Here is a 230686-nt window from a genome sequence, read left to right on the forward strand (position 1 = left end):
GTCCAGGAGCCCGGTCTGGCGGGCCAGGGCCTCACCGTCGCGCACCACGCGGACCACGTAGCGGCTGCCGCGGCGCAGCCCACCGCCGGAGACGACGATGATCTCACTCTGGTGGCCGTAGACCTCGGCGATTGCGGCGCGCAGGCGACGTGCGGTTGAGGCGAGGTCGAGTTCGGCCTCGATCACGATCCGGCCGGAGATGATGTGCAGCCCGCCGGCGAAGCGCAGCATGGCCGATACCTCGGCCTTGCGGACTGATGACTTCTTGATATCCAGACGGGAAAGTTCTTCCTTGACTGATGCTGTCAGTGCCATGGCACCTTTCCTAACTGTTCCCGAAAATATCGTGGTACGCCGTCGCCAGCCGCAACGGATCATGGACCGGACGGCGACCAGACGCCCCCACTTTACCCAAGACCACCTCGGCTCCGAGCATTCCGGCCGCCCGTTCGAAATCGGGCAGGTCCTGGACCGACGCCGGATCGGCCAGGATGACGTCGATCGTGAAGTCGGGAGCGTATTCGCGCAGGACCCGAAGGTGGTCGGCGGCGCTCATGCCGGCGGTCTCCTTGGTGTCCGTGGCGAGGTTCATCGTCAGGCAGCGGCGGGCGGCGGTGTTGCAGAGTGCCTCGCGCATTTCCGGCAGCAGCAGGTGCGGCAGCACGGACGTGTACCAGGAGCCCGGCCCCAGGATCACCCAGTCGGCCAGTTCGATCGCCGTCAGTGCCTCCATGCACGCGGGGGCGTTTTCAGGCAGGAGCCGGACGTGTTCCAGGGACCCCGCCACCGCGCACTTGGCCTGTCCGGAAAGCGTCTGCAGCGCCGTGGTGCCGTCGGGGGCAGTGACCCGGACCTGTCCTTCGATCGTCAAGGGGATGCTGGACATCGGCAGGACCTCGCCGCGCGCGCCGAGCAGGGCGCCGGCCCACTTCAGGCCTGCAACGGTGTCGCCCAGGAGTTCCCAGAGGGTGACAATCAGGAGGTTGCCCATGGCGTGCTCATCGAGGGACCCGCCGCGGCCCTTGCCGGGGGCGAAACGGTGCTGCATGACATCGCGCCAGGTGCGTCCCCAGTCGGTGTCGTCGCACAGCGCGGACAGCGCCATGCGGAGGTCCCCGGGCGGCAGGACGCCGTACTCCTCACGGAGCCGGCCGGAGGATCCGCCGTCGTCCGCGACCGTGACGATCGCGGTGAGTTCGGAGGTCAGCAGGCGCAGGGCCGACAGCGAGGCCGACAGGCCGTGGCCGCCGCCAAGCGCGACGACGGAAGGTCCCTTGTCCTGCTGGCTCGCGAAAGCCGCGCTGGCAGGGGGGACGAGGGGCAGCGGGCCGGTCAGCAGCGCCATTACTCGCGGCCCAGGTCCCGGTGCGTCGTCGTCACGGTGACGCGCGGGTATTGCGCCAACCTCCGTGAGAGCTCGACGGCGACGGCCACGGAACGGTGCTTGCCGCCGGTGCAGCCCACGGCAATCGTGGCGTAGTGCTTGTTCTCGCGCCGGTACCCGTCCAGGACAGGTTCGAGGGCCAGGACGTAGCGTTCCACGAAGTCGCTGACGCCCTGGGCCTCCAGCACGTAGTCGCTGACGTCCTTGTCCAGCCCGGTGTGCGGGCGCAGCGCCGGGACCCAGTGCGGGTTGGGGATGAAGCGGGCGTCGGCGACGAAGTTCGCGTCCACCGGCAGCCCGTACTTGAAGCCGAAGCTCATGACGTTCAGCCGCAGCGCGACCGGCCCGGTTTCGCTGAACAGCTCGGTGATGGCCGTGGCCAGACCGTGGACGTTCAGCGAGGACGTGTCCAGGACGATGTCGGCGGTGTCCTTCAGCTCACGGACAAGTTCGCGTTCGGCGGCGATCCCGTCGAGGATCCGGCCGCCGCCCTGGAGCGGGTGGGGCCGGCGGCCCTGCTCGAAGCGGCGTACCAGGACGTCGTCGTTGGCGTCCAGGAACAGCACGCGGAAGGTCACGCCGGTGGCTTCCAGGGCCCGGAGGGCCGCGCGCATGTCGGCAAACAGTTCATTGCTCCGGACGTCCATCACGACGGCGAGCTTGGACAGTGAGTGCGGGGTCCGCGAGACCAGTTCGGCGAGTGTGCCGAGCATCTGCGGCGGGAGGTTTTCCACGACGTACCAGCCGTGGTCCTCCAGGGCGTCCGAGGCGGTGCTGCGGCCGGCTCCGGACATTCCGGTCACTACGAGCAGTTCCGCCTCCACGGGTTTGACCGGTGTCATGCCGTCCGCATCCGTGCCGGATCCTGCCGTCGACTCTGCCATCAGTGAAGCCCCATCTCTGCCTGTGCGTTCTGCTCTTGCGGTCGGGATTGGGCGCGGGCCGCGGTGATGCCGCGGCCGTGCCGTTTCCCAAGTCCTTACCCTAGCTAAGTTTGGCGGCGCTAGCTAAGTCTGGCGGCACCGGCTAGGCGTCGAGGATTTCACCGGTGGTCATATTGATCGCCGGGACCGTGACGGCGTCGTCGCCGCCGTCGTCGGTGAAGTGCCGGACGATTGCGGCGGCCAGGGAGGGACCGATCCCCTTGGCGCCGGTGAGCTGCTCCTGCGTCGCGGCCTTGATGCCCTTGACGGACCCGAACTCGGCCAGGAGTGCCTTGCGTTTTGACTCCCCCAGCCCGGGCACGCCGTCCAGAGCGGAGACCGTCATGGCCTTCCCCCGCTTTTGCCGGTGGAAGGTGATGGCGAAGCGGTGGGCCTCGTCGCGGATCCGTTGCAGCAGGTACAGGCCGGCCGAGGCGCGGGGCAGGATCACCGGGAAATCGCTGTCCGGCAGCCAGACTTCCTCGAGCCGTTTGGCGAGGCCGACCACGTACACGTCCTCGATGCCGAGTTCTGCCAGTGCCCGGGCGGCGGCGTTGACCTGCGGCTTGCCGCCGTCGACGACGACGAGGTTGGGCGGGTAGGCGAACTTGCTCCGCGGAGCCGGCGTCGTGGAGTCAGCGACAGCCGCGGCAGTTGCCGCTTCCAGCGCGGCCTGGTGTGCAGGTTTGGCCGCGGCTGCCGCCAGCTCGGCCTGTTCCTGAAGGTAGTGCCGGAAACGGCGGGTCAGGACGTCGTGCATGGCCGCGGTGTCGTCGTTCGCTGCAGCGCCGGTCACGGCGAACTTCCGGTAGTCGGACTTTTTCGGCAGCCCGTCCTCGACCACCACCATGGAGCCGACCACGTTGGTGCCCTGGACGTGCGAGATGTCGAAGCACTCGATCCGGAGCAGGGCTACCGGCAGTTCGAGGGCCTCCTGGAGTTCCTGGAGGGCCTGGGAGCGCATGGTGAGGTCGCCGGCGCGCCGGGACTTGTGGAGCTTGAGGGCGTGCTCGGCGTTTTCCCGCACCGTGGACATCAGCGCGGCCTTGTCTCCGCGCTGGGGCACCCGGACGTCCACCCGGGCCCCGCGCAGCCCGCTGAGCCACTGCGCGAGCTCCGTGGCGTTGGACGGTTCGGCGGGGACCAGGACTTCCCGGGGCAGCCTGCCCTGGAGCCCGGCTTCCTCGCCGTAGACCTGCTGGAGCAGGTGTTCGACCAGCTCCGGGGTGGTGGAGTCCTCGACTTTTTCGACCACCCAGCCGCGCTGGCCGCGGATCCGGCCGCCGCGGACGTGGAATACCTGGACGGCCGCCTCAAGCTCGTCTTCATGGAGAGCGAAGACGTCGGCGTCCGTGCCCTCGGCGAGGACCACGGCGTTGCGTTCGAAGACCTTCTTCAGCGCCACGATGTCGTCCCGGAGGCGGGCCGCGCGTTCGTAGTCGAGCTCGGCGACGGCCGCGGCCATCTCCCGTTCCAGCCGGTTGACGAACGGTTTGGCTTCGCCGCCCATGAAAGTGCAGAAGTCCTCGGCGAGGGCGCGGTGGTCCTCGGCGGAGATCCGCCCGACGCAGGGCGCGGCACATTTGTCGATGTAGCCGAGGAGGCAGGGCCGGCCGCTGGCCTCGGCACGCTTGAGCACCCCGGCGCTGCAGCTCCGCACCGGGAACACGCGCAGCAGGGTGTCCATGGTGTCCCGGATCGCGCCGGCGGTGTACGGGCCGAAGTACCGGGTTCCCTTGCGCCGGTCGCCGCGCATCACCTGGACGCGCGGGTACTTCTCCCCCATCGTGACGGCCAGGTAGGGGTAGGTCTTGTCATCCCGGAACATCACGTTGAAGCGCGGCGTGAATTCCTTGATCCAGGTGTATTCGAGCTGCAGTGACTCGAGCTCGCTGCCCACCACAGTCCACTCGACGCTGCTGGCCGTGTGCACCATCGCGTAGGTTTTGGGCAGGAGCCCGGCAGGGTTGGCGAAGTAGGAATTCAGCCGGGACCGGAGGTTCTTGGCCTTGCCGACGTAGATGACCCGGCCGTGCGGATCGCGGAAGCGGTATACGCCCGGATTGGTCGGAATTTCACCCGTCTGGGGTCGGTAACTCGCTGGATCTGCCACACATCAAGTCTACTGAGCCGGCGGAGGTGCCGTGGCACCGGCCGGCGCTACTCGACCGTCTTGCTCTGGTTGTAGCTCGTGGAGCGTTCCTGGCCGCTCAGTTCCGCGATGGCGTCCATGATGCGGTCCGTGACCTGGCGGCGCGCCGGCAGGGAGTGGTCCGGGCCGGTCTTCTCGAAGTACAGCGGCTCGCCCACTTTCATGGTGAAGTGCTGCGGCTTGACGGACTTGCTGTCGGCGGGCTGCAGGTGCTCCGTACCGATCAGGCCCACCGGGATCACGGGTGCCCCGGTGGTGAGGGCCAGCCAGCCGACTCCGGTGCGGCCGCGGTAGAGGATGCCGTCCCGGGAGCGCGTGCCTTCGGGGTAGATGCCCACGCCTTTGCCGGAGTCGAGGATGTCCAGGAGGGTCTTGAGTGCCTGGACGCTCGCGGCCTGCTCGCCGCGCTCTACGGGGATGGAGCCCACGGCTTCGAAGAAGGACTTCATGGCTTTGCCCTTGAAGCCGCCGGTGGTGAAGTACTCGGCCTTCGCGAAGAACGCGACGGGCCGCGGCATGAGGGCCTGGACGATCACACTGTCCAGGAAGGAGAGGTGATTCGGCGCCACGATGAACGGCCCGTCCGTGGGCACGTTTTCCAGGCCAATGACCGTGGGACGGCACGTGGTGGATATCAGCCCGCGCGTGGTCCAGCGGATTGCGTCAAACATTGCCATCGGTGTGCACCTCGTTCAGGGCTGTGGTCCCCGGGCGTTCGGAGAGTCTGGTGATCGTCGCGTGTAGCGCCGTGGTGTTGTGGACGATCTCGACGGCTCCGGCTTCGTGCAGTTCGCCGTCGGGCGCAAAACCCCAGCCTACGCCGATGCAGTCCAGTCCGTTCGCGGCCGCCCCGGCCACATCCTGTGCCCGGTCCCCCACCATCACGGCCCGGCGGGCCGCAGCGGGGTCCGCCGCGGCCAGGTCCGAGAGGGCGGCCGCGACGATTTCGGCCTTCCCTTCAGGAATTGAGCCTTCACCTGCGGAGGCCGCTCCGGCACCCGTTGCGGCCTCGTCGGCCGCGGAGCCGCGGATGCTGTGGAAGAGTCCGGCGATGCCGTGGTGGGCCAGGACGGTGCGGGCAAGCCCTTCCGGCTTCTGGGTGGCGACGGCGATGGGGCGGCCGGCGGCCACGAAGTCCTCGAGGAGGGTGCGGATGCCGGGATAAAGCCGGCTTTGTGCGATGCCGGTGGACTTGTAGTGCGCGCGGTAGATGCGGATGGCGTCTTCCAGCTGGTCGGCCGGGACCCCGGCGACTTCCGTGAGGGAGTGGCTCAGCTTGGGGCCGATCATGGCATCCAGTAGGGGTTTCGCCGGAACGGGAAGGCCGAGCTCCGTGAGGGCGGCGGCGATTCCGTCGGTAATCCCGCCGGCGGGATCGACAAGAGTGCCGTCAAGGTCGAAGATTACGGGCACTGTTGTATGCGTCACCGGCTTAGTTTCTCACGAGTGTGCGGCAGCCAGAAATTCACATGCTCCTTCAGGAATACGTCCGCCGAATACATCAGCCGCATACACCAGCCGGATACATCAGCCGCATACTTCCGACGACTGCTGATGGGAACCGGCGCCGCACGGCATGTCCTCCCCGCCCAGTCCCGGGGCGGCCGGGAGTCAGGCGGGGAGGCTAATCGCAGTATTCAGGCGCAGTGTTCAGGCGCAGGGGTCAGGCGAGGAGCTCGGCGAGGAACGCGGCGGTGTGGCTCTCGCTGGACTTGGCCACCTGTTCCGGCGTACCGGAGGCGATCACCCGGCCGCCGCCCGAACCGCCGTCGGGTCCCAGGTCCACGATCCAGTCCGCGCTCTTGATGACGTCGAGGTTGTGCTCGATCGTGATCACCGTGTTGCCCTTCTCCACGAGGCCCTGCAGCACCATGAGGAGCTTACGGATGTCCTCGAAGTGCAGGCCGGTGGTGGGCTCGTCCAGGACGTACACGCTGCGGCCGTTGGAGCGCTTCTGGAGCTCGGCCGCGAGCTTGACGCGCTGGGCCTCGCCGCCGGAGAGCGTCGTGGCGGGCTGGCCGAGGCGGACGTAGCCCAGACCGACGTCGACGAGCGTGTTGAGGTGCCGGGCGATCGGGGAGAACGCCGCGAAGAACTCCGCGCCTTCCTCGATGGGCATGTTCAGCACGTCGGCGATGGTCTTGCCCTTGTAGTGGACTTCCAGGGTCTCGCGGTTGTACCGGGCACCGTGGCAGACCTCGCAGGGGACGTAGACGTCCGGCAGGAAGTTCATCTCGATCTTCAGGGTGCCGTCGCCGGAGCAGGCCTCGCAGCGGCCGCCCTTGACGTTGAAGGAGAACCGGCCCGGCAGGTAGCCGCGGACCTTGGCCTCGGTGGTCTCGGCAAAGAGTTTCCGGATGTGGTCGAACACGCCGGTGTAGGTGGCCGGGTTGGAGCGCGGGGTGCGGCCGATGGGGCTCTGGTCGACGTGGACCACCTTGTCCAGGTGCTCGAGGCCCTGGACAGACTTGTGCCGGCCGGCCACCTGCTTGGCGCCGTTGAGCTTGTTGGCGAGGACCTTGTAGAGGATCTCGTTGACCAGGGTGGACTTGCCGGAGCCGCTGACGCCGGTGACGGCGGTGAAGAGGCCCAGCGGGAAGCTGGCGTCGATGTTGAGGAGGTTGTTCTCCTTGGCGCCGATCACCTTGAGCTCGCGCTTCTTGTCGTACTTGCGCCGCTTCTTGGGGATCTCGATTTTCTTCCGGCCCGCGAGGTAGTCGCCGGTGAGCGAATCGGTGTTTTCCAGCAGCGCCTGGTACGAGCCGGAGTGGACCACCATGCCGCCGTGCTCGCCGGCGCCCGGTCCGATGTCCACCACCCAGTCGGCCTCGTGGATGGTGTCCTCGTCATGTTCCACCACGATCAGGGTGTTGCCGAGGTCCCGGAGCCGGGTGAGCGTTTCGATCAGTCGGCGGTTGTCCCGCTGGTGCAGGCCGATGGAGGGTTCGTCCAGGACGTAGAGCACGCCCACCAGGCCGGAACCGATCTGGGTGGCGAGCCGGATGCGCTGTGCCTCGCCGCCGGACAGCGTCCCGGAGGGCCGTTCCAGGTTCAGGTACTCGAGCCCGACGTCGAGCAGGAAGGTCAGCCGGGCCTGGATTTCCTTGAGCACCTGGTGGGCGATCTGGGCTTCGCGGCCGGTGAGGACGAGGTTGTCCAGGAAGTGCGCGCATTCGCGCATGGGCAGCGCGGCGACTTCGGCGATCGACTTGCCGTTGATAAGGACCGAGAGCGACGCCGGGTTCAGCCGGGCGCCGTTGCAGGCCGGGCACGGGACCTGCCGCATGTATTCCTCATACCGGTCGCGGGCCGAATCCGAATCGGTCTCGCCATGCTTGCGGTGCACGTACTGCATCACGCCCTCGAAGCCGGTGCTGTACTTGCGTTCCCGGCCAAAGCGGTTCCGGTACTGGACAACAACCTTGTGGTCCTTGCCCTGCAGCACGGTCTGCCGGACGTCGGCGTCGAGCTTCTCCCATGGCGTCGTCATGGAGAAGCCGAGTTCCTCGGCGAGTCCGCTGAGCAGCCGGCCCCAGTACTCTGAGGTCGCCGTCCCGAGGGACCACGGCGCGATGGCTCCCTCCGCGAGGGAGAGCTCCGGGTTCGGGATGATGAGTTCCTCATCGACTTCGAGCCTGGTTCCAATACCGCTGCACGCGCTGCAGGCGCCGAACGGATTGTTGAAGGAGAAGGAGCGCGGCTCGATCTCGTCGATGGCCAGTGGGTGTTCGTTGGGGCAGGCGAGGTGTTCGGAGAACGCCCTGATCCGCCCGGGATCCTCGGCTTCGAGGTCGACGAACTCGGCCAGGACCCGTCCTTCGGCCAGGCCGAGGGCGGTTTCAACGGAGTCCGTCAGGCGCTGGCTGATGCCTTCCTTGACCACCAGGCGGTCCACGACTACCTCGATGGTGTGCTTGAACTGCTTGCCCAGCTTCGGCGGATCGCTGAGCTGGACGAGCTCGCCATCCACCCGCGCCCGCGAGTAGCCCTTGGCGGTCAGTTCCTTGAAGAGGTCGACGAATTCGCCCTTGCGCCCGCGGACCACGGGCGCCAGCACCTGGAAGCGCGTCCCGTCCGTGAGCTCAAGCAGCTGGTCCACGATCTGCTGCGGGGTCTGCTTGGTCACGGGCTCACCGCAGATGGGGCAGTACGGCCGCCCCACGCGGGCCCAGAGCAGGCGCATGTAGTCGTAAATCTCGGTGATGGTGCCCACCGTGGACCGCGGGTTCTTGCTGGTGGACTTCTGGTCAATGGACACAGCGGGCGAGAGGCCCTCGATGAAGTCGACGTCGGGCTTGTCCACCTGGCCCAGGAACTGCCGGGCGTAGGCGGAGAGGGATTCGACGTAGCGGCGCTGGCCCTCGGCGAAGATGGTGTCGAACGCCAGGGAGGACTTTCCGGAGCCGGACAGGCCGGTGAAAACGATCATGGCATCACGGGGAAGGTCCAGGTCCACGTTGCGCAGGTTGTGCTCGCGCGCACCCTTGACCACAAGGCGCGTCATGTCCGGGCGCTTCAGCGCGGGACGGGACGGGGCGGCTTCCCGGGCTGCCAGCGGTTCGATGGCGGACTGGACTTCAACGGCTGGATCTTCAGCTACAGCTTTAGGCACGAATCTAATGCTAATCGAAAACTTCTTCGAAAAACTATTCCGCGCGCCGCGGGCCCTTCCGGATGTGCTAGTGGCGGTCGTAGGCGGCGGCCAGCAGCTGCACGGCCTCGGCGAAGCTCGCGCCCTGGGCCTTAGCGGCCGCGGCGAACTCGGTGGCGGCGGCGGACAGCGAGCTCCAGGCGGCGTCGCGGGCGCAGACGACCGTGCCGTTCCGGCCCCGTGTCACCACCACGCCGGCGGCCTCGAGTTCCTTGTATGCCCGCGCCACGGTGTGCGGTGCCACGCCGAGCTCGCCGGCGAGGCTCCGCACGGCCGGAAGCCGGGTGCCGGGTGCGAGCGTGCCGTTGTCGGCGCGTTCAATGACGTAGAGCCGGAGCTGTTCGAAGAGCGGCACGGAGCTGGCCGGGTTGGTCCGCCAGGAGCCGGGAAAACGCTCCCCCGCCGTATCCACGGGACTCACTGTTCGGCCTCCCAGACGGTGCGCACGTGTTCGCGGCCGGCGAACTGCGCCTCGTACAAATCCTTGTAGAGCCCGCGCCTGGCCATCAGCTGCTGATGGGTCCCGTGTTCAACGATTCGTCCGTGGTCCATGACGAGAATTAGATCAGCGTCACGGACCGTGGACAAACGGTGCGCGATCACGAAGCTCGTGTGACCTTGCCGCAGCTGTTCCATGGCGTGGCGGATCTGCACCTCGGTGCGGCTGTCCACGGAACTCGTGGCCTCGTCCAGGACCAGGATGCTGCGCCCCGCGATCTGCGCCCGGGCGATCGAGACGAGCTGACGCTGGCCCCGGCTCAGGGAATCGCCGTCGTTGCCGAGCATCGTGGCGTAGCCGGCCGGGAGGGACCTGACGAACTGGTCCACGTGGCTGGCCCGGGCCGCCTCCAGGATGTCGGCGTCGGCGGCGCCGGGGCGGCCGTATTCGATGTTCTCCCGGATGCTGCCGGTGAACAGCCAGGCGTCCTGCAGGACGGTACCGAAGGCGCTGCGCAGATCGTCCCGCGGGATGGTGGCGATGTCGGTCGAGTCCACCAGAATCCGTCCGGAGTCCAGTTCGTAAAAGCGCATCAGGAGGTTGACCACGGTGGTCTTGCCGGCCCCGGTGTGTCCCACGATTGCCACTGTCTGTCCCGGTTCCACAGTGAAGGAGAGGTCCTTCACCACGGGAGTGCCGGGACTGTAACTGAAAGTGACGTGCTCGAACGTGACCCGGCCCGCCACGGCACCGGGAACCAGCGTCTCCGGAACCAGCGCCGCAGGGGACCCGGGCGTGGCATCGGATTTGCGTCCGTTGTGCGACCTGCGCGGGACATGGACTTTTCGCAGGGTTGCGCTGCCGCGAAGCTTGCCGGCGCCGTTGGCTGACACGGCCGGCACGGCGGCGTCCGCCGGGATCTCCGGGGCGTCAAGCAGCTCAAAGACGCGCTCCGCCGAGGCGAGGCAGGATTGCAGGAGGGTCAGCATGCCGCCGATCTGGCCCACGGGCTGGCTGAAGAGGCGGGAAAACTGGAAGAAGGCCTGGATGCCGCCGATGGTCATGGCCCCGGCGGTAACCTGCAGCGCCCCCACCACGGCCACGGCGATGTAGTTGAGGTTGGCGACAAACACCAACAGCGGCTGCACGATGCCGGACAAATACTGGGCCCGGGTGCTCGAGCGCGTGAGCTTTTCGTTGTACTCCCGGAAGATCTCCGCCGAGGCCTCCTGCCGGCCGAACGCCTTGACCACTTCGTGCCCGGTGAAGGTTTCTTCCAGTTGGGCGGTCAGTGCGCCCGTGCTGCTCCACTGCTCCTTGAAGTGTGCCTGGGAGTGCCGGGCCACCAACACGGTGATCAGGGTGGACACCGGCACGGAGAGGACGGCAATCAGGGCCAGCAGCGGCGAAAGCCACAGCATCATGGCCAGTGCGGCGGTCAGCATCAGGACGGACAGGATCAGCTGGTTGAGGAGTTGGTTGAGGGCCTGCGAGATGTTGTCGACGTCGTTGGTGGCGCGGCTGAGCACGTCGCCGCGGCGTTGCTCCTCGAAATGGCTGGAGGGCAGCACATGGAGCTTCTGTTCCACGGAGCCGCGGAGTCCGTAGCTGAGGCGCTGCACGGCCGTGGCGGTCAGGGACCCCTGGATCCAGCTGAAGAGCGAGGCCCCGGCGTACATGGCGGATACCGCCAGCAGCCGGGCGGCCAGCTCCTGTTCGTCGAGCGAACCGCCCAGGAAGCCCCCCACGACGACGTCGGTCGCGTCACCGAGGACCTTGGGGGCCGCCACGTTGAGTGTCACGAACGCACAGGTGGCGGCGATGACACCGGCCATCCGCCACTTCAGCGGCACCAGCAGGCGCAGGAGGCGGGCGGCGGACTGCCACTTGATGCGCTCCGCGGGAGCGGCCGCAGCGGCCCTTGCTGCGGTCCCGGCGCGGGATGCGCCCCCGCGCCTCACGGGGCTTCCTCCAACACCAGCTGGGACGCGGCAATTTCCTGGTAGCTGGGCGAGGTCTCCATGAGTTCGCTGTGCGTGCCCTGCGCGACCAGGCGGCCATCCTCGAGCACCAGGATCAGCCCGGCGTCCACGATCGTTGACACGCGTTCGGCCACGACCAGCACAGTCGCCGACCGCAGCAGCGGCTCGATCGCCGCGCGGAGCCGGACATCGGTTCCGTAGTCCAGGGCCGAGAAACTGTCATCGAAAAGGTATGCCGGGGCATTCTTGAGCAGTGCCCGGGCGATGCACAGCCGCTGCCGTTCGCCGCCGGAGAAGTTGGTGCCGCCCTGGCTCACCGGCGCTTCGAGCCCCAGCGGCAATTCGCGGACAAAGTCGGCGGCCTGGGCCGCTTCGAGCGCCTGCCACAATTCCGGCTCGTCCGCGGCAGGCGAGCCGAGCCGAAGATTTTCCGCGACCGTGCCTGCGAAGAGATAGGACTGCTGCGGGACGACGGCGATCAGGCTCCGCAGGTCCTCCAGCGGCATGGCCCGCACATTGCGCCCGCCGATGCTGATCTCGCCGGCGGTCGCGTCGAGGAACCGGGGAAGCAGGTTCAGGAGCGTCGTCTTGCCGCTGCCGGTTGCGCCGATGATCGCCGTCGTGGTCCCGGGCCGCGCGGTGAACGAGACTCCGTCCAGCACCGGCGCCTCGGCGCCCGGATAGGCGAAGGACACATTCCGGAACTCGACGCTCCGGCCCACGGGCGCGGCATGGCGGGGATGCGCGGCATGGAGGGGATGCGCAGCCTGGCCGTGGTCTGCACCATGGCCGGGCTGGCCGGCACGGGCCCTGGCCCGGGCACCGGCATGCGTGGCAGGATCGGCGATGGCCGGTTCCGTGTCCAGCACCTCGCGGATCCGTTCGGCGCATGCCGCCGCCCGCGGGGCGGTCATGAAGACGTACATCGCCATCATGATGGCAATCAGGATCTGCAGGATGTAGGCGATGAAGGCGGTCAGCGCCCCCAGCCGCATTTCGCCGGAGTCGATCCGATGGCCGCCGAACCACACCACGAACACGGACGACAGGTTCACCACGAACATGATCATCGGCATCATTGCCGCGACCAGGAGGGCGGATTTGAGGTTGTTGCGGGTGAGGTCCTTGTTGGCTTCATCGAAACGGCGGATTTCATGGTCCTGCCGGACAAAGCTGCGGATGACGTTGGCGCCGATGATCTGCTCACGCATGACCCGGCCGATCCGGTCCAGGAGCCCCTGGCCCTGGCGGTACAGCGGAATCAGCTGGCGCACGATCACCGTCATGATCACCGTAAGGACCGGGATGACCACCACCACGATCCAGGACAGCACGACGTCCTGGTGCACGGCCAGCACGATTCCGCCGATGAAGATCGCCGGCGCGGCAATGAGCATGATGAACACCAGGACGGCGAGGTTTTGGATCTGGGCGACGTCGTTGGTGGTCCGGGTGACGAGGCTGGGGGCCCCGAAAACGCTGACTTCCTGGGAGGAGAAGGACTGCACCTTGATGAAGAGCTCGCCGCGCAGCTGGCCGCCGATCTCCATGGCGACAACGGCGCCCAAATATCCGGCCGCGATGGCAGCGATCACCTGGACGGCGGCGATGCCGGCCATCCAGCCGCCGAGATGGAGGATTTCCCCTTTGTCCCCGCCGATGATGCCGTCGTCGATGATCGCGGCGTTCAAGGTGGGCAGGAGCAGGTTGGCGGTGGCTTGCACGAGCTGCAGCACAACAATGGCCAGCACGCGCCCCTTATGCGCGGACAGCAGCCGCGCCATCAGGCCTATTAGCACCGAACCTCCATTACTAGCCCAGGGCCCGGAATGGGAAACAGCCTAACGGCTGCCCCCATGCCGCCACGTCATTGTAAGCCCCATTCCAGAGTGCTTTGTGTCAACCGGCGGACACTCCGCTCACCCGGTTTTTTGCGCCACCGCGAAGGTGCGCCGGAACGGGAACACAGTCCCGTGCCGGCCCGCGGGATACGCGTCGTCCAGCCTTGCCGAATATTCGGCCTCAAATTCCCGGGCTGCCTCCTCGGGAAGGGCCGCGAGGACCGGCCTGAGTCCCGTGCCGCGGACCCACTCCAGCACGGGGTGGGCGCCCGGGAGCAGCTGCATGTAGGTGGTCTCCCAGGCGTCGGCGGCGCACCCGGCGTCGAGCATGATCTCCAGGTACTCTGCCGCCTCCCCCACCACGTCGTCGTGGCGCAGGACCCCGGCGAGGCGCCCGGCCCAGGCCGGCGAGTCGGCCAGCTCCCGCATCAGGGTGTGGGACGGGGCGTTGAAGTTCCCCGGCACCTGCAGCGCGAACCAGGCGCCCGGCTTGAGGGCGTCGAGCCACTCCGGCAACAGCTTCCGGTGCTCGGGCACCCACTGCAGGGCGGCGTTCGTGACCACCACGTCCGTGTCCCCGGAGGGCATCCAGTGCGCGATGTCGGCCAGGTCGTAGGAGAGATTGGCCGCCGCGGCCGCATGCTTCTTTGACGTCGCCAGCATTTCCGCCGAGGAATCCAGTCCCATCACCTGGGCGCCCGGCCACCGGTCCGCGAGCGTCGCGGTCAGGTTGCCCGGACCACAGCCGAGGTCCACGACGTGCCGCGGCGCGTCGGCATGAATCCGTCCCGTCAGGTCAAAAAACGGCCTGTCCCGGTAGTCCCCGAACTGCACGTATTTCTCAGGATCCCACTTCATGGCACCTCCAGTTTCCGGCAATTCTGTCCTATCCGAAGCGTAGTCCCGGCCCGTAGGCCAGCCAAGGATGCACGCGACCGCTGCGTGCGGCGCAAGGCTCCGCCGGTGCCGCGGCCACGGCGCGGGCACTAAGCTGGACAGCAATGAAACTCGTTGATCAGCTCCCCGCCCCGGCCGCCCGAGTCCCCGGCAGGACGGCCCTGGACCCGGACGAGCTCTACACCCGGTTTGTCGAGTGGACCGAGACCCGCGGCCTTGCCCTCTACACCGCCCAGGACGAGGCCATCATGGAGCTGGCCGCCGGCTCCAACGTCATTCTCGCCACACCCACCGGGTCCGGGAAATCCCTTGTGGCCATCGCCGCCCACTTCCAGGCCATGGCCCGCGGAGAGCGCAGCTACTACACCGCGCCGATCAAGGCCCTGGTCTCGGAAAAGTTCTTCGCCCTCTGCGAGATCTTCGGCGCCGAGAACGTCGGCATGATCACCGGCGACTCCGGCGTCAACCAGGACGCTCCGATCATCTGCTGCACCGCCGAAATCCTGGCCAACACCGCCCTGCGCGAAGGCGCTGCTGCGGAGCTGGGCGCTGTCATCATGGACGAGTTCCACTTCTACTCCGACCCGCAGCGCGGCTGGGCGTGGCAGGTGCCGCTGCTCGAACTGCCGCAGGCCCAGTTCCTGCTGATGTCCGCGACGCTCGGCGACGTGAGCCGTTTTGAGGAGGGCATCAGCGAACTGACCGGCCGTCCGACGACGACCGTCAGTTCCGTGGAGCGTCCCATTCCGCTGCACTACTACTACGAGCAGACCCCGGTCCACGAGACCCTTGAAGAGCTGCTCGCCACGAAGCAGGTCCCGGTCTACGTGGTCCACTTCAGCCAGGTGGAGGCGATCGACCGGGCGCAGAACCTGATGAGCATCAACGTCTGCACCCGCGAGGAAAAGGACAAGATTGCCGAGCTGATCGCCGGGTTCCGTTTCGCCGCAGGCTTCGGCAAGACCCTCAACCGGCTGGTCCGGCACGGCATCGGGGTGCACCACGCCGGCATGCTGCCCAAATACCGCCGGCTCGTCGAGCAGCTCGCCCAGGCCGGCCTGCTGAAGGTCATCTGCGGCACGGACACGCTCGGCGTGGGCATCAACGTGCCCATCCGCACGGTGTTGCTCACGGCCCTGAGCAAGTACGACGGCGTCCGCACCCGCCTGCTGAACTCCCGCGAGTTCCACCAGATCGCCGGACGTGCCGGACGTGCAGGCTATGACACCGCCGGAACCGTGGTGGTCCAGGCCCCGGAGCACGTCACCGAGAACGTGAAGGCGATGGCCAAGGCCACGGCCAAGTTCGGCGATGACCAGAAGAAGCTGCGCCAGGTGGTCAAGAAGAAGCCGCCGGAAGGCTTCGTGTCCTGGGGCGAGCCCACCTACAAGCGGCTGGTCGAGTCTGTGCCGGATCCCCTGACGTCGAGTTTCACCGTGACGCACGCGATGCTGATGAACCTCATGGAACGCCCGGGCGACCCGTTCCAGGCCGCGCGCCGGCTGCTCACCGAAAACCACGAGACCCGTCCGGCGCAGCTCCAGCTCATGAAGAAGGCCCTGGGGATCTACCGCGAGCTGCTCGCGGCCGGCGTCGTGGAGCGGATCCCGCCGGAAGAGCAGGGCGCCGACGGCCGCACGGTCCGGCTCACGGTCCACCTGCAGCCCAACTTCGCCCTGAACCAGCCCCTGTCCCCGTTCGCCCTCGCCGCGCTGGAGCTGCTGGATCCGGAGTCCCCGTCGTACGCACTGGACGTCGTGTCCGTGATCGAGGCGACCCTGGAGAAGCCGCGCCAGATCCTGTCGGCACAGCAGAAGAAGGCGCGCGGCGAAGCCATCGCGGCGATGAAGGCCGACGGCATCGAGTACGACCAGCGGATGGCGATGCTCGAGGAGGTCACCTACCCGCAGCCGCTCGTGGAGATCCTCGGCGAGGCCTTCGATGTCTACCGCAAGGCCGCGCCGTGGATCGGCGACTTCGAGCTCACACCCAAATCCGTGGTCCGGGACATGTACGAGCGTGCCATGAACTTCGGCGAATTCGTCCAGTTTTACGGCCTGGCCCGCTCGGAGGGCATCGTGCTGCGCTACCTCGCCGACGGTTTCAAGGCGCTCCGCCAGACCGTCCCGCAGGACGCCCTCCGGGAGGACCTTGAGGACCTGATCGCCTGGCTCGGCGAGCTGGTCCGCCAGGTGGACTCCAGCCTCCTCGACGAATGGGAGGAGCTGACATCCGGCGCGGCGCCCACCCCGCATGACGCTCCCCCGCCCCCGCCGCCGTCGCTGACCTCCAACGTCCGGGCCTTCCGGGTGATGGTGCGCAACGAAATGTTCCGCCGCGTGGAACTGTTCGCCGATGAAGCCGCCACCACCCTGGGCGAACTCGACGCCGGTTCCGGCTGGGACGCGGAGCGCTGGGAAGATGTCCTGGACGACTACTTCGACGAGCACAACGACATTGGCACCGGACCGGACGCCCGCGGCCCGGGACTGCTGATCATCACCGAGGAGCCCGGCGCGTGGAAGGTCCGGCAGATCTTCGACGACCCCGCCCGCAACCACGACTGGGGCATTTCCGCCGAGGTGGATCTGGCGGCCTCGGATGAATCCGGGACCGCCGTCGTCCGCGTCACCGACGTCAACCGGCTCTAGGGCCCCTGCCCGGGCGGCGGCCTGCCGCCTGGGCGCTGCCGGGACCGGAGACCCGCCGCCCGGTCGCGGCGCCGTGACCGATCACACCGCGGGTAAACTCGGATGATGAGTGTAACCCGGCCCGCCACGCCCCAAGACGTCCCTGCCATCCTGCAGATGATCCACGATCTCGCCATCTACGAGAAGGAACCGGACGCGGTCCGGAACACCCCAGAGATGCTCTCCGAGGCACTCTTCGGCGAGAACCCGAGGGTCTTCGCCACGATGGCGGAGAACACGGCCGGTGACGTGCGGGGCTTTGCCCTCTGGTTCCTGAACTACTCCACGTGGGAGGGCGTCCACGGAATTTACCTCGAGGATCTCTACGTCAGGCCGGAGGCACGCGGCGAGGGCCACGGCAAGGCACTGCTGCAGCATCTGGCGGCGACCGCCGTCGACCGCGGCTACGCCCGCGTTGAGTGGAGCGTCCTGGACTGGAATGAGCCCTCCATCAACTTCTACAAGAAGCTTGGCGCAGCGCCAATGGAGGAATGGTCCACCTTCCGCCTGACCGGGGCGGCCCTGGAGGCGTTCGGCGGATCCCTGGCCGGCTCCCGCGGGGAGGCGGCCCGTGGTTGATCTTCCGGCGACGGGGCTCATGGGAGCGTCCCTGCTGGAGGCCCGCTCCAGCGTCCGGCACAGCGTCCGGGCACGCCACACCTACCGCGGCATGCGGACCGCGGAACACTACTTCGAGGTCCCCCTGGACCACTTCAGTGAGGCGGGACGGCGCGGGGAGACCATCTCCGTGTTCGCCCGCGAGTACGTCTCAACAGAGCACAGCGAGGAGGCGGCGGCCGAGCTCCCCTGGCTGCTCTACCTGCAGGGCGGACCCGGCGGGCGCGGAAACCGGTTCCCGTCCCTGGGCGGCTGGAGCAAGGCAGCCGCCAAGGACTTCCGGATCCTCATGCTGGACCAGCGCGGCACCGGCCTGTCCTCGGCGGTGGACCGCAACACGCTGCCCCTGCGCGGCACCCACGCGGAGCAGGCCCAGTACCTGACGCACTTCCGTGCCGACTCGATCGTCGCCGACGCCGAGGCCATCAGGGCCGCCCTGGGCTCCGCCCCGTGGACCATCTACGGCCAGAGCTACGGCGGCTTCTGCGCGCTCAGCTACCTCTCCTTCGCCCCGGAAGGGCTGCGCGCGGTGCTCGTGACGGGCGGCCTTGCTCCGCTGGGCGGCTCCGCGGACCGCGTGTACCGGGCAACGTTCCAGCGGGTCGCGGCCCGGAACGCCGAATACTTTGGCTGGTACCCGGAGGACCGTGCCGCCGTCACCCGGATCGCCAGGCATCTGCGGGAGACGGAGGAGTTCCTGCCCGACGGCGGCCGGCTCACCGTGGAACGGTTCCAGATGGTGGGCTCGTTCCTGGGCGGCAATACCCGGGTGGATGCGCTGCACCACCTGCTCGAGGACGCTTTCGTGGCCACACCCGACGGCGACCGGCTCTCGGACGCCTTCCTGGACCAGGTCCGGGGCCTCGTTTCCCGGGCCGCCAATCCCCTGTACGCGCTGATGCACGAGTCCATCTACGGCCAGGCCGGGGCCACCAACTGGGCCGCCTGGCGTGTGCTGGCGGAGTTCCCCGAGTTCTCCCCCGACACCGGCGAACCGCTGCTGACCGGAGAAATGGTCTACCCCTGGTACTTCGAACAGGACCCGGCCCTGCGCCCGTTGCAGGAGGTGGCACGGCTCCTCGCCGAAAAGGACGACTGGGCGCCGCTTTACGATCCGGACCGGCTGGCCCTGAACACCGTGCCCGTCGCTGCGGCCGTCTACAGCGACGATATCTACGTGGACCGTGAACTTTCCCTGGAGACGGCGGCCGGCGTGCGGGGCTTGAACGTGTGGGAGACGGACGAGTACCACCATGACGGCATCTCGGACGACGGCGAGGCGATCTTCGCGCGCCTGCTGGGGATGGCGCGGTCCCCCCGCCGCTGACCTGGCACTGGCCCGGCTGTTGGCGGCCGGGCACAACAGAACGGCGCTGAACCTGTGGAGGTTCAGCGCCGTTCGTTCTCATGCCGGCCGGCTACCCGGCGGCCCCGGTGCTAGTCGACGTCGCTCAGGCTCTTGTGGGCGTCTTCTTCCAGCCGGGCGTCCAGCTTGGACTTGGACGCCTTGGAGCTGATCAGGCTGGCGATGACGGCGATGATGATGGTGCCGATGATTACCGCCAGTGAGACGTAGGTCGGAATCTCCGGGGCCCACTCGATGTGCTGGCCGCCGTTGATGAAGGGCAGTTCATTGACGTGCATGGCGTGCAGGACCAGCTTCACGCCGATGAACGCCAGGATGACGGACAGGGCGTGCTTGAGGTAGATGAGCCGGTTCATGAGGCCGCCGAGCAGGAAGTACAGCTGGCGCAGCCCCATGAGGGCGAAGATGTTCGCCGTGAAGACGATGAAGGCGCTCTGGGTGAGGCCGAAGATGGCCGGAATGGAGTCGACGGCGAACAGCAGGTCCGTCATGCCGATGGTGACGAAGACGATCAGCATGGGGGTGAAGACCTTCTTGCCGTCCACCACGGTGCGCAGCTTGCCGCCGTCGAACTTCTCGGACATCGGCAGGATCCTGCGGATCCGGGCGATCAGCGGGTTTTCCTTGTCTTCCTCGTCCTCGCCCTCGTCCTGGGCCTGCTTCCAGGCGGTCCAGAGCAGGAAGGCGCCGAAGATGTAGAAGACCCAGCTGAACTGCTCGATCACGATCGAGCCGAGCATGATGAAGATGCCGCGCAGGACCAGGGCAATGATGATGCCCACCATGAGCACTTCCTGTTGGTACTTACGAGGTACCGAGAAGCGCGCCATGATGATGATGAAGACGAAGAGGTTGTCGATGCTCAGGCTGTATTCGGTCACCCAGCCGGCGATGAACTGGCCGCCGAATTCCGGGCCCGTGAAGGCGAACATGGCACCGGCGAACACCAGGGCCAGGGCCACGTAGAACGCGACCCACAACCCGGCTTCTTTCATCGAGGGCTCGTGCGGTCGCTTGAGGACCATCAGCAGGTCGATGGCCAGAATGACGCCCAGGACGACAAACGAGCCGATCTCGAACCACAGGGGAAGGTCGGGCACGGGGAATTACCTTTCGTAGGGTACAGCTCAGCGGTGTAAGTCTCTCCGACCGCCAGCGCGAATCGCTGCCTGGCTGCCCGCTACGCCCGGCACGGCATCTATGCCGCGCGTGTTGACGATCGTAGCGCTTGGGATACTCCCCTACGTGCGTCTGAGTTTACCCTAGGCGTGTCCCGCGGACTGCATTTGGCGCAGTTCCTTCTTCAAGTCCCCCACCTCGTCGCGGAGCCGGGCCGCGAGCTCGAACTGCAGCTCACCGGCTGCGGCGTGCATCTGTTCGGTCAGCTGTTCGATCAGCCCAACGAGGTCCTCCGCCGGTGCGGCCGCGAGCCCGTCCGCGCGGATGAGGGAGGCGCCCTTGCCCTTGCCACGGTTCTTGCCGGCCGCGGCCAGCAGCTCGCGGGTGTCCGCGTCCTCCTTGGCCAGCTGGTCGGTGATGTCCGCGATCTTCTTCCGCAGCGGCTGGGGGTCGATCCCCTTCTCCGTGTTGTAGGCAACCTGGATGGCGCGGCGCCGGTTCGTCTCGTCGATGGCGTGGGCCATCGAGTCGGTGATCCGGTCCGCGTACATGTGCACCTGGCCGGAGACGTTTCGGGCAGCACGCCCGATGGTCTGGATCAGGGAGGTCGAGGAGCGTAGGAAGCCTTCCTTGTCCGCGTCCAGGATGCTGACCAGCGACACTTCCGGGAGGTCGAGGCCTTCACGGAGCAGGTTGATGCCGACGAGGACGTCGAAGACACCCATCCGCAGTTCGCGCAGGAGTTCCACGCGGCGCAGCGTGTCGACGTCGGAGTGCAGGTATTCCACCTTCACGCCGTGGCCCAGCAGGTAGTCGGTGAGGTCCTCGGCCATCCGCTTGGTCAGGGTGGTGACCAGGACACGCTCGTTCTTCGCGGTGCGGATCCGGATTTCGCCCAGCAGGTCATCGATCTGGCCCTTCGTGGGCTTGACGACCACCTCGGGGTCGATCAGGCCGGTGGGACGGATGATCTGCTGGACGAAGCCGTCGGACTTGCCGAGCTCGTACTTGCCCGGGGTCGCGGACAGGTAGACCGTCTGGCCTACGCGCTGGAGGAACTCATCCCATTTCAGCGGGCGGTTGTCCATCGCGGAAGGCAGCCGGAAGCCGTGGTCCACCAGCGACCGCTTGCGGGACATGTCGCCCTCATACATGGCGCCGATCTGCGGGACGGTGACGTGCGATTCGTCGATCACCAGGAGGAAGTCGTCCGGGAAGTAGTCGATGAGGCAGTGCGGTGCCGTTCCGCGGTCGCGTCCGTCGATGTGCAGCGAATAGTTCTCGATGCCGTTGCAGAAGCCCATCTGCTGCATCATTTCAAGGTCGTAGGTGGTCCGCATCCGCAGCCGCTGGGCCTCGACCAGCTTGTTCTGGCTTTCGAGGACCTGGAGCCTTTCGGCGAGTTCGTCCTCGATCCTCTTGATCGCACGGCTCATCCGCTCGGGCCCGGCCACGTAGTGCGAGGCCGGGAAGACGTACATCTCGGTTTCATCCCGGATGACTTCGCCGGTCAGGGGGTGCAGGGTATGGATGTTCTCGATCTCATCGCCGAAGAACTCGATCCGGATCGCCAGTTCCTCGTACATCGGGATGATTTCCACGGTGTCGCCGCGGACCCGGAACGTGCCGCGGTGGAAGTCCATGTCGTTGCGGGTGTACTGCATGGCGACGAACTTCCGGAGCAGGTCGTCGCGGTTCATCTCCGCTCCCTTGCGGAGGGTCACCATGCCGGCAATGTATTCTTCCGGCGTGCCGAGGCCGTAGATGCAGGACACCGTGGCCACCACAATGACGTCGCGGCGGGTCAGGAGCGCATTGGTGGCGGAGTGCCGGAGCCGTTCCACTTCCTCGTTGACGGAGGAGTCCTTCTCGATGAAGGTGTCCGTCTGGGCGACGTAGGCCTCGGGCTGGTAGTAGTCGTAATAGGAGACGAAATACTCCACCGCATTATTGGGCAGCAATTCGCGGAATTCATTGGCCAACTGCGCTGCCAGGGTCTTGTTCTGCACCAGCACCAGGGTGGGGCGCTGAACCTGCTCGATCAGCCACGCCGTGGTGGCGCTCTTGCCGGTGCCGGTGGCGCCAAGCAGCACCACGTCCTTCTCGCCGTTCCTGATGCGCTCCGTCAGTTCGGCGATGGCGGCCGGCTGGTCGCCTGCGGGCTGGAACTCGCTGATGACCTCGAAGGGTGCCACGACACGGTTGATTTCCTGGGCAAGGCTCATGTATCTAATCTACCGCCGGGCACCGACAGGAAATCCTCATTCAGCTTTGGGCGGTACCAGGGCCGGCCCGGGCGCTGGAACCGCCGCGGGCGCAGGGGTGGCAGTGGTGGCCGCGCCAGCACCGCCGTCGTCCATTCCGCCGTCGTCCATTTCCTGGACGCCGTACGGCCGCGGCTGCCAGCCCGTGCGCAGGACCCATGCTTCCATCCGCGGCGCAGCGTATTCGGTGAACCAGCCTTCCTTGTCCGCCGCGTAGGCGGCAGTGGACTTGTCCGCCTCGTGCAGCCCGGCTACCCGCCGCTTCTCGGCGACGTAGTCGGCTCTGGCCCCGGCATCGGCGCGGAGCCAGTCCCGGAAGCACAGGGCGTAACGCCAGCCGGGCGAGCCGGCCGCGCGGATATGAAGATTCGCCGCCCGGCCGGGATCGGCGTTGCCGTGCAGCCGCTTGCCCCACGCGGCGGGGTCCGGATGGGAGGGCTTGGGGTTGTCCGAAATGATGCCGGGCCAGCGCGGGAATCCCGCCTGGGCCAGCAGCGGCGCGATCCGGTCCGCGTCGTCGAGGTTCCGGACACTGAGCTGGAGGTCGATCACGTCTTTGGCGTCGAGTCCCGGGACGGCGGTGGACCCGATATGGTCCACGGCCAGGACGTCCTGCGGAACGGCGCTATGTAGCCGGGCAATCAGGCGGCCGGCTTGGGCCGCCCAGGCCGGATCGGCGGGTGCGAGGACCGGCCCGCCCGTCCGCGGTACGATTCTTTGTTCCTTGAGGTTCAGCGCGAAGGGAGCCAGCCGGTCCTCCCACAGCGCATCGACCGCGTGCCGAAGTACTTCCGGAGTGCCCGAATTGTCCAGCACGACGTCCGCGGCAGCCAGCCGGTCCTCCCGGCTCGCCTGGGCGGCCATCCGGGCATGGGCTTCCCCGACGGTCATGTTGCGGTGTTCGGCCATGCGCTGGACCCGGACGTCATCCGGGGCATCCACCACCAGCACCAGGTGGAAGTTCTTCCCCTGCCCGGTCTCGACCAGCAGGGGGATGTCCTGGACCACGACGGCGCCCGCCGGGGCGGCGGCGACAACCGCCGCGGCGCGCTCCCGCACCAGGGGATGGATGATCCCGTTGAGCACGGCCAGGCGCTCCGGGTCACCGAACACCAGGGCACCCAGCCGGGGCCGGTCCAGCCGGCCGTCCGGCGTCAGGATCGCGGCACCGAAGGCCTCGACCACACGCCCCAGCCCGGGCGTACCGGGCTCCACAACCTCCCGGGCCAGCGCGTCGGCGTCGACAAGCACCGCGCCGAGCTCGCTCAGGCGCGCGGCAACCATTGACTTCCCCGAGGCGATTCCGCCGGTCAACCCGATCTTCAACACCTCACCAGACTAAACTGAACCGGTGGCAGATGCGGCGGATGACCCCGAGAGCAGGACGGCCATCTACACCACCCTTGCCGCGGGGTCCGAATTCCGCCACGAAATCGAGGTCAAGCGGTCCCGCTTCATCACCGTCCTGGCCCGAACGGCCGACGAGGATGCCGCCCGGGCCGTCCTGGGCCGCCTGCGCCGGGAATTCCATGACGCACGCCACCACTGCTCGGCCTTCGTCCTCGGCCCCGACCGGGACGTGCAGCGGTCCAACGACGACGGCGAACCCTCCGGCACCGCGGGCATCCCCATGCTTGAGGCGCTGCTGAAACGGGAAACCCTTCCCGGCGTGGCCGACCTCAGCGACGTCACCGCGGTCGTGGTGCGCTACTTCGGCGGCATTCTCCTGGGCGCCGGCGGCCTGGTGCGCGCGTATTCCGAATCTGTGTCCAGCACTCTGGCGCTCGCGCCGCTGTTGCGGCGGCGCCGCTTGCGTATCTGTTCCGTGCGGGTGGGGCACGCCGTGGCCGGGCGACTCGAGAACGATCTGCGCGCCGCGGGTTATGTCATGGCCGAAACCGGCTACGAGGCGCAGACTACTGTCCTGAGGCTTGCGCTGCCGGACGACCCGGATGAGCTGGCCCGGGCCGCGGCCCGCGTGGCCGCCATGTCAGCCGGCAGCGCCTCGCTGTTGCCCGGAGAATCGGAGTGGATCGATGTCCCCATTGGCTAAGACGGTGCCCGCGGTCGCGCTGCTCGACGTCGGCGAAGCCGTTCTTGCGGAGCTCCTGGAACTAGCCCTCCGGGACGCCGACGCCGACGAGGTCACCCCGCCGCTGGGCACCACCGCCGGCTGGAATGCCGAACGGATCACCTGGTTCCGCGAATTCCACCGCGCCTCTGCGGCCGGGCTGGACGGTCCCGCGGGGCAGAAGAGCTGGGCCATCAGCTGCGACGGGCAGCTTGCAGGCTCAGTGCGCTTGAAACGGACGGAGACGGGGCCGGGGCAAGGTGGTGCTGGTTGCGGGGTCGGTGAAGCGGCAGGGGTTGGCGGCGGGGCGCTGGAGACCGGAATCTGGCTCGCCCGAAGCTTCCGCGGTCGCGGCGTAGGCCGCGAGGCGCTGCGGCAGGTGAAAGCTCGGGCCGTATCGGCCGGGGCGGCCGTCCTGGTGGCCGACACCACGGCCGGCAATGTCGGCGCCCTCGCGTTGCTGAAGTCCGCGGGGGCCGAACTTGTGCCCGGTGAAGCCTCGCAGACGGAGACGGAGACGGAGGCCGCGTCGGAGACGGTCAAGGGCAGGATCCCGCTGCCCTGACGGCACTGCGCCCGACCGGGCCTCGCCCCGCCTCGCCTCCGCAACAGTGGACATGCCCTCCCCGAGCCGACACAAATGGGCCCAAGCACCTCATGCCCGACCGGCGAACCGGGGAATGGACATGTCCTCCGTTCGGCAGACCTATTGTTCCGTCTGGCGCCTATTGGGACTGGGCTATTTCCCAGATGTGTCCAGCAGGGTCGCGGAAGCACGCTGTGCGGATACCCCACGGTCGATCCATTGGGCCATTGAGCAGTTCAACGCCGCGGCGGGACAACTCGGCGCACATCGCATCGACGTCGTCCACTTCGATGGTGAACTGCATTCGCGCACCGGAAGCCGCGCTGGCCACTGAGGCCGGCTGGATGAGTTCGGGAGCTTCGGAAACGCTGAGCAGGTTGATCAACGTGTTCTCGAACTTGAAGACGGCAGAGACCTCGTCCTTGAAAATGAGCGGCAGGCCGAAGACTGCCGCATAGAAGCCCTTGGTGGTGGCCAGGTCCTCGACAAATAGTGTGATGGCACCAATGCCACGCGGCCACGAACCGTCGGCCCTAAGTATGTCCTGCGATTCAACAGCCCCTGAAGTGTCAGCCATGGAAGTCCCCTCATCGTCGGCCGCGAATATCTCAACCTGCCGAGTTTGCACTCAGAGCCGGGCACCCGTCAAGGAATCCCTAACGTGATGTGCCGTGGGCTGACGCCAGCACTCGGCAGCGGGACAGCTCTTGCTGCCCGAAGATGGGGTTTGCAGGCCGCGGACTGGACATGTCCGGCAGGGCGCGCCGAACAATGGACATGTCCAGCGGCAAGGGCATGACTCGGGCGCCCACCACTGGACATGTCCCCCGCCCCGAACCAGGACTGGGCACAAAACCCATGTGCCCACGGGCAAGCCCCAAAAATGGGCATGTCCCCCGGGGAACGCGCCGAGGACTGGACATGTCCGGAGGCAGGGGTGAGGCCCGGTTCCCACCACTGGACATGTCCCTCGCACCGAACCAGGACTGGGCACAATACCCATATGCCCACGGGCAAACCCCAAAAATGGGCATGTCCCCCCGGGGGAGGGTTGCAAAAAATGGACATGTCCAGCGGTGAAGGCGGCCGAGGGGCATGTCCTCACAATGATCCGCGCAAAGCAAAGGTGGCCGCCCCGAGGGGGCGGCCACCTTTGCTGAACTGTACTGCTGTGCACCGTGACGGTGCGGCTTCAAGCTACAAACTGCCTGGTCTCAGGGAAAGGACTCCCCGAGGCGCAAGGGCAATTAGTTGCCGGTCAGCTTCTCGCGCAGAGCGGCAAGAGCCTCGTCCGAAGCAAGCGTGCCTGCACCGGTCTCGGTTGCAGCCGGCTCGGAGGAGTAGCTGGTGGTGCCGGAGTCGCTCTCGCCGGACGTTGCAGCTGCAGCGTCGTCGGCAGCGTGCTGGGCAACCTGCTTCTTGTGTGCTTCCCAGCGGGTCTGGGCGTCAGCGTACTGCTGCTCCCAGGCGGCGCGCTGGTTCTCGTAGCCTTCAAGCCACTCGTTGGACTCCGGGTCGAAGCCCTCCGGGTACTTGTAGTTGCCCTCTTCGTCGTACTCAGCGGCCATGCCGTAGAGTGCCGGATCGAATTCGGTGCTGTCGGCGTCGACGCCCTCGTTGGCCTGCTTGAGGGAGAGCGAGATACGGCGGCGCTCGAGGTCGATGTCGATGACCTTGACGAACAGCTCGTCACCAACGGAGACAACCTGCTCGGCCAGCTCAACGTGGCGCACTGCGAGCTCGGAGATGTGGACCAGGCCTTCGATGCCGTCTTCAACGCGAACGAACGCGCCGAACGGAACCAGCTTGGTGACCTTACCCGGAACAACCTGGCCGAGGGCGTGGGTGCGGGCGAAGGTCTGCCACGGATCTTCCTGCGTAGCCTTGAGCGACAGGGAGACGCGCTCGCGGTCCAGGTCGACCTCGAGAACCTCGACGGTGACTTCCTGGCCAACTTCGACAACCTCGGACGGGTGGTCGATGTGCTTCCAGGACAGCTCGGAAACGTGAACCAGGCCGTCTACGCCGCCCAGGTCCACGAAGGCACCGAAGTTGACGATGGAGGAAACGACGCCGGGACGAACCTGGCCCTTTTCCAGCTTGTTGAGGAACGTGGAGCGGACCTCGGACTGGGTCTGCTCGAGCCATGCACGGCGGGAAAGAACAACGTTGTTGCGGTTCTTGTCCAGCTCGATGATCTTGGCTTCGATCTGCTGACCGATGTACGGAGCAAGGTCGCGCACACGGCGCATCTCGACGAGGGATGCGGGCAGGAAGCCGCGCAGACCGATGTCGAGGATAAGACCACCCTTGACAACCTCGATGACGGTACCGGTGACAACACCGTCTTCTTCCTTGACCTTCTCGATGTCGCCCCAGGCACGCTCGTACTGAGCACGCTTCTTGGAGAGGATCAGGCGGCCTTCTTTGTCTTCCTTGGTGAGCACCAGGGCTTCGACCTGATCGCCAACGGAGACGACGTCTCCGGGGTCAACGTCGTGCTTGATGGAAAGCTCGCGGGAGGGAATGACACCTTCGGTCTTGTAACCGATGTCGAGCAGAACTTCGTCGCGGTCGACCTTGACGACGGTACCTTCGACGAGATCTCCGTCGTTGAAGTACTTGATGGTGGCGTCGACAGCTGCGAGGAAGTCCTCAGCGGTACCGATGTCGTTAATGGCGACTACGGGGGTACCGGGCTTCTCGGTGGAGGTGATGGTCATGTAGTAGGGGCTCCGTTGTGGATAGTTAGTCGGTCAGGCAAACCGCTTCGCCCGCATTATGGAATGCAGGCCAAGAACACGGCTTCACAACAAGTGATCCGCCGGGTCATCCTGATTTTGTGGATTGTAGATGCGCGCACGTAGTACACGCCCGTTTAGTCTAGTCGTTTACGTGAACGCCGGTCAAAGCGCGTGGCGCCTTGCGCGCCGCGACCGGGACCGGACCTCTAGAAGTGCGTGAGGCAGTGCGGTGAGCGTTCGACGGCGAACATGAGCCGTGCCGTCAACGCCGCCCCGGCGGTGTGTTCAGTGATCCGGCCGGCGGCCGTCAAGGTCACCGGGCAGACGGCGCCCAGATAGATGGAGCCCAGGTCCGCGACATCCAGCGACAGGTCCGGCTCGGCGTCCGGAGCCGGCGTCACCGTGGCCTCTCCCCCGCTCACCGTCAGGGCGAAGGTGCCGGCCGCGAAGCCAAGACTGTCCCGTACGGCGAAGGCCAGGGTGCCGTCGGCCGAATAGCGCCGGGCACCCAGCACCCGGGCCGGTTCCAGGATCCGCAGCCACAGCATGTCCCGGTGGTCTGAGGCCTCGACGCAGCGGGGATCCTCCAGCGCCCAGGCCAGGGGGTCGTCCATCGGCGCTTCCTGCCAGCTAATCCGGTCTACGAGGTCGATGCTGCCGAGGAACTGCCACAGCTCCAGGTAGGCGGCGTCGGTCGCGGCCACGAGGTCCAGGATCTCCATGGTGTACGGCTTGGCGTCCCACCCGGCGAACTTGTACGAGACGTACCCGTCCACGGTGCCGGCCGCGTCGTAGTGCAGGGCACAGCGGATGGCCTCGTCTTCGCTGCCGTCGCGGCCCAGGGTGCCCGAGGACCGCAGCCGGTACGCTTCCTGTCGCGAAATTGATCCGGGCATGGAAGCCTGGACCCGCGCAAAGACCTGGGGTGCCAGGTCCAGCAGGACCTTGCGGTCGGCGATCTCCACCGAGCCGACCGCCGCATGGCGCAGGCGGAAGCGCGGCCCGGTGTCGACCTTGACGCTGCGCTCGAAGGTGGCCACCCCGTAGCCGAACCGGCCGTAGATGGACGCCTCGGAGGCGGTGAGGGCCGCCAGCGCGACGCCGTCGGCCTTGGCCGCCGTGAGGTCCTCGGTCATCATCCGCCGCAGCAGTCCCTGCCGGCGGTGGGTCCCGCGCACCGTGACGGCCGTGACGAGCTGGGCTTGAAGCTGCCGGCCGTAGCCGACGTTCAGGTCCTTGCGCAGCGTGGCGAAGGTCGCCACCGGGACGTCGGCCGCCAGGGAGTGCGCGGCGACGCCGTCGGCCTGGTAGACGCCGGTCATCTCCCGGTTGTCCATGAGGTACATGGCCATGATCTTGTCCACGAAGTCGTCTTTGCGCGGTTCCTCATAGAAGCCGATCCCGACTCCCCGCAGCCACGCTGTGCCCTGCGCATAGTCCGCCGAGTCCTTCTCGACCGCGCGGAACCGCCTGAGTTCGTACTTATCTGCCACGTGCTTCTCCCCCTGAGAATCCTGAAAATCCTGACGTTCCGGCGGCGCCGGAACCGATAAAAGTTAGTGCCCCGCCTCGTACCAGCTGGTGCCGACGCCGATCTGGACGTCCAGCGGAACGCTGAGGTCCGCAGCCGAGCCCATTTGCTCGGTCACGAGCTTCTCCACGACCTCACGCTCGCCGTTGGCTACCTCGAGGACCAGTTCGTCATGGACCTGCAGGAGCATGCGCGATTTGAGGCCCTGGGCCGCCAGCTCGGCGTGAACGCCCAGCATGGCCCGCTTGATGATGTCAGCCGCCGATCCCTGGATCGGCGAGTTCAGCGCAATGCGCTCCGCGTTCTCGCGCAGCTGGCGGTCTGTGCTGGTGAGGTCCGGGAGGTAACGGCGGCGGCCCTCGATGGTCGCGGTGTAGCCGTCGACCCGGGCCTGGTCCACCACGCCGCGCAGGTAGTCGCGGACGGCGCCGAAGCGGTCGAAGTAGTCCTTCATGAGCGTCCGCGCCTCGTCAACGGAGATCTCCAGCTGCTTGGACAGGCCGAACGAGGTCAGGCCGTACGCGAGGCCATAGGACATCGCCTTGACCTTGGAGCGCATGGCACTGGTCACCTGGTCGGTGGGCACGTGGAAGATGTTCGAGCCCACGAACCGGTGCAGGTCTTCGCCGTCCCGGTACGCCTGGATCAGGCCCTCGTCCCCCGAGAGGTGGGCCATGATGCGCATTTCGATCTGCGAGTAGTCGGCGGACAGCAGGCACTCGTAGCCTTCACTGACCACAAAAATCCCGCGGACGCGCCGGCCTTCCTCGCTGCGGATCGGGATGTTCTGCAGGTTGGGATTGTTCGAGGAGATCCGGCCCGTGGCTGCGACGTTCTGCGCGTATGTGGTGTGGATCCGCCCGTCGTCCGTCACGGACTTCTTGAGCGACTCGAGCATCTGGCGCAGCTTCGAGGACTCGCGGTGCGCCATCAGCTGGACCAGGAATTCGTGCCCGGTCTTCTCCAGCAGGTTCTTGAGTGACGCGGCGTCGGTGGTGTAGCCGGACTTGATCTTCTTGGTCTTCGGCAGCTCCAGTTCCTCGAACAGCACGGTCTGGAGCTGCTTCGGCGAACCGAGGTTGACCTCGTGGCCGATCGCGGCGAAGGCGAGCTCCTGGGCGTTGTCGATCACCTTGGCGAGGTCCGACAGCTGTTCGTCCATGCGGGACATGTCGATCGCGATTCCAGCGAGTTCCATGTCGGCGAGGACACGGCTGACTGGCAGCTCCAGGGTGCTCAGCAGGTCCTCGGCCTTGCGTTCCTTCAGTTCCGCTTCGAAGAAGCGGCTCAGGGCCCCGACCACTGCGGCCACGTGGACCAGCGCGCCGGCCGCTTCGGCGTCATCGCCGTCGAACGCCAGCTCAAGCTGGCCGGCCTTGGCGGCCTCGGTGGAAACGGAGATGTTGAGGTGATGCTGCGCCAGCTCGGCGAGCTCGTAGCTGCGGCGGTCGGGCTGGATGAGGTAGCCGGAGATGGAGGTGTCATCCACCACGCCCTCCAGTTCCAATCCCCGGGCGGTGAGTGCCTTCAGCGCGGCCTTGAAACCGTGCAGCACCTTCGGCGCGTGGGCGTCACGCAGCCAGGCTGCCAGGACGTTCTCGGCGGCGGCGTCCTGGCTGGCCAGGTCGAGGTAGACGGCGGCGTCGTCACGGACGATCGCCACCGCGGCGGCGTCCTCGCCGATCCGGCCGGGCACCAGATCGACCGCCACAGCGGAGCGCTTCCCGGCGCCGGCCGCGAAGAAGGCGGTCAGCTCGGCGGCGTCCGCAGGAATGACGAAGTCCGGGGTGTCCAGGCTCTCCCGCTCCGATTCGGTGACTTCGCTGCCATAGAGGGCAAAGAGCCGGGTGCGGATGGTCTTGAATTCGAGGGCGTCGAACAGCTCCTCGAGGGCATCCTGGTCCGGCCGCGGATCCGCGAGCTCGTCCAGGGTGACCGGCAGGTCCAGATCGGTGTGCAGCCTGTTGAGCCGCCGGTTGCGCTTGACGTCCTCAACATTTTCGCGGAGGGAATCCCCTACTTTTCCGCCGATCGCATCAAGGTTCTCCAGGACCCCCTCGAGTCCGCCGTAGAGGTTGATCCACTTGGCTGCCGTCTTGGGGCCGACGCCGGGAACGCCCGGGAGGTTGTCCGCGGTCTCTCCCACCAGGGCGGCGAGATCCGAGTACTGGGCGGGGCTGACGAAATACTTCTCCTGGATGGCGTCCGCGTCCATCCTGGGAATGTCGCTCACGCCCTTCCTGGGGTAGAGCACGAACACGTTGTCCGTGATGAGCTGGAAAGCATCTCGGTCCCCCGATACCAGCAGCACCTCGTAACCCGCCTTTTCACCCATGGCCGCGAGCGTGGCCAGGATGTCGTCCGCTTCCCAGCCGGGCATCTTGATGGTCTTGATGCCCCATGCGCCCATGACCTTGTCGATGAGGTCGATCTGGCCGCTCATTTCGCGGGGGGTCTCGTTGCGTCCGCCCTTGTACTCGCTGTACTCGGCCTTGCGGTGGGTGGTGTCGTCGGAGACGTCGAATGCCACGGCCACGTGGGTGGGCTTTTGTTCCTTGATCAGGTTGATCAGCATGGATGTGAAGCCGTGGACGGCGTTGGTGTGCTGCCCCGTGGCGGTGGAGAACTTGTCCGCGGGCAGGGCGAAGAACGCCCGGAACGCCATGGAGTGTCCGTCCAGCACGAGAAGTCGCGGCTGGTCCGTGATGGGAATCACGGGAGCCTCGGTGGCGGAAACCGACGCCGCGGCCCGGGTGGATGTTCGGGCGGGCTTGGCCGCAAGCACTGATTCCGGTTCAGTTGCCGGGAGGAGGTCTGTTGCAGATGGGGCAGGGGCCGGTTTGGTAGTTTCGCTCACAGGTGCCAGCCTAGTTGCCATGATGGACAATTTCACGCCCGGCCCCTTCGCGGCCGAGCTCGCGGCGGCCGGTGTTCCCGAGGAAATGCACGATTGGCTGGGCCAGTACGGCGTCGGCGCCCTCGTGGTGAAGATGGGGATCCGCTTCCTTGAACTGAGTCCGGAGCGCACCGTGGCCACAATGCCGGTGGAGGGGAACACCCAGGTGGCCGGGATCCTGCATGGCGGGGCACACGTGGTCCTGGCCGAGACGCTGGGCTCTTTCGCGGCGGGCATGCACGCCGGCCCGAACCGGCAGGCACTGGGCATCGAGGTCGGGGCGACGCACCACCGGGCGATCTCCGAGGGCACCGTCACAGGCACCTGCACGGCAATCCACCTGGGCCGGACCCTCACCACGCATGAGATCGTCATGACCGATGAGAGCGGCCGCCGGCTCTCCACCGCCCGGATCACGAACCTGATCCGCGACACAGAGCGCTAGGCGAGCCCGGCTAGGTCCGGCCCGGGAACCGGTAGCGCAACTCCACGATGCCCCGCCCCAGGGTGCGCGATGAGCTCAACTCAAGCGGCGGCGTCGGACCTGTCATGGGCAGCAACGGCTTGCCGCTGCCCAGCACCACCGGAATGACCGAGACAATCAGTTCATCCAGCAGCCCGGCGTCGGCGAACTGCGCGGCGAGGTCGCCCCCGCCGACTACCCAGACGTTTCGGCCGCCGGCCTGGTCCTTGAGGTCGTCCGCGAACTCGCGGACGTCTCCGCGGGCGAACGATACGTTGGCGCCCTTTGGGGCGGAGTGTTCGTGGTGGGTGAAAACCCAGCAGGGCGTGTCCGGATAGGGCCACGTGGCTGGTTCGTGTTCCCGCAGCCCGGCGTAGGTCCCGCCGCCCATGGCGATGGAGCCGACGTCGGCCATGAACGCGTCGTAGCTGTCCTGTCCACCGTCAAATCCGTCGAACTGGAGCAGCCAGTCCAGGTTGTCCCCGACAGTGGCGATGAACCCGTCGAGTGAGGATGCCACGAAGTACTGGAAGCTCGCCATGGCCCCAGCCTAGCCACTGCGGTGGCAGGTGTCCCATCCCCGTGACGCAGCGGCTGCACGGCCGCAGGGACGTCCTATTTGTGGAAGTAAGGAATGATCAGGTAGAGCCCGAAGAGAATGGCGGCGCCGCACAAAGCGAAGCACGTGTAAGCGAGCGGTCGGGTCCAGGCCGCCGGGGTGGTCCGGGTGTCCCCCGCGATGGCCGTGAGCCGGACGCCGAGGGAGTAGAGAACTACTACGGTTACAGCGGACACAAGCGTGGCACTCGCCACGCTGAACAGTTCCAGCCATTTCATCGCTGGGCACCGCCGTTCTTGATCGACTTGGTGGCGGACTTTTTCTTGCGGAACTGCACGGCCTGGCCGACTTCCTCGATCTCGACGGCGTTGTTGCTGCCCACAGGCGACTTCCGTGAGCGCACAAACATATAGGCCACTGCGGCGGTGCCGGCAGTCGCCGCGATGATCACGCCTACGACCCCGGTCTGCACGAGCAGAGCCGTCAGCGCGCCCATGATTCCAGCGGCCGGCAGCGTGAACAGCCAGCCGATCGCAATCCGGCCGGCGGTTCCCCACCGCACCGTAGTGCCGCGGCGTCCCATGCCCGAGCCCACGACCGAGCCGGAGGCCACCTGCGTGGTGGACAGGGCGAAGCCGAGGTGCGACGAGGCCAGGATGGCTGTGGCGGTGCTGGTCTCGGCGGCAAAGCCTTGGGCGGGCTTCACTTCGGTGAGTCCCGAGCCCATGGTGCGGATGATCCGCCACCCGCCGGAATACGTGCCGATCGCGATGGCGAAGGCACAGGCGGTGATAACCCACCACTCGGGACCGGAGCCGGCAGGCTGGAGGCCGGCGGAGATCAGGACCAGGGTGATGATGCCCATCGTCTTCTGGGCGTCGTTGGTGCCGTGGGCCAACGCCACGAGGCTGGACGTGAAGACTTGACCGGTCCGGAATCCGCCGCGCTTCTGCGTGAGCTTGTCCCCGGTTTCGGGGTCATGGCGGGCGGTCAAGGCGTACGCCAGCCGCGTGCACAAGTAGGCTACGCCGCCCGCGATGATCGGGGCGAACACCGCGGGAAGAATGATCTTTTGGAGGATTGACTCGAAGTTGATCGCGTGGATGCCGATACCTGCAATCGCGGCCCCAATCAGGCCGCCGAAGAGGGCGTGGGAGGAACTGGACGGCAGGCCCTTGAGCCAAGTGATCATGTTCCAGAGGATGGCGCCCATCAGCCCGGCGAAGATGATGTCCGGGGTGATCTGGACCCCGCCCGAGCCTTCCTTGATGATGCCGCCCGAGACGGTCTTGGCGACTTCCGTGGAGAGGAACGCTCCCACGAGGTTCAGCACCGCCGCGAGGGCAACTGCTGTTTTCGGTTTGATGGCGCCGGTCGCGATGGGGGTAGCCATGGCGTTCGCGGTGTCATGAAATCCATTGGTGAAGTCGAAGAACAGCGCCAGCGATATCACTAGCGCCACCATTACGGTGATTTCCACCTGTTGCCCAATCTGAAGTGTTCACGGTCGGCAGTTCCACATCCCCGTTGCTGCATGGCCACGGGGTTCATGTCTGGATGAACTCGCCGGGCCACTAAAGCAGCTTTGAAACCTTATCGATGGTACGTGGGAAAAACGGCAGGGCAAAACATGCCAGAAGACCCTAAATTCCGCCCCGGTGCTGTACGTGGCATTCATGGTGGCGGTGCGATGCTTGTCACAGCGAAACGGGGCGCCCCGCGCAGCCCGCGGCGCCTCCCTAAACTGTCCGGTTTATGCTGTCCGACCTAACCGGTCCGGCGGGCCTCCGGCGCCGGGCCGGCGTCGAGCATGGAAGCGATCTTGTCCTCGAGCGCCGCGAGGGTGGCCTCCGGCAGCACGATGAGCCCGTCCAGTTCCCGGCGGGCGCGCCGGTAGGCCGTCTGGCGCTCGGCGGGGGTTGCCGCGGCGTCCGACGCGATCCTCAGGAGCTTCCGGGCCGTCTCCAGGCGCTGCCGTTCCGGCCCGGTGAACTTGCTGTCCCTGATCCGCTTCGCTTCGCGTTCGGCGACGTCGAAGGCGAGTTCAAAGCCGGTCACGGCCGCCCTGTATTCCGCGAGCCGTGCGGCCGTCCTGACATCCCCGGGGGCGGCCGGCCGCAAGCCGTCGGCTTCACGCTTTGCTCGCAGGAACGCCACTGTGAGGGGTTCCCGGACGTCGGTCATGACCGGATAGTCGATCAGCTTTCCGATATCGAGTTCGTAGTCCAGCCAGCGTTTGTTGACGGTGTCGTGGGCCTTCATGAGGCCCAGCACCTCGGTTTGGCTGGCCTGCTCGGCCTGCGCGGCCTGGTTCTTGAGCGTGTAGAGCTCCACCCGACGGCGGTGCCGGCGTTCAGCGGCTTTGGACCAGGTCCGCGCCCACCCGCCGATCAGTCCGCTCATCGGAAAGACGAGCCACCAAAAGTGAGTGACGAAATTGAAGAAGGGGTCCACTGCATCATCCTCCCATCCGATGGCGGCCGCGGAAAGCCCCTCCCGTCAGGGGTTTTCCGGCGGCCCGTGGCCGGCCCAGACCCAGTCCCGGCACCGGCGGGAACCACGCTTCCGAGCCGCATCAGTCTCCGTGCCTGACCCTGTGCACATGGGTGACGAGCGTGGGACACGGCACGCCCAGCAGTACGGCGTGCGCCGTGGAGCCGAGCACAGTCCGGGAGAATCCGCTGCGTCCACGGCTTCCAATCACCAGCAGCCTGGCACCGTCGGCGATATTGACCAGGGCCTTGGCGGGTTCGATGTTGGTTTCCAGGCGCTGATGAACTGTCAGGTCCGGGTACTGCCCGCCGAGTCCGGCCGCCGACTCGGCGAGCACGATCCGGTTCTCCTCGACCATTCTCTCGGCGAGGTCGCTGGACGGCGACTGTATCTCCACCCACCGCGCCGTGCTCTTGAATACGAGGACCACGGTGAGCTCGTCCCCGCCCAGGTCTGCCTCCGCGGCCGCGAACGCGACAGCCTGCAGCGATTCCTCGGAGCCGGCCACACCGACTACGACGCCCCGATCCGCCGTTGCGAGGTTCGCCGGGATGACAGCTACGGGGCACTCGGAGGCGGCGACAACCTGCAGGGCGCGGTCGGTCAGGGGCCCGGCGTTCGGCCAGCGTTTGCCATGCGCGCCGACCACCACGAGGGCTGCCTGGGTGGACGCGTCCCGCAGCACCGAGCCTCCGCTGCCATGACGTAGGTCAATGTCCACGTCGACGTCCGGGGCCTGCCTGCGGGCGCTCGCCTGCGCTTTCTGCAGCAGGTCCATCCCTGATTCGCGGATGATCTCGTGGTACTGGAACTCCGGGGACATCCAGCGGTCGTCCACTGCATGGACGATCAGGACGGGAGCTTTGTCCCGGGCCGCCCGTCCAAGGGCCCAGGTCAGTGCGGCCTCGCTGCCCGCGGACCCGTTGATCCCGACGACGATTGGCTTGCCCATTATGGTTCCGCCTTCGTTGAATCCGAGCCGGGCTAGAATCCCGTGGGCTCCGTCTCGAACTCCGGTTCCCGGGGCGGCCCCTCATGGTGCACCGGCCGCAGGGCAGCCGTGTTTTCGAGCCAGATGAGGGCGTCGTATCGCTCCCCCATCCGGGTCGGAACGTAGTTTCCGGCCTCCCTTTCGGGGTGGTATACGACGCCGATCGCCCGGTGCCCGAGCCGCGTGGACAACCAGGGGCCGGTCCTGTCGTCGCCGAACTCCAGGACGGCCGGCGCCCCGAGGGCCTGGTGCAGGAAGTCTTCGTGGCTGCCCGGACGCGCCTCGGGCACCGTGACGATACGTTCGGGGCGGCCCCACCCGTCGGCGGCGGTCACGGAACCGTGGTGGGCTGCGAACCCGACAAGCAGCACCCCCTCGCCCGCATGGCGGTCGCGCAGCAGCTGACCGACATTCACCAGGCCGTCCTGCGCCATGTCTGTGCCGCGGGCGTCCCCGATATGCGTGTTGTGCTCCCAGACCAGCCCTTTGGACGCCGGCCCCAGGTGCCGGCTGACCCTGTCGATGGTGTCCGCCATGTGATGGTCCCGGACATTCCAGGACTGCCGGTCGCCGCGGACCATGACGCGGTAGTAATGCTCAGCGTTCGCCGCGACCTCAGCGTTCTGGACGGCGTCGAAGGCGTCCTCATCGTGCGGTCCCGGGCTGGAGGCCCGGGCCCTGACCTCAGTCAGGAGGGCCACGACGTCGGGCTCGCAGGACTGCGGCACCAGCCGCGTGTTCCACGCGTACTCGTGCGGGTCCTCGTGATGGGGCAGGAAGCACTGCCAGGCGCGCTTGGCCGCCGGCACCGCATCGGGAACGTTGCCCTCCAGCCAGCCGATGATCTCGCGCAATGAATCCCAGAGCGAGTAGACGTCCAGTCCGTAGAAGCCGACCCTCTTGTCCTGGGGCCGGCCTGCGTTCCAGCCGCGCAGCCAGTCCAGGAACGCCGCGACTTCCTCGTTGGCCCACATCCAGGTCGGCCAGCGTTCGAAGCCGGCCAGCAGCGCATGGACTCCCTGGTCCTTCCCCGCCAGGCCGCGGACCCACTGGTTGATGCGCCAGCAGTCGGGCCAGTCCCCTTCGACTCCGATCCAGTTGTAGCCCTCCTCCTGGATGAGCCGCCGGCTGAGGGTGTCGCGCCAGGTGTAGAACTCGTGGGTCCCGTGGGACGCTTCGCCGACGGCGACAAAACGGCAGTCGGCGGCGCTCCGCACGATCCCGCTGAGGTCTCGATGGGTTTTCAGCGGCCGGGCGAGATCGTGGATCTGTTTCAGCACGGAGGTCCGGGTAACGGCGTCGGGGTTCATTGCGGATCCCCGATGTGGTGGTGCTTCATGGCGCTCCCGTGGGCCTTTAATATGTGTGGACCACTGCAGCTTCCGCCCGGGCCTGCCGGGCGCCAAGGGCCAAAAGTCACCTCCGGATGTACCCGGACACACGCGTGGCCGGCCGGTAGCGTTCCCCTTGCTCCGGCCGGCCACTGGTGCAGTCAGTGCCGGTCTCCTTGGTACCGGTTTCCTTAGTGCGAGTGGGTCCCGCTGTCATCCGCCGTCGCCTCAGGCTCCGGTGCCGGTTCCGGCTCGAGGGACATGTCCACTCCCTCGCCCGTGGCCGAACGGGGAGCCAGCTTTACGGCCGCGGACTCGACGCCGGCGGCGCGGGCCATGCCGTTGCGCACGGATTCCACCAGCGCGTCGCTGAGCAGTGGCCCCGTGTAGCTGACCGTCAGGGCTCCCTTCTCCAGGACCGTGCCGTAGTTGCCGAGCGCATCCGAGAGGATGCCTTCCTCGGCGATGGAACCGGCCACGGCTGCCGGATCGGCGGCGGCGACGGTGAACTGGAGATCGTGGACCAGGACCGAGGAAACGTGGACGTGCTCCACACCGGGGTACGTGCCCTCAGCGCCGAAGGCGAGTTCAGCCAGCTTCTCCGCGTCCTCAGCGGTACTTCCGGCCGGAAGCATCACGATCAGCTCCGGTGCCACATGCTCGAGGATCGCCGGCTCGAGGACGTCCGGTGGGATGTCGGACAGGACGATGCCGCTGGTGGCCGCCGTCTGCTCGAGCCGTGCGCGGGGTGCGCCCGGCTGTGCTCCCTCGGTGGGGTGGACGGCGATGACCGCGCGGCGCCGCACCATCAGCCCGTCATTGCTCACGGTCGGACGGCCGTTGCCGACGTCTGTCCCGGTTTCCAGCGAGACGGGCGCGGCGCTCGCCGCAGCCCCGGCTGTCGGCGAGGCAGGTGCCGGTGACGGCGTTCCGCCGGTGCAGGCGCTCAGCGCCAGCACCAGCAGGGCCGCCGCGCCCAGTTGTCCCAGGCGGCGCACGTCAGGTCCCCGCCGGGAATCCAGGCCGGTAGACCGGCGGGAACGCGTCGGGCGCTTCGGGGTCCAGGACCGGCGGATCCGTGGTGATGGGGTCGTTGGTCCGCAGATCGCCCACGGAGAACTGCACCATCATGTCGTGGTCCTCGTGGACCAGGTTGTGGCAGTGGATCATGTAGCGGCCGCCTCCGCCGAAACCCGTGTCGAATTGCATGAGCGCCGTAATGGACTCGTTCTCGCCGGCGTAGAAGACGTCCTTGGGGCCCTGTTCCCAAGCGAACGGCTTGCCGCCGTTGGTGTTCCGGGCGATGATCTTGGCGTCAATGAGGTGGATGTGCACAGGATGGAACCAGCCGCCGGAGGCGTTGACGATGGTCCACTGCTCGACGTCGAATGGCTGGGGGTTGCCGAACAGCTTGGTGAACCCGGACTTCTCCACATCTGCCCAGGTGACACCGTTGACGGTCCATTGTCCGTGATCGCGGAAGAATCTCAGCTCTCGTTTCGCCTTGGCCATCGCAGGTGTCAGGCTCATGGTGGGGATGCCGCCGCTGGGCGCGTTGACGGAGCCGCCGTCCTCCAGCGTGACCGGAATGCTCGAAATGGAGCCTGCCCCGGATCCGGAGTCGGCCACCACCTGGAAGCGCATGATCTTGTTGGTGTTGGCGAAATCGATGTTGTTCTTGTTGCTGAGGTTGCGCAGCTCGATCAGCTGCCCGGTCCGGTATTTGCGGAAGTCGATCAGCACCTCGTAGCGTTCCGCCGTGCCCTGCCGCCAGGATTTCACGGCCTGCACTTTGGGCGTCATGCCGGCGTCGGTTCCAACTATATAGACGGGGTCCCCCGTTGAGAGCGTGGGCCGGTAGGAGCGTGAGATGGACGCATCGAGCACCCGGAAGCGGTAGATCCGGGGCTTGACCTTCATGGTGGGCCACGGCACGCCGTTGACCATGATGATGTCACCCCACAGGCCTTTCACGTCGTTGTCGTTATAGGCGAGCGAGCCGTCGGCCTTGAACATGGCGTCCGAGATCATCAAGGGCACATCGAACTCGCCTTGCGGCAACTGCGCACGCTCGTGCTTGTCAGACAGCGGGTAGAAGGCCGCGAGCCCTGAATAGACGTTTTGTGCGGTGATGTGGTGCTTGTGGTCGTGGTACCAGAGCGTCCGGGCCGCCTGAAAGTTGGGGTAGTGGTAGTTCTTGAAGTTCCCGGGGATGGTGATGTCGTTGGCGTAGCCGTCGTATTGTGGCAGCGACGCGGAGCCGTGCAGATGGGTGACTGTGTCAAAGCGGGCGGGCTGCACGAGCCCGGCGGCGGGCAGGTCGTTGCGGATCCGCACCTCAATCCGGGTGCCCTGGTTGGCCCGGATGGTCGGGCCGGGGAAGATGCCGTTGTAGCCCGCAACGGTGGTATTCAGGCCGGGAACGAACTGGGCCTGTCCGAGTTTCTGGGTGAGGGCGTACCGGGCGAACGGGCGGGCCGGGTCGCCGCCGTCGAAGCCTGTCTGAAAGGGGACGAGCTCCGGCGGCCGGCGAAAGACGCCCGCATAGGGAACAGGCATGTTCGCAGGTGCAAGCTGGCTGGCGGTAATGAGCGGTGTGCTCGGCCCAGTGGTGGGAACGCCGTCGTCGCCGCCTTTGAATCCGGCCAGTCCGAGGGCGCCGACGGCGCCCAGTTTGAAGATTTCACGTCGTGTAGTCATGGCCCCTCCAAGTGGGCAATAGTGCTGAATGCAGTGTCGAAAAGTGATTTTCGAGGAATTGAGGAAGCCGGCTGACGGGCCGTTGCGGGCCCGCCAGCCGGCGATCTCTTGCTGCTTGTTACAGTCCCGCGCCCGTGGTGAACGTCCAGACAACGGATGTCAGCGGGTTACCCGCCAGGTCGCGGACTCCAGTGGTGCCACCGGTGACGGTGACCCGGTACTGGGTGTTCGCGAGGAGGCTGGCTCCGGGGTTGATCGTCAGCACCCTTGTGGTGGTGTTGAACGTGACCGCCGAGGGGACCTGGGCTCCGGTGGAGACCCGCTCAATCCGGACCTTGCCGGCAACCGCGAAGCCGGTGATGGCCTCGCTGAACGTGGCCGTCACGTTGCTGTTGCGCAGCACCCCGGTGGCTCCCGCGACGGGAGTCGTGGCGGTGATGGTCGGGTTGGGGCCTGTGGTGAACGACCACGTGCTCGTCACCATCGTGTTGCCCGCGAGGTCACGGACCCCCGAGAGGGTCGCCGTGTACACGCGGTCCGCCGTCAGTGTCGGCGTGGGGTTGAGTGTCGCCACCCGCGTCAGCGGGTTGTAGCTGACGACGGCGGGAACCAACGCGGTGCCCAGCCGGAGCTGGAAGTTGGTACCCGTCACCCCCGTGACCGCTTCGCTCAGCGTTGCCGTCACGTTCGTGCCCTGGCTGACAGACACGGCGCCCACTGCGGGAGCACGCGCAGTCACGGTGGGAGCCACGAACTCGGTCCGTGGTGTCACCGCTGCCGTGCGGCCCGAGAACCCGCTCGTGCCCACTGCGTTGATGGCGGCCACGTCGAACGTGTACGCCGTCCCGTTGGTGAGGCCCGTGACGACGACGGTTCCGACATTGCCGGTGACCGCCTGGGTGCGGGCCAGGACAGTTCCGGCGAAGGCCCTCACTGTGTAGCCCGTGATGGGGGATCCGCCGTTGTTGGCCGGTGCCGTCCAGGTCAGGGTTGCCGAAGCGTTCCCGGCCGTGGCCGTCCCGATGGTCGGTGCTCCCGGTGCGGTCGCCGTCGTCGGGCTCACCGTGTTGGAGAGTGCCGAGAACGGGCTGTCACCGAGGGCGTTGCTGGCCAGCACCTGGAACCTGTACTGGGATCCGTTCGCCAGGCCGGTCACTACCAGGCTGGTGGCGCCTGCCGGGGCGGAGCGCAGGGCGCCGACCTGGACGCCGGCCGGGTTGGTGGTCACGTCGAGCACCTTCACGGAGAAGGTGTCGGCGACGCCGACCGTCGGAGCCGTCCAGCGCACCGTGGCCTGCCCGGCGCCGGCGGTTGCCGTGCCGATGACCGGGGCGTTAGGCAGAACGGTGTCGGAGAACTGCAGGAACTCGATGTTGCGGATCGTGTCCGTCCCGTCGATGCCTACGTTGTCCACCACCGTGGTGGTGGAGCCTGCCGAGCCGATCGTGCCGTCGCCACCGGTGGTGGTGACGGTGTAGTTGGCCCGCGGGCCGGAGAAGATCGCGACGTCCCGGTTGCCCGCAGTTTCGAGGGCGGTGGGGGTCACGATTTCGCGGACAGCCACCAGGTTCCCGGGGTTGACGACGCCGGCCGCTACTGCAGCCGCCAGGGTCAGCGGGTTGCCGGTCTGGTACTGGTGCTCCATGAGGTCGGTGGTGCCGATCTCCACACCTGCGTCGTCCCGCACACTGATGCGGATCTTCAGGTACCGGTCGCCGTCGATGACGTCGTTGCCGCCGCGGCCCTCGATCTTGTCGCTGCCGAGGCCGCCGATGAGGATGTTGCCGTCGCCCCAGACCGGACCGGTCAGGGGGCAGACGCCCATCGGTGAGAGTGCTTCGACGGGTGCGAGCGGGGTGGTCGGTGCCGGCAGGATGGCCTGCAGGCCGGCGATCCGGTTGATGCCCGTCTGGTCGAGGACGTCGCAGCCACTGAAGCCTGCACCACCTACGGTGCTGGGCACTGCGTCGTCGCCACGGATGACGTCGTCGAACTTGGAACCGGAGTTGGCTTCTACTTCCTGCCAGCGGTCGCGGTTGACAACGACAGGCAGCGGAAGGCCAATGAGGTTGTTGTTGATCTTCATGTCATCATCGGCTGCCACAGTGTCGTACTGGTGCGTGGCCCAGTCGAACCCGGCCGCACCGGCGAACCGGTCGATGGCGGCATTGCTGGTCATGATGTCGTCGCCACCTTCGGCGTCGTAGTCGTTCTCGCCCACCTGACCGACGAAGATATCGTTGCCGGGCTTCGTCTGGGCCGGGTCGTCGAAGAACGGGGCGCCGTGGTCGCCGATCAGCAGGTCCTGGCCGGAACCACCCTGGATCCAGTCGTCACCGCCGTCGCCGAAGACCGCATCGGCACCGTCACCTGCCTGCACGAAGTCGTTGCCGGGACCCGCGAAGGTTTCGTTGTCGTTTGCGCCACCATTAGTGAAGTCCTGGCCGTCACCGCCCATCAGGATGTCATCGCCGATACCGGAGTTGAGGTAATCGTTGCCCGGGCCGCCCTTGAGGACGTCGGCTCCGGATGAATCGGTGATCCTGTCGTTGCCGTCACCGCCGAGGGCGATGTCGTCGCCGCCGTTGCCTTCAATGACGTCGTTGCCCTCGTTGCCGAGGAACGTGTCGTTGTCGTTGCCGCCGGTGACGCGGTCAGCATTGGCCGTGCCGTTGTACACGGACTGGCCGTTGATGCCGCTGGGATCGACTACGTTCTTCTCCTTGTACTGGATGGTGCCGTCAGGCTTGCGCAGGAGCAGCAGATCCTCGCGGCATTCGGACTTGGGGTCGTCCACGACCGTGGCCCCGGATGCGGCGTAGCCTGCCGGGGTGCCGGCCAGGTTGCCGAGCTCGAACTTGCAGTCGGCAGTGCCGAAGGCGTCCGCCTTGAGCGAGTGCGCGTTGGTGTTGCGCATGATCATCTCGGCAAAGGAGTTGCTCTCCAGCTGTGAGCGCAGGTTCATGCCCGGAGTACGCGCCAGGTAGTACAGGCGGTCGCCGTTCTGCAGGTCGGTCAGCTGGTTCTCGAACACGTAGTTGAACGTGCTGCCCAGGAGGCCGCCGAAGAGGTTGGTCTTCTCCGCCAAGCCGCCGACCCAGAGGTCGACCTTGTTCAGGCCGGTCTCCTGTGTCGCCCACGGTCCGGCACTGTTCATGAAGTCCGTCATGTCAGCCGTGGGAGGGGTCGCAAGGGTGCCCGGATCAACGATTGCCTTGGCCGCTGCCCGCTTGCCCGCCAGCGTGGTTTCGCTGATGATGGTCGGGTAGGTGCCGTAGGCAGCTACAAAGTTGATCAGCGATTCCGGGTGCTTCAGGTTCTGCCCGAAGTCTGCCCAGCTCGTGTACGGTGCCAGCTGCGCGTCACCCGTGGCGCCGTTGATCTGGCGCCGCAGCTCATTGAGCGGCGGTACGCCTTCGGAGCGTGCACGGGTCATGTTGATCGTTGGCAGGTCCAGGGGAAGACCCAGCAGGTTGTTGCGCAGGGTTCCCGTCACGAATTCGTCCAGTTCGTTGCCGACCTGGTCGCTCATGCCCATGACCAGGCTGCCGGCGGCCTCTTCCGAGGTCAGGGGCCCCGCCGATCCGCCGTTGGTGTACTCGGGCGGGTTCAGGAAGCCGTTCAGCAGGGAGATCGAGTTGTCACTGCCGTCCGCGTTGGTCCGGGAAATCGTCTCGGTCAGCATGGAGTGGCCGAACCGGTAGACCGCGTGGGCGAATTCGGCCCGCACCGCGGCGTTGATATCCGAGTGGTAGACGTGGAAGGGCTGGACCGCCGGCTGGATCTTGCGGGCGAACTCCTCGAACACGAGGTGCTGGTATTCCATTTCCGTGACGAACCGGGCCGCCTGGAACAAACGCTCACCGTTCCAGCCGTTGGCACCCGCGGCCAGCTTCCACTCGGCCAGCGCGGCGACGCCCTTGGTCGACGTGTCATTGGTGAGGGTGTTCTCGATATCCGCCACGAGGCGGTCGTGCTCGGAGTGGAAAATCTGGTGAATGGTGGTCAGGCCGATGTTCTCGTTGACGCGACCATCACCGGCACAGAAGTGCGCGTTCAGCATCTCGTCGTCGTAGGTCCCGGCCGGCTGGTTCGCAAAGTCTGCCGAGGCCGTGGTGTCGGCGTCCGGGACGGGCGCGACGGGCGGCGTGGCAGGGTTGTGGTCCGTGTCCTGCGGCGAGGGATCGGCGTTGTGCGCGATGTCGGTCAGGAACGGGGTGTCGAAGTAGCGGACATTCGCCGGCACCGGAACGGGGTTTGCCGTGTCGCCCTCGACCAAGCCGGTCAGGGTGACGTACTGCGGCAGGCCGCGGGCGGGTCCGGGGATGAACTTGCCGTAAGGGTCCGCGGCGATCATCGGGATGTTGGTGACGTCCTTGTCCTGGAGCTTGAGGCCCAGGAAGATCGCGGCCTGGGACTTCACGTCAGCCCACGTGGCCATGCCTCCGGCGGTGGGGCCGGCGACGCCGCCGAGGAGCTTGCCGGTTGAAACCGGCTTGCCGTCGGTGTTGTTGATGTACTCCCGCAGGAACACCTGGTGGGAGGGGTGGGACGTGTAGGTCTGGGACTGGTCAACGTAGGGCGAGTCCGTGTTGGTAGCTTCCTGAACGTCATCGGCAGTCCCGAGGATGTTGTCCGGGCCCGGCTGGTTCTGGCCGCGGGTGAGCACCATGAAGGCGTTGGGGCTGTTGGGTGCCACTTCGTCGCCCGTGTTGGGCTTGCCGTCGGGGCCCACAGTGATCAGCGGGTCGTCGGCCTTGAGCGGAACGAACACTGTTCCGCCGCCCTTGACCGTCTGGTCAACGCCGTGGTCGAAGAACTGCCCGAACAGGGTGAACAGCGAGTTGTACGGTGGGGAGAGGCCGACGTCGGTGGTGACGTTGGGGATGAACAGCGTCTTTCCGGTGGGGACGCAGCCGGCCGGCACAGCCTCGACCGGCGGAGTCGCCAAGGGGTCAGGATCGGTGGTGCAGGGGACGAGCCCCGGATTGCCCTGGGTCCGGACCGGGAACCCTGCAGCGGCGATGGCGGCGGGATTAGTGGCCGTCTGATCCACGATCAGGTTGCTGATTTCACGTGGCTGGGCGTCGAACACGTTGCCCGACTTTTGTGCGTAGGAGGTGGAGCCTCCACCAAATGCTGCCGGAGCAGCATCCGCGGCGTTGAACTGCGGCGTCGTGTGACGCGGGAAAACCTGATCGGCGGCCCCGAATGTTTCGCGGCCCTTGATCAGGTTGTTGCAGGAGCCGTCAACTGTGCGGAGGCCGTACGAGGTGAGGGCGTCGGGAATCTGGTTGGGGCCGGGTCCGACCAGGGCCCCACACGGGCCGGTGGCCGACGTCGTATTGGCGACGTGCGCCTCGGCTATCTTGATCTGCTTGAGGATGAAGGCCAGGTCGGATGGGGTGACCGTGAAGCCTGCGCCGACGGGTGCCGGCGCGGCACTGGCGCCAAGCGCCGTTGTGGTGAGTCCGATGAAACTGAGCAAGGTCATTGCTGTCCCTGCTGCGACTGCGCGGGTTGGTCGGCTAAAGCGTCTTTGACCGCCGACCTTCCTGCATGCGAACAAATTCATTGCACACCTGCCTCTTAGAGTGAGTGATGGTGCAAGAGTGCTGGGTGATTCCTTGGGGAAAACTGGAACGGATGAGTAACTTGCGATCCGGACCGCAGTCCGGCGATTTTCGGGACTGCCAGCCACCGGGATCAGGGGTCTTAAGTACGCGTGTTGGCGTATTGGGGTACTCGCCCGGACAGCGACGGCGGCAGCGCAGCTACGCGGGAACTACTGCGCGGTGGGTCTGTGGGCGGATTACAGACGGGTAACGGCTACCCCTCGAGGACCCGAATATTTGGCCGCTGCTACCTGCGGCTGTTCTTCAGCAGGTTCTCAGCTTGCCCCAAGGCGGGGCCTGTATAAGGGCGTATCCGACGGTGGCGGGCCGTGCAAAGGCGCGGCTCCGGGCCGGTTGCTTGCGGCGCTCCGATCAAGCTGATAGGCCTGACAGTAAGCTGCAGAGTGGCAGATCAGCGCGCCGTCCAAACCCGACGGTAGTTGCAGAAGGGAAGTTCACGTGACTCGCAAGACCCCTCAGATCGAGGAACCGTCCGAGAAAGAACTGGTTGTCGGGGACGGGCCGAAGAGCTGGGCCGCCGGTGTCCCGGGCGTGTACCACTCCATGAAGCCGGCCATCGAGCAGATGGGGCTGAACCGGACCCGCAAAACCGTCATGGCCATGAATCAGAAGGACGGCTTCGACTGCCCGAGCTGCGCGTGGCCGGATCCGCACCACCGCAAGGCCTTCGAATTCTGCGAGAACGGGGCCAAGGCCGTGACCTGGGAGGCCACGCCGGTGGTGGTCCCCGAGAGTTTCTGGGCCGAGAATTCCGTCAGCGAGCTGCGGAGCCGGTCCGAGTACTGGCTTGGCATGCAGGGCCGGCTGACGGAACCGGTTTACAAGCCCGCCGGCGAGGACCACTACAGGGCGGTCAGCTGGGACGAAGCGCTCCGGCTCGTGGCCGACAAACTCAAGGGGCTGGACTCCCCCGACCAGGCGGCGTTCTACACGAGCGGACGGACGTCGAACGAGGCGGCTTTCCTCTACCAACTGCTGGTCCGCGGCTACGGCACGAACAACCTGCCGGACTGCTCCAATATGTGCCACGAATCCTCAGGCTGGGCCATGGGCCAGACCATCGGCATCGGCAAGGCCACAGTCAGCTTTGACGACTACGCCGAAGCCGACCTGATCATCGTCATGGGCCAGAACCCGGGCACCAACCACCCCCGGATGATGACCGAACTCGAGGCGTGCAAAAACCGCGGCGGCGAGATCGTGGCCGTCAACCCCCTTCCCGAGGCCGGCCTGCGGCGCTATAAGAACCCGCAGGAGGTCAAGGGCGTGATCGGCCATGGCACCCAGATCGCGGACCAGTTCCTCCAGATCAGGATCGGAGGCGACATGGCGTTGCTGCAGGCAGTGTCCAAGCGCGTCCTCGACGCCGAGGCCAAGAACCCCGGAACGGTCCTGGACCACGCGTTCCTGGCCGAACACTGCGAGGGACTCGAGGAGCTCAAAGAGCACCTGGCCCGACTGGATGAGGGAACCGTGCTCGAGGCCACAGGTCTGCGCAGCGAGGACATCGACGAACTCGCTGCCCGGTACCTCAAGGCCGAGAAAGTCATCATCACCTGGGCCATGGGCATCACCCAGCAGAAGAAGGGTGTTGCCACGATCAAGGAGATCATCAACCTCCTCCTGCTGCGCGGCAATATCGGCAAGCGGGGCGCCGGCGCCTCCCCCATCCGCGGGCACAGTAACGTGCAGGGCGACCGCACCATGGGCATCTGGGAGCAGATGCCGCAATCCTTCATGGAGGCCCTCGGCAAGGAGTTCGACTTCGAGCCGCCGCGGGAACACGGCACGGACGCCGTCGAAACCATCAACAAGATGCGCACCGGCGAGATCAAGGTTTTCCTTGCCCTGGGCGGCAACCTGGTGGGAGCCATCTCGGACACGAATGCCGCCATGGCGGCCATGGACAACACAGAGATGTCGGTCCAGATCTCCACGAAACTGAACCGCTCGCACACCGTAACGGGCCGTGAGGCGCTGATCCTCCCCACGATGGGCCGGACCGAGATCGACATCCAGGAATCCGGACCCCAGTTCGTCTCCGTGGAAGATACAGTCTGCGCCGTGCACCCCTCCTGGGGCAGCGTTGAACCGGTGTCCCACCATCTGCTCTCAGAGCCGGCCATCGTCAGCCGGCTGGGCAAACTCCTGGTGGGCGACAAAATCAGGGCCGACTGGGACGGCTATGAGAAGAACTACGACCTGATCCGCGACCACATTTCGCGGGTCGTGGGCGGCTGCAAGGACTACAACCAGCGGATCCGGCAGGAAGGCGGGTTTGTCCTCGCGCACGGTCCCCGCGATTCCCGCACCTTCCCGACGCCCACGGGCAAGGCCGTGCTGACGGTCAACGACCTCGAACTTATCGACCGGCCGCAGGGCACCCTGATCCTGCAGAGCATGCGCTCCCACGACCAGTTCAACACCACCATCTACTCGCACAACGACCGCTACCGGGGTATCAAGAAAGGCCGCCATGTGGTGTTCGTGAACCCTGACGACATCGCCGAACTCGGCCTCGCCGACGGGCAGTTCGTGGACATCCGCGGCGTGTACGACGACGGCGAGGAACGCGTGGTGCGCAAGTTCCGTGTGGTGTCGTACCCGACGGCGCGCGGCTGCGCCGCCGCCTACTACCCCGAGGCCAACGTGCTGGTGCCGCTGAACCACACGGCCGAGGGCAGCAACACGCCGGTGTCGAAGGCGGTGATCGTCCGGTTCGAACCGAGCCTGGACCAGACACCAGAGGGCGCGGCGACAGCCTCGGCCGGGGCGGCCTCGCCCTAGCCGAATGTCCGCGCAGGCCGGGGCCGGGCGCAGCCGGGGCCAGGGGAACATGCCCCGCCCCGGCCACGGCCACTGGACATAACACCACCAGGCCCATCCCTGAGCCCCACCAATGAGCATGTCCGGTGGTGTGTGACCTGTCTCACTGTGCCCTCTTGGCCCAGCCTTCCTCGTCCGGGCCGCCGGACTCGCCGTGTTCGCAGAGTTCAATGACTTTGTTGGACGCGGCGTGGGCGGCTTCCTTGGAGCCGTGGCGGCCCTTGGTGGAGGCAGTTCCCGCCGCGTAGCCCACAATGAATGCGCTGATGGCATCCGCGTGGGGCCCCACAGCCTTGACGGACTCGTCCGCGACCTGGACGATCTTCTCGTGGTCGACGTCGAGGTCGAGGATCTGCAGGGCCTGGATGAGCCGGCTGCTCCAATGCCGCAGCGAACTGTCTTCGTCTCGGGACAACGTCATGGCTACTCCTTCTCACGGGGTTCGAACTCTCGGGGTGCGGATCGTCTGACCTTCAAGGGGTAGCATCCGCTCCGGCGTCGCGCAACGATAAACCGCCCCAGGCGCCTCAGCTCCAGAGCGCCACGTGGAACTTGGACCCGCGCCGTTCCAATCCCCGTGAACCGCCGGGAGCAACCATGGCCGCGGTGGCGTCCGCGGTGCCGGCAAACCTTTGCAGGGTCCGTGCTATGGTGGTGGCACGGCGGCGGTCCAGGGTACTGGCCCACCAGAGGCCGGAGATCGGCGTTCCGGCCACCGGGACACGGACCAGGGCGCCGCTGCGGATTTCGGCCCGGACTATATGGCCCAGCGCCAGCATGGTTCCCTCGCCCGCCCGGACGGCGGCGAGCGCCTCGGTTTCGCTGCTGAGCCGAATGATCTCCGGAGCTACTGCCTGGGAAGCCAGCCATCGGCCCTCCTCGCTCGCCGCCTGGATGCCTGCGGCACCAGCGAACCACGGCCTGCGTAGCAGTTCGGCGAGCGCCACGGGTCCGTGGAGCGATGCGAGGGGATGACTGGCCGACGCCACGACGATCCGCTGGTACCGCAGGAACGGAACGGAGTCGAGGCCGACGTCGCCGGTAACGTTGGGAAGCGAACCGTTGGGAAGGGCGCTGTTGGCGGCGGGCCGGGCGCCCAAAGCGATGTCATAGACGCGCTCCAGCAGCAGCGATGCAACATCCTCCGCCTCTTCCACCACCACATCGACGGAGGCGCCGGGAACTCGCCGGGTGAAGAGGTCCAGCAGGCGCCCGGCGGCGTGCTCGGCAAACGGCGCCGTCGCCACGATCTTCAGGCGCCCGGTCTCGGTCTGGGCGTGTGCCACCTCCCAGCGGGCCTGGTCCGCCAGCCCCACGATGTCCTGGGCATGTTCGGCGAGAGCCCGTCCGCCTGGGGTCAGCGCTATCCCGCCGTGGGCCCGCACAAAGAGCGGGTCTCCCAGATCCTGCCTGAGCGCGGCCAGGGCCGTCGAAACGGCCGGTTCGCTGACTCCGAGGTGGGCTGCGGCCGCGTGCAGAGAGCCCAGCTTGGCCACCAGGGCGAACGTCCGCAACTGTCCCAATGTCATCGCCACGGCTTCATAACCTTTCGCTTATCACGATATTGACAGTGTCGTCGGGCCGGGGCAAGACTGACCTCAATCCGGCGCCATGCAGCCGCACCATCACGCCGCCGGCCAATCGGAGTGAGGTAGGGACTATGCAGATTCCGGCTCCATTTGACTACGTACGCGCCACTACTGTGGACAACGCCTTGGAGCTCCTGGCCCGGTACGGCCCGGAATCCCGGGTGGTGGCCGGCGGCCACAGCCTCTTGCCGATGATGAAGCTGCGCCTGTCCCGGCCCGAGTGGCTGATCGACATCAATGACCTCTACGAGCTGGACTTCATCCTCCGGGACGGCAACAAGCTGCGCATCGGTGCCATGACCCGCCACACCACCTTGCTGGAATCAGACGAGGTCGCCGGCCTGTTCCCCATTGTGCGGGACGCCGAGCTGGTGATCGCCGACCCCGTGGTGCGCAACCGCGGCACCATTGGCGGCTCGCTCTGCCAGGCTGACCCCGCCGAAGACCTCTCCACCGTGTGTGATGTCCTGGGCGCCGAGGCCGTGATCCGCGGGCCACGCGGAGAGCGGATCCTGTCCATGGCCGAGTTCCACCGCGGACCGTACGAGACTGCTGTGGGGCAGGATGAGCTCCTGTGCGAACTCAGGTTCGGCATCCGACCCCGCACAGGCAGCGCCTATGAAAAGGTCGAGCGCCGGGTCGGGGACTGGGCAGTCGGGGCCGCCGGCGCCGCCGTCTCCCTCGCCGCGGACGGAACCATTGACGACGCCGCCGTCGGGCTGACGGCGCTGGGCCTCGACCACCCACTGGCCGAGGCCGCCGCCCTGCTCCGCGGCAAGCGTCCTGCCGAGGAGCTGTTCGCCGAGACCGGGAGGCTGGCCTCGGCGGCCTGCGACCCGGTAGCGGACCAGCGCGGCCCGGTCGACTACAAACGGCACCTCGCCGATGAGCTCACCCGAAGGGTGCTGCGGCGGGCCTGTGCCCGCGCCGCCCAGATGCAGGAAGGCTGAAGCCGATGCAGATCAGCATGACCGTTAACGGCACCGACGTCACGAGCGAGATCGAGCCCCGGGTACTCCTGGTCCACTACATCCGTGAGGTCCTGGGCCTCACCGGTACGCACTGGGGATGCGACACCAGCAACTGCGGGACGTGTGTGGTCCTGATGGACGGCCAGCCCGTGAAGTCTTGCACCGTCCTGGCCGCCATGGCCGCGGGGCACGACATCCGCACGGTCGAGGGCCTGGCCGCCGGCGGCACCCTCGACCCCGTCCAGCAAGGCTTCATGGAGGAGCACGGGCTTCAGTGCGGTTTCTGCACCCCGGGGATGATGCTCACGGCCCGCGCGCTCTTGGACAAGAACCCACACCCGGACGACGCCGAGATCCGGCAGGCGATATCCGGGCAGATCTGCCGGTGTACGGGTTACGCCACGATCGTCCGGTCGGTGCAGTGGGCCGCCGCCCATCCTGCTGGCGGCCTGGACGAGGCACCGGCCTCCGCCCATTCTGCCGGCACCGGCCTGGACGGCACCGATACGGCCGTCCCGGATGTCACCACAGAGACAGCGGAAACAGACGCGGAGGTAAAGGCATGACCGTCATCCATGACCGGCCGTCAAACCCGGCTGCCGGCGACGAGGACCGCCCGATCGGCTATGGCCGTATCCAGCGGAAGGAAGACCCCCGCTTTGTGCGCGGCCAGGGCAACTACCTGGATGACATCGTGCTGCCCGGGATGCTGCACGGCGCCATCCTGCGTGCTCCGGTGGCGCACGCCCGGCTCGTGTCCATCGATACCACCAACGCCCTGGCGCATCCGAAAGTGGTGGCAGTCATCACCGGCAAGGACCTCCTGGGCCTGAAACTCGCGTGGGCACCGACGCTCTCCGCCGACGTCCAGGCCGTGCTGGTCACGGACAAAGTCCGGTTCCAGGGGCAGGAAGTCGCGTTCGTGGTGGCCGAGGACCGTTACGCGGCCCGGGATGCCCTGGAGCTGATCGACGTCGAATACGATGTGCTTCCTCCGCTGGTGGACGCCCGCAAGGCGCTCGATGCCGACGCCCCGGTGATCCGGGACGAGATCGAGGGCCGGACGGACAACCGGATCTTCGACTGGGAGATCGGTGACAAGGCCGAGACCGATGCGGTGTTCGCCTCCGCGGACGTTGTGGTCAGCCAGGAGGTGGTGTATCCGCGGGTCCACCCCGCACCGATGGAGACATGCGGCGCCGTCGCGGATTTCGACGCAGTCAGCGGCAAGCTGACCCTCTACGAGACCACCCAGGCCCCGCACGCGCACCGGACCCTGTTCGCGATCGTGGCCGGCATCCCCGAGCACAAGATCCGGATCGTCTCCCCTGATATCGGCGGCGGCTTCGGCAACAAGGTCGGAATCTATCCCGGCTACATCCTCGCCGTCGTCGGCTCGATCGTCTCCGGCCGCCCGGTCAAATGGGTGGAGGACCGCTCCGAGAACCTCATGTCGACCTCGTTCGCCCGGGACTACATCATGCAGGGCGAAATCGCGGCGACCAAGGACGGCAAAATCCTTGCCCTGCGCACCCACGTGCTGGCCGACCACGGCGCGTTCAACGCCACCGCCCAGCCCACCAAGAACCCGGCCGGATTCTTCTCCATCTTCACCGGCAGCTACGACCTCAAAGCCGCCCACTGCTCCGTCACTGGCGTTTACACCAACAAGGCGCCCGGCGGCGTGGCCTACGCGTGCTCCTTCCGCGTCACCGAGGCCGTCTACCTCGTGGAGCGGATGGTGGACGTCCTGGCCCGCAAGCTGGATATGGATCCAGCGGAGCTGCGGCTGAAGAACTTCATCAAGCCGGAGCAGTTCCCCTATGCCAACAAGACCGGCTGGGTCTACGACTCGGGCGACTACGAGGCCGCCATGCGGCTCTCGATGCAACTGGCCGGGTACGAGGACCTCCGCCGCGAGCAGGCCGAAAAGCGCGAACGCGGGGAACTCATGGGCATCGGCGTGGCTTTCTTCACGGAGGTCGTGGGAGCCGGCCCGCGGAAACACTTCGACATTGTGGGCCTGGGCATGGCCGACGGCGCCGAGCTGCGCATCCACCCCACCGGCAAGGCCGTGGTCCGCATCTCGGTGCAGAGCCAGGGCCAGGGCCACGAGACCACCTTCGCCCAGATCGTGGCAGAGGAACTCGGCATCCCGCCGGAAGACATCGAGGTGGTGCACGGGGACACCGACCAGACCCCCTTCGGCCTGGGCACGTACGGCAGCCGGTCGACGCCGGTCAGCGGCGGTGCCGTGGCCCTTGTTGCACGTAAGGTGCGCGAGAAGGCGAAACTGATAGCCGGGGCCATGCTCGAGACCCGCCCCGAGGACCTCGAGTGGGAAAAGGGCCGCTGGTTCGTCAAGGGCGACCCCAGCGTCGGCAAGACCATCGCCGAGATCGCCATGGGCGCCCACGGCACCGTTGCCCTGCCCGAGGGCGTGGACGGAAACCTGGACGCCGAAGTCACGTACGACCCGCCCAACCTCACCTTCCCGTTCGGGGCCTACATCTGCGTCGTGGACGTCGACTCCGGCACGGGGCAGGTCAAGGTGCGGCGCTTCATCGCTGTGGATGACTGCGGCACCCGGATCAACCCTATGATCATCGAAGGCCAGGTGCACGGCGGTCTGACGGACGGCGTCGGCATGGCCCTGATGGAGATCATCGAGTTCGACGAGGCCGGCAACAACCTGGGCGGGTCCTTCATGGACTACCTGATCCCCACGGCCATGGAGGTGCCGGACTGGGAGACCGGATTCACCGTCACCCCGTCCCCGCACCACCCGATCGGGGCGAAGGGCATCGGCGAGTCCGCGACAGTCGGCTCACCGCCGGCGATCGTCAACGCCGTCGTCGACGCCTTGGCGCCTTTCGGCGTCACGCATATGGACATGCCGTGCACGCCCGCCCGCGTCTGGGCCGCCATGCAGGGCAACGCCAGGCCGCCGATCTGATGACCACACCAGCAGTATCCCTGGCCGCCCGGGCGGATGAACTCACCAGCCGCCGCGAGCCGTTCGTCCACGCCACGGTGGTCCGCGCCCAGCGTCCCACGAGCGCCCATGCCGGAGACACTGCCCTGGTGCTGCCCTCCGGGGAGATCCAGGGTTTCGTGGGCGGGAACTGTGTGGAGGCCTCGGTGCGGGAGTACAGCCTGCAGGTGCTGGCTTCCCAGGAACCGCTCCTGCTGCGGGTGCTGCCCGGCGAACCGTCCCGCATGGTCGAGGAAGGCGCTGTCGAGGTCACCAACCCCTGCCTCAGCGGCGGGGCGATCGAGATTTTCCTCCAGCCGCGGATCCCGGCGCCCCGGGTCCTGGTGGTGGGCACGACGCCGGTGGCCCAGGCCCTGGCGACGCTCGGCTCGGGCGTCGGCCTGGAAGTCGAACTCACGGACGGCGTGGGCGCCGACCCCCGCGGCGATGACGCTGCATTGATTGTCGCCTCGCACGGAAAGGCAGAGGAGAGTGCTCTGGAAGCCGGCCTGCGCGCGGGTGTCCCCTACGTTGCCCTCGTGGCCAGTGGAACCCGGGGCGCGGCCGTCCTGGAGTCCCTCGACGTCGACGACGCGGCGCGGCGGCGGGTCTTCACGCCGGCCGGGCTGCAGCTCGGCGCCCGGACGCCCGGGGAAATCGCGCTGTCCATCCTGGCCCAGCTGGTGGGGGAACGGTCCAAGGCGCGGCGCGCTGGTCCGCCCCCTGCGCCGCACGCAACTATTGCCGCAGCCGCGGCAACGGCCTCGGAACCAGGGCCGGCGAGCGCGGTCGACCCTGTGTGCGGCATGTCCGTCCCGGCCCTGGAGTCGTCCCTGCATCTGCTCCACGACGGCGCCACGTTCTACTTCTGCTCCCCCGGCTGCCGGGCCGCTTTCGGCAAGGATCCGGAGCGCTATGCCGTCGCGAGCTGAACCGGTGGGGGGCACCTCACTCCGGACCGCAGGGATCATCCTGGCTGCGGGAGCCTCCCGGCGCCTGGGCCGACCCAAGCAGCTCCTGCCCTACGGTCCGGGAGTCCTGCTCGACGCCGTCCTGGCGACCGCGCGGGACTGCGCCTTCAGCCAGACAGTGCTGGCCCTGGGCGGATCGGCGGCCGAAGTTTCGCGCATGGTGGACACCGGCGGCTGCGATGTGGTGCTCAACCCGGACTACGGCGACGGGTGCGCGTCCTCCATCGCCACAGCGCTCGCCGCCGTGCATCCCGATACCGATGCCGTAGTCCTGCTGCTCGGCGATCAGCCCGGCGTCCGGGCAGCGAGTGTCCGGGCCGTGCTTGGCGCCCTCCGGCAGCCAGGTTCAGGCACCCCGTCTGCCGGTGGCGTGCCTGTCCCCGGCATGCCGGCCGGCATCGCGGTGTGCCGCTACGACGACGGCGTCGGCCATCCGCTGGCGTTTGCCCGGCGCCTGCTTCCGGACCTGGCCGGCCTGCGCGGGGATAAAGCCGTGTGGAAGCTCCTCGAACAGCGGACGGACGACGTCGTCGAGGTCCGCACGTCCGGCCCCGTCCCCCGGGACGTGGACACGGAGGACGATTACAGGCGCCTCCTCGACGGGCTGCAGGGGGCCATATGAGTACCGCGGCGCGGGCCGGAGCGGAACAGGACGTGCTGCGCCGGGTCCCGGATGTCGGGTCACTCATGGCCGCGCTGGACCGCACGAACTACCTGGCCGACGTCGGGTTGGCGACGGCGCTGTTCCTGGCGGTCCGCCTGCCGCAGCCCATCCTGCTCGAAGGTGAGGCCGGAGTCGGGAAAACAGAGGCCGCGAAGGCCCTGGCCGGGCTCCTGGACACCCCGCTGTACCGGCTGCAGTGCTACGAGGGAATCGACGCCGGCGAGGCGCTCTATGAGTGGAACCACCAGCGCCAACTGCTTGGCATCCGGCTGGCTGAAGTCCGCGACGCGGAGGTCACGGAGACCGACCTCTTCGCCCCCCAGTACCTTCTGCGGCGGCCGCTCCTGCAGGCGCTTGAGCATCCCGGCCCGCGGCCTGCCGTGCTGCTGCTGGACGAGATCGACCGCGCCGACGCCGAATTCGAGGCCTTCACGTTTGAGCTCCTTGCCGAATCCGCGGTCACCATCCCCGAGCTCGGCACTATACGCGCCACCCATCCCCCGATTGTGATCCTGACCTCCAACCGGACGCGGGACCTTCACGACGCGTTGACCCGCCGCTGCCTCTACCACTGGATCGACTACCCGGGGCCAGCCCGGATCGCGGAGATCGTGCGCCGCCGGGTGCCTGCCAGCAGCGGCCCGTTGGCCCTGCAGGCCGCGGCCGTCATCACCCGGCTGCGGACCCTGGACCTGGCCAAGCCGCCGGGCATTTCCGAGGCCATCGACTGGGTCTCTGCCCTGGCCGTGCTGGGGGTGGAACGGATCGACGCCGGCACGGCCGAACGGACGTGGGGCTCGGTCATCAAGAACCGCGATGACCTGGAGCTCGTCGGCACCCGGGGGGCGGCCTGGGTGGTGGAGGGCACTGATGGGTGAGAACTACAGGGCCGGGGCCGACCGGCCGCCGCGGGTCGAGGCAGCCGCCTTGTCCGCCGCGTTGGTCACGGCAATCCGGAGGGCCGGTCTTTCGACGTCGCCGGACCGGGCGGCCCGGCTGGCCGAGGCCCTCCACCTGATCCCGCCGACCGACCGTGAGCAGCTCTACTGGACGTGCCGCGTTGTGCTCGTGTCCGCCCGGGAACAGCTGCCCGTCTTTGATGCCGTCTTCGCAGCCGTTTTCCGCGGGAAGGCCGCCACCGCGCGGCCGCTCAGCACGGGCCGCCCGGCAGAGCCGAGGCCGCCCATTCCGGGCGCGTCGAGCAGGCCCGCAGCGCCGGACATGCGGCCGGTGGACACGGTCCCCGGCCAGCAGCAGGAGCCGCGGGTGGCCTCCCCGGACCGGGACAGCGCGTCGGAGGCCACCCGAACTGGCGGGGAGGCCGTCCTGGCCATGGTTTCCCCGGACGAACACCTGCATGAGACCTCCTTTGCCGAGCTGTCCGCCGACGAAGTCACGGATGTGCGTCGGCTGGCAGCGGCGCTGCAGCTGGCCACCCCGCTCCGCCTGAGCCGCCGCACCCGAACGTCCGCACACAGCACGGCGAGCCTGGACGTCCGGGCGACGGTGCGGGCCGCCCGGCGTTCCGGAACAGACGCGCCGCTGCTGCTGTATGCCCGCCGTCGCAAACAGCGCCGCAAACTGGTGCTGCTGTGCGACGTGTCCGGATCGATGGAACCCTACTCGCGCGTCTTTGTGTCCCTGCTGCAGGGCGCGGTGACCGGCGCCGGGGCCGAGGCCTTCGTCTTCGCCACGCGGCTGACCAGGCTTACGCGGCAACTCGCCCTGCGCGATCCGGACCAGGCGCTGGCCGGGGCCGCTGCCTCCGCGCCGGACTGGGCCAGCGGAACCCGGATTGCCGAATGCCTCCGGCGCTTCGTCGACGAGCACGGCCGCCGCGGTCTGGCGCGGGGCGCGGTGGTGGTGGTGTTTTCGGACGGCTGGGCCTACGAGGATCCTGACCAGGTCGCAGCGCAGATGGTCCGCCTGCGCCGGCTCGCGCACAGGATCGTCTGGGTGAATCCGCGCAAGGCCGCTCCGCGGTACCAGCCCCTCGTGGGCGGCATGGCAGCAGCACTGCCCTATTGCGACGCCTTCGTCAGCGGCCACAGCTATACGGCCCTGGCGGAGATGGCGGCCGCCATCCGCGGCGACGGCCCAACGGCAGCCACTGGACAACGACGAGCGAGAGGCAAGGAACCAACCCATGCAAATTGACACGACGTTTTCGCTGGTCGCACCGATAGGCCGGGTGTGGGAGACGCTGATGGACTTTGAAAAGGTGGCTGGTTGCCTGCCCGGCGCCAAGATCCTCAACAAGCTCTCGGAGGACGCCTACCAGGTGGGCATGAGCGTGAAGCTGGGCCCGGTCACCATGCAGTACAAGGGCCTGCTGACAGTCATTGAACGAAACGCCGACGAACACCGTGCCGTCCTTGGCGGCAAGGCCCAGGAAACCCGCGGACAAGGCACCGCCGAGGCCACCGTCACCCTGGTGCTGGCCGAAGACGGTGCAGCCACGCAGGGGACGGTCAGCGCCGACCTGGCGCTGTCAGGAAAGGCAGCGGCCATGGGAAAGGGGGTGATCGGAAGCGTCACGGAGCAGATGATGTCCCTCTTCGCGGACAACCTCCAGGCCATGCTCGCAGAGGCGGCACCCCCAACCCCGGAGCCCGTCACGGAACTGGTCACGGAACTGGTCACGGAGCCAGCGGCGGCGGAGGCTGAGGCTGAGCTTCCCGCGGCCGTCCCGGAACCGGTCCCCGCGGCGGCTGTGGTTTCCGGTATTGAACCGGCGGGCACAGCCCGTCCAGGCACTGCCCCCCCGGCGGCCCCAACGGCGGTCCGGAGGGAAGCCGAACCCGCCGGCAGCCTGGATGCCCTGACCCTGGCCAAGGGCATCGCGGCAGACCAGCTCTCCAACCCGGTGAAAGTCCTCGGCGTCCTCGCCGCCGTGGCGTGCGTCGCCTACTGGGCCGGCCGGCGCTCGGCATTCCGGACGCTCCGGCTGTGCGGCAGGCTCTAAGGAGCACCGATGCGCGATGTCCTGGCGGCTTTGTTGGCGGACTGGCGCAATGGCGCCACGGCGGGCCTGGCCACCGTCGTGAGCACATTCAAGTCCGCGCCGAGGCTCCCCGGAGCAGCCATGCTGGTGACGGCCGACGGCGACGCCGTCGGCTCCGTCTCCGGCGGCTGCGTCGAGGGTGCCGTCTACGAGCTGGCCACCCAGGTCAAGGACGACGGCGAGCCTGCCCTGGTCCGCTACGGGATCAGCGACGACGACGCCTACGCGGTTGGCCTGACATGCGGCGGAATCATCGACATCTTCGTCGAACCGGTTTCCCGGCACCGCTTTGCCGAACTCGACGCCGTCGCGCAAGACATCGACGCCGGGCGCCGGGTGGGGGTGGCCACTGTCATCGAACACCCGGATGCGACCCGCGTGGGGCGGCACCTGATCGTACGGCCCGAAGGATACGAAGGTGACCTGGGTTCGGAACGGACCAACCGCGCCGTCGGCGATGACACCCAGGGCCTGCTGGCGGCCGGCCGCACGGGCATCCTGACCTACGGGATTGACGGTGAGCGGCTGGATACCGGCATGCGCGTCTTCTTCACCAGCTACGCTCCGCCGCCCCGCATGATCGTCTTCGGCGCCATCGACTTCGCCGCGGCGCTGGCCCGGCTGGGTACGTTCCTGGGGTACAGGGTCACCGTCTGCGATGCTCGGCCCGTTTTCGCCACGCCCGCGCGGTTCCCCGACGCCGCCGAAGTGGTCAACGCGTGGCCCCACCGGTACCTGGGCGACCAATTCGCCCAGGGCCTGCTGGACGCCAGGTCCGTGCTCTGCGTCCTCACCCACGACCCGAAATTCGATATCCCCGTCCTCGAGGTGGCCCTGCGCGGCAGTCCCGTGGCCTTTATCGGCGCCATGGGATCCCGGCGCACACACGAGGACAGGATCGCACGGCTGCGCCAGGCGGGACTCAGCGAGGACGAAATGTCCAGGCTCCACAGCCCCGTAGGCCTGGATCTGGGCGCCCGCACGCCGGAGGAAACGGCCGTCTCCATCGCTGCGGAGTTCATCGCCCAGCAGTGGAGCGGCAGCGGCGAACCGCTGCGGCAACTCGTCGAACGGATCCATCATGACGAGCAGCTGTAAGCACGAAGAATTGATCAGACGGCCATGATTGCGGGCGAGGCCCTGCGCTGGACACTGGCGGGGTTGCTGGTCGCGGCGACGCTGTACTCGGCCTGGCGGGGCATGGCCGCAGCACAGCCCACCGGGCGGGTCGACTCGGGGCTGCACGCCCTCATGACGGCGGCCATGGCCATCATGCTGGTCCCGGGCGGCCAGTGGCCTGTTTTGCCGCAGGTGCTGCTGTTCTCACTCGGAGCCTGGTGGTTCGTCGTACAAGCCGTCCGACGCCCGACCCCCGGCCGGGACGGGTCGCCGCCGTCGGGTCCGGCGAAGCCCCTCTACGACGCCGCGGCCATGGCCGCGATGGCCTTCATGCTCGCTGCCACGGGTCTCTGGGGGCTGCCAGCGTCCGCGGCGGTACCGCCGCCCCGGCGCCAGCTGATTTCGCTGCCGCATCACGGTGGTTCGGCAGCAGCTGCGTTGGCGGCGCCGGACCCGGCCTGGAGCGCGGAGCCAGCACTGATGCCGTCCGCGGTTTCCGGGCTGGCCATCGTCTTTGGCTTGGCCACGGTCCTGTGGACGGCCCGGCTGCTCCTGCAATTCTGGCCCGGTTCGGAGGAACCGCCGGTGCGCCCGGCCATCCGGTCGCCCGGCGGCTGGTTGCGGAACGGACACTCCGCCGGTTTCCGGGACTTGGCCGACACCGCCGTCGAGGTTGTCGGGGCCGCCGCACTGGCCCTCATGTTCGCCGCCCTGGCCGCCTGAACGCACGCTGGCAGGCGCGCGAGGCGGGCGGGGAGCCAGCGTGCGGTGTTTCAACGCCAGTGCTTCAACGGTCAGAGCGCCTCCGGCGTAAGCTTCATGCCATGGCGAGATACTTCGATGTGCACCCCGAGAACCCCCAGCCGCGTTCCATCCTCCAGGCAGTGGAGATCGTGCGCTCAGGCGGCCTGATCGCCTACCCCACGGATTCCTGCTATGCGCTGGGCGCGCAGCTGGGAAGCCGGGAGGCACTGGACAGGATCCGCACCATCCGGCAGCTGGACAACAAGCATCACTTCACGCTTGTCTGCAAGGATTTCGCGCAGCTGGGACAGTTCGTCCAGATCGACAACGACGTTTTCCGCAGCATCAAGGCAGTCACGCCCGGCAGCTACACGTTTATCCTCCCCGCCACCAGGGAAGTCCCCAAGCGGCTGTTGCACCCGAAGAAGAAAACAGTCGGCGTGCGCATCCCGGACAACCACGTGGTCCAGGCGCTCCTGGCGGAGCTCGGCGAACCGCTGCTGTCCAGCACGTTGCTGCTGCCGGATGAGGAGGACCCTCTCACGCAGGGCTGGGAGATCAAAGAGCGCCTGGACCACGTAGTGGACGCCGTGATCGATTCCGGCGACTGCGGTGCCGAGCCAACAACGGTGATCGACTACTCAAGCGGCGTCGCGGAAGTCGTACGGGTGGGTATGGGCGACCCCTCCCGTTTCGAGTAGCGGACGGGCGGTACAGGCCGCCGCTCAGCGACGGTACGTGCTAGGCGGATTCCGCGGTGCGCGCCTGCCGGTTCCGCAGCCAGCGGCGGACGAGGTCGATCGCGGCGACCAGGCCGGCCAGGGGCGACAGGACGGCCGCGGCGTACACGAACATCAGCCAGGTCAGGGTGGTCACCGGGGACTGGCGGGTGCTCAGGAGGGACAGTCCGCCGAACAGGCCAAGGACCCAGAACAGGACGACGCCGGACAGCACTGCGGCCGCCGGGAAGTACTCATTGGTGACGACTTTCTTCAAGGTTTCCATGGGCCCTCCTCACGCCCGGCGGTGGGACAGCCCGCCAGGGTCTTTCCAAGTATGGGGCCCGGCAGTGCCGAATTTCCCGAGAAAACCGGCCACGTGACGAAGCTAACTCTTCGCCCGGCGGCGCCCGGCCTTGCCGCGTCAGACCCCCTCGATCAGACCGCTCAGCCGGGCCCCCTCGTCAGACCGCTGCCCTGACGCGCTGCAGGAAGGAATCCAGGACCCGGCCGGCATTCTCATGCATGCGTCGGGACTCTGCGGCAGGCAACTGCCGGCCCTTGGGCGCGTTCAACCGCTCACCCAGATACAGCAGCGCCGCCAGCACCTCGGAGAGTTCGGAGTTGCTCTCCGCACGCTGCCGCAGGAGCCTCAGATGAGCCTCTTGCAGGGCCGGACCCGGGGCGCAGCCAAGGTCGCGGTCAAAGAGCCGGCGGCAACGGTCATAGGCCGCCAGTCCTTCGGCCGGCAGGCCGGCCTGTTCATAGGCAGTCACCAGTACGGTCCACGCCCGTTCGTTCAGTGGCTCGGCCCGGATGGCAGCTTGGACCAGGTTGACGGCGTCGTCCGGGTTGTCCAGCAGTGCCGCCGTTTCGGCCGCGAGGATCTGCAGTGCCACCCGCTCGGCTGCGTGGCGTGCACGCGCCTCTTCCGCCCAGTCGGAGGCAAGTTCGAAGCCGAGCAGCGGCTCGGCCGAGACCTCGAGGGCCTCGAGCATGAGCGGGTAGGCCTCAACCGCAGCCAGCTCGCCGGCTGCGCGGACCAGCCCCCGGAACCGGAACAGGTCCAGATCCACGAGTGTGGGGTCCAGGACGTAACCGCTGTTGGCCGTCCGGAGCGGACCGGTCTTGGTCTGCCCTGGCTGGATGGCACGCCGGATGCCGCTGATGTAGCTCTCGAGCGTCGCCACTGAGCCATCGCTGGCCCCGGCACCCCAGAGCATATCGATCAGCCGGGTCTTGGACACGGGAGTGCCCAGGTTCAGCAGAAGAATTTCCAGTATGTGCCGGGGCTTGCATCCCCCCATGTCGGCGGCGGTGAGTGACACGCCGTCCCGGCGCACTTCGAATGATCCGAACAAGCGGACCGAAATGGAGGGTGTAGTTCCCGTTTGGCTATCCACGATGTTCTCCGATTTCCCCAGGTAAAACGAACTGAATCGTCTGCGAAGAGCCGGATCAACATTGAAACCAGGCCATACTGAGACTCTGTTCCCTCCGGCTTTCCAATGTCACCGTTACACGCCGGACAGGGCGCAACAAGGCATGCCGCTACGCGATCTTTCGCCCAAAGAAAGACGCGTACAGGCGTCAGTATCGTTGAGTAAGGACGTGGAGCGGCGGGCAGGTACTTGTGGCGCCAAACGAGTGATTCACCGCACACCACGCATGGGGAATCCAAGTAGTCTGAGGCGGCCCCGAGTTCGTGCCCGCTGCGACATTTCCGGCGCCGGGAACCGCCACTCCGCGCTGGATTTTCCCTGCCGCCGGATGGAGCCTGCGGCAGGATTTTTCCTTATTGGTTGTCGGTCATCTCCGCCGGAACAGCCACCAGCCGCAGGTCCGCTCCGTCGCGAAGCACTACAAGCTCCAGTGGTTCACCGATCGCTTCGGCGAACAGCAGTTTCTGCAGGCTCTCGGCGTTGGACACGTACATCTGGCCGACCCTCAGCAGGATGTCGCCGGCCCGGAGCCCGGCGCGCTCGGCGGGCGAACCGGGGAGGACTTCAACTACCAGCAGGCCCTCCCTGCGGCCCGTCCGGACAACGGCACTTGGCTGCAGCTGGATGGGAGTGTTCACCAGGCCCAGATAGGCGCGGCGAACCCGGCCGTCCTTAAGCAGCGAGCCGATGATCCGCCGGGAGGTGGCGTTGATAGGGACGGCCAGGCCGAGCCCGACTCCGGCCACCGCCGTGTTGATGCCTACGATCCGCCCGTGCGCGTCGGCCAGCGCGCCTCCGGAACTGCCGGGGTTGAGGGCTGCGTCGGTTTGGATGACGTCCTCGATCACGCGACGGTTCCGTCCGGACCAGACGGGAATGGACCGGCCCAGCCCACTGACCACACCGGCCGTGACAGAACCGGCGAGCCCCAACGGGTTGCCGACCGCTATCACCAGTTGGCCGACCCGGAGGGATTCGGCGTCGCCCATTTCCGCCGGTGCCGCCGTGGGTGCCCTGCCATGGACCACGGCGAGGTCGGAGAGCGGGTCCGCGCCCACCACATCCACGGCCGTGGTGGTGCCGTCGGCGAAGACCGCGCGGCCGGACTGGGCGCCGCCCACCACGTGGGCGTTGGTGAGCAAGTATCCGTCTGTGGTGAACAGGACGGCCGAACCAGCCCCCACCCTGACCAGCCTGCCGTTGCGCCCGCTGCCTGTCATTTCCAGCGCTGCGACGTGCTGTGTGACAGCTTCGGCCACACGGATGACAGTCGCGGAATAGGAATCCAGCGGGTCTTCAGAGACCTCGGATCCGGGGACCCTGCTGATGGATGCTGCCACAATGCACCTCCTGCTAAGCGGTACTCATCCAAGTCAACCACCGCCGCCCCGCCGCTAGTCCCGGAGTGCCTACGCCGTCAGAGAAATACGCCGGATGAAGCTGCTGCCGTGCAACAGTTCAGCCGGGCGCGGATCCGCGGCTAGGCTCGATGTAGATCCGTCCGACGGCCCAGGAGAACCTACGTGATACCAGCGTCCGCTTCCCCCGCTCCGCTGCCCCCTGCGGGTCTGACCTGGGGCATCAAGCGCAGCTTCATGGATTACATTTCGGGACTCCCGGACGGAGCCGTTTCCGCCGCCGGCGGCGCCACGGTGACCGCCTCCGGGGAGTTCTGCTTCGCCAACGCCGGCTCCGAATACGATGCCGCCACCGGCACCGGCGTGCTGCGGTTCCGCGGCGACGTCCGGGTTGCCGGCCACCATGGAATGATGTTCGTCCGGCTGCTGGATCCCTGGGTCGAGTTCACGGCCGGGCATGGGGTCCTGTCCATCAGCACTGGCGACGGCGGCGGGATGGACCGTTCGGACGTCGGCACCCTGCGCACTGCCGCGCCCCGCAACATGGAGGGATTCCTGGTCTGGGAGCGTGTCGAGGTGGCCGTGTCCGCGGCGGGTTCGGACCTGTTCGACGGCCAGTACGCCGACGGCCAGGCGATGGACCCCCTCATCATCCGGGTGCCGGCCTAGGGCAGGGCAACTTGGCGCCCGGCCTAGCGTGGGCGCGCGGGACGGACCCTCACCGGCGAGATGACCCAGATCAGGGCGACGGCGGTCATGGTCCCCGCCGCCATGATCGAGGCCAGCACTACGATCTGGAAGCGGCCCGCTTCCAGCGGCGAGAGCCCGCCGAAGATCGCACCCACGAACGCCCCCGGGAGGGTGACAAGGCCCGTCGTCTTGGTCTGGTCGGTGGAAGGGATGAGGGCTGCATAGACGGCGCGCCGGGCCAGCCACACCGTCGATTGCCGCCGCGTCGCACCCAGGGCAAGCCACGCTTCAACTTCGTCCCAATGTCCATTCACCGACTCGGCGAAGTGCCGGCCGGCCAGCGTCGCGATCGTCATCGCGTTTCCGATCACGATCCCTCCGATGGCCAGCGCGTAGCGGGGCGCGAAGGCGATCGCGCCGGTGCCGAAGACGATCGCCAGGGTCACCAGGATGCCCACCGCCATGGAGCCGCCCACCACGGCCAGGCGGCCCCACGTCCACCCCAGGCGCCGCGTCGCCGTCACGGCTGCCACCGTGAACATCACGAGCAGGGCGGCGCCGACCCAGACCGGGCTGGTGATGACACTGCCCAATATCAGGCTGATGACGGCCAGCTGTGCAGCTCCGCGCAGGATGGCCAGGGCCGGCGCGGTTCTGTGCGGGATCCGGAAAACCGCGAGCAGTGCCACGGTCACCACCATCAGGAGCCCGACGCACAGCACCGTGGGCAGGAGATCAGTGGAACCGGTCATGACGCCAGCCTATAGACCCTCCCGCAACAACACCTCCGCCGGAGATCTTGCCCCGCCGAAACACGCCTCTGCGCTGGGCACCGGTCCTTGGGTCTGCAAGGATGTGAACTGTCGTGGCGCCGTCGGGGGCCGAAGTTCGTCGAAGGAGACGCCCCATGGTTGAACCCGCCCGCATAGATGACGGCGTAGCTGACGGGGCCGTGGACGAGGTAGTTGTGGACGAGGTAGTTGAGCAGGTCCGCCGGCATGTCCTCCGGGCCCTGGCATCGGGCCCGGAATTCGGGTGGGCCGGACCGGACCGGGCGGTCTTCGAAGAACGCTTCGACCACCACTTCCCGGTTCTGCTCCGGCTCTTCCAAGACCTTTACGGCACACGACAGGACTGGGTGGATCAACTGACAAACCTCGTGCTGGAGTCCGCCCGCTCGTGGGTTCAGAGGCCGGCGGGGCTCAAGAGCCTCGACGCGGAACGCGAGCACAGCAGCGGCTGGTTCCAGGCCAACACCATGCTCGGCGGCGTCTGCTACGTCGACCGCTATACCGCGGACCTGGACGGTATCCGCTCCCGGATCCCCTATTTCAAGGAGCTGGGCCTCACCTATCTGCACCTGATGCCCCTGTTCCTGGCCCCCGAACCGCACTCCGACGGCGGCTATGCCGTCTCCAGCTACCGGGACGTCAACCCTCAGCTGGGCAGCATCCAGCAGTTGCGCGACCTTGCCGCTGAGCTGCGGGCCAACGGCATCAGCCTCGTGGTCGATTTCATCTTCAACCACACTTCAGACGAGCACGACTGGGCCCGGAAGGCGGCGGCGGGCGACCCGGCGTACAGCGATTACTACTGGATCTTCCCGGACCGGTCCATGCCGGACGCGTTCGAGCAGACTGTGCGAGAAATTTTCCCGGACGACCACCCCGGATCCTTCATCCAAACGCCGGATGGCCGGTGGGTCTGGACCACCTTCCACACGTTCCAATGGGACCTGAACTACTCCAACCCGGACGTCTTCCGGGCCATGGCCGGGGAGATGCTCTTCCTGGCCAACCAGGGCGTGGAGATCCTCCGGATGGACGCCGTCGCCTTCGTTTGGAAGCAGCTGGGCACGCCGTGCGAGAACCTGCCCGAAGCCCACACGCTGCTGCAGGCGTTCAATGCCGTGTGCCGGCTGGCCGCGCCGTCGGTGTTGTTCAAATCCGAGGCGATCGTCCACCCCGATGAGGTGGCCCGCTACATCGACCCCGCCGAGTGCCAGCTGTCCTACAATCCCCTGCAGATGGCGTTGATCTGGGAGGCCTTGGCCACCCGCGACGTCTCGCTGCTCAACCAGGCCCTGGAGCGGCGCCACAACATTCCGGACGGCACGTCCTGGGTGAACTATGTCCGCAGCCATGACGACATCGGCTGGACGTTCGCCGACGAGGACGCGGCCGAGCTCGGCATCAATGCCTTCGAACACCGGCGGTTCCTCAATTCCTTCTACGTCAACCGGTTTCCGGGCAGCTTCGCCCGCGGGGTGCCCTTCCAGGACAATCCCCGTACCGGGGACTGCCGGATTTCCGGCACGACGGCGTCCCTGTGCGGGGTGGAGGGCGACCCAGCCGCGGCGGTGAACCGGATCCTGCTGGCCCATTCGGTGGCCTTCAGCACCGGGGGCATCCCGCTGCTGTACCTCGGTGACGAGGTGGGCCAGTCCAACGACTACCAGTACGCCCGCGAGGAAGGGCACGGAACTGACAGCCGCTGGGTGCACCGGCCGCACTATCCGGCCGCAGACTATGCACGGCGCGCGGACCAGGAAACGCCCGCCGGGGCGGTTTACGCCGGGCTGCGCCGGATGATTTCCGTACGGTCCTCGACGCCGGAACTGGCCGGCACCCGGCTGGTCGGGTTCGCCACGAACAATCCGGGTGTCCTGGGGTACCAGCGTCCGGGAGACGGAACCCTGGTCCTCGTGCTGGCCAACTTCAGCGACGGCCCGCAGGAGGTGCACGCGGTGACGCTGTCCGGCTTCGAAGGCGACGCCGTGGACCTCCTGACCGGAGCCGGCATGCGCCTTGACGCGGGAATCGGACTGAACGCCCAGCAGTTCCTCTGGCTGCGGGTGACACCCAGGCCCTGAGGCCTCGCCGGAGGACCGGCGGCATGGGCTGGCCGCGAAGAGGGGGTGGTGGCTGCCGGTTGCTCTGCCAGGAACGGGAGACTTGGAGAAGGGTCGCGCCCGGCCGCACGCTGGTTGAGGAGAGCGTGCGACCGGAATCTGTGGTGTGACGGCCCCGGTTCGGCCGTCTTTCTGATCCTGTTTCTACTGTCCCGCATCCCCCTGAGAAGAGTCTGAGAGTGACCTCTCCCGGCACCCCCGGCCACACGTCCGGATGGCACCGGCATCTACCCGGGGTATGGGGCGGGGGGTGAGGCGGCGGAAATGCGCCACACTGGTTGTCCGGATCCCTGCGTTGCCGCATTCTTGGAGGATGGGACTGGGCAAGCGGGCCACACATGACCGCCCCGGCAGGGGCGCCGTTGACTGGGGCGTGCGCAAGCGTTCGACGGCGGTCGCCGTCGGCGTCGTGGCCGTGGCGTTGCTTCTCGGCGGCATGGTCCTGCTGGTGCTGCTCCAGGCGTCCCTGGCCAGGTCAAGCGACGCCGCAGCCCGGCAGAAGTCTCTGGATGTGGTCGCCGAAATGGAGGACATGGATATCGCGGATGCCCGGGCCTACATTATTGATACCGCCCATGCGGGCCAGTTCGTCCAGGTGCTGGACGCCGCAGGGTACGTGCTGGCCGGCTCGGATCCCGAGATCGCCAACGCCCCGCTGTCTGCCCAACGGCCCGCCCCGGGCCAGACCATGACCCAGGATGTCTCGGGCCTTCCGAGCATCGCGGACACCGACGACTATCACATCGTCACGGTGGGAGCGCGGACAGGCACTTTGAGCTTTACGGTGGTGGTGGCCCAGGCCTCGCAGATTCAGGCCGACACCATCGCCACGGTGGCATGGTTCATGCTGGGTGCCACGCCTCTGCTGCTGGCCACGGTGGCCGTGTCCGTGTGGCTCCTTGTGGGAAGATCCCTCCGCCAGGTGGAGCGGATCCGGGGCCAGGTGGCCCGGATCGACGCCGAGCAGCTGGACGGGCGGGTCGATGTGCCGGCCACGAACGATGAAATCCAGGCTCTGGCACAGACCATGAACACGATGCTGGACCGGCTGCAGGCCTCGGACAGCGAACAGCGCAGGTTCGTCTCGGACGCCAGCCACGAACTGCGCAGCCCGCTGGCCACACTGAGGGCCGGAATCGAAATCGCGGCCGCGGATCCCACCGGGGCGATGTGGCTGCAGATGAAGGACGTCCTCACCGACGAGACAGCCCGCATGAGCTTCCTGGTCGAGGACCTCCTGACCCTGGCCAAGGCGAACGACGGCGGCCTGAAGGTGGAGCAGAAAGACGTCGATCTTGACGACGTGCTGGACCAGGAGATCCGCCGGCTGCGGTCAACCAGCAAGAACCAGATTCAGGCGACGCTCGTTCCCGCACGGATCCGCGGCGACGCCCGCCGGCTGGCGCAGGTCCTGCGGAACGTCCTGGACAATGCCGACCGCCATGCCCTGTCCCGGATCGCCGTGGACCTGCGCGCCGCCGGGGACCAGGTCATCATCACGGTCGACAACGACGGCGACCCCATCCCGGAGGCGGACAGGGAGCGGATTTTCGAACGATTTGTCCGGCTCGACGGCAGCCGCTCCCGGGAAGGCGGCGGCAGCGGACTGGGCCTGGCCATCGCAGCCGGCATCGTAGCCGCCCATCACGGGACCATCCGGCCGACGAACGCGCCGGCGGGCCACTGCCGGTTTGAGATCGCCTTCCCCTGCCCGGAGGCGGCGGCACCGGAGGACGTCAGCCCTCGCGAAGCTCGACGGCACGGGGCTCAGGGATCGGGTCGGCGCTGAGCTGATAGCCCATGCCACGCACGGTGGTCAGGCTGTGGAGACCAAAAGGCCCATCGATCTTGCGCCGAAGGTAGCCGATGTAGACCTCCACGACGTTATTCGCGCCCTCGAAGGCCGGATCCCAGACGTTTTGCAGGATCTCCGCCTTTGAGACGATCTGGTCGTGCCGGCGCATCAGGTAGTGCAGGAGCCCGTACTCCCTGGCCGTGAGGCTGATGAGGGTATCTCCGCGGCGGACACTGTGACTGACGGGGTCCAGGGACAATGTGCCGAGTGTCATGATGACGGGCCTGGCCGGCGCTCCACGCCGGATCAGCGCCCGGATCCGGGCGACCAGCACCAGGAAGCTGAACGGTTTGGTCAGGTAGTCATCCGCGCCCAGGTCGAAGGCATCCGTCTGGTCGTATTCGCCGTCCTTGGCCGTGAGCATCAGCACCGGAGTCCAGACTTTCCGGTTCCGCAATTCCTTCAAGACGTCGTAGCCGTTCATCCGCGGCAGCATGAGGTCCAGGAGGATGGCATCGTACGCGTTCTCGAGCGCGGCGGAGAGTCCCCGGACGCCGTCGTGGGCAACGTCGACGACGAACCCCTCATTCTTCAGTCCGCGCCGGACTGTTTCCGCCAGGGCGTGCTCATCTTCCACCATCAGAATCCGCAATCCAGACCCCTCCTTTTGAGCAAGTATGGCCCTTACTGGGCCGGCCCGGAAGGAACCTGACGTGTCCATGTCGGTGGGAAGGGGTCACCTCGCCCGGCTAGGCCTGTTGGGCGGGGCCGAACAGCCATCCTGACACGTCGCTGCGCAGGACCACGTGGGGTCCGCCGGTGGCACTGACGCTCCCGTTGGGGACGTAGTAGCCGCGCCCTGCCCCGGGCCCTCCGGCTGCGCGGTCCAGGGCGTCAGTGAGGCTCCGGTTCAGGTGCCCGCTGGGGCCGAGGGACCGCAGCTCATTAAGTTCCTCCGGCGTCAGCCGTCCCAGCACTCCAGCGATATCGGCCATGGTGAATCCCTCCCTACGGATGGTGGTGCGCATGGTGGATGATGCCTAAAGAATCAGGGTAGGACACCGAAGTTAACGCCGCGTGACGCCCCGGTGACCAGTGGCGAACGAAGTGCAGGGGGCCGCGCCGCTGACCGCCGCCAGGAGGTGTCACGAGCGTCACTGCCGCGACTGCCCCAGTCCCCAGCTTTTACCCGGTGTCATGCTGTACCGTTCAATCCCGGAGAACCGGAAAGACTCCGGATCACAAACTGAATCACACACCCCGCAACGGAAATGAGTACCACCAGGTGGCAACCGATTATGACGAAGTACGCTCCGACGTCGCGGAATCACGCAACGCTTCCCTGGAGGCCCTCCGTTCGGCTAACGCGCCTGACGCCCGCAGCGTGGTCCGCGAGCTCGACGAGGCAGACACTTCCGAGGGCGTAGAGCTTCCGGGGGCAGACTTGTCCGGCGAGGAACTGACTGTCACGGTCATCCCGCAGAAAGAGGACGAGTTCACCTGTTATTCCTGCTTCCTGGTGCGGCACCGGTCCCAGCTGGCCAAGGAAAAGGGCGGCCACGCCTACTGCGCGGACTGCCTCAGCTAAGACCCGCCCTCTCCCGCACGCAGGCGGCCGGAGGAGTTCAGCCCGGCACAGGAAGTTTGGCACCCGTCCTCGACCGCGTCAGTCACGCGCCGAGTACACTGCTGTCACATGCTTCACAATAGTTTCGGGCAGCGGCCGGACATGACCCGCACGGGCCTCTTCGGCTACGCTCCTGTTGACGATGCGGCGAGTGCCGGCACGAGGCCGGAGGCACACCATGCGTAACCCCAACAACAAGTTGGTGGACCCTGCTGCCGCGCCGCCGTCGGCTGCCGCCCAAGCACCGGGACGTTCCACCGGCCGGGAGGCCGCACCGGCCGGGGAGATGACCGGGCCGCAGACACCCGTACCTACCGGCAGCCTGCAACGCGAATGGTCCAGGGCGTTCGCACTGGTGTTCGTGGCGCTGGTGCTCGGCGTTGTCGCAACCGTGATTGGCGTCCGCGTGGTCACGGATCAAATCCAGCACGCCGCCGCACAGCACCGCCTCGAGTCGGAGGCCGTCGCCGAAATACGGGCCCGCCTGGACGACCACGAACAAGCCGGACTGCAACTGCTCGCCGAAGTACCCGTCGACACATCGGCCTTTTTGCAGCAGCAAAAGGACGTCTCCGCCCAGTTCGACGCCGCCGCCGGGATCCTGCCGGACGCGTACGGCATGCGCGCTTCGCTCGGGGAGGCCCGGACCGCGTGGCAGGACGGCCTGTCCGCGCACGGACTCTGGGACAGCCAGGTGGCCGGCCTGCACGGCAACCGCGTGGCAGAGGCCCCGTCGTTCGCCGCCTCCGGCGCGAGGTCGCGCGCGTTGCTGGCGAACATCCGGAGGGCTTCGCTCGACGCGCTCGACGACGGCGTCGCGTACGGCGCGGAACTCCAGCAGATGGTTTCGACCGGCCGCACAGTCCTCTTTGCAGTAGCGGTGGGCGGCGTTTTCTTTTTCCGCCGGCGAATGACCAAGTACCTGATGCGCCCCGTGGAGGGTCTCTACCGGGGGGTCCTGAAGCTGCAGGCCGGCGACTACAGCCACAGGATCACCGTTGTCCGCAATGACGAGTTGGGCCAGTTGGCCGAGGCATTCAATTCGATGGCCGCCACCGTGCATGACAACCATCTTGAGCTGACCTTCCGCGCCACGCATGATCCCCTCACGGGACTGGCCAACCGCGTGGTCCTCACCGAACGCCTCGCCTCGGTCTTTCTCGCCGCCGACGCCGGGTCAGTTGACCGGCGCGAGGGCCTCGTGATCATCGACGTCGACGACTTCAAGGACGTCAACGACTCGCTGGGCCATAATGGCGGCGACGCGCTGCTCATGCAGCTGGCCCAGCGCCTTCGCAGCTGCGTGCGCGAGCATGACCTCGTCGCCCGGCTGGGCGGGGATGAATTCGCGATAGTGGTGATGAATGACGGCGGCACGGCAACCGACGACGTCGCCGGCCGCATCCAGGACGCCCTGCGCGAGCCATTCTGCATCGACGACGTCCGGCTCAAGGTAACCGTCAGCATGGGTGCCGCCCAGCGCAGCGCCGGAACTGCAGATCCGGCCGAGCTGATGCGGCAGGCTGACTTCGCCATGTACATGGCGAAACACAGTGGCAAGGGCCGCTACCAGCTCTTCGATGCCCGGGGCTACGACAAAATGACCTACCGTGCCGCGCTCCGGGCCGACCTCGCCACGGCCGTGCAGGCAGGCCAGCTGCGTCTGGACTATCAACCGGTGGTTGAACTGGGCACAGGTGAGATCGCCGGGGTGGAGGCCCTGGTGCGCTGGGAACATCCCACGCTGGGCCGGCTGGGACCGGCAGAATTCATCCCCCTGGCCGAGGAAACCGGCGACATCGGCCCCATCGGCTGCTGGGTTCTCGACACAGCCAGCCGCCACGTCGCCGGTTGGCGCCGTTCCCCGGGCACCGCCGACGACCTCTGGGTCTCGGTGAACCTCAGCACGGTTCAGCTCTCCAGCGACCGCAACCTGGCCGCCCTGGAGCGCATCCTGGCCCACCCCGCTTCACAGGCTGACAAGGTGATCCTGGAGGTCACAGAATCGGCCCTCGCCACGAGCTCCGATGGTGGCGTGGGCGCCCTCAACCGGCTCAAAAGTTTCGGCGTCCGAATCGCGATCGACGACTTCGGGACCGGATTCTCCTCGCTCAGCACACTCGCCGCTCTGCCCGCGGACATCCTCAAGATTGACCGCTCTTTCCTGTCCGGAGTGCCTGGGGACGCCCCGGCCGCGGCGATGCTCGAGGGCATCCTGGAAGTGGCGCGGAAACTGAACCTGGGCGTCATCGCCGAAGGCATCGAGGACACGGGGCAGCTGGATCTCCTGCGATCGCTTGGCTGCGACATGGGTCAGGGCTTCCTCCTGGCGGGTCCCAGCCCCTCTCCGGTCCTCGAGGCGCTGCTGGCCTCAGGGCCGCAGCTGTTGCCACCGGCCGGCGTGGACGCAGTGGCGGACGGCGCCTAAGGCCGGACTGCCCTCAGGCCGCGCCTAGGGCCGGGCTGCCCTCAGGCGGCGGGGAAGTCGAGTGAGGGCTCGTCCGCTGTGGCGAGGGTCAGGACGGCCTCCTCGACCGTTGCGTGGTCCTCGAGTTCGCGTTCAACGCGGCGCAAGGCCACGGCGACGTCATGCTCCTGGCGGTCCCCCACCATGTCCACCGCCGCCACGACGTAAAGCTTGCGCGGGCCGACGAACTCCAGGTGCAGGTACGTGATGCGCTCGATCTCAGGGTGCTCGAGGATGCGGCGGGCCATGGAGCCCTCGATGTCGCTGGTGACGGCCTGTCCCACCAGGAAGCGGCGGTTCCGATCGATCAGCACGACGGCGACAACGGCCAGCAGGATGCCGACAAGAATTGACCCCACGGCGTCCGGCACGGAGGATCCGGTGACCTGGTGCAGGAAGATGCCGGCGAACGCGATGAGCAGGCCGATCAGTGCGGCCCCGTCCTCGGCAAAGACGGCACGCAACGTGGGATCGGAACCCTTGAGGACCTGTTCCAGTGTTTTCCGGTCCAGTTCGCGTGCCGCCTTCCGGCTCTGCCGGAACGCCTGGGTGAAGGACACACCCTCAAGGACAAAAGCGACCGCCAGGACCACATAGGCGATCGCGAAGTCGCCGGCCGGCTCCGGCGTGAGCAGCTGCTGGATGCCGTGCATCACCGATACCACCGCCCCGGCGGTAAACAGGCCGAAGGCCGCGATCATGGACCACACGTACGCCTCACGTCCGTAGCCCATGGGGTGGGCCTTGTCCCGTTTCCTGGCGGCTTTGCGTTCGGCGATGAGCAGGAACACCTGGTTGCCGGTGTCGGCCCAGGAGTGGGCTGCCTCGGCCGTCATGGACGCCGAACCGGAGATGAGCGCCGCCACGGATTTAGCCGCCGCGACAAGAACGTTCGCCCCGAAGGCGATGAGCACTGTGAGCGATGCGAACCCGGACTTGTCACGCTTCACGCAATCTTCCTCCCGCGGCCGTGGAATGGATCCTTGGCCTACGCTATCTCCCCCGCCTGACGCCGGGGCATCACATCGCGGGACCGCGTAGCAAAAACTGGTTCCATTTATGCCGGGCAGGCGCACAATGAATCTATTAAGTTCATTCGCTCTTTGTCCCACAAGCCGCTTGGGGTGTGCGCCATGAATGCTCGCCGGAAGCTGTCAACGATTTGGCTGCTGCTGATCTTGTTCGGGACGGGCGGGTGCGCCAGTGGAACCGGAGTGCCGGCGTCGACGTCGGCGCCCCCTTCCGGAGCCACCCAGACGGCGGGAACAGCCGCCGCCACCATCACGATCAAGGACTTTGCCTACGGCGACCCGCTCACCGTGGCGCCCGGCGCGGTGGTCACGGTGACCAACTTGGATTCTGCTGCGCATACGGTCACGGCTGACGAAGGCCAAGCATTCGATGCCGTGGTCAAGGGCGGCGGCACCGCCACTTTCACGGCGCCCACACAGCCCGGTTCCTATCCGTATCACTGCACTTACCACACCAACATGCATGGGACGCTGGTGGTCAAATGAGCGTCCAAAGCCACTCCGGACGGTCCGTGGGAGTCCACGGAACCGGCATGGCCCTGCGTATCCTCACGGCGGTGGCCCTGTTCATTGACGCCGGCGTCCATATCCATCTGGCCCCGGGCTACCAGGCGGGAAACTCCGCGGGGATCGGTCAAGGGAACCTTTTCCTGCTGGAGTCGGCCGCGGCTGTGCTGGCCGGGCTGTGGGTGCTGCTGCGCGGCAGCAGGGCCGCCTACGCAGCAGCTTTCGTCGTTGCGCTGAGCGCCTTCGTCGCCGTAGTCACGTACCGGTACGTGAACATTCCCGCGTTCGGACCATTTCCGGCCATGTACGAGCCCATCTGGTACTTCGAGAAGTCCCTGAGCGCAGTGGCCGAAGGAGCCGGAGCCGTACTGGCGGCCATCGGCTTCGCCCGGGCGGGACGGCGGTCTTCCCGGAGTCCCGCCCCGTCCTGACACATCACGACCCGACACATGACGACCGGCACCGCGCCGACCGGCGCTGCCCGGGAACCGGGCCTCGAATTGCTAGCATGTGGGCGGGGTGATTCAGGCTGAAGACGATTGCACAAGGCTCCAAACAACAGGGCACCAGACAACAGCGGGCGAATCAACGGCGCGCGAAACAAAAGGGCACGGCGCCGGCAGGTCTGGGATCGACAGCCGCCGGACCAACCGGGCCCGGATCAGCACGCGCCCGCCGGGCTGTGACGGATGCCGGTGCCGCCGTCGCAGCATATCTGGTGGCCTGGGCCTGGCTCGGCATGGAGGTCCTCACCGATCCGGCTCTCTGGTTCGGGGCCCTGGCGGCGGGTGCCGCTGTGATCCTTCGGGCCACCGGCTCGGTGTTGCGCCGGAATCCCCGGTTTTCGACCCCCGCGGACCGTGTCACCCTGGGCCGGGCCGCCATCGTGGCCTGCTGTGCCGCGATGACTGTGGTTGGCTTGATCGCCGGAGCCGACTCGGGAGCGGCAGCAAGAGCTGCCGCGGTGGTGGTCCTGGGCACCACGGCGTTCCTGCTCGATGCCGTGGATGGACGGGTGGCCCGCTTCACCGGGTCAGCCACGGCCGAGGGTTCACGGCTGGATTCAGACACGGACGCCGCCCTGGTTCTGGTGCTGTCCTGCGCCGCGGCGGGAACGTTCGGCCCGTGGCCCCTGGCCATCGGCCTGATGTACTACGCCTTTCTCGCGGCGGCCTGCTTCCGCCCCTGGCTGAGGAAGCCGCTGCCGCCTAGCACTGTCCGCAAGGTCATAGGAGCCACCCAGCCCGCTGCCCTGTTGTTTGCCCTGTTGCCCGGCGTCCCGGCGTGGCTCGGGGCCGTGGTGCTCGGCGCGGCGCTCGGGCTGCTGATCTACTCGTTCGGGCGCGATGTTCTCGAGCTGGAACGGCTCCGCCGGGCAATCCCCGGCGGCGAGTCCGGCTCACCCGCCTCATGCGCCGGAACCCCGGCGGGCAGATGACGCAGTAGGGGCCTCGGCGCGAGGTTCACGGCCGCCGGGCCCTGGATCACCGCACCGTTCGCGGAAAACCTCGAGCCGTGGCAGGGACAGTCCCAGGTCGAGTCCTCGGCATTGAACTCGACCGTGCAACCCAGATGCGTGCAGACCGCCGAGACGGCAACCAGGTCACCGCCCGGGTCGGCATAGACCGCCGTCTTTTCGCCGTCGATCTCCACCACGGTGCCTTCACCGGGCCGCAGGGCAGCGACGCGCCGTTCCTCCTGGTCCTGCTGGTCCGGTTCCTGGGGTTGGGGTTGGGGCGCCTGGACCTTCTTCTTGCCGGCCCCGCCGGCCGGCGTCGCCCGGTTGGTGTCGAACACCGCCGCCCAGGGGTTGTGCTTTCCGGTCAGGGCGTCGGCCAGGACCAGCGCCGCGGCGGTGCCGTTGGTCAGCCCCCACTTGCGCAGGCCGGTAATCACATGGAGGTGCGCCGCCGTCGGGGTCAATGTCCCGGCGTACGGCAACCCGTCAACCGGCATGGTGTCCTGCGTGGACCAGCGGAAGCTGGTCCGCCCGGTACCGAGGCGTTCCCGCGAGAATTCCTCGAGCCTCCGGTACCGCTCGGCCGCATCGCCGGTTTCGGCGGCCCTGTGGCCCTCGCCGCCGGTGAGAACGTAACGGGAACCCTCGACGTCGATCGCCAGGATGGAGCGCATCGGCTCGTCGACGCTGATGAACGTCCCGTCCAGGGGCGCGGCGGGTGCCAGGCAGGCAACGAGGTAGGAGCGGTGCAGGTAGCAGCGTTCGGCGAAACTCCCGCCGTCGCCGACGGGAACGTTCGTGGCTACGATCACATCGCGCGCCCGGACTGTGCCGCGCGCGGTTTCGACGACGCCGGGCACACCATCGCGGACCGCGGTGACGAGCGTATCCTCCAGCACATGGCTTCCGCTGCCGTCCACGGCGCGGGCCAGGCCCTGGAGGTACTTCACCGCGTGCAGCTGTGCCTGGTTATCGAACCGGGCTGCGCCCCGGACAGCGAACGGCAGCGGAACGTCGGATGTAAAGGCTGCCGGCAATCCAAGCCGTGCGGCCAGGGCCGCCTCGTCGCGGACCTGGGCCAGGGCGTCGTCGGATTCTGCGTACGTGTAGTTGGACACCCGTCGAAAGCCGCAGTCAATGCCTTCCTCCGCCACCACACGCGCTATGTGCTCGATTGCGGCCTGGTTGGCCTGCCCGTATGTGCCTGCGACATCCGGCCCGTGCCGGTCGGCAAGTTCGGTGTAGACCAGCCGGTGCAGGGACGTGACCTTGCCGGTGGTGTGCCCCGTGACCCCGGTGCCAATCCGTGCCGCCTCCAGAACCGCGACGGTGTGTCCGGCACGTTTGAGGGCCAGCGCCGCCGTCAGGCCTGCAATCCCTCCCCCAACCACGGCGACATCGACCTCGAGATCCGAGCCCAGGGACGGATATCTGGCGGCACCGGCTGCCGTGGCGACCCAAAGCGAAACCTGCTGTCCTTCGAGCCGATCACCCACGGTGCCGCCTTCCGCCGCCGGCACTCCCTCAGAGGCCTTCTACTGCTTCCAGGCGGCCCGAGCGGACCGCGTCGGCGAAGGCCTGATAATCCTTTTCGTTCTGGTCCGCATAACGCTCGGAAAAATCAGTGATGGAGCGTTCGAACTTGTCGCTCTTGCCAAGGTAGGCGGCGATCGCTATCGGGTCACCGGACCGGGCGTGCGCCCGCGCCAGCGTCCAGCCGCAGGCATCGGCGTAGAAGGTCATGCCCAGCGGCTTCATCCCCTCCACCACGGCCGAGCCCTTCATGTCACGCAGTTGACGCCAGTACAGGAACCGGTTGTCCTGCACACCTTTGGTCCACCCCAGGAAGATGTCGCTTGCGGCCTGCATCATCCGCTGCCCCTGCACCACCCGCTCCCCCGGCTGCTTGAACTTGCTCTTCGGCAAGTGGTCCTCCAGCACCGATTTCGTGGCCTCCTTGACCTGCAGGAACAAGGGATCCTCCTGGTCGCGTCCCTGCAGCAGGGCGATGAACGCCCGCGTGCCGACACTGCCGACGCCCACCACCTTGCGGGCGACATCGATGACTTCGAATTGTTCGAGCAGGTGCCGCCGGTCATCGGGCAGCGTGGCCCGGTAGGACCGGAGCTGTTCACGAACCGCTTTTGCAACGTCATCGCCGGACATGCCGTACGTATCCGCCAGTTCCCGGACGGGAATGACGATTGGCGGTTGACTGACTATCCGGTACTTCCCGTCGACGCTCTCGGCGAGCTTGGACAGTGCCTGCAGGCTGTCCTTTGTGTGGGCCTTGGCTACGTTTTGCCGCGCCTCTTTTTCCATGCCCTGGGCAGCCTTCTTGAGGGCCTTCCCCTTCTGGCTTGCCACGGCGAGGTCGATCGCTTCCATCAGCTGTTCCTCGGACAGGCGCGCGTACCAGATGTCCAGGGTGCGCATTTGCGCGAACTGGGCCATCGCTTCGCGGTAGGCCCGAACAGCCGTGAGGGTCGAATCGCGCGTTTCTTCCGTAGTGAACGCATTGTTCCGCGCCGCGATCGTGAAACTCGCAGCCATCCGCTTCACGTCGTACTCAAACGGCCCCGGAAGTGTCTCGTCGAAGTCGTTCAGGTCAAACAGCAAGTTTCGCTCGGGCGAGGCGAAGACTCCGAAGTTGGACAGGTGGGCGTCTCCGCACAGCTGGACGCGCAGGCCGGCCCGCGGAGTGTCCTTCAGGTCGGCGGCCATGATCTTGGCAGCACCCCGGTAGAACGTGAATGGTGATGCCAACATTCGGCCGTGGCGCACCGGTACGAGGTCCTGTTCCCGGGTGAGGTTTTGTTCCTCGAGGAGTGCCACCGGATCGGGTCGGTCGGAAGCCGGCTCCCACCCTGTGTGGCTGGAAACTGGTGCTTCCTTGCGATAGTCCTTGCCCTTCGATACTCGTTGCTCGACGCTTGGATGCTTGACTTTCTTCTCGGCCATAATCGCCGACCTCCCTTTGACGTCAGGACCCGCCACGGGCACTGATTGCCTGGGTCAGTTCTGCTGAGCTTGGGTCGAGTTAATGCGATTGTGGCCTCGAAGTAGCGCCTCGTCAACGCGTTGGTGATGTCTTGCCGAACCCCGTCGCCGCACACTCAAGGCCGGTCTGTTCCGGGTTCCGAAACCTAGCGATCGGTTCATCCCGTTCGGGTGATGTCTTCCTGGGCCGTACCGGGTTAAGTTGCAGACGGGTGGGGCTCCCCGCTCGCGCCGCCCCGCTCGGCAACAACACCGAAACCAGATGGAGACATGACCATGGCCGAAGAAGAAGCACCCGTCCTCGCCGCCCTCGCCGATATCACCGCCGTGTCGCTCGAGCGCTCCACCCTTGAGCCTCGCGAACTGATGCTGGTCCGGATCGCGGCCCTCGCTGCCGTCGACGCCCCAGTCGCCTCCTACCTGTTCAACGCCGGTACCGCCGTGGACGTCGGCATCACGTTGGAGGATGTCCGCGGCGTCCTCATCGCCGTTGCTCCGATTGTGGGGACTCCCCGGATCGTGGCGGCGGCCAGCAGTCTTGCCAGCGCACTGGGCTTCGCCCTCGAAATGGCCGAGGCGGAACTCGAAGCCGAAGCCGAAGGCTGAGCCTGCTCTGACGACGTCGCAGTGGCGGGCGCCCCCCGCCGTGGCGGGCCGTCCGGCGTGGGTTCCCGCCAGACGTTGGGCGGACCGGTAGCGTTTCCTACGAACCGCGCGCCACGGCGTCGGCAGTCCATCGCTGCATCGGCCACGATGCCCTGATCTAAGGCGGCCCATGAACAAGAACCGGCTGGAGGCCTTTAGCGACGGGGTGCTGGCGATCGTGATCACCATCATGGTGCTGGAACTTCATGTCCCGGCCGAACCCACGTGGCCGGCGCTGCTTCACGAGCTTCCAACGCTGCTCAGCTACTTGCTGAGCTTCATTTATGTCGGGATCTACTGGAACAACCACCATCACATGCTCCATTTGGCCGGGAAGATCAACGGCACAGTGCTCTGGGCAAACCTCCATCTGCTGTTCTGGCTGTCCCTGGTCCCCTTCACCACCCGGTGGATCAATGACGCGGGCCTGGCGGAGGTCCCCGTCCTTGTCTACGGGCTGAACCTCCTGCTCGCCGCCATTGCCTACTACATCCTCAAATCGGCCCTGATCCGCCAGCAGGGCCGCGGTGGTGCGCTGGATGAGGCCATGGGGCAGGACTGGAAGGGCAAGGGCTCCCCGGCGCTGTACATAGCGGGGATGGGCCTCAGCCTGATCAACCCGCTCTTCGGGATCGCCGTCTATACACTTGTTGCCGCGATCTGGCTCATTCCGGACCGGCGTGTAGAGCGGTTCATCGCCCACACCTGAGCGGCGTTGGCCCCTAAGCGTAACGAACAGTTACCGCCGGACGCGTTGGGCCAGCGAATCCCTCACGATTTCCAGATGGGCCCGGGTGGGCGCCACGACGCTGGCCGCGTAGCCGGGGTGCTTGGTCAGGTACTTCTTGATGTACGGGCACACCGGCACGATCGAAAGGCCCGCGGCGACGGTCTCATCCAGTGCCTGGGCGGCCAGCACACCGGCCAGCCCCCGGCCGCCATATTCCTCGTTGATCTCCGTGTGATAGAAAATCCGCTGGGCCGGCCCGGCATCGTCCACGTAGGCGGCCTTGCCGATGACGGTGTCCGCGTCGAGCAGTTCAAAACGGCCGCGCTCCGGGTTGTTCCTGATGGTGGTCATGGTCGGCGTGGTCTCCTGGGCTGGGACGGGTTGGCGCGTTGGCCTGGCTTGGGGCATTGGGCTTGGGTAGATGTTGCACGCCGCTGAGCACTGCTCAGGCACGGCTCATGCACTGCTCAGCCGCGGGGCTTGATGCGGGCGTTCGGCAGGGCCGGGGCCGGGAGGGCGGCAGGACCCCCGGGCGGAAACGGGCCAAACCGCAGGTCGGCGCCTCCTCCGGCCGCCGGCGTCGACGTCGGACCGGAACCGTCCTCCGCACCGATCTCGGCCTGCCACTGGGCCCTGTACGCGACAATCTCTTCGTGGCTGCGTCCCACGAAGTTCCACCACATCACGATCTTTTCGCCCAGCGGCTCACCGCCGATCAGGAGGACGCGGGCCCCATCCGGGCCTGCTGTCAGGGTCAAGGTTCCGGTACCTGCGGGAACGTAGGCGAGGTGGTCCTTCGGCACTGGGTGTCCGTCCAGGAAGAGGGTGCCCGAGTCGACGAGCAGGCCATGTTCGAACGACGTCTTTGTGTCGAGGGTCAATTCCGCCTCCGCCTCGAGCAGGATCTCCGCGCCCAGCAAGGGCGTATGGGTGGCGACGGGCGAGGCGGACCCGCAGAGCGTGCCGAGGAAGACGCGCATGGTCCAGCCGGGCCCGTGGACCGGTTCGGGGCGATAGTGCTCGAAGGTCGGTGTCATGTGGCGTGCCGCGTCCGGCAGCGCCACCCACAGTTGCGCACCATGCAGCATTGTTGTGTCCGGGGTGGAAAATTCGGAGTGGCTGATGCCACGGCCGGCCGTCATGAGATTCACTTCGCCCGGGCGCACGGCAGCGTGGAAGCCGGCCGAGTCCTGGTGTTCGATCTCCCCCGTGAACAGCCAGCTGACGGTCTGGAGGCCGGTGTGGGGGTGGCGCGGTACTTTCATGCCGCCGGAATCACCGACGCTGTCCGGGCCATAGTGGTCCAGGAAGCACCACGCTCCAATGAGGCTCCGCTGGCGCTGCGGAAGCGTACGCCGCACGTCCATCGCCCGCGGACCGCCCAGCGGGACCTGCCGCGGGGCCAGCAGTTCGACGCCGGCATGCGTCCCCTCGGTTCCGCAGAGGATTTCCTGGGGCGCGACTTCGGTATTGCTCATGATGACAGCCTAGCTTCGCGGGGTCCGCGGGTCAGCCTTCGGCACACGGCAGGAGGGTACCGGGACTTAGCCGTTCCTTGATCAGCCTCAGATCCACGACGAGCGCCGCAACGGCGGTTCCTCGCCGCCCGGGCGCTGCACCAGAATCTGGTTCACTCCCGTGATACCGGCCTCGAAGCCCAGGGCGCTAGCTGCCATGTAGAGCCGCCACACCCGGGCCCGGCCCACGCCGGCCAGGCGTACGGCCTCATCCCAGTGTTCCTCAAGGTTCCGCACCCAGGCCCGGAGCGTCAGGGCATAGTGGCGCCGCAGCGCCTCAACGTCCAGGACCTCCAGGCGCGCCGATTCGAGTGCGGTGACCATGTCGGCGAGGCTGAGCATCTCGCCGTCCGGGAAGACGTAGCGGGGAATGAAGGAATCCGGGTCCGGTGCCGTGGGCCCGGCGTTCCAGGAGATCGCGTGGTTGAGCAGCCGGCCTCCCGGGCGGAGCAGCCCGTGCAGCTGGGAGGCATAGTGCTGGATCTGCTCGCGGCCGACGTGCTCTGACATGCCAATCGAGCTGATCGCATCGAACGGTCCGTCGTCCACATCGCGGTAGTCCTGCACCCGGATGTCCACCCGGTCCGTCAGCCCGGCGTCCGCGGCCCGTTTGCGGGCCATGGCCGCCTGTTCCACCGACAGCGTCACGCCGACGACCTCGGCCCCGAAATGCTGGGCGGCGTGCAGCGCAAAGCTGCCCCAGCCGCATCCCACATCCAGCACGCGCATCCCCGGCTTGAGACCCAGCTTGCGGCAGACGAGGTCGAGCTTGGCGGCCTGGGCAGCGTCAAGCTCGGTCTCCTCCGACTCCCAGACGGCGCAGGAGTAGACCATGGACGGGCCCAGGACGAGAGCGTAGAAGTCGTTCCCGACGTCGTAGTGGTGGGAGATGGCCGCGGCGTCGCGGCCCTTGGAATGACGCCGGCCGAACCGGTCCACGCGGGCTTCCTCCGGCGGCGGCGCAGGGTTCGGTCCCAGGGCCCCGAGCCGGACGGCAGTCTTGAGCAGTGCGAATCCTTCGCGGGGAGTGGGCGGCCGGAATGGGCCGGGCTCGGCGAATTTTCCGGCCGAGCTGAGGGCGGCGAAGGCCGCGAAGATGTCGCCGGGTGCGTCGATTTCGCCGGCGACGTAGGCACGGCTCAGTCCAAGCTGGCCGGGTGACCACAGCATCCGGCGAAGTGCCCGCCGGGACCGAAACACCACAACGGGGGCGTCTTCCGGGCCGGCCTCCGAGCCGTCCCAGGCCTGCAGCCGCAGGGGAATCCCATCGGTGCCAAGGATGATCGCCAATGCGTCGGCCAGCCGTGAAGCCGCATTCGTGGATGTCGCCATGTCCAGTGCCTCGATTCCCGTGACTCGTCTCCAGCGCCGAGGGCTGCGCCCCGGCAGTTCCAAATCTAAGGGCAGTACACGGCCCTCAACCAGAGCTTAGGTCCCCATTGCCGTGGTGCCCGTCTTTTCCCACCGTGGCGGACGGCTCTGGCGCTTGTGGGTTCGGTTGCCTATGGTGTGAGCTATGTCTGAGTCTTTCTCGTCCCTCGTGGACACGTTCAAGAACGTGGGTGTTTCCCGGGCGTACGGCCCCGCCATGAACATCGCAGGGGAAGAGGTCATCCCCGTCGCTGTGGTGTCTTTCGGCTTCGGCGGAGGCAGCAGCACCGAAGATGCCCAGGCCGGCGGCGGAAGTGGTGGCGGGGGCGGCGGCTTCGTGATGCCCGTGGGCGTCTATGCCAAGAGCCCCGAGGGCCACATGGCATTCCGGCCCAACACCGTGGTGGTGCTTGTGGCGCTGGCCCCGCTGGTGCTCGCCGTCGGCGTCTCGATCCGCGGCATTCTTCGCACCCTCCGTCCGCGCCGCTAGCGCGGGAGCCTGAGGTCTGGAGCTGGGCTCTGGGGCCTTTGAGCCTTGGAGACTTGGAGGCCAAGGATTCCCCAAGCCGCGCAAGGCATTGTGTGGTTTGGGCAGCCTGGGTCTCGGGCAGCTCCAGGGACCGGCGTCGGACGGACATGATCGACGATGAATATTTTCAGAACTGCATGCGTAGCAACTTTGGGCGGGGCGCTCCTGATGACGGGATGTGCTGCGCCGCCGGCAACGCCGGGCCCTACGACCACTGTGACTGCGTCTCCCCCGCCGTCGGTGGTGGTCTTTGATCCGCAGACCAGCGGCAAGGTCCTGGCCGAGCGGATCAAGGCCCGGGCCAAGCCCAAGAAGGCCGGCGTCACGATTTCCGCAGTGGAGTGCAAGAACTTCCCGGACATCAAGGTGAACACTCACACGGACTGCCAGATGGTGGTCAACGGGGTCAAGCGCGGATACCTGGCGACATTCACCCAGCGGGACGGCCACTACGAAATCAAGGCCCAGGACCTCACCTGGTAGGCGGTGCGGAATAGGACATGGCGGGTTCCTGGTCGTCGTCGGCGTCAACCCACGCCGCGAAATCCTTCAGCGACATGAAGCAGTAGTAATCGCAATACCTCAGGTTCTTCTTCTCCGCCTTGCTCATGCCGGTAATTCGACGCGGGCGCGCTCACGGATGGGGCGACGCCGGCTCTTCCCCCCGGCTCCTGGCGGCATCGGCGATGACGAGCGAGAGCTGGGAGACCACTTCCTCTGGTGTACCCGACGCAGCCAACTCGGTAAAGTGCGCGTATTCGGGCATCGCCTGGTAGGCGGCCCTCAATGAGTCGAGTTCCTCGAGCGTTTCCGTGTCCGTGTCGCGCGCCATTACCCGTCGATGGGCCTGTTCAGGGTCAATGACCAGGTGGAGCACGACGTCGGGCTGCGGAAACTTTGCCAGGAGGAACGGCAGGAGCCAGCCCCGGGGAAGACCCCGTGCCTGGCGCAGTGCAAGCTGGCAGTGCAGGTGGCGGTCCATGATGACCAAGCCCGGATGCCGGTGCGCCCTGGCATGAACTGTGTGCTCAGCAGGGACATCCTGCGCCGGCCTGCGTAGTTCCTGAGCAGGAGCGCGTTCTGGCCGGCCCGGCGCGCGGCCTTCACTGTAGACCGTGCGGCTGTTGTTTTTCCCGATCCGTCAATTCCCGTCAAAACAATCAGCAATCGGATTCCTTCTCATCGCGTGGCGGTGCGGCGCCGTGCACCGTCGCAGGCTCCGCCTACTACTACCAACGGTAGAGGCCGCTGATTCGTCCCGGGAACGAACGACGAATTAGCGATTTCAGCCCTGGCTGCGCGCCCGGCTGGGCTGCACCCGCGGCGGTTCCCCGGGCATCTTCGGGAAGTCCGGCGGGAACGGCAGCTCTCCCAGACCCGCCTCGAGGTCCCGGTCCCACCACCCCAGGAGGAGATCGATGGCCCCTGGGTTCGCATGCATGCCGGCCCACGGATCGCCGGTGGCTTTGAGCCGGTCCGGCACCGTGACGATGGTGAAGGCAGAAGGGTCGGCGGAGTCGAGTTCCTCCCAGCGGATCGGGCACGACACCGCCGCGTTGGCCAGTGCGCGCGGGCTGTAAGCCCCCGCAATCGTGCGGTCGCGGTTCGCCTGGTTGAAGTCGACGAAGATGCGGGCGCCGCGTTCCTCCTTCCACCAGGCGGTGGTTACTTGCTCGGGCAGGCGGCGCTCGAGTTCGCGCGCTGCGGCGATGACCGCGTGGCGCACGTCCAGGAACTCCCGGGTCGGCTCGATCGGGGCAAAGACATGGAGTCCCCGGTTGCCTGAGGTCTTGATGAAGGCCTCCAGCCCTGTCTCGGCGAGGACGCGCCGCAATTCCCGCGCGACCGGAACAGCCTCCGCGAAGCCGGTGCCGGGCTGCGGGTCAAGGTCGATCCGCAGCTGGTCCGGGTTGTCCGGATTGCCGGCCCGGGAGGCCCAGGGGTGGAACACCACCGTGTTCATCTGCACCGCCCACACGGCGGCGGCGACTTCGTCAATGACCAGTTGCGGGTGCGATCGTCCGCTGGGATAGGCGACGTCGACCGAGCGGATGAAATCCGGGGCACCCTTGGGCGGGTTCTTGGAGAAGAACTGTTCGCCATCCACCGTGTCCTTGAACCGTTGGAGTGTCACCGGCCGGTCCCCGTTGGCCGCCAGGAAAGCGTCCCCGACGTCCACCATGTACCGGGCCAGGTCCAGCTTGGTGAGTCCCAGACCGGGCCAGACAACCCTGCCCGGGCTCGACACCCGCATCTCCCGGTCGCCGTGCGGACCGCTGACAGTAAGGTGCGCTTCTTCCCTGGCCATGGGGACAACCTACCCCGGCGGCGTGGACAGGTGAAGAGCGCAGCGGGCTGGACGCCACTGACCGGGCATGATGGACACATGACGACACCCGAAGTCCCCATCACCCTCGACGTCGGCGACGCTACAGTCTCGGGCGTCTTTGCCGACCCCGACGGCTCGTTCGCCACTCTGGTTGTTGCCCACGGCGCCGGGGCGGGAATGGACCATCCGTTCCTCGGGGGCTTCACCCGGGCCCTGAACGGCCTGGGTGTCGCCACCTTGCGGTTCAACTTTCCCTACCGAGAGGCAGGACGGAAGTTTCCTGACAGGCCGCCGGCGGCAATCGCCGCCTGGCGGGTGGCCATGGACGCCGCCGCATCCCGGTCTGCCGGCCGGCCGCTGTGGGCCGCCGGGAAATCGTTCGGCGGACGCATGGCCTCCATGGCGGTGGCGGAAGGCATGCCGGCCGCCGGGCTCGTCTACCTCGGCTATCCGCTGCACCCGCCGGGCAAACCGGAGAAGCTCCGCGATGAGCACCTCTACGGGCTGACTTTGCCGATGCTGTTCCTGCAGGGCACCCGGGACACGTTCGCTACCCCGGAACTGCTGGAGTCCGTGGCGGCCAGGATCGGGCCGACCGCGACCGTGGAGTGGCGCGAGGGCGGGGACCATTCCTTTGCTGTTGCCGGTGCCAAGCGCGGTACGGACGAGGTAGGGGCGTCGTTGGCGGCCACGGTCGCGGAGTTCCTCAGGGCGCACGGCGATAATCCCGCGGACGCGCTCCGCTGATCAACCCCAGCCGACCGGCCTAACCGGCTGCCGCTAGCCGACCGTCCCGAACCGGCCCGCCCCGTGATGCACATGCGATTCAATCGCGGTGGCTGCGGCCGCGGCCCCTCCCGCCCCGCGGACAATCTCGCTCATGGCGGCCACGTTCCGCCGCACCTGTGCATCGGAATGGAGCTCGGCGACTGCAGTCCTGAGCGCGTCCGGACCAACGTCCTCCGCTGCGAGGTGCCGGCCAAGGCCCAGTTCTTCAAGCCGCCTGGCGGTTGCCTCCTGCTCCGGTTGCTGCGGCACGGCCAGCATCGGGACGGCGAAATAGAGCGCCTCCATGGTCGAGTTCATGCCGGCGTGGGTAATGAAGACACTGGTTTGGCGCAGAACCTGCAGTTGCGGGAAGAAGGCCCGGACCAGGACGTTTGGCGCAATCGTCCCGAGATCAGCCAGTCCGGTCTGGTCCCCGACCGCCATGGCGACGTCCCAGTCGCTTCCGCCGAAGGCGTCCAGGCACGTCCGGAAGAAGTCCGGCTGGCGGTTCAGTGGAGTGGTCCCCAGCGAAATGAACACCAGCGGACGCGTTCCCCCACGCACCCATTCACCTTCGCTGTCGCGGCCGCCCACGCTTGGCCCCACGAACCGGAACCGGTCATCGAATGTCTCCCCCCGGGGCTGGAACTCGCGCGGCAGGAACACGATGTTGAATGGCGCCGGCGGGCCGTCGAACATCCGTGGCGTCCGCACGCCTTGCTCGGCCGCGAACTCGGCCAGCAGCCGGCCCATGGCCATAGCCACCTTCGCCATTTCATCGGCGCCTTCCGGCGGCCGGGCAGGCATCAGTGATCGCAGCGAGAAATGTTCGTTGGTGGCATAGGTGGGCATGAGGGCGATGGCCGGCACGCCGATCTTTTCAGCGGCCATGCTGCCGCTGAGTGTCATCGCGTCAAAGCAAATCGCGTCGGGCGGGTCCTGGCGCAGATGTTCCACCAGCGCCGGGAAGCTGGCGCGGATGTCCTCGAACACACGGTTCATGAGCGGCAGCATCAGGTGCGCCTGCGCCCGCTGCCCGGGGGCCAGGGCCGGCATTGATGCCATCCAGTTCCCGCCGGAAGCCGAAAAAGCCGCTCCGGCGTCACGGATCCGCGGTCCGAAGTCGGCCGATGTGAAGTACGTGACCCGGTGCCCCCGGCCCACAAGCTCCGCCACCAGCGGCAGGGTGGGGTTGACGTGTCCGTAGGCGGGAATGGAGACGAACGCAAGATGCATGGCCATCACTCTTCATCGCTTGGCTGAGATCACGCTTTATTTGCCACTTGACCGGCCTGGTTGCCCGGCGTCCCGCGGGCCGGGCGGTCCGCCGGCGTCGTGCTCCTTCATCATGCCCCTGTTGCCCCGGGCGGCGCGAGTGTTCGGCCGGCGGTGCCAGTTTCCGGCCCCGCGGGGGTCAGTTCCGTGGCTTGGTCCGGGCTGTCGCCGGCGCGGTCCACGGGTCTTCGGGCCACGGATGCCGGGGATAGCGGCCGCGCATTTCCGCGCGGACCTGTGCGTAGGGCCCGGACCAGAACGAGGCGAGGTCATCCGTCACGGCCAGGGGCCGGCGTGCCGGTGAGAGCAGGTGGAACAGCACCGGCACACGCCCGTCCGCAAGCCGCGGCGTCTCCGCCCAGCCAAAGCACTCCTGCAGTTTGACGGCCACCACCGGCCGCCCGGTGGCGTCTCCGACCTCCGGATAGTCAATCCGGATCCGGGATCCGCTGGGGACCGCCAGCGTCTCCGGCACCAATTCACCGAGCCGGGACGCCTCGGGCCAGGGAAGCAGCCGGCTCAGCGGCCCGGCGAGGTCGATCCCGCCCGTGGATGCGCCGCCGGCCAGCGCGGCAAGCTCCGGGGCCAGCCATTCGTCCAGCCGGGCCAGCAACGCCGGCTCGGACACGTCGGGCCAGGACCCGCCCAGCTCCCGGTGCAGGAGGGCCAGCCGGCGGCGCAAGGCCTCCGCCGCGCTCGACCAGCCGATGGTCGCCAGCCCCTCGCTCGCCAGGGCGCGGGCCACAGCTGCGCGGCCTTCGTCCGCGGGCGGGCGTACCGGGGTGGACGACAGCACGATTGCGCCCAGGCGGCGCTCACGCCGGGCCGAGACACGGCCCTGGCTAAATCGCGCCTGTAGCGTGTCGCTCAGGAGGTGGCGGGCGGCAGCCTCCGCGGTGTCCTCCGTCAGCGGCGCCGCGGAGCGGATGACGGCGCCGGTCCCCGCGGCGTCGCGGCCCTGCGCGCGGGACACTTCGGCCACGCCCAGCCACTCGTGCCCGGACAGCAGGCTGCCGGCCGGCAGCCCGGCCCGCGTACCGGACGTGAGCAGGTATTGCGCCGGCCCCTCGCCCGGGACGCGGCGCGCTACACGGTCCGGAAAGGCCAGGGCGACGACGAAGCCGATTGCCTCCGCGGCGTCCACCACGCCGGCAGGAGCGGAGGACGCGACGCCGGACCCCTCCTGGCGTGCGATTCTCTCCATCCGCCGGACATCCTCCGCCCACCGCCGGGATCCGGGATCCCGGCCCGTCCTCAGCGCGGCCACAAGGCGGGTGAGGTCGGCGCCCGGGGCGCGCTGGTCCCCCGAGACGAGGGCGACCGCCTCGGCCGCCACACGGTGGCCCACCGTCGCGGCGCCGTCCAGCAGAGCGCGGGCCAGCCGCGGGTCCGTCGGGACCCGGGCCAGGATCTTGCCCAGGTCGGTTGCGTGACCGTCCGGCGCCACTGCCCCGAGTTCCTGCAGCACTTCAACGGCGTTGTCCATCGCGGCCTGGGGCGGCGCGTCCGGCAGGGCCAGTCCACGGCCGCCGGGGGCTCCCCAACAGGCCAGCACCAGGGCGGCGCCGGTCAGGTCTGCTGCGGCTATCTCCGGAGTCTGGTGGGCGGGCGCTGCGCCATAGGCCCTCTGGTCATAGCAGCGGATCACCGTGCCGGGGCCCTGTCGTGCGGCACGGCCGGCCCGCTGTTCCGCGGACGCCCGCGAGCAGGACACTGTCACGAGTCCGGACATTCCGCGGTTGGAGTCACGCCGCGGCTCGCGGGACAGCCCGGAATCGATGACCAGCCGGACGCCCGGGACGGTGAGCGAGGATTCGGCCAGTGCGGTGGAAACGATGATCCGGGCGGCCCCGCCGGGCTCGCGCCCGGAGACGGCGCGGTCCTGCTCCGCCGGGCCGGCCTGGCCATGGAGTTCCAGGACTTCGGCGTGGCTCCGGCCGCGCAGCCGGGCGGCAACGTAGGAGACTTCCCATGCGCCCGGGACAAACACCAGGGCGTCAAGGTCCCGCCCGGCAGCCAGTGCGGCGGCATGCCCCGCGGCTGCGGTGTCGGCCACGTGGTCCAGGAAGGCCCGGGCCACTCCGCGTTCGTCCAGCCGCGGGACCGACGCCGGGACCCATTCCACCTCGAGCGGGAACAGCGCGGAGGGACAGTCGACAACCGGGGCCGGGCGGCCGCCGTCGCGGTTCCCGTCCGCTTCACCGATCAATCCGTCACCGATCAGTCCGTCACCGATCAGCGCAGCGAAGCGGGGCGCGTCGAGGGTCGCCGACATGGCGACGAGCGTGAGGTCACCGCGCAGCTGCCGGACTTCGGCCAGCATCCCGACGAGCAGGTCTGTCTCCAGCCCGCGTTCGTGGACTTCGTCGAGGATCACGGCATCGGTGCCCTCGAGCCCAGGCTCCGTCAGGAGGCGGCGCAACAGGATGCCGGGGGTAACGAACTCGATCACCGTCCCGGGTCCTGTCTGGCGTTCGCCGCGGACCGTGTAGCCGACCCGATCACCGAGCGGGGTGCCGTCGAGGGAAGCCAGGCGGCGGGCTGCAGCGCGGGCGGCGACGCGGCGCGGCTGCGTGACCACGATCCGCGGGCTGGCACCGCTTCCGCTGCCGATCCTTGCGGCCGCGAGGTTGGCGAGCAACGGCGGGACAAGCGTCGTCTTGCCCGTGCCGGGAGGAGCCTGGACCACCGCGGACGCGCCGGCACCGCCGCCCCGCAATGCGGCGGCGAGGTCCCCCAGCGAATCCGCGAAGGTCAGGCCCGCCCCGACGACGCCGAGATCGAAAAGGCCGTTGGAGCAGGCTGGGTCCAGGCGTGTGGTCGCGGAAGTCACGCCTCCATTGTCTCTGCAATTCGTGAACGACGTCCGCGCGGGCTATACGCTCGCGCTCAGGATCGTCCGCCCGCTGGCCACGGCACGGATTTCGACCCGGCGGATGTCGTCAGTCCGGATCACCGTGGTCGCCGTCGGCGTGGCCACCGTCCCGGGAGTTGCCGTCCAGGTGGCCACCTGTGTGGCGGCACCACGGGAATCGACAACCACCAATCCATACTCCTCGGGTGGGCGGGCACCGCCGGATCCGTCCGGTGCGGGAACGTCAGCCGGGGATGGCGTGTAGGTGCACTCCCAGTCGATCCGGGTTCCCCACGGCTGCCGGGTCAGTGAACCCTTTGCGGCCAGCATGCTGTCGGCCACCGGGGTGAAGTTCAGGGCCGTCCCTGACGCGGCCTGCGTCTGCGCGGGGGGCAGCGGAGGTGCGCTGACCGGGGCGGTCACGGCAACGGTGACAGCGCCCGAGGCGGCGGCCGCGCCCACAACAAGGGCGGCCACGGCCAGGCGCACGCGCCGGCGTCCGCGTTGGACTTGCCCCGCCAGACCGCTCGGCAGCCCGCCCGCGAGGCCGCCGGCCACCCCGGGGGCCACCCCCGGCACGGGCCTTCCGCGGTCGGTCTGCCCGAGGGCGAGGGCCTCCTCGGGCGACAGGACGGCCAGCAGCGACGGCATTCCGGCAAGCTCCGCCACGGCGGCCCTGCATCCGGCGCAACCGGACAGGTGTTCTTCGAACTCGTGGCGCTCGGAGGACACCAAGGATCCCAGCACATACGCGGCATCCCAGCTGCGGTACTCATCCATTCCGTTCTTGCTCATGGCGTCACGCCTCCTTCCTGCAGGGCCAGCCGCATCGCCCGCAGCGCGTAATGCAGCCGCGACTTCACAGTCCCCTCCGCCAGTTGCAGGCTTTGCGCGATTTCTGCCGTCGTCTCCCGGCGGTAGTACGCGTGGATGACCACAGCCCTGTGCTCGGCGGACAGCCCGGCCAGGGCATCAGATACAAGCCACCCGTCCAGGATCTTGTCCACCCGGTCCGCCTCTGGAATCTCCGGCAACGGCTCCGTCCGGTTCTCGTGCCGGCGTCGGGCGCTGCGCCGGTCATCGATGACCAGATTGCGGGCCACCGTGTAGAGCCAGGCCCGCACCGCCGCCTCCGGGCGCTGCAGGACTTCCGGGTGTTGCCAGGCACGGATCAGCGTTTCCTGTACGACGTCGTCGGCCAGGGTGCTGTCACCGGTCATGCGCATGACGAACCGCCACAGGGCCGGACCGTAGGCGTCCTGCAGCGAGCGCAGCAGCTCGGCCTCCCGATCGGACATTTTCCGCCTCCTGGCCTTAACTACGACGCCGGGCCGCTTTCCGTTCACCGGCCCCGGCTGGAATCCGTCTGGAAGTCATTTGGCAGTTGGCAACGTTGAACTCTTGGGCTGGCGGCGCCGTTCTAGGGACAGCCCGGCCGAACACGGCCGGCCTTCCCTCAGGAGCGCACCATGAAGATTTCCCGCCCGGCGTTTGCCGCCGCTGCGCTGGGCACGACACTAATGCTCGGATCCTGCTTCGCCGGGCACACGGCAGCACCAGCCCCACCATCCACCCCTGGCACAGTCACACCGGCACCCGCCGCGGGGAGCCCCTCGCCGGCGCCCAAAGACCCCTATTACCCGGCCCCGGCACCGGCCGTTGCACCGCCTGCACCTGCACCGCCTGCTCCGGCACCGATCCCCTCGCAGGTGGCCCCGGCGATGCCAGCTCCGCCTGCCATGGTGCCGGCCCCGATGGTCCGGCCACCCGCCCCGGAACCGCGACGCGTCGTTCCGCCCGTGGTCCCGGCACCGCGGCCGATGGTTCCGAATCCCATGGCACCGCGACCAATGGTTCCCCGGCCCATGGTTCCCAGGCGGATGGTTCCGCCGCCCGCGGCGGCTCCCGGCGGGAATGATCACGATGCCGATAACAACGGAGGACCGGACGACGGTGACGGCAACAAGTAGCACCACGGCGGGGCCTGCACCGCGCCGTCGAACGGCACTGTTGTTCCTCGCGCTGGCAGGGACGGCGGCGGTGCTGGGCGCCAGTGGCTGTTCCCGGACCGGGAACGAGGCAGCGGCGGCTCCTCCGTCCGGGGCAGCTCCGTTCGGCTGGTTCCGCGCCGGCCTGGCCCCGGCCGGGTGGCAGTCCCTGGAACTCCCGGATGCGACAGCGGTACTGTCCATCCCACCCGATGCCATTCCGGTGGAGGGCGACCCCGGCACCGTATCCGCAACCGCGACGGCGCCCAACGGTGATCTCAGGATCTATCTCAACGCCACGCCGCAACAGGGCGAGGAGTCACTGTCCAATTGGTCCGAGTTTCGGCTCGCCCACCTCACGGGCGAGAACGCCGCCTCCGCCAGCCGACTGGCAGACCGTGCCGGAATGCCGTTCCGGGGAGGCATCGGCTCATGCGTGGAGGACACCTATGTGACTCGCGTCGGCGCGCACAGGTACCGGGAGATCGCCTGCCTCGTTGCAGGATCGCGGGGTGGCAGCGTCTTGGTGGCGGCCGCACCCGCCGACTCATGGGACCTCTACAGTCCCGTAATTGAGCAGGCGGTGGACGCCTATGCGTCCGAGTAGGTCGACGTCGCCCACCGGCGGCTGCCGCCAACCGGCTGGATTCGGCAGGACGAAGACGGGAGACTGGATCATCTCGATCACGAAAGTGGGAACCGCATGATCAACCTCAAGCAGGACGCCGACGGCTTCATCCGCATGAACCGGCATTTTCCAGAAAAGACACTCATCAGCATCACGTTTGCGGACGGCTCGGAGGGGGTCTACTCCGGGCGCCGGCTCAACGGCCTTTATGACGACGCCCTGGCGGAGTACCGGGCCCAGAACCACCTGGATGCCAAGGGGTTCTCGCGGGCACCGAGGAAGACGGTCCACCCCGCGAACAAGATCGAGTTCGTTCCGGTCAACGCCGGAATGGAGCCGTAGGTCAGGCGACGCCGACGGCCCCGGGACCGTGCGCCGGCCGGCGGAGGGCCCTGGCACGGATGCGAAGGTCGTTGTCATGCACGCGCCGGTCGACGCCGGGCACGGGCGTGCCGGCTGCCCTTGGCCGCGGTGCCGCCGGACTCACCAGGGGCTCGGCCGGGCACAGGTCACTGATCAGTCCCATGCCGGCGTACTCGCGTACCGCGGTGATCCCGGCAACGGCTGCAGGCTTGTCTGCGAAGCCCTTTGACACGGCCAGTACTGCCCCGTCCGGGGCCCTGAGCCGGAACCTGAAGCAGGCATCGGCATCTACGAAGAGTTCAAATGTGCCGGCCATGACGTTCCTCCCGTTTTGCGGGCTCCCCTTCCGGGCATCGTTGCCACGGCGTGGAAGGGGAAGCTGCGCTGCTGCCCGCTGGTTTATCCTTGCGGCTGAAGAGATAGCATCAGCCCGTCTTAACAGTTTCGCCGCGGCCTTGAAACGCCGACAAGGTCAGCTGCGTAAATCCTGGGTAAACAGGAGCCAACAGCCCCGCGTGGTGGGCGGCCGCCGGCGCTGGCGCGCCTACAGGGGCGGCCAATGATCGCTGCAGTAGGCGCCTAGGCTGGCGGCCGGGGACGCCGGCGGGCTGGAGCCATCCCAATGGCCGGCGGCGCAGTCCCTCCGTTCGGACGGCGCCGTTGCCGCCGTTCGGCCCGAATCGCCGGGAGACCAGGTCATGGTCGAATCATTGGACAAAGTTCCCCCCGCAGTCCTCGGCTTTGTTGACTGAGGGCGCACCGGCTCGAATCGCGGACCGCCATGCGCCTCACGCCACCCTAACCGCGGGGACTGACACGAAAACAGGGCCTTAGGACCGTATCCGGGAATGCCGGGGACACCTAGGGAACGGTCTGGAGCGTCGACAACCGGCCTGGAACCGTCACCCCTGGGTCCAGCGGCCTGAAACGAATCGGCGGAAGTGTTTCATCCATTGGAAATAGATGTCGTCCCGGCGGAGAATCGGAGGCATTCTTGGGGGCAGTCCGCGGTCCACCGACAGGAAAGAAGGATGCGATGTCCCTCAGCGTTGAGGAAATGAACAAACAGCTCCCGGTGGCCAATGTGCTGCCAGGCGAAGCCGTCCCCTACTACATGGCGTCGGGCGAGGGCGCCCGCTACGAGATCAACGGCCAACTGGTCACCGTCATTGCCCGCGCGGCGGACACCGGAGGGATCTTCAGCGCCGCCTACATCTCCGGCGGGATGGGGTCCGAATCACCGTTTGTGAGCCACTCCGTGGAACATAAGACGCTGTACGTTTTCGACGGCATCCTGCACGTATGGCTGCCAGGCGAAAGCCGCATCCTGGCTCCCGGGGATTCCGTGGTGATCCCGCCGGGAACCCCACACGCGTACCGGATGGCAAGCCACTACACGCGCTTCCTGAACTGGATGACCCCCGGCGGCGCCGAGGCGTACTACGAGCGCGTCGGCACGCACATCGATTCGCACGTCCCGCCCGTCACGGCGGGCCGGAAGCCCAGCCTGCGGGAGTGCGCCGAGGTGGGCGCCGAATTCGGGATGACGTTCCCCGACGTCGAACGGGTGGCGCCGTCATTCCGGCAGGACGCCGGGCTGCCAGCCGCCCAGAGCCCGTACTTCCTCAGCGCCGGGGAGGGCGAGCGGATGGTCAGCTACCAGACCATGTTCACGTACCTGTCCCGGCCGGCGAACACGGGATCGAACTACTTCGCTGTCCATACCAAGGGCGCCAAGTCCCCCTACATTCCGCTCCATTTCCACGAACAGCACACGGAAAACTTCCTCTGCACCGAGGGCCGGATGTGGATCTACGCCAACGGGCGCGAGGTCCTGCTCACCAAGGGCGACTTCCTGCACGCACCGGCGGGAACCATCCACTCCTTCGCGTTCGACTCCCACAACACCCAGATGGTGGGGTTCCTGACGCCGTCGGTGTTCAACGGCTTCTTCGAGTACTTCAACAAACCCACCGAGGACTACATGTACACCGAGGGCGGCGAACCGTACATGGACATGGAGGGCTTCGGCCGCGCCCAGGCCGAGATGGACCTGACAGTGGTGGGTCCCCCGCCGCAGCGACGCGCAGCACTGGACATCTAAGACTGCCTAAGCACGTCCGCTCGACAAACAGCCAGGGTCCGGAACTCCTCAAAAGTTCCGGACCCTGGCTGTTTGTTCGGCTGCGGATTCAGCCCTGGAACCGGCTGGCTTCATGATGCTGGCCGGCTTCCTGATGCTGGCGGGCTTCCTGATGCTGACGGACTAGCGCGCGGCCGTAGTCGTTGCCGTTGGGCGTGCGCATCACCGTGTGCATGTGGAACGGGGCGGGGGTGTCGTTGCTGAGGAAGACGCCGGTATGGTGGTCCAGCTCCATGACCACCACGGGACTCTGGATCCGGAAGTAGAAGGCATCCCCGGCGGCCCAGCCCCCGATCCAGGAAAACCAGGTCTGGCCGTAGTGCTCCTGGATTTCCCGGCGCCGCGCTGCCCTCGGTCCGTCCGGCAGGTGGGCAATGAAGTCGTCCACCAGCAGGTCAAGGATGGTGCGCGCCCGGGCCGGCAGGGACGACACCCTGATGCCCTCGTACGGAATCACCCGGTTGTCCTGGAAGCACCCGGCCAAATGCCGCTCATCGCCGGGGTGCATCCTGCCTTCGGGCATGGCTGGATCCTGAATGTCCTCGAACACCGTGGCGTCACGCCGCAGCTGTTCCGGGAGGGATGCCATGAGCTCACGCGCCCAGGCGATCCGCTCCCTGAACACTGTCACGCCCCGGTGCGGGCCGGCGTCGATGAGATCCGGTTCGGCGCCGAGGAACACCGGCGAGACCACCAGCTGGCTTCCCGCCACGAGGCAATTGAGCGCCACGTGGTGGCCGAAAATCTGCCAGCCCCATGGTTCGGTCAGGGACGGGGATCCATACAGGGCGAAGTTGTAGCTGAACTCGTTCATCAGCTGCGGGAGTTCCACCAGGTCGCCCAGGAACCCATTGATCCGCATCAGGTTCCGGACCAGCTCGTAGCCGGCAGGGCTGAGGCTGGCCTCCATCACGGACAGGGCGGCATCGCGGGCCGGGCTATCCAGCTCGTCAAGCCGGAGCCCGGTGTCGTGCTGCATGAACTCCGGGTTGGCCCAGCTCTGCCATTCCTGCGCGTCCGCCGCGTACACCAACTGTTCAGCCTGGGCGGGGGTGACGGCGCCGAGCAGCGTCCCTGCGGCAGCCACCATGGCGGCTGCCGGAGCCTCCTCGCCGGGTTCTGACGGCCCCAACCGGTAGAGGCCCTCAATCACGGTGCCGTTGCTGGTGACACCCACGAACGGTTGCGGGTACAGCGTCTTCCAGCCCTCGATCATGGGCCCGGCGAAGGAATCCGTGGTGGCTGCTTCGGCGTAGCTCCGGGCATCCAGCCCGCGGATCGCCGCCACCCGCGGATGGTCCGGCGGGTAGAGGAAGTCACGGAACGATTGCGTCGACACGGGGGCTCCTGTCGTGGTCTTTGGAAACGCGGTTTTTGGAAATGCGGTGTTCGGGTGGCCAGCCGGCGGCGATGCCGATGGCCGCCGCCGCGGCGTCGGGTGCGGTCCCACGCCAGGCGACGTGCTGGTCCGGCCGGACCAGGACCGCGTCGGCGTCCCACAGGTCCGCCATCGGCGATCCGTCATCTGTTGGCCCGACGGCGGTAACCGTCACCGGAATGCCGTGCCGCGCCGCGGCCGCCAGGACCGGCTGATAGGCCTCCTCCGCGGGCACGCCGGCAAGGCTTCCGGCGTCCACCAGCAGCGTGAAACCCGGTCCAAGAATGTCGTAGAGCGATGTCGAGCGGTCCAGCCAGGCGTGTGGCAACAGCGCGCCGGGGCTGGCCGAGGGAACGTAGCGGATGGGGTCCTCGGGCGGCACGGGCGAGCCGTCCGGGAGAACCAGGGGCGAGGACGGGTAGCCGTAGCCCAGGACCAGGCCCAGCGCATCGAATTCGCTTTGCTTGACCGCCAGCGCCTCCTTGGCCCGAAGCCGCGCGGCCTCGCCCGCGGCCCCGCCCTCGGGCAGTGCGGGGTCCGCAAAGTGATACGCGAGGGCCTGGCCGTTGGCGGCGGCGTCCCGGATGGTCCGTTCGGCCACCGGGCGCCGCTCCAGTTCGTAGCTTCCGAGCAGTGCCGGGCCGGCCCAGCCACCAATCTCCGCGGCGATTTTCCATGCAAGGTTGACGGCGTCGCCAATGCAGGTGTTGAAGCCGTGCCCTCCCCACGGCGGGTTCAGGTGTGCGGCGTCGCCCACCAGGAATGCGGCGTCGCCGCCGTAGCCGGGTGCCAGCAACATGCGGGCTGTCCAGGGGTCGGTGGCGACAATCTCAAGGTCCACTTCCGCACCAATGAGCGAGCGCACCAGGGCGGTGGCGTCGAAGGCCTCACGCCCGTCCACGCCTTGGATGATGGCCCACCAGGTGCCCTCGAGGTCCATCCTGCCCACCATGCCGGCCACGCCCGGCCCCAGCACCCAGTACTGCACGGCGGGATCCAGGGTGATGGCCTCACCCAGGTCCCGGGAACGGAACAGAATGCTGATGTTGGACAGTTCCGCGGAGCCGCCCTCCAGGCGGATGCCAAGGCCGCGCCGAACGGCGGAGGATCCGCCGTCGGCACCGGCCAGGAAGCGGCACTCGACGGCACGGCGGCGTCCGGCGGCGTCCGAGACCTCCACCCGGGCGCGCGGGCCGGACGGCCCGGGGGCGGCGTGGCTGGACCCCTGGGAGCCGTAGTCAATGTCGCCGACGGTCAGCCCGGTCAGCAGGGTGGCCAGCTTCGATCCTGCCACGGCGTCCCGCAGGACTGTTTCCATGACAGGCTGTGGGACCTGCTGTCCGCACTCGGGCTGTTGTTCGTAGCGGCCGGGAACCAGCTGGAACGCCTGGCGGAAGCGGGTGATTTCCCGCCCGCTGTCCCCTGTCAGCCCCGAGCAGAAGATGACGTCCTGGGCGTAGGAAACGGGCAGGGGCGCCGCGTTCCGCAGGGTGTCCGCGAGGCCCAGCCGGCGCAGGTGCGTCATGGTGCGTGCGTTGGTGGTCTTTGCCCGCGGCCTGTCCGGATCGATGGACGTCCGTGGTTCGATGACGGTGCTGGGGATGCCGCGCCGGGCCAGGTCCAGGGACAGGAACAGCCCGCTGGGCCCGCCGCCGGCAATCAGCACCGGGACGTCCTCCGGAAGGTCCGCCAGGGAGGCATTCTCGACGGCGGTCATCGGGCCCCCGCCCGGAGGTCCGGGGTGCCGATGGGGGTGGTGAGGGTCCCCAGCCGGTCGATTTCCACTTCGACGGTGTCGCCGGGCTGCAGCAGCCACTGCGGGGTCCGGGCGTAGCCCACGCCTTCAGGGGTGCCGGTGGCGATGACGTCGCCGGGGTGCAGGGTGAAGGTCTGGCTGATCAGCGCGATGATTGCCGGGACGGAGAAGATCATGTCCCTGGTGTTGCCGTTCTGGACTTCGGTGCCGTTCACCCGGGTCCGGACCTGCAGGCCGTCGCGCAGGTCCCCCACTTCGTCCCGGCTGACCAACGGGCCCATCGGCCCGCTGAGGTCGCCGTTCTTGCCAAGCGTCCACTGCGAGGTGAGTTTCTGGGCCCGGCGCGCGGTGATGTCATTGAACGTGGAGTAGCCGAAAACTGAGTCCGCGGCGGTGGCTTCGTCAACGGATTCCACGCGGTGGCCGATGTAGGCGGCCACTTCGCCTTCCCAGTCCAGGCCGTCCTCGCCCGAGGGCACGGGGACCGGCACGTTTCCCACCGACAGGGAGGCCGTCCAGCGCCCGAACAGTGTGGGGTAGGGCGGCAGTTCCTGGTCCTTGTAGCTGCCTTCGGCGGCGTGGGCCCTGTAGTTCAGGCCGACACAGATCACCCGGGCCGAGGCCGGCACCAGCGGGACCTCCGTGACGTCGGCGCGGTCCAACGCGTCACCGGAGTCGTCCGTCAGCGCATCGGCTGAGAGGGCGTCCGCTTTCTCCTGCCAACCGGCGGCATCGGCCCAGAAGTCCGCAACCGGGGCCAGCGGAACCACCCGTGAGCCGAGGAGGACGGCCGCCCATGCGCCGCCGTCGTGATTGATGCCTATGTACTGCATGTGGTGGGCCTTTCTGGTGCCGCCCAGGGGCGGGGGTGGTGGGTGGGCACGGCGACGGAGGCCCTGTGCCGATGTGTGTGGGCCAATCATCCGGAGTGCGGCAGTGGTGGGGTGCGGCGGTGGGGGTGCGGTGGCCGGTCAGGTGGCCGGCGTCTCCGCGGACCGGGATTGCCGGAGGAAGAACGAGAGGGTCGCTTCCATTGCCTTTTCGGCCGCGGCCTGACTGTGGTCCGGGAGGATCCACATGTGGTCCGCGTCCTCAATCAGGAGAAGTTCGACGGCGGAACCGGCACCTTCCAGCGCGGCAGCCAGCGACTCGGACTGTGCAGGCGGAACGAAGCGGTCCGCCGTCCCGTGGGCCAGGAAGAATGGCGGGGCCGAACGGCTGGCGTGGCTGATGGGGCTGGCCGCTGCCGCCTTCGCCGGCTCGTCGGCCAGGACGGCGCCGATGAGGAGTTCCTCGCGGGATCCGGGGTCGTCGGCCCGGGCGACGGCGGTGGGCAGGCTCTGTTCGGCCATCCGGACCAGGTCCGTGGGCGGGTACCAGGCGGCCACCGCAGCCACGCCAGCGTCGGCAGCAGAGCTCTCAGCACCTGCACCGTCAACACCTGCACTGTCAACACCTGCACCGTCAACACCTGCACCGTCAACACCTGCACTGTCAACATCTGCGCCGTCAACATTTGCGAAGTCCGGAGAGCCGGCATTGGCAGTGAGGCCCACCAGGCTGGCGAGATGGCCGCCCGCGGAGTCGCCCCACGCGTAGATCCGGGCCGGGTCCACGTTGTAGTCCGCGGCATGGTTCCGGAGCCAGCGCACGGCAGCCTTCGCGTCGTGTAGCTGGGCCGGGAAAACTGCCTCGTGGCTGAGCCGGTAGTCGGCCGACGCCACCACGAATCCGGCGTCGGTGAGCTTTTCGAAGGCACTGAGGCCGAATCCGTCCAGGACCGGGCCCAGCGAGGACCGCTCCCCGACGCGCCAGCCACCACCGTGGAAATGGACCACGGCGGGGCGGGGAGCCGCCCCGTTCCCGGAAGCCGGAAGGTAGAGGTCCAGCAGCAGCGGGCGCGAACCGTCGCCGCCCGTGCGGGCGAATTCGATGCCGCTCAGCACGTGAGCATCCGTCATGGTCGACTCCCTTCCGTTTCCTGCGCCGGTCACCTGATGCATCGGCGCCTCCCCCTAAGACTGTCGGATCACAGGGCGGGCGCAAACCGCGGATTTCAATCATTGAAAGGGCTTTGCCGAGTCCACTTCAGCCGCGAGGAATGCCAGCCCCTGCTGCACGATCCCCAGCGCCGCCGAGTGGTTGAGGTACCCGTGCGTCGCTCCCTTTTCCAGCCGGAAGGCCACCGGAACACCCGCCGCGTTGAGTGACTCGACGAACAGCTCAGCAGAGGTGCGCAGGTCATCGTATTCGCAGGCAATGACTGCCACCGGGGGGAGCCCTGAAGGATCGGCATGGCCGGGCAGGGCGTACGAGGACGCCATCCCGGCCGGGCCGCCAATGTAGTTCTCCACCATGCCCCGGCAGTCATCCCCGGTGAAGCGCAGGATCCGGGGCAGGGCCGAAAGCACGCCTCCGTCAGTTACAGCTGCAGGCTCCAGTGAAGGCAGCTCCGAGTGGAGGAAGGGATACGCGAGGAGCAGTTTGGCCGGCAGCGCCAGGCCGGCGTCCTTGAGATACATGGCGGCGCCGACGGCGAGATTCCCGCCGGCGCTGGCACCGCCGAGGCACAGGCCACCCGGCGCCACGCCGACCTCCTCGGCGTGGGCGGCTGTCCAGCGCCAGGCCGCGAGCGTGTCCTCGTGCGGGACCGGGAAGTGGACGCCGTCGCGGGCCAGCCGGTAGTCGACGGAAAACACCAGCCCGCCGGTCCGGTCAGCGAGTTCACGGGCAACCTGATCGGCTTCCCGCATGTCCAGGGTGCCCCCGGCGAAGCCGCCGCCATGCAGCCACACCAAACCGGGCAGCCCGGCACCGGACGAACGGCCTTCCCCCGAACCCGGGCCCCGGTCCGGCGCCAGGTTGCCGGGGCCGTAGATCCGGATGGGCACGGGCCCGTTGGGCCCCGGGGCTTCCACCAGGCGGAGGGGAACGGCAGGGGCCACATACGGCAGTTCCCCACCGCTGAACGCCTCCAGCCGCCGCATCCCGGCAGGGTCGGCGAGGAGATCGGCGAACGAACCGGCACCGGCCACGTGGTGCATGAGGCCGGCCAGCCCCAGATCCAGGGTCATGGCTGCAGCGCCGGCTCGCGGGCTCCACCGGCTGCTGCCGAGGGGGCTGCGGCGGAAGGAACAACGCAGCGGAACGAATGCGTCCCGGAGCCGACGTCGACGCCGGTGTTCCCGCCGTCGGGCACGTACACCGCGGCGGTGCAGCCGGCCGGGACGATCACGGACAGCGAGAACTCCTCGCCGTCCCGTTCCCACCGGACCGCGGCCTCGCCGTAGGGGGTCTGGTGCGTGGCTTCCGCCCAGCCCAGTCCCCCGCCGGGCAGGGGCCGGACCAGCAGCTTCCGGTACCCCGGCGCGGCCGGCGCGAGGCCGGCCACGCTGCGGTGCATCCAGTCGGCCACAGCACCGAGGGCGTAGTGGTTGAAGGACGTCATCTCACCGGGGTTGATGCTGCCGTCCGGGAGCATGGAGTCCCAGCGCTCCCAGATGGTGGTAGCGCCCATGGTCACCGGGTACAGCCAGGACGGGCACTCGGTCTGGAGGAGCAGCCGGTAGGCCGCCGCCGCCTGGCCGTGCTCGCTGAGTGCGTCGCAGACCAGCGGAGTCCCTACGAACCCGGTGGCTATCCGGTACCCGTCGGCTTCCACGGTTTCCGCCAGCAGGGCGGCCGCGGCAGGGTGCTCCGACGGTTGGAGGAGTCCGAAGCGCAGGGCCACCGCGTAGGCGGTCTGTGTGGATGGCGTGAGCCTGCCGGCGTCGACGAGGTAGCGCTCGCGGAACACCGCCCGGGACCGGTCGGACAACTCGCGGAACCGCCTCGATTCCGCGTCCTGGCCCAGCAGTCCGGCAGCCTCGCCGGCCACCGACGCCGAGTACGCGAGGTATGCCTGAGCCACGAGCTGCCAGGGCGTGCGTGCGTCACCGGGCGAGTCCGGCGGTGCGGCCGGGTCCAGCCAGTCGCCGAACTGGAAGCCGTGCTCAAAGCGCAGCTCCGGGCCGGCGGCCCGGGCCGCGGATTCCAGCCAGGCGGTCATTCCCGGCAGCTGCCGGCGCAGGAATTCCAGGTCCCCCGTGCGCTGGTACAGCACCCAGGGAACAAGGACGGCGGCGTCACCCCACGCGGCCATTACCGGGCGGTCCGGGAACGGCGGCTTTTCGGCCACCACTTCGGGGACCACCAGCGGCGGCGGCCCGTCTGTCCCCTGCTCGGCGGCCATGTCTTTGAGCCACGAGGCGCTGAAGCCCGGAATCCGGTAGAGGAAGGCTGCCGTGGCGGCGAAGATCTGGAAGTCCCCGGTCCAGCCCAGCCGCTCGTTGCGCTGCGGGCAGTCCGTGGGCACGTCGACAAAGTTCCCGCGCATCCCCCACACGACGTTCGAATGAAGCTGGTTCAGCATCGGATCAGAGCATGCAAACGTCCCTGTTCGCGCCAGCTCGGAATGGATCACGACGGCGGTGAAGGCGCCGGGGTCCAGTTCGCCCGGCCAGCCGCTCACCTCCACATAGCGGAAGCCGTGGATGGTGAACCCAGGCTCCCAGGACTCGCCGCCCAAAGCTCCGCGCAGGATGTAGCGGTCGGTCTGCTTGGCCACCCGGAGCGGCCTGACGCCAAGTTCACCGTGCTCCAGCACCTCGGCGTGCCGCAACACCACCTCGGTGCCGGGCGGACCACTCACATGGAAGCGCACCCGGCCGACGAGGTTCTGGCCGAAGTCCAGAATGGTCTTACCGGACGGCGTTCCAAGCACCGCTTTGACCGGCAGCTCCTCGGTGGCCCTGACGGGCGGGCCGTCGGGTGCGACCAGGACCGCAGGATCGAAGCCGTCAACCACGACGGCGGGCTGCAGCGTGCCTGCGTCCAGCACGGTCTCAGCTCCCCTCTCAGCCCCGGCCTCAGCCCAGCCATGGCTCTCGAGCCGCGCATCGTAGGTTTCGCCGTCGTACAGGTCGGCCGAGAGCACCGGCCCCCGCCCGGCCAGCCACGACTCATCCGTGCCGATCGTGGTGACTGCCCCGCCGGCGTCGGATATTTCCAGCTGGGTGATCACGGCGGTGCGGTTGCCGTAGGTGTTGCGCTTCTCCTGGAAGCCCAGGTTGCCGCGCCACCAGCCGTCCGCTACCTCAAGGCCAATGACGTTGGTGCCGGGCTGGAGGTACTCAGTGACGTCGTAGCTCTGGTAGCGCAGCCGGTGATGGTAGCTGGTCCAGCCCGGGGCCAGGATGTCCCGACCCACGCGCCGGCCGTTGATGTGCGCCACGTAGACGCCACGCGCGCTGGCGTAGAGCCGGGCGGACCGCACATCGCCTTCCAGCTCGAAAGTCCTGCTCAGGCGCGCTGCCGGCTCATTGGCTTCGCTGGCTTCGTCCCAGGCCGGGCGGATCATGGCGGCCTGCCAGTCTGCGGCGTTCAGCAGTCCGGCCTCCACGTGGGCCACGGGGCTCCATGCGGAGGGCCCGCCGGCGTCGTTGCCCCAGACACGGACCCGGACTGCGATGCGCTGGCGGCTCTCCAGCGGCGGCGCCGGCCACGGCTGCAGGAGCTGCTCGGAACTGTCGATGCGGCCGTAACTTGCCAGGCTGCCGCCATCGGGACCGAGCTGAAGCTCATAGGCGGTCTGGACCCAGCCGGGAGTGTCCGTTGTGACCTGCCAGGACAGCCGCGGCCGGTCCTCGCCGATGCCGAAGGGCTCCTCGTGGTGTTCGAAGCGGACGGGGGCGGGAACGGTGGCACTCAGTCGGGCGGGTTCCCGGGACGGGAAACGAAGGGTGTTGGGAGTCAACGTCGGCTCGATTCGTCAAGAAGGAGGAAGCTTTAGGGCTTTCCCCAGCGTCCCGGGAACGGCAATGCGCCCGCTAGCGTAGTTTCATTGACTGGAAATCATGTGCGCGGAGCGGATTGTTGGTCTGCATGGCTGCTGCCGATCCTGACCGGACGCGGCGAAAGAGCGCCGCGGCCGGACGAGGTGTGCTTAATCCACGCAGAGGCAGAACGGGTGGCTGGCCGGATCGAGGAAAACCCGGAAGGTGGTCCCGGGCTGCGTGTCCGCTTTGGTGGCTCCCAGATCGATGGCCTCTCTTTCGCCTTCGTCCAGGTCCCGCACCATCAGGTCCAGGTGCATCTGCTGTGGTACGCCCTGGCCCGGCCATTCCGGCGCCCGGTAGTCGTCCACCTGCTGAAACGAGATGCAGTCGCTGCCGTCGTCCGGGCGGATTTCGGCCCAGTCGCCGTCATCCTTCACATTCCAGCCGAGCAGGGCACCGTAAAAGCCCGCGAGGGCTCCGGCGTCGGGGCAGTCAATGACGAGTCCTGGGAAGCGTGCGATAGCCATGCGGGAATGCTACAGCCGAACATTCGATCTGTCCCTAAAGCCACCGGGCGAAATAGTCCACGGCCGTGCTGAGGATCCAGTCCAGCTGGTCCTCCGCGCCGAAAAAGCAGTGGTCACCGCCCCTGATCGGGATGAGTTCGTGGTGGACGTTCGCATCCGTGAACGCGGCGGCCAGCAGTTCGCTTTGGGCAAGCGGCACCAGGCCGTCGCTGTCGCCGTGGATCAGCAGGAACGGCGGTGCACCGGCGGTGACATAACCCAGCGGGCTCGCGGCGGCCAGCAGGGCGGGATCGTCGGTGCCGCCCACCAGCATGGGGCCCGGTTCCAGGGTCATGCCCTCCGGCACGGCCGCGCTCAACGGTCCGGCCATCATGCCGGGCGGCAGGTTCATGGGCGGCATGTCCGGCAGGGAGGACACCCCGTAGAAGTCGACGACGGCGCTCACGGCGCTGGAGTGGCCCTGTACGCCGAGTCCGCCCTCAAGGTCGTCACGGAGGCCGGTGAGTCCCAGCAGTGCGGCGAGGTGGCCGCCGGCGGACTCGCCCCAGGCGCCGATCCGTCCGGCGTCGATGCCCAGCAGGTCAGCGTGTTCGCGGAGGTACCGGACGGCGGCCTTGAGGTCGTGAAGCTGGGCCGGGAACGGCGCTTCCAGGGCATGGCGGTAGTCCACGGTGGCGCACGCGATGCCGGCTTGGTTCAGTAGGCGGAACACTGATTCCGGGGCAAAGCTAGGCGGCAGTTCGCGGCGGTCCCCGAGCTGGAATGCGCCGCCGTGGACCCACAGAACCAGCGGAACCGGCGTCGCGGCGGCGTTGCGGGGCAGCCAGATGTCCATGGCGAGCCGGCGGTAGCCGACGGCGATTGCGTAGCTGACCTCGCGGTGGACGGTGGAGTTTTCCGACACGACGTCGACCGTGCCCGGGGGCAGGAACGGCGGGAAGGCCGGGGCCGGCAACCCGGCAGGCGCCGTGGCTTCCGGTCCCGCCGGAACGGGTTCCGCCCTCGACGTTGGCTTGGACGTTGGCGTGGTCAGTGACTCGGGGGTCATGGTGCGCTCCTTGCAAGGGTCGGAATGGTGCCTGCGCCGCGCGCAGGGACGGCGGCGGGAAAAGTATGTGTTCCGGGCCCGACGACGGCGTTCGGCTGGCCGGCGAGGCGGACCTCCGCTGTGGTGCCGGGCGGGACTGTCGCCCTGAGGGTCAGCTCGCCGTCGTCCATTGTCCAGCCCACCTCGATCAGGCCCTGCGGGCCTCGGTGCGACGTGGCCGCGGACGTGATCCCGGCGCCGGGCCGGGGCTCGATGATGATCCGTTGGTACGCCGCGCTGCCGGGTGCCTGGCGCAGGCCAGCCGTGTAGCGGTGCAGGAAGGAGATAACGGCGCCCTTGCTGTAGTGGTTGAGCGAGGCCTCGGGCGTGCCGTCCGGGCCGAGGCCGTTCCAGGCCTCCCAGACGGTGCTGGCACCGCGGTCCACCATCGCGAGCCAGGACGGCTCGGAGTCCTGCATGAGCAGCTCATAGGCGAGGCCGGGATGCCCGTTGTCGGCAAGGACGGGCAGCAGGTACGGCGTGGCCAGGAAGCCGGTCCCCAGATGGGTGCCAGCCTCCCTGACCAGGTTGACGAGCTGGTTTGTCACGGCGGCGCGGGCGCCGTCCGGCACAAGGCCGAAGGCAAGCGCCCGCACGCAATTGGCCTGCGTGCCGCCGTCGACTGATCCGTTGCCGGCTGTCCCGTTTCCCGCCGTCCTGTTTCCGACTGTCCCGTCGGCGTGCAGGTATTCCCGTTGCCACGCGCGGCGGACGTTCTCGGAGAGTTCCCCGAGTTCCTTGGCCTCGGCTGCCCTGCCCAGGACGGAGGCAATGCTGGCCATGATGGCGGAGGAGCGCCGGTAGTAGGCGGTGGCAACGATGCCGTGGTCTGCGCTCCTGGCACCGAATAAGTCCGGCTGCGGCCCGTCCGGTTCCAGCCATTCGCCCCAATGGAAGCCGGTATCCCAGAGGTACTTCTCGTGCTCTTCGGGCGTGGGGCACAGCGCCCCCCGGGCCGGGTGCCGGTTCTCTTCGGCGGTGCGGCGCACAAAGCCGAGCCAGCGGTTCATGGCATCCCAGTTCTCCGTCAGGATCTTCGCGTCACCGGTGGCAAGGTAGATTTCCCACGGGACGGACACGATCGCGTCGCCCCAGCCGGCGGAGCCGTTCAGGAACGCCATGGGGTCGTTTCGCGTCGCGTCCGGGCCGGGCGAGGGCGAGATGTTGACGATCACACCGTTCTCCCACTGGTCGGCGCGGACATCGTTGAGCCACTTCGTTGAGAATCCGGAGACGTCGAAGAGGTAGGCCGCGGTGGGTACAAACAGCTGCCAGTCGCCGGTCCAGCCCGCTTTTTCGCGCTGGGGACAGTCGGTGGGCACCTCGCACGCGTTGTCGCGGAAGCTCCATTCCACAATGTCGTGCAGCCTGTTGAGCCGGTTGTCGCTGCAGCTGAAGGTGCCCAGGCGCTCTAGGTCGGTCTGGACCATGCAGCCAACAATGTCCGCCGGCTCCAAAGTGTCGGCGAGACCCTGGACCGAGATGTATTGGAAACCGTGAGTGGTGTGGCGCGGTTCGAACACCTCGCCCCGGGTGCCGGCCGAGACCACGGAGTCCCTCTGCCCGGGGTCGAGGAACTGTCCAGGGTTCTTGAAGTCGATGGGGCGGAGGTGGTCCTGGATGACTTCCCCGTCGGCGTCCAGGGCCTCCCCGTACACCAGGGTCACTTCGGTGCCGGCAGTACCCAGCCGGCTCAAACGGACCCAGCCATGGATATTCTGGCCCAGGTCCACGATCTGGCTGCCGTTGCTGAGGCGGGTGATGGAGACCGGAAGGAGTTCCTCCACGACCCGGGTGGGCGGCGCCACCGGGCCGCTGAGCGTGGCGAAGCTGCCCTCGCGGAGGACCGCGTGCCCGGCCGCCCCGTGGCCGCGGCGAAAATCCACTCGCTGGCCCGCCATGAGATCGGCGCTGGCGATCTCCGTGGCGCTGACCAGCCACGATGGGTCCGTGCCGATGACGGTCCGGGCTCCGCCGGACACCATCTCCAGCTGCGCCAGGAATGCCGTTTGCGTTCCGTACATGTCGGCGTCGCGCGTGAACCCGAAGGATCCGCGGAACCAGCCGTCCGTGAGGACCGCGCGTACGGTGTTGGCGCCGGCGCGCAGCAAGGGCGCGACATCAAAGATCTGGACCTGCAGGGTGCTGTGGTAGCTCGTGGAGCCGGGGGTGAGCTGCTGGTCCCCCACCCGCTCCCCGTTGATGAAGAGCTCGTAGATTCCGTGCGCCGTGGCGTAGGCCCGCGCAAGATCCGGGGCGGCGTCCAGGGTGAAGTCGTGGTGCAGGGCGTAGCCTGGCCGCTTCCCCGGCGCCGGGACCACGGGTTCCTCGGGTCCGATCCAGCGGGCACTCCAGTCGCCGGGGTGCAGGAGTCCAAGTTCCACGGTCATGGGCCTGGACCAGGCGGAGGCAATCTCAGTGCCGTTCGGGGCCATGTCCCATGTCCGGACGGACCATTCGAAGCGGTCACGCGAGCCGAGGGCGGGACCGCCGTATGGCAGGTAGCCGTGCGTGCCGCTGTCCACCCGGCCGGTGTCCCAGCCGTTGCTGGCGGTCAGGTGGTAGGCAACCTGACGGAGGGTGCCCTGCGGCGGCGTCCAGGTCAACCTGGGAGCAGTGTTGGTGATCCCGAAGGCCTGGCTGAGGTTGTCGGAGCGGAGGCGTGTTGGGGGCAGGGGCCGGCGGCCCGTGGTGGCAGTCAAGGTGGGCTCCATCAGGCGTAGTGGCAGGCGACGTCGGACTCGCCCACGGTGCGCAGGGCGGGACGAACGGATGTGCACAGTTCGGTGGCCAGCGGGCAGCGCTGGCTGAACGGGCAGCCTCCAGGCTTTGCGGCCGCCGCGGCGGCCGTGCGGACGCCAAGAGATTCCCGCAGCATCCTCCGCTGGGCCTGTTCCGCGGGTCTTGGGACGGGCGAGGCAGCCACGAGGGCCTGGGTGAAGGGGTGCCTGGGCTGCTCTGTGACGGTTGCCGCGGGGCCGCTTTCCATCACCTGGCCGCGGTAGAGGACCACCACGCGCTGCGCCAGGAACTGGACCACCGAGATGTCGTGGGCGATGAACAGGTAGCTGAGGCCGCGTTCGTCCCGGAGGTCGGCGAGGAGGTTGAGTACCTGGGCCTGGGTTGAAAGGTCCAAGGCGCTGACCGCTTCGTCGCAGACCACCAGCCTGGGTTCACAGATCAGGGCGCGCGCCACCGCGATGCGCTGGCGCTGGCCGCCGGAGAACTGGCTCGGGTAGCGGTCAACGGCCTCGCGGGGCAGCCCCACACGTTGCAGCATGGCTTCGGCATTCCCCCGCGCGTCAACCGCCGACACTCCGCGGATCCGCAGCGGCTCCGCCAGCGAGGCACCAATGCTCTGGCGCGGGTTCAGCGAGGAGTTGGGGTCCTGGAAGACGGCCCGCAGCTCACCGCCCAGGGCGCGGCGCTCTGCGGCACCGGCATGGGTGATGTCCCTGCCCTGGTAGCTGATGGTGCCGCCGGCGCTCGTCTGGAGGCCCAGGATCGCCTTGCCGATGGTGGATTTTCCGGAGCCGGATTCCCCCACCAGGCCTACGGTCTCGCCGGGGCGGATGGCGAAGCTGACGCCGTCCACCGCGGCCGGGGCCGCCGCAGCCTTCCGGCCGCGGCCATAGCGGACCACCAGGTCCTTCACCTCGAGCATGGGTCCGTCCAGTACGGGGGCTGGGGACCCCTGCCGCTCTGCCGCTTGGATGCTCATGCCAGGTCCTTTTCGACGATTTTCAGTACTCGGTGCGTGGGCACTTCGGTGGCAAGCCATTCCAGGCCCTCGACGGCCAGTTCGTCCGCCTTGGCGCAGCGGACCCTTCCGTCCTCGGACCCGGAGGACAGCAGCGGGACCGGGGCGGCGCAGGCCGAGCCTGCGAACTGGCAACGCGCCATGAACCGGCAGCCTGTGGGCCAGTCCTTGGGCTGCGGAACCTGGCCGCTGATGGTGGCCAGCCGCTCGGGCATGTCCGCGGCGTTGTTGGCGTGCGGGTCGGCGGCCAGGAGCGCCAGGGTGTACGGGTGGCGGGGGTTGTCCAGAATGTTGGCGGTCCGGCCGCTTTCCACGACCTGGCCGGCGTACATCACGGCGACGTTGTCGCAGATGTCGGCCACGACGCCAAGGTCGTGCGTCACCATCACCACGGACATCCCGGTGTCCTTCACCAGGGAACGCAGCAGCGAGAGGATTTCGGCCTGCACGGTGACGTCCAGGGCGGTCGTCGGCTCGTCAGCCACCAGCAACCGCGGCCGGCCGGACAGCGCAAGGGCGATCGCCACGCGCTGGGCCATGCCGCCGCTGATCTGGTGCGGATAGGCCTTGAGGATGCTTTCGGCGTCCACGATGCCTACCTTTTCCAGCAGGACAAGGGCTTCGGCACGCGCCTCGGCTTTGCCTTCCTTGCGCAGGCGCCGGATGGCGGCTGTGAGCTGGTAGCCCACCGTGAACATGGGGTCCAGCGCCCGCATGGGTTCCTGCGAGATCAGGGCGATGTCACGGCCGCGGATGCCTTCCAAGTCGCGTTCAGTGGCGGCGGCGAGGTTCTTGCCGTTCCACAGGATCTGGCCCCCGGTGGCAGAGACCCCGGAGGGCAGGAGTCCCAGCAGGGACAGCGCCGTCATGGTCTTGCCGCACCCGGACTCCCCGACCAGGCCCAGCACGGTTCCCTGGCCGACGTCGAACGAGACGTCCGTGACCAGCGCCGTGCCGCCGTCGACCCCCACGGAAAGGTTGCGGACGCTTAGTTGGCCTGTCGCGGGGACGGCGCCCGTCCCTGCGGGTGAGGCGGCGGCGCCTGCTGCGGCGACGGCATCGGCAAAAGAACTGCCGCGCTGGCGGCGGGCCGCTGCCGAGGGCAGGTGGGAGGCCGCGGCGTTCGGCGCCTTCCCCAGGGCGTTGCCGATGGCGTTCGCGGCAAGGACTGTCAGGGCAAGGACCGCACCGGTGGGAACCATGAGCCAGGGTGCGTCGTAGACGTGCTGCGAGGCGCCCTGGATCATGCCGCCCCAGCTGGGCTGCGGGATGGGCGGGCCGAAGCCGATGAACGCGAGTCCGGCCTGGATCAGCATGCCTACGGCGAAGATAAGGGCGGACTGGACCACGATCGTGTTAGTCAGGCCGGGCAGGACATGGCGGAGGCTGATCCCCAGGATGCTGACGCCGTCCACCTTGGCGGCGTCCACGTACAGCTGGGACTGCAGCGACTTCGCCTGGCCCAGCATGACCCGGTAGATGCCGGCAGAGATCAGGACGCCCAGGATCGCCATGATCAGCGGAATGTTGGTTCCCACGGCACCGATGACGGCCAGGATGATCACCGTGCCGGGGAGCGACATCATGATCTCGGTGACGCGGCTGAGCACCCCTTCCGCCCGTTCGCCGGCGGCGCCGGCCGCCATCGCAAGGACGGTTCCCAGCCCGACGCCGACAATCACCGTGATCAGTGAAGTTCCCAGGGTGCCGGCCGCGGCGGCGAAGATGCGGCTGAGGAGGTCCCGGCCGAGCTCGTCCGTGCCGAGCCAGTGTGCGGCGGTGGGGCCGGACAGGACGGCGGTGAAGTCCTGGTCCTCCGTCTTGTAGGGCAGCCACCACTGGGCGGTCAGCGAGGCAACCACCAGGGCCGCCAGCCATACGACGCCGGCCACACCCCCTGGGGAGGCGAAGAGCCGGTTGGCGGACCGTTTGGTGATGGCGGCCCGCGGGCGGGGCTTGAGTTTGGGGATCATGAGGCACGCAACTTCGGGTCAAGGAACTTGGTGGCAAGTTCCAGCACAAGGTTCACAGCCACCACCACGACGGTGGCGATGACCACCACGCCCTGGACTGCGGGGGCGTCGTGGGTGCTGACGGAGGTCTGGACAGCCTGGCCCAGGCCCGGCATGGCGAACAGTTGCTCGGCGATCACGGAACCGCCAAACAGGCCGATGAACTGCAGCGCGATGCCGGCCACGATGGGCAGGCTGGCGTAGCGCAGGGCGTGGATGTAGAGGATTTTCCAGGTGGGGGTGGCCGTGGCCCGCAGGGTCCGGATGTGCTCCTGCTGCAACGCCTCGAGCATCGAGGCCCTGGTCTGGCGGGCGATGAACGCTGCGCCGCCGACGGCCAGGGTGATCACCGGAAGAGCCAGGGACATGCCCCAGTCCTGCGGTGAGACCTCGAAGGGAACGTAGCCTGTGGCGGGAAAGACCGAGGACTGGACGGCGAACAGGTACACGAAGATGATGCCGATCCAAAAGGCCGGGAGCGCCACCGCGAGGCCGCACAGCCCGCCGACGATCCGGTCCACCAGGCCGCCGCGGACCGCCGCCGTCACGCCCAGGCCAATGCCGAGGACGGCGCTCAGCACGGTGGCGCCGGCCGCAAGCGAGGCTGTGACGGGGAGCCTGTTCCCCAGGTCCGCCGCGACGGAACGGCCGTCGATGAGGGACGTGCCCAAATTGCCCTGGACGGCGTCTGTGAGCCAGCGGAAGAACTGGGTCAAGAGCGGATCGTTCCAGCCAAGCCGGGCGTTGACCTCGTCGATTGCCTCCTGGGAGGCGCCCGCTCCGAGCGACACAGCACCCGGGCTGCCGGGCATCGCGTGGACCAGCAGGAACGCCAGGACCGCGACCGCCAGCACGGTGGCCAGCGCCATCAGCAGGCGCTTGGTGATGAATAGTGCCATGGTGACCTCCATCGGTCAGGACCTGCCGGGCGACCCTTCCTGTTCGGAAGGGCCGCCCGGCAGGATCGGTGGTCAGCTAACCGGTGCGTAGGACGAGAGCAGCGGGTAGACGTTGCTGCCTGCGAAGTCCACCTGCTTGACCTTCTTGGTGTTGTAGCCCTGGTTGGTCAGGGATTCGAACAGCGGGATCAACCAGCCGGACTCAACCAGCCGCGTGTTGAGCTTGGTCAAGGCGGCCTTGCGGGCGGCATCGTCCTTGGCAGCGGCGGCCTCGCCCGTGGCGGCCGTGAGCTGGTCGTCCGTGGCCTTCTGGACATTGGTGAAGCCGCTCAGGATGGCGCCGTACATCAAGCCCACCGGGTTGTCCCACCCCAGCGGCGCGTAGCCCAGCGGGGTGGTGGCGACGGCGGCAAACGCCTCATCGGTCGACGTCGCCATTTTCACGTTCATGGTGATGCCGACGGCGGCGAGATCCTTCTGGACGGCCTGCAGATCCGTCTGGGTGGTGGCGCTGGCGACGATGGTGAAGTCAAAGCCGTTGGCGTAGCCGGCCTCGGCCAGGAGGCTCTTGGCCTTCTCCGGGTCATAGGCAAAAGTGGCTTCCAGCTGCGTCGTAAATCCGGCGGAATCCTTGGGCACGGCGTTCCAGGTGGCGATGTCCCCCTTGTGCAGTGCATCCACCAGGGCCTTGCGGTTGATGGCGTGCTGGATGGCCTGGCGGACCTTTTCGCTGGCGAACGCCGGCGACGTCTTGCCGGTCTTGTCGAAGGCGATCATGGTCTGGACGGTGCCGCCGATCTGGGAGACTCCCACGCCTTTGGCCTTGGCGAAGTCAACGGTGGGTGACGTCAGCTGGGCCACGTCCACCTGGCCGGAGACCAGGGCGTTGGCGCGTGCCTGCGGGTCCTGAATGACGCTGAAGACGATCTTGCTGTAGGGGTATTTCGCGGCGTCGGAGCTCTTGTCGTTCTTCTGCAGGACGTACTTGTTGCCCTTCACGGTGGTCCCGGAATCCAATGTGTACGGTCCTGAGCCGTCCGGCTTGGCCGCGAGGTTCGCCGAATCCGCGGCCCCGGTCTTGCCGACGATCATGCCCAGTGTGGAGGACAGGTTCTTCTCGAAGCCCGGCTGCGCCTTGGCGAAAGTCAGGGCCACCTGGGTGGGGCTGAGGACATCAACGGACGTCACTTCCTGTGCGCCGCCCTTGGCGATGGCCGAGTACGCCGAGAGTGCGGGATCGGTGCGGCGGTCGAAGTTGGCCTTCACGAGTGCGGCGTCGAGTGTGGACCCGTCCGTGAAGGTCACCCCCTGCTTGAGTGTCAACGTCAGCACGGTGCTGTCGGCGTTGTAGCTGAATCCGGTGGCCAGGCCCGGACCAACCGAGCCGTCAGGCTGCAGGGTCATGAGGTTCTCGTAGAGGCCTTCGAAGAACTGCCGCTGTGCGTCCGAGACGCGCAGCGGGTCAAAGCCGAAGGAGGCGCTGTCGCTTTCGACGCCGATGGTCAGCGTGCTCTTGTCAACGGTTGACGCCGCCTGCCCGGAGCCGCCGCAGGCGGTCAGCGGGCTGAGCAGAAGCGCCCCGGCCAGAACGGCCGCGCTCCGTCGTGCGGTGGAGTTCAGAAGTTTCATGTGGTGCGCCTTCGCATTCTTTCTCAACAAATGGGGGTCAACATCCTGGGGGAGCCTGGCGGCCTGTATGCCGGTCGTCTGTGACCGGCTCTCCGGGCCTTTGCGCCGGTGCCCCTCTCGTCGATGGGTCTCGGTGACCGGCTCACTCAAGGATCACGGCGCCGCCTCAAACGGAAACACTTCAATGTCATTGATTGGAAAAGTATTGTGGCGGGGGTCACTCCGGGCGGGTCTCCGGCCGAGGCGCGATGCAGTGGACGGGCAGCGATGGGTCTTTCAACCAATGAAAACGGCTATCCCTGGTCCGCCATTAAGCACCGAGGATGGACAGTCAGCCCAGGCACTGTCGCCTGACGCTCACACCGAAAGGAACCAGATGACCGACTCTTTTGCTTTCCCGCAGGATTTTCTCTGGGGCGTGGCCACCGCAGCCCATCAGGTGGAAGGAAATAACGTCAACAGTGACTGCTGGTTCCTGGAGCGGCTGCCCGGGACGATTTTCGCCGAACCATCCGGCGACGCCGTCGACCACTACCACCGGTACCGCGAGGACATTGCCCTGATCGCCAGCCTGGGCTTCACCAGCTACCGCTTCTCGCTTGAATGGGCACGCATCGAGCCCGAAGAAGGCCATTTCTCAGTGGCGGAACTCGACCACTACCGCCGCATGCTCGAAACCTGCCATGAGCACGGACTCACTCCGGTGGTCACCTTCCATCACTTCACCTCACCCCTCTGGCTCCTCGCGGCCGGCGGTTGGGAGGACCCGCGGACCCCCGCACGGTTTGCCCGCTATTGCGACCGGGCCATGAGGCACCTCGGCGACCTCATTGGCGTCGCCTGCACACTCAACGAGCCGAACCTCCCGTGGCTGCTCAAGGAACTCGGCCTGGGCGGTGAGGCCCCCGAGCGCAGGGCAAGCGTGCCGCTCTGGGCCGCCGCGGCGGACCGGCTCGGGATCGAGGCAAGCAGCGTGGCGCCCTTCCAGTTCACAGTCTCCGAGGCCGGCTTCGATATCAAGCTCGCGGCGCACCGTGAGGGCCGGGCCGCCATCAAAGCGGTCCGGCCAGAGCTCCCGGTGGGGTGGACCCTGGCCAACACCGACATCCAGGCAGCCGACGGCGGCCAGGACCGGGCGGACAGGATCCGCCGGGAAGTCAACGAACGCTTCCTGGCGGCGTCCCGGGAGGACGACTTCGTGGGGATCCAGACGTACGGCCGCACGGTTTTCGGGCCGGACGGCGTCGCGCCGGCCCCTGAGGGTGCCGAGACGAACCAGATGGGCGAGGAGATTTACCCCGAAGCCCTCGAGGCGACCATCCGGGAGGCGGCCAGGATCGCCGGCATCCCCGTGATGGTCACGGAGAACGGCCTGGCGACCGAGGACGACTCCAAGCGGCTGGCCTACCTCCGCACGGCGGTGGCCGGCGTGGCGTCCTGCCTGGCCGACGGCATCGACGTCCGCGGCTACATCGCCTGGACCGCCTTCGACAACTTTGAGTGGATTTTTGGCTACGGTCCGAAGTTCGGCCTCATCGCGGTGGACAGGGCAACGCAGGAGCGGACCCCGAAGGAGAGCGCCAAGTTCCTTGGCAGCCTGGCCAAGGCGAAGGTGGCTCAGTCCGTTTGACCCGGCACCGCCGCAGGTGACGCCCCACCCAGACCGCCACATCCGGTGGGCGCCATATCCCGGCGCCACATCCGGGCGCCGGCTAGGGGTTTCATTGGGCGAAACACTAGTGTGGTGGGGGTCACTGGCGGCGAAAGAGGAACGGTTTGAAATGACAGCAGTCCCCGTAAGGGATCCGGACACCGCCGGGCCCGCAACCCCTACTCCCGGCACCCCCACTCCCGGCACCGCCGCTCCGGCGCGCGGCAAACGGCCAAAGCAGGGCGAACCCGTCATCGACCGTGCGTTGAGCCTGCTCGCCGTGTTCACGGACCGGCGCCGCGCCCTGACGCTTTCCGAAATGGCCAGGTACGCGGACATGCCGGCGCCGACAGCGCTCCGGCTCATCGGCCGGCTGGTGGCCTGGGGCGCGTTGGAAAGGCTCGACGACGGGCGCTACGTTGTGGGGGTACGGCTATGGGAAGTCGCATCACTGTCGCCTCGCGGCCATGGCGTGCGGGAAATCGCGCTGCCCTATCTCGAGGACCTTTTCGAAGTTACCCGCCACCACGTCCTGTTGGCGGTCCGTGACAAGGACGAGGCCGTGCTCATTGAACGGCTGTCCTCCAGGCAGGCTACCGAGGTGGCCTACCGGGTGGGCGGCCGGGCTCCCCTGCGGTCCACCGCCGTCGGCCTGGTGTTGCTGGCCGGCGCGGACACGGCGTTCCAGGAAGCCGTCATCAGGCAGCCCGCTGATGAGGAAGCCGGCGTGGACGCCATGCCGGAGGGGCAGCTGCGGCGCACGTTGTCCGACGTGCGCCGCACGGGGGTCGCCATGATCAGAAGGTCGGCGCCGTCCAGGACAGTCTCCGTGGCCTCCCCCATATTCGACGCCCAGGGCGCCGTCGTCGCGGCACTTTCCATAGTGGTTCCCGACGGCGGTACTCCCCCGAACGTGCTGGCACCGGCAGTCCAGGCAACAGCCAGGGCGGTCTCCCGAAACCTCGGGTTCACAGCGGAGGCCAGTGCCGGCGTGCGCCACCAGGCGCAGGCGTAGGGCGCAGGGCCTGGCCGCCAACAGGACCGTTCAATCGCCCACGGGCGCGACGTCCGGGCGGTGGCGCGGATCGGGCCGCTGCGGCACGGACTTGCGGTTGGATAACTACTTGACATGCCCGGTAGCGGAGTCTAGGACTGGCCTTGTCCAGTCCCATCCACCAGCCTAGGAGTAGCAATGGAGACCGCGCCCTACGGAGTCGTGCACTTTTTCCCGGGAGGAACCAAGGAGCAGTACGAAGCGTCGCTTGCAGCAGTCCATCCAGGCGAGGGGCTCCTGCCGGAAGGCCAGATCTTCCACGCCGGCGGGTCGTCCGCGGGCGGTTGGACCATCATGGCAGTCCATGAATCGAAGGAGAGTTGGGAGAAATTCCGCGACACGATCCTTCTGCCCCGGATGCAGCAAGGCATTGAGGGTGGCTTCGCCTCGCCGCCGGAAGAAACGGTCATCGACCTGTACAAGGTCCTGCCGTAAGAAGGTCCTGCCCTAAGGCCGGACAATTCACACCGAACAAGTAACACCGTCGCGAGTCTCCGGCTGACCGGCCAGTCAGCCCCGGCCGGCTGCCGGAGACTCAAGACGCTATCGGACGGACCACCAGGACAGGGCACGGCGAGTGGCCGGCCACCTGCGCTGAGACCGATCCGATGTGCAGGCCCGCGAATCCGCCGTGGCCGCGTGAGCCGACCACCACCAGATTGGCTTCCCGCGCGGCGTCAAGAATTGCCGACGCCGCCGAGTCGCTGTGGACGGTCCGCGTCACCGCGTTCACGCCCTCGGCTGCCCGCGCCGCCTCAGCGCCGAGGGCCTCGGCCTGCTGTTCCGGAGACGCTTCGGCCACGACCTCCCCGGCGGCTGTTTCCAGCAGCGCGGGATACCAGGACATCGGCGCTTTGCTCCAAACAGTCACTATCCGCAGCTCGGCATCGCGGTACCGGGCCTCGTCCACGGCCCATTCGAGGGCGCCGCGCGATTGCTTGGAGCCGTCAAACCCGACCACAATCACAAAAGGATCCGAATTTGTCATGATTCCAGACTTTCACCGTCATCTTGCGGAGGCCATCCCCGGGCACCCCGGCGCTACACCAAGTCTCAGCCTCCCTGCCGGCCTGGGCCTCACCCAGTCCGGGTGAATTGTCCGGCTCCACCCTTGCCTGCTGCCGGTTCAAACGATGCCGCGCTTGGCGGCCGTTTTGAGGGCATCGCGCCGGCTTCCGGCCCCGAGTTTCCGGTAAATGGACCGTTCATGCGTTTTGACCGTGTTCACCGATATGTACAGCGCGTCGGCGATTTCGGCCGCGGTCATGATGGAGCGCATGTAGGCCAGCACTTCGCGTTCGCGCTCCGTCAGGCTCCAGTAGGACTGTGTCCGGAGCCGGGCCCCGCTCTGGGTATCACGTGCCATGAGGGCAGCGATGAAGGACTCGTGGGCGGTGCCCCACACGGCGTGTTGCACCAGCAGGTCCGCGAGTTCCTCTTTCCGCTCCGCAAAGGGCCGAAAGACGGACTCGGGCTCGGCACGGTGGACCGCATGTTCAATCCGTTCATGCGCCGCGGCCGTGTCTCCGGTTCCGAGGGCCACGAGCGCCTCCGTCAGGCTCGCGCAGGTGTCGACATAGGAGTTGCCGCGCCGGCCAGTCAATGACTCCGTGCAGCGTTGGGCGGCGTCGATCTCGCCTCCGCGACACAGCAGCTCCGCCAGCAGCGAATCCGCCAGCGCCCCATGTCCGCCAGCGCCGAGTGGGTGCACGATCGCCAAGGCCCCCTCCAGGTCGCCCTGGGCGTCAGCGACCTTCGCCCTGGCAATGGTGTGCAGGGCGTTCCATGACACGCTGTAGAGTCCACGGGCGTGGAAGGATTCCAGCGCCGAGCTGGATTCTGCGAGCCGGTCCGGATCCCCGATGGCACAATCGGTCAGTACCCGATAAATGACACTGAGCGGTCCTGAAGGGAATAGCTCGCTGCCCAATCGCTGGGCCCTCGCCAGGTATTTTTGGGCAGCCGCCAGGTCGTCGTTCCAGTAGCATGCAATGCCGCGGGCCAGCCAGGCCGGAGCCATCCGTTCCTGCGAATTCCAGCCCAGGGCCTCACCCCGCTCCAGGGCACTCGTGGCACTCTCCGCGGCCCGCACCAGATCACCGGCTCCTGCAAACGCCAGCGCAAGATCCGCCTGAGCACCGATGTCTATGGCTTCCAACCGCTCAAGATTGCCGCTTCCGCCGGCTGACTGGAGCAGGACTGCCGCGAGGTCGCCGGTGCGGTGCAGCCGAAATTCCGCCTGGGCAAGGAGGAACAGTCCTGTTGAACTGGCGGCAGAGTGGCTGTCCTCTGAAATCTCCCTGATCGGCCTGCCGCCCTCGGCCGGGGCAGCGTGGACGTCCTGGCGACCGACGGCAGGCATCGGCTCGAAATGGGCCCGGCACGCCTCAAGTCTCCGGCGGCGAAGCGCATCCAGGACATAGGTCCGCGACAGTGCCCGGTCTGTGAGCTCGGACGCCGTCGCGTTGTCGCCGGAAAGCATGCGGCAGACGGATCTGATCATCAATATCTCTGGGTCCTCGCTCCACGGCGCCGGCAGGTCCCGGCAAAGCCGTTCCAGGCTCTGGACATCGTTTCCCAGAACGAAGTCGAGCCAGTGCGCGCCGAGCGACATCACGGCCTGCCGCGGCGCGCGCCCTTGCAGCGCCTGGGCTGCGCACTCGACGACGTCGGAATCCTGGTAGTAGCGCGCCGCCACTCGGTGCAGGCGCTCAGCAAGCAGTGGGTCGCGCCTCTCCAGTATTCGTCGGCACTGCGCCGCGAAGAGGGAATGCCAGCGGTACATCGATTCGCCGCCGCGGTAGTCGTGCTCCTCGATGAACAGGCCGTTGCGGAGGCATTCCTCAAGCAGCACGCCGCCGTGCGGCCGGCCATAGAGTTCGACGGCGAGCCGCCGGCCTAGCCAGTCGCAGGTGGTGGCCCGCAAGATGAACTCAGCCAGTGACGGTTCGAGTTGGTCGAGGATTTCTTCCGCGACGTAGTCGGCGAGCGGTACGTGCGCTGCTGTGGTCCCCGGCGCCGTGACAGGCATCGGCACCGGCACGTTGCCCGCCTGCGCCAGCGAGGCGATTCCCGCGTGCACGGCGACCGGCCAGCCGGCAGTCATTCTCCACAGGGAACCAGCGTCAAAGGCTGCGTCTTGTCCCAGCAGGAAGGCAAATTGGGCGACTTCCTCTTGCGTGAAGGCAAGCTCAGCGGCGCGCAGTTCACCGAGGCCCTCGCCGTACCTGAACCTCTCCAGCTGGATTGACGTGTGGCCCCGTCCGGAGAGGACCAGCCGCAGTGACGGGGGCGCCGACGCGGCGAGGACGCCCACGATTCCAGTCGCCAGCCCCGGCCCGGCCAAGTGGACGTCGTCGATCACGAGGACAATCGGCTCCGTGAGTTCCTCGAGGGCCCGGAGCAAAAGGTCGTAGGAGGCAGCCCGGTCATGGGCGAGGCTCTGGTCAAGGGCCAGCAATGCATCGTTGCCCGGCATGGGCACCGTGCCGGCAGCGCGCTGGATCGCCCCGACAACCCCGTGAAAAAGCCGTGCCGGTTCGGTATCGAACCGATCGAGCGACAGCCATGCGCACGGCAGGTCGCAGTGGCGGACCCAGTCGCCTAAAAACGTGGACTTGCCGTAGCCGGCCGGCGCTGCGACCAGCGTCAGACGGTGCGAATCGGCGGATGCGGACAGGGCGTTGTCCAGGCGCGGACGCGCCAACGCTCCGAGACCGCGCAGCGGTGGCCGGATCTTGAACTGAGGACCAGGCAGCCATCCAGCATTCTGCATTTCACCCACATAGCACATGCTAGGCGGCCGCAAAAGGGCCCTAACAGGGCGCAAAGACCCCTTGTGCGCCTTCGCTTTGCGCGGCCAAATAGCAGCCGGCGCCCACGTTCCCGCGGCGCGCCGGTAAATGTGGGGCGGGGGTATCATCAGTCATGGCTACGAAGCACGGAAGCCAGATGGACCCGATTTTCCTCCATGACCTCGATAAAGCCGGGCGGAGGCAGGTCCTTATTTTTGCTGCGGCACGCCTGGCTGCATTTTCCGTGCTAATCCTCGCCCTCTACTTCGTAATTCCAATATCGGGATTCAACGTGGACAATCCGGCGGCCGCGTGGATCCGCCTGGCCGCCGTCGTCGTGGTATTTCTCGCCGCCATGTCCCTTCAAGTGCGGATGATCCTCTCGGCGCATATCCCCCAGGTCCGGGCCGCCGTGACCGTGGTCGAAGCCGTTCTCATGTTTCTGTGCCTTTTCGGACTGCTTTACACGTCAATGTCGCTAACGGATCCATCCTCATTCAGCGAACCCTTGAACAAAACAGACGCCCTGTACTTCACGACGTCCACCTTTGCCACCGTCGGTTTCGGCGACATTACTCCGGTGAGCCAACTGGCGCGGGCAGTGGTTTCCGTCCAAATGATTGCTGATCTGGGAGTGCTCCTATTAGTGGTCAAAGTGGCCTTCTTCGCTGCCGGCCGCCGTCTGGGCCGGTAGGCCCAAGCAGCCTTGCTGCATCACCCAAAACAGATGATGCAGCGCCAATGTGGTGAAGGTAGGCGGGAAATTCTCCCGAGTACAAAGTAGCGGCCCATCAAACTCCTGGCAGGACGCGGATGCGAGGCGCCAGGCGGCCCAGCGTGGCCCGAACCGCCGCGCCGCGGCAGGGACGGCAACCCTTCCCCGGCACGAACAGATCACCCTATGTGGGTGGGGCTGGACGGACGCACCGCGTGGACAATGAAAATTGTCATGAGTGCCCAACCGCGGTACATCGGGCCGGGTCGACGAGTTGCTACCTAGGCGGAACCCCATGTCTCTCCAAGATCAGTCCCCGAGCTCCAGCGGCACGGACCAGGAAGAAATACTCCGGCTGCGTGCGGAAGTTGCCCGGTTGCAGCAGGAACGGGACGAGGCCAGAAAGGCACCACCCAGGCCGGCCAGGTCGCATTCGGGGCTGGCCCGCCGGGTTATCGCCATAGTGCTGGTGGTCTTGACTGCAGTGCTGGCCTTCGCCGCCGTGCCCGCCATGTACCTGCGCAGTGAACTCATCGACACCGACCGCTACGTCGCAACTGTGGCTCCCTTGGCCTCCGACCCGGCGATCCAGGCCGAGATCGCGGACAAGGTCACACAACAGATCACCGACGCCGTGGACTTCAAGACCGTCATTGCGGACGCGCTGAACGAACTGAGCAAGACGGCGCCACGTGTTGCCGCGGTGATCACCGGTCTGGCGCCGGCGATTGCGGAGCAGACTAAGAACCTCATTCATACCGCTGTCTCCAAATTCGTCGCCACACCGCAGTTCCAGGGTCTTTGGGTGCAGGTGAACCGGGTGGCCCACCAGGGCCTGGTGAACCTCGCCACCGGCAGCTCCGGCGGAACTGTAACTATCGACCAAAACGGCACTGTGACGATTTCTACCAAGGAGATCATCGCCCAGGTCAAGAGTGCCCTGGTCCAGCAGGGGGTCGGCATTGCCGCCCGCATTCCGGACGTTGACGCGCAGATCACGCTGTTCCAGTCTCCCGAACTGGTCCGGGCCACGAACGCCATCCGAACGCTGGATGCGACCGCCCCCATCTTGGCGTGGCTGACGGTGATTAGCGCCGCTGGTGCGATTGCCGTGGCCCCGAGTGGCAGGAAACGGAGCACCATCAGCGGCGTCGGTTTGGCGGTGGCCATAGCCATGGCGCTGCTGGCACTGGGACTGGTCATCGGCCGCACCGTCCTCCTGAATTCGATTCCGCCAGACTCCGTGTCCCCGGCGGCGGCCCAAAGCCTGGTGGAAACCCTCCTGGTGCCCCTACGCAACAGCCTGCGCCTTGTCTTCGCGGTGGGACTCATCATTGCCGTGGCAGCTTTCCTCGGCGGTCATTCGCGCCCCGCGGAATTTGTCCGGCACGGGCTTGCGAGCGCGGGAGATTACATCACCGGGAAAGTCGGCGCCAGCCAGGCCCGACCGTGGCAGCGCTGGCTGGCCCGATACCGGCGGATACTGGAAGCCACGATAGTTGGTATCGCCGTGCTGGTTCTGATCTTCTGGCAGGACCCGACGGCGGCCGTCGCCATCTGGACAGCGGTCGTTGCGGTGCTCGCCATTCTCCTGGTCGAACTGCTGTGCCGCCCCGCCGTTGCGGCCGGCCCGGACGGCCCGGACGTCGAAGCGTCCGCCACCGAGCCCGTCACGGGGCCCCCGGCCCCTCCCCCTGGACCACTATCGGTGCCCGGCCGGGAGCCCGCGGCGATGGCTACAGCAACGATGGCCCCGGTAAAGCCCGTCACCGCGCCCGGCCCGGAGTCCGCGGCGGTGGCTCCAACGGAGCCGGTGCCCGCGCCGGCGCCTCCGGCGAAACCCGCCAAGGCTGAGAAGCCCGCCAAGGATCGCCCCCCGGACGAGCCGAACCCCACGATCCCTCTTCCTTGAGGAACGGGATCCTCTAGAGGACTCGGCGTGCGGGATCCAGTGCCCTGAAACTTCTTCAGCGCACTGGATTGCGGGGGCCAGAATTGCGGGCGGGGCCGTTGCCGGGCAGCAGCCAGCGCTAGGGGGCTGTAGGCGTGAACGGGAAGAGGTCTTCTCCGCCTCCGTGCACCACCAGGCACGTTGATTCCGGTATTTCCCTCCATGCCCCCCTCAGATCCCCCAGCGGCTCGGAAACCACCACGCGCGCGTCGGAGGAGAGCTCCTGGAGCATCGCGTTGTCCGGGTACTGGGCGCGAAGCGTGGAGATGTCGGCACTGTGGAACAGTGTCCGGGACATGCCTTCACTGGAGTAGCGGAACGCCCAGGTGGTCTCGCCGTCGGTGGTTGCGACAGTCATCTGGATGGGGTACTGGATGCCGTGGCGCTTGCCTACGTCTTCAATCAGTCCAACCGCAGAGGCGACCGCAGCACGCGGGTCCTTCTCCAGGCCGAAGGTGAGCGCGACGTAGAAGAACAGCTCCGAGTCCGTCGCTCCCTCAATCAACGGAAACAGCGACGGCTCGACGGCGAAGGCCAAGTCGCGCTTGACCGTCGGGAAATCGGTGATGAGCCCGTTGTGCATCCACAGCCAGCGGCCGTGCCGGAACGGATGGCAGTTGGTCTGTTGGATCGCCGAGCCGGTTGTGGCGCGGATGTGGGCGAAAACGCGCCCGGCGGATGCCAGGGCGGATAATTCGCGGAGGTTGCGGTCGTGCCAGGCCGGCTCCGTGCTGCGGAACACTCCGGGAGTCGGCGCCGATCCATACCAGCCAACACCGAAGCCATCGCCGTTGGTCGTCTCGACTCCCATGCGTGCGTGTTTGCTCTGCATTACCAGTGAGTGGACAGGTTTGTACAAAAGATCATCAAGTTTCACGGGCGACCCCGAATACGCGAGCCAACGGCACATGACGTCCTCCTCGTTTTGGACAGCAGTCCATCACGTGTACCGGACCCGCACATCATCATCCGGGGGTGATTCGACCGGTCGCGGGCGCGCGCGCGCACCGCCTGCAGGATCACCCCCGGCGGGTGAGGCGCCCGCCGGGTCCGAAGCCAACACTGGTTGTACCTGCCAGTGATAGGGCTGCCAGGCGCGAGCCATGAAAAGTACGCGAGTCCACGGAGAAAGGGGCCTTGCAGTGTCGAGACCACAACCAGTCCTCGCGCTGATTGCCTTCTGTGCGGCAATCGGGCTGCTGACGGGCTGCAGCACCACAAGTCCGAACGCCAGCCCCGCCACCAGCCAGACTCCGAGCGTTTCACCGGTATGCGCCGCCTCCGCTGCATTCTCCTCAGCGTTGACGAACTTCAAGGACACCCTCAAGCCAGGTGCCACGTTGGAGCAGATCCGGTCGGCCCGGGAGCAGGTGGCGAAAGCCTACGACGATCTGGTCACGGCAGCCGGTGACGCAGCCAAGGATCGCGTGGATGCCGTCAAGACCGCCCAACAGAAGTTTGGTGCCGCCGTCAACGCCGTTCCCGACACCGCCACCCTGACCCAGGCAATCAACTCCCTGCGGGACGAAGCCGCAAACGTGCAGGCCGCCGTCAGCGACCTCACGAATGACGCCAAATGCTGAAACAGCCGCCAGGGACCCGGGCCTGTGGCCCCATCACCCGCACAGGGTCCCGTTCACAAGCAACGCCTCGCCAATTGAACGCCCGCCAATGGAAAGCAGGGAAGCGAAAATGAGTTTCTTCCAGAACTTTTGGGAATTCTTATGGTGGATGTTTATCTTCTATGCGTTCTTCGCCTTCCTGTGGGCGTTGTTCATGGTGATCGGCGACCTCTTCCGCGACCACGAACTCAGCGGCTGGTGGAAGGCCGTCTGGATCCTCTTCCTGGTGTTTGTTCCCCTCCTGTCCGTTCTGACGTACATGGTCGCGCGCGGCAAGGGAATGACGAAGCGGGCAACGGAGGCGGCCCGCAAGAGCCGGGCGGAAACCGATGATTACATCCGCCAGGCTGCCTCGGCCAGTCCGAGTGAGGAGATCGCCAAGGCCAAGGCCCTCATGGACGCTGGAACCATCACTCCGGAGGAGTTCGACCGGATCAAGAGCAAGGCAGTCGTCTGACTCGGATTGGGGATCCCTCATAGTCGGGGACAGGCCACAATGAAGTCACTACTCAGCACGCCTCCTCGCCCCTAAGGTGGAACCAGGCTGAACCAAGGAGGGCCCAATGGAGCCGGCATCATCCGAACCCGGTCCACGTCCGGCCCTCCCCCGCAGCGTAACCATCCTGCTCGCCCTGGCCGGCGCGGCCGTGGTGGCTTTCGGCCTCGGTGCGATGCGGGGAATTGTCACACCGGTGTTCTTTGCGTTTGTGCTCACTCTGTGTGTCCACCCCCTGCGCCGCTGGATGCAAGGACGAGGAATTCCCCGGGGAATAGCCACGGGAACCACCATCGCGGCCGTCTTCGGGTTGCTGACCGCCTTCGCCGCGGTCCTCATCGCCTCACTGGCACAGTTCTCCGCGCTGCTGCCGCAATACGCCCCCCAAATGCAACAGCTCGGCGCCACAATTTCCAGTGCACTGGAATCTGCGGGATTCGGCCCCCAGCAAGCCCAGGAAGTCCTGAACGGGTTTACCCCCGGCCGTATCATCGGGTTCCTCGGCGGCCTCCTGGGGAACATCGCGAGCCTGGTCACCAGCCTCGTGATCATTTTGACAATGCTCATCCTCATGGCAATCGATGGCTCGCGGGTACCTGTGATCCTGACCCACCTGAACTACCACCGCCCGGCACTGGTCGCCGCCTTCGACGTCTTCGGAACCGGCGTGCGCCGCTATATGGTCGCCACCACGGTCCTCGGGCTCGCCCAAGGCATATTCAACTGGCTGGTCCTGGTCATCCTGCAAGTCCCAGGGGCGCTGCTCTGGGGCCTGTTGTCTTTCATCTGCAGCTTTATCCCCAACATCGGGTACTTCATCGCGATCATCCCGCCGCTGTTCTTCGGATTCCTCACCGGCGGCTGGACCACCGTTGTGACCATCATCATCGTCTACGGCGGGATCAACAGCGTCATCCAGTCCATCGTCCAGCCGAAGTACGTGGGCAACGCCGTGTCGCTCAGCGAGACCCTGACCTTTGTCTCCGTCCTATTCTGGGCCGTGGTCCTCGGTCCCGTCGGCGCTGTCCTCGCCGTCCCCCTGACGCTCTTCGTCCGCGCCCTCCTGCTCGATTCCGATCCCGCGCTCGCATGGTGGCGGCCGTTGACGGGCGACAGGACAGACGTTCAACATCTCCTCAAAGAAGAGGACGAGGCGATCCGCGCCCGTCGCGGCCGGCTACGGCCTGGCCAGCCGGACACCGGCAGCGGTACCAGCACCGGCACCAGCACCGCGCCGAAGGCATGACGCGCCGCCAGGGCGCTGCCCGGGACAGGTGAGAACGCATGCTGAGCACCGTCACCAGCCTGCTGCTGTTCGCCGTCGCCGGTGCGATGAGCACTGTGCCTGTCAGTGTGACGATCATGATCCTGCTCTCCCCGGATCCACGCCGCGGAGCCCTTCCCTTCCTGATCGGCAGCCTTGCAGGTTCTGTTGTAGTGGTGGGCCTCTCGGCGGTCGGGCTGCAGTTCCTGCCCGTAAGGCCACCGCTCCTGCGCAGGGACGAATGGGTGGCCCAGTTTGCCATCGTGATCGGTGTCCTTCTGATTGGGTACTCCCTGTTCCTGTTCCTGAGCAAGGGCCAGCGGGAGAATGCCATGCTGGGCAGGATGACCTCGAGGTTCCGCTCCGCCCGACCCTGGGAATTCGCTGTCCTGGGCCTGGGCCTGAACCTTCGTCCCAAGGCAATCCTGCTGGCCGTCACGGCAGGTGCCGTGATCAGTGTCCAGGAACCGTCGACACTGGAAGGAAGTCTGCTGGTCCTCGCCTACGCCGTCGTGGCGCAGTCCGCCGTCGTTCTTCCTGTCGCTGTGTGGCTCCAGTCCCCGGAGCGCGCCCAAGCGCCCCTGACTACGCTCTACAACTGGCTGCAGCGCCACGGACGCAGGATCGCGGCGATCGTCACCCTGGCGATCGGGCTCGTCGTCGTCGGCTACAGCCTTGTGCAGCTCTGATCCGGAACTTAGCCCAGGAGAGTCCCCTCACCGGCGCCAGCGGGCTTGGGATCGGGGATCCGAACCATGCGGAAAGAGGTGCCGAGCCCGGCGAGGCCGGCAAGGATCGGGACGAATAATGCGATCTGGAGGGCCAGGGGCCGTGCCTCAGTGTTGATTCGGATGATTTCGTTCTGGATGTCCTGCGGTTGGCCGGCGATCTGTTCCTGGAGTTGAGCATCGCTCATCACCTGGGCGTCGTCTTCCAGTACCGTCGCGACTTGCTGCTTCTCTGCTGGCGGGAGGACCGTGCTGGCATTCGACAAGCCGATGAAGATGGCCGACAGCGATGCGAGCATGATGCCGCCGGCGAACGCGAGACCGAAGGACAGACCGAACGATCCCGCGGCCGAATTCACGCTGGCGGCCTCGCTGACCCGCTCGTCCGAAATCGGGGACAGGGTGTAGTTGTTCAGCTGGGATACCAGCAGCCCAAGGCCAAATCCTGAAATGATCAGCGGGATCAGGAGCCACCAGCCGGAGTCCGCGCGCGGCACGACCGGGACCAGCACCACCAAACCCAGGACCAGGAACAGGAAGCCCCACCGTATGAGGCTGGCCGGGCGCCGCCTCCCGGACCTCTTCCCGGCGATCATGGCGACCACGAACATGGTCAGCGAAAGCGGGGCGATCGACAGACCTGACTGCATGGCGTTGTATCCAAGCACCATCTGAAGGTAGATGGGCAGCACGATCATGGTGCCGCCCAGGGCGATCTGCTGGAGCATTTGTCCCGTGGCACCAAAGCGGAACGTTTTGGTTTGGAACAGGTCCGGGTCCAGCAGCGTCGGCTTGTCGCGGCGTTTGCGCTGAACGAGCCAGTAGACCAGACCGCCCAGACCGACGGCACCCACGGCCAGGAGCGCGCCGACAGCCTCGCCGCCTTCTTGCCAGACCAGGATGCCGAGCACGACGCCGCCCATGCCGACAATGGACAGGAATGATCCGAAGAGATCCAGTTCCCGCGGCCCGGTGTACGGCACGTCTTTGACGAGCCTGATTCCGGACAGGACGACCGCGATGATGAGGGCCTCGAGCAGGAAGGCGACGCGCCAGGACAGGAACGTAGTGAGGAAGCCGCCGAGCAGAGGCCCGACCGCGGCAGCAATCGCTGCCGAGGCTCCGACCAGGGCATAGACCCTGTGCTGGGCATCTCCCTCGAAATTTCCGTGGATGAGGGACTGCATGGCAGGAAGGAGCAGCGAGGCACCAAGGCCGCCGATCAGGGCCCAGCAGATGATGATCGGGAGCAGAGTCTGGGCCAGGGTCATCGCGATGGCGCCGATGGCGTAGCAGCAAAGCCCGATGACGTAAGCGCGCTTGCGCCCGATCAGGTCGCCGATCTTGCCGCCGATCAGGATGAAGGCCGCTGAAACGAGCGCCTCAAGGGCGATTGTCGACTGGAGTCCGCTGACGGTCGCACCGATGTCGTTCACCACGGCGGAGATCGAGACGTTCATGATCGACGTGTCCACCACGAGGACGAACATCGCCATCGCCAGCAGCAGAGCGAGCTTCTGGTTGAACGGCACCGTCTGCGCGGCGGCGCCGTCGGGAGAGCTCATTGTGGGCCGTCCCCGCGGCCCGCCGCGTCCCAGATCAATTCACAGCCGGACATGCCGCCTCCTCTGCCGTAGACCGGGCGGGCGCACGCACGGGCCCGGCCCTCCAGGAACGCACCCCGCCAGAGCCCACCGTAGTGCGATGCTGATGCCACGCTAGCTGTCCGCCACCACGGCCGGATCATTCCCGGCGGGTGAGGTTTCGGCGCTCGCCGTCCCCAGCCGGCAACGAAGGACTCCAGCCACCCCCGGCGATGGCCTAACCTAGGAGACTGGCCCCGGCTTAACTGCGGGGCAGACTTCTTATTCCGCCCCACCCAAGAACCAGCCCCCGGAGGCAATCCACCATGGTCGAACAGCTGACGGCCTTTGTGCTCACCTGCCTCGTCGTCGTCCTCGTCCCGGGCCCCGACTTTGCGCTCGTCCTCAGGAACGCGGCCCGCGGCCCGCGGGCAGCGGCAACAGCCGCCGCCGGAATCATGGTGGGCAACACGATCCTTGCCGCACTGGCCGTCCTCGGTGTCACGGCGTTGCTGGAGGCATCGGAGGCCCTTGGGACCGGAATACGGATCGCCGGGGCCGCGTACCTTCTCTACCTTGGTGCCCGGGCCCTCGCGGAGGCCTTTGCCAGGAAGCACAAGCAACCGGCGGTACCGCAGGCTGAAGGCCCCTCCCGCGGCAGTTCACCCTTCGTGCAAGGAATGGTGAGCAACCTGCTCAACCCGAAAGTCGCCGTCTTCTATTTGTCGCTGTTCCCGCAATTCAACGTCGCCCCGCTGCCTGCCCTTGCCCAGCACGCACTGATGGCGGGCATCTTTCTCCTGATCGCCCTGGCCTGGTACGTGCTGCTGGTCAGCGGGCTCAAGAAAGTGACCACCGTCCTCGCCCGGCCCCGAACCAACCGGATCATCGTCGGGGGTTCAGGCGCGGTCCTGGTCGGGGTTGGCGGGACGATCCTGACGAAGACCCTGGTCTCCGCTTAGCCGCGGCTCTCCGCTCAAAACGCGGCGGAAAGCTGCGCCCATCCTGCCGAGCTACCACGGGTCATTCGAAACGGGTGATGGCCTACCGGGACTGTGTGCGCGATGAACGGCGCATCCTGCCACCCGTGGCATCCATCGCTACAGTTGGAATGACGTCATGCCGACGGTTTTGGCCCCGCAGAAACCAGGAGTCTTCCATGAGCAACCAACAGCTGATCATCGTCGGATCCGGTCCTGCCGGTTACACCGCGGCAATCTACGCCGCGCGGGCCGGCCTCGAGCCGCTCGTCATCGCGGGGGCGGTCACCGCCGGCGGCGCCCTGATGAACACCACCGAGGTAGAGAACTTCCCCGGCTTCCCCGGCGGGATCCAGGGACCTGAGCTCATGGACGGCCTGCAGCAACAGGCTGAGAAGTTCGGCGCCCAGGTGATCTTCGACGACGTCACCGAAGTCCACCTCATTGGCCACCTCAAGCGCGTGGTCACCGGCGCCGGGGACACCTATGAGGCGCCCGCCGTCATCCTCGCCACGGGCTCCGCGTACAAGGAGCTCGGATTGCCCGAGGAGAAGAAACTCAGCGGCCACGGCGTCTCCTGGTGCGCCACCTGCGACGGGTTCTTCTTCCGCGACCAGGACATCATCGTGGTCGGCGGCGGCGACTCCGCCATGGAGGAAGCCACGTTCCTGACCCGCTTCGGGAAGACCGTCACGGTGGTTGTCCGCAAGGGCGAGCTTCGCGCCTCCCGCATCATGGCCCAGCGTGCCAAGGACAATCCAAAAATCAGGTTCGCCTGGAACTCCGCCGTCACTGCCATCCACGGCGAGGCCAAGGTCACGGGCGTGACGTTGACGGATACCCGGACCGGCGAAGCCCGCCAACAGGCCGCCACCGGGATCTTTGTGGCGATTGGGCATGTCCCCCGGACCGAGCTGCTGGCCGGCCAGATTGACCTCGACGCCGAGGGCTACATCAAAGTGGACTCCCCCACCACGGTCACCAACCTGACCGGGGTCTTCGCATGCGGGGACGCCGTGGACCACCGCTACCGCCAAGCCATCACGGCGGCCGGTACCGGCTGCGCCGCGGCCCTCGATGCCGAACGCTACCTCGCGGCGTTAGAAGATGCGGACAGCATCGCCACCGCCCTGGTCGAGGAGCCCACCCACTCGTAGGCGCTCACTTCCTGGACCACTGCTTAGACCGCGACGGCGCCGCCGTCGCCGTGGCCCGGCTGGCGGCACTCACGGCTCAGCCGCTTCTTCATCCTGTGCGGCCGGACCAGGCTTGGCCACCGCGGCGTCGGGCTGCGGCTGCTGGTTCGCCGGGCGGTCGGCGTCGAGCTGGTCGGCGTCAAACTGGTCGGCGTCGACGGCGGCGAGGTTGCGGATCAGGACGATGAGCCAGGAGAAGATCAGCAGGGCGGCGATGAGCTCCACAGCGGTCAGGTTGTAATAGCCGACCGGGAACCACAGCACCGCGGCAGTGACGATCGCAGCGAGGAAGACCCAGCCGAGCGCGGCGAAGGTCGCCGGGATGGACGGCACCAGGGCGCGGATCCGGACGATCAGGGACCCGTACACCACCACCATGCCGGACGCGGCCAGGGTGTGGAGGCCGAAGCGCTCATCCACGGGGAACACGCCGACGCAGGCCAGGAAGATCCCCAACAGGACGATCCCGCTTTCGAGCAGCCTGACCCGGTGACGCGCGGACGGGGTCGCCGCCGCCGTCGCCAGGGTCAGGGTGGAGTAGCCCGCCAGGGTGGTGACCACGACGCCGGCGACGATCAAGGTGAAGTTGAACGTCACCCCGGAGATATCGGAGCTCGCGCCGAGGGCGCTGAGGTGCTCTTGCCACCACAGCGGGTCCTGCGCAGTGAGCATGCTGGTGAGGACACCAGTGACGAGGAACCCGGCCAGGAGCGCTGCCAGCCGGTAGGCGGTCATGCTGAGCGCCGAGAGGTAGGCGATGTAGGCGCTGACGGCCCCGGTGGTTCCGACGAGGACGGCGGCTGCCACGGGGTAGAGGACCGCGCCGAGGAACGCTTGCTGGAAGATCGCGAAGAGCGCCAGCCAGCCAAGCAGGAAGATGGACGCGTGGGTCAGTGCGAGGGCGGCGATGTCGATGGCAGTGCGGAGCCGGCCGGACCGGGCCGATGCTGCCGGAGCCGCCGGAGCCGCCGGTGGCGGTTGTTGCCTGCGTTGGACGCAGCCGGCGACCACTGCCCCGGCCCCCAGAATCGCGGTGCCGAGCGCAGCCATGTCACCGGCCGAACCGCGGCCGGACAATGCGACAGGTTCCCGCCCGACGAGCAGAAGCGCGACGCCGCCGAGGACCAGGAAGCCTGCACTGCCGATGACGAGCGCCCGCGACTCGGACGTGACGGCTGCGCGGTGGGTTGGGTCCGACATCACTCACTTCGATTCGCCGGGGTTGCAGGTAACCCCACGCTATGGCCCCTGTGGGGCCGGTGCCGTCACCCGGAGCGGATGAAACCCGGCCAGATACGTCCAGTGCAGCGCCGGCGGCGGCCTACTGCCCCGGGTGCGGAATGATCAGCACGGGACGGCCCTGCAGGCGCGTCAGGTTCACGCTGACCGAGCCTTCCAGAAGCCGGCTCATCCGGGCAACCCGGCCGGGCCGCTGGCCGCCGACGATCAGCGCGGCCGCATCCGTGCTTTCCGCCAGCCGGACCAGCGCCCGGGCAACTTCCCCGTTCAACACCCGGAAGGACCAGGTTCCGCCGGGCACCCCAAGAATGCCCTCCAGAGAGTTGAGCAGTTGCGGGGCCGGGAACTCGGCTTCCAGGTTTCGGACAGGATCAAGGGACGTGCCGTCCCGGTAGCCGGCTTGGTCCCACTCCGTGAGGTAGCTCGCCGGGTCAACGAACGCGCAGATCAGGTGCGCCCTCATGATTGATGCGAGCCCTGCTGCGGCCCGTACCAGCCGCTCGTCGAATTCCCAGGGCACGCCGAGAACGAGCGGGCCGTCCAACCACGGCCCGTCGCCGGCCTGACCGGGATCAGCTGGCGGTTCCACGTCGTCCATCAGTCGCGGCTCCCACGGACGGGCAGCCTATGCCCCGGGGGCGTGCAGAGATTTCACGCCTTCATTATGCCCATTCCCGGTCCCCCAGGGGCAGGGCATCAGCTTGCCGCGGCCGACGCCAAAGCCTGCAGCAGCGGCGTCGTCGGCCGTCCGATCAGGCCGGACAGCTCACCGGTGACGGTAGCCAGCAGCCCGGCCTTGGTGTCCGTATCGAGGGCGGCGAGGAATCCGGCAGTGCCCTCGTCCAGCCCGGCAGCGGTCAGGAGCTGAACCAGTTCGGGTGCCGAAACGGGCCGGTACACGACTTCCTTGCCCGCGAGCTCGGTGATCGCCGTCGCCAGTTCCTCGAAGTCCCAGGCGTGGTCGCCGGAGAGTTCGTAGGTCCGGCCCTCGTGCCCGGCGGAGGTGAGAACGGCTGCGGCGGCCGCGGCGTAGTCCGCCCGGGTGGCGCTGGCTACCCGGCCGTCACCGGCGGCGGCCACGACGGCGCCCGTCTGCCGCGCAGTTGCCACGGTCTGGGCATAGTTTTCGGTGTACCAGCCGTTGCGCAGGAATGTGAAGCCGAGTCCCGATGCGCGGATGAGCTCCTCCGTTGCCTTGTGCTCGGGCGCCAGGATCAGCTCGGTGGTGTCCGCGGCGAGGACGGACGTGTACGCGATGAACCCGACGCCAGCGGCTTTGGCCGCGGTAACGACGTTCGCGTGTTGCGCCACCCGGGCGCCCACTTCGCTGCCGGAGACCAGCAGGAGCTTGTCGACGCCCGCGAGGGCGGCTTCGAGCGCGGCCGGATCGGAATAGTCCGCTACGCGCACCTGCACGCCACGGGCACGGAGATCTTCGGCCTTCGCGGCGTCGCGCACTACCGCGACGAGCGAGGCCGGTTCCTGGGTGGTGAGCAGTTCCTCGAGGACCAGCCGGCCCAGCTGTCCTGTGGCACCTGTTACTGCAATCGTCATGTTGCGCTCCTGGAAGTCGTCGTGAAGTTGTCGAGAAGGGATGTCCATCAAGTTCTGGCAGCCCGGCGAACCGGCGCCCGGGGTTCACAACCGGCCCCCGGTGCGGGTCATTCCCAGTGTTAAGTTGTGTGACAGTTTCGTTGTGCGACGCCGGCGGTCTCGCGGCTCCGCTAAGGGTTCGGCCCTCGCGTCTAGGTCAGGGTCCAGGAACGCTTGGACAGCCCGAACCAGAATCCGTCGATCGCCGTCTTGGCCTGGATGTCGCCCGAGCCGTAGGCGGCTCCGAGGGCAACATAGAGCGGAGCCCAGTGCTCACTGCGGGGGTGCGCTTCGCGTGCGGCCGGCGCCTTGTTCAGGAAGTCCAGGATGGAGTCGACATCGCCGCGGGCCATGGCTTCCTCGGCCCAGTGGTCGAATTCCCGGGAGACCGCCGGCGGGGTGCTGTCCGGTCCGCCGGCAGGATTGAACCAGCGCAGGTTGTGCGTGGTGAATCCCGATCCGACAATCAGCGTGCCCCGGTCGCGCAGGGGCCCCAGCGACACCCCGAGATCGAACAATCCCTGCGGATCGAGCGTCGGCATGGACATCTGCACCACAGGCACATCTGCCGCCGGGTACATCTCCTTCAGCGGAACGTAGGCACCGTGGTCCAGGCCGCGGCTTTCGTCGCGCGCCACGTGGTGGCCGTGGGCGGCCACGAGCTTTTCCACCTCGGCAGCCAGCTCAGGCGCCTGCGGGGCGTCATATGCCACCTCGTAGTACTTCTGGGCGAAACCGCCGAAGTCGTAGACCAGCCCCGGATCACGGCCGGTGGCGCTCAGCGTCACTGGGGCGTTCTCCCAATGGGCGGAGACCATGAGGATGTCCTTGGGCTTGCCGAACGTGCCGGACCACTCGTTGAGTTCGCGGGTCCACGTGGAGTCGTCGGCCAGCGGGGGCGCTCCATGGCTGAGGAAGAGGACGGGAGGCCGGTCGGCTGTCTGAGTCATGGGTCCATCCTAACCCGATTTCATTGAAGCTTCAAGTGTACTGTCCGACGCCTGCCCCGCCGGAACGGGGGCACTGTCACAACGAGGGCACAATCAGAACGAGGGCACAGTGAACCCGAGGCCAAGGAGGCCGCGGCCCGACTGCTCGAGGACGGGATCCCTGGTGAGCGCCGCATGGTTCATCAGGACGTTGATGTCGCGCTGGATCCGCTGGAGCGGGTGCGACAGCCGGTGGACGCTCCCGCCGGATCCCGCCATGACCAACCGAACCGCCTCCGCCGACGCCTCGCCGCTCAGTGCAAGGGAAAGGCGGTATTCCCCGCGCTCCCGGTCCGTCATTGTTGCGGGCCGGCGGCCATGAGAGGCTGCGACCACCCGGATTGCCTCCTGCCAGTGCAGCCGAGCCGTGGCCACCAGGCCGTAGGCCTGGGCATAGCGGACCTGCGCGAGCGGCGCGTCTGCCTGTCGCGCCTCCACCGTGTGCTTGACCTTGCGCACCATCATCAGCTCGCGGAACAGTTCGACGGCGTACTCGGCAGAGCCCAGGGCGGCGGCCGGAGCGACCATATTCAGGAGTGGGCCCATGGGGGTGTGGATCAGCGGATCCTGGTGGATCTCACTTCCCGGGTTGGCCTCCGCGCTCAGGAGGTCCCAGTCCAGCGTTCGATGCTGCGGGACGAACAGGTTCTCGGCGCGAATGTCGTTGCTCCCGGTCCCGCGCAGGCCGGCCGTCTCCCACACGTCGAGGACCTCGACGTCGGCCAGCGGAACCAGGCACTGCAGGCGCACCCCGCCGTGCTGTGCGGCGAGCAGGGCCCACCCGGAATGCATCACTCCGGAGGCAAAGCTCCACTGGCCTGTGATGGCGTAGCCTCCGGGGACCTTGTCGGCCACACCGGCCGGCGCACCGGTGGCGGCCGCCAACGGAGCCGGGCCGGCCGCGAACACCTCATCCTGCGCCCTCCGCGGCCACCGGGCGAGCATCCAGACATGCTCGATCAGGTGGCCCGCCGTCCAGGCCGTGGAGGCACAGCCCCGGGCGAGCCGGCGGACCACCTCGGCGTAGGTCTCCACGTCCATTCCAAATCCCCCGACGGCCTTGGGGGAAAGCAGGTGAAAGAGTTCGGCCGCCTGCAGTTCCGCCATGGTGGAGTCCGGGATGCGGCGAAGCCCCTCCGTCTCCGCGGCCCGCTCACGCAGGGCCGGAATAAGCCCCTGGACCCGGGCGAGCATCTCTTCGCGTGATGGGACAGCGGCAGGTGCCGAAGCGCCGGAACGGGCCGCCGGTTCGGCGCGGGCGCTGAGTTTCGGCATGGCGAGCGGCTCATCATGCCGGGCAGCTCCGGCGTCGGACGGCAGCACGAGCGTGTGGGCGGTGTGGTCGCGCTTTGCCGCCAGGTACCGGAGGTTGGCCGGAGAGGCATGGACGCCGGTGGCGATCTGCGCGGAAACCTCGACGCCAAGGTCCCTCAGCTGGGCGGCCTTGTCCGGGTTGTTGCTGAGCACGCGCACCGCGCCGGCGCCCAGGGCCCCCAGCATCTGGGCCGCGGCCGTGTAGTCCCGCTCGTCTTCGCCGTGGCCCAGGGCGAGGTTGGCCTCGTAGGTGTCCAGCCCGCCGTCCTGGAGGGCATAGGCATCGAGCTTGGAATACAGGCCGATGCCCCGGCCTTCCTGGCGGAGGTAGAGCAGGAATCCGCCGGCGTAGGCGATCCGCTCCACGGCCTCGCGCAGCTGCGGGCCACAGTCACACCGCTGGCTGCCGAACACATCCCCGGTCAGGCACTCACTGTGCAGCCGCACCAGGGGTCCCGCGCCACCGGGCGCATCGTCCCGCACTGCCCGCTCCCAGTCGCCCAGGCCCAGCAGCAGGTGCTCCTTTCCGTCCGCGAGCCCACTGAAGGTCATCACCTCGGCATCGGCGGTGAAGCCGTCCGGAAAGCGGAGCGGCACCGAAACCCGGCTGCGCACAGCAGCTGCGGGGGCGGTGGCCGCCCGGGCGATGGTCTCTGACACAGTGCTCATCTCAGGTCCTCAGGTCTTCGGTAAGGGGTGCAGCCGGCGTCGAGCTCTTTCGGCCTTCCCCACAATTTTACTTGAAGCTTAAAGTTATACGGTTGCGTGGCCGGTCACGCAAGAGGAGTCTCCGTGTGACGGACCCGGCGGAGGAGATCGGCTTGCATCGCGGGCAGGTGCGCACAGGCGGGGGTGCACGAACAAGCGGCAGGGCAGTGGCATGATGCAGTCGTGACTATCGCAAAAACCATCCTGTTGTTCGTCCTGGCGGCGGCAGCTGAAATTGGCGGGGCCTGGCTCGTCTGGCAGTCCGTCCGCGAGGGCCGGGATTGGTGGTGGGCCGGACTGGGGGTAGTGGCCTTGGGTATCTATGGCTTCGCCGCGACACTGCAGCCGGACCCGCACTTCGGACGCATCCTTGCCGCGTACGGCGGCGTCTTCGTGGCCGGCTCGCTGGCCTGGGGCGTGGTCTTCGACGGGTTCCGGCCGGACCGGTGGGACGTCCTGGGCTCGGCGATCTGCCTCCTCGGGGTGGCCGTCATCATGTTCGTTCCCCGCGACGCGGGCGGACGATGACCATGACCCGGTTCGTGATTGGCCCGGATGTGGCCCTGTATCTCGCCCGCCAGGAAGCGGCGATCGCCCAGGACCACCAGCTCGTGGCGCCGACTCTTCTTCGCTCACATGTGCTCTCGCTCCTGTACCAGGCAGCCCGGCGCGGCGACGTGACGCAGGCAGAGGCCGACCGTCAGCTCGAGTACCTGCGGGGCCTTCGCATCCGCCTCCTCGGGGACCGCGTCTTGCAGCGCGCCGCGTGGCGGCTCGCCGAACAGCTGGGATGGGAAGACACCTTCGACGCCGAATACGTGGCACTGACCCGGCTTCAGGCGGACGCGTTCGTGACGCTCGACGCCGCGCTGGCCACGGCCGTGCAGGGGCTGGTCAGCATCGCGGAGCCCAAGGTGTTGCTCGCCCGCGCCACAGACGCCAAACCAAGCGCGGACCTCTAAGCAGCGCAGGCCCAAGCCGCCGGCCCTAAGAGCCGAGGAGACTAACGCGCCTGGCACCGCCTACCGGCCGGCCGTGCGGTCCATCACCTCGCCGAGGATCCGCGCGCCCTCCCGGAAGGCGCCCGGGTTGGCTCCGGCGTAGTTGAGTCGAATGAACGGCCCCGCCGGCTCGGCCGGGAACCACTCGGTGCCGGCGGCGATGATGACGCCGGCGGCCTCGCAGTCGCGGACGAGCCGGTCGACGTCGGTCCCGTCCGGCAGGCGCGCCCAGAGGTTCAGCCCGCCCCTGGGGAGATGCTCGACGTGGGCCAGCGGCGCAAGCTCCCGCAGGCTGCTGACCAGCAGGTCCCGTCGGGCCTGGAGCTGGTGGCGCAGTCCGCGCAGGTGGGTCTGCCACCCCGGCTGCGTCACGACGTCGAGGGCGGCCGCCTGGAGTACACCGCTGACATACATCGACTCGGCTCCCCGGGCGGCCAGAATGCGCTCACGTGCCGGGCCGCGGGCGATTACCGCAGCGATGCGGATGCCCGGCGACACGCTCTTGGTCAGCGAGCGAATGTAGACCACATGGCCGGAATCGTCGCGGGCGGCCACGGGCGCGGCATCGGTGGTGATGCCGAAGTCATGCGCCCAGTCGTCTTCAACAAGGAACGCTCCGTGGGAGCGGACCACTTCCAGCACCTGCTCAGCCACACGCGCCGTCCATTGCGCGCCGGTGGGATTCGCGTAGTTGGGCTGGGCGTAGAAAAGCCGGGCTCCGGTCTCCTCGAAGGCACGGGCCAGCGCGTCGGGGTCCGGTCCCTCGGGGCCGCTGGGCACCGGAATAACCCTGACGCCGGCCTGGGTCGCCGCCAGGATGGCGCCCCAGTAGGTCGGGGATTCCACCAGCATCGGCTGCCCGCTGCCCACAAGTGCCCGGAAGACGGAACTGAGCCCGCTCTGGCTGCCGGGCAGCACAATCACGTCGCTTGGTGTGGGTGGCGCCACCCCGGCCGGGGTGGCATCGCGGAGTTCGTGCGCAAACCAGGACTGCAGGTCCGGCAGTCCCGCCACGGGCGGGCACGATATTGCCGCCTCGCTGCGGGCCGCCCGGGTCAGGGCCGCCCGCACTAGGCGCTCCGGAAGGAGCTCCCGGTCCGGGTAGCCCGAGTGGAAGGCGATGACGTCGTTCGGCGCGGTGCGCATCGCCGCCGATACGGGCCGGACCGGCGCCTGGGGTGAGCCCAGCGCGGCCGTCTGCCAGCCGTAGTCCGCCGGCCGGGCGGTTCGGACGGACCGCACAAAGGTTCCGACGCCGGGACGGCTCTCGATCAGGCCCTGCGCGGCGAGCGTGCGGAGCACCTTCTGCACCGTCACGGGACTGGCCTGGTACTCGGCAACCAAGGACCGCGTGGACGGCAGCCGGGCGCCGGGTGCGGCCCCTGAAATCCACCCCCGGAGCCGAGTCAGCATTTGCGAGGTGCTATCGTTATTCATGAGAGACAATAGTAGCGCTACTACGGTTATTGACCAACCGATATCCTCCCGGCCGGCAACCGGCATGTGGTGGGGGCTCCTCGGCGTCGCGGCCTTCTCCTTCACGGTTCCGTTCACCCGGGTGGCGGTTGCCGGACTGTCTCCGCTTTTCATCGGTTCGGGCCGGGCCGTTGTCGCCGCCATTCTCGCGGCGTGTGCCCTCGCCCTGACCCGGCAGCGCCCGCCCCGCGGCGCGCAGTGGGCGCGCGTCGCCGTCGTCGCCGCCGGGGTGGTTGTCGGCTTCCCGCTGCTGACCTCCTTCGCCCTCGCCTCCGTTCCCGCCAGCCACGGCGCCGTCGTCATAGCGCTACTCCCGGCGGCGACGGCAGTGATGGCAGTCCTTCGCGGCCACGAACGCCCGTCCGTCACGTTTTGGATCATCACCGGCGTCGGAGCGGTTGCGGCCATTGGGTTCGCGTCCGCGCAGTCGGGCGGCATTGGAGAACTGCACCAGGCGGACCTGCTGCTCTTCGGTGCCGTGGCGGCCGCGGCGGTCGGCTACGCCGAAGGCGGCAAGCTGGCCCGCGAACTGGGCGCCTGGCAGACCGTCTCGTGGGCACTGGTTCTCGCCTCTCCCCTCATGGTGGGGCTCGTGGCCTTCTCCACGGCCGGGCAGCCGCCAGCCGGCACTCCTGTGCAATGGGCCGCCTTCGCGTACCTTGGGGTCGTGAGCATGTTCCTCGGCTTCTTCGCCTGGTACCAGGGCCTCGCCATCGGCCCCATGGCACAGGTCAGCCAGATCCAACTCGTCCAGCCTGTGCTGAGCATCGGCTGGGCCGGGCTGATCCTGGGCGAGGAGCTGACCTGGACCACCATCGTCGGCGGCGCCGTGGTGGTTCTCTGCGCCGGCCTGGCCGTCCGGTCACGGTCCGCGCCGCAAAGGGCCAAGGCGGTGACGGGCGTGGCGGCAAAACAGTCCCGCTGACCCAAACTCCGCCCCGCACTACAACACAACAGCCCGATCCCGATCCGAATGGAGGATCCCCGTGTACATTCCCGCACATTTCGCCGCCGGCCCCGATGCCGTCCAGCAGCTGCTCCGCCGTCCGGCCGCCGCCAACCTGATCACAGCGACCCCGAAAGGCATCCTGGCCACGCTCATTCCCTTTGTGTTCGACCCGACGTCCGGTGAACACGGTGCGCTGCACGGGCACCTCGCCCGCAACAACCCCCAATGCACCGAGTCTGCCGCCGGAGAATCCCTGGCCATCATCCAGGGCGCGGACGCCTACATCTCGCCGACGTGGTACCCGTCGAAGGCAGAGCACGGACGCGTCGTTCCGACGTGGAACTATTCCACCGCCCATGTTTACGGCAACCTCGTCATCCACGACGATCCGGACTGGCTCGCCGGCCACGTACGGCAGTTGAGCGACCACAATGAAGCCGGCTCGGAGCGGCCCTGGAGTGTCGATGATGCCCCGGAGCGCTACATTGCGGGCCAACTGCGGGCGATCGTCGGCGTCGAACTTCTCATCACCCGGATCGAGGCCAAGAACAAGCTCAGCCAGAACCGGCCCGACGCCGACATTGACGGCGTGGTGGCCGGGCTGCGGGCCCGCGGGCAGATGGAAAGCGCCGCCGATGTCGAAGCGGCCCGCGAGGTCCGCGACCGGCCGCGATGCCCCCACTCCGATGCCTCGGCCCTGCCACCGGACTGAGCCAGGGCAGGGCGGAGCGGGAACACATATTCAGCGCCCTCAGTCCTATCGTTTTCGCTAGGTTTTCGTACCGGTGACACGCAATGGGTCCGGCGCACTGCCCATTGCCGCGGTCCGGGCCCTGCAGCCTGGGCCGCGGCAGGGATCAGCTTCTAACCCTGGCGCAGCCCGAGTGTGTTGCCGTCAGGATCACGGAACCACGCACCCCTCGCCGGGCCGAGCTGAGCGATGTGGCCCGTGGTCGCCAAGGGCCCTTCGGTATAGTCCAGGAATTCGACGCCCCTGGCGCTGAGGTCCTGGACCACGGCCTCGATATCCTCCACCTCGAAGTGCGCTTGGGTGTGCTCCGTGGCGACGGGCGGGCGCTTGAAAATTGATATTTCGCTGGCGGTTCCGCAGCGGTACCGTACGCCCACAGGGGTTTCCCACAAGCATGTCAGGCCGAGGGTTTCGCCGTAGAACGCCTTCGCCCGTTCCAGGTCCGTGACCGGAATTGTGGCAACAACCATCGTGGCAGAAATCATCAGATGCCTCCTCGGTAGACCCACCCGATCGGTGCGGGCGGTCCGTCGCGCCGGGAACCCGGGAGCCGGAACTGGGAACCGGGTCACCGTGCTTGTTCACGGATCGTCGCACCGTTCACCGGCACCTGGACAGGGTCTTCGGGCCTTCGTCGCAGCCCTTTTCGCAGCGCTTTCCCGTTGCCGACACGCAAAACGCCTGGCGCTACGGGAATACCAGCAGCGCCAGAGAATCTCCGCGTCATCCGTGCGCGTCCGTAGCGGAATCCCACGACTGCCATCTCATGACGGCGCGTGATGGGCATCGGCACAGCAACCCGTTTCGACCTTGTGCATTCACGCTGGCAGGTCCTTACTGGTGGGAGGTTGGGCGGCAGGCGCTCCAACCGCTGGACCTGGATCTAGGAGGCCAACATGTTCGCTCGCGTCAGCACGTATCAGCCCGGCCCGGACAGCTCCGGGGCACCCTCAGATGACACCGTCAACCGGGTGCTCCAACTGCCGGGATGCCTGGGCATCTATTACTTGCTTGGGAAGGACAACAAGTCACTGTCGATCACGCTGTGGGAGGACGCGGACGCCCTTGCCGGCAGCGAGCAGGCTGCCGGCAAGATCCGCGCCGAGACCAGCGCGGAGCAGCACATGCAGATCCTGGGCGTCGAGGAATTCGAAGTCCTCACCAAGCACCTCAAGGGCTAAGGGTCAGGCGTCATCCATCGCCAGGGACGATCGGCGGAAATCGGTGCGCCATACGTCCAGGTCGACTCCGTCGCCGTCAGTGAGGACGTATTCGGGCCAGCGATCGAACGCCGAGCAGGGATGGGATATCCCGAAGTCCACCGTATCGGTGACCTCCAGCCCGGTCGCTTCGGTGAGGACTGCGTGGTGGTCGTAGAGATTGCGCACCGCCGCGGCGGCGCCGTTCTTTGTGGCACCGTCCGCTGTCCGTGCCGACAGGAAGACCGGCAGTCCGGCGTCGTACGGAAGATCCCGTTTGCCGGCCCCGACAACCGCCATACCGGGTTCAGGGGTTGAGACGACGACGGCGCGAACAGAAAGCGCCGGGATGAGTCCCGGGACGGGGCTGACGGCGGCGTAGGTTCCGTGATCGTGCGTGACGTAGCAACCGGATCGGAGAATGGTTCGTGTTCCGGGCACCTGGCCGGGGTCGGGAAGGAACTCCACCACCCGGTCAGGGAACGCGGATCCGCCCATTGAATAGATGGGAGTGGCGGTCTCGAAGAACGCCGCCGCGGCCAGATAGATGTCCCGCACCAGTTGGCAATGCCGGTCTACCGCCGCGACCGTCTCCTCAGCCCTGCTGTTTGGCACCACGCCCTCGTAGCCGGCGACCCCCACCAGTCTCAGGCCCGGCGTGGCACGGACCAACTCAGCCAGCAGAAGACCGTCGTCCAGGCTCCGCACCCCCGTGCGCCCGCCTGGTGTTCCGACGTCGATCAGCACCTCAAGGGCGGTGGCACCGCCGTCGAAGACTTCCCCTGCCGTCCTGATCCCGGCCGCCGAGTCGACGAAGCAGCGGATCTCCCGTGCGGGGTCTTCCTCCAGCCACGTGCGGATACGCGTCAGTCCGAATTTGTCGACGATCTCGTTGGCGACCAGGACGTTGCTATGTCCCCACGTCAGTGCCGAGGCGACTTGATCCACGGTGGCGACGGTGACGCCGACGGCGCCCGCGGCCAGTTGCCGCTCGATGATCGGTGCCGACATGGTTGTCTTCACGTGTGGGGCGAGATCCACGCCCCGGTCCCGGCACCACGCCGCCATGACCCGGATATTGATCTCGAGGGCCTCGCTGTTGAGCCGCAGCTGGGGATACGCCGGGCCTGTGACGATCCTGGCCGCGAATTCGCCCTCGGCTCCGTCTTGGCTCTCGATCAGCTTGCCCACGCCACTCCCCTGTTCCTAGGTCCCAAAAGTTTCTGCACTGATTGCTTCAACACTGGAACAAATCTACTGGAGTACCAGCGCACGGGTGGACTCGGCCAGTTGCCTGCGAAGGAGAAGCGGTGTCACACTCGGGCCATGGTCCCGCTGATTCAGAGGCGACTGCGCGAGTGATATGAGCCCCGCGCCGACTGACTTGCTTCACTTCACCGAGCACGGCTCGGGCAAGCCTTTGCTGCTCATACACGGGTTGATGGTCACCGGCGAGATGTTCGGCCCAGTGCTCGAGGCTCTCGCCGCCCGGCATCCGGTGATCATTCCAGACCTGCGCGGGCACGGGCGGAGCCGGGGACTTCCGCCTCCGTACAAGGCCACACAGCTGGCGGCGGACCTGGCCCGCTTGCTGGATCATCTCGCCATCGACTCCACGGCCGTCCTTGGCTACTCGCACGGGGGCGCCATCGCGCAGCAACTGGTCCTGGACTTTCCCGGGCTCTGCGAGCGCCTCGTGCTCGTGTGCAGCTATGCCTACAACATGGCCACCTGGCGCGAGTGGGTCGAAGGCCATGTGATGCCGCCGGCGTTCCGGGTCATGGGGATGCGCCGGCTGGCCAGGCTGGTAGCCGGCCAGGCGGCCCCGCAGCTGGGCAGCGAACGTACCGACTGGCTGGCCGCGCTCATGGCGGACCAGGACGCCCAGGCGATGGCGTCCGCGTGGAAGGCTGCGATGGCGTTCGACAGCAGGCCCCGGCTGGCCGAAATCGCGTGCCCGACGCTCGTCGTCGCGGCCGCGAACGACCAGGCGGTGCCGTTCCATCACGCGAGGATGCTCCACGCCGGCATCCCCGGTTCCCGCCTGGTGGTGATCGACGCCGCCGACCACGCGCTGATCTGGACGCATCCGGAGGAGCTCGGGCGCGTAGTCGGGGATTTCCTCGGCGCCTGAGTGCGGGCAAGCCCCGGGCGAACTGCCGCTCCGGTCCGGTGCCTATACGTCCAGCGCCGGGTTCCGGTCGAAGAAGCCCACCGGCTTGAGCCAGAACGCAACTGTGTCCGCCGGCATTACCGGCCACTCCTCCGGCCGCGGGATGTGGTGGATGCCGAAGACGTACCAAAGGACGACGTCGGTGTTTTCCACGGACCGGCCCTGCCGCACCCATTCCGGCATTCCCAGTCCGCCTGCTCCTTGGTTCACAAACTCGCCGGCCGGCCAACGTTCGTTGGCATCGTTCGGCGTCACCCATACCGTGTGCCCAATGACCTCGGCGCGCTGGAAAACCGGGGATGCCGGGTCAAAGAATGCGGGGAACGACGCTCCAGGCACCAGCTTGTAAGACACCGGGGTTCCCAGTCCGTTGACTGAATTGTCGTTTGTCACCGACCATGCCCGCTGGGTTTCCCAGGAATAGTCGTCGTGCCCCTCGGTCGTGATGGGGGTCTTTTTCTGATGCAGGGCGAGCCCGTACGGATTGTCCGGACCCATCGGGACCATCTCGGTTTCCGAGCGGTAAACCGTGTTGGCCGCACCGTCGATGTCGAGGTCGAGCCGGGCCACCAGGAAGTGTTGATGGAAGGGCGCGTAGGTCCGGTTGTCCACAAGGGTTCCGCTCGGATGCTCCTGGCCCTCGTCGAAATGTGTGACCACCATGATTCCAGTGGCTCTTACTTCGCACTCGATGTTCCCGTCCTGGTAGAAGCGCCAGTAGACCAGGTATTCGTAGTTGGCCACAGTGACATGGAACGAAACCACCAGTCGACGCATGCGGCGCACCTCCATGCCGCCGTCGTGGTCGATGTGCTTCCACAACACCGCTGCGTCCTCTTCGTGGATACAGATCGCATTCTTGATGGTGAAGGGCTCCCCAGCCGAATTGTGCATGACCGCGTCCAGATACCTGATCTCTCCGAGACAGTCGCAGCCCAGTTCAAGCGACGTCGTCATGAATCCCAGACCCCATTCGCCGACGTCGAACGCGGTACGGCGGTAGTGGTCCTCACTGGGGTCCCGATAGGGAACAGCCATTTCGGCGAAGGACAGGCGGTTTGCGATCGGCCGTTCCCGGCCTCCGTCGCGATACCTGACCCGGTGGATGGTCATGCCTTCGCGGTAGTTGAACCCGATGCGCATGGACCAGTTCTGCCAGCTGATCCCGTTGCCATCAACGCCGAAGGACACGCCCTCTGGCTGGACGATGTCCAGCGGCTTCAGCGGTTCACGCGTGCTGGCGTTGCGGAGCCGCTCCGGGATCAGCGCCGGGACATATTCGCCCATGACCTCGGGAGGGTCAACCGCATAGGTGTCCTCGATGTCCAGAAGCTCCATCGAGGCCAGGTCAATGATGCAGTGGAAACCGTTGACCGGACCTGCATAGGGGTTCGCTCCCGGACGGGCACGGACCCAGGTATCGGACCAGCCGATCCGGCGGCCCTGGTACTTTTCCGGGACCATTGTCAGGCCGTAGGTCCAAACGTCCATGAAGACCAGGGACAGGTCCGTGATGCCGCGCTTGGCAAGCGCAGCGATCACGCGCGGGTCACTGCGCAGCGCCGCGTCAGCTTCTTCCCACTCGTCCACGGTCATGTTCGCCTGGACTCCCGGGACATGGGTGAAGGAGAGGACAACCCCGCGGGTCAGGGACAGCCGCGCCTGGTAGGTCTTGTTGGAGGACCGTTCGAAGCAGTTCACCCCGACGACCCGATCGGGCGCCGCCGCTCCGGCTTCGAAGGCGTCGACGGCGGCCTTGTCCGGTTCGATCAGCTCAATGGCCGCCAGTCGCCAGGCAGGAAATGTGATGCCCTGCTCGCTGGCGAGCATGACCACCGCTGCACGGAACTCGTCCGCGCTGAGAGGATCCAGTGGATGAAACGTGGCCGCAATGTTCACTGCGCTCTCCTTCTCCGAGATCTTGTTGCCCTGCTCCGGCCATGAACCCGGAGCCGCTGGACCGCTGGCGGGTCCCTAGTTCGTTTCCTCCCTGATGTGCCAGGGAGAGCCATATCCTTCAGGCTCGGGGGCGGCCATCAAATCCAGGAATGGTTTGGCGGGGAAAGCCTCCGGCCCCAGGACGCCTGCCCCCGTCCATGTCCCGCTGGCAAGCAGCTCGAGAGCAATGATCGGGTTGATGGCCGTTTGCCACACAACGCATTGGCTGGCGTAGTTTTCCATCGTCCACGCATTGTCGGCCACATGGTAAAGGTAGGTACTTCGTGGATTGCCTTCCTTGTCTTGACCCCGGACCAGGACCCCCGCACATGTCTTGCCCGTGATTTTCGGGCCGAGCGTGGCAGGGTCCGGGAGGCACGCTGCAACAACGTCCCTCGGGCTGACCAGGGATCCTTTGACGTTCACCGGTTCGGTGGAGTCGAGACCGAGTTTGTGCAGAACCCGGAGCACGTCGATGAATTCGTTGCCAAGGCCGTACTTGAAATTCACGGTTTTGGCGTCAATCCAGCGCGGCATGAGAAGCACTTCTTCGTGTTCGACATTGACGCATTCGACAGGCCCAATGCCCTCCGGGAAGTCGAAGACCTCGGGCTCGCTAAACGGCTCTGTGGTCCTCCAGCCAAGCTCGGATGAGTACACGACAGGCGGGTTCAGGCACTCCTCAATCGTCGTCCAAATCGAAAAAGAAGGGGCAAAGTCATAACCTTCAACCACCAGGTTGGCCCCGTCCCGGACGGCCAATTCGTCGATCCGGGAGAAGAGGAATTCCTGGGCATAGGCGGCAAAGACATCGGACAGGCCGGGTTCGACGCCCATTCCTACCAAGGCCAGGCGGCCGGCGGCTTCCCATTCGCCCGACTGGTCAAATTGCAGATCACCCAGCTTCAGTCCTGGGAGCTGATAGGGCACCTCCGGATGCGGCGTCGACAGCGACATCGCCATATCGAGGTACGTTGCACCCGCCTCCGCCGCCCCTTCGAAGATGGGCATCACAAAGCGTGGGTCAACGGCATTGAAGACGTGTGTGATGCGATACCGGCGTATCGCATCGGCAACCGCCCCCTTGCTCGAAGCGTCCAGGGCCACCGCCTCAAAGCGCTCCCTGAGGCCAGAAGGAAGGGATTGCACGACAGATTCGGCGCGCGCCGCGTCGTAGTCCGCGACGACGAATGCGTCGAAGAAGCCCCGGCGCGCCGCGATGCCTGCGGCTGCTCCACCCACGCCGCCGGCGCCTATGCACAGGATCCTCATTGGTGTCCTTCAGCTGGGAGCCACCGGGTGGAAACCACGGGGTCGGCGGTGAGATTCTTGGCGGCGCGCCTCATTCGTCCGCGCTCCGGGACAGTGTGCGGCCGCGGAAGAAGTCGGGCTTCCGAATCCACCAGACACCCATGAGCACGGCCCCCATCAGCAGGCCGCCGATGCCCACCACGGCCTCGGCACCAATACCGAAGATCGTCACGTTGTTGCCATCTGCGTCCTGCAGCCAATCGGGCTGGGCGAAGTTGGCCAGACCGTAGACGAAGACGGCTGCCAGCATGAGGCTGCCTACCAGCGGGAACACCCCGCGCATGATGAAGTTCCGGAAGGACGACGTCAGTGTCTTGCGGTAGAACCACACGCAGGCGAGGCCGGTCAGTCCGTAGTAGAACGCGATCATCAGACCGATCGAGCCGATCAGGGCCAGAAGGAGGGACGGGCTGATGAATGTGAAGACGAGGAAGAAGAAGGCGGAGGCGATGCCCATGCCGATGGTGGACCAGGTGGGGGTGAGGAAATTCGGGTGGATCCGCGCGAACTTTTCCGGGATCGCCTTGAAGACCGCCATCGACAGCGAAGTGCGCGCCGTCGGAAGGATCGTCGTTTGGGTCGACGCCGACGCCGACGTCAGGATGGAGAATCCGAGAAGCGTCATGAGGATCGATCCAACCGGGCCCTCGCCGAACAATGTTGGTCCGATGGCCGAGAAAACGTCGGCCGAGTTTTGCGGATTTGCCAGCCCGATTCCCGAGTCGCCGACGCCGGCGAAGGCGACGGCGGCGACGGTCACGATCGCGTAGGTGGCCAGCAGGAGGACTGTGCTGATGATGGCCGCGCGCCCCGGGGTCTTTCCCGGGTCCTTCGTCTCCTCATTCACCGAGACCGCGCTGTCCCAGCCCCAGTAAATGAAGATCGCGGTCAGCATTGCAGGGGCAATCGTCTCGCCGAAGTCGAGTGTAAAGGGATTGAACCAGTCCAGGGACGGGATGAGGGAGTACGGCTCGGCGGTCCCCGAATACACCCTTACCAGGGCGAAGACTGCGAAAAAGATCAGGATGAGGATTTCGAACGAGAGCAGAACGTATTGCACGCGGGCCGTGAGCTCGATGCCCCGGTAGCAAATCCAGGTCATTATCGCGATCCACGCCAGGCCGGCAATCGTCGTCGCAACGACGTTGCTCGACAGGGCCGCAACCTCCGGCAGCCCAAAACCGCCCACAAACGTGAACGAGTACGCGCCGGCGATCTGGGCCAGGTTGGACATGACCACGATGTCGGCGATGATAATTCCCCAGCCACCCATCCAACCTGTGACCGGACCAAATGCTCGTGACGCCCACGTAAACGTAGTTCCGCAGTCAGGCTCCGCCTTGTTCAGCTCCTGGTATGCGACCGCAATGAGGTACATCGGGATGAAGGCGAGAAGGACGATTCCGGGCGCCTTGACACCGGCAAAGATGGTGCCGCCGACGACGATGAATCCCAAGCTCGCCGCAAGGCTGTACGCAGGGGCCGTCGATGCGACTCCCACGACGACACTCGATACGAGACCGAGCGCACCGCCCTTCAGCCCCTTGCTGTCGACTTCTTTGCTCCCGGAATGAACAGTGCTTGCCATCTTGTCTCCCAACCGAGGAACCGGCAGTGCCGGTGAAGCGGTATCCAACCCTTACCCAACGAAAAGCGGGAGACCCGATGGGTAACTACAGCAAATAATCCATCGTCTGCAGATTTACCGCAAGAGGGCGGATTGATCCGGTCCAGGGGCGTGGGGTCCTGCGCTTCCTCGGCGGTCTAGGTGTCTTCTTTCGTGGTCTCCGTGAAGAGGTCACCCTGTGCGGCGCCGGAACCGGACCTGCCGCCGCCCGCGCCGCGCAGGACGAAGGCGATTCCGACGGCGACTACTGCGCCGGTCAGCGGCCCGGCGACATACACCCAGTAGTCGCTGAAATGGAGACTGGCGAGATCAGGCCCGAACGTCCGGGCCGGATTCATCGACGTGCCGGAGATGGGGCTGCCCCACAGGCCCGCCAAGGCAATGTAGGCGCCTACTCCAAACGCCCCCAGCAGACCGACGTTCTGGGCCCCGGAGGCGGTTCCCAGGATGACGCTGACCAGCACCATCGTCAGCAGTGCCTCCATCAAGAACGCGGCGCCGGCCGTATAGTCCGCCGCCGGATAGTTGGAACCGTACGTGGCGGAGACTCCGATTACGGCTTGCAGCAGCAGGCAGGCAAGCGTCGCCCCGATGAGCTGGACAACGATGTAGCCCGGCACCCGTCGCCACGGGAAGTCGCCGCGGAGGGCGAACGCGATGCTGACCGCGGGGTTCAGATGCGCGCCCGAGATCTTGCCCATGAACAGGATGATCCCCATCACCATCAGGCCGGGGGCCACCACGGCCGCCGTGCGGCTGATCACACCGGGGAACGCCTGGCTCATCATGCCGCCACCGGCCGCGACAATGACGAGTAGGAATGTGCCATACAACTCCGAGAACAGCCGCCGCCATTCCTGCCGGGGATCGTTAAAATCCTGGATTCGCTGCATGATGTTTTGCTCGAGGACCCCCAGTTCGCCGGCAAGATTGTGCTCTTGCGCCCGGGTCTCACCCGCGCCCACGCGTCCGGTTCCGTCTTGTCCCTGATTTTCCGCCATGGCCCGTCACCTCCGCCGACTCTGGCATCGTGATGGTGCCGCACCCAAAGCGGGCCGGCACCTGAGACCCTCAATGTACCGCTGCCGGAGATGGTTGTCAGCGCTGTGCGAGTGGGCCGCTGCTGGTTGGTGGCTGGCTCGTTCCGTCCGCCATCCGGGGCTGTTCATTCGGCCTGCAAATTCGTGGGGACATCCGCCGGGCAAAGTCCTAGCATTCAGCCATGAGGCAAGAAACCTGGCAAAAGTATTCCGAGTGGCCCCTCGTCGGTGCGGCCTTCATCTTTCTGGCGGCCTATTCGGTCCTGGTCATTGCCGAACCGCCGGAGCCCTATGCCGCCGCGCTGGCATTCGTCATGGGGTCCACGTGGGTTGCCTTCGGCGTCGACTACCTCGTGAAGTTGCTCCTGGCTCCCCACCGCGGCCGATGGTTCGTCCGTCATCCTTTGGATCTGCTCATGGTGGTGCTCCCGGTCGCGCGGCCCTTGCGGCTCCTTCGCCCGTTCACCTTGCGCCGAGTGATGGAACGGGCCCCGGGCACTGCCATCCGGACCCGCGTCATGGCCTATGTCATCCTGTCCGCGATCATTCTGGTCTACACCGTTGCCCTGAGCGTCCTCCATTTCGAAAGGGCCGCACCCAACGCGAACATCACCACCATGGGCGACTCATTGTGGTGGGCCATCGTCACCCTTACAACAATCGGCTACGGCGACTACTACCCCGTCACAACTCCCGGCCGGTGGGCTGCGACCGCGCTGATGATCGGCGGATTTGCTGTCCTGAGCATGGTCACCGCGGCCGTGTCCTCCTGGCTCGTTGAAAGCGTGACGGCCGCAACCCATGGCCCGAAGAACGCGGACGAACCCATCGGCAGCGAGGACCTTGCCCACCTTACGGCCCAGATCAACAGGCTCCATGAGCAGCTTGCACGGGGACAGGACCCTTCCGGCAGCGGCCCGGCCGAAGGACAAGAACGCTAGGAGCCACGGTTGATGGCCGCTTCCGGCGGGAGCGCGACAACAGTGCCCTGGATCGCCGTCATGGGCACTGCCCCGAAGTCCCGGGAGTCTATTGACACGGCGCGGTTGTCGCCCAGGACGAAGACGCTGCCGGCCGGCACCGTCTCGGGCCCGAAATAGGTGCCGTCTATCCGGCTGTGGTCGATGAACGGCTCGGCGACGGCAACGTCGTCGACGAACAGCTCCGAATCCCGGATGGCCACCCTCTGACCGGCCCGCGCTATGACGCGCTTGATCGCCGTCCGGCCATCGGCCGGGCTGGCAAAAGCGACCACCACGCCATTGCGGATCAGGCCCGCAGCTGCTGCCGGCTTGTACAGGAATACGACGGCGCCCGGGCGAATCGTCGGGGCCATGCTGTCCGAGGCTACGCTCACAGGTTCAACGAGCCAGGTGCGGACACAAAGGACTGCCAGGAATGGGACCAGGGCCGCCACGAGGACCATGGCCCGCGGGCGCCGGTTCACGCCGGATCATCGTCCCATGCAGCCCTGGCGGCCGTCATGGGGTCGTCCGGGTCCCAGTCGGACTCCTTCAGGCCCACCCGGAATTGGGCCATCATGTCGTGGTCCTCGTGCGGCAGGTTGTGGCAGTGCATCATGTAGAGGCCTGTGTTGGGGGTGAACTTCATGAGCAGCCTGACGGTCTCGCCCTCACCGACGTACACGACGTCCTTGGGGCCGCGCTCGTGCGCCAGGGGCGGCGCCCCGTTGCGGCTGAGGATCTGAAAGTCCACGAGGTGGATGTGGAGGGGATGGAACCAGCCGCTGGATTTGTTCTCGATCTCCCAGATTTCTACGGAGTTGAGGTCGGGGTCGGCGATGACTTTTTTGTAGCCGCTGGCGATGACGTCCTGCCAGCTGTCGTCATTGATGGTCCACATGTTGGTGGAATCGCTCCGTTTGACCCGGAATTTGCGCGTCTTCAGGGACTGTCCTGGCTGCAGCGACATGGCCTCGCTGCTGGCGAGCGTGGTGGGGATCCGGTTCCAGGTGGGGTCCGAGGTGTCCACCGGTTCGTCCGTGACGTCGAATGCCATGATCTTGTTGGTGAAGTCGTAGTCCACGTTGTTCTTATTGGACAGGTTGCGCAGTTCAATCCGTTGCCCGGCCTTGTATTTCCGGAAGTCGACGAGGACCTCGTACCGCTCCGCTCCGGCATGGCGCCAACTGTCCACGGGCTGCGCCACAGGGACCAGGCCGCCGTCGGTCCCCACCACCACCACCGGATCACCGGTGCTGAGCGTGGGCCGCAAGGACCGGGAGATCGAACAGTTCAGGATCCGGAAACGGTAGACGCGTTTCTGCACCTTCATGACCGGCCAGGGCCTGCCGTTGACCAGGATCACGTCCCCCCAGAGTCCGGAGTGGCTGTTGTCGTCAAAGCCCAGGGACCCGTCCGCGGCGAACATGGCATCGCTGATCGTCAGGGCCACGTCGAAGTTGCCTTGCGGGAGGACCTGCCGTTCCACGGGATCATGCAGGTGGTACTGGGCGGCGAGCCCAGAGTAGGCGTTCAGGGCCGTGAAGTGGACACCGTGGTCGTGGTACCAGAGCGTGCGGGCCGGCTGGAAGTTGGGGTAGTGGTAGTCCTTGTAGAACCCAGGGTGGGTGATGTCGCTGGCGTACCCGTCGAACTGCGGCTTCGAGGCCGAACCGTGCAGGTGCGTGGACGTGGACAGGGCATGCCCGTCCAGCGCATGCTCGGCCGGCAGCTGGTTTCTAATCCTCAGGACGGCCTTTGTGCCCTGGTCCAGGCTGATCGTGGGTCCGGGGAACAACCCGTTGTACCCCAGGATCGGTGTGCCCAGCCGGGGCAGGATGCTGGCCACGGCGGCCTTCTGGGTCAGCCTGTAGTAATTGACGGGCAGGCCGTCCACGGGGTCGGTTCCGGCAGCGTAGGGCTGCAGAACCGGTGCCTGGACAAGGGCGGCCTGGAATGGTTTCGGCATGTCGTTGGAACTGATGCGGCTGGCCGACTTGGCTTCGACAGAACCCATGGGCAACATGGCGCCACCGGCTCCGAGGACACCCAGGCCCCCGATCAACAAAACCTGACGACGTGAAATGGACATGGCCGGTCTCCTTCATGTGCGGATACCAGACCTTGCAGGACCGGGCTTGGAGATAGCCTGCGGCCGAATTCCCGAACCTTGGGAGAAGCCTGAATTCCCGGCTGCGGCTCAGCGGGCCGCGGCGAGATTCGATTGCAACCGCGCTGTCACAGTGGTGCCCGCGCCCGGGACGCTGAGAATTTCCAATGCGCCGCCCGCCTCGCGGATGGTGTCCTGGAGTATCCGCAGGCCAAGATGCCCTTCGGCGGCCCCTCGGGACGTGTCGAAGCCCCGGCCGTTGTCCGAGATGCTTATCTCCGAGCCCTGGTGGTCTGTCCGCAGCGAGAGCACCACAGCGGTTGCGCCCGAGTGCTTGGCACAGTTTGAGAGTGCTTCACGGGCCACGCGGTACAACAGCGCAGAGGAACCACGGCCGAGCGGGACATCATGCGGGATCCGCAGAAGCACAGTCATACCGCGTTCCTGGTGCGGCTCTGCAAGACGTTCCAGGGACGTCCTGAGCCCCAGTTGTTCAAGATCGGGCGGATACAGCTCCTGCGTCATGGCCCGCAGGGCGCGGACGCTGCGCTGCAGTATGGTCCGTGCCCCGCCCAGCACCGGCCGCTGCTCCGGAGGCCCGTGGAGCTCTTCTGATTCAAGGGCGTAGCCCAGCCCGGAGAGGTCCTGGATCACCTCGTCGTGCAGGTCCCGGGCGATCCTGCGGCGCTCCAGGTCGGAGGCTTCAACAGCGCGTTTCAGCAGCCGGTTCCGGGTCACCTGGTGGTCCTGGATTCCGCGGGCCAGCCGGATGGCGGGGGGCAGCTGCGCGAGCTGCAGTGCCGCCAGGGCGAGCAGGAGCGGCGGGATCATGCTGTACAGGACTTCCTGCTGTTCGGCCCGGACAGGGTCGTCGTCGTAGTAAGCCTCAAAGATCAAGGGCGTACCGTCGGTAGCCGAGGAGCTGACGTAGACCTCCACAAGTTCCCCCGAGGCCAGTTCGTACTCGTTCTCCAGTTCCTGCTGGTTTTCCAGGGAGGCCGTCCCCGGCCCGCCGGCCAGGAGATCTCGGCCCCAGCCCGGCAAAGCGAAGTGTTGGCCAACCAGCGATCGAATGTCCGAATACACCACGCGACCGCTGCCGTCCCACACTTTGATGCGCAGCACCGCGGCGTCCTCGCGCCACGGCTCCAGGGCCTTATCCAGTGCGTCCAGCGCTGCCGCGTCCCCGGCGAGGAGCGCCTCGTTCACCAGCGGTTTGATGGTCAGGTCCGCCACGCGTTGGGTATCGAGGAGGGCATTGTCCAGGGCGTGCCGCTCTGCTTCGGCCCGTATCCAGAACGCGACGGGGGTCGCGACAATCAGCAGGGCAAGGAATCCCATCAGGAGGAATTTCGCGACGGCGGCCCGGACCGGGAACCGTTCCGCCGTGCCCGGAAAATCCTCCGGTTGCCAGCCATCTCCAGCCTCAGAAGGCCTGGACATCGGACTTCTCGCGCAGGATGCCCCGGACCTCCGCCTCGGCCATGGCTTCGCTTTGGGAGTGCGAGCCCAGTTTGGAAAATATCGTTTTGACGTAGCCGCGGCAGGTGTGGATCGAGATGCCCAGGCTGGTGGCGACCACCCGCACCTCATGCCCCTCGGACATCAACCGCAAGACCTCCAGCTCGCGGGGGCTTAGGGGTGGCCCAGGGGGGACCGCGGCGGCAGCCGAAGGCGGAGCGCCGATCCGCGCCACCAGCGAGGGGTGAACCACCATGTTTCCGGCCCGGGCGTGGCGGAGAGTGTCGAGCATCGTGGCCAGCGAGCCGTCTTTGGGGAGGAATCCGCAGATTCCAATGGCTGCCGCCTGCCGCAGGACGTCCTGGGACGGGTCGCCCGTCAGCATGATGATCCGGGCGTCCGGGTTGTGTTCGAGGATTCTGGCCGCGGCGCACAGCCCGTCACCGTCCGGCAAGTGGTAGTCCATGACAACGACGTCGGGTTCCAGTTCGCGGCACAACTGCACGCCGCTCTCCACGGAAGCCGCCGAGCCGACACTGCGAAGGTCCGGCTCCCGGTCCAGGGCCCCGGTCAGCAGTTCGGCGAATGTCCTGTGGTCATCGATGGTCAGGACCCGCAGCGTGGCCACTTCTGCCGCTTCTCCTGCGGGGCCGCTGTCCGGGACGACGGCGGCGGGGTTCGGGAGCTCAGAAACTGCGGGATCGGGGGCGGCGGGGAATGGGGCGGCACTTGGCAGGGTTGCGGCGCCGCCGGTCTGCCGCAGGAGGCGGGTGTGGGCGTCGCGAAGGGTATCGCCCGGGGCACACCCCATTTCCCGGTGCAGGGTGCGCCTGCACTGCTCGAAGGCCCGAAGCGCTTCCAGCGGCTGCCCGGATTCCTCCAGGGCCAGGACGAGGGACTGCCACGCGCTCTCGTTCAGCGGATCACCGGCCAGGGCCTCCCTGGCCCAGTGGACCGCGCGCCCGGGCTGGTGCAATGTCAGCGCCAACTCGGCGGCCTGCGCCCGGGCCCTGCCGACCCGGTGCTCGTGGTTGGCCCGTTCTTCCTCGGCCCAGGGTGCCTTCAGCTCGTCCCCGAGCAAGGGTGCGGCTGCCAGGCCCAAGGCTTCCTGCAAGAGCTCCAAGGCCTCTACGGACCCGCACCTCGACGCCCGGCGCAGCAAGGCATCAAAGCGGCGCACATCCAGGTCCACCAGGGCAGGATCCATCACGTAGCCGCCCGAGACGGTCCGCAGCGGACCGGATTTGCCCTGGCCGGGCTGCAGGTGGCGGCGCAGGACGCTGACGTAGCTTTCAAGCGTCGGCAACGCCTCTGCCGGTGGCTGCCCGGCCCAGAGCACGTCGATGAGGCGGTCCTTTGATACGGCCGTACCGAGATTGAGCAAGAGAATCTCAAGGATTTGCCGCGGTTTGGGACCGCCAAGCTCACCGGCTTCAATGACGTCTCCACCACGCCGGATCCGCAGCGGACCGAGAACGTGGACCTCGAGGACAGGCCGGGGCAACGAGTCCCCCGCCGCTGCGGATGGGCCGGCGCTCTCATGCATCGGGGTGGGGAGCATCTGAGACCTGCAATTCGAACGGAAGTGGTGCTCCCAAGTTTTTTCCATGGAGAGAGAGTCGAACACGAGTATCCGCTACTCGATTTTCGGGGCGTGCCACCGATCTGCGACAGGTAGTCAGCCTCGTCCCCTATGGTGCGCGGCCCCCAGGGACAGGCCCGGCCCGCCCGGCAAATCCAGCGCCAGATCGACGGCCCGGTCCGGCAGCTCAAACACGAGCGTGGCGTTGATGCTCTGCCCTTGCGGGACCTCCCTGGGACCGGGAGAAAACCACAGGGCCTTCCACGTCCCTGTCCCGAGGCCTGACACGGTGTAGTCAACGGGATCATAGGCGAGGCCGCCCTTTTCCAGCGCCGTCAGCTCCACCAGCAGCCGCACCCGGTGAAGCCCGCCGGCGGGCGGCACGGCGAGCGCGGCAGCGGCGGAGGCGGGCATTCCGGCGTCGTTCCCTACCGGAACGACGCCGTTAATGCGCGCCACTCCCCCGGTGACGACGGCTGAGGCGCCCAACGGCGCGGGCGGGTTTCGCGGTGCACTCATGAAGACGCCGGCGATGAGGGCCGCCACAAGGCCCAGCAGGAGCGCCGGAACGAGGATTTTCGCGCGCTGAAGCGCAGCTGACCGTGACATGTGGGCCAGCCTTCCCGGAACGCCCTAGGGAAACCCTTGGAATTCCTCGGGCGCGCGCACTGGCACGCGGTTGCCGGTTAGCCCGATCACAGGCTTGCTACAAGTCCCCGTCCATACCGTGACGCTCACAAGTGCGCCTCCGGGCACACCGTGTTCCTCCCGCCAGGGTGGAGGGGCGAAAAAACACAGGATGGATATCGTGATGAAACGAATACTTGGTTTCCTGCTCACAGTTTTCGCGGTCGTCTCGCTGGCTGGCCTCGCCTCGGCCGCCGTCGGCCCTCCGGGAGTCAACGGTCCCGGACTCGCGGAAGTCGGCCCGGTCGATCCGACAGACGGCTACCCGGTCTGGTACCGCGACCATACCGGCCTCAGGCTGGAGAAGTGCGTCGCGCAGGCCGATCCGATGTGTCCGGCCCGCGGGCCGCTGCCGGATGAAGCCGCGCCCGTTTCGTTCCCGGATAACTACCCGGATGAGGGCTTCTACTCCCTGACCAGCACCACGATGAACACCGCCGGCGGTGGAAAGGCGCTTGCCGCGATTGCCTTGGAGCAGGCGTTCGGCAGCGGTCCGGTTGCCGACGGCGATCAGGTCACCTTTGCCCGTCTTCGCCTGAAAATCACCAATGTCAGGGACGGCGTGGACTACAAGTTCACCACGCCTGCGGGCACCAAGACCCTCCGGACCTCGAAGCCGGGCCTCGTCTTTGACACCGAGGACATCGGCATCGGCGGGAAGGGCGACTTCTCTGGCGCCCTGGGTGGCCGGATCGGACCGTTCCTGACCTGGGATACCTACCCCACCGATCCCGCCCTGAAGCCAGACGCCAGCGGCAAGGGCACCTATGTCGGCGACGGCACCACGCCGCACAAGATCACCGGCAGCCCGTACGGGACCAACATCTTCCGCATCGAGGGTCCAGGCATCAATCCGGGCACCACGGATGCATGCCCTTCGGTTCCGGGACCGGTGGCGGACTGTGTGGAGACCGATCTCTTCACGGTGCAGGGGAAACTCGCGACCAACAGCGGAGTGGCCGCAGAGCGGGCAACGTATTCCCGGTCATCGCTCAGCTCCGGGACGGTGGACGTCTTCGCCTCCAGCGAATCCGGTCCGCAGTCAATCCAGGTCTCCGACTCTTCCGCCGGCAGCGCACTCTTCAGCCCCACTGCGCTGGAGGGATCCGGCGGGAAATATTTCGCCAGGATCGCCTTTGACGGACCCCAGCCGCCGGCCACGGTCACTGTCACGAACTCCAGCGACGTACCGGCGTCGGCGAAGAAGATCGACGTCGTTGACAGGGTCAGCGGCAAGGCCACTTTCAACACCGACACCCGTGTCCTGTCGATCGAGGCGGTGTCCAGTGACACGGTGGGTGCGCGGATCCTGACCGCCGTCGGATTCGGCCAGCTCGCCGCGGGTTCGCTGGCATCGGGCCCTCTCGCGGCTCCTCCTGTTTCTGTCACCGTGAGGTCAGATGCCAAGGGCGAAGTGGTGTTGCCGGTTGAGGTCACTGGCAGCGCCCGCGCTCCGATTCCGGTGGCGGCGCAGGCCGGAGGCGATCAAACGGTCCACCAAGGCCAGAAAGTGGACCTGGACGGGTCCGCCTCCAGCGGTCCGGTCTCCACCTACTCGTGGAGCGGCCCTGCCGGAGTAGTCCTGAGCGATCCCAACGCGGTCCGGCCAAGCTTCACCGCACCCGCTCCGGGCGACTACGTCTTCTCCCTCACGGTCAACGGACCGGGCGGACCGAGCACGGCCACTGTCACGGTGACGGTCCTGGCCTCCGCCCCGGCGGCAGCCAACGCCGGACCAAACCAGCTGGGCGTGCAGCGCGGAGCCAAGGTCACCTTGGATGGGAGCGGTTCGGTGGGTGCAGCCACCTATTCCTGGACGCAGATTGTGGGCGCGGGCGATCCCAAAGTCACCCTCTCCGGCGCCAGTTCCGCCCGCCCCGCGTTCACGTTCCCGCTGTACAAGTATCCTGCGGGTTCAGGCGCCCTGACGTTCAAGCTGACGGTGGGAAGCGCCGACGGGTCCTCAAGCGACGCCCAGGTGACGGTCACGCCGCGGGCGGACACCGTGGCGGTTACCTCCGCCCGGTACACGGCCAGCAAGCGCGAATGGCGGGTGGACGGGACCAGCTCCGTCCCGGCCGGTCAGGCGGTGACAGTGCACCTTGGCGGGCTGGAGGGAACCGTCCTGGGTACGGCCGTTGTGGATGCCACCGGGGCGTTTGCCATCCGGGTTACATCGACTGTTGTGGGCCAGGCGGGCCAGAGCGTGAGCGTTGAGTCCCCTCTGGGCGGCACCGCAACCGGATTTGCCGTCCGTGTCCAGTAACCATCGCGCAGCCGGAGCCCGGGAGGCGGCCGTCACGCCGGCCGCCTCCCGGGCCCTCGGCCAGCAATCCGCCCACACTGACGGGCACTGTGTGGCGCCGCAGCCGCCGTCCCTCAGCACCGCGCCAGGCATCGCGCCGGACCCCGCGTCGGACGAATATGCGGGCACATCCCTGCGGCTGCAGGTCCTTGAGATCATCGGCGGCCTCCTCAACAGCACCGGGCCGGAACTTGAGGAGCACCGGGCCCGCCTGCGGGGTCACGTCACTGAGCATCCCTGGGATCCGGAAACCGCCCTGCTGCAGTACCTTTGGGATCGCGAGCAGCACTTTGGAGCGCCGCTGGCGCTGCCCGGGTCCGGCAGGTGATGGCCCTGTCGAAGCAGGGCTGCAACCGAAGGCAGGCGGGAGGGGGGAAGCGTCAGGGGGTTGGGGCTGTCACATTCTCGATGGAGACCGTTTCGATAATCCTTGTCGATGGCTCACCAACCAGCGCCGGCGCCGTCACGCCCGTTTTCCACGTATCGTTCTGCAGGCGGCCCAGGAAGTCCACGGCCGCTGCCTGCGTATCGAAGTCCATTTCCAGCATCACATAGTCTTCCTGATCCAGCGGACGCGAGATCCGGTAGGACCGGACTCCCGACGCGGCGCGGTTCAGTGGATCACTGTCAAAGGCCCGCCTCCACATGGAGAAGTCCCGGACCTGGTGTTCGATCTGCAGGGTAATCACTGATGCGCTCCTGTCGACGGCTCTACACGCCCAACTGTAGGCCCGGAAGGCATCGCCAAGTAAGGCACGTGGCAGAAGTGTTACCCGGTTGGCGTCTTACGCCGGTTGGGAACCGGTGTTCGTCGTGCTCGTCGGGGCGTTGGCCTGATCGGCCCGGTGGCCTTGCCGGCGGCTGGCCAGCAGGAACGGCACCGCGATCAGCTCGATCACGCCGCCAATCGCCAGCGACGCAGGGTACCCGTAGACATCCGCCGCCCGGCCGAGGATCGGCTGCACCACCACGCCACCGCTGGAGCCCATGAGCGAATCGAAGCTGAGCACCGTGGCCCGTTGCTTCGAGGCGATCATGTCGTTCAAATACGCCTGCCGCACCGGGATGGCCGCCGAAGCAACCAAGGCCCAGGATGCCAGCAGCACCAGTGCCACCCAGAACACGTGGGTGAACCCGAGGACCACCAGGATCACTGTGCCCACGATGCTTGCCAGGATCATCACTGTGGTCCGCTTGCGCACGAGGCTGCGGATGCGGGGCGCCAGCCAGCCCCCCAGCACCTGCGCTCCGGCCACTATCGCCGCTGCGAGGCCCGCGACGGAATACGCGTGGGGGTCCCCGAACAGCTCCAGCAGGTACGGCTGGAGGGCGTAAAACACATAGATCCCGACGCCGGCGCTGAACGGTGCTGCGAGCATCACGTAACGCACGGGTGGATTTTTCAGCCCGTTCTCGATTGAGGCGGAGAGCACTGCGCGGGTCGCCTGCAGAGGATGCGTCGAGCGTTCGGGCGTGAATCCGACGTCGCGCATGAGACCGAAAGCCACCCCGAACATGGCCAACAGCACGCCTACGCGCAGCAGGAACGGCACACCCAGAGTGGTGGCCTGGGCGATCACGCCGCCGGCCACCGAGCCGGCCAGCATCGCGACGCCGGAGACCATTTGGCCGCGTCCGAGGACCGTCTCCATGCCGCCTTCGTACCCGGAGAACCGCAACGCGTCGATCAGCCAGGCCTCCACAGCGCCGGAGAAGAAGGTGAAGCCCAGGCCAAGCAGGATCGACACCACCGCCCACATCCAGAACGGCGCTGAATACTGCCAGAGCAGGTAGTAGAGGAAGGTCGCTCCGGCCAGGGTCAAAGTGCCGAGCAGGAATGAGACGCGGCGGCCCCAAGAGTCGGCAACCACTCCGGTGGGCACTTCGAACAGGACCATGCCGGCGGTGAAGAAGGCGTTCGCAGCAAACGCCTCGAGGTTGCTGAGTCCGGCATCGAGCAGGAAGAGCGTATTGATGCCCCAAATGAACGAGGCCGCAAGGGTATTGCCCAGCGTCAACGTCAGATAGATGCGCTGAATCTTTCGGGCGGCGGCGTTCATCACGTCGCCGTCCCCGCCAGGGCGAGGGTGGACCACGAGCCCATTCTCGTCCCCCACGCCGGTGCGCGCCAGCGAAGTCGGGGCGCGGCGCCGGTGCGGCCGGGGGGCATTCCGGCGCGAGCGTCCCGGTGGCAGCCTTTTGTCACCGAAGCGGTACAAAGGGAGTAGTACCAAGGGAGCAGGACCAAACAGGAGCAGTTTGAAGTGTAAGGGCGGGAGGATTCCGGTGGCGGACATGGCTGAGGCCGTTTTGCACGACGGCACGGCAATACCCATCCTTGTCAGCGGTGGCGGCAGGGCGCTTCTCATCCCTGCGGATTTGAAGGCCCACTCCGAGTCGGAAGCCCAGACAATGCGCGACTGGGGCGCGGACCCCGGCCTCGGGCCAAACCTGGTGTCGGCCCTCTCGCAGTCGTATCGGGTGGTCGCCGCCGACTATGAGGGGCACCGGATGGCGCACCCGGCGCCGGACACCCTCACGCCGGAGAACGTCGCCGCCGATTTCCTGGCCATCGCCGATGCAGCGCACGCCGAGACCTTCGGGTACTACGGGTACTCGTGGCTGGCCCTGTGCGGTCTACAGTTGGCGATCCGGACAAATCGGCTCTGGGCCCTCATCATGGGCGGATTCCCGCCGCTCGAGGGCCCGTACAAGAGCATGCTGGCGGTGACGCGGGCGGCCCACGCGGCGGCTGCCAGCTCCTCTACGCAGACCGCGGCGGCTGACCTCCCGGTCGAGCCAGGCGACTGGGATGCCGCCACCATTCAGGCCACCGAAGCTCAGACCCGCCAGTTCGTCACGCTGTACGAGGCGCTCCAGGACTTCGACGATTCAGCCGTGGGCGTGGCCCCGGGTCTACGCCGGCTGGCCTTCGCCGGCTCGGCCGATCACATCGTTTACGGACCCCGCTGGGGAGACGCGACGGTGCGAATCGGCGGGCCGCTTGCTGCGCACGAGCGCGAGCTCGTCGCGGCCGGGTGGGACGTGGAGGTACTCCCGGCGCTCGATCACCTGGGCGCGATGCGCAGCGACGTCGTCGTTCCTCTCCTGACGGCCTGGCTCGGAAAAGTGAGCCGGGACCTGTAGCTAACCGCCAGGACTGGAAAACGGCTTAGTAGGAGACGCGTCCGATGGGAAACCGGTCTACCTGCCCAGCTCGAAGACATCGGCCTTGATCCCGTGGCGTCCGTCCTTCCGCTTGCCGGCGGGAGTCCCATACAAGACCAGGGCGGACCGGCCGTCGTCGAGCACGGTGATCCCCTCGGCATGATCGTCGCCTTTGCCGAACGGGGCGTCGAATTCGCAGTGCAAGTCGTCCTTTTCGAGGACGGCCTCGGCTTGTGACGTCAGCGCGTGCCGCCAGCGGAACACGGCCGCACGCCCGTCCAGCTCCATGGTGGGCCCCGCCAGGACCAGCAGATCGTCCCCGTGCCGGCACAGGTCCCGCACGCCCAGGCCGTCCAGGCGGAGAAAATGCTTGCGGTAGCGACGGTTCCCGGGGCCGATCGGCTTCGGCTCAATGCCCGGCCCGCCACCGACGTCGAGCTCGATGATCAGCGCCCACCCACGCAGCACCGGCCCGCGCAGGCCGACAAACACACGGTCGCCGGCAACGGCGAGGCCTTCGCAGTCAATACCGTTTTCCTTGCCCGGGATCGGGTACGAGCCAGTTGTCGAGGCCTGTATGAAACCCCCGAGGTGAGGGTCATCGGCGAGGAGGTCCACCAGGTCCTCGTTGCGGCCAAGACCGAGGACACCGGCACGCGGCTGCCCGGCGGTCCCGCCGCCGTCCACCTCCGGGAGGGTCTTCCCGGCGTTAACCAGGGTGGTGGTCGAGAGCCGGGCCAATACCCGCCGGCGCTGGCTGACCTCTACTGTGGCCAGGGAATCCTGTGCCTCTGCGGGCGTCGACTTGCCCTTGACCTGCTTGCGGGCCGCGCTGTGCGATCCGAGCAGCCACAGTGTGTTGTCCTCAACGTCCAGGCCCTCGATGTCCAGCTCGCCCTTGTCTCCGGGCAGGTCAAGGAGTTCGGTGAGGTCGAAGCTGCGATGGGCGCCGGCGTGGTCGCCGTTCTCCAGGGTGAGCCGCTCCACACTGGTCGTCTCGTCATTGGCGACCCAAAGGTGGTTGCCCTGGCGGGCGATCGCGGACAATCCATCGCGAAGGTCAGCCTTCCGGCCGAGCGTGCTGCGCTGATCGAGTACCAAGGTAATTTCGCCGGAAGGCTCGTCCGGCCGCGGCCATCCGTTCATCGCGTACTCTGCGCTCTCCGTTCGCGCAGCCACGGGATGAGGCCGCCCGCCAGGAGCATGTCCACCTGGCGGCTGGAGAGGCTGTGCCGCACGGGGTAGACCTCGTCGCGGGTCTCGTTCTGCGCCAGGATCTCCCGCCCTGAGGTAAGGGCTTCGTGAAGTCCGGTCATCAGGAGCACATCGCCTTGTTCGATCCGGTCGTGATCGGCGGGATTCGTGAACTCCAGGGCGAGGACGCCGAAATTCGCCAGGTTCTGCCAATGGATCCGCGCGAACGAGACGGCCAGCACTGCGCGCAGCCCGAGGAAGCGCGGGGTGATGGCCGCGTGCTCCCGTGAGGATCCCTGACCGTAGTTGGTGCCCCCGACCAGGATGTGGCCTGTCGAGTCGCGGGTTCGTGCGGCACGGGCGGGGTAGCCAGGGTCCACCTGGTCGAAGGTGAATTCGGCGAGTTTGGGGATGTTGCTGCGGTAGGGCAGAACGCGGGCACCGGCCGGCAGGATCTCATCCGTTGAGACATCATTGCCCACGACCAGGGCCACTGGTGCCTCGATGCGGTCGGACAGGGGGCCGAATTCCGGCAGCGCGGAGATGTTGTCACCTTTGACCAGTGCCACCTTGGCGGCTTCCTCCGGCGCCAAGGGCTTCTCCAGCATGGCCAGGTTCACGCTGGACGCTTCGGGAAGTTCGATCGCGGGGTATTCCAGGCCAAGGAGCCCTGTCAGGTCCCGCGGATCGGTGATAATTCCGGTGAGTGCGGCCGCGGCAGCCGTCTCCGGTGAGCACAGGTAGACCGAGTCCTCCTTCGTGCCCGACCGACCGGGAAAGTTGCGGGGCATCGTGCGCAGGCTGTTGCTTCCGTTGGCGGGGGCCTGGCCCATCCCGATGCAGCCCATGCATCCGGTCTGGTGCAGCCGGGCTCCGGCGCTGATCAGATCCAACGTGGCCCCCATCCGGGTGAGGTCCTGCAGGATTTGTCGGGAACTCGGATTGACGTCGAACGACAGGCCCGGGTGGCACTGCCGCCCCTTCGTGATTGCGGCGACAATGGCGAAGTCGCGCAGGCCCGGGTTCGCTGAGGACCCTATGACGACCTGCGCCACCGTCCTGCCAGCCACCTCCCGCACCGGAACGACGTTGCCCGGCGAGCTGGGGAGGGCGATGAGCGGCTCGATCGTGGCGAGGTCGATCTCGTCGGTTACCTCGTACGCGGCATCGGAATCGGCAAGGAGTTCGGTGAAGTCGCCTTCGCGCTGTTCGGAGCGCAGGAAAGCCCGGACCTGGTCGTCGGCCGGGAACACCGTGCTCGTAGCACCGAGCTCGGCGCCCATGTTGGCAATCACGTGCCGGTCCATCGCGCTCAGGGTGGCGAGGCCGGGGCCGTAGTACTCGATGATCCGGTCCCGGCCGCCCTTCACGCCGTGCCGGCGCAGCATTTCGAGAATGACGTCCTTGGCGCTGGTCCACGGCGGCAGTTTGCCGGTAAGCCTGACGCCCCAGATCTCCGGCATCTTCAGATAGAGCGGCTCGCCCGCGATTGCCAGGGCAACCTCCGTGCCGCCCACCCCGATTGCCAGCATCCCCAGTGAACCTGCGGCCGGGGTATGGCTGTCGGAGCCGACCATGGTCTTGCCCGGAATGCCAAACCGCTGCATGTGCGTCGGATGGGACACGCCGTTTCCGGCCTTGGAGAACCACAGACCAAACCGGCGGCAGGCTGAGCGGAGAAAATCATGGTCCTCCGCGTTCCGGCTGTCGGCCTGCAAAAGGTTGTGGTCCACGTACTGCACGGACACCTCAGTCTGTGCCCGGTCGAGCCCGAGGGCCTCCAGTTCAAGCATGACGAGTGTCCCGGTCGCATCCTGGGTGAGGGTCTGATCGATATGCAAAGCAATCTCACGCCCGGGAATCATCTCTCCGGCGACCAGATGCGATGCTATGAGCTTCTGGGCCACGTTGTAGGCCACGGCGGCCTTCCTTACTTGATGGCGAGGCCGGACGCCGCTGTCGGCAACGAACCAGCCGCCGGGCACTCCCCTTTATCCCCAAAAATAGCCCACTCCCGGCGTCGGGAACAGTGGAGATTACATGCCGGGACTTCCCGGCCCCGGGGCGCTAGTGGTGTTCCACGAGCTGAGGAAGGCCAGGGCCGCGGCCACTCCCGCACTCAGCACCACGGCTCCCAGCCACATCGACACGGGCCATTCAATCCCTGACGCCAGGGCGATGCCGATCAGCTGGCCCGTCCAGACGAATGCCGCCAGGATTGCGGTGATTGCCGGCAGCCGACGCCGCAGCCACGGCCCCGCCCGTCGGGCTAGCAGCACGTCCGCGACGACGGCGGCTGCCGTGGCCCCCGCCGCTCCGGCCACCGCTGTAGGGCGCAGCCCCGACATGCCCAGGGGCAGCCACGCCACCACGGCGACCAGGATCGTGGCAATGCCGTAAGGCGGCCGTCGGGCTCCCGACAGCGTATAGAGGAACGGGCCGATGATCAGCGCCGTGGTCACCAGGTAGCTGGCGAGCCCCAGCGCCGGCGGCTGCTCCGCCTGGGCGTGCCCGGGGCTCCCGATCGGCGTCGGTAGATACGGGAGGGCCGGCGGGATGCGGACGAAGGCCGAGCAGTAGATGAGGAAGAAGGCGCCCAGGCCGGTCAACAGGGCCAGAGACAGTACGGCTGCAGGCGTCCATTCGAAGGCCCCCGGGCCGCTGGCAGCCCGTGCACTGCGGATGCCGGTGCCGAGGATGAGGAAGAGGCTGAACCCGAGCAGCAAGTGAGTGGGGCTGACCAGGGCGTCGAGGGAGACTTCGATGCCAAGGATCTCGTGCCATGCCAGATCCAGTAAGCCCGCGACGGCGAACAGGGCGAGTCCGATGACCGTGCCCTGGTAGCCGGCTGGTATCGCCCGGGCCAGCGGCCGCCCCGGCTGGCGGTTCCGCCAGATTACGTAGGCCATCCACGCGCCAGTGGCCACGAGGCCCGAATACAGTGCCGCGTGCCAAGGCGTGAAGAAGGTTTCGAGTTCGGGGATGTGCAGGTGGGCCCAGCCGTCCAGGAAGACGGCCAACAGGAGCCAGATGCCCAGCAGTTGCGTTACCAGGTCCTTCCGCGCCCCGGCCCGAAGAGTCGGTGCTGCCGTGTCTACCATGCTCGCTCTCCTCACGCCCGCCATGCCACCGCCACCCGGCCGGAGCCGCCCGCATCTGGTCCCGCGCCGAATGGTTAAAGCTTGGACCCCCCGGTGCCCAACCGCCAGTGGCCGGCAGGCCCGCCGCTCTTGACGAGTGTGAGCGGGCACCGGGCCGGCCGCTAGGATGGGCCGGTGCACCTCCGAGCCAATAACCGGCACCCCATGTCCAATATTTCCGAACAGGCACCCGGCGTGTTTTTCGTTGAAGGACCCGCCTCCAACTGGATCGTGGTCCGCGACGAAACCGGCTTCGTGCTCATTGACGGCGGTTACCCTGCCGACCGCGCCCTGGTCCTTGAGTCCATCCGACAGATGGGCCTGGATCCGGCCGACGCCCGGGCCGTGCTCATCACCCACGGTCATGTCGACCACACCGGCTCTGCGGCCTACTTCTCGGCAACATACGCAACGCCGGTCTTGTGCGCCCCGGAAGAACTGGCCCATGTCCAGGGCAGGGAAAAGCACCAAGTCACGTTCGGTCAGGTGATCGTCCGGGCGTGGCGCCCCCGCGTCTTCCGCTGGATGATCCACGCCATCAAGGCAGGATCCCTGACGGCCGCGCCGGCAACACAGGCCCAGGCCTGGGACGCCGAGCGGCTCCAGACCCTGCCCGGCAGCCCGGAGGCGATCCTGCTTCCGGGGCACACCCCCGGCAACGTCTCGATCCTTCTTCCCGAAGCAGGAGCGATCGCCGTCGGTGACTCGTTTGTGAGCGGCCATCCGCTGAGCCGTAGGTCCGGACCGCAGATGCTCCACCGGATGTACCACACAGACCAGGCCGCGGCGTTGGCGGCAACTCGCGGCCTGGACGGCATCACGGCTTCAGTGATACTTCCTGGCCATGGCCCCGCATTGCGCATGCCCCTGGCCACGGCCCTGGCGCAGTTGCGAAGCCCGGCCGCCTGACATCAATCCCCGCGCCGGTCAGCGGACGTTCCCTGCTCCGGGGAACCGCTCGGCTCATGTACGGGACGGCTGCGGTGAAGGTGTTTCGATGAGTTTGCGAGCCTTGACCGGCGACGCCGTCCGGATGGCTCCCATGCTGGCAATCACCACGAGGGCAACCGCCACCGCCTCGATCAAGCCGAAGTGCTGCCCCAGCACAACAAATCCGGCCAGCGCCGCCACGGCTGGCGCCGCGCAGGTCAGCACGGAGAACGTTGCGGCCGGGATGCGGCGCAGGGCCATGAGCTCGAAGGAATACGGGACAGCGGTCGAAAGCAGGGCGACGCCGAGGCCAAGGCCCAGGACGGCCGGCTCCAACAGGGCGGACCCGGAGGTCAGTATGGCGCCCGGGAGCGAGATGACCGCTCCGATGGCCATCCCGATTGCCAGGCCGCCGAGCCGCGGGAACGCCGCACCGGTGCGGGCGTTGCACAGGATGAAGAAGGCCCAGCACGCCGCCGCACCGAGGGCGAAGCAAACACCCGTGACGTCGAGGTCGGCCAGCCCCTCCTGTCCCAGTCCCAGGAGGGCTACTCCCGCAAAGGCCAGTCCGGCCCACAACAGTGCACTGACGCGGCGGCTGGCCACGACGGACAGGACCAGGGGGCCCAGCACTTCTATAGTGACTGCCGTGCCCAGCGGCAGCCGGGCAATGGCCTCGTAGAACAATGAATTCATCGCTGCCATCGTCACTCCGAGACCGATCGCGGCGCGCCAGGCCCCTGCACCGTGCCCGTGCAGCCTCGGCCGGGCGACGGCCAAAAGGACAATGGCGGAGAACGCCAGGCGCAGCGTCACGGTGCCCAACGGCCCGGCTGCGGGAAACACGAGGACCGCCACCGCCGCACCGAGCTGCTGGCACAGCACCGCCGCCATCACCAGCACGGCTGCCCGGGAGTAGCCGGGGGCGGGTGCGGCGGAGGAGGCCCGGGATTTCGTCACCATGTGCATGGCTCCAACCTTAGGAAGGTCAGCAGGCGGTCGGAAATGCCAATTGAGTTGCCGTTATAACCTAGACGCATGAGCGTTGATGCGCGGCATTTGCGTGCCTTCCTGGCAATCGCCGAGGAAGGCGGGTTCAGTGCTGCCGCGGCCGTGTTACGGGTCAGCCAACCGGCGCTGTCCCGGACGTTGCGGCAACTCGAGACTCACCTTGGCACCACACTGTTTGACCGCTCGACCCACCACGTGGCCATCACCGCAGCCGGGGAGGCGCTGCGTCCGCGCGCCGCTGCTGCAGTCGCCGCCCTCGACGCCGCCCTGGACCCCGCCGCGACGCCTGTCCGGCCGCTGTTGCTGGGGTATCCGTGGGCCGCCCTCGGCCGCCGCACCGGTCCCCTGCTGCGCCGCTGGCGCGAACTGCACCCGGACACACCGGTGGAATTGCGCCGCGTGGATGACCGGTTCGGCGGTCTCTCCTCCGGGCGCGCCGACGTCGCCCTGATCCGCGGGGATCCTCCCGTGACCGGCGGCCCGGCCGGGATGCGGCAACGCGAACTGGCCGAGGAACCGCGCTTCGCCGTCCTGCCTGCCGACCATGTGCTGGCCGGCCGCGACCAGGTGCGCCTGGCTGATCTCTCCCCCGAGGTCGTCGTCGTCAACATCCTCACTGGCCTCACCAGGCTGGAGTTGTGGCCGGCCGGGATACGCCCGAAGCAGACCGTGGCCACGGACAACACCGACGACTGGCTGCTGGCCATATCCTCCGGACGCGGCATTGGCGTGAGCGGCATCTCGACGGCCGAGACCCACCAGCACCCGGGAGTGGTGTACCGGCCGCTTGTCGATGCCCCGCCCGTCACTGTGTCCCTGGCCTGGCTGGAGCCGGTGCCCCACGCGGCGGTCCCTGAGTTCGTGGAGTTCATGGTGGACCAAGTGCCGCGGGACCTCGCGGCGGATTAGGGGCGCCAGCAGGGCACCTTGTAGAGCACGGCGAAACCCCTTCCCTGACGCCGTCGGCCGCTTGAAGCGCCGGGCCGGAGCGCGCCCGCTGAGCCGGCCTATTGCCGGGCTGGCCGCAGGCCTATACTCATGCCACAGGAATCCCTATCCGGTGGTGACCAGTGAACGCGTCGAACAGTGAACGGCCCGAAGGTAAACCCGTTTCCCTCTGGATCGCCACCGCGGCCACCACCGGCTACCCTGCCGCGGGCGGGGACGTCGAGGTCGATGTGGCGGTCATCGGGGCTGGCATCGCGGGCCTGACCGCCGCCTTGGCCCTCAAACGTACCGGCCGCACTGTCGCCGTCATCGAGACCGCCCGTGTCGGAACCGGCGTCACCGGCCACACAACCGGCAAGGTCACCTCGCTGCACCGACTTGCCTACACCGAACTCGCCCGCAGGCACGGCACCAACACCGTCCGCACCTATGGGGAGGCCAACCAGGCCGCGATCGAACACATCGCTGCGGTTGTGGCCGAAGAGGGCATCGACTGCGGCTTCCGCCGCGTCGCCAACTACACCTACGCCGAAACCGACGACGCCGTTGCCCGGGTCCGTGAGGAAGCGGCCCTCGCCGCCCGGCTCGGCCTCCCCGCCGCATTCACCACTGACGTGCCGCTGCCTTTCCCCGTCAAGGGTGCGGTCCGGTTCGACGGGCAGGGACAAATTCATGCCGTGAAATACCTGCAGGGCCTCGCGGCGGCGGTCAACGGTGGGGGCAGCTTTGTCTTCGAGGGGACGACTGTGCAGAAGGTCCGCGACGGTTCGCCGGCCGTGGTGGTCACCGAAAGAAGCGCCATCCGCGCCCGCGACATCATTGTCGCCACGAATGTGCCGTTCGGCGGCCAGGGGCTGTTCTATCTTCGGAGTCACCCGCACCGCTCCTACCTCATCGCCGGACGGATGGACACCGCACCGCTGGAGGCCACGTTCATCAGCGCCGAGGAACCCCTGCGCTCCATCCTGACCGCCAGCGCCGACGGATCGAGCTACGTGTTCATCGGCGGCGAAGGCCATCGCGTGTCCGAGGCCGGGGACACGGCCGGGCGGTACCGCAGGCTTGCCGCCTTCGCCCACGACCGCCTCGGCGTCGGCGAGATCGCCTACCGCTGGTCAACGCAGGACGGCATCCCGCTGGACGGGCTCCCCTACGTCGGCCGCATGTCCCCCACCGCGAAACACGTGTACGTGATCGCCGGCCTGCGCAAATGGGGCCTGACCAACGGAACCGCCGCCGCCCTCATTCTCAGGGACATCCTCAGCGGCCGGGAGAACGGCTGGGCGCCGGTGTTCAACAGCAACCGGATTACCCCGGCAGCCAGTACGGGACGGTTCATGCAGGAAAACGCCAAGACCATGGCGGCCGTCCTGACCGGCAAGCTCGGCCGGCGCCCCAGCCAGGCGACTTTGGCGCCCGGCGAGGGAGCAGTCATCAAGGTCAACGGCGAAAGCACAGCCGTCTACAAAGACGCCGACGGGCAGGTCCGCGCCGTCTCCGCCGTCTGCACCCATCTGGGTTGTACCGTGGCCTTCAACGCCGCCGACACCACCTGGGACTGCCCCTGCCACGGCTCCCGATTCGCCACCGACGGATCCGTCATCCAGGGCCCTGCTGCCAGGGATCTGACACCCCGGCCGGCGCCGTGACCGCCGGCTTCTGCCGGCGGGTCATCGATCGTGTCGGGTTAGGACTCCTATCCTTCGCACTCGATGCAGTACGAGTGGCCGTCCTTTTCGCGCGCCAGCTGGGACCGGTGCCGGACCAGGAAACAGGAGTAGCAGGTGAACTCGTCCTCGGCCTGGGGAATCACCTGGACAATGAGTTCCTCGGCAACGAACTCCCCGCCGGGAGTCATCGCATCGTCCAGCGCATCGGATTCGTCCAGCTCCCGGACGACGCTGCGGGCATCCGGGGCGTTGGCGGACTGCAGCGCCTCCAGGGAACGGTCCTGTGATTCCTTGACGTCGGAACGTACTTCGTCGTAATCGGTTGCCACCGGGATCTTCTCTTTTCGGGTGTTCTTTGCTGACGGCATATCAACGTATATCAGGGGCTTTGTGTTCCCGGCTGCCCGCCGGCCACGTCAAAGTGCGGCCAGAGTGCCGTCAGAGTGCGGTCAGGCCGCCGTCGACGGTGAAGAGTCCGCCAGTGGCGTAGGCCGATTCGTCGCTGGCGAGGAAGACCATGATGCCTTCGACGTCGGCTGCGGTTCCCGCCCGTCCGAGCATGGTGGAATTCACCAGGCCGGCGCGGCTGGCGGGGTCATCTGCGATGGTCTGCACGAGCGGGGTCTCCGTGTACCCGGGGACCACGGTGTTCACCCGGATGCCTTCTTTGGCGTAGTCCGCCGCGACGACGCGTGCCAGCCCGTGAACGCCGGCCTTGGAGCTGGAGTAGGCGGTGAATGTTTGCCCGCACGCGACCACGGCGGTGGGGCTGCCGGTGCAGATGATGGACCCGCCGCGGCCCTGGAGCGCCCTCACGGCATGCTTGAGGGTCAGGAATGCCCCGCGGTGGTTGATGGCGACGGTTTTTTCCCAGACCTCCAGGGACAGCTCGCCCACTTTCGCGTCCTGGCCGAAGAGCTGGACGCCGGCGTTGGCGACGACGATGTCCAGCGGGCCGCCGGAGGCGATGGCGCCGTAGGCGGTCTCGACGCTGTCCTCGTCGGAGATGTCAACGGGCAGGGCTGCAGCGAGCTGGCTGCCGGTGGCGGCGGCCGCTTTTTGGGCAGCTTCGAGGTTGATGTCGGCGAAGTACACGCGGGCGCCTTCGGCGGTGAACCGCTGGGCCACGGCCAGTCCGATTCCTGATCCGGCGCCGGTGACGAGAGCGGTTTTGCCTGCAAGCCTGGTGGACATGGTGTTCCTCTTTTCGTGGTGGACGGGTCAGCCGAGCGGGCGGGTCGTTGCCGCCCAGGCGGGAAGGTTGAAGGTGAGCGTGGAACCGTGTTCAAGTTTGACTGCCACGCGAAGGGGTGCGGCCGTGAGGTTCGCGGCGCAAAGCAGCACCCCAGTGTCTGCCCTGACCGGGTAGAGCACCAGCCCGTGGACGGCGCCGTCGACTTCCAGCACGTCGGCACCGCGCAGGGCGGCAAGTGCCTTCAGAAGCTCGAAGGCAGGGGTCGGGGCGCCGTCGTCGGTGAGAAGGCCCCTGGGGCCGCTGATTTCGAAGTAACTGAGGGATTCGACGCCGGGCAGTGTCAGTGCCTCGATGCTGCCCAGCAGCCAGGCGGCGGTGAACGTCTCTGCCTGCAGCGGGTCGGTGGTCATCGCCTCGGCGGTCCGGGGGTCCTCGGTTCCGTCCGTGGAGACGGCGTTGAAGCGGGCCTTGAGGGTCACCGGACCAATGTGCAGCGGCTTGCCGGATGCGATCCGGAGCGCGTTCAGCGCTGTCAGCCGCTGGATCGGCAGGCTTTCGACGACGTGGGGTACTTCGGTCGCGTGCATCTGCGGCGTGATGCTGTAGGTGACGGCGCCGGCGCCGCCAGGGAGGAGTTCCCGCCGCCGGTTGAGCTCGGTGAAGTGGGAACGGGCCCCGGCGAGCAGTGTGCCGGGAAAACGACGGCGTTGCGCTTCGGCGTGCAGCTGCTCCCAGAGCTCGGGTTCTGTGACGTGCCCGTCGGAGCTGAACGCCCCGATCCTGGCCACGTTCTCCAGGGGCAGCAGATCCATCACGGGGCCGATGTCCCCCGGGCCGGACGCGATAATCCGGACGTCCAGCGGGGTGGCAAGCACGGCGGCCTGCTGTGCTGCCTGCCGAATGAGGTTTGTGGCCGCGGCGGTGTCACCGCCGGGAATGTCGACAATCAGGGAGTCCAGGCCGGGCACTGTGCTGAGGTGCGCCGGTGACCGGGAAGTCGACGTTCCAAGGGCGGGAACCCGGCCCCGGGGCCGGCTGCGCACCGTGAGTACTTCAGGCATCGGCTCCGGCAGCGCTTCAGTTCCCAGGCTCGACGGTTCCGCCGTCCGTTCCGCCGGCGGTTCTGCCGGCGGCCCTGCGGTGAGGCGGATGCCCTGGTGCACCCGGTCCCCGGCATGCACGGTGACCGGGAAGGGGCGGGACAGCGGGGTGCTGTAGGTCTTGAAAGACGCGTCGGTCCAGTTCCGCTGGTCTTCGGTTTCAAAGGTGTCGCCGCTGAATTCGAGCCGGAAGGCGGTGCCGTCACGTTCCCAGTCCATCGCTGCGATGTTCAGGAAGGGCTGGTGCGGGCTGATGTCAGCGGGAAAGGCGCCGGTGGCGCGGGTCTGGTCCGGAGCAGTGATGCCTACGGCGCGGCCTGCGTCGTCGGGCCTGTGCAGGACCACCAGGCCGATGCGGTTGCTGCGGAAATCGCGGGGCGCGGTGCCGTCGAACCTGACCGCGAGTTCATTGCCGGCAACCTGCAAGGTCAGCTCGGCACCGTATTCAGCGCCGAAACCGCCAAACCGGAGGGAGATACCGAGAGTCAGGGTGCCGGCGTCGTCGGTGGTCGTCACCGATTCGACGCTCGGTGAGAGGGTCCTCCAGTCGTGATCGCGGACAACGGGCCGGATGGCCCGGAGAACCGGGCGTCGCCGGTATTCGATGTCGGCCAGTTCGTCCCCGCGCAACTGCAGGCGCCAGGGGCCGGCTTCAATTGTTTGGGCGGGGGCGAAGAGCCGCGGGCCGTTCTCGGCGTGGATCACGTCTTTGCTTTCGTGTAGTCGGAGTGGTGTAGCCCGGGCTGGCCGGGGGTGGGAATATCCTGTCCCCCGGCCGTCCGGTGAGGCGTCAGGCCACGGCGCGCAGCCGGACGGCGACGTACTGCCGGCCGGGCAATTCTATGCGGAACCGCCCCGAGAACGTGCCGGGAAGGGTCTCCACCGTCATGTTCCAGGTGTCGATGACATCGACCTCGAACGTCAGGTCCTGCGGCTTGACGAACCGGCGGTAGGTGGGCTGGTTGAAGCCGAAGTAGATCAGCTCGTACTGGTCAGTGATGCCGGCACTGGGGGCGTCCCAGTGTCCGGTAAGGGGCTCGAGGTGGCCATGGGGGCTTTCCTCAAGAATGCGGCGGAGGAACCCGATGCGGTCCGGGCTGGTGCCGTGCAGTTCCCCGCCCTTGGCCCACCAGAGGATGTCGTCCGGGCGGACATAAGTTTCGCCGTGGCCGACGTAGCCTCCTCGGACGGCACCTTCCCAGAAGCGGCGGGTCATTTCCTCGCCGGTGATGTTGCCCCAGCCCTGGTCGATGTTCCCTTCGTAGGCGCATTCGTCGATGACGATCGGTTTGCCGTACTGCTCGCGCCATTCGGTGGTCATTTCGGCGGTCTTGTAGATGTCACGCCGCTGGATGCTGCAGTGCGTGACCCACGGGCGGGAGTGGTCGTAGAACTCCCGGCAGTTGTGGATGGAGAGCAGGTGCTTGTTCGGGTCGTTCTCCTGCACGATGGTTGCGAAGCGTTCCCAGTCCTCGGTGGTCTTTTCGAACATGAGGTCGTATTCGTTGGCCAGCGACCACCAGATGTTCCGGTGCGAGGCCAGCCGGGCGGTGACGTACTTGACGTAGAGGTCGTCCGCCGCGGCGTTCATCGTGGAGAAGCCCCACCGGTCGTAGGCGTGGAAGAGGATCAGGTCGGCCTCGATGCCGAGGTCCTCGAGCTGGCTGATGCGCCGTTCCAGGTGCCGGTAAAAGACGGGGTTCGGCCTGGTGTGGTCGAAGCCGTCCTCGACGGATCCCTCATACGGGTAGATCCCGGGTTCGTTTTCGTTGAACAGGTACGACTTGGGGAAAACACACATGCGCATCTTGTTGAACGGCCCGTCCGCCAGGGACCGCAGGGTCCCCTCCTCGAGGGCGTCGCCCTGATGGGTCCAAACGTAGGAGGTGGTGCCGATGGGCAGGTAGGGGGTGCCGTCGTCGTAGGCGAAGTGGAACGTGTCGGCCACGCGGACCACGCCGCGGGAATCCGGCGACGCTGCCGCAGCCGTAAAGGTTCCCGTGATGGCGTCCAGGGACGCGGCGTTGCTTCGGGTGGCGAAGGACCACTCCCCCTCGGCCGGGACGAGCAGGCGGATGCGGTAGGTCCCGTCGCCGTCGTAGAAACCGGGAACCGTGAGGCTCCCGACGTCGGAGGTGAACTCGGCGGCCAGGTCCACGTCCGTGAACGGGTTGCCGTGGAAGGGTCCCTCCAGGGTGATCTCGTACCGCTGCCATTTCCGGCCTTTGGCCGCGAAGCCGGCGCGGGCGCTGCCGCGTTCCACCGAATCCGGCTCATAGCCGGCCCCCGGTTCATTGTTCCGGGCGGAACGGTCCGGTGCGGGTGAGGGTTCCAGGGCCTCGATCTTTGCCAGGATTTCGGCCTTCCGGGCGGGGTCCTTGCGCAGGGATTCCTCGGTGCCAAGAATGAGGCCCAGCTGGTAGTGGTACAGGGTGTGCAGCAGCGGGTTGGCCGCCAGCTCGGGAACGTGGTGGGCCAGGATGTCGTGTCCGGCGGGGTCGCGCATGACCTCGAAGAGCGGAGTCGTAGCGGTAAAGGTAGCCATGATGGCCTTTCTGCGGTGAAAGTTGTGCAAAACGTACGGCGGGTCAGCCCTTGACGGCGCCGCTGAACATGCCCTCGACGAAGTAGCGCTGGAACAGCAGGTAGACGATCATGACGGGCAGGATCGACATGATGGTGAAGGCGTTCAGCGGGCCGTAGGAGCTGGTGAACTGGGACTGGAAGCCCTGGATGGCCAGCGGTATGGTCTGGGCCCCCTGGTCCTGGAGGACGACAAGGGCGATGGCGTATTCGTTCCAGGTGGCGACGAAGTCCAGGATGAACAGCGCGGCCAGTGCAGGCTTGGACAGCGGGAGGATGATCTGCCAGAACAGCCGCCAGTTGCCGCCGCCGTCCACGCGGACGCTCTCGTCGATTTCCTTCGGGATGGCGCTGAAGAAGCCGTGCAGGATGAAGATCTGGATGGGCAGGCCGAATCCGATGTACGGGAGGATCACACCGACCGGGCTGTTGAGCAGGCCCAGGTCCAGGATGATCTTGAACAGCGGGCCCAGGGCGACCTGGATCGGGACCATGGAGCCCAGGGCGAAGGCCCCCAGGATCAGTTTGCTGTGCTTGAAGCGGATGCGGGACAGGCCGAACGCGGCGGCGGCGGAGAACAGCAGGCCCAGGGGGACCTTGATCGCCGCGATGAGCAGGCTGTTGCCGCCGGCGGTGAGGAGATTACCGGTCTGCATGGCTTCGGCGTAGTTGGCCCACTCGGCTGAGGTGGGCAGGGAGAACGCGGACGTGGAGAAAATTGCCGATTCCGACTTCAGGGACGTGAACATCACGAAAATCAGGGGCATTGCCCAGATGACCATGGTCACGGCCAGGGCGATCCATAGACCCACCCTGACGTAGTCGACGTTGCGGCGTGGACGGGATGTCCCGTCGGCGTGCTTTGCGCGCCCGAGAGTGAGGGTGCTCATCAGTCTTCGTTTCCTTTGGTGGACCAGATCAGGTAGGGGATGACAAGGACGAGGGTGATGGCCAGCAGCACCGTGGCCACCGCATTGCCCATGCCGAAGTCGTGCTGCAGGAAGGACTTGGAGTAGGACCACAGAGCCAGCACCTGCGAGGACTGCGCCGGGCCGCCGCCGGTCATGCCCACCACGAGGTCAAAGACCTTGATGGAGTGCACGATGGTCAGCACAAGAACGACGACGACTGTCGGGCGCAGCGCGGGGAACGTGACGTGGCGGAAGACCTTCCAGCTGTTGGCACCGTCCAGGCGTGCCGATTCGACAAGTTCCTTGGACACGCCTTGCAGGCCGGCCAGGAAGAGGACCATGTTCAGGCCGGCGATCTGCCAGACGAAAGCGGCGAAGATGGCGTAGATGGCCACTTTGGGGTCGCTCAGGAAGGTGACGCCTGAGCCGTCGCCGAGGTGCCAGGCTTTGGCGAGTTCGGAGAAGACGCCATAGTTCGGGTTGTACATCCAGCGCCACATGTTCGCGATCGCGATCGGGGCCAGGACGCCCGGGATGTAGAAGACGGAGCGGAAGAGGTTCCGGCCAAAGATGGGGCGGTTCAGGGACAGGGCCATCACCAGGCCGAGGGTGGTCGGAATGATCAGTGACAGCAGCACCCAGACGATGGTGTTCTGCATGGCTGTCCAGAACACCGGGTCCTGGGTGAACAACCGGACATAGTTCTGGAACCCGACGAACACCTGTGGGTCAGTGGTGAAGCCTGACCATTTGAACAGGCTCAGGCGCACTGCGGTGATCATCGGGCCGATGACGAAGACAACATATGCGGCCAGGGCGGGGGCAAGGAACGGCAGGGCTGCGATGAAACCACCGCTGGCAATGCGCTTCAGGAGGGGCTTCTTCGAAGGCTGCCGGGGAGCGGGCACCGGGGGCGCTTCGAGGCGCGTGGCTATGAGCTTGGACAAGAGAGGTCGCCTTTGATCTTTGTTTCGGTCAGGGTGCCGAAGGGTGGGACCGCACGGGGCACGCGGTCCCACCCTTCGGCAAGGATCTAGTTGCTCGAATCCAGGAACTTCTGGAACTCGGCGCCGGCATTGGCCGGGTCCAGGCTGCCGGTGGCAACCAGGTTCTGGATCCGCCAGTACTCAGTGGTCTGGGACTGGCTGAGGTTCTGATCGTTGTTCATGTACAGGCCCTTGGCGTTCTGGAAGATACCGTCCCAGGACTTGCTCAGCTCGTCAGTTGCCGAGGACTTGACCTCCTTGTTCACCGACTGCGTCGAGAATGTACCCAGGGTTTCCTTCTGGACCGGTGTTGACATCATGAAGTCCAGGAACTTGGCTGCAGCGTCCTTGTGCTTGCTGTCCTTGGTGACGTACATGGCCTGCTCGAAGCCGTACATCCGGCCTGTTCCGGTGGGGAGGGGGAACACGCCGAAGTCCTCAACCTTGGCGTTGTCCTTGATGCTGGCGTTGAACCAGTCACCCTCAAGGGCCATGGCGGCCTTGCCGTTGTAGAACAGAGCGGACGATTCGTCATTGTTGATGCCGATGAAGCCGGGGTTCAGGTAGTCCTTGGACCACTTCTGGAGGTTGGTGAAGGACTTGGTGACGCACTCCTCCTGGCCCCAGTTGGCCTGCTTGGTGACGAGCTTGTCAAAGGTTGCCGAGCCGCAGTAGCCCTCGAGGAACGTGTCCAGGAGGCGCATGACATGCCAGTTAACGGTGCCGCCAAATTCAATCGGGGTGATGCCCGCGTCCTTGAGCTTGGCCGCGGCGTCGTTGAGTTCGTCGATGGTGGTCGGCAGCGTCGTGATTCCGGCCTTAGCGAACAGGGCCTTGTTGTAGTACATGGCCTCGCCGTTGAGCTTCCACGGCACACCGTTGAAACCGTCGTACTGCTTCGCGGGCCCGAGGGCAGCCTCGGTGAAGCGGTCCGGCCATTTGTACTGGGTGTACTCGCTGGTGAGGTCGGCGCTGGCGCCGTTCTTCACCAGCTCACCGCCGAGGCCCGGACCTGCCCAGTAGTCGTAGATGTCCGGCGCCGCTGAAGTTCCGATTGCTGTCCGCAAAGAGTCCTTGTGCGCGTCAACGGCGCGGGCGGTCTTCTTGATCGTGATGTCCGGATTTGCCGCTTCGAAATCCTTGATGATCTTGTCCTGGGCGGCCACCGCAGTCGGAGCAGACAGGTTGATCACCCACCAGTTCAGCTCGGTTTTGCCCGAAGCAGAGGAGCCGGAGCCGGCGCCACAGCCGGCGAGTACGGCAACGGCGGTAAGAGCAACAGCGCCCTTGGCAAGCAAACGCATCGTCGCGTCCTTTCGTAGGTTTAGTTGAGGGTGCCTTCGTCACGGATGCGTCAGCCGAAGCGTCCTAAGAACTCCCGCGGATGTGATCTGGCCCATAGCGAGTATGTGGGTTTACGATAACCCAAGTCAACCGGTTGACCAATTATTCGAAAAAAGACGACTATGCGGAGCGCCGTCCCCCACCCTGCAAGTAGGTGATCGTAAACTTACTTTGGATGGGTTACCCGCCGGCTGTCCGTCGCTGCGGACGACGTGGACAATAGCCTGCGGCCCAGGATCGGCGGGCGCACACAGACTGCATGAGGGGTGGAGAATTGGCGAAAGCAAGGATCGCGACACGGCCCAGCATGGCCGACGTCGCCAAGCTGGCCAACGTCTCAACCCAGACAGTGTCACGCTATTTCACCGGTGTCGGCTACGTTCGGGCGGAGACGCGCGAGCGGATTACCGCTGCCATCGATGAGCTGGGATATGTGCCAAATCAATCCGCCCGCACTCTTCGCACCAGCAGGACTAACTCCGTAGGCGTGTTGGCCTTGGGGGCCTTCAACTACGGGAGCGCAAATGTGCTCACCGGATTGGGGCTTGCGGCCCGCGAGGCCGATGTCACGCTCACTATCGCCCAGCTTGATCTCGACTTCGAAGCCAAGAACTGGGAAGTGGAGGCGCGGCGAGCCCTCGCCCACTTCAAGTCGGTACAGGTTGACGGAATTGTGGTCTCAACCCCGCTGCCGGGCGTCGACAAACTGCTCAACAACTGGGACCCAACAACGCCCTTGATCACGGTTTCGGAGCTTCCGTCGGCGAACGAAGGCTCCGCCGGCACCCACTCGCACGCTGCCGGCTGGGACGCGACACGCCACCTCATCGGATTGGGACACCGGGACATCCTTCATGTCGCCGGCCCTTCAACCCGCAATGAGGCCCAGGAGCGTGAGCGCGGCTATCGCGATGCCATGCAGAGCGCCGGCCTGAGCCCGCAGGTGCTCGATGCCGCGAAGGACTGGTCCTCCGTTTCTGGATATCGCGCCGGCGAATTAGCCGATCCCGCCACGTTCACGGCTGTCTTCGCCAGCAACGACGAGATTGCGCTCGGCTTCATGAGCGCGCTGGAAAGACGCGGCATCCGGGCCCCCCGGGACTATTCAATCGTGGGCGTTGACGACATGCCGGCGGCTGCCTTCTACTCGCCTCCGTTGACCACCATGCGGCTTGATTTCCGGGCGCTGGGCATCGCAACCTTCAAGATGCTCCACCACCAGATCCTCACCGGAGAACCCGCTCAGCACCACGTCGTCGAGCCCGAACTCGTGGTTCGCGAGTCGACGTCGCGCATCGCCCGGCCCTGAATATTGACGGTGGTCAGCTCATCGACGACACAGTCGGTTGACCGCATGGCCTCGACCAGGTCAAGGAAACGCTCGAAAGCGCCGGGCCCTCTGCCCCAGGGCCGCGCCGCCGGCTCGGGCAGCACGGACTGGAATTCATGGTCCGTGCTGCCCGTCGGGCGTCTTTCGTGTCCTTGCCTGGTCGCCGCGCTGTCAGTTCGCTGCGGTTCCCGCGGCGGCGCCGACCCCTGCTTCGACGGCCGCGCCGCCTGTCCCTCCGGCGAGTCGGAGCCAGGTATCCACCACGGTGTCGGGATTCAAGGAGACCGAATCGATGCCTTCTTCCACCAGCCACTCGGCGAAGTCCGCGTGGTCGCTCGGACCCTGGCCGCAGATGCCAACATATTTTCCGCGCGCCTTGCAGGCCTTGATGGCCATGCTCAGGAGCTTCTTGACCGCGGGGTCGCGTTCGTCGAAGCCGCCGGAGACGATCGCGGAGTCCCGGTCCAGGCCCAGGGCCAGCTGGGTCATGTCGTTGGAGCCGATGGAGAATCCGTCGAAGTAGTCCAGGAACTCGTCGGCGAGCAGGGCGTTGGACGGGATCTCACACATCATGATCACCTCGAGGCCGTTCTCGCCCCGGGTCAGGCCGTTCTCCCCCAGCAGGTCAATGACGCCGCGGGCCTCGTCCAGGGTGCGCACGAACGGGATCATCAGCTTGACGTTGGTCAGCCCCATCTCGTTGCGGACGAAGGACAGGGCCTCGCATTCGAGGTCGAAGCAGTCCCGGAAGGACGGCTCCAGGTACCGTGAGGCGCCGCGGAAGCCGAGCATCGGGTTCTCTTCGTGCGGCTCGTACGCGGGTCCGCCGATCAGGTTGGCGTATTCGTTGGACTTGAAGTCGGACATGCGCACAATCACCGGTTCCGGTGCGAAGGCCGCCGCGATGGTGGCCACGCCTTCGGCCAGGCGCTTGATGTAGTACTCGCGCGGGCTGTCGTACGCGGCGATTCGCTCCCGGATGTCCGCCGCGACGTCCGCCGGCTGATCGTCCAGGTTCAGCAGCGCTTTGGGGTGGATGCCGATCTGGCGGTTGATGATGAATTCGAGCCGGGCCAGGCCCACGCCGTGGTTGGGCAGCTGCGCGAAGGTGAAGGCCTGCTCCGGGGTGCCGACATTCATCATGACCTTGACGGGGGCCTCGGGGAGCTGGGTGATCTCGGTTTCCTCGATGCTGAAGTCCAGGAGCCCCTGGTAGATCACGCCGGTCTCGCCGTCGGCGCAGGACACGGTCACCTCGAGGCCGTCGGAGAGGACATCTGTGGCGTCCCCGGCGCCGACGACGGCGGGAATCCCCAGTTCCCGGGCAATGATGGCCGCGTGGCAGGTTCGTCCGCCGCGGTTGGTCACGATGGCGGAGGCACGCTTCATGATCGGTTCCCAGTCCGGGTCGGTCATGTCGGCGACGAGGACATCGCCGGTCTTGAAGGCGGCCATCTGGTCGATCGCGGTGAGGATGCGCACGCTGCCGGCGCCGATCCGCTGGCCGATGGCGCGGCCCTCGACCAGCACCGGGCCGGTCCCGTTGAGGCGGAAACGGCTCAGGCTGCCGGAGGCCCGGCGGGACTGGACGGTCTCCGGGCGGGCCTGCAGGATGTAAAGGCCGCCGTCGATCCCGTCCTTGCCCCATTCGATGTCCATGGGCCGGCCGTAGTGGTTCTCGATGGCGACGGCGTGCCGGGCGAGCTGCTCGACGTCGTCGTCGCTGAGGCTGAAGCGGTTCCGCAACGAGGCCTCCACCGGCACGAAGTCAATGGTGCGGCCGATTTCCCGGCTGGCCGTGTAGGTCATCTGGAGGGCCTTCTCCCCCAGCCCGCGCTTGAGGATGGCGGGCCGGCCGGCCTGCAGCGCCGGCTTGTAGACGTAGAACTCGTCCGGGTTGACGGCACCCTGGACCACGGCCTCGCCCAGGCCGTAGGAGGACGTGACGAACACGGCGTCCTGGAACCCGGACTCGGTGTCCATGGTGAACATGACGCCGGAGGCGCCGACGTCGGAGCGCACCATCCGCTGGATGCCGGCCGAGAGTGCCACCTCGGCGTGTTCGAACTGGTGGTGCACGCGGTAAGCGATGGCCCGGTCGTTGTAGAGGGACGCGAACACGTCCCTGATGGCGAGCAGGATGTTCTCGATGCCGCGGATGTTCAGGAAGGTTTCCTGCTGGCCCGCGAAGGAGGCGTCGGGCAGGTCTTCCGCCGTGGCGCTGGAACGGACAGCCCAGGAGAGGTCTTCGGAGCCGCCGTGCTTGTCCACCAGCTGCTGGTAGGCGTTCCGGATCTGCGCCTCAAAGTCCGGCAGGAAGGGCGTCTCGCGCATCAGGGTTCGGATTTCCTGGCCGGCCGAGGCGAGGGCCGTCACATCGTCGGTGTCCAGGCCCACCAGGCGGTCGGCGATCTTCTGGTCCAGCCCGGAATCTGCCAGGAAGTTGCGGTAGGCATCCGCGGTGGTGGCGAAGCCGTCCGGGACCTGGACGCCGGCAGAGGTCAAATTCTGCACCATTTCACCGAGGGAGGCGTTCTTTCCGCCCACCCGGTCCAGGTCCTTGAGGCCGAGTTCTGAGAACCACAGGATGTCTGTCGTCATTAGTTGCTGCTCCTTTGCAGATGATGGCATGCAGATGCGCCGCCCCGCTCGCGGCGATAACCGGTCGGTGGGCGCGAATCCTGTCCACAGTGACAGGTCTCCGGCGACCTTTCCATATGACGTGCGCCACACCGGGATTGTGAAAATTTTCCCTAATGTTTGAGGTTCATGCGCTGCAGGATGGTGGCGGCCATTTCCTCCACGGAAACCGTGGCTGAATTCAGGTACGGAATCCGGTGGGAGACGTACAACTGCTCGGCGCTGCGCAGCTCGAAGCCGCACTGCCGCAGCGACGCGTAGGACGAGCCGCGGCGCCGTTCGGTGCGGATCTGGCTCAGGCGCAGGGGGTTGGAGGAGAGGCCGAAACATTTCTCAACGAAAGGCCTCAGCGGCTTGGGCAGGCCCTCCCGCTGAAAGTCCTCGTCAACGAGCGGGAAATTCGCGGCGAAGATACCGTGTTGCAGGGCCAAATACATGGTGGTCGGCGTTTTCCCGCAACGGGACGGTGCCACCAGGATGACCTGGGCCTTTTCCAGCGCGCGCAGGCTCTGGCCGTCGTCGTGCTCCATGGCGTACTCGACGGCGGCCATCCGGGATTGATACCGCTCCGCATTGCCCAGGCCATGCGCCCTCCCGGGTTCGCCGCTGGCCGGTGAGCCCAGGGCCTGCTCCAGCTGCCCGACATGCGTGCCGATGAGATCCACGACGATTCCCTTACACGTCGCCAGGACCTGGCGGACATCGCTGCTGACGGCCGTGGAAAAGACGATCGGCCGCGGGCCGGCGGCGACCAGTTTGTCAATGGTGCCGACCACGGTGCTGGCCTGCTCGGCGGTGGTGATGAACGGGACCGTGATGCGGTCAAAATGGTTCGCGGGGAACTGCGTCAACAAGGTGTTGCCGAGCGTTTCCGCGGTGATGCCGGTGCTGTCCGAAAGGAAATAGACAGGCCGAAGAGCGTCATTGGTCATGAACGCATTCTCCACCAAAGGCGGCAGCCGCCAGGCATCGGAGTGCCGGCGGGTCCTTACCCGGGCTCCGGACCCAGACGTAGACTGCTCGCGTACGGCGGCACCAACACCACCAACTTTCGCAGGAGATGCTCATGAGCTATGAAGGCACCGGTAACGAGAAGGCCGTCGCGGCAAGCGACCTTAACCGCACCCACGTCGGGCTGACCGTCAGCTTCCAGCCGGACGAATTTACCGTGGTCTTCGGCCGGATCGGCGCCATTGCGCGCAAGGAGGGCGGCGTGACCATCGCACTTGCGGGGGTGGACGGAACGGGTGGCCTGCCTTCCCACTTCAGCCTTCCTCCCGCCCAGCACGTCTACGTCCAGCCGGACATGCTCACCAATACGGAGTCGACCATCAAGGATTTGTTCGGCAAGGTGCAGGAGAACCTGCGGAGCCACAAGGGCGATCAGCGGCCGGACGGCGTCTAGGGAAAGCTTCTCGACGGGGCGTCGACCGTCCCGGCGCCGGTCAGTACACTGGGACGCATGACCGAGCAGGAACCGGGCCCGCCCGGAGCCGCTGCGGCTCCCCACGGCAGCGCGGGCCTCCCCGAGGACACGGCCGCCCCGTCCATTCCGGCCGAGGCCGGCGGTGCGCTGCGCCTGGACGATCCCGACGCCGTCGACACGTCCTTGCGCAGTCCGGCGGAGCGGAACCGCACATTCGGCGGGATCCTGGTGAACACCGCCCTCGCCAACATCACCACCAGCTACCTGTGGTTCGCCCTGACGTTCTGGGTGTACCTGCAGACGCGCAATGTGATCGCCACCGGGGTGATCGGCGGCGCGTACATGCTGTTGATCGCCCTTTCCAGCATCAGCTTCGGCACCTTCGTGGACCGGTACCGCAAGCTGGCCGTGATGCGATTCGCCGCAGGCTTCACGCTGGTGATGTTCCTGCTGTCCGGGGTCATGTTCCTCCTGACACCCACGGCCTGGCTGCTGGACCTGGCACAGCCCTGGTTCTGGGTCTTCACCCTGGTAATCCTGGTCGGTGCAGTCGTGGAGAACATGCGCAACATTGCCCTCTCCACCACGGTCACCATCCTCATCGAGCCGGACCGGCGGGCCAACGCCAACGGGCTGGTAGGCATGGTGCAGGGATTGATGTTCATCATCACCTCCGTGCTCTCCGGGCTGTCAGTCGGGCTGATCGGCATGGGTTGGACGATCGTGGTCGCGCTGGTTCTCACGGCCCTGGCCTTCGCGCACCTGCTCACCCTGCGCATGCCCGAGGAGGTGCGCGCGGCCGCTACGGACGCACGAGGCGGATTCGACCTGCGCGGCTCCCTTGGCGCCGTGCTGGCCATTTCGGGATTGTTCGCGCTGATCGTGTTCTCCACATTCAACAACTTCATCGGCGGCGTCTACATGGCGTTGATGGACCCCTACGGCCTGGAAATGTTTCCCGTGGAGCTGTGGGGAGCCTACTTCGCGCTGGGCGCCACGGGGTTCATCGTAGGCGGCGCTCTGATCGGCAAGTTCGGTCTCGGGTCGAACCCGTTGCGCACCATGCTCATCGCGGTGATCGCGATGGGGGTCCTCGGGGCGGTGTTTACGCTGCGGGAGTGGGCCTGGCTGTACATCGCCGGCATCTGGCTGTACCTGGTCCTGGTGCCTTTCGTCGAGGCCGCCGAGCAGACCATCATCCAGAAGGTGGTGCCCCTGCCCCGGCAGGGCCGCGTGTTCGGATTCGCCATGGCGTTCGAATCGGCGGCAGCACCGATCACCGCGTTCCTCATCGCGCCGATCGCACAGTTTTGGATCATCCCGTACGCACGGTCCGCCGAGGGCTCCGCCCAGCTGGCCCCGCTGCTGGGCGAGGGCACTTCGCGGGGCATTGCCCTGGTGTTCCTGATAGCCGGGCTCATCATGATCGCGGCCGCGCTGCTGGCCTTCCTGACGCCGGTCTACCGCCGGGTCTCCGCGTCGTATGGGCGGACTGCTGCAGTGGCGCCGGCGACGGCGGACACCGACGCCGCGCCCTCTGGGTGAACGAGTCCATTCGACGCGTCTACATGCCCAAGCGCAACCTGCCCTTGGCGGCTCAGGTTCCGCAGAAGGTGCGGTAGGGGCCGAAGCTTTCCGGGGCGGCTGAGGCGTAATGCTCCAGACCGGGCCGCTCGTCGAAGGGTGAGGCTAGGGCGTCCATCAGCCGTTCCAGCGGACCCAGGTTTCCGCCGGTAGCGGCGGCCAGGGCCTCCTCTACCAGGTGGTTCCGCGGGATATACACGGGGTTGACCCGGTCCATGGCGTCGGCATCCGGTCCCAGGGCGCGCCAGCGCGTCACCCAGGCATCGAACCGTGCCGTATCCAGAACGCCGGTGCCCAGAATCTGGCTCCGCGCAGGTTCATCCTGGCCGCGGGCGGCTTTGCCCAGGTGCCGGAAAAACGATGTGTAGTCCGCCCGTGACTCCTGCAACAGGGCCACGAGTTCGTCCACCAGTGGCGAGGTCACGTCGTCGTCGAGCCCTTCACGGAACCCCAGCTTTGCCTTCATGCCGGCCGACCAGGCTTCACTGTACTGCCGGCGGAACCCGCTGAGTGCCTCCACAGCGAGGCCCACTGCCTGCTCCTGGTCATCGTGGAGCAGGGGCAGGAGAGCCTCGGCGAGCCGGGCAAGGTTCCACTCCGCCACCAGCGGCTGATTGCGGTAGGCGTAGCGTCCGGTCTCGTCGATCGAACTGAAGACGGCCGCGGGGTCGAAGCCTTCCAGGAAGGCGCATGGCCCGTAGTCCAGGGTTTCGCCCGAGATCGTCATGTTGTCGGTGTTCATGACCCCGTGAACGAACCCAACGAGCATCCACTGGGCCACCAGCGAAGCCTGGGCTGATATGACCGCCTGGAAGAGTGCGAGATATCGGTTTTCCGCCTCCGCGGCGGCCTGGTAGTGCCGGGTCAGCGCGTAGTCGGCGAGGCGGCGCAGTAGGCCGATGTCGTCCGTGGACCGGGCGTACTGGAAGCTGCCCACGCGCAGGTGGCTGCTGGCAACCCGGGTAAGAACGGCGCCGGGCAGGAGCGTCTCGCGCTGTACCGGACGCCCCGTGGCGACGACGGCGAGGGATCGTGTGGTGGGGATGTTCAGCGCGTGCATCGACTCGCTCACGATGTATTCGCGCACCATGGGACCGACCACTGCCTGGCCGTCGCCGTTCCGCGCAAACGGTGTGCGTCCCGATCCCTTGAGATGGATGTCGCGAAGCTGCCCGTCCGCGTGCCCGATCTCGCCGAGCAGGAGGGCGCGCCCGTCGCCGAGACGGGGCGCGTACCAGCCAAACTGGTGGCCGGCGTAGGCCTGCGCCACCGGGCTGGCCTCCGCTGGGATGGCGTTGCCGATCAGCAGGCGCAGACCCTCAGGACTCCGGAGAAAGGCCGGATCGAGGCCGAGCTCGGTGGCGAGATGCTCGTTGAGGACCAGAAGGCGCGGGTCGGGAGCCTCCTCCGCGCGCCAAGGAATGGCCATCTCCTTGAACTCCCGCGCGAAGCGGTCATCAAATGTGACGGTCGGATGCGCGATGCCACTCATCTTTCAAGAATACGGGCGAGGCTGTCAGTAGCCGGCCCGCAGGCATAATCTACGACTGAACGCTTTCTTCCAACGCCGGGGAGCTCATCATGGACAACGAATTCGCTGATGTCATCGACCACGACGTCACCACCATCACCTGTGTGTGCGGCAATACCGTGAGCACTGAGGGATTGATCCAGGCGAACTCACAGGGCGTCCCCGTTCACATCGGCGGAAACACGCCGGTGCCCGCGGGTCTGGCTGCGTGGCCCGAGGACGAGGATCTCTACACCCTGTGTCCGGCGTGCGGCCGCGTTTACCATGACGTGGTCATCGAAGAGACGGGGACCGCGCCGGTCGCTTTCCGGGTGGATATCGCTGCCGGACCGATCGCAGAGGCCATCCGTGTCCACTGGGACCTCAGCACCTAGCCCTGTGACGGTTTCCAGGATCAGCAGGCGCTCTGGCTGGGGCATCCGATCATTGCTAGCGTGACGGAATGAACTCGTCGAAGACCCCCGCCGAGATCCTCACCATTGACGACAACGAGGTCCGCATCTCGAGTCCGGACAAGGTGGTGTTTCCCGGGCCCGGGCTGACCAAGCTCGACCTGGTTCGCTACTACCTCGCCGTCGCCGATGGTGCGCTGCGGGGCGCCGGCGGACGGCCCATGGTGCTCAAGCGGTTCCCGAAGGGGATCGGCGCTGAGCCGTTCTTCCAGAAGCGCGTGCCGGAAAACCACCCCGACTTCATCCACACGACGACGCTGCATTATGCGTCGGGGACATCAGCCGAAGAGGCAGTGATCCGGGATGCTGCGGGCCTGGCATGGGTGGTGAATCTTGGCTGCCTGGACCTCAACCCGCATCCCGTGCGCGCCGAGGACCTCGAGCACCCTGACGAGCTCCGGGTCGACCTCGACCCGATGCCGGGGGTCGACTGGGCGCAGATCGTGGACGTCGCCTATGTCGCCCGGGAGGTGCTCGACGACGTGGGACTGGTGGGCTGGCCGAAGACGAGCGGTTCGCGGGGACTCCACATCCTGGTGCGCATCGCGCCCCGGTGGTCCTACCGGGACCTGCGGCTCGCCGCAGAGACCCTCGCCCGCGAGATCGAGACCCGCGCTCCGGGCCTGGCCACCGCGCGGTGGTGGAAGGAGGAGCGCGGCGAGAGTGTGTTCGTCGACTTCAACCAGAACGCCAAGGACCGCACCGTGGCATCGGCGTACTCGATCCGGCCCCTGCCCGACGCCCGGGTCTCGACTCCGCTCACCTGGGACGAGGTTGCCTCCGCCCGGCCGGAACAATTCACGGTTCCCACGGTGCTTGAGCGCTTCGCAGCGATGGGCGACCCCCACGCCGGCATCGACGACGCCGTGGGGACCCTCGACAGGCTCATCACCTTGGCTGCCGAGCTCGGCCCCGCCGAAAAGCCCCCGCGCGGCGGCGACGGCTCGGGCCGCCGGCAGTCGGTCATGCCGCTCATCGAGGTGGCACGCACCAAGACCAAGCCCGAGGCGCTCGCCGCGCTCGAGGAATGGAAGACCCGGCATGCGGACCTCATCCCGGCCCTGCATCCCGCCGACATACTCGTCGACGGGATGCGAGGCTCGAGTTCGCTTTGGTACCGGGTGCGGGTGAACCTTCAGCATGTGGCCGAAGATGAGCGTCCGCCACAGGAGGAGCTCATCGCTGACTACGACCCGTGGGCGGGCAAACAGTGGCCGGGGCGCCCTGGGTCCTGACACCCAATCCCCTGGCAACTGTGTTCCGGACTACGAGGCGGCGTCGTGTGGGTACCGGATGACCACCAGCATGCTGCAGCCCGGTTCGCTTCGATACGGTCCGTGTTTCATCCGGGGCGGACGGCACGCATACATCCCGGCGGTGAAGGTTTGGCCAAGTCCCAGGTCGGTCAATTCTCCGGTTAGGATCATGACCTCTTCCCAGTACTCATGGGTGATGGTTTCCGGAGCAGTGGCGGCACCAGCCTCATAGCGCTGCAGAAGGGTCGCATCCCCGCTGTCGGGGTCCTGCGCCAGCATCCGATCCCAGATGCCGCTGCTCTTGGGTCCCGACGGGTGCCAGTCACCTGCCGGTTCATGGAATTCCTGTTCCTGCTTGCTCAATATTCTCGCCCCTCAGTCGTGACCGGTCTGTCAGGATGCTTGTTTAGAGGGCGCGAGCGTTGGCCAGCACCGGCAATTTGGCGCGGACGGCCGCTACTTCGGAAGGGTCGACGTCGATCACGGCCAGTTGCGGTTCGCGGCCGAGGGTGACCAGTGGCGTGCCGAGCGGCGACACTACCGCGCTGTGCCCGATGCCGGTGGGTGCGGAGCTCACCGGCTCCTGGCCGATGCTGGCGGGATCTCCCTGTCCGCACGCCACAACGAACGTTGTGCTGTCCACAGCGCGGGCGCGAACCAGCAGATCCCACTGCTCCGCCTTCCCTTCACCGGATCCCCAGGACGCGCAGACAATGTTGATCTGCGCCCCGGCCCTGGCGTTGGCACTGAAAAGGGCTGGGAAGCGCACGTCGTAGCAGGTGGCCAGGCCGATGACCGTCCCGTTGACCTCAAACGTCACGGGCGACGTGCCGGCGTCGACCGAATCCGACTCCGCGAAGCCGAAGGCGTCGAAGAGGTGGATCTTGTCGTAGGAGGTGTTGGTGTCCCGGCCGGTCACCAGCAAGGTGTTCCGCACGCGGCCGTCCCGCCCGGGGGTGAACATGCCGGCCACTATCGTGAGCCCCAGCTCCGCGGCGATTCCGCGGACGGCGGTGGCCCACGGGCCATCGAGGGGCTCGGCAACCTCGGCAAGGGGATTCCCGAACGCACGCATGGCAGCTTCCGGGAAGACTGCGAGCTCGGCGCCCGCGGCCTTGGCGCGGGTGGCGTAGTCTCGGATCTGCTCCAGGTTGGCTGCCGGATCGGCGCCTGTGATGATTTGGGCGAGTGCTATGCGCATGGTTTTACTCCAGTTTGTTGTATACCTAATGTATGCGGAAAATTTCGGGGCCGGCCTCCTCAGGCCGGGAAAAGGCCTACGCGTATTTGCGTGAGAACGTTTTGACCGACCCGGACGTGCAGGGAAAGTTCCTCAACGAACAGGAACTCGCGGCCGACATTGGCGTCTCCCGCACGCCCGTGCGTGAGGCGTTGCTGTTGCTGGTCGCCGACGGCCTGGTGGAGCTGATCCCCCAGCGCGGGGCCTACGTGCCGGTGGTCACCGGCCGGGAAGTCTCCGAACTGATGGAACTCCGCGGCGTCCTCGAGCGCCATGCGGCCGGGCTGGTCATCGCCGAGGGAAAGGTTCCTGCCGTTCAGATGCAGGAGACCCTGGCCCTTCAGGCGGCCCTGCCGGATACCCTCGAACCCGAGTCTGTCAGGGAGTTCATTCGTCTGGACACGCTGTTCCATCAGCAGCTCATCGATGCCGCGGGCAATGCGCTGATCTCCCGGACCTACAGCAAGCTCCACGTCCGGCAGATCCTGGTGGGAATCTCCGCCCTGTTCGGTACCAGCGGCCGCCGGCACGACGTCTGCGCCGAACACCAGGGCATCCTGGATGCCCTGGTGTCCGGCGACGCCGCAAGGGCGGAGCAGGCGATTGAACATCATCTGGCTGTCACGCGGGACATCCTGCTCCGCAGCTAGCTGTTGGCACCGACGGTGGTTCCATCGACACCGACCGCCGGGCGTTTGGTGGAGGAACCCTCGAGGAGCAACTTGTAGTCGTCATCTTCGGTGGTGTTGGAGTTCCGGCCCAGGGACAGCCCGATCAGCGTCACGACGGCGGCGACGGCCACGTAGATCGCCACCGGCACCCAGGTGCCGAACTGCGAGAGCAGCAGGGTGAACATCAGCGGGGCGATAGCGCCGCCGATCACACCGGCGAACGTATAGGCCAGCGAGCTGCCGGTGGAGCGCAGCCGGGGCGAGAACTGCTCCACAATGAAGGCCGCCTGCGGGCCGTACATGAACGAGTGCGCCATCAGGCCAAACACAATGCCGATGATCAGCATCGGCTCATTCTTGCCGCCCAGGATACCGAAGAAGACGAACGTCCAGGCCGCTCCCACCACCGCGGCGATGCCATAGACCAGGCGGCGGTTGATCCGGTCGGAGACGGCGCCCGCCAGGGGAATCATGAACAGCTGGAAAGCGGACCCGATGAGGACCGCGGTGAGCACCTGGTTCCGCTGGTAGCCGAGGACCTGGATGCCGTAGGTGAGGGTGAAGACGGTAAACAGGGCATAGAGGACATCCGGTCCCACGCGGCAGAGGACGGCGGCGATCAGCGGGCGCAGTTCCTTGCTGAAGACCTCACGGATGGGGGCATCAGGCTGCTGGCCGTGCGCTTCGATTGCCTTGAAGATGGGCGTGTCCTCGAGCTTGAGGCGGATCCACAGACCAAATCCAACGAGCAGCGCCGACAGCAGGAAGGCGATGCGCCAGCCATAGCTGATGAACTGTTCCTCTGTGAGCGCCAGGGTCAGGATGGCGAGGGCACCGTTGGCCAGCAGGTTACCGGCGGGCGGGCCCACCTGGGCGGCCGAAGCCCAGAAACCGCGGCGCCGAGGATCTCCGTACTCACTGGAGAGCAGGACGGCCCCACCCCATTCGCCGCCGACGCCCACACCCTGTGCGAAGCGGAGCAGCACCAGAATGATAGGGGCCGCAATGCCGATGGTGGCGTAGCCAGGCAGCACGCCAATCAGGACGGTTGCGACGCCGATGATCATCAGGGTCGCGACAAGGACCTTCTTGCGCCCGATGCGGTCTCCGAGACGGCCGAAGACGATTCCGCCCACGGGGCGGGAAATGTAGCCCACGGCGTAGGTCGAGAACGCCAGGATCGTCCCGGTCAGCGGATCTGACGACGGGAAAAAGACGATAGGGAAAACGACGGCGGCCGCGGCTGAGTAGACCGCGAAGTCGTACCACTCGAGCGCCGTGCCGGTGAGGCTGGCGGCAAAGGCCTTGTAGAGGCCCTGGGGTCGGATGGGCGCCTCCGGGCGCGCTGCCGCGCCGGATGCCTGTACGGGAGCATTGGCCATAATTGTCCTCCACGAGATTTCGAAGTGATGCCTGTCACGCTGGCATTAAATGTATACATTACGCATACTAGATGTACATTGGCGACTGTTTACGGTTTCCGGTTTGTAAATTTCTCACCGTCCCACCACACGAAGGAAGTACTGACATGGCTACGCTCAGCTTCGAACTCCCCGACGGCAGCACCCGAAACGTGGAGGTCGCCCACCTGCTCAATGCCGGCTACGCAGGCCGCGAGCAGGATGAGGTGCAGGCCCACATCGAAGAACTTGCCCTGCTTGGCGTCCCCGGGCCCACCACCACCCCGGCGCTGTATCCCGTGTCGCCCTACCTTGCGCAGCAGGCCACCGAAGTCCGGGTGCAGCACGGCCGGACATCGGGGGAAGCCGAGTGGGCGCTGGTGATCACAGAGGACGATGTACTGCTGACGGTCGCCTGCGACCACACGGACCGCGACCTCGAGGTCCACGGGGTGGCCTGGAGCAAGAACGCCAGCCCTGACGTGCTGGGCCGCAAAGCCTGGCGGCTTGATGACGTGCGCGGCCACCTGGACCGGATCACGCTGAAGGGGTGGGTGGGTGAGGGAGATGAGGCTGACACGCTGATCCAGGACAGCACCCTGGGGGCCTTGCTGACCCCGGACTACTGGCTGGACGTCCTTTCGGAGCGCGGCCTGGACCAGCCAGGCACTGTCCTGATTTCCGGCACGGTGGCCATGACGCATGGTGTGGACCAGTTTGCCCGCAGCTGGAAGGTGGAGATGACCGATCCGGTCACCGACTACTCGATCGAAGCGGCCTACATCGTGGAACAAATGGCGGAACCCATCGGCTGACCGCTGTTCCTCGGAGGGGCATTCGCCGCAGATGCTGACGCGGATGCCCCACCGGTGGACGATTCAGGGGAACCACCGAACTGCTCCCCCGCGCTGGCGCAGACTATGCCGTCAGGTGTTGCGGTGTCAGGTGTTGCGGTGTCAGGTGTTGCGGTGGGCCGGGGCGAACTGGGCCGCGCGGTTGGTCTCTTCGGCGCGGATAACGTGCACGACCGCGTTGATGAGGGCCAGGTGGGTGAATGCCTGTGGGAAGTTGCCGAGGTGGCGGCCGCTCACCGGATCCAGCTCCTCAGCGTAGAGGCCCAAAGGACTGGCGAGGGACAGCAGGCGCTCGCACAGTGCCTTGGCGCGCTCCAGTTCTCCGATCTCGACGAGGGCTGAAACAAGCCAGAATGAGCATGTCGTGAAGGTCCCCTCGTCGCCGGCGAGTCCGTCGTCGGTCTGCTCCGGGCGGTAGCGCAGCACCAGCCCGTCCTGGGTGAGTTCAGAGGCGATGGCCAGGACAGTGGCGCGCACCCGTGGATCATTGGCGGGCAGGAACCGGACGAGCGGGACAAGCAGAAGCGAGGCATCGAGGTTCCTCGTGCCGTAGGACTGGACGAACACACCGCGGTCATCCACACCATGGCGGCAGATGTCCTCATGGATCTCCTCGGCGAGGGTGTCCCACTTCTTGGCATAGTCAGGCTGACCGTGCAGGCGCGCCAGCCGGGCACCACGATCCAGTGCGACCCAGCACATGAGCTTGGAGGAGGTGAAGTGCACCGGCTCGCCTCGGACCTCCCAGATGCCGTGGTCGGGGTCCCGCCAGTGGGCGGCGGCCTCCTCGACCTGGCGGAGGAGGACGGGCCAGAGCGGCTCGGGGAGCTGGTCACGGGATTTGGCGTGGAGGTAGACGGAGTCCAGCATGGTGCCCCAGACGTCGAGCTGCCGCTGGCGGGCGGCGGCGTTGCCGATCCGGACCGGGCGGGCGCCGTCGTAGCCGCCGAGCTCTTCGACAGTTGTCTCCGGAAGGTCCCTTTCGCCGTCGATGCCGTACATGATCTGCAGACCATCCTCGGCGGCGACGTCGCGGATGAACGCAAAGAAGTCATCGGCTTCCCGGTCCAGGCCGAGGGTGTACAGGGCCCAGAGGGCGAACGTGGAATCGCGCACCCACGTATACCGATAGTCCCAGTTCCGCTCTCCGCCGGGCGTCTCGGGCAAGGACGTGGTGGGCGCCGCCACCAGAGCTCCAGTCGGCGCGTAGGTGAGGCCCTTCAACGTCAGCGCGCTGCGCTGCAGGGCCTCCCGCCACGGGTGGTCGGGGAATTCGCCGCCGGTAATCCATTGCCTCCAGAACTCGGTGGTCTGCCATTGCTTTCGCGTGGCTTCTTCCCACGTCCGAGGCGGGGGCAGCGAACCCCACGACAGCGCGAAAAAAGCCTGCTCGCCCTCGGTCATCCGGCAGCGGATGACCGCAATGGAGTCCTCGATGCCCAGCCGGCGGTCGGTAGTGAGCCGCAGTACGGGATCCCCCTCATCGCCGCCGACGGTCACCACCTCCCCGTATCCGGGGCTGGAGAACTCCCACCGTGCCCGGCGCCGGCCGTAGCCGAAGACCGGCTCGCACAGCACGGACAGCTCGACTGCACCGTTGACGCAACGGACGGTGCGCAGCAGGCAATGCTCGGCCTCGTAGTTCGTCGGCGGGCGGCGGTAACGGCTGGCCCGCTGTTCGGTGTGATGCCACGGACCCATCACCAGGGCATCCCTCACGATCAGCCAGCCCGTACCGGTCTGCCAGGTGGTCTCCAGGATCAGGCTGCCGGGGAGGTAACGGCGCGCCGTGGGCTCCCGGACGCCGTACGGCGCCACCTTGAAGCCACCCGCGGCGCGGTCGAGCATAGTGGAGAAAACGCTCGGTGAGTCGTGTCGCGGTACGCACATCCACTCGACCTGCCCGCTCGAAGCGATCAGGCAATTGGCCTCACAGTCAGACAAAAACCCATAGTCGGCGATCGGCGGGAACGGACTCGTGCCTGCCCCGGGCCGCCGCCTCCCATGGTCTCCTGATCCGGCGTCGATCCTCACAACCCCAGTATGGTCCCACTGCCAGGAAGCGGGAATCCTGGCAGAGCCGGTTGGATGATAAGAACATTGCTCCGCCCCGCCCCGGGAATCGGTTTCCCGCCGTTGGTAGTCTTTAGCCGACTATTAATATTCCGGCAGAGATCACTTGAGGTGCGAACCATGACCGCGACAACACCCACCCCGGGCACCGTCCTGCTGGCCGGCGCCACCGGCGATCTCGGTGGCCGGATCCTGCGGAACCTGCTCGGCCTTGGAGCCACTGTTCGGGTCCTGACAAGGCCGGAAACCAGCACCGCCCAGATTGCACAACTCCGCACCCAGGGAGCCGAGGTCATCCAGACCGGTTATGGCGATCCGGACGGCCTCCGAAGGGCCTGCAAGGATGTTGATTGCGTGGTCTCGGCAATCAACGGTGTCGACAACGCCATCTACGATGCCCAATCGCTTCTGCTGGAGGCGGCCGCAGCGGTGGGCGTGCCGCGCTTCATTCCCTCCGATTTCTCCATTGACTACCGCGGCATCCGGCCCCGAAGCAACCGAAACCTGCAGCTCCGCCGCGACTTCGCACAGCGGCTGGACGCAACCGAGATCCGGGCCACGTCGATCCTCAACGGCGCCTTCACAGACATGCTTTCCGGGCAGGCACCAATGATCCTGTTCTCCCGGCACCGGGTGCTCTTCTGGTCCGACCCGGACCAGGTACTCGACTTCACCACCAAAGACGACACCGCCGCCTTCACGGCCGCCGCCGCCCTCGACGAGCGGGCGCCCCGCGTCCTCCAGATCGCCGGGGACCAGGTCACGGCACGGGCACTGGCATCCACCATGACCGACCTGACAGGCACACAATTCCGGCTTCTCTACGCGGGCAGCGTAGGTTCCCTGACAACCATGAGCCGGGCAGTGAAAGCCCTCATGCCCGCCTCTGACAAGCCGTTCCCGCCGTGGCAGGGCATGGAGTACTTCGCCAGCATGTTCAGCGGCGACGCGAATCTGCAATACGTCAACAACGACCGCTATGGCCGCCGGACGTGGACCACCGCCCGGGACATCCTCGAACAGCACCACCAACAGAACTGACCGTTCACAAACGCGCCCAAGACCTGTTCATTTCAGGAGGACATTTCCATGACCATCAAACGCACGATTTCCGGGCCGGGAGTTCCCGGAGGCTTCCCCTTCAGCCTGGCCACCGAAGCAAATGGTGTCTGCTTCGTCAGCGGCATGCCGGCACTGGATCCAGACGGCCTCTTCCAGGAGGGATCCTTCGAGGAAGAGACCGCGCTGGCCTGGCACAACGTCATGATGATCACCCGCGCTGCTGGTTTCGCGGTCGAGGAAATCGTGTACGTGCAGTGCGTCGTAGCTGACATGGCCGACTACAACAGCATGAATGCGTGGTGGCGGCAGCAGTTCCCGGATCCCTCGACGGCTCCGTCCCGGTTCACTTTCCAGGCCGGCGCCCTTCCTTTCGGCGCCAAGATCGAAATCCAAGCGGTGGCCGCGCACGGCACTTGAGGCGACGCCGGAGTATGCGAAATGCGGCGTCCCTCGACGCGGGAGACGACTGAAAGTCTCCCCCATATCGGACGGTGGATCTCGTCTCAGGTGAGGGCCGGGCGGCGCGCCAGGATGTAGTCGACGGCGGCGGGTCCGGTTGTGCGCAACCCGGGGCGAATGAAGCGCCGTGCCACACGACGTCGTTCGCCGAGGCCCAGCCCGCTCATGGCTGCCCAGAACGCCCGGGAGGGCGCGGGTTGCTCGTTTTGGAGAAGACACCAGCTGATATACACCCCGTACATTTCGTCTTCGGCCAGGCCATGATGGGGATCCGGGTCCGCAGCGATGCACGTGTTGACGAAGTAGGCGTAGTTCGAAGCTGTCACGTCTGTGTGCCTTTTCTGTCGGGGAGTGACCGGACCTGCCTGCCCGCAAGTCGGTCGGCCGGCGCGGACTGAAGCGATTCGTAGCAGCACCGGACACGGATGGGTCGGGACTGTGCGCCCGCCGGTCCACCCTGCCGGGCACCCGCGGCACGGGAACCGAAACTGGCCGAAGTCCCATCCCGTCGTCGCAATCGAGTGGCACACTGGACCTCATGCGTGAGTTCGTCGTTCTCGGCACCGCCTCGCAGGTCCCCACCCGCACCCGCAACCACAACGGGTATCTGCTGCGCTGGGATGGCGAGGACATTCTCTTCGACCCCGGAGAAGGCACGCAGCGGCAGATGATCCACGCCGGAGTCACCGTCACCCAGATCACGCGCATCTGCCTCACACACGTGCACGGCGACCACTGCTATGGCCTCCCCGGCGTCCTTTCCCGCATGGCCCTTGACAAGGTCAGCCACCCCATCCACCTGCACTATCCTGCCGCCGGGGAGGACACCGTCCGTGCCCTCGTGTCGGTCGCGTCCCGGGGCATTGATCTCCGGCTGCATCCGCACGGTGGCCATGCCTTCGGGGGCAGCGAACGCGAGACTGCCGAGCCGATCGCCCCTGGCCTGGAGGTGCGGGCACTGAGTCACCGCATCGAGACCTATGGCTATCGCTTTGTGGAGCCCGACGCGCGCACGCTCCTTCCCGACCGGCTCGTGGCAGCCGGGATTGCGGGCTCCGACGTCGGCCGCCTGGTACGCCAGGGCAGCCTGGGCGGCGTGAGCCTGGAGGACGTCAGCGAGCCGCGGCCCGGTCAACGTTTCGCCTTCGTGATGGATACCGCGCCGTGCCAGGGCGCAGAAGAACTGGCGGAGGGCGCCGATCTGCTCGTCACCGAGTGCACGTTCAGCGACGACGACGCCGGGCTGGCCGCGCAGTTCCGTCACCTCACGGCCGGGCAGGCGGGCGAGCTGGCCGCAACGGCGGGCGCTGGAACCCTCGTCCTGACCCACTTTTCTGCGCGCTACGGGGACGTTACCCCTCTCGCCGAGCAGGCCCGGGGCCGCGCCGGTGAAGCAAGGGTGGTTGCCGTCAACGACCTCGACCGCATCGCCTTTCCGCCACGCCGGGCGTTCTAGCCGCTGCGCGGAATAGTCGCCGGACGGCCCGGCGCCGGGCCCCCGCCAGGATGTTGCCCTCCCCCGCATGCACGCGTGCCCGGTGCCCGGGCCTTCCTGGTCCGGGCACCGGGCCGCCTAGTCTTGGCGGTTCACTCCTGGCCGAGGCCAGCAGCAGCGGTCTTCTTGCCCTCCACCTCGTTCAAGGCACGGAGGTCGAAGATGCCGTTGATGTCGGCGGTCTTGGTGGTGCCGGCATCGACGCCGTCCTGCAGCAGCTTCTTGTAGGTTCCGGCGAGCGGATCCGTGGTGAAAGTGATGTTCTGCAGTGCGCGGTCGATCACCTTGGCGGAAAGCGGCTTGCCGGCGGTGTCCTTTAGGACAGCGTTGATAGTGCTGGCCTTCTCTTCAGCCGTTGCCGAGTTCAGCCAGTTCACGGATTCCACGTGGCCCTTGAGCAGGGCCTTGACGGTCTCCGGGTGTTCGGCAGCGAACTTCTTGTTGACGATCAGGACGGTGGTGATGAACTCGCCCTTGTCCCAGAGGTCCTTCTCGTCCACCAGAACCTTGGCTCCGGCCTCGAGGACCAAACGCGAGGCCCACGGCTCAGGCAGCCACGCGCCGTCGAGCTTGCCGTCCTGGAACAGCTTCAGGGTCTGGGCGTTCTCGGTCGGGTTGATGGTGACGTCACCGCTGCCATCCGGGTTGGTCTTGTAGCCCTGGTGGCCGAGCCAGGCGCGGAGGGCCACGTCCTGGGTGCCACCGAGCTGCGGGGAGGCGAGGACCTTGCCCTTGAGGTCGGCTGCGGAGTTGATGCCGGGCTTGACCACCAGCTGGGCTCCACCTGCCGCGGCGCCGGCGATGATGCTGATCGATTCGCCCTTGCTCTTGATGAAGGAGTTGATGGCCGGGTTGGGCCCAATGTAGGTGGCGTCGATGGCGCCGGCATTCAGGGCCTCGATCGCGGCCGGGCCGGCGTTGAAGATCTGCGTGCTGAGCTTGGTTGCGCCAAGATCCTTGGCGATGATGCCCTTGCTGGTGCCGACCAGGGCCGGGCCGTGTGTCACGTTGCTGAAGTATCCCAGCCTGAGCTCGGCGGCGGGTGACGTGGCGGGGGCCTGCGCAGCTTCGTTGCTGCGGGAGACGGCGGAGGCTACTGCGGCGCCTGCGCCGATGAGCAGGACGAGGCCCACGGCCAGGCTGATCGAAAGGGTGCGGCGTCGCTTGGGCTTGGGAGACTCGCCCGCGACAATTCGCGTGGTCGAGTCGTCATGGGGGGATGACACAGACGTATTCCTTTGGGGAGAGGGGAAGGCCTGGATGGTGCAACAGGCCTGCGAACGGAGAGTGCTGAGGATGATCCGCCGGCTGCCAGTGGACGTCGGCGAGTGAGGCCCGGGCGTCCGGTGCGGCGGACTACTGCTCGGGCTTCAGCATGGATTGAGACTACGGACGCCGCTGCCTGGGTTCAAAGAGCCATGACACCAGCGGTAATTGGGCGACGCGGAGGTTAATGTGCCGACGTGCAGCTTAATGCCAGGACTAAAACCTTCATCTGGTGGTACCCAGGGTCCCTCTTCCAAAGGGACTTTCCCGTGCCATAATCTGGGCACGCCAGCGTGCGTCCGGCGGCGAAGAAGGCGGAAAGCTGGACGCGAGACGTTTAGAAGGGACCTAACCATGCTGATCTGCGCAGCCTGCGCCGTGGAACGCGACGAACCTGCCCCGGAGGTCTGCCCGATCTGCGCCGACGAGCGGCAGTATGTGCCCGAGGACGGACAAAAATGGCTCACACTGGACGGGCTGGAGCAGGAGGGCCAGCAGACATTGCTGAAGGAGAATGAGCCCGGTCTTATCGGGATCACGACAGAGCCGACAGTCGGGATCGGCCAGACCGCTCAGCTTGTGGTGACACCCGACGGTTCGCTGCTGTGGGATCCGGTCGGATATGTCGATGACGGCGTTTTGGCGGCAGTGCTCGAGCGAGGCCCGGTCCTGGCGGTCGCCGCCAGCCATCCACACATGTTTGGTGTACAGGTCGAATGGTCGCGCCGGCTCGGTGGCGTCCCCATACTGGTGGCGGACGCAGACCGGCGATGGCTGGGGCGCACCGATCCGATGGTCGAGTACTGGTCTGGCAGTCAAAGGATCGCCGAAGGGCTGACACTGCACCAGACCGGAGGGCACTTTCCGGGCAGCGCGGTGGTGCACTGGGCCGCAGGGGCAGGCGGCAGAGGAGTTCTGCTGACCGGTGACAGCGTGTTTCCGAATCCAGACCGTCGGAGCATCTCCTTCATGCGCAGCTACCCGAATCGTTTGCCGCTCTCCGGTGCTGTGGCACTGCGAATCGCCGCCCAGCTGGGAGAGCTCACGTTCGACCGGATTTACGGCAACTTCAACAATGTAGTCGCGTCCGGGGCCAAGGCGATGCTGCACGATTCCGCCCAACGGCACGCTGCTTGGGCGCGAGGAGACTTCGACCATTTGACCTGAACGGTCCATCTCCCTTCACTTGCCGGAAAAGGTGCCTTAAGGCCCTGCCGGTGCGCGGCTGTCGGGGAAAGTGTTGGACCTACGCGAGGACCGGTGTGCATACCGCCACGGTCTGGGCGGGACAGGCCGTCCACCGAGGAGAAAAACGGCAGCACCGCCCGTCCCAAGAGTGTCGACTAAGAAGCGGAGTGGCCGCTACGCCGGCCGGAACCGAGTGGAGGACGAACCATGTCAGATCACAACTACACCTTGTTCGTGTCGTCGTACGCCGACGCGGGCTCGGCGGCAGAGGATTTCAAGGCGATCAAGAGCCTGGACGACGCCGCCGTGGCGGCGGCGGTGGTCCTGTCGCGTGACGCCTCGGGCCAGACCGAGGTCAAGGAACACGGCGGCGGACTGGTCGCCGGCGGCACAACAGCCGGCGCCATCGGCGGCCTCGTGGTCGGATTGTTCGCTCCGCCCCTCCTGCTGTCCGGCGTGATCGGTGCCGGGATCGGCGCGGGTGCCGGCGCCATCGCGAAGCGTCACGAGGAGAAGTCCATCGGCGTCAACGCGGAGGATTGGCTGCCGCCGGGCTCCTCGGCGCTGGTTGCCGTCGTCGATGATCTCTACCTCGACCGCGTCGACACGGCGATCGAGAAGGCCACCAAGAAAGTCAGCAAGGCCGTCGAAAGTGGTGACTACGACGCCGTGGTCAAGGCAGTGAACGAGGGCGACGAGAAGATCATCGAGGCCGCTTCGTCCTGACCGTCAGTCGCGCCAGCGCGAAGCAAGTGTGGCCGCGCCACAGACAGGTAGCCGGCGGCGAAACCGACGGCAGCCCCTCATGCCAGTCCCCTTCGCCCTGGCGTGCAGTGTGTCATTGCGCATCCCCCTCGGCGGCCAGGTATTGCCGAAAGAAGGCAAGGACGCGCCTGCGGGCGTCCTTGGCGGAGGGCTCGTGATAGCCGGCCGCAACCAGCCTGGCCAGCAGCTTGTCCCCGAAAGTCAGGTCCGAGGGTCCATGCTGGTTGAGGAAGCCGTGGCCGGCGTCAGGATAGACCTTTATGTCATGGTCGATCCCGGCGGCGGCCAGCAGCGGCTCCAGACGGGCTGGTGCCTTGCGCACGCCAGGCCATCGGTCCCTGCCCCCGTAGCTGCCAACGATCGGGCAGGCCCGAGGCAGTGCGCGCGCTGTCTCCTCGTCGAAACCGCCGTAGTTCACGCTGGCCACGGCGAAGTCATGATCAGGGGCCAGCATGATGGCGAAGCCGCCGCCCATGCAGAAGCCGATCACCCCGACGCGGCCCGTGCAGTCATCCTGTCGGGCCAACCAGGAGCGGGTGGCGTCCAGGTCGCCGAGGGGCCGCCAGCCACGGATGAGGGACCATAGGCAAGCGGCCCTGCTGCCCCAGTAGAACAAGTCTGGAGCCACCGCGAGGAACCCTTCGCTGGCCAGCCAGTCGGCCTGCTCGCGGGTATCGGGACTCAAGCCAAGCGCGTCGTGGATGACCACGACGCCGGGCCAGGGCCCCTCACCGGCCGGTGTCGCGGAGTAGGCAGGCATTGCTCCGCGCTCAGTGCTGATGCTCACGTCGGCCATGGGGGCCTCCTGGGCGCCCGGATTAGTGACTACCTGCTAACCGGCCTACCAGCGTCGCACCGAGCGCGGGAGAGTCGTTGGCCCCTGACAATGGAGCAGGCAGACATTGCTCCGCGTTCCTTGGCTGCCCCCTGGTCGGGAGCCTGAGTGGGCGTCTGCTAGCGCCCGATGCAAACGGCGAGATCGAGGTGGATGTCGTTATCAGCGACAAAGCGATCTTGGAGGTAGCGGGCAAGGCTCGCGTCGGTGGCAGTATGAACGCTTTGAGCGATCGCTCCGCGCAGCACCGCCTGGGTATCGGTGGACTTGACGACGTCCAGCGGCGCCCACCCACGATGGCCGCGGGTAAGGCGTTCCAAATCTGTGCGGAACGAACGCTTGTGTTCTTCGCGGACGGTAGCGTGCATGGTGAACGGGACATAGGGAGTGGGCAAGGAGGTCCTTTCACGAGGCAGCCGGTCGTCGACGCCTCACTTACGACAAGACGGTTATAGCCCCGGTAATTCCCCCAAATTGGCCAAGGAGTCCAGGATCACGGCGCAGGAAATGGACGCCCCGCTACCCTGACCGCGAAATCGGGAAGCCCCGGCCCGCGCCCCGCCCAGTCCGGCCGCAGGCCTCTTCCGCCGCTTGCTTCCGGAGCCTACACTCTTGAAATCGAATCGAGTGCGGGCCCCGTTTCGCTGCGCCTGCCAGGGCGGAAACCCTGACAGGGCCGGATCGGCCCGGCTGGATCGGAAGAGGCGCCGGCTGGTTGGCCGCCGGGCGGCGCAAGCCCTGCTAGAGGGAGAAAAGCGGCATGAGGGTCCTCGTCGATCTCACCAAATGCCAGGGCTACGCCCAGTGTGCCTTCCTCGCCCCGGATGTCTTCACGATTCAGGGGGACGAGGCACTGACCTACGACCCGCACCCTGACGGAGCGCATCTGACGGGGATCCGGCGGGCCGCCGCCGCGTGTCCGGTTCAGGCCATCCGGCTGGAACAGCCGGACGGGCAGGACGGGTCGCTGCATCCGGACACACGACCGGCGACGGCTGTTCCGGCCGAAGACAGCGGGAGCACCTTTAAGAGAACTGGACGGATCGTCGTCGTGGGGGCGTCGATGGCGGGGCTGCGCGCGGCAGAGCGCTTGCGCGAGGAAGGGTTCACCGGATCGCTGACTCTGGTCGGCGAGGAGCCGCACGAGCCCTACGACCGGCCTCCGCTGTCCAAACAAGTCTTGGCCGGGTCGGCGCCCCTGGAAGACACCTCGCTGCCACGGCATCGGGACATCCGCGCGACTTGGCGGCTGGGTGTGGCGGCTACCGGGCTCGACCTGGCTGCCAAGCAGCTTCAGCTCGCCGACGGCAGCCTGATCGGATTCGACAAACTGTTGATTGCCACCGGCCTGCGGTCGCGCCCCTGGCCCAACCCTGCGGAGGCGGCCCTTGCGGGAGTGATGACATTGCGCACCCGGGAGGACGCCGCAACCCTGCGCCAGCACCTCGCGGGGCGTCCGCGTCGGGTGCTGGTCATCGGCGCCGGTTTCATCGGGTGCGAGGTCGCGTCGGTGTGCCGGGAACTTGGCCTGACGGTCACGGTGGCCGAAGCCGGGCCGGCTCCGCTCGTCGCTGCCCTGGGCGGGGTGATCGGCGCAGTCGCCGGGGAACTGCAGATCGAGAATGGCGTGGACCTGCGATGCGGCGTCCGCGTCCTGTCCCTCGAGGGTGATGCCACCGGACAGCTGCGCCGTGCCGTGCTGTCCGACGGCACAACACTTGAGGTGGATGTGGCGGTCGCCGCGCTGGGCTCGGTCCGCAATGTCGAATGGCTCGCAGATTCCGGCCTGGCGTGCGGCGTGTGGGGCGTCGCGTGCGACGCCGGCTGCCGGGCGTTCGACGCGAACGGGCTGGTCACCGATGACGTGTTTGTCGCCGGCGACATAGCCCGCGCCCCGCAGCCGATGTACGGCTACCAATTCCTCGCCGTCGAGCACTGGGGAAACGCCATCTCCCAGGCCGAGGTCGCGGCACACAACATGGTCAGCCGCGGGACCGAACGGTGGCCGCATCTGGAGGTGCCGAAATTCTGGTCGGCCCAGTTCGGCACCGAAATCAAGAGCGTCGGGGTGCCCTCGGTGGCCGATGAGGTAGCCATCGTTCAAGGATCGGTGGACACGCGCCGGTTCCTGGCCGTCTACGGCTACAAGGGCCGCATCGTGGCGGCGGTCGCCTTCAACCAGAACAAGTGGCTCGATTTCTACGAACCGCTGATCGAGCAGGCCGCACCCTTCCCGCCGGCGTTTCACCACATCGATGAGTCAGTCCAGGCCCGGCCCGTTCCGGCCGGTTTCAAGCCCGCTGTCAGCCCTACCCAGGACGCGACCGTCGTCGTGACCGGTCACGATCCCAATGAACGCCGCGCCAGACTGACCAACTCCGCGGCCGGTGACACGCCATCACGGAAACCCACAGAGTCCTCCCCGCGATTGAAGGAGCCTTCACCATGAGCCAGGGCAGCACCTGGGAGCAGATCCTCGACTTCTCGAACCGGGCTAACCCCTACCCTTTTTACGACGAGCTCCGCAGGACTCCCGTGACCCGGCTTCCGGACGGAAGCTACCTCGTAAGCACCTACGCGGTGATCGCCGCCCTGCTGCACGACCCGAGGGTCAGTTCCGACATCAGCCGCAATCCGGCGGCCGCCGCTGCGGGCGCAGCCGCCGTCGGCGACGACAATGACGACGGCGGCGGCCCGGGCATTTCTCCGACTTTCCTCAGCATGGACCCTCCTGAACATGACAAGTTCCGCCGGATCACCATGCGCCATTTCGGACCGCCTACGACGCCGGGCAGGGTCGCCGGGATGGAGGCGAGAATGACGGAAATTGTCACCGACCTGATCGATGACATGGCGGACCGCAACCGGATCGACGTCGTCGATGATCTGGCCTATCCGCTGCCCGTCACGGTGATCTGCGAATTACTTGGGGTGCCCCCGGGCGACGAACAGCGTTTCCGGGTCTGGGTGGATGTAGCCCTGGAATCCACAGATCCCGGACTCGATCCCGAGACACAGCAAGAAAAGAGGGCCGAGGCCGGCAAAGAATTGCGCACGTTCATGGAAGAACTGGTCGAAGCCCACCGGCAGACACCGGGCCCGGACCTTCTCTCTGCGATGGCAACCGATGACGGCCCGGAAGGCCGCATGCCGGACGAACAACTGGTGAGCACCGGGCTTCTTCTGCTAATCGCCGGACATGAAACCACCGTGAACCTCATCTCCAACGGCGCACTGACGTTGCTCCGCCACCCAGCCGAACTCCAACGGCTACGCAACGATCCCGACCTCGCCATCCCGATGGTCGAGGAATTGCTCCGCTACGAACCGCCTGTACACTTCGTCCCTTTCCGCACGGCCCTCGACGACATCGACATCGCCGGCACCACCATCCCCGCCGGCGCCTCGATCACTTTGGTCCTGGCTTCGGGGAACCGCGACCCCGCGCACGTCGCCAACCCCGATCTCTTCATCCCGGACCGGCGCAACAACCAACACCTCGGCTTCGGCGGCGGCATCCACATCTGCTTCGGCGCACCGCTGGCCCGGCTCGAAGCCCAGATCGCCCTCACCGCGTTCGCCACCAGGCTGGAGAACCCGCGGCTTGTTTCCGACCCTCCCCCATACCGGCCGAGCCCGTTCCTCCGCGGACCCGCTCATCTCCTCATCGACATCGACGGCATCACCGCCGGTCAGTAGGGAGAAGCGCGAATGCATGCCGAAGCGGCGTCTGGCCCCGATGTTGGGGCGTCCGGGTGCTAGACGTCCTGGGAGAGACACTGCCCCTGGCGGTGGGCATCGCGTTGAGTCCGGTGCCCATCCTGGCCGTGGTGTTGCTGTTGGTCGCGCCGAACAAAGGATCGGCGGGAGCCGCGTTTCTGGCAGGGCGGCTGCTGGGCGTCGTGCTCGTTGTCGGCCTGTTCGCCGTGGTGTCCGACGTCATCGAGCTATCATCCGGTGGTGCTTCGCCGTTTGTAGCGGTGACGCGGATCATCGTGGGAGCGGCACTCGCTTTCCTTGCTGTTGGCAAATGGAGCCGTCGGCCGGGACCCGAGGAGGAGCCGGAATTGCCCGGGTGGATGAGCTCGATTGAGGACAGCACCCCGGGGAGGGGTTTTGGTCTCGCCATCCTGCTCTCAGTCGCAAACCCGAAAGAGTTGCTGCTCGGGTTAGGCGCTGGCTTCACCCTGGGCAGCGCCGGACTCCCGATCGGGACCACGATAGTAGCTGTCCTCATCTTCACGCTGATCGCGTGTCTGAGCGTGGTGACTCCGGTTGTCGCGTTCTTGGCGGCAGGCGAACGGATGCCCGGCCCGTTGGAAGCGGTACGAACACTCCTCGTCCGGCACAACACCGTGATCATGAGCGTGGTCCTGCTGATTATTGCCGCCGCCCTGATCGGCGGTGGGATCGCAGACCTGTAGGCAGACAAACCATCCAGGGGTCGTCAGGACAGCGCGGGTGATGGCCCGGCGCCCCTCTTGGTGACCTCGGCGCGACGCGGTTTGGGCCGGCGGGGGTGGGTCGTGAAAGCATACGGATTGTGACCCAGAAGATTGCGTACCAGGGTGAGCCCGGCGCCAACTCCCATATCGCGTGCAAGCAGATGTTCCCCGAACTGGAAAGCGTCCCGTGCGCCAGCTTCGAGGACGTCTTTGAACTGGTGTCCAGCGGTGAGGCTGACCTGGCCATGATCCCCATCGAGAACTCGATTGCCGGCCGCGTGGCGGACATCCACATCCTGCTCCCCGCGTCCCGTCTGCAGATCGTCGGCGAGTTCTTCCTGCCCATCCACTTCGACTTGCTTGGCATCCCCGGCAGCACCATCGAGGCCGCCACCGAGGTCCACAGCCACATTCACGCGCTGGGCCAGTGCAGGCGCCTGATCCGTGAAGCACGGTTGCGCCCCGTCATCGCCGGCGACACGGCGGGTTCGGCCCGCGAAGTGCGGGAGTGGAACGATCCCGCGAAACTCTCCCTCGCTCCCCCGCTCGCGGCCCAGATCTACGGCCTGGAAGTGCTGGCCTCCCGGGTCGAGGACGACCCGTCCAACACCACCCGCTTTGTGGTCCTGGCGCGGGAAGCCGAACTGCCCACCCGGGACGAGTTGCCCGGAGAGGCAGTGACCAGTTTCGTCTTCCGGGTCCGGAACGTCCCGTCCGCGCTCTATAAAGCTCTTGGCGGTTTTGCTACTAACGGCGTGAACATGACCCGGCTGGAGAGCTACATGGTGGGCAACGAGTTTGCTGCCACCATGTTCATGGCCGACGTCGAGGGCCACCCGGCGGACCTGCCCCTGCAACTGGCCTTGGAGGAACTGGCGTTCTTCACCGCCGAGGTCCGGATCCTCGGTGTGTATGCCGCCGCAGAGTTCAGGACACTTCAGGCAGCAAGCAGCTGACCTCCCTGCCGAATCGAACCATTCGGCCAGTCACAGGTGCCATGACGTGGCTCGGAGCAGGTGGGAGGATAGGCGCATGGAACTGCACATCACTGGCGACCCCGCCGCCGACCAGCTGCTCAGCAATGACGCGTTCGCACTCCTCACCGGCATGCTGCTTGACCAGCAGGTGACCATGGAGTCTGCGTTTGCCGGACCCGAAAAGATCCGGACGCGCCTGGGGTCCATGTCCCCGGCCGCAATCGCCGAGCATGACCCGGCAGGCTTTGTTGAGATTTTCAAGGAGCGTCCTTCCGTCCACCGCTTCCCGAGCTCGATGGCCAGCCGCGTCCAGGACCTTGCCGCGACCGTCCAGCGGGATTGGAATGGGGACGCAACGGCCATCTGGAACCAGGACCACCCGGACGGCCAGGAAGTGCTGCGCAGGCTCAAGGAATTGCCGGGCTTCGGCGAGCAAAAGGCAAAGATCTTCCTCGCCCTGCTTGGCAAGCAGTGTGGACTCCAGGCGCAAGGCTGGCGTGAGGCTGCTGGCCCCTACGGCCAGGAGGACGCATTTCTTTCAGTCGCCGACATCGTGGACCCTGAGTCCCTGAAGAAAGTGCGCGCCAACAAGCAGGCCGCCAAGGCCGCCGTCAAAGCCGCAAAAGACAACTGAGCGCTGATAAGAATGGCGTGAGCCAAAGGGCACGTGGTCGGGGAAGGCGGCGGTCCATGAACGCACAGAACACCACCCGTTGGATCCGGGCCGGGTTGTGGACCTTGCCCCTTTACGGCCTGATCACCGCCTGGGCCACGCTTGAGCCCCAGCCGGACCAGCAAAAGGATCCCGACGCCTGGGCGCGGTTCGTCAGCTCGGACTCTTATCAAACCAGCCACCTGTTCGGCAGCACGGGAGGCACCATCCTCGCGATCTTCGGGGTCCTCGCGCTGGGCTGCTGCCTGGCCAGCAGCCGCGCCGGCCGCCTGGCACTGGCCGCCACCGTCATCACCATCGCGGGAACCGCCTTGTTGATGGTCCCCGCCGCCCTCTCCACTTTCGCCACCCCCGCGATCGGGAAGGCCTATCTGGAAGGGAACCGGGACGTCATGCTGCTGGAGTTTCCAGCCGCCATGACGGCCTCGTTCCTGCTCGGGCTCCTGCTCGCGTTCCTTGGCAACGTCTTGCTCGGGGTCGCAGTCTGGCAGTCCCGGACGCTCCCGCGCTGGGCCGGGGTCCTCTGGGTGGCCGGCGCCGTCCTGTTCTACGTCCTGGGCGTCGTGCTGGGGCAGGCGACCACGGGCAGCAGCCTTCCCACCCAGCCGGCCGGTGCCCTGCTCATGGCCACATCGGGCGGCTGGATAGCGTGGAGCCAGTCCCGGCAGGTCCAGCCCGACGCCGCCGTCCCCGCGGCCGGCGCGGGCTGACCCGGCGACGCGAGGGCGCCCGCGGCTGGGCGTCCGACATACTGGTTCCATGCAGGCGACTTCGGTGCAGGCGACGACGGTGTTGGTCGAGGGCGAGAGTGACCGGCTGGCGGTCGAGGCGCTGGCTTTGCGCCTTGGCCAGGACCTGACAGCCATGCGGGTCTCGGTGGTGCCGATGGGAGGCGCGACCAGCATCGTCCACTTCCTCGACCGCTACGGCCCGAACGGTGCGGACCACCGGCTGCTGGGCCTGTGCGACGCAGGGGAATCCCGCGGCATCGCCCGCGCGCTCGGCCGGGCAGGCATCGGCTCCGGTTCACTGGCCGAGCGCGGGTTCCACGTCTGTGAGGCCGATCTTGAGGACGAGCTCATCCGCTGCCTTGGGATCGATGCCGTGCTCAACGTCATCGAGGCTCAAGGCGAGCTCGCGTCATTCCGACTCCTCCAACGGCAGCCCTCACTGCGGGAGCGGCCAACAACAGAGCAGTTGCGCCGGTTCTTCGGAGGACGCAGCGGCAACAAGGTCCGGTACGCGCCGCTGCTGGTCCAGGCACTGCCGGCCGGAGATGCGCCTCCGCCGCTGGCCAGCCTCGTTGCATCATTCTGACTTGGCGTCCGCAGCATGCCCTTTGCGGTGTTACCGGGCCAGCTTGGCCCGGAGCCCGCCGATTACCACATCCAGGCCGAAGTCGAAGGCGTGCCCGCCCCTTTCCTCCGCCGGCCCGGCATGGCCAAGTGCCCGCTTGAGCGTGGGATAGCCCTCCGCCGGCGGGTCCCAGACAACTTCCGGAGCGGCCAGGTCCAGGGCTGCGCCGAGGGCGAAGCTGTCGATCGTGGAGATGGCCGCCACCACATCCCGCCCCCGGAAGCCCGCCCCCTCGAGGGCCAGCGCCAGGTCCTCGTAGAGTCCTATGACGGCCGGATCGGTGATGGACTGCAGCACCAGCAGCGGTGCCAGCCGCGGATGGCGGGCAAACGCGTCCCGATAGGCGCGGATCAGGACCCGCAAGGCTGCTTCCCAGTTGCTATGGTCCACCGGCGGATACGGCACTTCGGTGATGATCCGGTGGCGCAAGAGTTCCAGGATCTGATCCCTGCCGCTGACGTGGTTGTAGATGGAGGACTGGCTTACGCCGATCCGCTTCGCCAGTTTCGGAAAGCTGAAATCGCCGCTCTCGTCCACCAGGTCCAGGGCGGCCGTGGTCAGGGCATCCACGGATATCAGCGGGAGGAGCGGGCGCCCCATGGGTTCTCCTGACTGCAGCTCTTGAAGGTCAATCACAGCCTAGTCGGCGGGGCTCGGCGTCGTCGTTTTTGGGAAAACTATTGTGCTCTGCGCCACACACATTCATACTAAACGAAAGCCTTTCGTTTAGCGGGGCTCCAAGAAAGGACGGACCAGTGCCGGATACCCAAACCAAACCACCAAAGTCGTCCGCGGACGGCGCCCTCAAGCGCAACGCCCTGGGCACGGGCGGTATTGCCTTCCTCGTCATCTCTGCCGCAGCACCGCTCACCGTCATGGCAGGCGTGGCGCCGGTAGCCATCGGCGTGGGCGGCATCGGTGCCCCGGCCGGCTACCTGCTGGCGGGAATCGTGCTTACCCTCTTCGCCATCGGCTTCATGGCCATGACCCGCCACGTCAAAGCATCCGGCGGCTTCTACACGTACATTTCGCTGGCCATGGGCAAGACCGTCGGGCTGGCCTCCGCCACCTTGGCGATCGTCTCCTACAACTGCCTCCAGATCGGCCTACGGCCTTTTCGCCGTCCAGACCCACGATATGTTCCAGGTGCTCTTCGGGCTCGAGGTGCCGTGGCCCGCCATCGCACTGGCCGCCGTCGTGGCCGTGTGGTTCCTCGGCTACCGGGGCATCGACGTGGGAGCGAAGGTACTCGGGGTACTCCTGGTGGCCGAGACGGGCATCCTCGCCGTGATGGGGGTGGGCATCCTCAGCAGCGGCGGAGCCCACGGCATCAGCATGGGTTCCTTCAGTCCGGACCAGGCGTTTGGACCCGGCGTCCTGGCGATCCTTGGCATCTGCTTCGCCGCCTTCATGGGCTTCGAGTCCACGGTGCTGTACCGCTCCGAAGCCCGGAACCCGGATAAGTCCGTGCCGCGGGCCATGTACATCGCCGTCGGCTTCATGTCCGTCTTCTACGCCTTCATCGTGTGGACCGTGGTCCAGGCATACGGCGAAGACCGCGCCGTGGAAGCCGCCGGCGAACTGGCCGGCGGGATGTTCTTCCAGACCATCAACCACTACGTGGGCCCGTGGGCCGAAGTGGTGATGTACCTGCTGATCGTCACCAGCGTCTACGCATCGCAGCTTGCCTTCCACAACGCGATCAACCGCTACGTGTACATGCTGGCCCGCGACGGCGTGCTGCCGTCCTTCCTCGGCCGGACCCACCGCCGGTTCCAGTCCCCGCACCGGGCCGGGCAGCTGCAGACAGTTCTGGCCGCGGTGGTGATCACCATCTGCGCCCTGCTAAACGCCGACCCCTACCAGCAGCTGCTGATCTGGGTGAACACGCCGGGCATCTTCGGCATCGTGGGGCTCCAGGGCCTGGTGTCGGTGGCGGCCTTCCTTTACCTGCGCCGGAACCCCGCGGCGGCGACGCACAAGCTGATGGTGCCGCTCAGCCTGGCCTCGGCCATCCTGCTCTTCGGCGTGGTGCTGCTGATCGGCCTGAACATCGAGCTGCTCACCTTCGCTGACGCCCTGACCAACACCCTCCTCATCCTGGTGACGCCCCTCTTTTTCATCGCCGGGCTCCTGGCCGCCCGCTGGGTGCGCCGCCACCGTCCCGGGACCTTCGCACGGATTGGAAGCTTCGAAACCCATGAATCCTGATTTGATCATCCTCGCCGACACCGTCCACACGATGGACGGCCGGCCCGCCGACAGTCCCGCGCCGCAGGCGGTGGCAGTCCAGGACGGCGTGATTGCCGCCGTCGGGAGCCGTTCCGACGCCGAAAGCTGGCCGGCAGCGGAAGTCATCGATTTCGGCGCAACCGTTCTGACCCCCGGCCTGGTGGACTGCCACATGCACCCCGTGTTGGGACTGGAACTGACGCGCGGCTGCGACTTGTCCGGCGCCAGGGACCTTGCCGAGGTGCGCGAACTGTTGCGCGCCGAAGCGGCAGCAAATCCCTCAGGAGATTGGGTGCGGGGATGGGGCCTGGACCCCAATGTGTTCGGAACCGCTGCTCCCGCGCGCGAGCTGATTGACGACGTCATCGCCGGGAGGCCGTGCCTGCTCCGGCTCTTCGACGGGCATTCCGCGCTTGCCAGTTCCCGTGCCCTCGAAATCGCCGGTGTCACCGGACCGCGGACCTTTGAGCAGGCGTCTGAGGTGGTGTGTGACGGAAGCGGCAGGCCCACGGGGCTCCTGCTGGAGGCCGCCGCCGTCGAGCTCGTTGCGCAGGTGATGCCGGCGGAGTCCTTCGACGAGCGAAAGGCGAGGCTCGCTGAGCTCTTCCAGCAGTTCGCCCGGTCCGGGCTGACGGGCGCCCACGTGATGGACTGCGGGGAGGGTTCGCTGGAGCTCTTCCGCGCCCTCGACGATGACCTGGACGGCAGCCTCCCGCTGCGACTGCGGATCTCGCCGTGGTGCATGCCCGGCAGCGGCGAGGAAGACTGGGACCTCCTTGCGGAACAGATCGGACTGGGCGGAAAGCGCTGGGAGGTGGCCGGCATCAAGCTGTTCGTCGACGGGACGGTGGACAACGGCACGGCCTGGCTGTTTGAGCCCGATGCCTATGGGGAATCGGTGGCCCCGTTTTGGCCGCGCCCCGAGGAGTACGCGGCGGCCGTGCGGTACTTCGCCGGCCGTGGCATTCCCACCGCTACCCACGCCATCGGCGACGCCGGCGTGGCCGCAGTTCTGGACGCCTTCGAGTCCCGGCCGCCCGCGGTGCGGTCGGTTGCGCCGTCGGCCGTGCATCGGATCGAACACCTCGAAACCGTCCCGGACGCCCTCATCGGGCGGTTCTCCCGTTCGGGTCTGGTGGCCAGCATGCAGCCCACGCACTGCACCCACTACTCCCGCGCCGACCCAACGGACAACTGGTCCACCCGGCTCGGAAACGAACGGGCGAACAACGCCTGGCGGTGCGCGGACCTCCGCGCGGCGGGAACCACCCTGGGGCTCGGCTCCGACTGGCCGATAGCCCCGTTCGAACCGCTGCCCATCCTGGCGGACGCGCAATTACGACGGCGGGCCGGCCGCCTGGGCGAACAGCCGATCGCCCCGGGCCAGGCCCTCACTGCACGGCAGGCGCTCGAGGGCTACACCTCGCACGCTGCCAGGGCTGCCGGGCAGTGGGCTGTCTCCGGGTCGGTCACTGTAGGCAAGCGCGCGGATTTCACGGTGTTCGACGTCGATCCGCTGTCCGTCGCCCCGGATGACCTGGCTGCCGCGCAGGCACTGGCCACGGTCGTGGACGGGCGGGTCCAGCACCTGTCGGTGGGGTCGTTCCGGTAGGAATGGGCGTCCGCGCGGCCAGTGGGTTGACCCGCGGCCGCGCGGCCAGGGAGCTGGCCCGGGCAGGGCGTCCGGCGAGCTGACCCACGGCCGCGCGGCCAGGGAGCTGGCCCGGGCAGGGCGTCCGGCGCAAGAGTGATTTACGCGTTGGTTCCGGGCTGGTAGGTGCCGGCGCTCCATTCCTGTCCCTCCGGATCAAGCACTCGACTGCGCCGGGCGCCCCAGGGGGTATCTTCGGGCTCGATCACGGAGGTTCCGCCCGCCGCGAGGGCCTTCTGATGAAATGCGTCGACGTCCTCGACCAGAAGATAGAGTCCCTGGCCGGTCGATTGACCGATCAGGGACGGCCGCTGGTACGCGGCGTCGCTGCTAGCCACCATCAGCACCGCCTCCCCCATGCGAATCTCGGCGTGCAGCACCGTCCCTGCAGGGCCGTCCTGCCGGTAAATGACGTCAAATCCCACTGCCTGGAGCCAGTTCAGGGCTGCCGGCGCGTCACTGTAGCTCAGATAGGCGAAGAGCTTGGCGTCCATGCAGGAATGTTATTCCCTAGCGCAGCCGTCCGGAACAGCCCGCCGGGACCACGCACCGGCGGGCGCCACCGCTTCACCAGCAGTTCCAGAGCCCTTGGACTCCACTGATCCCCCCGGGCCCGGGTAGGGGCCCTGCCTAGCCTTCGTCGCAGAGCAGGTGGTACCAGCTGTCGGCCAGAAGCTCGAGTGCGTGTTCGCGGTGCGGCTCGAGTTTGCGGCGGGTCCAGAGCGTAGCGACGTAGTCCAGCTGTGTAAAGGCAAGCGTTCCGCGGATGTGGTGCGTTTCCTCTGAGAAGCGGCCGGCCAGCTGCATGCCGCGGACGATGTCGGCGATAACTTCCTCATGCCATCCCCGGACCAGGTCCCGTACCTCGCGATCAACCGCGGCGGCCTCGTCCAGCACGTCGAGGTATGGACGGAAGACCGGCCAGAGCGCCGAGCGCGACTCGAGCCAGGCAAGGATGTCCGGCAGCCGGCCCCCTCGGACCACGTCGACGAGTTCGACGGCGGTTGTCGCCCGGTCTGGGCCATCCGCACGGTCGAGCACGGCGTTAACGCGTGCCATGAAGTCCCTCATGAGATCGGCACGCGAAGGGTAGTGCGCGTAGAAGGTCGCCCGGGTGGTCCCGGCAGCCACGGCGATCTCGTCGATCGTCGTCGCCGCATAGCCCTTCTGGGTGAAGAGTTCGAGCGCCCGGTCGATGATCACGTCGCGGGTCAGCTGTTTCTGGGCTTCTCGCAGCGACGACATGAATTAATCCTAACCGTGGTGTGCAGAATTCGGACGCATGAAACGTTAAGACCGCGCGACGGCAAGCGTCCTGACATGCCGCAAAGACGGTGCCGGGACTCGCTCACCGGAGCCAACGGGCTCTGACGGCCGGAGCGCGCCCGGCCCTGCGACGGCCAGCCGGCGCAGTTTCGGGATGGGGATCCGGTAGTTGATCGCCGCGGCGGTACCTGAGCCCTCCTTGTCCTCCCAACGGAGCAGCATCGACTCCCGGTCCTCGCCCGGCTCACAGTAGTCGGGCGCGCCGACCAGGGGCGTGAAGCCGACCGCCTTGAGCGACAGGCCGAAGCCCTCGGTCCAGAAGTACGGCTGGAAGTTGAGTTCGGGGGCCGCGTCGCCTTGGAGCAGGCCGACGGCCGCGACCTTGGCCTGGTCGATGGCGCTTGTCCACAGGGGCACGCGTTGCACCCCGCGGCGGGTCGGGAAGGACGCCACGTCACCGGCGGCAACGATCTCCGGCCGCAGCCGGCCGCGGGTGTCCACGCGCAACGACCCGCCGACGACGAGGCCTGAGCCGGCCAGCCAGTCGATGTTCGGCTCGTCGCCAATGGCAGTGACGATGAGGTCTGCCTCCAGTTCGATGCCGTCGGCCAGTGCCACCCGCGTCCCCGCACCGGAGCCGATGAGACGGGCCTTCCCGCCGCCAACCACCCGCAGGCCGTGCCGGGCCGCGGCTGTGGCGAATATCCCGGCCAGGTGGTCGCCCAGCTGGCGAGAGAGGGGCTGGACGTCGGAGACCAGCGTGACGTCGCAGCCCAGCTGCAGGCAGGCTGAGGCGACCTCCATGCCGAGCGGTCCGCCGCCGACCACAACGACCGAGGGGCGCGATGCGACGCGTTGTTTCAGCGTGATCGCGTCCTCGATCGTGCGCAGGGTGAGCTGCCGGTCAGAGCCGGCATGCCGTGGCCCGCCTGCTCCCTCCGCGGCGGTAAGGCGCTTCGCACGGGAACCGGAGGCAATGACGAGGCCGTCATATGGCAGTTCGCCGCCCCCGTCGAGCCGGACCACCCGGGCGTCGACGTCCAGGCCAGATATGCTGACGCCGAGGAGTTCGGTCGCTTCGTGGGTCGGCGCGGGCAGCTCGTGGGCCTGGAGGCCGCCGCCGCCGTTCCCATCCACATCATGCAACAGCGCCTTCGACAGAGCGGGGCGGCTGTAGGGTTGGTGGGGCTCGGCGCCGACGACCGTCAGCTCGCCGTCAAAGCCGGCGGAGCGCAATGAGTCGCATGCCGTCAGCCCGGCGATGCCGTTACCGACCACGACAATCCGGCGCATGCTCATGCCGCTTCCAGCCGAAGCGCTGCGACCGGGCAGACCCGGACCGCCGCCTTCGCGGCGTCCAGGTCGGCCCCCTCCACCTCCGCGACATCGAGCAGGAGTTCGCCGTCATCGTCGAGGTGCATGAGATTGGGGGCCGCTTCCTCACAGAGTCCGTGTCCCTCGCAGCGCGGCCGGTCCAGTTCGATCCTCATGCGGCCACCACCTTGGTGACCTCGAGCTTCTCGATACTCCGTGTCATGTTGCTCGGGACCCGAACAGCGTCCCCGATGGTCAGCGACTGCACCCTGCGGGCAAGGGCCTCGATGATCGCATGGCCTTCAAGTCTCGCCAGGCCCTGGCCGGCACAGCCGTGCGGTCCATAGCCGAAGGAAAGATGATCCACGGGGTTCCGCATCACGTCGAACGTGTCCGGATTTTCGTAGTGCCGCGGGTCCCGGTTGCCGGCCCCAAAGAGAATGCCAACCTGGGCGCCCGCGGGAATCGTTACGCCGTCGATCTCCACATCTTGCGTTGCCTTTCGGCCCCAGACGTGGATGGGCACCCAGTAGCGCAGCACCTCGGCGAAAGCGGCGGGCACGAGTTCCGGGTTGGCCCGGACCAGTTCGAACTGCTCCGGGTGACGCCCGAACAGCGCAACGATATTCCCGATCGAGGCGATCGTGGTGTCGACGCCGGCTCCGAGGTACTGGTGGATGATGTGCCCGGCAGTGCCTTCCGGGATCTCGCCCCGGGTCTCGGCGTCGAAGATGCCGCGGCCGATGGAGCCGGGGGCGAGGTCTTCGGCCGTGACCGACGAACACCAGCCATAGAGCTCCCCGGCGATGGGGAAGCTCTCCTGGGTGCGCTGGTTCAGCGGGCCGAGGACCTGCATCGCGGCCTGGCCCCAGCGCAGCATGTTGTCCTTGACGTGTCCTTGGAACCCAATCAGGTCGGCAACGATTTCGATCGGGAAGGCGCGGGCCAGGGAGTCGATGGCCTCGAAGCTGCCGCTGGAGGCGAGCCCGGCGACGAGCTTGTCCGCTTTTTCGTCGATGACGACTTTCAGGCCGCGGAGGGCGCGTGGGGTGAGGTTCTGCGACAGCGTGGCACGGAGCTGCGTGTGGATGGGCGGATCGGAGGCCAGCGAGGTGCCCTGCAGCGCCTCGTTCACCATGGGGTTGAAGCCGATGCTGGTGGACGAGAAGGTCTCCGGATCACCGAGTGCGTCGCGGATGGCGTCGTAGCGCGTCAGGACGTACAGGTCGTTCTTGGGCAGGTGGACCACTGCGGCCTGCTCGCGGAGCGAGGCATACGTGGGGTAGGGGTCGACAAGGATGTCGTCATCCCAGATGTCGATGTCGGATTCAATGGGTGCAGTCACGGTGTTCTCCTTGCGGAAGGTTGGATGGTAGGCGGTCAAGTGAAGCCCTCCGTCTCAGACGGCCGCTTCGGCGTTGGCCTCGGTGGTCTCAGCGATGGCATCGGGGGTGGGCGCCGAGGAACGTGCGGAGATGAAGAGGGTAAGGATGGCGGAAACCGTCGCCGCTATGGCCGCGACGAGGTATACGGTTTGGAAGCCCTGGCCGAGCGAGGCCCCGGCCGCGCCCTGGATCTGCTGCTGCGCAGCCGTGAGGGCCTGGACCATGCCGTCGACGGCAGCCGCGGGCGCGCCGCCCGCCGATGCCTGGCCGGAGAACTGCGCGATCACGCCATCCCAGCCCGAGAGGAAGCCCAGCGGCGGCACGTGGGAGAGCCCGGCGACGGCATTGGCGGGCAGCCCCGCACCGCCGAGGATACCGCCGAGCGGGCCCGCGAAGGCTGAGGCGCCGATACCGAACGCGATGGCCGAGCCGATGACCGGGCCGAGGGCGAAGCCAAGGTCCCGCAGGAGGTTGGTCGTCGCGGAGGCCATGCCGATGTGCTGGGGCGGGACGGTATTGATCGCCACCGCGGTGACGGAGCCGACGGTGAGCGCAAATCCGATGCCCAGCAGCAGCAGGGGCAGAATGAAGGCCGTCCACGGGGTACCGCCGAAGGCCTCCGGGGCGCCCAGGGAAAACGTCGAGAGCCAAAATCCGGAAACCGCCATGAGGGCGAAGCCCGAGGTCAGGACCCAGCGCGGCGCCACGTGGTGGATGAGCCAGCCCACCACCGGGATGAAGGCGAAGGCCGGTCCCTGGATGAACACGAACAGCACGCCGACCTTCCAGGTCTCGGCCAGGGCGAGACCGCCGACGGCGACGCTGGTGCTGAAGCAGATCGCCAGGAAGGCGAACATGCCGGTGACGGCGACGATGCCGGTGATGGAGTAGGCACTGTTCTTGAACAGGGAGAGGTGGATGAGCGGCTGCTTAGTGCGCATTTCGATGACGACGAAGGCGACCAGGAGGATGCTGCCAATAACGTAGCCCGCGAGGACCTCCCAGGAGCCGAAGCCCGCATCGACCGCCTGGACGGTCGCGAAAAGGACGGCGATGAGGCCCAGAGCGAGGGTGAACTGGCCGGGCAGGTCGAGTTTGCGTCCCCCGGTGGCCGCGGAGTCCTTCGCCCGGAGTGCGACGAGGAGAACGACGACGGCGAGGGCGGCCGCAACGAGGTAGGCGACACGCCAGCCGCTATACACGTTCGGCGCGCCGGGCCCGGCGCCCGGCACGGTGAACATCTGGGCGGTGAGCCCGGCGAGCACGGGTGAGATCACCGCGCCGAGAGACAGGAACCCGGCCCACGTGGCAATGACCCGGGCCCGGGCCCGGTGGTCTGGAGTGATCGCCGCGATCATGGACAGCGAGATGGGGAAGAGGATACCCGCCGCGATACCGCCGACCGCCTGCGCGAAGATCATCATCTCGGTGGTCGGGGCCAGCGCGACCAGGACGGAGCCGACGACGCTCAGCGCCGCGCCGGCGTACAGCAGCTTCTTGCGTCCGAGAACGTCGCCGAGGAGCCCCCAGCTGAGCTCGAACACCACAATGCCCATCAGGAACATGCCCGCGATCCACGTCAGGCCTGCACCCGAGGTATGGAATTCCGCGGCAAAAGTGCCGCTGAGGGCGCCCGGCAGCGCGTTGGTGATTTGAGCGAGTGTGACCGCGCTGTAGGCGGCCACGAACGTCGCACGTACCGAGCCGCGGCTCGACACCTTAATGGACTGACTCATCGATGAAACTCCTTTGTTTCCGGTCGGTTCTCCGGTTGAGCGCCAGGACTGGTGCTTCACGGAGGGGCCGGCATAGGCCGGACTGGATGTGGCGCTCCCCACAGTCTGATATCAATCTTTACACCATGTCAAGCATGTGAACTGTTCGTTAGATTCATAAACGCCATGTTCAACCCGCTGAAGCCTTCCGGCTGGATGCTAGATGTACGTTACGACTATTTGCTTGACACCGTGTAAAGAAATATGTGACGCTGGCTACTCTGCAACGGAGCGACGACACAAAGCTCCGAGGCGCCCTGCATAAGCACCCGATCTTCAAGGGAGAAGCCAAGTGAGTCCCACCACACCCGTCGCTACCGGTGACGCGTTCCATTCCCCGGCCGGGCAAACCGTCAACACGGTCCTGGGTCCCGTCGCCGCTTCTGAGCTGGGCGTCGTCGCGGTCCATGAAGCCCTGCTCTCGGTGCTCCCCGGCGCCCAGGACGCCCCGGACATCTCCATGGACCGGGCTGAGATCTTCGAGGCCCTGGCTGCGAAACTCACGGACTTCCGCGAGCACGGCGGCCAGACGATCGTCGACAGCACCGGCATGTTCCATGGCCGCGACCTGAAACTGTACGAGGCACTGTCCCGCTCCACCGGTGTCCACATCGTCGCCTCCACGGGCCTGGGCCCGGAGGAGGAGCTCGGCGGATACTTCCTGACGCCGCAGACCAACCCGCCCACCCCCTGGCCGGCCGAAAAATTCAGCGATCTCTTCGGCAGGGAGGTCACTGAGGGGATGGTGGTCCCCCGGGTTGAGCGCCGCGCCGCAGCCGGCATCGTCGCGACCACCGCCGACCGCGCCGGCATGACCCCGACCGAGGAAAGCCTGTTCCGCGGCTCCGCCCGCGCAGCCAAGAACACCGGCGTCCCGGTCTCCATCCGCTTCGGCGCGGACGTCCTGCACGACCTCGACGTCGTCCTGGACGAACAGATCGGGGCCGACCGGGTGCTCGTCGGCGACCTGGACCGCAAAGACGCCGCCGGCTCCGCCGTCGAGGTGGCCGGCCGCGGAGCCTTCGTCGGCATCGACCACGTGGGCCTGAACGACCACGCCGACTACCTCACCGACCACGATCGCGCCGACCTGGTGCTCGAGCTCGTCAAGGCCGGCCACGCCGACAAGATCATCCTGTCGGGCAACTCGATCGGCGTGGCCAAGGGCTTGCCGGAGTACACCCTGCCCTACAGCCACGTCCTGACGACCTTCGTGCCTTTCCTCAAGGCCCACGGCCTGAGCGAAGAAGACACCCGGCGCATCCTCGTGGACAACCCGCGCAACCTGCTGACAGTGCGCTAAGCACGCGTCCGCCCTCACACAACAACTTTCGAACCCCTGAGGTGAACGAAATGACCAAGGTCAACACAGTGCTGGGAACCATCCCCGCCGAAGAACTGGAAATCGTGGCGGTCCACGAACACATCGGCTACGGCATGCCCGGGTCAGAGCTGGACACCAAATGGTGGAAAACCCCGGAGCAGGCTTATGAGGAGACCGTGCCGAAGCTGCGGAAATTCCGTGAATACGGCGGCGGAACCTTCGTCGACGCCACCGGCATCTGCAACGGCCGCGACGTGGACTACTACAAGTCCCTGTCCCGGAAGACGGGCGTGCACATCGTGGCCTGCACCGGCTTCGTCGGCGGCGACACCGCCCTGCCGCACTTCTCCCGCGCCACGGTGGACTACCTCACGAAGGTGTTCATTCACGAGATCACCGTCGGCATCGGCACCACGGGCGCGAAGGCCGGCGTCATCAAGGTCGGCGTGAGCCGCGGTGGACGCATGACGGACCTTGACAAGCGCATCTACCGGGCCGCGGCCCGCGCCGCCGTCGTCACCGGCGCGCCGATCCTGACCCACCTGGCCATCGACCCCCAGCCGGCAGTGAACATCTTCAACGAGGAGGGACTCCCGCTGGACCGCGTGCTCTTCGGCCACGCCGACGACGGCCTGAACGCTCCGATCACCCCGCACGATTGGATTTACGACCAGGGCGGCCGCATCGGGTTCGACACCTTTGGCTATGACCTCGAACTGCCGGATCCGCCGTTCTGGGGCCGCAAGCGCGCCGAACGCATGGAGCACTTCGTCAACCTCGTGAACAAGGGCTATGCCGACAAGCTCCTCGTCTCGGCCGACGCGAACTGCAGCCCGCTGGGCTGGCCCGGCGTTAAGGGCCACACCATCAACTACATCTTCGAGGACATGATCCCGGACATGCAGGCGGCCGGCATCGACGACGCCACCCTCAAACTCCTGCTCGAGGACAATCCGGCCGATTTCCTGTCACTGCAGGCCTGATCCCCCACCGCTCCACCCAAGTTTTCCCAGGTCCACCCTGGGTCAAGAAAGAGAATCAACCAATGAAGACTTCAGAGATCAAGAACCTCAAGATCGCCATCATCGGCGGCGGCTACGGCGGGGCCTCGGTGGCCAAGGCCCTGCAGAACATCGGTGCGGAGAACGTCCACGTTTACGAGCAGGCTTCCGCCCTCGCCCAGGTCGGCGCCGGCATCGGGCTGCGCCCGCCGTCGGTCGAGTTGTTCCGCAAGTGGGGCATCTTCGATGCGATCGCCGCCGTGAGCTCGCCCAGCGACCACCTCGAAATCCTCAGTGCGGACGGTCAGCACGTCCTCGCCAACGAGGAATGGCCCTTCCTGCGCGCCTACGAGCAGGTCAACCACAACCGCATGATCCATCGCGGGGATTTCATCGACGCCCTGCTCGGCGTCCTGCCGGAGGGCATGGTGCATCTTGGTTACAAGCTGGAGACCATCGAGGACAACGGCGACCACGCGACGCTGACTTTCGAGAACGGCGAGATCGTCACCGCAGACCTCGTCATCGGCGCCGACGGCATCCGCTCAACGGTGCGCAATCAGCTGTTCTCGCAGAAGGAGCCGGTGTTCTCCGGCGAGCACGCCTACCGCGCGGTCATTTCGATCGATGACGCCCACGGGCTTGTGACGGACGACAACCCGCGCTTCTACATGGGCGAGAACGGCACGATCGCCTACAACCTGCCGCTGCGTCACCGCGGGCAACTCTCGTACGACATCACGGCCCCCTCCGATGACGACTCGTGGGCACCGGAGATCTCCACTGAGTACCTCGAGACGATCCTGAACGGCTTCGACGAGCGGATCGTCCGGGTCGCCCGGGAACTGGACCTGAGCCAGGTGACCAGCCGTTCGGTGTTCGACATCGATTCCCTCGACTCGTGGCACACCGACTCCGTCGCGCTGCTCGGCGATGCCGCCCACGCGATGCTCCACCACCAGGGCCAGGGGGCCAACTCGGCAATCCTGGACGCCGGCGGTTTCGCCGACGCACTGGTGCAGGGCAACTCCGTGAAGGACGCACTGACCATCTACGAGGCCACCCGCAAGCCGCTGACGGATGAGCTGCAGCGGGTGTCGCGCCTCGGCTGGCACGCCGACGCGGTGGACTCAGCATTCCCGGCCAACCAGTAAGGAAGGACCACCCAATGCCAATTCACCCGCAGATCGCCGAGATCCTCGGCACCCTGCCTCCGCCGCCTCCTGGTCCGCTGAACCCTGGGGCCATGCGCGCCGGGGAGGCCGCCCAGGTTCCCGCACCCGAGGACCGCCTCCCGTTGTCCTCTGTCGAGGACGCCACGGCAGTGACGCCCGCGGGCGAAGTGCCCGTACGGATCTACACACCGGTGGCGGCTGACGCCTACGGCCTGCTGGTGTACTTCCACGGCGGCGCCTTCTTCCTGGGCAGCCTGGACACCCACGACCACATCGCACGGTCCCTGGCCCAGGAGACCGGCCACAAGGTCATCTCGGTCGGCTACCGGCTGGCCCCCGAATCCGTTTTCCCGGCCGGCCTGGATGACTGCTACGGCGTGGTCCGCTGGGCCGCCGCGCAGGGTAGCGGCCTGGCCTGGGACGGGAAGAACCTCGCCATCGCCGGCGACAGCTCGGGCGGCACCTTCGTGGCCGCCGTCTCCGCCAAGGCCCACGATGACGGGTTCGACGCCATCTCGCACCAGATCCTGTTCTACCCGTCCCTGGACCTGGACTTCGACGTCGACCGCTACCCCTCGCTGCGGGAGAACGCTGAAGGCTACGGGCTGGAGACGGCCGGCCTGGCGCCGTTCAACTCCTTCTACCTCGAGAGCGGGGCGGATCCGGCGGATCCCCTCGTCTCCCCTATCAAGCGCGAGGACCTGTCCGGCCTGCCGCCGGCGCTGGTCATCACGGCCGAGTACGATCCCCTGCGCGATGAGGGCGAACTCTACGGCCGGCGCCTGCGGGAAGCCGGTGTGGACGCGACGGTCAGCCGCTACCCAGGCGCCGGCCACGGATTCGTCCAGCATTTCTCCTGGATCCCGGAGTTCCACCGCGCATTCCAGGAGACCGGTGACTTCCTGAACGCTCGGGCCGTCCAATGACAGAGCCGGTTGCTGTTCATCCGCTGGTGTCGCCCTGGGGTCGTTTTGGCCTCTACAGCTTCTTCATCGATGCTCCGGAACCCGCCATTGTGGACACCGGGATCGCGTCGTCGCCCGCCGACGGCATGATCCCCGCGCTAGAGAAGCTGGGACGGCGCATCGAGGACGTGCGCTGGATTCTGCTGACCCACGGCCACATCGACCACCTCGGCGGTGCGCACGCCCTCTGGGAACTCACGGGCCGCCGCGCCAAAGTCGTGATCCATGAGGCCGATGCTCCCCTGCTGCGGTCCCGGCGCGCGCATGTTGACCAGTACGTAGGCGTGCGCCAGCAGTACCTCGACAATCCCGACGCGGTGGCGGAGCAAACCAAGGCAGCGAACCAAGTCATCTCCGGCGAGATGGAGCCGACTCTGCTGGTGAAGGGCGGCGAGACCCTCTCCCTGGGCGGGGACGTCACGGTGTCCGTCCACCACATCCCGGGCCACACGGCCGGGTCGGTGGCGTACGTCGTGGACGGCCAGCAGTCGGTCTTCGTCGGCGATGCCGTGCAGATCCACGGAGCCGCCAACGGCTTCCCGGGCTACGAGGATCCCGCCGCCTACCGCGCCAGCCTGACGTACCTTCGCGACGAGATCCGCCCGCAGCATCTCTACCTGGGCCACCCCTACAGGAATGTGGACGGCGTGCCGTACGGCGTCGAACTGGACCGTGAAGCGGCCCGGCGGGCCCTGCAGGGCAGCCTTGACCTGGAAGCCCGGATCGGTGGCGCCGCGCGGCGCCACCTGCGCGAGGGCCTGCAAGAGACCGACTCGGTCTACTCCCCGTTCGCCCCGGTTGCCGAGGAGCTTGGCTACACGGGCGACCCCACGCTGGAGCCCTCTCCGTTCTTCACCACGCTGCACGGCTACCGCACGCAGTTCAACCAGATCTCTTAGCAGAGGAGCTTCGCAATTATGAATGAGTATCAGAGGATCGACGCGGGTGGGGAGAAGATTGCCATCCGCAAGGACCTGCGGGTCCCCATGCGGGACGGCGTCGAGCTCGCCGCGGACGCCTATCAGGGCGTCGAGGACAAGCCGCGCCCGGCGCTGGTGGCCTTGAGCCCCTACGGCAAGGAACTGCAGGCGCTGGCACTCACCACCCCGCCGCAGCGGCGCCCCAGCCCGATGTGGGACGGCTGCATCGAGGCCGGCGACATCGCGCGCATCGTCAAGGAGGACTACGTCCACGTCATTGGCGACCTGCGCGGCTCCGGCCACTCCGGCGGCGAGCACATCGGCAACTACAACGCCGGCGGCGTTTCCCTGGGCCAGGACGCGTACGACTTCATCGAGTGGGTTGCCGAGCAGCCCTGGTGCGACGGCAACGTCGGCATGGTGGGCATCTCCTACTTCGGCTCCATGCAGGTGCTGGCAGCGGCCGAGCGGCCGCCGAGCCTGAAGGCGATCTTTGTCTCGGGCGGACATTACGACTTCTACGAGACCACCTACCACGGCGGCATCATGTGGTTCATGCCGCGCGCCGCCCGCGAGGGCCGCGGCGGCGACTCGGGCTGGGCATTCACCGACAACGTCAAATCACGCATGATCGAGAAGTACGCCCCCGGGGAGCTGAAAAAGCTCGTCCAGGAGCGACTGCAAGATCCGGACGTCGCCGCCTGGCCCAACCTGGTCCACGTCCTGAACTACCCGAAGAACCACGAAGCCTGGTTCGACATCGTGATGAACGAGCTCGACGGGGACTGGTACGAGGAACGCAACCCCATCACGCTGGCCCCGAACATCGACATCCCGGTCTACCTCCAGATCGACCAGGGCCGCGGCTGGACCATGGACGGCACGATCGAACTGTACAACGCGCTGAGTGGCCCCAAGAAGCTGGACATCGGGCCGTACCCGCCGATGCAGTCGCGGCCCTTCATCGAGGAACACGACAAGATGTTCCGATGGTACGACTACTGGATCAAGGGCATCGACAACGGCGTCATGGACGAACCCGCCGTCAGCGTCTTCGTGGAGGGCTCACGCGAGGTGGCCACCGCGGAGGCGTGGCCGCCGAAGGAGATCGAATACAAGTGCCTGTATCTTCGCCCGCGGCACAAGCTGTCCACAGAACCCGAGCTGATGGGCGTCGAGTACGCCGCCCCGGACGGCTTCTACCAGGCGCCGCTGACGGTGACGGACAAGGTAGAGATCATCAGCTGGTCCACGCCGGCCTTCGAGGAGGCCACGGAGCTGATCGGCACCGGCGCCGCCCACATCTTCGCCGAGATCGATCAGCCGGATACCAACTTCATCCTGCGCCTGTGGGACTACTCCCCCAACGGCAAACGCCAGCTCATCACCAGCGGCTACCTCAAGGCCTCCCACCGCGAGCTCGACGAGCGGACCACCGAAGGCAGCCCGCACCACCCGCACACCCGCTCAGTGCCGGTGGAGCCCGGGACCATCCAGGAGTACGTGCTGCGCCTCTACCCGTTCGCGAACACCTTCAAGCCAGGTCACGTCCTGACGGTGGAACTCTCGAACGGCGAGCCGCTGGCCGACGAGCACAACGCGCTGCTGCCGCCGGATGCCTTCCACCTGCCCGTGGGCCGGCCCGTCACCCACAAGATCTACCGCGACGCCGCCCACCAGTCCCGGCTGGTCCTGCCGTTCACCACGCGCAAGGCTGGGTAGCCAGGCACCCATGACCGGCCGACGCATCGGCCGGTCATGGGTGTTCCTTCCCGCGCCCGCCGGTCAGCCCGTTGAACCGCGCACCACCAGCGAGCTGCCAAGTGTTACATTCGGCTCCTCCAGCTCAGATCCCTCCATGAGCCAGCGGAGCTGCTGACCTGCTTTGCGTCCCAGCGGCATGGCCGGCAGGTGCACGCTCGTCAGGCCGGGGTTGCTGGTTGCCGAATAAGGCAAGTCGTCGAAGCCGGCCACGGCAAGTTCCCGTGGAATGCGGACTCCCGCGACGCGGGCTTCCTGCAGGACGCCGTAGGCGTGCGTGTCCGTTCCGCATACGACGGCGGTGACTCCGGTGCGCTGCCACTGCGGCCAGGCCCGGGCGAACGCCTCGGCGGCCGACCCGACGTCGATCGTGGTGCTGATGATGCAATCGGGCGCCACCGAGATCCCGCGCGCCCTGGCCTCCGCGAGGAACGCGGTGCGCCGCACCTCGAAGGTGGCGGTCCCGGTCACGCTGTCGATGTAGGCAGCTTGGGTGTGCCCCGAATCGGCCAGGTGCGCTGCCAGCTCACGTGCGCCGCGCGCGACGTCCAGGTTTACCGAGGGGGCGTAGGCCTCCAGCCCGGGGGCATCCAGCAGTACCAGGGGGCCGGCGGCGGACAGTTCTTCGAGGAAGCCGGCGTTGGGGGCATCCACCAGGAGGCCGGCCGGCCGGAGCGCCATGAGTTTCCGGACGTCCTCGGCCTGCGGGAACTCGCCGGCGTCGGTGACGGACAGCAGCAGTTGGTACTCGGCGCCAAGGGACTCCCGCACTCCGGCGATCACTTTGGCGAAAAACGGGTTTGAGATGTCAGGGGCCACCAGGATGACGATGGAACTCACACCCTTGGCCAGCGAGCTTCCGATGCTGTCCACCACGTAGCCCAGCTCTGCGATGGCCTCACGCACGCGCGAAATGTTGTCCTCGGACACCCGCCCCCTGGTTTTCCCGTTGGCTACCAGGGACACCGTGGCAGTGGAAACACCGGCGCGCTCGGCCACCATCGCAGCCGTAACGCGGGGCGCGCGGGCGTTGCGCCGATCGAGGGTGACCATGCATCGATCGTAGCCAACATTTTAGAGTTTCAGGCATCTCAAGGCATCAAGCGCTTGA

At 67.0% G+C, this 230686-nt stretch carries 201 protein-coding genes (1 of these 201 only partly in view); 85 read left to right on the top strand and 116 right to left on the bottom strand.

The annotated features are described in order from the left end of the window. The 11 genes from whiA to AC1DDO_RS00330 form a co-directional block, all read right to left on the bottom strand. A protein-coding gene (whiA, locus tag AC1DDO_RS00280; protein WP_476971152.1) for a DNA-binding protein WhiA crosses the window boundary here: on the bottom strand, nt 1-315 show its 5' portion. Its footprint begins 666 nt before the window's first position; only the first 315 of its 981 coding nucleotides appear in the window; its start codon is at nt 313-315; its stop codon lies beyond the left edge, outside the window. Nucleotides 316-325: 10 nt separating this feature from the next. After that, a complete protein-coding gene (locus AC1DDO_RS00285) occupies nt 326-1345 on the bottom strand; it encodes a gluconeogenesis factor YvcK family protein (RefSeq protein WP_476971153.1) in 1020 nt (339 codons plus the stop codon). After that, complete coding sequence (gene rapZ, locus AC1DDO_RS00290) at nt 1345-2268, bottom strand: RNase adapter RapZ (protein WP_476971154.1); 924 nt, start codon at nt 2266-2268, stop codon at nt 1345-1347. The genes AC1DDO_RS00285 and rapZ overlap by 1 nt, the downstream gene beginning before the upstream one ends. 142 nt (nt 2269-2410) lie before the next feature. Next, nucleotides 2411-4420 carry an excinuclease ABC subunit UvrC gene (gene uvrC / locus AC1DDO_RS00295; RefSeq protein ID WP_476866236.1) on the bottom strand — a complete coding sequence of 670 codons (2010 nt, stop codon included), beginning with the start codon at nt 4418-4420 and terminating at the stop codon, nt 2411-2413. A gap of 47 nt (nt 4421-4467) precedes the next feature. Next, on the bottom strand, nt 4468-5136 hold the full coding sequence (locus tag AC1DDO_RS00300) for a lysophospholipid acyltransferase family protein (protein WP_441408575.1): 669 nt from the start codon (nt 5134-5136) through the stop codon (nt 4468-4470). After that, complete coding sequence (locus AC1DDO_RS00305) at nt 5123-5887, bottom strand: HAD hydrolase-like protein (protein WP_476971155.1); 765 nt, start codon at nt 5885-5887, stop codon at nt 5123-5125. Before AC1DDO_RS00305 ends, AC1DDO_RS00300 begins: the two co-directional genes overlap by 14 nt. 235 nt (nt 5888-6122) lie before the next feature. Then, nucleotides 6123-9071 carry an excinuclease ABC subunit UvrA gene (gene uvrA / locus AC1DDO_RS00310; protein ID WP_441408573.1) on the bottom strand — a complete coding sequence of 983 codons (2949 nt, stop codon included), beginning with the start codon at nt 9069-9071 and terminating at the stop codon, nt 6123-6125. Between the two features lie 67 nt (nt 9072-9138). Further along, entirely contained in the window at nt 9139-9531 is a 393-nt protein-coding gene (locus tag AC1DDO_RS00315; RefSeq protein WP_441408572.1) for a GntR family transcriptional regulator, read from the bottom strand. Next, nucleotides 9528-11384 (bottom strand): ABC transporter ATP-binding protein, encoded by a 1857-nt coding sequence (locus AC1DDO_RS00320; protein ID WP_476971367.1) that lies wholly within the window; start codon nt 11382-11384, stop codon nt 9528-9530. Before AC1DDO_RS00320 ends, AC1DDO_RS00315 begins: the two co-directional genes overlap by 4 nt. A 122-nt stretch (nt 11385-11506) precedes the next feature. Then, complete coding sequence (locus tag AC1DDO_RS00325) at nt 11507-13315, bottom strand: ABC transporter ATP-binding protein (protein ID WP_476971368.1); 1809 nt, start codon at nt 13313-13315, stop codon at nt 11507-11509. Nucleotides 13316-13450: 135 nt separating this feature from the next. Continuing rightward, nucleotides 13451-14230, bottom strand: coding sequence for a trans-aconitate 2-methyltransferase (locus tag AC1DDO_RS00330; RefSeq protein ID WP_476971156.1), 780 nt, complete (start codon nt 14228-14230; stop codon nt 13451-13453). A 143-nt stretch (nt 14231-14373) separates the two neighbouring features. On the opposite strand from AC1DDO_RS00330, the gene AC1DDO_RS00335 reads away from it, so the two are divergent. The 3 genes from AC1DDO_RS00335 to AC1DDO_RS00345 all read left to right on the top strand — a co-directional run bounded on the left by AC1DDO_RS00335 (nt 14374) and on the right by AC1DDO_RS00345 (nt 18904). Further along, entirely contained in the window at nt 14374-16920 is a 2547-nt protein-coding gene (locus tag AC1DDO_RS00335; protein ID WP_476971157.1) for a DEAD/DEAH box helicase, read from the top strand. A 105-nt stretch (nt 16921-17025) separates the two neighbouring features. Next, a complete protein-coding gene (locus tag AC1DDO_RS00340) occupies nt 17026-17538 on the top strand; it encodes an N-acetyltransferase family protein (RefSeq protein ID WP_476971369.1) in 513 nt (170 codons plus the stop codon). A gap of 19 nt (nt 17539-17557) precedes the next feature. Then, nucleotides 17558-18904 carry an alpha/beta fold hydrolase gene (locus tag AC1DDO_RS00345; RefSeq protein ID WP_476971370.1) on the top strand — a complete coding sequence of 449 codons (1347 nt, stop codon included), beginning with the start codon at nt 17558-17560 and terminating at the stop codon, nt 18902-18904. 110 nt (nt 18905-19014) lie between these two features. On the opposite strand, the gene AC1DDO_RS00350 is transcribed toward AC1DDO_RS00345, so the two are convergent. From AC1DDO_RS00350 to coaE, 3 genes are all read right to left on the bottom strand, one after another. After that, on the bottom strand, nt 19015-20043 hold the full coding sequence (locus tag AC1DDO_RS00350; RefSeq protein ID WP_476971158.1) for a TerC family protein: 1029 nt from the start codon (nt 20041-20043) through the stop codon (nt 19015-19017). Nucleotides 20044-20205: 162 nt separating this feature from the next. Continuing rightward, nucleotides 20206-22287: an excinuclease ABC subunit UvrB gene (uvrB, locus tag AC1DDO_RS00355; RefSeq protein ID WP_476971159.1), complete on the bottom strand. Its 2082-nt coding sequence runs from the start codon at nt 22285-22287 to the stop codon at nt 20206-20208. 36 nt (nt 22288-22323) lie between these two features. Continuing rightward, entirely contained in the window at nt 22324-23655 is a 1332-nt protein-coding gene (gene coaE / locus AC1DDO_RS00360; RefSeq protein ID WP_476971160.1) for a dephospho-CoA kinase, read from the bottom strand. A gap of 22 nt (nt 23656-23677) precedes the next feature. On the opposite strand from coaE, the gene AC1DDO_RS00365 reads away from it, so the two are divergent. Then, on the top strand, nt 23678-24379 hold the full coding sequence (locus tag AC1DDO_RS00365; RefSeq protein WP_476971161.1) for an IMPACT family protein: 702 nt from the start codon (nt 23678-23680) through the stop codon (nt 24377-24379). Further along, entirely contained in the window at nt 24363-24962 is a 600-nt protein-coding gene (locus AC1DDO_RS00370; RefSeq protein ID WP_476971162.1) for a GNAT family N-acetyltransferase, read from the top strand. Before AC1DDO_RS00365 ends, AC1DDO_RS00370 begins: the two co-directional genes overlap by 17 nt. A gap of 160 nt (nt 24963-25122) precedes the next feature. On the opposite strand, the gene AC1DDO_RS00375 is transcribed toward AC1DDO_RS00370, so the two are convergent. The 4 genes from AC1DDO_RS00375 to polA form a co-directional block, all read right to left on the bottom strand. After that, entirely contained in the window at nt 25123-25560 is a 438-nt protein-coding gene (locus AC1DDO_RS00375) for a VOC family protein (RefSeq protein ID WP_476971163.1), read from the bottom strand. Nucleotides 25561-26230: 670 nt separating this feature from the next. Further along, nucleotides 26231-27706 (bottom strand): 30S ribosomal protein S1, encoded by a 1476-nt coding sequence (gene rpsA / locus AC1DDO_RS00380; RefSeq protein WP_026537355.1) that lies wholly within the window; start codon nt 27704-27706, stop codon nt 26231-26233. A gap of 227 nt (nt 27707-27933) precedes the next feature. Beyond that, complete coding sequence (locus AC1DDO_RS00385) at nt 27934-29220, bottom strand: GNAT family N-acetyltransferase (protein ID WP_476971164.1); 1287 nt, start codon at nt 29218-29220, stop codon at nt 27934-27936. Between the two features lie 63 nt (nt 29221-29283). Further along, nucleotides 29284-32136 carry a DNA polymerase I gene (gene polA / locus AC1DDO_RS00390; protein ID WP_476866252.1) on the bottom strand — a complete coding sequence of 951 codons (2853 nt, stop codon included), beginning with the start codon at nt 32134-32136 and terminating at the stop codon, nt 29284-29286. Here polA and AC1DDO_RS00395 point away from each other — a divergent pair. Then, entirely contained in the window at nt 32135-32599 is a 465-nt protein-coding gene (locus AC1DDO_RS00395; protein ID WP_441408561.1) for a hotdog fold thioesterase, read from the top strand. The two genes, polA and AC1DDO_RS00395, sit on opposite strands and share 2 nt — an antisense overlap. A gap of 10 nt (nt 32600-32609) precedes the next feature. On the opposite strand, the gene AC1DDO_RS00400 is transcribed toward AC1DDO_RS00395, so the two are convergent. From AC1DDO_RS00400 to AC1DDO_RS00440, 9 genes are all read right to left on the bottom strand, one after another. Continuing rightward, on the bottom strand, nt 32610-33158 hold the full coding sequence (locus AC1DDO_RS00400; protein WP_476971165.1) for a dihydrofolate reductase family protein: 549 nt from the start codon (nt 33156-33158) through the stop codon (nt 32610-32612). A 74-nt stretch (nt 33159-33232) separates the two neighbouring features. Next, nucleotides 33233-33454, bottom strand: a complete 222-nt coding sequence (locus AC1DDO_RS00405; RefSeq protein WP_476971166.1) for a hypothetical protein — start codon at nt 33452-33454, stop codon at nt 33233-33235. Beyond that, nucleotides 33451-34656 carry an inorganic phosphate transporter gene (locus tag AC1DDO_RS00410; protein ID WP_441408558.1) on the bottom strand — a complete coding sequence of 402 codons (1206 nt, stop codon included), beginning with the start codon at nt 34654-34656 and terminating at the stop codon, nt 33451-33453. The genes AC1DDO_RS00405 and AC1DDO_RS00410 overlap by 4 nt, the downstream gene beginning before the upstream one ends. A 287-nt stretch (nt 34657-34943) precedes the next feature. Continuing rightward, entirely contained in the window at nt 34944-35630 is a 687-nt protein-coding gene (locus AC1DDO_RS00415) for a hypothetical protein (protein WP_476971167.1), read from the bottom strand. A gap of 121 nt (nt 35631-35751) precedes the next feature. Further along, nucleotides 35752-36621 carry a universal stress protein gene (locus AC1DDO_RS00420; RefSeq protein ID WP_476971168.1) on the bottom strand — a complete coding sequence of 290 codons (870 nt, stop codon included), beginning with the start codon at nt 36619-36621 and terminating at the stop codon, nt 35752-35754. A 32-nt stretch (nt 36622-36653) separates the two neighbouring features. Further along, nucleotides 36654-37970 carry an erythromycin esterase family protein gene (locus tag AC1DDO_RS00425; protein WP_476971169.1) on the bottom strand — a complete coding sequence of 439 codons (1317 nt, stop codon included), beginning with the start codon at nt 37968-37970 and terminating at the stop codon, nt 36654-36656. Nucleotides 37971-38182: 212 nt separating this feature from the next. Then, nucleotides 38183-38989 (bottom strand): hypothetical protein, encoded by an 807-nt coding sequence (locus AC1DDO_RS00430; RefSeq protein ID WP_476971170.1) that lies wholly within the window; start codon nt 38987-38989, stop codon nt 38183-38185. A 1-nt stretch (nt 38990) separates the two neighbouring features. Then, entirely contained in the window at nt 38991-40691 is a 1701-nt protein-coding gene (locus AC1DDO_RS00435) for a multicopper oxidase family protein (protein ID WP_476866261.1), read from the bottom strand. A gap of 118 nt (nt 40692-40809) precedes the next feature. After that, entirely contained in the window at nt 40810-46185 is a 5376-nt protein-coding gene (locus AC1DDO_RS00440; protein ID WP_476866262.1) for a peroxidase family protein, read from the bottom strand. Between the two features lie 580 nt (nt 46186-46765). On the opposite strand from AC1DDO_RS00440, the gene AC1DDO_RS00445 reads away from it, so the two are divergent. Next, entirely contained in the window at nt 46766-49114 is a 2349-nt protein-coding gene (locus AC1DDO_RS00445) for an FdhF/YdeP family oxidoreductase (protein WP_476866263.1), read from the top strand. A gap of 142 nt (nt 49115-49256) precedes the next feature. Here AC1DDO_RS00445 and AC1DDO_RS00450 read toward each other — a convergent pair whose 3' ends face one another. Together AC1DDO_RS00450 and AC1DDO_RS00455 are read right to left on the bottom strand one after the other, a co-directional pair. Then, entirely contained in the window at nt 49257-49574 is a 318-nt protein-coding gene (locus AC1DDO_RS00450; RefSeq protein ID WP_441408550.1) for a DUF6457 domain-containing protein, read from the bottom strand. Between the two features lie 106 nt (nt 49575-49680). Further along, nucleotides 49681-50682: a LysR family transcriptional regulator gene (locus tag AC1DDO_RS00455; RefSeq protein WP_476971371.1), complete on the bottom strand. Its 1002-nt coding sequence runs from the start codon at nt 50680-50682 to the stop codon at nt 49681-49683. A gap of 131 nt (nt 50683-50813) precedes the next feature. Between AC1DDO_RS00455 and AC1DDO_RS00460 the strand changes: the two genes are divergently transcribed. From AC1DDO_RS00460 to AC1DDO_RS00510, 11 genes are all read left to right on the top strand, one after another. Further along, nucleotides 50814-51692, top strand: coding sequence for an FAD binding domain-containing protein (locus tag AC1DDO_RS00460; protein WP_476971171.1), 879 nt, complete (start codon nt 50814-50816; stop codon nt 51690-51692). Nucleotides 51693-51697: 5 nt separating this feature from the next. Next, nucleotides 51698-52279: a (2Fe-2S)-binding protein gene (locus AC1DDO_RS00465; protein WP_476971172.1), complete on the top strand. Its 582-nt coding sequence runs from the start codon at nt 51698-51700 to the stop codon at nt 52277-52279. Then, nucleotides 52276-54669, top strand: coding sequence for an aerobic carbon-monoxide dehydrogenase large subunit (locus AC1DDO_RS00470; RefSeq protein WP_476971173.1), 2394 nt, complete (start codon nt 52276-52278; stop codon nt 54667-54669). Before AC1DDO_RS00465 ends, AC1DDO_RS00470 begins: the two co-directional genes overlap by 4 nt. Continuing rightward, nucleotides 54669-55619, top strand: coding sequence for an XdhC family protein (locus AC1DDO_RS00475; RefSeq protein WP_476971174.1), 951 nt, complete (start codon nt 54669-54671; stop codon nt 55617-55619). The genes AC1DDO_RS00470 and AC1DDO_RS00475 overlap by 1 nt, the downstream gene beginning before the upstream one ends. After that, nucleotides 55603-56280 (top strand): nucleotidyltransferase family protein, encoded by a 678-nt coding sequence (locus tag AC1DDO_RS00480; RefSeq protein WP_476971175.1) that lies wholly within the window; start codon nt 55603-55605, stop codon nt 56278-56280. The genes AC1DDO_RS00475 and AC1DDO_RS00480 overlap by 17 nt, the downstream gene beginning before the upstream one ends. Further along, entirely contained in the window at nt 56277-57200 is a 924-nt protein-coding gene (locus AC1DDO_RS00485; protein WP_441408544.1) for an AAA family ATPase, read from the top strand. Before AC1DDO_RS00480 ends, AC1DDO_RS00485 begins: the two co-directional genes overlap by 4 nt. Then, nucleotides 57193-58479, top strand: a complete 1287-nt coding sequence (locus AC1DDO_RS00490) for a vWA domain-containing protein (protein ID WP_476971176.1) — start codon at nt 57193-57195, stop codon at nt 58477-58479. The genes AC1DDO_RS00485 and AC1DDO_RS00490 overlap by 8 nt, the downstream gene beginning before the upstream one ends. Next, the gene (locus AC1DDO_RS00495) at nt 58469-59287 is read left to right on the top strand and encodes an SRPBCC family protein (protein ID WP_476971177.1); all 819 of its coding nucleotides are present in this window, start codon (nt 58469-58471) and stop codon (nt 59285-59287) included. Before AC1DDO_RS00490 ends, AC1DDO_RS00495 begins: the two co-directional genes overlap by 11 nt. 9 nt (nt 59288-59296) lie before the next feature. Further along, the gene (locus tag AC1DDO_RS00500; protein ID WP_476971178.1) at nt 59297-60424 is read left to right on the top strand and encodes an XdhC family protein; all 1128 of its coding nucleotides are present in this window, start codon (nt 59297-59299) and stop codon (nt 60422-60424) included. Between the two features lie 24 nt (nt 60425-60448). Then, nucleotides 60449-61168: a DUF5134 domain-containing protein gene (locus AC1DDO_RS00505; protein WP_476971179.1), complete on the top strand. Its 720-nt coding sequence runs from the start codon at nt 60449-60451 to the stop codon at nt 61166-61168. 101 nt (nt 61169-61269) lie between these two features. Further along, nucleotides 61270-61890, top strand: a complete 621-nt coding sequence (locus AC1DDO_RS00510) for an L-threonylcarbamoyladenylate synthase (RefSeq protein WP_441408539.1) — start codon at nt 61270-61272, stop codon at nt 61888-61890. Between the two features lie 40 nt (nt 61891-61930). On the opposite strand, the gene AC1DDO_RS00515 is transcribed toward AC1DDO_RS00510, so the two are convergent. The 3 genes from AC1DDO_RS00515 to AC1DDO_RS00525 all read right to left on the bottom strand — a co-directional run bounded on the left by AC1DDO_RS00515 (nt 61931) and on the right by AC1DDO_RS00525 (nt 64690). Next, entirely contained in the window at nt 61931-62194 is a 264-nt protein-coding gene (locus AC1DDO_RS00515) for a hypothetical protein (protein WP_476866275.1), read from the bottom strand. Between the two features lie 178 nt (nt 62195-62372). Next, nucleotides 62373-63311 (bottom strand): AfsR/SARP family transcriptional regulator, encoded by a 939-nt coding sequence (locus tag AC1DDO_RS00520; RefSeq protein WP_476971180.1) that lies wholly within the window; start codon nt 63309-63311, stop codon nt 62373-62375. Between the two features lie 392 nt (nt 63312-63703). Further along, nucleotides 63704-64690, bottom strand: coding sequence for a S1C family serine protease (locus tag AC1DDO_RS00525; protein ID WP_476971181.1), 987 nt, complete (start codon nt 64688-64690; stop codon nt 63704-63706). 183 nt (nt 64691-64873) lie between these two features. Here AC1DDO_RS00525 and AC1DDO_RS00530 point away from each other — a divergent pair, with 183 nt between their 5' ends. Then, nucleotides 64874-65377: an HtaA domain-containing protein gene (locus AC1DDO_RS00530; protein WP_476866278.1), complete on the top strand. Its 504-nt coding sequence runs from the start codon at nt 64874-64876 to the stop codon at nt 65375-65377. Nucleotides 65378-65400: 23 nt separating this feature from the next. Here the strand turns inward: AC1DDO_RS00530 and AC1DDO_RS00535 are convergent, their stop codons facing one another. Then, nucleotides 65401-66150: an ABC transporter permease gene (locus AC1DDO_RS00535; RefSeq protein WP_476866279.1), complete on the bottom strand. Its 750-nt coding sequence runs from the start codon at nt 66148-66150 to the stop codon at nt 65401-65403. Between the two features lie 155 nt (nt 66151-66305). Between AC1DDO_RS00535 and AC1DDO_RS00540 the strand changes: the two genes are divergently transcribed. Together AC1DDO_RS00540 and AC1DDO_RS00545 are read left to right on the top strand one after the other, a co-directional pair. After that, nucleotides 66306-68270, top strand: coding sequence for an amylosucrase (locus AC1DDO_RS00540; protein WP_476971182.1), 1965 nt, complete (start codon nt 66306-66308; stop codon nt 68268-68270). Between the two features lie 352 nt (nt 68271-68622). Then, the gene (locus AC1DDO_RS00545; RefSeq protein WP_476971183.1) at nt 68623-70098 is read left to right on the top strand and encodes a sensor histidine kinase; all 1476 of its coding nucleotides are present in this window, start codon (nt 68623-68625) and stop codon (nt 70096-70098) included. Here AC1DDO_RS00545 and AC1DDO_RS00550 read toward each other — a convergent pair. Both AC1DDO_RS00550 and AC1DDO_RS00555 read right to left on the bottom strand, forming a co-directional pair. Then, entirely contained in the window at nt 70046-70756 is a 711-nt protein-coding gene (locus AC1DDO_RS00550) for a response regulator transcription factor (RefSeq protein ID WP_441408531.1), read from the bottom strand. The two genes, AC1DDO_RS00545 and AC1DDO_RS00550, sit on opposite strands and share 53 nt — an antisense overlap. Before the next feature lie 97 nt (nt 70757-70853). After that, nucleotides 70854-71099, bottom strand: coding sequence for a hypothetical protein (locus AC1DDO_RS00555; RefSeq protein ID WP_476866282.1), 246 nt, complete (start codon nt 71097-71099; stop codon nt 70854-70856). A gap of 290 nt (nt 71100-71389) precedes the next feature. On the opposite strand from AC1DDO_RS00555, the gene AC1DDO_RS00560 reads away from it, so the two are divergent. Together AC1DDO_RS00560 and AC1DDO_RS00565 are read left to right on the top strand one after the other, a co-directional pair. After that, entirely contained in the window at nt 71390-71692 is a 303-nt protein-coding gene (locus AC1DDO_RS00560) for a DUF4193 domain-containing protein (RefSeq protein WP_223987258.1), read from the top strand. Between the two features lie 217 nt (nt 71693-71909). Beyond that, nucleotides 71910-74159 (top strand): putative bifunctional diguanylate cyclase/phosphodiesterase, encoded by a 2250-nt coding sequence (locus AC1DDO_RS00565; protein WP_476971184.1) that lies wholly within the window; start codon nt 71910-71912, stop codon nt 74157-74159. A 41-nt stretch (nt 74160-74200) separates the two neighbouring features. Here the strand turns inward: AC1DDO_RS00565 and AC1DDO_RS00570 are convergent, their stop codons facing one another. After that, on the bottom strand, nt 74201-75148 hold the full coding sequence (locus AC1DDO_RS00570) for a cation diffusion facilitator family transporter (protein ID WP_476866284.1): 948 nt from the start codon (nt 75146-75148) through the stop codon (nt 74201-74203). A 183-nt stretch (nt 75149-75331) separates the two neighbouring features. Between AC1DDO_RS00570 and AC1DDO_RS00575 the strand changes: the two genes are divergently transcribed. From AC1DDO_RS00575 to AC1DDO_RS00585, 3 genes are all read left to right on the top strand, one after another. Further along, nucleotides 75332-75715, top strand: coding sequence for a cupredoxin domain-containing protein (locus AC1DDO_RS00575; protein WP_476971185.1), 384 nt, complete (start codon nt 75332-75334; stop codon nt 75713-75715). Beyond that, nucleotides 75712-76167, top strand: a complete 456-nt coding sequence (locus AC1DDO_RS00580) for a hypothetical protein (RefSeq protein WP_476866286.1) — start codon at nt 75712-75714, stop codon at nt 76165-76167. Before AC1DDO_RS00575 ends, AC1DDO_RS00580 begins: the two co-directional genes overlap by 4 nt. Nucleotides 76168-76418: 251 nt before the next feature. Next, nucleotides 76419-77174 carry a CDP-alcohol phosphatidyltransferase family protein gene (locus AC1DDO_RS00585; protein WP_476971186.1) on the top strand — a complete coding sequence of 252 codons (756 nt, stop codon included), beginning with the start codon at nt 76419-76421 and terminating at the stop codon, nt 77172-77174. Here the strand turns inward: AC1DDO_RS00585 and AC1DDO_RS00590 are convergent. Further along, nucleotides 77066-78691: an FAD-dependent oxidoreductase gene (locus tag AC1DDO_RS00590; RefSeq protein WP_476971187.1), complete on the bottom strand. Its 1626-nt coding sequence runs from the start codon at nt 78689-78691 to the stop codon at nt 77066-77068. The genes AC1DDO_RS00585 and AC1DDO_RS00590 overlap by 109 nt on opposite strands. 28 nt (nt 78692-78719) lie before the next feature. Beyond that, nucleotides 78720-80192: a DUF2252 domain-containing protein gene (locus tag AC1DDO_RS00595; protein WP_476971188.1), complete on the bottom strand. Its 1473-nt coding sequence runs from the start codon at nt 80190-80192 to the stop codon at nt 78720-78722. A 273-nt stretch (nt 80193-80465) separates the two neighbouring features. Between AC1DDO_RS00595 and AC1DDO_RS00600 the strand changes: the two genes are divergently transcribed. Together AC1DDO_RS00600 and AC1DDO_RS00605 are read left to right on the top strand one after the other, a co-directional pair. Continuing rightward, complete coding sequence (locus tag AC1DDO_RS00600) at nt 80466-80801, top strand: carboxymuconolactone decarboxylase family protein (protein ID WP_476971189.1); 336 nt, start codon at nt 80466-80468, stop codon at nt 80799-80801. Nucleotides 80802-80970: 169 nt separating this feature from the next. Further along, nucleotides 80971-81549, top strand: a complete 579-nt coding sequence (locus tag AC1DDO_RS00605; protein WP_476971190.1) for a TMEM175 family protein — start codon at nt 80971-80973, stop codon at nt 81547-81549. Nucleotides 81550-81579: 30 nt separating this feature from the next. Here AC1DDO_RS00605 and AC1DDO_RS00610 read toward each other — a convergent pair whose 3' ends face one another. The 3 genes from AC1DDO_RS00610 to AC1DDO_RS00620 all read right to left on the bottom strand — a co-directional run bounded on the left by AC1DDO_RS00610 (nt 81580) and on the right by AC1DDO_RS00620 (nt 84419). After that, nucleotides 81580-81921, bottom strand: a complete 342-nt coding sequence (locus AC1DDO_RS00610) for a GNAT family N-acetyltransferase (RefSeq protein ID WP_476866292.1) — start codon at nt 81919-81921, stop codon at nt 81580-81582. A gap of 116 nt (nt 81922-82037) precedes the next feature. After that, a complete protein-coding gene (locus tag AC1DDO_RS00615) occupies nt 82038-83048 on the bottom strand; it encodes a pirin family protein (RefSeq protein WP_476971191.1) in 1011 nt (336 codons plus the stop codon). An 87-nt stretch (nt 83049-83135) separates the two neighbouring features. Next, nucleotides 83136-84419 (bottom strand): class I SAM-dependent methyltransferase, encoded by a 1284-nt coding sequence (locus tag AC1DDO_RS00620; RefSeq protein WP_476866294.1) that lies wholly within the window; start codon nt 84417-84419, stop codon nt 83136-83138. Nucleotides 84420-84603: 184 nt separating this feature from the next. Here AC1DDO_RS00620 and AC1DDO_RS00625 point away from each other — a divergent pair, with 184 nt between their 5' ends. Together AC1DDO_RS00625 and AC1DDO_RS00630 are read left to right on the top strand one after the other, a co-directional pair. Further along, on the top strand, nt 84604-84948 hold the full coding sequence (locus AC1DDO_RS00625; protein WP_441408517.1) for a hypothetical protein: 345 nt from the start codon (nt 84604-84606) through the stop codon (nt 84946-84948). Nucleotides 84949-85203: 255 nt separating this feature from the next. Next, the gene (locus AC1DDO_RS00630) at nt 85204-85470 is read left to right on the top strand and encodes a hypothetical protein (protein ID WP_476866295.1); all 267 of its coding nucleotides are present in this window, start codon (nt 85204-85206) and stop codon (nt 85468-85470) included. Here AC1DDO_RS00630 and AC1DDO_RS00635 read toward each other — a convergent pair. The 3 genes from AC1DDO_RS00635 to ligD (AC1DDO_RS00645) form a co-directional block, all read right to left on the bottom strand. Further along, the gene (locus AC1DDO_RS00635; RefSeq protein WP_441408515.1) at nt 85460-85597 is read right to left on the bottom strand and encodes a hypothetical protein; all 138 of its coding nucleotides are present in this window, start codon (nt 85595-85597) and stop codon (nt 85460-85462) included. The two genes, AC1DDO_RS00630 and AC1DDO_RS00635, sit on opposite strands and share 11 nt — an antisense overlap. A gap of 24 nt (nt 85598-85621) precedes the next feature. Further along, entirely contained in the window at nt 85622-85969 is a 348-nt protein-coding gene (locus AC1DDO_RS00640; protein ID WP_476971372.1) for a hypothetical protein, read from the bottom strand. A gap of 303 nt (nt 85970-86272) precedes the next feature. Continuing rightward, a complete protein-coding gene (gene ligD, locus AC1DDO_RS00645) occupies nt 86273-87295 on the bottom strand; it encodes a non-homologous end-joining DNA ligase (RefSeq protein WP_476866297.1) in 1023 nt (340 codons plus the stop codon). A 78-nt stretch (nt 87296-87373) separates the two neighbouring features. Here ligD (AC1DDO_RS00645) and AC1DDO_RS00650 point away from each other — a divergent pair, with 78 nt between their 5' ends. Beyond that, nucleotides 87374-88063: an alpha/beta hydrolase family protein gene (locus tag AC1DDO_RS00650; protein ID WP_476866298.1), complete on the top strand. Its 690-nt coding sequence runs from the start codon at nt 87374-87376 to the stop codon at nt 88061-88063. Nucleotides 88064-88096: 33 nt separating this feature from the next. Here AC1DDO_RS00650 and AC1DDO_RS00655 read toward each other — a convergent pair whose 3' ends face one another. The 5 genes from AC1DDO_RS00655 to AC1DDO_RS00675 form a co-directional block, all read right to left on the bottom strand. Continuing rightward, a complete protein-coding gene (locus tag AC1DDO_RS00655; protein WP_476971192.1) occupies nt 88097-89320 on the bottom strand; it encodes a macrolide family glycosyltransferase in 1224 nt (407 codons plus the stop codon). 178 nt (nt 89321-89498) lie between these two features. Beyond that, nucleotides 89499-92192, bottom strand: a complete 2694-nt coding sequence (hrpB, locus tag AC1DDO_RS00660; protein ID WP_476971193.1) for an ATP-dependent helicase HrpB — start codon at nt 92190-92192, stop codon at nt 89499-89501. Between the two features lie 42 nt (nt 92193-92234). Further along, complete coding sequence (locus AC1DDO_RS00665) at nt 92235-93008, bottom strand: anti-sigma factor family protein (RefSeq protein ID WP_476971194.1); 774 nt, start codon at nt 93006-93008, stop codon at nt 92235-92237. Continuing rightward, a complete protein-coding gene (locus tag AC1DDO_RS00670; protein ID WP_441408508.1) occupies nt 93005-93511 on the bottom strand; it encodes a sigma-70 family RNA polymerase sigma factor in 507 nt (168 codons plus the stop codon). The genes AC1DDO_RS00665 and AC1DDO_RS00670 overlap by 4 nt, the downstream gene beginning before the upstream one ends. A 338-nt stretch (nt 93512-93849) precedes the next feature. Beyond that, on the bottom strand, nt 93850-94050 hold the full coding sequence (locus AC1DDO_RS00675) for a hypothetical protein (RefSeq protein WP_476971195.1): 201 nt from the start codon (nt 94048-94050) through the stop codon (nt 93850-93852). Nucleotides 94051-94136: 86 nt separating this feature from the next. Here AC1DDO_RS00675 and AC1DDO_RS00680 point away from each other — a divergent pair, with 86 nt between their 5' ends. Together AC1DDO_RS00680 and AC1DDO_RS00685 are read left to right on the top strand one after the other, a co-directional pair. After that, nucleotides 94137-94808 (top strand): hypothetical protein, encoded by a 672-nt coding sequence (locus AC1DDO_RS00680; RefSeq protein ID WP_476971196.1) that lies wholly within the window; start codon nt 94137-94139, stop codon nt 94806-94808. Nucleotides 94809-94904: 96 nt separating this feature from the next. Beyond that, nucleotides 94905-95171, top strand: coding sequence for a hypothetical protein (locus tag AC1DDO_RS00685; protein WP_476866305.1), 267 nt, complete (start codon nt 94905-94907; stop codon nt 95169-95171). A 1-nt stretch (nt 95172) separates the two neighbouring features. Here the strand turns inward: AC1DDO_RS00685 and AC1DDO_RS00690 are convergent, their stop codons facing one another. Continuing rightward, nucleotides 95173-95508, bottom strand: coding sequence for a YegP family protein (locus AC1DDO_RS00690; protein ID WP_476971197.1), 336 nt, complete (start codon nt 95506-95508; stop codon nt 95173-95175). Nucleotides 95509-96228: 720 nt separating this feature from the next. Between AC1DDO_RS00690 and AC1DDO_RS00695 the strand changes: the two genes are divergently transcribed. Continuing rightward, the gene (locus AC1DDO_RS00695) at nt 96229-97296 is read left to right on the top strand and encodes a quercetin 2,3-dioxygenase (protein WP_476971198.1); all 1068 of its coding nucleotides are present in this window, start codon (nt 96229-96231) and stop codon (nt 97294-97296) included. 88 nt (nt 97297-97384) lie between these two features. On the opposite strand, the gene AC1DDO_RS00700 is transcribed toward AC1DDO_RS00695, so the two are convergent. The 13 genes from AC1DDO_RS00700 to AC1DDO_RS00760 form a co-directional block, all read right to left on the bottom strand. After that, the gene (locus tag AC1DDO_RS00700; RefSeq protein WP_476971199.1) at nt 97385-98674 is read right to left on the bottom strand and encodes a DUF3500 domain-containing protein; all 1290 of its coding nucleotides are present in this window, start codon (nt 98672-98674) and stop codon (nt 97385-97387) included. After that, nucleotides 98652-100430 (bottom strand): FAD-dependent monooxygenase, encoded by a 1779-nt coding sequence (locus tag AC1DDO_RS00705; RefSeq protein ID WP_476971200.1) that lies wholly within the window; start codon nt 100428-100430, stop codon nt 98652-98654. Before AC1DDO_RS00705 ends, AC1DDO_RS00700 begins: the two co-directional genes overlap by 23 nt. Next, complete coding sequence (locus tag AC1DDO_RS00710; protein ID WP_476971201.1) at nt 100427-101302, bottom strand: fumarylacetoacetate hydrolase family protein; 876 nt, start codon at nt 101300-101302, stop codon at nt 100427-100429. The genes AC1DDO_RS00705 and AC1DDO_RS00710 overlap by 4 nt, the downstream gene beginning before the upstream one ends. Before the next feature lie 138 nt (nt 101303-101440). After that, the gene (locus AC1DDO_RS00715; RefSeq protein WP_476971202.1) at nt 101441-102430 is read right to left on the bottom strand and encodes an alpha/beta hydrolase fold domain-containing protein; all 990 of its coding nucleotides are present in this window, start codon (nt 102428-102430) and stop codon (nt 101441-101443) included. Nucleotides 102431-102529: 99 nt separating this feature from the next. Then, a complete protein-coding gene (locus tag AC1DDO_RS00720) occupies nt 102530-103543 on the bottom strand; it encodes an alpha/beta hydrolase fold domain-containing protein (RefSeq protein ID WP_476971203.1) in 1014 nt (337 codons plus the stop codon). Then, entirely contained in the window at nt 103540-106263 is a 2724-nt protein-coding gene (locus AC1DDO_RS00725) for a glycoside hydrolase family 78 protein (RefSeq protein ID WP_476971204.1), read from the bottom strand. The genes AC1DDO_RS00720 and AC1DDO_RS00725 overlap by 4 nt, the downstream gene beginning before the upstream one ends. 189 nt (nt 106264-106452) lie before the next feature. Next, nucleotides 106453-106812 (bottom strand): VOC family protein, encoded by a 360-nt coding sequence (locus AC1DDO_RS00730; protein WP_476971205.1) that lies wholly within the window; start codon nt 106810-106812, stop codon nt 106453-106455. Between the two features lie 34 nt (nt 106813-106846). Next, nucleotides 106847-107860, bottom strand: a complete 1014-nt coding sequence (locus AC1DDO_RS00735; protein ID WP_476971206.1) for an alpha/beta hydrolase fold domain-containing protein — start codon at nt 107858-107860, stop codon at nt 106847-106849. Then, complete coding sequence (locus AC1DDO_RS00740) at nt 107857-110613, bottom strand: alpha-L-rhamnosidase (protein ID WP_476971207.1); 2757 nt, start codon at nt 110611-110613, stop codon at nt 107857-107859. The genes AC1DDO_RS00735 and AC1DDO_RS00740 overlap by 4 nt, the downstream gene beginning before the upstream one ends. After that, nucleotides 110613-111620 (bottom strand): oligopeptide/dipeptide ABC transporter ATP-binding protein, encoded by a 1008-nt coding sequence (locus AC1DDO_RS00745; RefSeq protein ID WP_476971208.1) that lies wholly within the window; start codon nt 111618-111620, stop codon nt 110613-110615. The genes AC1DDO_RS00740 and AC1DDO_RS00745 overlap by 1 nt, the downstream gene beginning before the upstream one ends. Continuing rightward, nucleotides 111617-113632 (bottom strand): dipeptide/oligopeptide/nickel ABC transporter permease/ATP-binding protein, encoded by a 2016-nt coding sequence (locus AC1DDO_RS00750; RefSeq protein WP_476971209.1) that lies wholly within the window; start codon nt 113630-113632, stop codon nt 111617-111619. Before AC1DDO_RS00750 ends, AC1DDO_RS00745 begins: the two co-directional genes overlap by 4 nt. Further along, nucleotides 113629-114582 (bottom strand): ABC transporter permease, encoded by a 954-nt coding sequence (locus AC1DDO_RS00755; protein WP_476971210.1) that lies wholly within the window; start codon nt 114580-114582, stop codon nt 113629-113631. The genes AC1DDO_RS00750 and AC1DDO_RS00755 overlap by 4 nt, the downstream gene beginning before the upstream one ends. Nucleotides 114583-114642: 60 nt before the next feature. Continuing rightward, nucleotides 114643-116199, bottom strand: a complete 1557-nt coding sequence (locus AC1DDO_RS00760) for an ABC transporter substrate-binding protein (protein WP_476971211.1) — start codon at nt 116197-116199, stop codon at nt 114643-114645. Between the two features lie 376 nt (nt 116200-116575). On the opposite strand from AC1DDO_RS00760, the gene AC1DDO_RS00765 reads away from it, so the two are divergent. The 3 genes from AC1DDO_RS00765 (at nt 116576) to AC1DDO_RS00775 (ending at nt 119339) form a co-directional block, all read left to right on the top strand. Further along, nucleotides 116576-117829: a glycoside hydrolase family 1 protein gene (locus tag AC1DDO_RS00765; RefSeq protein ID WP_476971212.1), complete on the top strand. Its 1254-nt coding sequence runs from the start codon at nt 116576-116578 to the stop codon at nt 117827-117829. Nucleotides 117830-117980: 151 nt separating this feature from the next. After that, on the top strand, nt 117981-118865 hold the full coding sequence (locus AC1DDO_RS00770) for an IclR family transcriptional regulator (RefSeq protein ID WP_476971213.1): 885 nt from the start codon (nt 117981-117983) through the stop codon (nt 118863-118865). A 177-nt stretch (nt 118866-119042) separates the two neighbouring features. Then, nucleotides 119043-119339, top strand: coding sequence for a hypothetical protein (locus AC1DDO_RS00775; protein WP_476971214.1), 297 nt, complete (start codon nt 119043-119045; stop codon nt 119337-119339). A 100-nt stretch (nt 119340-119439) separates the two neighbouring features. Here AC1DDO_RS00775 and AC1DDO_RS00780 read toward each other — a convergent pair whose 3' ends face one another. Then, nucleotides 119440-119892 (bottom strand): universal stress protein, encoded by a 453-nt coding sequence (locus AC1DDO_RS00780; protein ID WP_476866322.1) that lies wholly within the window; start codon nt 119890-119892, stop codon nt 119440-119442. Between the two features lie 138 nt (nt 119893-120030). Further along, complete coding sequence (locus tag AC1DDO_RS00785; RefSeq protein WP_476971215.1) at nt 120031-122679, bottom strand: helix-turn-helix transcriptional regulator; 2649 nt, start codon at nt 122677-122679, stop codon at nt 120031-120033. A gap of 152 nt (nt 122680-122831) precedes the next feature. On the opposite strand from AC1DDO_RS00785, the gene AC1DDO_RS00790 reads away from it, so the two are divergent. After that, a complete protein-coding gene (locus AC1DDO_RS00790) occupies nt 122832-123392 on the top strand; it encodes a potassium channel family protein (protein ID WP_441408485.1) in 561 nt (186 codons plus the stop codon). Between the two features lie 316 nt (nt 123393-123708). Next, nucleotides 123709-125325, top strand: coding sequence for a hypothetical protein (locus tag AC1DDO_RS00795; protein WP_476971216.1), 1617 nt, complete (start codon nt 123709-123711; stop codon nt 125323-125325). Nucleotides 125326-125443: 118 nt separating this feature from the next. Here AC1DDO_RS00795 and AC1DDO_RS00800 read toward each other — a convergent pair whose 3' ends face one another. Further along, complete coding sequence (locus AC1DDO_RS00800; RefSeq protein WP_476866326.1) at nt 125444-126274, bottom strand: class II glutamine amidotransferase; 831 nt, start codon at nt 126272-126274, stop codon at nt 125444-125446. A gap of 232 nt (nt 126275-126506) precedes the next feature. Here AC1DDO_RS00800 and AC1DDO_RS00805 point away from each other — a divergent pair, with 232 nt between their 5' ends. The 4 genes from AC1DDO_RS00805 to AC1DDO_RS00820 all read left to right on the top strand — a co-directional run bounded on the left by AC1DDO_RS00805 (nt 126507) and on the right by AC1DDO_RS00820 (nt 129435). Beyond that, complete coding sequence (locus AC1DDO_RS00805; RefSeq protein WP_476971217.1) at nt 126507-126947, top strand: hypothetical protein; 441 nt, start codon at nt 126507-126509, stop codon at nt 126945-126947. 109 nt (nt 126948-127056) lie between these two features. Continuing rightward, nucleotides 127057-127443: a hypothetical protein gene (locus AC1DDO_RS00810; protein ID WP_476971218.1), complete on the top strand. Its 387-nt coding sequence runs from the start codon at nt 127057-127059 to the stop codon at nt 127441-127443. A gap of 106 nt (nt 127444-127549) precedes the next feature. Next, nucleotides 127550-128728: an AI-2E family transporter gene (locus AC1DDO_RS00815; protein WP_476971219.1), complete on the top strand. Its 1179-nt coding sequence runs from the start codon at nt 127550-127552 to the stop codon at nt 128726-128728. Between the two features lie 38 nt (nt 128729-128766). Further along, nucleotides 128767-129435, top strand: a complete 669-nt coding sequence (locus tag AC1DDO_RS00820; RefSeq protein WP_476971220.1) for a GAP family protein — start codon at nt 128767-128769, stop codon at nt 129433-129435. Nucleotides 129436-129443: 8 nt separating this feature from the next. Here AC1DDO_RS00820 and AC1DDO_RS00825 read toward each other — a convergent pair whose 3' ends face one another. Then, nucleotides 129444-131039 carry an MFS transporter gene (locus AC1DDO_RS00825; RefSeq protein ID WP_476971221.1) on the bottom strand — a complete coding sequence of 532 codons (1596 nt, stop codon included), beginning with the start codon at nt 131037-131039 and terminating at the stop codon, nt 129444-129446. 344 nt (nt 131040-131383) lie between these two features. Here AC1DDO_RS00825 and AC1DDO_RS00830 point away from each other — a divergent pair, with 344 nt between their 5' ends. Both AC1DDO_RS00830 and trxB read left to right on the top strand, forming a co-directional pair. Then, entirely contained in the window at nt 131384-132019 is a 636-nt protein-coding gene (locus AC1DDO_RS00830; protein ID WP_476971222.1) for a LysE family translocator, read from the top strand. A 197-nt stretch (nt 132020-132216) separates the two neighbouring features. After that, on the top strand, nt 132217-133194 hold the full coding sequence (gene trxB / locus AC1DDO_RS00835) for a thioredoxin-disulfide reductase (RefSeq protein WP_476971223.1): 978 nt from the start codon (nt 132217-132219) through the stop codon (nt 133192-133194). A 69-nt stretch (nt 133195-133263) separates the two neighbouring features. Here the strand turns inward: trxB and AC1DDO_RS00840 are convergent, their stop codons facing one another. From AC1DDO_RS00840 to ribA, 5 genes are all read right to left on the bottom strand, one after another. Then, a complete protein-coding gene (locus AC1DDO_RS00840) occupies nt 133264-134433 on the bottom strand; it encodes a hypothetical protein (RefSeq protein WP_476971224.1) in 1170 nt (389 codons plus the stop codon). A 121-nt stretch (nt 134434-134554) separates the two neighbouring features. Continuing rightward, complete coding sequence (locus AC1DDO_RS00845; protein ID WP_476971225.1) at nt 134555-135070, bottom strand: universal stress protein; 516 nt, start codon at nt 135068-135070, stop codon at nt 134555-134557. Between the two features lie 98 nt (nt 135071-135168). Then, entirely contained in the window at nt 135169-136026 is an 858-nt protein-coding gene (locus AC1DDO_RS00850) for an SDR family oxidoreductase (RefSeq protein WP_476971226.1), read from the bottom strand. A gap of 191 nt (nt 136027-136217) precedes the next feature. Continuing rightward, nucleotides 136218-137015, bottom strand: a complete 798-nt coding sequence (locus AC1DDO_RS00855) for a dioxygenase family protein (RefSeq protein WP_476971227.1) — start codon at nt 137013-137015, stop codon at nt 136218-136220. Nucleotides 137016-137108: 93 nt separating this feature from the next. Beyond that, entirely contained in the window at nt 137109-139037 is a 1929-nt protein-coding gene (ribA, locus tag AC1DDO_RS00860; protein ID WP_476971228.1) for a GTP cyclohydrolase II RibA, read from the bottom strand. Between the two features lie 222 nt (nt 139038-139259). Between ribA and AC1DDO_RS00865 the strand changes: the two genes are divergently transcribed. Next, nucleotides 139260-139604 (top strand): YnfA family protein, encoded by a 345-nt coding sequence (locus AC1DDO_RS00865; protein WP_476971229.1) that lies wholly within the window; start codon nt 139260-139262, stop codon nt 139602-139604. Beyond that, nucleotides 139601-140038, top strand: a complete 438-nt coding sequence (locus tag AC1DDO_RS00870; RefSeq protein ID WP_476971230.1) for a type II toxin-antitoxin system VapC family toxin — start codon at nt 139601-139603, stop codon at nt 140036-140038. Before AC1DDO_RS00865 ends, AC1DDO_RS00870 begins: the two co-directional genes overlap by 4 nt. A 60-nt stretch (nt 140039-140098) precedes the next feature. Here AC1DDO_RS00870 and AC1DDO_RS00875 read toward each other — a convergent pair whose 3' ends face one another. Then, nucleotides 140099-141514, bottom strand: coding sequence for an aminotransferase-like domain-containing protein (locus AC1DDO_RS00875; protein WP_476971231.1), 1416 nt, complete (start codon nt 141512-141514; stop codon nt 140099-140101). On the opposite strand from AC1DDO_RS00875, the gene AC1DDO_RS00880 reads away from it, so the two are divergent. Continuing rightward, nucleotides 141513-142478, top strand: coding sequence for a DMT family transporter (locus AC1DDO_RS00880; RefSeq protein WP_476971232.1), 966 nt, complete (start codon nt 141513-141515; stop codon nt 142476-142478). The two genes, AC1DDO_RS00875 and AC1DDO_RS00880, sit on opposite strands and share 2 nt — an antisense overlap. A gap of 61 nt (nt 142479-142539) precedes the next feature. Then, nucleotides 142540-143214, top strand: coding sequence for an FMN-binding negative transcriptional regulator (locus AC1DDO_RS00885; RefSeq protein ID WP_476971233.1), 675 nt, complete (start codon nt 142540-142542; stop codon nt 143212-143214). 152 nt (nt 143215-143366) lie between these two features. Here AC1DDO_RS00885 and AC1DDO_RS00890 read toward each other — a convergent pair whose 3' ends face one another. After that, a complete protein-coding gene (locus AC1DDO_RS00890; RefSeq protein ID WP_476971234.1) occupies nt 143367-143738 on the bottom strand; it encodes a VOC family protein in 372 nt (123 codons plus the stop codon). Nucleotides 143739-144149: 411 nt separating this feature from the next. On the opposite strand from AC1DDO_RS00890, the gene AC1DDO_RS00895 reads away from it, so the two are divergent. Beyond that, nucleotides 144150-144434, top strand: a complete 285-nt coding sequence (locus AC1DDO_RS00895) for a hypothetical protein (protein ID WP_476971235.1) — start codon at nt 144150-144152, stop codon at nt 144432-144434. Between the two features lie 3 nt (nt 144435-144437). On the opposite strand, the gene AC1DDO_RS00900 is transcribed toward AC1DDO_RS00895, so the two are convergent. Continuing rightward, nucleotides 144438-145643 carry an alanine racemase gene (locus tag AC1DDO_RS00900; RefSeq protein WP_476971236.1) on the bottom strand — a complete coding sequence of 402 codons (1206 nt, stop codon included), beginning with the start codon at nt 145641-145643 and terminating at the stop codon, nt 144438-144440. 172 nt (nt 145644-145815) lie between these two features. Between AC1DDO_RS00900 and AC1DDO_RS00905 the strand changes: the two genes are divergently transcribed. After that, on the top strand, nt 145816-146586 hold the full coding sequence (locus tag AC1DDO_RS00905; protein ID WP_476971237.1) for an alpha/beta fold hydrolase: 771 nt from the start codon (nt 145816-145818) through the stop codon (nt 146584-146586). 42 nt (nt 146587-146628) lie between these two features. Here AC1DDO_RS00905 and AC1DDO_RS00910 read toward each other — a convergent pair whose 3' ends face one another. From AC1DDO_RS00910 to AC1DDO_RS00925, 4 genes are all read right to left on the bottom strand, one after another. Then, on the bottom strand, nt 146629-148524 hold the full coding sequence (locus AC1DDO_RS00910) for a primary-amine oxidase (protein ID WP_476971238.1): 1896 nt from the start codon (nt 148522-148524) through the stop codon (nt 146629-146631). Nucleotides 148525-148599: 75 nt separating this feature from the next. Continuing rightward, entirely contained in the window at nt 148600-149835 is a 1236-nt protein-coding gene (locus AC1DDO_RS00915; RefSeq protein WP_476866346.1) for a saccharopine dehydrogenase family protein, read from the bottom strand. 70 nt (nt 149836-149905) lie between these two features. After that, entirely contained in the window at nt 149906-151462 is a 1557-nt protein-coding gene (locus tag AC1DDO_RS00920; protein ID WP_476866347.1) for an APC family permease, read from the bottom strand. 176 nt (nt 151463-151638) lie between these two features. Next, the gene (locus AC1DDO_RS00925; RefSeq protein WP_476971239.1) at nt 151639-152502 is read right to left on the bottom strand and encodes an MIP/aquaporin family protein; all 864 of its coding nucleotides are present in this window, start codon (nt 152500-152502) and stop codon (nt 151639-151641) included. Between the two features lie 221 nt (nt 152503-152723). Between AC1DDO_RS00925 and AC1DDO_RS00930 the strand changes: the two genes are divergently transcribed. Continuing rightward, complete coding sequence (locus AC1DDO_RS00930; RefSeq protein ID WP_476866349.1) at nt 152724-153482, top strand: potassium channel family protein; 759 nt, start codon at nt 152724-152726, stop codon at nt 153480-153482. Here the strand turns inward: AC1DDO_RS00930 and lepB are convergent. The 5 genes from lepB to AC1DDO_RS00955 form a co-directional block, all read right to left on the bottom strand. Next, nucleotides 153479-153988 carry a signal peptidase I gene (gene lepB / locus AC1DDO_RS00935; protein WP_476971240.1) on the bottom strand — a complete coding sequence of 170 codons (510 nt, stop codon included), beginning with the start codon at nt 153986-153988 and terminating at the stop codon, nt 153479-153481. The two genes, AC1DDO_RS00930 and lepB, sit on opposite strands and share 4 nt — an antisense overlap. Further along, the gene (locus AC1DDO_RS00940; protein WP_476866351.1) at nt 153985-155595 is read right to left on the bottom strand and encodes a multicopper oxidase family protein; all 1611 of its coding nucleotides are present in this window, start codon (nt 155593-155595) and stop codon (nt 153985-153987) included. The genes lepB and AC1DDO_RS00940 overlap by 4 nt, the downstream gene beginning before the upstream one ends. Before the next feature lie 108 nt (nt 155596-155703). Beyond that, nucleotides 155704-157056 (bottom strand): sensor histidine kinase, encoded by a 1353-nt coding sequence (locus tag AC1DDO_RS00945; RefSeq protein ID WP_476866352.1) that lies wholly within the window; start codon nt 157054-157056, stop codon nt 155704-155706. Next, the gene (locus AC1DDO_RS00950) at nt 157040-158635 is read right to left on the bottom strand and encodes a response regulator (protein WP_476866353.1); all 1596 of its coding nucleotides are present in this window, start codon (nt 158633-158635) and stop codon (nt 157040-157042) included. Before AC1DDO_RS00950 ends, AC1DDO_RS00945 begins: the two co-directional genes overlap by 17 nt. 117 nt (nt 158636-158752) lie before the next feature. Continuing rightward, entirely contained in the window at nt 158753-159265 is a 513-nt protein-coding gene (locus AC1DDO_RS00955) for a hypothetical protein (RefSeq protein ID WP_476866354.1), read from the bottom strand. Between the two features lie 202 nt (nt 159266-159467). Here AC1DDO_RS00955 and AC1DDO_RS00960 point away from each other — a divergent pair, with 202 nt between their 5' ends. After that, the gene (locus tag AC1DDO_RS00960) at nt 159468-161609 is read left to right on the top strand and encodes a PKD domain-containing protein (protein WP_476866355.1); all 2142 of its coding nucleotides are present in this window, start codon (nt 159468-159470) and stop codon (nt 161607-161609) included. Next, nucleotides 161599-161976, top strand: a complete 378-nt coding sequence (locus AC1DDO_RS00965; protein WP_476866356.1) for a hypothetical protein — start codon at nt 161599-161601, stop codon at nt 161974-161976. The genes AC1DDO_RS00960 and AC1DDO_RS00965 overlap by 11 nt, the downstream gene beginning before the upstream one ends. Before the next feature lie 52 nt (nt 161977-162028). Here the strand turns inward: AC1DDO_RS00965 and AC1DDO_RS00970 are convergent, their stop codons facing one another. Beyond that, nucleotides 162029-162337, bottom strand: coding sequence for a hypothetical protein (locus tag AC1DDO_RS00970; protein WP_441408444.1), 309 nt, complete (start codon nt 162335-162337; stop codon nt 162029-162031). A 96-nt stretch (nt 162338-162433) separates the two neighbouring features. Then, nucleotides 162434-163708: an MFS transporter gene (locus AC1DDO_RS00975; RefSeq protein WP_476866565.1), complete on the bottom strand. Its 1275-nt coding sequence runs from the start codon at nt 163706-163708 to the stop codon at nt 162434-162436. A 235-nt stretch (nt 163709-163943) separates the two neighbouring features. Here AC1DDO_RS00975 and AC1DDO_RS00980 point away from each other — a divergent pair, with 235 nt between their 5' ends. Continuing rightward, on the top strand, nt 163944-164795 hold the full coding sequence (locus AC1DDO_RS00980; protein ID WP_476971241.1) for an alpha/beta fold hydrolase: 852 nt from the start codon (nt 163944-163946) through the stop codon (nt 164793-164795). 57 nt (nt 164796-164852) lie between these two features. Here the strand turns inward: AC1DDO_RS00980 and AC1DDO_RS00985 are convergent, their stop codons facing one another. From AC1DDO_RS00985 to AC1DDO_RS00995, 3 genes are all read right to left on the bottom strand, one after another. Continuing rightward, the gene (locus tag AC1DDO_RS00985) at nt 164853-165995 is read right to left on the bottom strand and encodes a DUF3616 domain-containing protein (protein WP_476971242.1); all 1143 of its coding nucleotides are present in this window, start codon (nt 165993-165995) and stop codon (nt 164853-164855) included. Next, nucleotides 165959-167929 (bottom strand): aconitate hydratase, encoded by a 1971-nt coding sequence (locus AC1DDO_RS00990; protein WP_476971243.1) that lies wholly within the window; start codon nt 167927-167929, stop codon nt 165959-165961. Before AC1DDO_RS00990 ends, AC1DDO_RS00985 begins: the two co-directional genes overlap by 37 nt. Before the next feature lie 117 nt (nt 167930-168046). Then, nucleotides 168047-169111 (bottom strand): hypothetical protein, encoded by a 1065-nt coding sequence (locus AC1DDO_RS00995; protein WP_476971244.1) that lies wholly within the window; start codon nt 169109-169111, stop codon nt 168047-168049. 204 nt (nt 169112-169315) lie between these two features. On the opposite strand from AC1DDO_RS00995, the gene AC1DDO_RS01000 reads away from it, so the two are divergent. Further along, nucleotides 169316-170059 (top strand): MBL fold metallo-hydrolase, encoded by a 744-nt coding sequence (locus tag AC1DDO_RS01000; protein ID WP_476971245.1) that lies wholly within the window; start codon nt 169316-169318, stop codon nt 170057-170059. A gap of 54 nt (nt 170060-170113) precedes the next feature. Here AC1DDO_RS01000 and AC1DDO_RS01005 read toward each other — a convergent pair whose 3' ends face one another. Then, on the bottom strand, nt 170114-171049 hold the full coding sequence (locus tag AC1DDO_RS01005; RefSeq protein WP_476971246.1) for an EamA family transporter: 936 nt from the start codon (nt 171047-171049) through the stop codon (nt 170114-170116). 69 nt (nt 171050-171118) lie between these two features. Between AC1DDO_RS01005 and AC1DDO_RS01010 the strand changes: the two genes are divergently transcribed. Continuing rightward, a complete protein-coding gene (locus AC1DDO_RS01010) occupies nt 171119-172000 on the top strand; it encodes a LysR family transcriptional regulator (RefSeq protein ID WP_476971247.1) in 882 nt (293 codons plus the stop codon). 161 nt (nt 172001-172161) lie between these two features. Then, a complete protein-coding gene (locus AC1DDO_RS01015; protein WP_476971248.1) occupies nt 172162-173688 on the top strand; it encodes an FAD-dependent oxidoreductase in 1527 nt (508 codons plus the stop codon). Between the two features lie 47 nt (nt 173689-173735). Here the strand turns inward: AC1DDO_RS01015 and AC1DDO_RS01020 are convergent, their stop codons facing one another. From AC1DDO_RS01020 to AC1DDO_RS01050, 7 genes are all read right to left on the bottom strand, one after another. After that, a complete protein-coding gene (locus AC1DDO_RS01020) occupies nt 173736-174038 on the bottom strand; it encodes a DUF4193 domain-containing protein (protein WP_441408435.1) in 303 nt (100 codons plus the stop codon). Nucleotides 174039-174147: 109 nt separating this feature from the next. Next, nucleotides 174148-174903: an SDR family NAD(P)-dependent oxidoreductase gene (locus tag AC1DDO_RS01025; RefSeq protein ID WP_476971249.1), complete on the bottom strand. Its 756-nt coding sequence runs from the start codon at nt 174901-174903 to the stop codon at nt 174148-174150. Between the two features lie 27 nt (nt 174904-174930). Beyond that, a complete protein-coding gene (locus AC1DDO_RS01030; protein ID WP_476971250.1) occupies nt 174931-176709 on the bottom strand; it encodes a D-apionate lactonase family protein in 1779 nt (592 codons plus the stop codon). A gap of 85 nt (nt 176710-176794) precedes the next feature. Further along, on the bottom strand, nt 176795-178549 hold the full coding sequence (locus AC1DDO_RS01035) for a DUF5605 domain-containing protein (protein WP_476971251.1): 1755 nt from the start codon (nt 178547-178549) through the stop codon (nt 176795-176797). Nucleotides 178550-178592: 43 nt separating this feature from the next. After that, nucleotides 178593-179477, bottom strand: coding sequence for a carbohydrate ABC transporter permease (locus AC1DDO_RS01040; RefSeq protein ID WP_476971252.1), 885 nt, complete (start codon nt 179475-179477; stop codon nt 178593-178595). Continuing rightward, entirely contained in the window at nt 179477-180445 is a 969-nt protein-coding gene (locus AC1DDO_RS01045) for a carbohydrate ABC transporter permease (protein WP_476971253.1), read from the bottom strand. Before AC1DDO_RS01045 ends, AC1DDO_RS01040 begins: the two co-directional genes overlap by 1 nt. An 86-nt stretch (nt 180446-180531) precedes the next feature. Next, complete coding sequence (locus AC1DDO_RS01050; protein WP_476971254.1) at nt 180532-181788, bottom strand: ABC transporter substrate-binding protein; 1257 nt, start codon at nt 181786-181788, stop codon at nt 180532-180534. Between the two features lie 299 nt (nt 181789-182087). On the opposite strand from AC1DDO_RS01050, the gene AC1DDO_RS01055 reads away from it, so the two are divergent. Further along, nucleotides 182088-183137, top strand: coding sequence for a LacI family DNA-binding transcriptional regulator (locus tag AC1DDO_RS01055; RefSeq protein WP_476971255.1), 1050 nt, complete (start codon nt 182088-182090; stop codon nt 183135-183137). Nucleotides 183138-183329: 192 nt separating this feature from the next. Here the strand turns inward: AC1DDO_RS01055 and ppsA are convergent, their stop codons facing one another. Beyond that, nucleotides 183330-185759, bottom strand: coding sequence for a phosphoenolpyruvate synthase (gene ppsA / locus AC1DDO_RS01060; RefSeq protein WP_476971256.1), 2430 nt, complete (start codon nt 185757-185759; stop codon nt 183330-183332). A gap of 152 nt (nt 185760-185911) precedes the next feature. Beyond that, entirely contained in the window at nt 185912-186730 is an 819-nt protein-coding gene (locus AC1DDO_RS01065; RefSeq protein ID WP_476866373.1) for a pyruvate, water dikinase regulatory protein, read from the bottom strand. A 134-nt stretch (nt 186731-186864) separates the two neighbouring features. On the opposite strand from AC1DDO_RS01065, the gene AC1DDO_RS01070 reads away from it, so the two are divergent. Continuing rightward, a complete protein-coding gene (locus AC1DDO_RS01070; protein WP_441408431.1) occupies nt 186865-187203 on the top strand; it encodes a hypothetical protein in 339 nt (112 codons plus the stop codon). Nucleotides 187204-187260: 57 nt separating this feature from the next. Then, nucleotides 187261-188769, top strand: a complete 1509-nt coding sequence (locus AC1DDO_RS01075; RefSeq protein WP_476971257.1) for an MFS transporter — start codon at nt 187261-187263, stop codon at nt 188767-188769. A 52-nt stretch (nt 188770-188821) separates the two neighbouring features. On the opposite strand, the gene AC1DDO_RS01080 is transcribed toward AC1DDO_RS01075, so the two are convergent. After that, nucleotides 188822-190300 carry a protein adenylyltransferase SelO gene (locus AC1DDO_RS01080; RefSeq protein WP_476971258.1) on the bottom strand — a complete coding sequence of 493 codons (1479 nt, stop codon included), beginning with the start codon at nt 190298-190300 and terminating at the stop codon, nt 188822-188824. Between the two features lie 89 nt (nt 190301-190389). Between AC1DDO_RS01080 and AC1DDO_RS01085 the strand changes: the two genes are divergently transcribed. Then, the gene (locus tag AC1DDO_RS01085) at nt 190390-190713 is read left to right on the top strand and encodes a hypothetical protein (RefSeq protein ID WP_441408428.1); all 324 of its coding nucleotides are present in this window, start codon (nt 190390-190392) and stop codon (nt 190711-190713) included. A gap of 68 nt (nt 190714-190781) precedes the next feature. Next, nucleotides 190782-192026 (top strand): non-homologous end-joining DNA ligase, encoded by a 1245-nt coding sequence (gene ligD / locus AC1DDO_RS01090; RefSeq protein WP_476971259.1) that lies wholly within the window; start codon nt 190782-190784, stop codon nt 192024-192026. A gap of 30 nt (nt 192027-192056) precedes the next feature. Here ligD (AC1DDO_RS01090) and AC1DDO_RS01095 read toward each other — a convergent pair whose 3' ends face one another. Both AC1DDO_RS01095 and AC1DDO_RS01100 read right to left on the bottom strand, forming a co-directional pair. Then, on the bottom strand, nt 192057-192410 hold the full coding sequence (locus AC1DDO_RS01095) for a cupin domain-containing protein (RefSeq protein WP_476971260.1): 354 nt from the start codon (nt 192408-192410) through the stop codon (nt 192057-192059). A 43-nt stretch (nt 192411-192453) separates the two neighbouring features. Continuing rightward, nucleotides 192454-193248 (bottom strand): carbon-nitrogen hydrolase family protein, encoded by a 795-nt coding sequence (locus AC1DDO_RS01100; RefSeq protein ID WP_476971261.1) that lies wholly within the window; start codon nt 193246-193248, stop codon nt 192454-192456. A 32-nt stretch (nt 193249-193280) separates the two neighbouring features. Between AC1DDO_RS01100 and AC1DDO_RS01105 the strand changes: the two genes are divergently transcribed. Continuing rightward, nucleotides 193281-193937, top strand: a complete 657-nt coding sequence (locus tag AC1DDO_RS01105) for a GntR family transcriptional regulator (RefSeq protein WP_476866379.1) — start codon at nt 193281-193283, stop codon at nt 193935-193937. On the opposite strand, the gene AC1DDO_RS01110 is transcribed toward AC1DDO_RS01105, so the two are convergent. Further along, nucleotides 193934-195340, bottom strand: coding sequence for an MFS transporter (locus tag AC1DDO_RS01110; RefSeq protein ID WP_476971262.1), 1407 nt, complete (start codon nt 195338-195340; stop codon nt 193934-193936). The two genes, AC1DDO_RS01105 and AC1DDO_RS01110, sit on opposite strands and share 4 nt — an antisense overlap. A gap of 146 nt (nt 195341-195486) precedes the next feature. Between AC1DDO_RS01110 and AC1DDO_RS01115 the strand changes: the two genes are divergently transcribed. Then, complete coding sequence (locus tag AC1DDO_RS01115; RefSeq protein ID WP_441408422.1) at nt 195487-196173, top strand: DUF2848 domain-containing protein; 687 nt, start codon at nt 195487-195489, stop codon at nt 196171-196173. 141 nt (nt 196174-196314) lie between these two features. On the opposite strand, the gene AC1DDO_RS01120 is transcribed toward AC1DDO_RS01115, so the two are convergent. Next, nucleotides 196315-198246, bottom strand: a complete 1932-nt coding sequence (locus AC1DDO_RS01120) for a glycoside hydrolase family 15 protein (protein WP_476971263.1) — start codon at nt 198244-198246, stop codon at nt 196315-196317. Between the two features lie 159 nt (nt 198247-198405). Between AC1DDO_RS01120 and AC1DDO_RS01125 the strand changes: the two genes are divergently transcribed. After that, the gene (locus AC1DDO_RS01125) at nt 198406-199326 is read left to right on the top strand and encodes an NmrA family NAD(P)-binding protein (protein ID WP_476971264.1); all 921 of its coding nucleotides are present in this window, start codon (nt 198406-198408) and stop codon (nt 199324-199326) included. A gap of 48 nt (nt 199327-199374) precedes the next feature. Next, nucleotides 199375-199764 carry a RidA family protein gene (locus AC1DDO_RS01130; protein ID WP_476971265.1) on the top strand — a complete coding sequence of 130 codons (390 nt, stop codon included), beginning with the start codon at nt 199375-199377 and terminating at the stop codon, nt 199762-199764. An 86-nt stretch (nt 199765-199850) separates the two neighbouring features. Here the strand turns inward: AC1DDO_RS01130 and AC1DDO_RS01135 are convergent, their stop codons facing one another. Next, nucleotides 199851-200132 (bottom strand): hypothetical protein, encoded by a 282-nt coding sequence (locus AC1DDO_RS01135; RefSeq protein WP_441411013.1) that lies wholly within the window; start codon nt 200130-200132, stop codon nt 199851-199853. A gap of 212 nt (nt 200133-200344) precedes the next feature. Here AC1DDO_RS01135 and AC1DDO_RS01140 point away from each other — a divergent pair, with 212 nt between their 5' ends. Beyond that, nucleotides 200345-201262, top strand: a complete 918-nt coding sequence (locus AC1DDO_RS01140; RefSeq protein ID WP_476971266.1) for a ribonuclease Z — start codon at nt 200345-200347, stop codon at nt 201260-201262. 131 nt (nt 201263-201393) lie between these two features. Here the strand turns inward: AC1DDO_RS01140 and AC1DDO_RS01145 are convergent, their stop codons facing one another. Further along, nucleotides 201394-202527, bottom strand: coding sequence for an ABC transporter substrate-binding protein (locus tag AC1DDO_RS01145; protein WP_476971267.1), 1134 nt, complete (start codon nt 202525-202527; stop codon nt 201394-201396). Between the two features lie 394 nt (nt 202528-202921). On the opposite strand from AC1DDO_RS01145, the gene AC1DDO_RS01150 reads away from it, so the two are divergent. Both AC1DDO_RS01150 and AC1DDO_RS01155 read left to right on the top strand, forming a co-directional pair. Continuing rightward, nucleotides 202922-203734 carry an MBL fold metallo-hydrolase gene (locus AC1DDO_RS01150; RefSeq protein WP_476971268.1) on the top strand — a complete coding sequence of 271 codons (813 nt, stop codon included), beginning with the start codon at nt 202922-202924 and terminating at the stop codon, nt 203732-203734. 228 nt (nt 203735-203962) lie between these two features. Beyond that, complete coding sequence (locus AC1DDO_RS01155) at nt 203963-204481, top strand: DUF1269 domain-containing protein (protein WP_476971269.1); 519 nt, start codon at nt 203963-203965, stop codon at nt 204479-204481. Between the two features lie 112 nt (nt 204482-204593). On the opposite strand, the gene AC1DDO_RS01160 is transcribed toward AC1DDO_RS01155, so the two are convergent. After that, nucleotides 204594-205316 (bottom strand): dienelactone hydrolase family protein, encoded by a 723-nt coding sequence (locus AC1DDO_RS01160; RefSeq protein WP_476971270.1) that lies wholly within the window; start codon nt 205314-205316, stop codon nt 204594-204596. A 158-nt stretch (nt 205317-205474) separates the two neighbouring features. Further along, entirely contained in the window at nt 205475-205750 is a 276-nt protein-coding gene (locus tag AC1DDO_RS01165) for a hypothetical protein (protein ID WP_476971271.1), read from the bottom strand. 365 nt (nt 205751-206115) lie between these two features. Here AC1DDO_RS01165 and AC1DDO_RS01170 point away from each other — a divergent pair, with 365 nt between their 5' ends. The 7 genes from AC1DDO_RS01170 to AC1DDO_RS01200 all read left to right on the top strand — a co-directional run bounded on the left by AC1DDO_RS01170 (nt 206116) and on the right by AC1DDO_RS01200 (nt 212767). Next, entirely contained in the window at nt 206116-207804 is a 1689-nt protein-coding gene (locus AC1DDO_RS01170) for an FAD-dependent oxidoreductase (RefSeq protein WP_476971272.1), read from the top strand. Continuing rightward, the gene (locus tag AC1DDO_RS01175) at nt 207801-209054 is read left to right on the top strand and encodes a cytochrome P450 (protein ID WP_476971273.1); all 1254 of its coding nucleotides are present in this window, start codon (nt 207801-207803) and stop codon (nt 209052-209054) included. Before AC1DDO_RS01170 ends, AC1DDO_RS01175 begins: the two co-directional genes overlap by 4 nt. 56 nt (nt 209055-209110) lie before the next feature. Continuing rightward, the gene (locus tag AC1DDO_RS01180; protein ID WP_476971274.1) at nt 209111-209779 is read left to right on the top strand and encodes a GAP family protein; all 669 of its coding nucleotides are present in this window, start codon (nt 209111-209113) and stop codon (nt 209777-209779) included. Nucleotides 209780-209898: 119 nt separating this feature from the next. Beyond that, nucleotides 209899-210756, top strand: coding sequence for a prephenate dehydratase (locus tag AC1DDO_RS01185; protein ID WP_476971275.1), 858 nt, complete (start codon nt 209899-209901; stop codon nt 210754-210756). A 76-nt stretch (nt 210757-210832) separates the two neighbouring features. Further along, on the top strand, nt 210833-211411 hold the full coding sequence (locus AC1DDO_RS01190; RefSeq protein ID WP_476971276.1) for an HhH-GPD-type base excision DNA repair protein: 579 nt from the start codon (nt 210833-210835) through the stop codon (nt 211409-211411). Nucleotides 211412-211467: 56 nt separating this feature from the next. Then, entirely contained in the window at nt 211468-212160 is a 693-nt protein-coding gene (locus AC1DDO_RS01195) for a DUF4386 family protein (protein WP_476971277.1), read from the top strand. A gap of 49 nt (nt 212161-212209) precedes the next feature. Further along, the gene (locus AC1DDO_RS01200; protein ID WP_476971278.1) at nt 212210-212767 is read left to right on the top strand and encodes a TOPRIM nucleotidyl transferase/hydrolase domain-containing protein; all 558 of its coding nucleotides are present in this window, start codon (nt 212210-212212) and stop codon (nt 212765-212767) included. Between the two features lie 30 nt (nt 212768-212797). Here AC1DDO_RS01200 and AC1DDO_RS01205 read toward each other — a convergent pair whose 3' ends face one another. Beyond that, the gene (locus tag AC1DDO_RS01205) at nt 212798-213406 is read right to left on the bottom strand and encodes a TetR/AcrR family transcriptional regulator (protein ID WP_476971279.1); all 609 of its coding nucleotides are present in this window, start codon (nt 213404-213406) and stop codon (nt 212798-212800) included. A gap of 537 nt (nt 213407-213943) precedes the next feature. Here AC1DDO_RS01205 and AC1DDO_RS01210 point away from each other — a divergent pair. Together AC1DDO_RS01210 and AC1DDO_RS01215 are read left to right on the top strand one after the other, a co-directional pair. Continuing rightward, the gene (locus tag AC1DDO_RS01210) at nt 213944-215017 is read left to right on the top strand and encodes an APC family permease (RefSeq protein WP_476971280.1); all 1074 of its coding nucleotides are present in this window, start codon (nt 213944-213946) and stop codon (nt 215015-215017) included. Then, nucleotides 215007-216650 carry an amidohydrolase gene (locus AC1DDO_RS01215; protein ID WP_476971281.1) on the top strand — a complete coding sequence of 548 codons (1644 nt, stop codon included), beginning with the start codon at nt 215007-215009 and terminating at the stop codon, nt 216648-216650. The genes AC1DDO_RS01210 and AC1DDO_RS01215 overlap by 11 nt, the downstream gene beginning before the upstream one ends. A 140-nt stretch (nt 216651-216790) precedes the next feature. Here the strand turns inward: AC1DDO_RS01215 and AC1DDO_RS01220 are convergent, their stop codons facing one another. The 6 genes from AC1DDO_RS01220 to AC1DDO_RS01245 all read right to left on the bottom strand — a co-directional run bounded on the left by AC1DDO_RS01220 (nt 216791) and on the right by AC1DDO_RS01245 (nt 222390). Further along, nucleotides 216791-217183 (bottom strand): VOC family protein, encoded by a 393-nt coding sequence (locus AC1DDO_RS01220; RefSeq protein ID WP_476866399.1) that lies wholly within the window; start codon nt 217181-217183, stop codon nt 216791-216793. Nucleotides 217184-217319: 136 nt separating this feature from the next. Then, on the bottom strand, nt 217320-217934 hold the full coding sequence (locus AC1DDO_RS01225; RefSeq protein ID WP_476866400.1) for a TetR/AcrR family transcriptional regulator: 615 nt from the start codon (nt 217932-217934) through the stop codon (nt 217320-217322). 45 nt (nt 217935-217979) lie between these two features. Then, the gene (locus tag AC1DDO_RS01230; RefSeq protein WP_476866401.1) at nt 217980-219254 is read right to left on the bottom strand and encodes an NAD(P)/FAD-dependent oxidoreductase; all 1275 of its coding nucleotides are present in this window, start codon (nt 219252-219254) and stop codon (nt 217980-217982) included. After that, nucleotides 219251-219445: a ferredoxin gene (locus tag AC1DDO_RS01235; protein WP_476866402.1), complete on the bottom strand. Its 195-nt coding sequence runs from the start codon at nt 219443-219445 to the stop codon at nt 219251-219253. Before AC1DDO_RS01235 ends, AC1DDO_RS01230 begins: the two co-directional genes overlap by 4 nt. After that, complete coding sequence (locus AC1DDO_RS01240; RefSeq protein ID WP_476866403.1) at nt 219442-220614, bottom strand: cytochrome P450; 1173 nt, start codon at nt 220612-220614, stop codon at nt 219442-219444. Before AC1DDO_RS01240 ends, AC1DDO_RS01235 begins: the two co-directional genes overlap by 4 nt. 54 nt (nt 220615-220668) lie before the next feature. Then, nucleotides 220669-222390, bottom strand: a complete 1722-nt coding sequence (locus AC1DDO_RS01245) for an MFS transporter (protein WP_476866404.1) — start codon at nt 222388-222390, stop codon at nt 220669-220671. Between the two features lie 331 nt (nt 222391-222721). Here AC1DDO_RS01245 and AC1DDO_RS01250 point away from each other — a divergent pair, with 331 nt between their 5' ends. From AC1DDO_RS01250 to AC1DDO_RS01275, 6 genes are all read left to right on the top strand, one after another. Next, nucleotides 222722-223732: a phosphotriesterase family protein gene (locus AC1DDO_RS01250; protein WP_476866405.1), complete on the top strand. Its 1011-nt coding sequence runs from the start codon at nt 222722-222724 to the stop codon at nt 223730-223732. Nucleotides 223733-223782: 50 nt separating this feature from the next. Next, nucleotides 223783-224736 carry a phosphotriesterase family protein gene (locus AC1DDO_RS01255; RefSeq protein WP_476866406.1) on the top strand — a complete coding sequence of 318 codons (954 nt, stop codon included), beginning with the start codon at nt 223783-223785 and terminating at the stop codon, nt 224734-224736. Nucleotides 224737-224798: 62 nt separating this feature from the next. Further along, complete coding sequence (locus AC1DDO_RS01260; protein WP_476866407.1) at nt 224799-225908, top strand: FAD-dependent oxidoreductase; 1110 nt, start codon at nt 224799-224801, stop codon at nt 225906-225908. A gap of 14 nt (nt 225909-225922) precedes the next feature. After that, nucleotides 225923-226855, top strand: coding sequence for an alpha/beta hydrolase (locus AC1DDO_RS01265; RefSeq protein ID WP_476866408.1), 933 nt, complete (start codon nt 225923-225925; stop codon nt 226853-226855). Next, nucleotides 226852-227793 (top strand): MBL fold metallo-hydrolase, encoded by a 942-nt coding sequence (locus AC1DDO_RS01270; RefSeq protein ID WP_476866409.1) that lies wholly within the window; start codon nt 226852-226854, stop codon nt 227791-227793. The genes AC1DDO_RS01265 and AC1DDO_RS01270 overlap by 4 nt, the downstream gene beginning before the upstream one ends. Nucleotides 227794-227811: 18 nt before the next feature. Then, the gene (locus tag AC1DDO_RS01275) at nt 227812-229536 is read left to right on the top strand and encodes a CocE/NonD family hydrolase (protein WP_476866410.1); all 1725 of its coding nucleotides are present in this window, start codon (nt 227812-227814) and stop codon (nt 229534-229536) included. Between the two features lie 63 nt (nt 229537-229599). Here AC1DDO_RS01275 and AC1DDO_RS01280 read toward each other — a convergent pair whose 3' ends face one another. Next, nucleotides 229600-230628 carry a LacI family DNA-binding transcriptional regulator gene (locus tag AC1DDO_RS01280; protein WP_476866411.1) on the bottom strand — a complete coding sequence of 343 codons (1029 nt, stop codon included), beginning with the start codon at nt 230626-230628 and terminating at the stop codon, nt 229600-229602. Nucleotides 230629-230686 lie beyond the last annotated feature (58 nt).

Source organism: Arthrobacter sp. 10N43 (genome assembly GCF_056394525.1).

Coding starts and splice junctions, on each gene's coding strand:
- polA (WP_476866252.1), bottom strand. CDS start 32,136: ATGGCAACTAGGCTGGCACCTGTGAGCGAAACTACCAAACCGGCCCCT.
- AC1DDO_RS00945 (WP_476866352.1), bottom strand. CDS start 157,056: ATGTCCAGGCCTTCTGAGGCTGGAGATGGCTGGCAACCGGAGGATTTT.
- AC1DDO_RS00395 (WP_441408561.1), top strand. CDS start 32,135: ATGATGGACAATTTCACGCCCGGCCCCTTCGCGGCCGAGCTCGCGGCG.
- AC1DDO_RS00730 (WP_476971205.1), bottom strand. CDS start 106,812: ATGGCTATCGCACGCTTCCCAGGACTCGTCATTGACTGCCCCGACGCC.
- AC1DDO_RS00675 (WP_476971195.1), bottom strand. CDS start 94,050: ATGGGATTCGGAACCATCGGCCGCGGTGCCGGGACCACGGGCGGAACG.
- AC1DDO_RS01210 (WP_476971280.1), top strand. CDS start 213,944: ATGTTCCAGGTGCTCTTCGGGCTCGAGGTGCCGTGGCCCGCCATCGCA.
- AC1DDO_RS00470 (WP_476971173.1), top strand. CDS start 52,276: ATGACCGTCATCCATGACCGGCCGTCAAACCCGGCTGCCGGCGACGAG.
- AC1DDO_RS01110 (WP_476971262.1), bottom strand. CDS start 195,340: ATGGCCAATGCTCCCGTACAGGCATCCGGCGCGGCAGCGCGCCCGGAG.
- ppsA (WP_476971256.1), bottom strand. CDS start 185,759: ATGACGACAGACATCCTGTGGTTCTCAGAACTCGGCCTCAAGGACCTG.
- AC1DDO_RS01190 (WP_476971276.1), top strand. CDS start 210,833: ATGGAACTGCACATCACTGGCGACCCCGCCGCCGACCAGCTGCTCAGC.
- AC1DDO_RS00995 (WP_476971244.1), bottom strand. CDS start 169,111: ATGGTAGACACGGCAGCACCGACTCTTCGGGCCGGGGCGCGGAAGGAC.
- rpsA (WP_026537355.1), bottom strand. CDS start 27,706: ATGACCATCACCTCCACCGAGAAGCCCGGTACCCCCGTAGTCGCCATT.
- AC1DDO_RS00950 (WP_476866353.1), bottom strand. CDS start 158,635: ATGCTCCCCACCCCGATGCATGAGAGCGCCGGCCCATCCGCAGCGGCG.
- AC1DDO_RS01200 (WP_476971278.1), top strand. CDS start 212,210: ATGCAGGCGACTTCGGTGCAGGCGACGACGGTGTTGGTCGAGGGCGAG.
- AC1DDO_RS00790 (WP_441408485.1), top strand. CDS start 122,832: ATGGCTACGAAGCACGGAAGCCAGATGGACCCGATTTTCCTCCATGAC.
- AC1DDO_RS00500 (WP_476971178.1), top strand. CDS start 59,297: ATGCGCGATGTCCTGGCGGCTTTGTTGGCGGACTGGCGCAATGGCGCC.
- AC1DDO_RS00755 (WP_476971210.1), bottom strand. CDS start 114,582: ATGGAGGTCACCATGGCACTATTCATCACCAAGCGCCTGCTGATGGCG.
- AC1DDO_RS00565 (WP_476971184.1), top strand. CDS start 71,910: ATGCGTAACCCCAACAACAAGTTGGTGGACCCTGCTGCCGCGCCGCCG.
- AC1DDO_RS00610 (WP_476866292.1), bottom strand. CDS start 81,921: ATGACCACCATCAGGAACAACCCGGAGCGCGGCCGTTTTGAACTGCTC.
- AC1DDO_RS00955 (WP_476866354.1), bottom strand. CDS start 159,265: ATGTCACGGTCAGCTGCGCTTCAGCGCGCGAAAATCCTCGTTCCGGCG.
- AC1DDO_RS00345 (WP_476971370.1), top strand. CDS start 17,558: ATGGGAGCGTCCCTGCTGGAGGCCCGCTCCAGCGTCCGGCACAGCGTC.
- AC1DDO_RS01055 (WP_476971255.1), top strand. CDS start 182,088: ATGAGGGGTGGAGAATTGGCGAAAGCAAGGATCGCGACACGGCCCAGC.
- AC1DDO_RS00820 (WP_476971220.1), top strand. CDS start 128,767: ATGCTGAGCACCGTCACCAGCCTGCTGCTGTTCGCCGTCGCCGGTGCG.
- AC1DDO_RS00540 (WP_476971182.1), top strand. CDS start 66,306: ATGGTTGAACCCGCCCGCATAGATGACGGCGTAGCTGACGGGGCCGTG.
- AC1DDO_RS01000 (WP_476971245.1), top strand. CDS start 169,316: ATGTCCAATATTTCCGAACAGGCACCCGGCGTGTTTTTCGTTGAAGGA.
- AC1DDO_RS00850 (WP_476971226.1), bottom strand. CDS start 136,026: ATGACGATTGCAGTAACAGGTGCCACAGGACAGCTGGGCCGGCTGGTC.
- AC1DDO_RS00890 (WP_476971234.1), bottom strand. CDS start 143,738: ATGATTTCTGCCACGATGGTTGTTGCCACAATTCCGGTCACGGACCTG.
- AC1DDO_RS00800 (WP_476866326.1), bottom strand. CDS start 126,274: ATGTGCCGTTGGCTCGCGTATTCGGGGTCGCCCGTGAAACTTGATGAT.
- AC1DDO_RS01105 (WP_476866379.1), top strand. CDS start 193,281: ATGCGGAAAATTTCGGGGCCGGCCTCCTCAGGCCGGGAAAAGGCCTAC.
- AC1DDO_RS00770 (WP_476971213.1), top strand. CDS start 117,981: ATGACAGCAGTCCCCGTAAGGGATCCGGACACCGCCGGGCCCGCAACC.
- AC1DDO_RS01025 (WP_476971249.1), bottom strand. CDS start 174,903: ATGTCCACCAGGCTTGCAGGCAAAACCGCTCTCGTCACCGGCGCCGGA.
- ligD (WP_476866297.1), bottom strand. CDS start 87,295: ATGGCCAGGGAAGAAGCGCACCTTACTGTCAGCGGTCCGCACGGCGAC.
- AC1DDO_RS01065 (WP_476866373.1), bottom strand. CDS start 186,730: ATGACCAATGACGCTCTTCGGCCTGTCTATTTCCTTTCGGACAGCACC.
- AC1DDO_RS00490 (WP_476971176.1), top strand. CDS start 57,193: ATGGGTGAGAACTACAGGGCCGGGGCCGACCGGCCGCCGCGGGTCGAG.
- AC1DDO_RS01235 (WP_476866402.1), bottom strand. CDS start 219,445: ATGAGGATCGAACTGGACCGGCCGCGCTGCGAGGGACACGGACTCTGT.
- AC1DDO_RS00405 (WP_476971166.1), bottom strand. CDS start 33,454: ATGAAATGGCTGGAACTGTTCAGCGTGGCGAGTGCCACGCTTGTGTCC.
- AC1DDO_RS01125 (WP_476971264.1), top strand. CDS start 198,406: ATGACCGCGACAACACCCACCCCGGGCACCGTCCTGCTGGCCGGCGCC.
- AC1DDO_RS00460 (WP_476971171.1), top strand. CDS start 50,814: ATGCAGATTCCGGCTCCATTTGACTACGTACGCGCCACTACTGTGGAC.
- AC1DDO_RS00775 (WP_476971214.1), top strand. CDS start 119,043: ATGGAGACCGCGCCCTACGGAGTCGTGCACTTTTTCCCGGGAGGAACC.
- AC1DDO_RS00840 (WP_476971224.1), bottom strand. CDS start 134,433: ATGTCGGACCCAACCCACCGCGCAGCCGTCACGTCCGAGTCGCGGGCG.
- AC1DDO_RS01140 (WP_476971266.1), top strand. CDS start 200,345: ATGCGTGAGTTCGTCGTTCTCGGCACCGCCTCGCAGGTCCCCACCCGC.
- AC1DDO_RS00815 (WP_476971219.1), top strand. CDS start 127,550: ATGGAGCCGGCATCATCCGAACCCGGTCCACGTCCGGCCCTCCCCCGC.
- AC1DDO_RS00495 (WP_476971177.1), top strand. CDS start 58,469: ATGCAAATTGACACGACGTTTTCGCTGGTCGCACCGATAGGCCGGGTG.
- AC1DDO_RS01230 (WP_476866401.1), bottom strand. CDS start 219,254: ATGAGCATGCGCCGGATTGTCGTGGTCGGTAACGGCATCGCCGGGCTG.
- AC1DDO_RS00325 (WP_476971368.1), bottom strand. CDS start 13,315: ATGGCGCGGCTGCTGTCCGCGCATAAGGGGCGCGTGCTGGCCATTGTT.
- AC1DDO_RS00330 (WP_476971156.1), bottom strand. CDS start 14,230: ATGAAGTGGGATCCTGAGAAATACGTGCAGTTCGGGGACTACCGGGAC.
- AC1DDO_RS00810 (WP_476971218.1), top strand. CDS start 127,057: ATGAGTTTCTTCCAGAACTTTTGGGAATTCTTATGGTGGATGTTTATC.
- AC1DDO_RS01275 (WP_476866410.1), top strand. CDS start 227,812: ATGAATGAGTATCAGAGGATCGACGCGGGTGGGGAGAAGATTGCCATC.
- AC1DDO_RS00480 (WP_476971175.1), top strand. CDS start 55,603: ATGCCGTCGCGAGCTGAACCGGTGGGGGGCACCTCACTCCGGACCGCA.
- AC1DDO_RS00870 (WP_476971230.1), top strand. CDS start 139,601: ATGACCATGACCCGGTTCGTGATTGGCCCGGATGTGGCCCTGTATCTC.
- AC1DDO_RS01160 (WP_476971270.1), bottom strand. CDS start 205,316: ATGGCCGACGTGAGCATCAGCACTGAGCGCGGAGCAATGCCTGCCTAC.
- AC1DDO_RS01075 (WP_476971257.1), top strand. CDS start 187,261: ATGACCGAGCAGGAACCGGGCCCGCCCGGAGCCGCTGCGGCTCCCCAC.
- AC1DDO_RS00575 (WP_476971185.1), top strand. CDS start 75,332: ATGAATGCTCGCCGGAAGCTGTCAACGATTTGGCTGCTGCTGATCTTG.
- AC1DDO_RS00510 (WP_441408539.1), top strand. CDS start 61,270: ATGGCGAGATACTTCGATGTGCACCCCGAGAACCCCCAGCCGCGTTCC.
- AC1DDO_RS00665 (WP_476971194.1), bottom strand. CDS start 93,008: ATGAGCAAGAACGGAATGGATGAGTACCGCAGCTGGGATGCCGCGTAT.
- AC1DDO_RS01150 (WP_476971268.1), top strand. CDS start 202,922: ATGCTGATCTGCGCAGCCTGCGCCGTGGAACGCGACGAACCTGCCCCG.
- AC1DDO_RS00535 (WP_476866279.1), bottom strand. CDS start 66,150: ATGACCGGTTCCACTGATCTCCTGCCCACGGTGCTGTGCGTCGGGCTC.
- AC1DDO_RS01005 (WP_476971246.1), bottom strand. CDS start 171,049: ATGCACATGGTGACGAAATCCCGGGCCTCCTCCGCCGCACCCGCCCCC.
- AC1DDO_RS00930 (WP_476866349.1), top strand. CDS start 152,724: ATGAGGCAAGAAACCTGGCAAAAGTATTCCGAGTGGCCCCTCGTCGGT.
- AC1DDO_RS01070 (WP_441408431.1), top strand. CDS start 186,865: ATGAGCTATGAAGGCACCGGTAACGAGAAGGCCGTCGCGGCAAGCGAC.
- AC1DDO_RS00435 (WP_476866261.1), bottom strand. CDS start 40,691: ATGACTACACGACGTGAAATCTTCAAACTGGGCGCCGTCGGCGCCCTC.
- AC1DDO_RS01050 (WP_476971254.1), bottom strand. CDS start 181,788: ATGCGTTTGCTTGCCAAGGGCGCTGTTGCTCTTACCGCCGTTGCCGTA.
- AC1DDO_RS00925 (WP_476971239.1), bottom strand. CDS start 152,502: ATGGCGGAAAATCAGGGACAAGACGGAACCGGACGCGTGGGCGCGGGT.
- AC1DDO_RS00600 (WP_476971189.1), top strand. CDS start 80,466: ATGACCATGGCCGAAGAAGAAGCACCCGTCCTCGCCGCCCTCGCCGAT.
- AC1DDO_RS00545 (WP_476971183.1), top strand. CDS start 68,623: ATGGGACTGGGCAAGCGGGCCACACATGACCGCCCCGGCAGGGGCGCC.
- AC1DDO_RS01270 (WP_476866409.1), top strand. CDS start 226,852: ATGACAGAGCCGGTTGCTGTTCATCCGCTGGTGTCGCCCTGGGGTCGT.
- ribA (WP_476971228.1), bottom strand. CDS start 139,037: ATGAGCACTGTGTCAGAGACCATCGCCCGGGCGGCCACCGCCCCCGCA.
- AC1DDO_RS00620 (WP_476866294.1), bottom strand. CDS start 84,419: ATGGCGACATCCACGAATGCGGCTTCACGGCTGGCCGACGCATTGGCG.
- AC1DDO_RS01040 (WP_476971252.1), bottom strand. CDS start 179,477: ATGAGCACCCTCACTCTCGGGCGCGCAAAGCACGCCGACGGGACATCC.
- AC1DDO_RS00615 (WP_476971191.1), bottom strand. CDS start 83,048: ATGAGCAATACCGAAGTCGCGCCCCAGGAAATCCTCTGCGGAACCGAG.
- AC1DDO_RS00640 (WP_476971372.1), bottom strand. CDS start 85,969: ATGGACCGCCACCTGCACTGCCAGCTTGCACTGCGCCAGGCACGGGGT.
- AC1DDO_RS00875 (WP_476971231.1), bottom strand. CDS start 141,514: ATGAATAACGATAGCACCTCGCAAATGCTGACTCGGCTCCGGGGGTGG.
- AC1DDO_RS00635 (WP_441408515.1), bottom strand. CDS start 85,597: ATGAGCAAGGCGGAGAAGAAGAACCTGAGGTATTGCGATTACTACTGC.
- AC1DDO_RS00760 (WP_476971211.1), bottom strand. CDS start 116,199: ATGAAACTTCTGAACTCCACCGCACGACGGAGCGCGGCCGTTCTGGCC.
- AC1DDO_RS00765 (WP_476971212.1), top strand. CDS start 116,576: ATGACCGACTCTTTTGCTTTCCCGCAGGATTTTCTCTGGGGCGTGGCC.
- AC1DDO_RS00895 (WP_476971235.1), top strand. CDS start 144,150: ATGTTCGCTCGCGTCAGCACGTATCAGCCCGGCCCGGACAGCTCCGGG.
- AC1DDO_RS01205 (WP_476971279.1), bottom strand. CDS start 213,406: ATGGGGCGCCCGCTCCTCCCGCTGATATCCGTGGATGCCCTGACCACG.
- AC1DDO_RS00735 (WP_476971206.1), bottom strand. CDS start 107,860: ATGACCCCCGAGTCACTGACCACGCCAACGTCCAAGCCAACGTCGAGG.
- AC1DDO_RS01035 (WP_476971251.1), bottom strand. CDS start 178,549: ATGGCTACCTTTACCGCTACGACTCCGCTCTTCGAGGTCATGCGCGAC.
- AC1DDO_RS00455 (WP_476971371.1), bottom strand. CDS start 50,682: ATGACATTGGGACAGTTGCGGACGTTCGCCCTGGTGGCCAAGCTGGGC.
- AC1DDO_RS00680 (WP_476971196.1), top strand. CDS start 94,137: ATGCCGATAACAACGGAGGACCGGACGACGGTGACGGCAACAAGTAGC.
- AC1DDO_RS00440 (WP_476866262.1), bottom strand. CDS start 46,185: ATGACCTTGCTCAGTTTCATCGGACTCACCACAACGGCGCTTGGCGCC.
- AC1DDO_RS01225 (WP_476866400.1), bottom strand. CDS start 217,934: ATGTCGTCGCTGCGAGAAGCCCAGAAACAGCTGACCCGCGACGTGATC.
- AC1DDO_RS00695 (WP_476971198.1), top strand. CDS start 96,229: ATGTCCCTCAGCGTTGAGGAAATGAACAAACAGCTCCCGGTGGCCAAT.
- AC1DDO_RS00830 (WP_476971222.1), top strand. CDS start 131,384: ATGGTCGAACAGCTGACGGCCTTTGTGCTCACCTGCCTCGTCGTCGTC.
- AC1DDO_RS00795 (WP_476971216.1), top strand. CDS start 123,709: ATGTCTCTCCAAGATCAGTCCCCGAGCTCCAGCGGCACGGACCAGGAA.
- AC1DDO_RS01115 (WP_441408422.1), top strand. CDS start 195,487: ATGGCTACGCTCAGCTTCGAACTCCCCGACGGCAGCACCCGAAACGTG.
- AC1DDO_RS01255 (WP_476866406.1), top strand. CDS start 223,783: ATGACCAAGGTCAACACAGTGCTGGGAACCATCCCCGCCGAAGAACTG.
- AC1DDO_RS01195 (WP_476971277.1), top strand. CDS start 211,468: ATGAACGCACAGAACACCACCCGTTGGATCCGGGCCGGGTTGTGGACC.
- AC1DDO_RS00420 (WP_476971168.1), bottom strand. CDS start 36,621: ATGGGCAAGCCAATCGTCGTCGGGATCAACGGGTCCGCGGGCAGCGAG.
- AC1DDO_RS00555 (WP_476866282.1), bottom strand. CDS start 71,099: ATGGCCGATATCGCTGGAGTGCTGGGACGGCTGACGCCGGAGGAACTT.
- ligD (WP_476971259.1), top strand. CDS start 190,782: ATGAACTCGTCGAAGACCCCCGCCGAGATCCTCACCATTGACGACAAC.
- AC1DDO_RS00375 (WP_476971163.1), bottom strand. CDS start 25,560: ATGGCTGACACTTCAGGGGCTGTTGAATCGCAGGACATACTTAGGGCC.
- AC1DDO_RS00825 (WP_476971221.1), bottom strand. CDS start 131,039: ATGAGCTCTCCCGACGGCGCCGCCGCGCAGACGGTGCCGTTCAACCAG.
- AC1DDO_RS00960 (WP_476866355.1), top strand. CDS start 159,468: ATGAAACGAATACTTGGTTTCCTGCTCACAGTTTTCGCGGTCGTCTCG.
- AC1DDO_RS00425 (WP_476971169.1), bottom strand. CDS start 37,970: ATGAACCCCGACGCCGTTACCCGGACCTCCGTGCTGAAACAGATCCAC.
- AC1DDO_RS00715 (WP_476971202.1), bottom strand. CDS start 102,430: ATGACGGATGCTCACGTGCTGAGCGGCATCGAATTCGCCCGCACGGGC.
- AC1DDO_RS00915 (WP_476866346.1), bottom strand. CDS start 149,835: ATGAGGATCCTGTGCATAGGCGCCGGCGGCGTGGGTGGAGCAGCCGCA.
- AC1DDO_RS00340 (WP_476971369.1), top strand. CDS start 17,026: ATGAGTGTAACCCGGCCCGCCACGCCCCAAGACGTCCCTGCCATCCTG.
- AC1DDO_RS00475 (WP_476971174.1), top strand. CDS start 54,669: ATGACCACACCAGCAGTATCCCTGGCCGCCCGGGCGGATGAACTCACC.
- AC1DDO_RS00655 (WP_476971192.1), bottom strand. CDS start 89,320: ATGCATCTTGCGTTCGTCTCCATTCCCGCCTACGGACACGTCAACCCC.
- AC1DDO_RS00285 (WP_476971153.1), bottom strand. CDS start 1,345: ATGGCGCTGCTGACCGGCCCGCTGCCCCTCGTCCCCCCTGCCAGCGCG.
- AC1DDO_RS00580 (WP_476866286.1), top strand. CDS start 75,712: ATGAGCGTCCAAAGCCACTCCGGACGGTCCGTGGGAGTCCACGGAACC.
- AC1DDO_RS00400 (WP_476971165.1), bottom strand. CDS start 33,158: ATGGCGAGCTTCCAGTACTTCGTGGCATCCTCACTCGACGGGTTCATC.
- AC1DDO_RS00690 (WP_476971197.1), bottom strand. CDS start 95,508: ATGGCCGGCACATTTGAACTCTTCGTAGATGCCGATGCCTGCTTCAGG.
- AC1DDO_RS00740 (WP_476971207.1), bottom strand. CDS start 110,613: ATGGAGCCCACCTTGACTGCCACCACGGGCCGCCGGCCCCTGCCCCCA.
- AC1DDO_RS00485 (WP_441408544.1), top strand. CDS start 56,277: ATGAGTACCGCGGCGCGGGCCGGAGCGGAACAGGACGTGCTGCGCCGG.
- AC1DDO_RS01130 (WP_476971265.1), top strand. CDS start 199,375: ATGACCATCAAACGCACGATTTCCGGGCCGGGAGTTCCCGGAGGCTTC.
- AC1DDO_RS01265 (WP_476866408.1), top strand. CDS start 225,923: ATGCCAATTCACCCGCAGATCGCCGAGATCCTCGGCACCCTGCCTCCG.
- AC1DDO_RS00750 (WP_476971209.1), bottom strand. CDS start 113,632: ATGATCCCCAAACTCAAGCCCCGCCCGCGGGCCGCCATCACCAAACGG.
- rapZ (WP_476971154.1), bottom strand. CDS start 2,268: ATGGCAGAGTCGACGGCAGGATCCGGCACGGATGCGGACGGCATGACA.
- AC1DDO_RS00465 (WP_476971172.1), top strand. CDS start 51,698: ATGCAGATCAGCATGACCGTTAACGGCACCGACGTCACGAGCGAGATC.
- AC1DDO_RS00515 (WP_476866275.1), bottom strand. CDS start 62,194: ATGGAAACCTTGAAGAAAGTCGTCACCAATGAGTACTTCCCGGCGGCC.
- AC1DDO_RS01175 (WP_476971273.1), top strand. CDS start 207,801: ATGAGCCAGGGCAGCACCTGGGAGCAGATCCTCGACTTCTCGAACCGG.
- AC1DDO_RS00780 (WP_476866322.1), bottom strand. CDS start 119,892: ATGACAAATTCGGATCCTTTTGTGATTGTGGTCGGGTTTGACGGCTCC.
- AC1DDO_RS00920 (WP_476866347.1), bottom strand. CDS start 151,462: ATGGCAAGCACTGTTCATTCCGGGAGCAAAGAAGTCGACAGCAAGGGG.
- AC1DDO_RS00320 (WP_476971367.1), bottom strand. CDS start 11,384: ATGGCCGGTGTCATCGCCGCCACCTGTGCGTTCGTGACACTCAACGTG.
- uvrB (WP_476971159.1), bottom strand. CDS start 22,287: ATGAGCCTTGCCCAGGAAATCAACCGTGTCGTGGCACCCTTCGAGGTC.
- AC1DDO_RS00605 (WP_476971190.1), top strand. CDS start 80,971: ATGAACAAGAACCGGCTGGAGGCCTTTAGCGACGGGGTGCTGGCGATC.
- AC1DDO_RS01260 (WP_476866407.1), top strand. CDS start 224,799: ATGAAGACTTCAGAGATCAAGAACCTCAAGATCGCCATCATCGGCGGC.
- AC1DDO_RS00625 (WP_441408517.1), top strand. CDS start 84,604: ATGTCTGAGTCTTTCTCGTCCCTCGTGGACACGTTCAAGAACGTGGGT.
- AC1DDO_RS01170 (WP_476971272.1), top strand. CDS start 206,116: ATGAGGGTCCTCGTCGATCTCACCAAATGCCAGGGCTACGCCCAGTGT.
- AC1DDO_RS01085 (WP_441408428.1), top strand. CDS start 190,390: ATGGACAACGAATTCGCTGATGTCATCGACCACGACGTCACCACCATC.
- AC1DDO_RS00855 (WP_476971227.1), bottom strand. CDS start 137,015: ATGACTCAGACAGCCGACCGGCCTCCCGTCCTCTTCCTCAGCCATGGA.
- AC1DDO_RS01010 (WP_476971247.1), top strand. CDS start 171,119: ATGAGCGTTGATGCGCGGCATTTGCGTGCCTTCCTGGCAATCGCCGAG.
- AC1DDO_RS00670 (WP_441408508.1), bottom strand. CDS start 93,511: ATGTCCGATCGGGAGGCCGAGCTGCTGCGCTCGCTGCAGGACGCCTAC.
- AC1DDO_RS01220 (WP_476866399.1), bottom strand. CDS start 217,183: ATGGACGCCAAGCTCTTCGCCTATCTGAGCTACAGTGACGCGCCGGCA.
- AC1DDO_RS00785 (WP_476971215.1), bottom strand. CDS start 122,679: ATGCAGAATGCTGGATGGCTGCCTGGTCCTCAGTTCAAGATCCGGCCA.
- AC1DDO_RS00905 (WP_476971237.1), top strand. CDS start 145,816: ATGAGCCCCGCGCCGACTGACTTGCTTCACTTCACCGAGCACGGCTCG.
- AC1DDO_RS00705 (WP_476971200.1), bottom strand. CDS start 100,430: ATGACCGCCGTCGAGAATGCCTCCCTGGCGGACCTTCCGGAGGACGTC.
- AC1DDO_RS00335 (WP_476971157.1), top strand. CDS start 14,374: ATGAAACTCGTTGATCAGCTCCCCGCCCCGGCCGCCCGAGTCCCCGGC.
- AC1DDO_RS00720 (WP_476971203.1), bottom strand. CDS start 103,543: ATGACCCTGGATCTGGGGCTGGCCGGCCTCATGCACCACGTGGCCGGT.
- AC1DDO_RS00505 (WP_476971179.1), top strand. CDS start 60,449: ATGATTGCGGGCGAGGCCCTGCGCTGGACACTGGCGGGGTTGCTGGTC.
- AC1DDO_RS01155 (WP_476971269.1), top strand. CDS start 203,963: ATGTCAGATCACAACTACACCTTGTTCGTGTCGTCGTACGCCGACGCG.
- AC1DDO_RS00370 (WP_476971162.1), top strand. CDS start 24,363: ATGTCCCCATTGGCTAAGACGGTGCCCGCGGTCGCGCTGCTCGACGTC.
- trxB (WP_476971223.1), top strand. CDS start 132,217: ATGAGCAACCAACAGCTGATCATCGTCGGATCCGGTCCTGCCGGTTAC.
- AC1DDO_RS00685 (WP_476866305.1), top strand. CDS start 94,905: ATGATCAACCTCAAGCAGGACGCCGACGGCTTCATCCGCATGAACCGG.
- AC1DDO_RS00940 (WP_476866351.1), bottom strand. CDS start 155,595: ATGTCCATTTCACGTCGTCAGGTTTTGTTGATCGGGGGCCTGGGTGTC.
- AC1DDO_RS01080 (WP_476971258.1), bottom strand. CDS start 190,300: ATGAGTGGCATCGCGCATCCGACCGTCACATTTGATGACCGCTTCGCG.
- AC1DDO_RS01215 (WP_476971281.1), top strand. CDS start 215,007: ATGAATCCTGATTTGATCATCCTCGCCGACACCGTCCACACGATGGAC.
- AC1DDO_RS00650 (WP_476866298.1), top strand. CDS start 87,374: ATGACGACACCCGAAGTCCCCATCACCCTCGACGTCGGCGACGCTACA.
- AC1DDO_RS00975 (WP_476866565.1), bottom strand. CDS start 163,708: ATGAACGCCGCCGCCCGAAAGATTCAGCGCATCTATCTGACGTTGACG.
- AC1DDO_RS00710 (WP_476971201.1), bottom strand. CDS start 101,302: ATGCAGTACATAGGCATCAATCACGACGGCGGCGCATGGGCGGCCGTC.
- AC1DDO_RS00745 (WP_476971208.1), bottom strand. CDS start 111,620: ATGAGCATCCAAGCGGCAGAGCGGCAGGGGTCCCCAGCCCCCGTACTG.
- AC1DDO_RS00450 (WP_441408550.1), bottom strand. CDS start 49,574: ATGACGTTGTCCCGAGACGAAGACAGTTCGCTGCGGCATTGGAGCAGC.
- AC1DDO_RS01245 (WP_476866404.1), bottom strand. CDS start 222,390: ATGAGTCAGTCCATTAAGGTGTCGAGCCGCGGCTCGGTACGTGCGACG.
- AC1DDO_RS00880 (WP_476971232.1), top strand. CDS start 141,513: ATGAGAGACAATAGTAGCGCTACTACGGTTATTGACCAACCGATATCC.
- AC1DDO_RS01100 (WP_476971261.1), bottom strand. CDS start 193,248: ATGCGCATAGCACTCGCCCAAATCATCACAGGCGCCGATCCGGCAGCC.
- AC1DDO_RS00845 (WP_476971225.1), bottom strand. CDS start 135,070: ATGGACGACGTGGAACCGCCAGCTGATCCCGGTCAGGCCGGCGACGGG.
- AC1DDO_RS00300 (WP_441408575.1), bottom strand. CDS start 5,136: ATGGCAATGTTTGACGCAATCCGCTGGACCACGCGCGGGCTGATATCC.
- AC1DDO_RS01280 (WP_476866411.1), bottom strand. CDS start 230,628: ATGGTCACCCTCGATCGGCGCAACGCCCGCGCGCCCCGCGTTACGGCT.
- AC1DDO_RS00980 (WP_476971241.1), top strand. CDS start 163,944: ATGGCTGAGGCCGTTTTGCACGACGGCACGGCAATACCCATCCTTGTC.